General features: G+C 63.3%; 207 protein-coding genes, 1 tRNA gene, 1 other RNA gene and 2 pseudogenes (2 of these 211 only partly in view). 113 read left to right on the top strand and 98 right to left on the bottom strand.

The annotated features are described in order from the left end of the window. The 8 genes from NKJ15_RS01580 to NKJ15_RS01545 all read right to left on the bottom strand — a co-directional run. Positions 1-356 carry the 5' portion of a dihydroxyacetone kinase subunit DhaK gene (locus tag NKJ15_RS01580; protein ID WP_352813819.1) on the bottom strand. It extends 1,288 nt beyond the left edge of the window, so the window shows 356 of its 1,644 coding nt (coding positions 1-356); the start codon lies at positions 354-356; its stop codon lies beyond the left edge, outside the window. 67 nt (positions 357-423) lie between these two features. After that, positions 424-1,437, bottom strand: coding sequence for an ABC transporter ATP-binding protein (locus NKJ15_RS01575; protein ID WP_352448469.1), 1,014 nt, complete (start codon positions 1,435-1,437; stop codon positions 424-426). Continuing rightward, positions 1,430-2,542, bottom strand: coding sequence for an ABC transporter ATP-binding protein (locus NKJ15_RS01570; RefSeq protein WP_352813817.1), 1,113 nt, complete (start codon positions 2,540-2,542; stop codon positions 1,430-1,432). Before NKJ15_RS01570 ends, NKJ15_RS01575 begins: the two co-directional genes overlap by 8 nt. Positions 2,543-2,545: 3 nt before the next feature. Further along, positions 2,546-2,746, bottom strand: coding sequence for a hypothetical protein (locus NKJ15_RS01565; RefSeq protein ID WP_023676334.1), 201 nt, complete (start codon positions 2,744-2,746; stop codon positions 2,546-2,548). Continuing rightward, complete coding sequence (locus NKJ15_RS01560; RefSeq protein ID WP_352448471.1) at positions 2,743-3,693, bottom strand: carbohydrate ABC transporter permease; 951 nt, start codon at positions 3,691-3,693, stop codon at positions 2,743-2,745. The genes NKJ15_RS01565 and NKJ15_RS01560 overlap by 4 nt, the downstream gene beginning before the upstream one ends. Beyond that, a complete protein-coding gene (locus NKJ15_RS01555) occupies positions 3,690-4,637 on the bottom strand; it encodes a carbohydrate ABC transporter permease (protein ID WP_031211681.1) in 948 nt (315 codons plus the stop codon). The genes NKJ15_RS01560 and NKJ15_RS01555 overlap by 4 nt, the downstream gene beginning before the upstream one ends. Before the next feature lie 110 nt (positions 4,638-4,747). Next, the gene (locus tag NKJ15_RS01550) at positions 4,748-6,079 is read right to left on the bottom strand and encodes an ABC transporter substrate-binding protein (protein WP_352448472.1); all 1,332 of its coding nucleotides are present in this window, start codon (positions 6,077-6,079) and stop codon (positions 4,748-4,750) included. Between the two features lie 212 nt (positions 6,080-6,291). Beyond that, the gene (locus NKJ15_RS01545) at positions 6,292-6,981 is read right to left on the bottom strand and encodes a PIG-L deacetylase family protein (RefSeq protein WP_352743063.1); all 690 of its coding nucleotides are present in this window, start codon (positions 6,979-6,981) and stop codon (positions 6,292-6,294) included. A 27-nt stretch (positions 6,982-7,008) separates the two neighbouring features. Between NKJ15_RS01545 and NKJ15_RS01540 the strand changes: the two genes are divergently transcribed. From NKJ15_RS01540 to nhaA, 5 genes are all read left to right on the top strand, one after another. Then, positions 7,009-7,899, top strand: a complete 891-nt coding sequence (locus NKJ15_RS01540; protein ID WP_352448474.1) for a DMT family transporter — start codon at positions 7,009-7,011, stop codon at positions 7,897-7,899. Positions 7,900-7,974: 75 nt separating this feature from the next. After that, positions 7,975-10,593 (top strand): ATP-dependent helicase HrpB, encoded by a 2,619-nt coding sequence (gene hrpB / locus NKJ15_RS01535; RefSeq protein WP_352813814.1) that lies wholly within the window; start codon positions 7,975-7,977, stop codon positions 10,591-10,593. Between the two features lie 87 nt (positions 10,594-10,680). Further along, positions 10,681-12,006: an ActS/PrrB/RegB family redox-sensitive histidine kinase gene (locus tag NKJ15_RS01530; protein ID WP_352813812.1), complete on the top strand. Its 1,326-nt coding sequence runs from the start codon at positions 10,681-10,683 to the stop codon at positions 12,004-12,006. Between the two features lie 63 nt (positions 12,007-12,069). Then, positions 12,070-12,633, top strand: coding sequence for an ActR/PrrA/RegA family redox response regulator transcription factor (locus NKJ15_RS01525; protein WP_023676342.1), 564 nt, complete (start codon positions 12,070-12,072; stop codon positions 12,631-12,633). Positions 12,634-12,724: 91 nt separating this feature from the next. After that, a complete protein-coding gene (gene nhaA, locus NKJ15_RS01520) occupies positions 12,725-13,918 on the top strand; it encodes a Na+/H+ antiporter NhaA (protein ID WP_352813810.1) in 1,194 nt (397 codons plus the stop codon). A 17-nt stretch (positions 13,919-13,935) separates the two neighbouring features. On the opposite strand, the gene NKJ15_RS01515 is transcribed toward nhaA, so the two are convergent. The 7 genes from NKJ15_RS01515 to NKJ15_RS01485 form a co-directional block, all read right to left on the bottom strand. Further along, a complete protein-coding gene (locus NKJ15_RS01515) occupies positions 13,936-15,363 on the bottom strand; it encodes a gamma-aminobutyraldehyde dehydrogenase (RefSeq protein ID WP_352540419.1) in 1,428 nt (475 codons plus the stop codon). A 25-nt stretch (positions 15,364-15,388) separates the two neighbouring features. Then, positions 15,389-16,204: an ABC transporter permease gene (locus NKJ15_RS01510; RefSeq protein WP_352469946.1), complete on the bottom strand. Its 816-nt coding sequence runs from the start codon at positions 16,202-16,204 to the stop codon at positions 15,389-15,391. Next, positions 16,194-17,144 carry an ABC transporter permease gene (locus NKJ15_RS01505; protein WP_352814101.1) on the bottom strand — a complete coding sequence of 317 codons (951 nt, stop codon included), beginning with the start codon at positions 17,142-17,144 and terminating at the stop codon, positions 16,194-16,196. Before NKJ15_RS01505 ends, NKJ15_RS01510 begins: the two co-directional genes overlap by 11 nt. A gap of 14 nt (positions 17,145-17,158) precedes the next feature. After that, positions 17,159-18,154, bottom strand: coding sequence for an ABC transporter ATP-binding protein (locus NKJ15_RS01500; protein WP_352540420.1), 996 nt, complete (start codon positions 18,152-18,154; stop codon positions 17,159-17,161). A 190-nt stretch (positions 18,155-18,344) separates the two neighbouring features. After that, positions 18,345-19,499, bottom strand: coding sequence for an ABC transporter substrate-binding protein (locus NKJ15_RS01495; protein ID WP_352540421.1), 1,155 nt, complete (start codon positions 19,497-19,499; stop codon positions 18,345-18,347). A 307-nt stretch (positions 19,500-19,806) separates the two neighbouring features. Then, entirely contained in the window at positions 19,807-20,733 is a 927-nt protein-coding gene (locus NKJ15_RS01490; protein WP_023676350.1) for a LysR family transcriptional regulator, read from the bottom strand. 90 nt (positions 20,734-20,823) lie between these two features. Continuing rightward, positions 20,824-21,588, bottom strand: coding sequence for a DeoR/GlpR family DNA-binding transcription regulator (locus NKJ15_RS01485; RefSeq protein ID WP_352469949.1), 765 nt, complete (start codon positions 21,586-21,588; stop codon positions 20,824-20,826). A gap of 435 nt (positions 21,589-22,023) precedes the next feature. On the opposite strand from NKJ15_RS01485, the gene NKJ15_RS01480 reads away from it, so the two are divergent. Together NKJ15_RS01480 and NKJ15_RS01475 are read left to right on the top strand one after the other, a co-directional pair. Beyond that, complete coding sequence (locus NKJ15_RS01480; RefSeq protein ID WP_023676353.1) at positions 22,024-22,908, top strand: phosphotransferase family protein; 885 nt, start codon at positions 22,024-22,026, stop codon at positions 22,906-22,908. Continuing rightward, complete coding sequence (locus NKJ15_RS01475; RefSeq protein WP_352813807.1) at positions 22,905-25,358, top strand: GcvT family protein; 2,454 nt, start codon at positions 22,905-22,907, stop codon at positions 25,356-25,358. Before NKJ15_RS01480 ends, NKJ15_RS01475 begins: the two co-directional genes overlap by 4 nt. Positions 25,359-25,376: 18 nt before the next feature. Here the strand turns inward: NKJ15_RS01475 and NKJ15_RS01470 are convergent, their stop codons facing one another. Continuing rightward, the gene (locus tag NKJ15_RS01470; protein WP_352813806.1) at positions 25,377-26,009 is read right to left on the bottom strand and encodes a class I SAM-dependent DNA methyltransferase; all 633 of its coding nucleotides are present in this window, start codon (positions 26,007-26,009) and stop codon (positions 25,377-25,379) included. Positions 26,010-26,112: 103 nt separating this feature from the next. On the opposite strand from NKJ15_RS01470, the gene NKJ15_RS01465 reads away from it, so the two are divergent. Next, a complete protein-coding gene (locus tag NKJ15_RS01465) occupies positions 26,113-27,015 on the top strand; it encodes a phosphotransferase (protein ID WP_352813804.1) in 903 nt (300 codons plus the stop codon). Here NKJ15_RS01465 and NKJ15_RS01460 read toward each other — a convergent pair. The 3 genes from NKJ15_RS01460 to ilvD all read right to left on the bottom strand — a co-directional run bounded on the left by NKJ15_RS01460 (position 27,012) and on the right by ilvD (position 31,502). Next, a complete protein-coding gene (locus NKJ15_RS01460) occupies positions 27,012-27,932 on the bottom strand; it encodes a DMT family transporter (protein WP_352813803.1) in 921 nt (306 codons plus the stop codon). The genes NKJ15_RS01465 and NKJ15_RS01460 overlap by 4 nt on opposite strands. 219 nt (positions 27,933-28,151) lie before the next feature. Beyond that, on the bottom strand, positions 28,152-29,426 hold the full coding sequence (locus NKJ15_RS01455; protein WP_352469954.1) for an amidohydrolase family protein: 1,275 nt from the start codon (positions 29,424-29,426) through the stop codon (positions 28,152-28,154). 231 nt (positions 29,427-29,657) lie between these two features. Next, positions 29,658-31,502: a dihydroxy-acid dehydratase gene (gene ilvD, locus NKJ15_RS01450; RefSeq protein WP_352767211.1), complete on the bottom strand. Its 1,845-nt coding sequence runs from the start codon at positions 31,500-31,502 to the stop codon at positions 29,658-29,660. Positions 31,503-31,788: 286 nt separating this feature from the next. Between ilvD and NKJ15_RS01445 the strand changes: the two genes are divergently transcribed. After that, positions 31,789-32,262 carry a VOC family protein gene (locus tag NKJ15_RS01445; RefSeq protein WP_352743080.1) on the top strand — a complete coding sequence of 158 codons (474 nt, stop codon included), beginning with the start codon at positions 31,789-31,791 and terminating at the stop codon, positions 32,260-32,262. 172 nt (positions 32,263-32,434) lie between these two features. On the opposite strand, the gene NKJ15_RS01440 is transcribed toward NKJ15_RS01445, so the two are convergent. The 4 genes and pseudogenes from NKJ15_RS01440 to NKJ15_RS01425 form a co-directional block, all read right to left on the bottom strand. After that, the gene (locus NKJ15_RS01440; RefSeq protein ID WP_502893745.1) at positions 32,435-34,033 is read right to left on the bottom strand and encodes a peptide chain release factor 3; all 1,599 of its coding nucleotides are present in this window, start codon (positions 34,031-34,033) and stop codon (positions 32,435-32,437) included. Positions 34,034-34,143: 110 nt separating this feature from the next. After that, positions 34,144-34,383: a hypothetical protein gene (locus tag NKJ15_RS01435; protein WP_352813801.1), complete on the bottom strand. Its 240-nt coding sequence runs from the start codon at positions 34,381-34,383 to the stop codon at positions 34,144-34,146. Between the two features lie 383 nt (positions 34,384-34,766). After that, positions 34,767-35,692: pseudogene (locus NKJ15_RS01430) on the bottom strand (haloalkane dehalogenase). Then, entirely contained in the window at positions 35,689-36,288 is a 600-nt protein-coding gene (locus NKJ15_RS01425; RefSeq protein ID WP_352614617.1) for a TetR/AcrR family transcriptional regulator, read from the bottom strand. Before NKJ15_RS01425 ends, NKJ15_RS01430 begins: the two are co-directional and overlap by 4 nt. A gap of 118 nt (positions 36,289-36,406) precedes the next feature. Between NKJ15_RS01425 and NKJ15_RS01420 the strand changes: the two genes are divergently transcribed. Further along, the gene (locus NKJ15_RS01420; RefSeq protein WP_352767205.1) at positions 36,407-37,483 is read left to right on the top strand and encodes an NAD(P)/FAD-dependent oxidoreductase; all 1,077 of its coding nucleotides are present in this window, start codon (positions 36,407-36,409) and stop codon (positions 37,481-37,483) included. Here NKJ15_RS01420 and NKJ15_RS01415 read toward each other — a convergent pair. Together NKJ15_RS01415 and NKJ15_RS01410 are read right to left on the bottom strand one after the other, a co-directional pair. Next, positions 37,477-38,850, bottom strand: coding sequence for an amidase (locus NKJ15_RS01415; protein ID WP_352813799.1), 1,374 nt, complete (start codon positions 38,848-38,850; stop codon positions 37,477-37,479). The two genes, NKJ15_RS01420 and NKJ15_RS01415, sit on opposite strands and share 7 nt — an antisense overlap. Positions 38,851-39,020: 170 nt before the next feature. Continuing rightward, a complete protein-coding gene (locus NKJ15_RS01410) occupies positions 39,021-39,236 on the bottom strand; it encodes a DUF6356 family protein (RefSeq protein ID WP_352469961.1) in 216 nt (71 codons plus the stop codon). A gap of 115 nt (positions 39,237-39,351) precedes the next feature. Here NKJ15_RS01410 and NKJ15_RS01405 point away from each other — a divergent pair, with 115 nt between their 5' ends. The 3 genes from NKJ15_RS01405 (at position 39,352) to NKJ15_RS01395 (ending at position 41,048) form a co-directional block, all read left to right on the top strand. Then, positions 39,352-39,822, top strand: coding sequence for an Lrp/AsnC family transcriptional regulator (locus NKJ15_RS01405; RefSeq protein WP_023676368.1), 471 nt, complete (start codon positions 39,352-39,354; stop codon positions 39,820-39,822). Positions 39,823-39,906: 84 nt separating this feature from the next. Then, positions 39,907-40,392 carry a dUTP diphosphatase gene (gene dut / locus NKJ15_RS01400; RefSeq protein ID WP_023717930.1) on the top strand — a complete coding sequence of 162 codons (486 nt, stop codon included), beginning with the start codon at positions 39,907-39,909 and terminating at the stop codon, positions 40,390-40,392. Beyond that, positions 40,392-41,048 carry an HAD family hydrolase gene (locus tag NKJ15_RS01395; RefSeq protein ID WP_352458656.1) on the top strand — a complete coding sequence of 219 codons (657 nt, stop codon included), beginning with the start codon at positions 40,392-40,394 and terminating at the stop codon, positions 41,046-41,048. The genes dut and NKJ15_RS01395 overlap by 1 nt, the downstream gene beginning before the upstream one ends. Before the next feature lie 33 nt (positions 41,049-41,081). Here NKJ15_RS01395 and NKJ15_RS01390 read toward each other — a convergent pair whose 3' ends face one another. Next, entirely contained in the window at positions 41,082-41,666 is a 585-nt protein-coding gene (locus NKJ15_RS01390) for a TetR/AcrR family transcriptional regulator (RefSeq protein WP_352767202.1), read from the bottom strand. An 82-nt stretch (positions 41,667-41,748) separates the two neighbouring features. On the opposite strand from NKJ15_RS01390, the gene NKJ15_RS01385 reads away from it, so the two are divergent. The 4 genes from NKJ15_RS01385 (at position 41,749) to NKJ15_RS01370 (ending at position 44,988) form a co-directional block, all read left to right on the top strand. Then, complete coding sequence (locus NKJ15_RS01385; protein ID WP_352813797.1) at positions 41,749-42,159, top strand: SRPBCC family protein; 411 nt, start codon at positions 41,749-41,751, stop codon at positions 42,157-42,159. 77 nt (positions 42,160-42,236) lie between these two features. Next, on the top strand, positions 42,237-43,094 hold the full coding sequence (locus NKJ15_RS01380; RefSeq protein WP_352767198.1) for a hypothetical protein: 858 nt from the start codon (positions 42,237-42,239) through the stop codon (positions 43,092-43,094). A gap of 77 nt (positions 43,095-43,171) precedes the next feature. Then, complete coding sequence (locus tag NKJ15_RS01375) at positions 43,172-43,975, top strand: isocitrate lyase/PEP mutase family protein (protein WP_352469965.1); 804 nt, start codon at positions 43,172-43,174, stop codon at positions 43,973-43,975. A 14-nt stretch (positions 43,976-43,989) separates the two neighbouring features. Continuing rightward, positions 43,990-44,988 carry a proline racemase family protein gene (locus tag NKJ15_RS01370; protein ID WP_352767195.1) on the top strand — a complete coding sequence of 333 codons (999 nt, stop codon included), beginning with the start codon at positions 43,990-43,992 and terminating at the stop codon, positions 44,986-44,988. Here the strand turns inward: NKJ15_RS01370 and NKJ15_RS01365 are convergent. Then, entirely contained in the window at positions 44,985-45,680 is a 696-nt protein-coding gene (locus NKJ15_RS01365) for a sulfate transporter family protein (protein ID WP_352767193.1), read from the bottom strand. The genes NKJ15_RS01370 and NKJ15_RS01365 overlap by 4 nt on opposite strands. Positions 45,681-45,893: 213 nt before the next feature. Between NKJ15_RS01365 and NKJ15_RS01360 the strand changes: the two genes are divergently transcribed. After that, the gene (locus NKJ15_RS01360; protein WP_352458263.1) at positions 45,894-46,886 is read left to right on the top strand and encodes an adenosine kinase; all 993 of its coding nucleotides are present in this window, start codon (positions 45,894-45,896) and stop codon (positions 46,884-46,886) included. Between the two features lie 184 nt (positions 46,887-47,070). Here NKJ15_RS01360 and NKJ15_RS01355 read toward each other — a convergent pair whose 3' ends face one another. Then, positions 47,071-49,350: an NADP-dependent malic enzyme gene (locus NKJ15_RS01355; RefSeq protein WP_352767191.1), complete on the bottom strand. Its 2,280-nt coding sequence runs from the start codon at positions 49,348-49,350 to the stop codon at positions 47,071-47,073. Positions 49,351-49,553: 203 nt separating this feature from the next. Here NKJ15_RS01355 and mutS point away from each other — a divergent pair, with 203 nt between their 5' ends. Continuing rightward, positions 49,554-52,202: a DNA mismatch repair protein MutS gene (gene mutS / locus NKJ15_RS01350; RefSeq protein WP_352767422.1), complete on the top strand. Its 2,649-nt coding sequence runs from the start codon at positions 49,554-49,556 to the stop codon at positions 52,200-52,202. A 110-nt stretch (positions 52,203-52,312) separates the two neighbouring features. Here the strand turns inward: mutS and NKJ15_RS01345 are convergent, their stop codons facing one another. The 3 genes from NKJ15_RS01345 to NKJ15_RS01335 form a co-directional block, all read right to left on the bottom strand. Beyond that, a complete protein-coding gene (locus NKJ15_RS01345) occupies positions 52,313-53,158 on the bottom strand; it encodes an aldo/keto reductase (RefSeq protein WP_352813795.1) in 846 nt (281 codons plus the stop codon). Between the two features lie 106 nt (positions 53,159-53,264). Beyond that, on the bottom strand, positions 53,265-53,651 hold the full coding sequence (gene copM / locus NKJ15_RS01340; RefSeq protein ID WP_352540444.1) for a CopM family metallochaperone: 387 nt from the start codon (positions 53,649-53,651) through the stop codon (positions 53,265-53,267). 43 nt (positions 53,652-53,694) lie between these two features. Further along, entirely contained in the window at positions 53,695-56,199 is a 2,505-nt protein-coding gene (locus NKJ15_RS01335) for a heavy metal translocating P-type ATPase (RefSeq protein WP_352813793.1), read from the bottom strand. A gap of 227 nt (positions 56,200-56,426) precedes the next feature. On the opposite strand from NKJ15_RS01335, the gene NKJ15_RS01330 reads away from it, so the two are divergent. The 5 genes from NKJ15_RS01330 to NKJ15_RS01310 all read left to right on the top strand — a co-directional run bounded on the left by NKJ15_RS01330 (position 56,427) and on the right by NKJ15_RS01310 (position 63,613). After that, positions 56,427-59,225, top strand: a complete 2,799-nt coding sequence (locus NKJ15_RS01330; protein WP_352813791.1) for a [protein-PII] uridylyltransferase — start codon at positions 56,427-56,429, stop codon at positions 59,223-59,225. A gap of 46 nt (positions 59,226-59,271) precedes the next feature. Next, positions 59,272-60,870: a murein biosynthesis integral membrane protein MurJ gene (gene murJ / locus NKJ15_RS01325; protein WP_352813789.1), complete on the top strand. Its 1,599-nt coding sequence runs from the start codon at positions 59,272-59,274 to the stop codon at positions 60,868-60,870. A 281-nt stretch (positions 60,871-61,151) separates the two neighbouring features. Beyond that, positions 61,152-62,228 (top strand): tryptophan--tRNA ligase, encoded by a 1,077-nt coding sequence (gene trpS / locus NKJ15_RS01320; protein ID WP_352613827.1) that lies wholly within the window; start codon positions 61,152-61,154, stop codon positions 62,226-62,228. A gap of 185 nt (positions 62,229-62,413) precedes the next feature. Beyond that, positions 62,414-62,905, top strand: a complete 492-nt coding sequence (locus NKJ15_RS01315) for a universal stress protein (RefSeq protein WP_023676385.1) — start codon at positions 62,414-62,416, stop codon at positions 62,903-62,905. Between the two features lie 138 nt (positions 62,906-63,043). Beyond that, positions 63,044-63,613: a NifU family protein gene (locus NKJ15_RS01310; RefSeq protein WP_352813787.1), complete on the top strand. Its 570-nt coding sequence runs from the start codon at positions 63,044-63,046 to the stop codon at positions 63,611-63,613. A 110-nt stretch (positions 63,614-63,723) separates the two neighbouring features. On the opposite strand, the gene NKJ15_RS01305 is transcribed toward NKJ15_RS01310, so the two are convergent. The 4 genes from NKJ15_RS01305 to NKJ15_RS01290 all read right to left on the bottom strand — a co-directional run bounded on the left by NKJ15_RS01305 (position 63,724) and on the right by NKJ15_RS01290 (position 65,422). After that, positions 63,724-64,341 (bottom strand): L,D-transpeptidase, encoded by a 618-nt coding sequence (locus NKJ15_RS01305; protein WP_352448678.1) that lies wholly within the window; start codon positions 64,339-64,341, stop codon positions 63,724-63,726. Positions 64,342-64,680: 339 nt separating this feature from the next. Then, positions 64,681-64,806 (bottom strand): hypothetical protein, encoded by a 126-nt coding sequence (locus NKJ15_RS01300; RefSeq protein WP_352448513.1) that lies wholly within the window; start codon positions 64,804-64,806, stop codon positions 64,681-64,683. Beyond that, entirely contained in the window at positions 64,807-64,935 is a 129-nt protein-coding gene (locus NKJ15_RS01295) for a hypothetical protein (protein ID WP_352813785.1), read from the bottom strand. Between the two features lie 160 nt (positions 64,936-65,095). After that, positions 65,096-65,422 carry a GYD domain-containing protein gene (locus NKJ15_RS01290; protein WP_023676390.1) on the bottom strand — a complete coding sequence of 109 codons (327 nt, stop codon included), beginning with the start codon at positions 65,420-65,422 and terminating at the stop codon, positions 65,096-65,098. A gap of 151 nt (positions 65,423-65,573) precedes the next feature. Between NKJ15_RS01290 and NKJ15_RS01285 the strand changes: the two genes are divergently transcribed. Both NKJ15_RS01285 and NKJ15_RS01280 read left to right on the top strand, forming a co-directional pair. Next, positions 65,574-65,873 carry a DUF1330 domain-containing protein gene (locus NKJ15_RS01285; protein WP_023676391.1) on the top strand — a complete coding sequence of 100 codons (300 nt, stop codon included), beginning with the start codon at positions 65,574-65,576 and terminating at the stop codon, positions 65,871-65,873. Between the two features lie 1,205 nt (positions 65,874-67,078). Beyond that, positions 67,079-67,579 (top strand): MmcB family DNA repair protein, encoded by a 501-nt coding sequence (locus NKJ15_RS01280; protein ID WP_352814100.1) that lies wholly within the window; start codon positions 67,079-67,081, stop codon positions 67,577-67,579. Positions 67,580-67,668: 89 nt separating this feature from the next. Here the strand turns inward: NKJ15_RS01280 and NKJ15_RS01275 are convergent, their stop codons facing one another. The 10 genes from NKJ15_RS01275 to NKJ15_RS01230 form a co-directional block, all read right to left on the bottom strand. Next, the gene (locus NKJ15_RS01275; RefSeq protein ID WP_352813783.1) at positions 67,669-67,968 is read right to left on the bottom strand and encodes a hypothetical protein; all 300 of its coding nucleotides are present in this window, start codon (positions 67,966-67,968) and stop codon (positions 67,669-67,671) included. 24 nt (positions 67,969-67,992) lie between these two features. After that, the gene (locus NKJ15_RS01270; RefSeq protein WP_352448516.1) at positions 67,993-68,355 is read right to left on the bottom strand and encodes a nuclear transport factor 2 family protein; all 363 of its coding nucleotides are present in this window, start codon (positions 68,353-68,355) and stop codon (positions 67,993-67,995) included. 85 nt (positions 68,356-68,440) lie between these two features. Beyond that, positions 68,441-68,914, bottom strand: coding sequence for a carboxymuconolactone decarboxylase family protein (locus NKJ15_RS01265; protein ID WP_352448517.1), 474 nt, complete (start codon positions 68,912-68,914; stop codon positions 68,441-68,443). Positions 68,915-69,025: 111 nt separating this feature from the next. Next, entirely contained in the window at positions 69,026-70,582 is a 1,557-nt protein-coding gene (locus NKJ15_RS01260; RefSeq protein ID WP_352813781.1) for an alpha/beta fold hydrolase, read from the bottom strand. 105 nt (positions 70,583-70,687) lie between these two features. Then, positions 70,688-70,996 carry a formate dehydrogenase subunit delta gene (locus NKJ15_RS01255; RefSeq protein WP_352813779.1) on the bottom strand — a complete coding sequence of 103 codons (309 nt, stop codon included), beginning with the start codon at positions 70,994-70,996 and terminating at the stop codon, positions 70,688-70,690. Beyond that, positions 70,986-71,816 carry a formate dehydrogenase accessory sulfurtransferase FdhD gene (fdhD, locus tag NKJ15_RS01250; RefSeq protein ID WP_352813777.1) on the bottom strand — a complete coding sequence of 277 codons (831 nt, stop codon included), beginning with the start codon at positions 71,814-71,816 and terminating at the stop codon, positions 70,986-70,988. Before fdhD ends, NKJ15_RS01255 begins: the two co-directional genes overlap by 11 nt. Positions 71,817-71,819: 3 nt before the next feature. Beyond that, entirely contained in the window at positions 71,820-74,732 is a 2,913-nt protein-coding gene (gene fdhF, locus NKJ15_RS01245) for a formate dehydrogenase subunit alpha (RefSeq protein WP_352813775.1), read from the bottom strand. A gap of 12 nt (positions 74,733-74,744) precedes the next feature. Next, entirely contained in the window at positions 74,745-76,301 is a 1,557-nt protein-coding gene (locus tag NKJ15_RS01240; protein WP_352613835.1) for a formate dehydrogenase beta subunit, read from the bottom strand. Further along, positions 76,298-76,777 (bottom strand): formate dehydrogenase subunit gamma, encoded by a 480-nt coding sequence (locus tag NKJ15_RS01235; RefSeq protein WP_352813773.1) that lies wholly within the window; start codon positions 76,775-76,777, stop codon positions 76,298-76,300. Before NKJ15_RS01235 ends, NKJ15_RS01240 begins: the two co-directional genes overlap by 4 nt. Before the next feature lie 133 nt (positions 76,778-76,910). Beyond that, positions 76,911-77,810, bottom strand: a complete 900-nt coding sequence (locus tag NKJ15_RS01230; RefSeq protein WP_352470186.1) for a LysR family transcriptional regulator — start codon at positions 77,808-77,810, stop codon at positions 76,911-76,913. A 194-nt stretch (positions 77,811-78,004) separates the two neighbouring features. On the opposite strand from NKJ15_RS01230, the gene NKJ15_RS01225 reads away from it, so the two are divergent. Both NKJ15_RS01225 and NKJ15_RS01220 read left to right on the top strand, forming a co-directional pair. After that, the gene (locus NKJ15_RS01225) at positions 78,005-78,646 is read left to right on the top strand and encodes a DUF47 family protein (protein ID WP_352613837.1); all 642 of its coding nucleotides are present in this window, start codon (positions 78,005-78,007) and stop codon (positions 78,644-78,646) included. Further along, a complete protein-coding gene (locus NKJ15_RS01220; protein WP_352813771.1) occupies positions 78,646-79,653 on the top strand; it encodes an inorganic phosphate transporter in 1,008 nt (335 codons plus the stop codon). The genes NKJ15_RS01225 and NKJ15_RS01220 overlap by 1 nt, the downstream gene beginning before the upstream one ends. A gap of 41 nt (positions 79,654-79,694) precedes the next feature. Here the strand turns inward: NKJ15_RS01220 and NKJ15_RS01215 are convergent, their stop codons facing one another. Then, positions 79,695-80,072, bottom strand: a complete 378-nt coding sequence (locus NKJ15_RS01215) for a VOC family protein (RefSeq protein WP_352813769.1) — start codon at positions 80,070-80,072, stop codon at positions 79,695-79,697. Positions 80,073-80,266: 194 nt separating this feature from the next. Between NKJ15_RS01215 and NKJ15_RS01210 the strand changes: the two genes are divergently transcribed. The 5 genes from NKJ15_RS01210 (at position 80,267) to NKJ15_RS01190 (ending at position 86,546) form a co-directional block, all read left to right on the top strand. Further along, on the top strand, positions 80,267-81,451 hold the full coding sequence (locus NKJ15_RS01210; protein ID WP_352469992.1) for an Mrp/NBP35 family ATP-binding protein: 1,185 nt from the start codon (positions 80,267-80,269) through the stop codon (positions 81,449-81,451). A 237-nt stretch (positions 81,452-81,688) separates the two neighbouring features. Then, complete coding sequence (locus NKJ15_RS01205; protein WP_352813767.1) at positions 81,689-83,494, top strand: IlvD/Edd family dehydratase; 1,806 nt, start codon at positions 81,689-81,691, stop codon at positions 83,492-83,494. Between the two features lie 318 nt (positions 83,495-83,812). Further along, positions 83,813-84,646: a chromate resistance protein ChrB domain-containing protein gene (locus tag NKJ15_RS01200; protein ID WP_352813765.1), complete on the top strand. Its 834-nt coding sequence runs from the start codon at positions 83,813-83,815 to the stop codon at positions 84,644-84,646. Further along, complete coding sequence (gene chrA, locus NKJ15_RS01195; RefSeq protein ID WP_352813763.1) at positions 84,643-86,031, top strand: chromate efflux transporter; 1,389 nt, start codon at positions 84,643-84,645, stop codon at positions 86,029-86,031. The genes NKJ15_RS01200 and chrA overlap by 4 nt, the downstream gene beginning before the upstream one ends. Positions 86,032-86,147: 116 nt before the next feature. Beyond that, the gene (locus NKJ15_RS01190; RefSeq protein WP_352469996.1) at positions 86,148-86,546 is read left to right on the top strand and encodes a hypothetical protein; all 399 of its coding nucleotides are present in this window, start codon (positions 86,148-86,150) and stop codon (positions 86,544-86,546) included. Between the two features lie 46 nt (positions 86,547-86,592). Here NKJ15_RS01190 and NKJ15_RS01185 read toward each other — a convergent pair whose 3' ends face one another. From NKJ15_RS01185 to pdxR, 3 genes are all read right to left on the bottom strand, one after another. Beyond that, the gene (locus NKJ15_RS01185; protein ID WP_352813761.1) at positions 86,593-87,822 is read right to left on the bottom strand and encodes an aromatic ring-hydroxylating oxygenase subunit alpha; all 1,230 of its coding nucleotides are present in this window, start codon (positions 87,820-87,822) and stop codon (positions 86,593-86,595) included. A 114-nt stretch (positions 87,823-87,936) separates the two neighbouring features. After that, entirely contained in the window at positions 87,937-89,526 is a 1,590-nt protein-coding gene (locus tag NKJ15_RS01180) for a trimethylamine methyltransferase family protein (protein WP_352813759.1), read from the bottom strand. A gap of 191 nt (positions 89,527-89,717) precedes the next feature. Then, positions 89,718-91,211, bottom strand: a complete 1,494-nt coding sequence (gene pdxR / locus NKJ15_RS01175; protein ID WP_023676815.1) for a MocR-like pyridoxine biosynthesis transcription factor PdxR — start codon at positions 91,209-91,211, stop codon at positions 89,718-89,720. A 255-nt stretch (positions 91,212-91,466) separates the two neighbouring features. Here pdxR and pgi point away from each other — a divergent pair, with 255 nt between their 5' ends. Beyond that, the gene (gene pgi / locus NKJ15_RS01170; RefSeq protein WP_352813757.1) at positions 91,467-93,110 is read left to right on the top strand and encodes a glucose-6-phosphate isomerase; all 1,644 of its coding nucleotides are present in this window, start codon (positions 91,467-91,469) and stop codon (positions 93,108-93,110) included. A gap of 5 nt (positions 93,111-93,115) precedes the next feature. After that, positions 93,116-93,838, top strand: a complete 723-nt coding sequence (locus tag NKJ15_RS01165; RefSeq protein WP_352448533.1) for an HAD family hydrolase — start codon at positions 93,116-93,118, stop codon at positions 93,836-93,838. On the opposite strand, the gene NKJ15_RS01160 is transcribed toward NKJ15_RS01165, so the two are convergent. The 3 genes from NKJ15_RS01160 to NKJ15_RS01150 form a co-directional block, all read right to left on the bottom strand. Further along, positions 93,822-94,478, bottom strand: coding sequence for a class I SAM-dependent methyltransferase (locus NKJ15_RS01160; protein WP_352814099.1), 657 nt, complete (start codon positions 94,476-94,478; stop codon positions 93,822-93,824). The genes NKJ15_RS01165 and NKJ15_RS01160 overlap by 17 nt on opposite strands. Before the next feature lie 85 nt (positions 94,479-94,563). Continuing rightward, on the bottom strand, positions 94,564-96,309 hold the full coding sequence (locus NKJ15_RS01155; protein ID WP_352813755.1) for a long-chain fatty acid--CoA ligase: 1,746 nt from the start codon (positions 96,307-96,309) through the stop codon (positions 94,564-94,566). 61 nt (positions 96,310-96,370) lie between these two features. After that, a complete protein-coding gene (locus NKJ15_RS01150) occupies positions 96,371-96,640 on the bottom strand; it encodes a hypothetical protein (RefSeq protein WP_352813754.1) in 270 nt (89 codons plus the stop codon). Between the two features lie 361 nt (positions 96,641-97,001). Between NKJ15_RS01150 and NKJ15_RS01145 the strand changes: the two genes are divergently transcribed. The 5 genes from NKJ15_RS01145 to NKJ15_RS01125 are packed head-to-tail and all read left to right on the top strand — an operon-like array spanning position 97,002 to position 102,286. Further along, the gene (locus tag NKJ15_RS01145) at positions 97,002-98,594 is read left to right on the top strand and encodes an ABC transporter substrate-binding protein (RefSeq protein ID WP_352448537.1); all 1,593 of its coding nucleotides are present in this window, start codon (positions 97,002-97,004) and stop codon (positions 98,592-98,594) included. Positions 98,595-98,652: 58 nt separating this feature from the next. Beyond that, positions 98,653-99,660: an ABC transporter permease subunit gene (locus tag NKJ15_RS01140; protein ID WP_023676822.1), complete on the top strand. Its 1,008-nt coding sequence runs from the start codon at positions 98,653-98,655 to the stop codon at positions 99,658-99,660. Between the two features lies 1 nt (position 99,661). After that, positions 99,662-100,579 (top strand): ABC transporter permease subunit, encoded by a 918-nt coding sequence (locus NKJ15_RS01135; RefSeq protein WP_352813752.1) that lies wholly within the window; start codon positions 99,662-99,664, stop codon positions 100,577-100,579. Positions 100,580-100,583: 4 nt separating this feature from the next. Further along, the gene (locus NKJ15_RS01130; protein ID WP_023676824.1) at positions 100,584-101,459 is read left to right on the top strand and encodes an ABC transporter ATP-binding protein; all 876 of its coding nucleotides are present in this window, start codon (positions 100,584-100,586) and stop codon (positions 101,457-101,459) included. After that, complete coding sequence (locus tag NKJ15_RS01125) at positions 101,456-102,286, top strand: dipeptide ABC transporter ATP-binding protein (protein WP_352448539.1); 831 nt, start codon at positions 101,456-101,458, stop codon at positions 102,284-102,286. The genes NKJ15_RS01130 and NKJ15_RS01125 overlap by 4 nt, the downstream gene beginning before the upstream one ends. Positions 102,287-102,308: 22 nt before the next feature. Here NKJ15_RS01125 and NKJ15_RS01120 read toward each other — a convergent pair whose 3' ends face one another. Continuing rightward, positions 102,309-103,229: a LysR family transcriptional regulator gene (locus NKJ15_RS01120; RefSeq protein WP_352813750.1), complete on the bottom strand. Its 921-nt coding sequence runs from the start codon at positions 103,227-103,229 to the stop codon at positions 102,309-102,311. A 93-nt stretch (positions 103,230-103,322) separates the two neighbouring features. Here NKJ15_RS01120 and NKJ15_RS01115 point away from each other — a divergent pair, with 93 nt between their 5' ends. Then, positions 103,323-104,195, top strand: coding sequence for an NAD(P)H-dependent oxidoreductase (locus NKJ15_RS01115; protein WP_352813748.1), 873 nt, complete (start codon positions 103,323-103,325; stop codon positions 104,193-104,195). Here NKJ15_RS01115 and NKJ15_RS01110 read toward each other — a convergent pair. From NKJ15_RS01110 to NKJ15_RS01035, 16 genes are all read right to left on the bottom strand, one after another. Beyond that, the gene (locus NKJ15_RS01110; protein WP_352813746.1) at positions 104,126-105,418 is read right to left on the bottom strand and encodes a cysteine desulfurase-like protein; all 1,293 of its coding nucleotides are present in this window, start codon (positions 105,416-105,418) and stop codon (positions 104,126-104,128) included. The two genes, NKJ15_RS01115 and NKJ15_RS01110, sit on opposite strands and share 70 nt — an antisense overlap. A gap of 29 nt (positions 105,419-105,447) precedes the next feature. After that, the gene (locus NKJ15_RS01105) at positions 105,448-106,122 is read right to left on the bottom strand and encodes an amino acid ABC transporter permease (RefSeq protein ID WP_352540469.1); all 675 of its coding nucleotides are present in this window, start codon (positions 106,120-106,122) and stop codon (positions 105,448-105,450) included. 109 nt (positions 106,123-106,231) lie between these two features. Then, positions 106,232-107,023: an ABC transporter substrate-binding protein gene (locus tag NKJ15_RS01100; RefSeq protein WP_352813744.1), complete on the bottom strand. Its 792-nt coding sequence runs from the start codon at positions 107,021-107,023 to the stop codon at positions 106,232-106,234. Between the two features lie 178 nt (positions 107,024-107,201). Beyond that, positions 107,202-107,597 carry a RidA family protein gene (locus tag NKJ15_RS01095; protein ID WP_352813742.1) on the bottom strand — a complete coding sequence of 132 codons (396 nt, stop codon included), beginning with the start codon at positions 107,595-107,597 and terminating at the stop codon, positions 107,202-107,204. A 71-nt stretch (positions 107,598-107,668) separates the two neighbouring features. Then, complete coding sequence (locus NKJ15_RS01090; RefSeq protein ID WP_352813741.1) at positions 107,669-108,817, bottom strand: acyl-CoA dehydrogenase family protein; 1,149 nt, start codon at positions 108,815-108,817, stop codon at positions 107,669-107,671. A gap of 224 nt (positions 108,818-109,041) precedes the next feature. Then, on the bottom strand, positions 109,042-109,854 hold the full coding sequence (locus NKJ15_RS01085; RefSeq protein WP_352813739.1) for an enoyl-CoA hydratase family protein: 813 nt from the start codon (positions 109,852-109,854) through the stop codon (positions 109,042-109,044). Then, a complete protein-coding gene (locus NKJ15_RS01080; RefSeq protein WP_023676834.1) occupies positions 109,851-110,321 on the bottom strand; it encodes a MarR family winged helix-turn-helix transcriptional regulator in 471 nt (156 codons plus the stop codon). The genes NKJ15_RS01085 and NKJ15_RS01080 overlap by 4 nt, the downstream gene beginning before the upstream one ends. After that, complete coding sequence (locus NKJ15_RS01075) at positions 110,315-111,088, bottom strand: SDR family NAD(P)-dependent oxidoreductase (RefSeq protein ID WP_352813737.1); 774 nt, start codon at positions 111,086-111,088, stop codon at positions 110,315-110,317. Before NKJ15_RS01075 ends, NKJ15_RS01080 begins: the two co-directional genes overlap by 7 nt. Further along, positions 111,085-113,379 (bottom strand): bifunctional salicylyl-CoA 5-hydroxylase/oxidoreductase, encoded by a 2,295-nt coding sequence (locus NKJ15_RS01070; protein WP_352813735.1) that lies wholly within the window; start codon positions 113,377-113,379, stop codon positions 111,085-111,087. The genes NKJ15_RS01075 and NKJ15_RS01070 overlap by 4 nt, the downstream gene beginning before the upstream one ends. A gap of 143 nt (positions 113,380-113,522) precedes the next feature. After that, positions 113,523-114,122, bottom strand: coding sequence for a VOC family protein (locus NKJ15_RS01065; protein ID WP_352470010.1), 600 nt, complete (start codon positions 114,120-114,122; stop codon positions 113,523-113,525). An 80-nt stretch (positions 114,123-114,202) separates the two neighbouring features. Beyond that, positions 114,203-115,033, bottom strand: coding sequence for an ATP-binding cassette domain-containing protein (locus tag NKJ15_RS01060; RefSeq protein WP_352448550.1), 831 nt, complete (start codon positions 115,031-115,033; stop codon positions 114,203-114,205). Next, a complete protein-coding gene (locus NKJ15_RS01055) occupies positions 115,026-115,916 on the bottom strand; it encodes an ABC transporter ATP-binding protein (protein WP_352767129.1) in 891 nt (296 codons plus the stop codon). The genes NKJ15_RS01060 and NKJ15_RS01055 overlap by 8 nt, the downstream gene beginning before the upstream one ends. Further along, positions 115,913-116,761: an ABC transporter permease gene (locus NKJ15_RS01050; RefSeq protein ID WP_352540476.1), complete on the bottom strand. Its 849-nt coding sequence runs from the start codon at positions 116,759-116,761 to the stop codon at positions 115,913-115,915. Before NKJ15_RS01050 ends, NKJ15_RS01055 begins: the two co-directional genes overlap by 4 nt. After that, the gene (locus NKJ15_RS01045) at positions 116,754-117,761 is read right to left on the bottom strand and encodes an ABC transporter permease (protein WP_352540477.1); all 1,008 of its coding nucleotides are present in this window, start codon (positions 117,759-117,761) and stop codon (positions 116,754-116,756) included. Before NKJ15_RS01045 ends, NKJ15_RS01050 begins: the two co-directional genes overlap by 8 nt. A 64-nt stretch (positions 117,762-117,825) precedes the next feature. After that, complete coding sequence (locus tag NKJ15_RS01040; protein WP_352813732.1) at positions 117,826-119,352, bottom strand: ABC transporter substrate-binding protein; 1,527 nt, start codon at positions 119,350-119,352, stop codon at positions 117,826-117,828. 107 nt (positions 119,353-119,459) lie between these two features. Continuing rightward, on the bottom strand, positions 119,460-121,034 hold the full coding sequence (locus NKJ15_RS01035; RefSeq protein ID WP_352540479.1) for a phytoene desaturase family protein: 1,575 nt from the start codon (positions 121,032-121,034) through the stop codon (positions 119,460-119,462). Between the two features lie 117 nt (positions 121,035-121,151). Between NKJ15_RS01035 and NKJ15_RS01030 the strand changes: the two genes are divergently transcribed. The 5 genes from NKJ15_RS01030 (at position 121,152) to NKJ15_RS01010 (ending at position 127,903) form a co-directional block, all read left to right on the top strand. Next, positions 121,152-121,943 carry a cyclase family protein gene (locus NKJ15_RS01030; RefSeq protein WP_352540480.1) on the top strand — a complete coding sequence of 264 codons (792 nt, stop codon included), beginning with the start codon at positions 121,152-121,154 and terminating at the stop codon, positions 121,941-121,943. A 131-nt stretch (positions 121,944-122,074) separates the two neighbouring features. Further along, positions 122,075-123,646 (top strand): phytoene desaturase family protein, encoded by a 1,572-nt coding sequence (locus NKJ15_RS01025; RefSeq protein ID WP_352813730.1) that lies wholly within the window; start codon positions 122,075-122,077, stop codon positions 123,644-123,646. Continuing rightward, entirely contained in the window at positions 123,646-124,125 is a 480-nt protein-coding gene (locus NKJ15_RS01020) for a MarR family winged helix-turn-helix transcriptional regulator (protein ID WP_352455076.1), read from the top strand. Before NKJ15_RS01025 ends, NKJ15_RS01020 begins: the two co-directional genes overlap by 1 nt. A 42-nt stretch (positions 124,126-124,167) precedes the next feature. Further along, a complete protein-coding gene (locus NKJ15_RS01015) occupies positions 124,168-126,321 on the top strand; it encodes a thiamine pyrophosphate-dependent enzyme (RefSeq protein ID WP_352813728.1) in 2,154 nt (717 codons plus the stop codon). Further along, positions 126,314-127,903: an indolepyruvate oxidoreductase subunit beta family protein gene (locus NKJ15_RS01010; protein WP_352813727.1), complete on the top strand. Its 1,590-nt coding sequence runs from the start codon at positions 126,314-126,316 to the stop codon at positions 127,901-127,903. The genes NKJ15_RS01015 and NKJ15_RS01010 overlap by 8 nt, the downstream gene beginning before the upstream one ends. A gap of 26 nt (positions 127,904-127,929) precedes the next feature. On the opposite strand, the gene NKJ15_RS01005 is transcribed toward NKJ15_RS01010, so the two are convergent. Next, positions 127,930-128,100 (bottom strand): hypothetical protein, encoded by a 171-nt coding sequence (locus NKJ15_RS01005; RefSeq protein ID WP_352681299.1) that lies wholly within the window; start codon positions 128,098-128,100, stop codon positions 127,930-127,932. Between the two features lie 331 nt (positions 128,101-128,431). On the opposite strand from NKJ15_RS01005, the gene NKJ15_RS01000 reads away from it, so the two are divergent. From NKJ15_RS01000 to NKJ15_RS00990, 3 genes are all read left to right on the top strand, one after another. After that, positions 128,432-131,116 carry an ATP-binding protein gene (locus NKJ15_RS01000; protein WP_352813725.1) on the top strand — a complete coding sequence of 895 codons (2,685 nt, stop codon included), beginning with the start codon at positions 128,432-128,434 and terminating at the stop codon, positions 131,114-131,116. Positions 131,117-131,384: 268 nt separating this feature from the next. Next, positions 131,385-132,062 carry a hypothetical protein gene (locus NKJ15_RS00995; RefSeq protein WP_352501693.1) on the top strand — a complete coding sequence of 226 codons (678 nt, stop codon included), beginning with the start codon at positions 131,385-131,387 and terminating at the stop codon, positions 132,060-132,062. Positions 132,063-132,171: 109 nt separating this feature from the next. Next, positions 132,172-132,792, top strand: a complete 621-nt coding sequence (locus NKJ15_RS00990; protein WP_352767109.1) for a LysE family translocator — start codon at positions 132,172-132,174, stop codon at positions 132,790-132,792. A 35-nt stretch (positions 132,793-132,827) separates the two neighbouring features. On the opposite strand, the gene NKJ15_RS00985 is transcribed toward NKJ15_RS00990, so the two are convergent. Further along, positions 132,828-132,903 (bottom strand) — tRNA-Thr (locus NKJ15_RS00985). Between the two features lie 354 nt (positions 132,904-133,257). Between NKJ15_RS00985 and NKJ15_RS00980 the strand changes: the two genes are divergently transcribed. Next, on the top strand, positions 133,258-134,409 hold the full coding sequence (locus NKJ15_RS00980; protein WP_352767107.1) for a hypothetical protein: 1,152 nt from the start codon (positions 133,258-133,260) through the stop codon (positions 134,407-134,409). 99 nt (positions 134,410-134,508) lie between these two features. On the opposite strand, the gene NKJ15_RS00975 is transcribed toward NKJ15_RS00980, so the two are convergent. Next, positions 134,509-136,110, bottom strand: coding sequence for a cisplatin damage response ATP-dependent DNA ligase (locus NKJ15_RS00975; RefSeq protein ID WP_352540485.1), 1,602 nt, complete (start codon positions 136,108-136,110; stop codon positions 134,509-134,511). Between the two features lie 73 nt (positions 136,111-136,183). Further along, complete coding sequence (locus NKJ15_RS00970) at positions 136,184-137,194, bottom strand: ligase-associated DNA damage response exonuclease (RefSeq protein WP_352470029.1); 1,011 nt, start codon at positions 137,192-137,194, stop codon at positions 136,184-136,186. A 107-nt stretch (positions 137,195-137,301) separates the two neighbouring features. Here NKJ15_RS00970 and NKJ15_RS00965 point away from each other — a divergent pair, with 107 nt between their 5' ends. Together NKJ15_RS00965 and NKJ15_RS00960 are read left to right on the top strand one after the other, a co-directional pair. Further along, complete coding sequence (locus NKJ15_RS00965; protein ID WP_352813723.1) at positions 137,302-138,246, top strand: methyltransferase domain-containing protein; 945 nt, start codon at positions 137,302-137,304, stop codon at positions 138,244-138,246. Between the two features lie 55 nt (positions 138,247-138,301). Continuing rightward, positions 138,302-138,658: a hypothetical protein gene (locus NKJ15_RS00960; RefSeq protein WP_352470032.1), complete on the top strand. Its 357-nt coding sequence runs from the start codon at positions 138,302-138,304 to the stop codon at positions 138,656-138,658. Between the two features lie 7 nt (positions 138,659-138,665). On the opposite strand, the gene NKJ15_RS00955 is transcribed toward NKJ15_RS00960, so the two are convergent. Then, positions 138,666-139,529 carry a prephenate dehydratase gene (locus tag NKJ15_RS00955; protein ID WP_352813721.1) on the bottom strand — a complete coding sequence of 288 codons (864 nt, stop codon included), beginning with the start codon at positions 139,527-139,529 and terminating at the stop codon, positions 138,666-138,668. 30 nt (positions 139,530-139,559) lie between these two features. Beyond that, complete coding sequence (locus NKJ15_RS00950) at positions 139,560-140,288, bottom strand: 3-deoxy-manno-octulosonate cytidylyltransferase (RefSeq protein WP_352470034.1); 729 nt, start codon at positions 140,286-140,288, stop codon at positions 139,560-139,562. A 192-nt stretch (positions 140,289-140,480) separates the two neighbouring features. Between NKJ15_RS00950 and NKJ15_RS00945 the strand changes: the two genes are divergently transcribed. From NKJ15_RS00945 to NKJ15_RS00915, 7 genes are all read left to right on the top strand, one after another. Then, entirely contained in the window at positions 140,481-141,134 is a 654-nt protein-coding gene (locus tag NKJ15_RS00945; protein ID WP_352470035.1) for a c-type cytochrome, read from the top strand. Positions 141,135-141,307: 173 nt separating this feature from the next. Further along, positions 141,308-143,191: an extracellular solute-binding protein gene (locus NKJ15_RS00940; RefSeq protein ID WP_352767096.1), complete on the top strand. Its 1,884-nt coding sequence runs from the start codon at positions 141,308-141,310 to the stop codon at positions 143,189-143,191. Next, complete coding sequence (locus NKJ15_RS00935) at positions 143,191-145,059, top strand: extracellular solute-binding protein (protein WP_352767094.1); 1,869 nt, start codon at positions 143,191-143,193, stop codon at positions 145,057-145,059. The genes NKJ15_RS00940 and NKJ15_RS00935 overlap by 1 nt, the downstream gene beginning before the upstream one ends. Positions 145,060-145,338: 279 nt before the next feature. Further along, complete coding sequence (locus NKJ15_RS00930; RefSeq protein WP_352448571.1) at positions 145,339-146,433, top strand: microcin C ABC transporter permease YejB; 1,095 nt, start codon at positions 145,339-145,341, stop codon at positions 146,431-146,433. Then, positions 146,433-147,572, top strand: coding sequence for an ABC transporter permease (locus tag NKJ15_RS00925; protein WP_352767092.1), 1,140 nt, complete (start codon positions 146,433-146,435; stop codon positions 147,570-147,572). Before NKJ15_RS00930 ends, NKJ15_RS00925 begins: the two co-directional genes overlap by 1 nt. Continuing rightward, complete coding sequence (locus tag NKJ15_RS00920) at positions 147,569-149,200, top strand: ABC transporter ATP-binding protein (RefSeq protein ID WP_352767090.1); 1,632 nt, start codon at positions 147,569-147,571, stop codon at positions 149,198-149,200. The genes NKJ15_RS00925 and NKJ15_RS00920 overlap by 4 nt, the downstream gene beginning before the upstream one ends. 95 nt (positions 149,201-149,295) lie before the next feature. Continuing rightward, a complete protein-coding gene (locus tag NKJ15_RS00915) occupies positions 149,296-150,237 on the top strand; it encodes a 2-hydroxyacid dehydrogenase (RefSeq protein ID WP_352613864.1) in 942 nt (313 codons plus the stop codon). A 25-nt stretch (positions 150,238-150,262) separates the two neighbouring features. Here the strand turns inward: NKJ15_RS00915 and NKJ15_RS00910 are convergent, their stop codons facing one another. From NKJ15_RS00910 to NKJ15_RS00900, 3 genes are read right to left on the bottom strand one after another with little or no spacing between them, the layout of a single operon-like run. Next, positions 150,263-150,565, bottom strand: a complete 303-nt coding sequence (locus NKJ15_RS00910) for a Dabb family protein (protein WP_023676866.1) — start codon at positions 150,563-150,565, stop codon at positions 150,263-150,265. 25 nt (positions 150,566-150,590) lie between these two features. Next, positions 150,591-151,532, bottom strand: coding sequence for an NAD(+) diphosphatase (gene nudC / locus NKJ15_RS00905; protein ID WP_352813718.1), 942 nt, complete (start codon positions 151,530-151,532; stop codon positions 150,591-150,593). A gap of 37 nt (positions 151,533-151,569) precedes the next feature. Next, entirely contained in the window at positions 151,570-151,989 is a 420-nt protein-coding gene (locus tag NKJ15_RS00900; protein ID WP_023676868.1) for an HIT family protein, read from the bottom strand. Between the two features lie 358 nt (positions 151,990-152,347). Between NKJ15_RS00900 and ffs the strand changes: the two genes are divergently transcribed. The 12 genes from ffs to NKJ15_RS00840 all read left to right on the top strand — a co-directional run bounded on the left by ffs (position 152,348) and on the right by NKJ15_RS00840 (position 165,437). Then, positions 152,348-152,444, top strand: an RNA gene (gene ffs / locus NKJ15_RS00895) — signal recognition particle sRNA small type. Positions 152,445-152,548: 104 nt separating this feature from the next. Then, positions 152,549-154,387 carry a DNA polymerase III subunit gamma/tau gene (locus tag NKJ15_RS00890; RefSeq protein ID WP_352767084.1) on the top strand — a complete coding sequence of 613 codons (1,839 nt, stop codon included), beginning with the start codon at positions 152,549-152,551 and terminating at the stop codon, positions 154,385-154,387. A 31-nt stretch (positions 154,388-154,418) separates the two neighbouring features. Next, a complete protein-coding gene (locus NKJ15_RS00885) occupies positions 154,419-154,742 on the top strand; it encodes a YbaB/EbfC family nucleoid-associated protein (protein WP_352470044.1) in 324 nt (107 codons plus the stop codon). Between the two features lie 288 nt (positions 154,743-155,030). Beyond that, entirely contained in the window at positions 155,031-155,969 is a 939-nt protein-coding gene (locus NKJ15_RS00880; RefSeq protein ID WP_352767081.1) for a cell wall hydrolase, read from the top strand. Between the two features lie 331 nt (positions 155,970-156,300). Continuing rightward, on the top strand, positions 156,301-156,906 hold the full coding sequence (recR, locus tag NKJ15_RS00875; RefSeq protein WP_352767079.1) for a recombination mediator RecR: 606 nt from the start codon (positions 156,301-156,303) through the stop codon (positions 156,904-156,906). 178 nt (positions 156,907-157,084) lie between these two features. Then, positions 157,085-158,350: a lytic murein transglycosylase gene (locus NKJ15_RS00870; protein WP_352767077.1), complete on the top strand. Its 1,266-nt coding sequence runs from the start codon at positions 157,085-157,087 to the stop codon at positions 158,348-158,350. A 201-nt stretch (positions 158,351-158,551) separates the two neighbouring features. After that, a complete protein-coding gene (locus NKJ15_RS00865; protein ID WP_352767075.1) occupies positions 158,552-160,195 on the top strand; it encodes an ABC transporter substrate-binding protein in 1,644 nt (547 codons plus the stop codon). A gap of 18 nt (positions 160,196-160,213) precedes the next feature. Further along, complete coding sequence (locus tag NKJ15_RS00860; protein WP_352767073.1) at positions 160,214-161,281, top strand: ABC transporter permease; 1,068 nt, start codon at positions 160,214-160,216, stop codon at positions 161,279-161,281. 13 nt (positions 161,282-161,294) lie between these two features. Then, positions 161,295-162,215 carry a nickel transporter permease gene (gene nikC, locus NKJ15_RS00855; protein ID WP_352813716.1) on the top strand — a complete coding sequence of 307 codons (921 nt, stop codon included), beginning with the start codon at positions 161,295-161,297 and terminating at the stop codon, positions 162,213-162,215. Between the two features lie 10 nt (positions 162,216-162,225). Then, entirely contained in the window at positions 162,226-163,059 is an 834-nt protein-coding gene (locus tag NKJ15_RS00850) for an ABC transporter ATP-binding protein (RefSeq protein WP_352767069.1), read from the top strand. Beyond that, positions 163,056-163,805, top strand: a complete 750-nt coding sequence (locus NKJ15_RS00845; protein ID WP_352470049.1) for an ABC transporter ATP-binding protein — start codon at positions 163,056-163,058, stop codon at positions 163,803-163,805. Before NKJ15_RS00850 ends, NKJ15_RS00845 begins: the two co-directional genes overlap by 4 nt. A 354-nt stretch (positions 163,806-164,159) precedes the next feature. After that, positions 164,160-165,437, top strand: coding sequence for a 4-aminobutyrate--2-oxoglutarate transaminase (locus NKJ15_RS00840; RefSeq protein WP_352767067.1), 1,278 nt, complete (start codon positions 164,160-164,162; stop codon positions 165,435-165,437). A gap of 63 nt (positions 165,438-165,500) precedes the next feature. Here the strand turns inward: NKJ15_RS00840 and NKJ15_RS00835 are convergent, their stop codons facing one another. Both NKJ15_RS00835 and NKJ15_RS00830 read right to left on the bottom strand, forming a co-directional pair. After that, entirely contained in the window at positions 165,501-166,103 is a 603-nt protein-coding gene (locus tag NKJ15_RS00835; protein ID WP_352813714.1) for a sulfotransferase family protein, read from the bottom strand. A gap of 117 nt (positions 166,104-166,220) precedes the next feature. Next, positions 166,221-167,468, bottom strand: coding sequence for an NAD(P)/FAD-dependent oxidoreductase (locus tag NKJ15_RS00830; protein ID WP_352767063.1), 1,248 nt, complete (start codon positions 167,466-167,468; stop codon positions 166,221-166,223). 426 nt (positions 167,469-167,894) lie between these two features. Here NKJ15_RS00830 and NKJ15_RS00825 point away from each other — a divergent pair, with 426 nt between their 5' ends. From NKJ15_RS00825 to trmB, 18 genes are all read left to right on the top strand, one after another. Further along, positions 167,895-169,184, top strand: coding sequence for an imelysin family protein (locus NKJ15_RS00825; protein WP_352814098.1), 1,290 nt, complete (start codon positions 167,895-167,897; stop codon positions 169,182-169,184). Positions 169,185-169,240: 56 nt separating this feature from the next. After that, positions 169,241-169,552, top strand: coding sequence for a (2Fe-2S)-binding protein (locus NKJ15_RS00820; protein ID WP_023676882.1), 312 nt, complete (start codon positions 169,241-169,243; stop codon positions 169,550-169,552). Continuing rightward, a complete protein-coding gene (bfr, locus tag NKJ15_RS00815; protein ID WP_352767061.1) occupies positions 169,518-170,003 on the top strand; it encodes a bacterioferritin in 486 nt (161 codons plus the stop codon). Before NKJ15_RS00820 ends, bfr begins: the two co-directional genes overlap by 35 nt. 12 nt (positions 170,004-170,015) lie before the next feature. Beyond that, the gene (locus tag NKJ15_RS00810) at positions 170,016-171,623 is read left to right on the top strand and encodes a di-heme oxidoreductase family protein (RefSeq protein ID WP_352767059.1); all 1,608 of its coding nucleotides are present in this window, start codon (positions 170,016-170,018) and stop codon (positions 171,621-171,623) included. Further along, the gene (locus NKJ15_RS00805; protein WP_352767057.1) at positions 171,623-172,696 is read left to right on the top strand and encodes an imelysin family protein; all 1,074 of its coding nucleotides are present in this window, start codon (positions 171,623-171,625) and stop codon (positions 172,694-172,696) included. Before NKJ15_RS00810 ends, NKJ15_RS00805 begins: the two co-directional genes overlap by 1 nt. 2 nt (positions 172,697-172,698) lie before the next feature. Then, positions 172,699-173,805: a DUF1513 domain-containing protein gene (locus NKJ15_RS00800; RefSeq protein WP_352767055.1), complete on the top strand. Its 1,107-nt coding sequence runs from the start codon at positions 172,699-172,701 to the stop codon at positions 173,803-173,805. A gap of 159 nt (positions 173,806-173,964) precedes the next feature. Next, entirely contained in the window at positions 173,965-174,657 is a 693-nt protein-coding gene (gene tsaB / locus NKJ15_RS00795; protein WP_352767053.1) for a tRNA (adenosine(37)-N6)-threonylcarbamoyltransferase complex dimerization subunit type 1 TsaB, read from the top strand. Then, on the top strand, positions 174,657-175,151 hold the full coding sequence (gene rimI / locus NKJ15_RS00790) for a ribosomal protein S18-alanine N-acetyltransferase (protein ID WP_352767051.1): 495 nt from the start codon (positions 174,657-174,659) through the stop codon (positions 175,149-175,151). Before tsaB ends, rimI begins: the two co-directional genes overlap by 1 nt. A gap of 21 nt (positions 175,152-175,172) precedes the next feature. Continuing rightward, positions 175,173-175,973: a lyso-ornithine lipid O-acyltransferase gene (gene olsA / locus NKJ15_RS00785; protein ID WP_352767049.1), complete on the top strand. Its 801-nt coding sequence runs from the start codon at positions 175,173-175,175 to the stop codon at positions 175,971-175,973. 63 nt (positions 175,974-176,036) lie between these two features. Then, positions 176,037-177,446: a tRNA (N6-isopentenyl adenosine(37)-C2)-methylthiotransferase MiaB gene (miaB, locus tag NKJ15_RS00780; protein WP_352813712.1), complete on the top strand. Its 1,410-nt coding sequence runs from the start codon at positions 176,037-176,039 to the stop codon at positions 177,444-177,446. A gap of 26 nt (positions 177,447-177,472) precedes the next feature. Then, positions 177,473-178,522: a PhoH family protein gene (locus tag NKJ15_RS00775; RefSeq protein ID WP_352541253.1), complete on the top strand. Its 1,050-nt coding sequence runs from the start codon at positions 177,473-177,475 to the stop codon at positions 178,520-178,522. Positions 178,523-178,539: 17 nt separating this feature from the next. Continuing rightward, complete coding sequence (ybeY, locus tag NKJ15_RS00770) at positions 178,540-179,037, top strand: rRNA maturation RNase YbeY (RefSeq protein ID WP_352470060.1); 498 nt, start codon at positions 178,540-178,542, stop codon at positions 179,035-179,037. Positions 179,038-179,065: 28 nt separating this feature from the next. Beyond that, positions 179,066-180,139: a hemolysin family protein gene (locus NKJ15_RS00765; protein WP_352613880.1), complete on the top strand. Its 1,074-nt coding sequence runs from the start codon at positions 179,066-179,068 to the stop codon at positions 180,137-180,139. Between the two features lie 17 nt (positions 180,140-180,156). Next, on the top strand, positions 180,157-180,336 hold the full coding sequence (locus tag NKJ15_RS00760) for a VOC family protein (protein WP_352767044.1): 180 nt from the start codon (positions 180,157-180,159) through the stop codon (positions 180,334-180,336). A gap of 229 nt (positions 180,337-180,565) precedes the next feature. Further along, entirely contained in the window at positions 180,566-182,152 is a 1,587-nt protein-coding gene (lnt, locus tag NKJ15_RS00755; RefSeq protein ID WP_352541257.1) for an apolipoprotein N-acyltransferase, read from the top strand. A gap of 137 nt (positions 182,153-182,289) precedes the next feature. Beyond that, complete coding sequence (locus NKJ15_RS00750) at positions 182,290-182,709, top strand: helix-turn-helix domain-containing protein (protein WP_023676895.1); 420 nt, start codon at positions 182,290-182,292, stop codon at positions 182,707-182,709. Between the two features lie 329 nt (positions 182,710-183,038). Further along, the gene (metK, locus tag NKJ15_RS00745; protein ID WP_023676896.1) at positions 183,039-184,328 is read left to right on the top strand and encodes a methionine adenosyltransferase; all 1,290 of its coding nucleotides are present in this window, start codon (positions 183,039-183,041) and stop codon (positions 184,326-184,328) included. A gap of 11 nt (positions 184,329-184,339) precedes the next feature. After that, a complete protein-coding gene (gene trmB, locus NKJ15_RS00740) occupies positions 184,340-185,041 on the top strand; it encodes a tRNA (guanine(46)-N(7))-methyltransferase TrmB (protein WP_352813710.1) in 702 nt (233 codons plus the stop codon). A 60-nt stretch (positions 185,042-185,101) separates the two neighbouring features. Here the strand turns inward: trmB and NKJ15_RS00735 are convergent, their stop codons facing one another. After that, a complete protein-coding gene (locus NKJ15_RS00735; RefSeq protein WP_352470065.1) occupies positions 185,102-185,266 on the bottom strand; it encodes a hypothetical protein in 165 nt (54 codons plus the stop codon). A 281-nt stretch (positions 185,267-185,547) separates the two neighbouring features. Between NKJ15_RS00735 and rimP the strand changes: the two genes are divergently transcribed. The 11 genes from rimP to NKJ15_RS00680 all read left to right on the top strand — a co-directional run bounded on the left by rimP (position 185,548) and on the right by NKJ15_RS00680 (position 198,499). After that, complete coding sequence (rimP, locus tag NKJ15_RS00730; RefSeq protein WP_352813708.1) at positions 185,548-186,180, top strand: ribosome maturation factor RimP; 633 nt, start codon at positions 185,548-185,550, stop codon at positions 186,178-186,180. 47 nt (positions 186,181-186,227) lie between these two features. Further along, positions 186,228-187,823 (top strand): transcription termination factor NusA, encoded by a 1,596-nt coding sequence (gene nusA, locus NKJ15_RS00725; protein ID WP_352681242.1) that lies wholly within the window; start codon positions 186,228-186,230, stop codon positions 187,821-187,823. Between the two features lie 38 nt (positions 187,824-187,861). Next, positions 187,862-188,512 (top strand): RNA-binding protein, encoded by a 651-nt coding sequence (locus tag NKJ15_RS00720; protein WP_352541262.1) that lies wholly within the window; start codon positions 187,862-187,864, stop codon positions 188,510-188,512. Continuing rightward, entirely contained in the window at positions 188,509-191,076 is a 2,568-nt protein-coding gene (infB, locus tag NKJ15_RS00715) for a translation initiation factor IF-2 (protein ID WP_352470067.1), read from the top strand. The genes NKJ15_RS00720 and infB overlap by 4 nt, the downstream gene beginning before the upstream one ends. Positions 191,077-191,092: 16 nt before the next feature. Then, positions 191,093-191,665 (top strand): hypothetical protein, encoded by a 573-nt coding sequence (locus NKJ15_RS00710; RefSeq protein ID WP_352767038.1) that lies wholly within the window; start codon positions 191,093-191,095, stop codon positions 191,663-191,665. 104 nt (positions 191,666-191,769) lie between these two features. Beyond that, complete coding sequence (rbfA, locus tag NKJ15_RS00705; protein ID WP_352541264.1) at positions 191,770-192,195, top strand: 30S ribosome-binding factor RbfA; 426 nt, start codon at positions 191,770-191,772, stop codon at positions 192,193-192,195. Then, on the top strand, positions 192,195-193,148 hold the full coding sequence (gene truB, locus NKJ15_RS00700; protein ID WP_352541265.1) for a tRNA pseudouridine(55) synthase TruB: 954 nt from the start codon (positions 192,195-192,197) through the stop codon (positions 193,146-193,148). Before rbfA ends, truB begins: the two co-directional genes overlap by 1 nt. A 146-nt stretch (positions 193,149-193,294) precedes the next feature. Then, positions 193,295-194,389, top strand: a complete 1,095-nt coding sequence (corA, locus tag NKJ15_RS00695; protein WP_352613885.1) for a magnesium/cobalt transporter CorA — start codon at positions 193,295-193,297, stop codon at positions 194,387-194,389. 140 nt (positions 194,390-194,529) lie between these two features. Further along, positions 194,530-194,841, top strand: a complete 312-nt coding sequence (gene rpsO / locus NKJ15_RS00690) for a 30S ribosomal protein S15 (protein WP_280940423.1) — start codon at positions 194,530-194,532, stop codon at positions 194,839-194,841. A gap of 407 nt (positions 194,842-195,248) precedes the next feature. Further along, positions 195,249-197,396 (top strand): polyribonucleotide nucleotidyltransferase, encoded by a 2,148-nt coding sequence (gene pnp / locus NKJ15_RS00685; RefSeq protein ID WP_023676908.1) that lies wholly within the window; start codon positions 195,249-195,251, stop codon positions 197,394-197,396. Positions 197,397-197,485: 89 nt separating this feature from the next. Then, positions 197,486-198,499, top strand: a complete 1,014-nt coding sequence (locus tag NKJ15_RS00680; protein WP_352767033.1) for a class I SAM-dependent methyltransferase — start codon at positions 197,486-197,488, stop codon at positions 198,497-198,499. Between the two features lie 36 nt (positions 198,500-198,535). Here the strand turns inward: NKJ15_RS00680 and fabI are convergent, their stop codons facing one another. The 3 genes from fabI to fabA form a co-directional block, all read right to left on the bottom strand. Continuing rightward, a complete protein-coding gene (fabI, locus tag NKJ15_RS00675; protein WP_352613887.1) occupies positions 198,536-199,348 on the bottom strand; it encodes an enoyl-ACP reductase FabI in 813 nt (270 codons plus the stop codon). Positions 199,349-199,361: 13 nt separating this feature from the next. After that, the gene (fabB, locus tag NKJ15_RS00670) at positions 199,362-200,582 is read right to left on the bottom strand and encodes a beta-ketoacyl-ACP synthase I (RefSeq protein ID WP_023676911.1); all 1,221 of its coding nucleotides are present in this window, start codon (positions 200,580-200,582) and stop codon (positions 199,362-199,364) included. A 120-nt stretch (positions 200,583-200,702) separates the two neighbouring features. Beyond that, entirely contained in the window at positions 200,703-201,221 is a 519-nt protein-coding gene (gene fabA / locus NKJ15_RS00665) for a 3-hydroxyacyl-[acyl-carrier-protein] dehydratase FabA (RefSeq protein WP_352470073.1), read from the bottom strand. Between the two features lie 240 nt (positions 201,222-201,461). Between fabA and irrA the strand changes: the two genes are divergently transcribed. Further along, positions 201,462-201,893 carry an iron response transcriptional regulator IrrA gene (gene irrA, locus NKJ15_RS00660; RefSeq protein WP_023676913.1) on the top strand — a complete coding sequence of 144 codons (432 nt, stop codon included), beginning with the start codon at positions 201,462-201,464 and terminating at the stop codon, positions 201,891-201,893. A 10-nt stretch (positions 201,894-201,903) separates the two neighbouring features. After that, positions 201,904-202,263: a DUF4260 domain-containing protein gene (locus tag NKJ15_RS00655; protein WP_352613888.1), complete on the top strand. Its 360-nt coding sequence runs from the start codon at positions 201,904-201,906 to the stop codon at positions 202,261-202,263. Between the two features lie 81 nt (positions 202,264-202,344). Here the strand turns inward: NKJ15_RS00655 and NKJ15_RS00650 are convergent, their stop codons facing one another. Beyond that, positions 202,345-202,902, bottom strand: coding sequence for an SH3 domain-containing protein (locus NKJ15_RS00650; protein ID WP_352541270.1), 558 nt, complete (start codon positions 202,900-202,902; stop codon positions 202,345-202,347). A 156-nt stretch (positions 202,903-203,058) separates the two neighbouring features. Here NKJ15_RS00650 and NKJ15_RS00645 point away from each other — a divergent pair, with 156 nt between their 5' ends. Continuing rightward, the gene (locus tag NKJ15_RS00645; RefSeq protein ID WP_352470076.1) at positions 203,059-204,060 is read left to right on the top strand and encodes a 2-hydroxyacid dehydrogenase; all 1,002 of its coding nucleotides are present in this window, start codon (positions 203,059-203,061) and stop codon (positions 204,058-204,060) included. Between the two features lie 64 nt (positions 204,061-204,124). Here NKJ15_RS00645 and NKJ15_RS00640 read toward each other — a convergent pair whose 3' ends face one another. The 9 genes from NKJ15_RS00640 to NKJ15_RS00600 form a co-directional block, all read right to left on the bottom strand. Beyond that, positions 204,125-204,613: a GNAT family N-acetyltransferase gene (locus NKJ15_RS00640; RefSeq protein ID WP_352613890.1), complete on the bottom strand. Its 489-nt coding sequence runs from the start codon at positions 204,611-204,613 to the stop codon at positions 204,125-204,127. Next, a complete protein-coding gene (locus NKJ15_RS00635) occupies positions 204,610-205,371 on the bottom strand; it encodes a molybdopterin-synthase adenylyltransferase MoeB (protein ID WP_352470078.1) in 762 nt (253 codons plus the stop codon). Before NKJ15_RS00635 ends, NKJ15_RS00640 begins: the two co-directional genes overlap by 4 nt. Before the next feature lie 76 nt (positions 205,372-205,447). Continuing rightward, positions 205,448-206,596, bottom strand: a complete 1,149-nt coding sequence (gene recF, locus NKJ15_RS00630; RefSeq protein ID WP_352613891.1) for a DNA replication/repair protein RecF — start codon at positions 206,594-206,596, stop codon at positions 205,448-205,450. Between the two features lie 26 nt (positions 206,597-206,622). Next, a complete protein-coding gene (dnaN, locus tag NKJ15_RS00625; RefSeq protein WP_352613892.1) occupies positions 206,623-207,741 on the bottom strand; it encodes a DNA polymerase III subunit beta in 1,119 nt (372 codons plus the stop codon). Positions 207,742-207,940: 199 nt separating this feature from the next. Next, positions 207,941-209,488: a chromosomal replication initiator protein DnaA gene (gene dnaA, locus NKJ15_RS00620; protein ID WP_031211816.1), complete on the bottom strand. Its 1,548-nt coding sequence runs from the start codon at positions 209,486-209,488 to the stop codon at positions 207,941-207,943. An 841-nt stretch (positions 209,489-210,329) separates the two neighbouring features. Then, positions 210,330-210,596 carry a 30S ribosomal protein S20 gene (gene rpsT / locus NKJ15_RS00615; protein ID WP_023676922.1) on the bottom strand — a complete coding sequence of 89 codons (267 nt, stop codon included), beginning with the start codon at positions 210,594-210,596 and terminating at the stop codon, positions 210,330-210,332. A gap of 160 nt (positions 210,597-210,756) precedes the next feature. Next, positions 210,757-211,530, bottom strand: coding sequence for an enoyl-CoA hydratase (locus tag NKJ15_RS00610; RefSeq protein ID WP_352613893.1), 774 nt, complete (start codon positions 211,528-211,530; stop codon positions 210,757-210,759). A gap of 24 nt (positions 211,531-211,554) precedes the next feature. Next, positions 211,555-212,445: a bifunctional DNA-formamidopyrimidine glycosylase/DNA-(apurinic or apyrimidinic site) lyase gene (gene mutM, locus NKJ15_RS00605; RefSeq protein WP_352613894.1), complete on the bottom strand. Its 891-nt coding sequence runs from the start codon at positions 212,443-212,445 to the stop codon at positions 211,555-211,557. Continuing rightward, positions 212,438-213,679 (bottom strand): phosphopentomutase, encoded by a 1,242-nt coding sequence (locus NKJ15_RS00600; protein ID WP_352813700.1) that lies wholly within the window; start codon positions 213,677-213,679, stop codon positions 212,438-212,440. The genes mutM and NKJ15_RS00600 overlap by 8 nt, the downstream gene beginning before the upstream one ends. Before the next feature lie 160 nt (positions 213,680-213,839). On the opposite strand from NKJ15_RS00600, the pseudogene NKJ15_RS32940 reads away from it, so the two are divergent. Further along, positions 213,840-213,968 (top strand): annotated as a pseudogene (locus NKJ15_RS32940) (phosphate/phosphite/phosphonate ABC transporter substrate-binding protein); the annotation flags it as partial. 101 nt (positions 213,969-214,069) lie between these two features. Here the strand turns inward: NKJ15_RS32940 and NKJ15_RS00595 are convergent. The 3 genes from NKJ15_RS00595 to NKJ15_RS00585 form a co-directional block, all read right to left on the bottom strand. Then, on the bottom strand, positions 214,070-214,690 hold the full coding sequence (locus tag NKJ15_RS00595; RefSeq protein ID WP_352470083.1) for a TadE/TadG family type IV pilus assembly protein: 621 nt from the start codon (positions 214,688-214,690) through the stop codon (positions 214,070-214,072). Positions 214,691-214,720: 30 nt separating this feature from the next. Further along, positions 214,721-215,281, bottom strand: coding sequence for a TadE/TadG family type IV pilus assembly protein (locus tag NKJ15_RS00590; RefSeq protein ID WP_352814097.1), 561 nt, complete (start codon positions 215,279-215,281; stop codon positions 214,721-214,723). A 151-nt stretch (positions 215,282-215,432) separates the two neighbouring features. Beyond that, positions 215,433-215,855, bottom strand: coding sequence for a pilus assembly protein N-terminal domain-containing protein (locus NKJ15_RS00585; protein ID WP_352613897.1), 423 nt, complete (start codon positions 215,853-215,855; stop codon positions 215,433-215,435). Positions 215,856-216,197: 342 nt separating this feature from the next. Here NKJ15_RS00585 and NKJ15_RS00580 point away from each other — a divergent pair, with 342 nt between their 5' ends. The 9 genes from NKJ15_RS00580 to NKJ15_RS00540 all read left to right on the top strand — a co-directional run bounded on the left by NKJ15_RS00580 (position 216,198) and on the right by NKJ15_RS00540 (position 225,259). Next, entirely contained in the window at positions 216,198-216,368 is a 171-nt protein-coding gene (locus NKJ15_RS00580) for a Flp family type IVb pilin (protein WP_023676929.1), read from the top strand. 149 nt (positions 216,369-216,517) lie between these two features. Beyond that, positions 216,518-217,036, top strand: coding sequence for an A24 family peptidase (locus tag NKJ15_RS00575; protein ID WP_352613898.1), 519 nt, complete (start codon positions 216,518-216,520; stop codon positions 217,034-217,036). A gap of 189 nt (positions 217,037-217,225) precedes the next feature. Next, positions 217,226-218,041 carry a Flp pilus assembly protein CpaB gene (gene cpaB, locus NKJ15_RS00570; RefSeq protein ID WP_023676931.1) on the top strand — a complete coding sequence of 272 codons (816 nt, stop codon included), beginning with the start codon at positions 217,226-217,228 and terminating at the stop codon, positions 218,039-218,041. Continuing rightward, positions 218,038-219,564 (top strand): type II and III secretion system protein family protein, encoded by a 1,527-nt coding sequence (locus NKJ15_RS00565; protein ID WP_352613899.1) that lies wholly within the window; start codon positions 218,038-218,040, stop codon positions 219,562-219,564. Before cpaB ends, NKJ15_RS00565 begins: the two co-directional genes overlap by 4 nt. Before the next feature lie 14 nt (positions 219,565-219,578). Next, positions 219,579-220,313: a CpaD family pilus assembly protein gene (locus NKJ15_RS00560; protein WP_352813697.1), complete on the top strand. Its 735-nt coding sequence runs from the start codon at positions 219,579-219,581 to the stop codon at positions 220,311-220,313. Between the two features lie 55 nt (positions 220,314-220,368). Beyond that, on the top strand, positions 220,369-221,652 hold the full coding sequence (locus NKJ15_RS00555; RefSeq protein ID WP_352541280.1) for a CpaE/TadZ family protein: 1,284 nt from the start codon (positions 220,369-220,371) through the stop codon (positions 221,650-221,652). 29 nt (positions 221,653-221,681) lie between these two features. Continuing rightward, positions 221,682-223,190 (top strand): TadA family conjugal transfer-associated ATPase, encoded by a 1,509-nt coding sequence (locus NKJ15_RS00550; protein ID WP_352541281.1) that lies wholly within the window; start codon positions 221,682-221,684, stop codon positions 223,188-223,190. Between the two features lie 29 nt (positions 223,191-223,219). Next, on the top strand, positions 223,220-224,233 hold the full coding sequence (locus tag NKJ15_RS00545; RefSeq protein ID WP_023676935.1) for a type II secretion system F family protein: 1,014 nt from the start codon (positions 223,220-223,222) through the stop codon (positions 224,231-224,233). 9 nt (positions 224,234-224,242) lie between these two features. Continuing rightward, entirely contained in the window at positions 224,243-225,259 is a 1,017-nt protein-coding gene (locus NKJ15_RS00540) for a type II secretion system F family protein (protein WP_023676936.1), read from the top strand. 116 nt (positions 225,260-225,375) lie between these two features. Here the strand turns inward: NKJ15_RS00540 and NKJ15_RS00535 are convergent, their stop codons facing one another. Next, positions 225,376-226,034, bottom strand: partial view of a tetratricopeptide repeat protein gene (locus tag NKJ15_RS00535; RefSeq protein WP_352470190.1) — the 3' portion only. The gene runs 163 nt beyond the window's last position; 659 of the gene's 822 nt are visible here — the last part of the coding sequence; its start codon lies off the right edge, out of view — the gene reads right to left on this strand; the stop codon is at positions 225,376-225,378.

Raw genomic sequence — 226,034 nt, 5'->3', positions numbered from 1 at the left:
AGGCCGAAGTTGAGGCGATCGCCGGTATAGTTCTTGACGATCAGCAGACACCCGGCGGGACCGGTCACCGCGCGGATGGCGGCCAATACCGCTTCCACGCTCGGCGAAGCAAAGATCTCGCCCGAAACCGCCGCCGTCAGCATGCCAATGCCAACAAAGCCGGCATGGGCAGGTTCGTGCCCGGCCCCGCCGCCGGAAATGACCGCAACCTTGGTCTTATCCCAGTCCGCGCGGAGAATGACCTTGATCTCGGGATAGCCGGCGAGGCGAGCGAGATCGCCGGCGCCGGTAGTATCGAGGAAGCCGTCCAGGGCCTCAGTTACGATCGTATCCCTGCGATTGAAAAAATGCTTCATCGAATTGGTCCAGTCCGGTGCCCGAAATTGCCGGTTGAAAGGTGCCAGGAAAACACTCGCGCAGCGCTCACATCAGCCGTCGCCCATCGGGGCCGAAATACAGCGGCGAGCGATAGCGGATCATGATCTTGTCGCCCTGAGCCAGGTCGGTGTCGGGGTCGGTTAGCGTCACCAGCTTCCTGGTCCCCACCGTCACATGCAGATGGTTCTGGTCGCCGAGATGCTCGACCCAATCGACGACGCCGTCGGCATGGCCGTTCGCCGCCTTCTCGATCGAAAGATGTTCGGTGCGAGCACCGATCGTCTTTGTTCCCGCCGGCGCGCCGCCATCCGGCAGCAGTCCGACCGGCAACAAATTGATTGCCGGTTGGCCGAGCCGTGCGGCGACGTGTAGGTTTGCCGGCTCAGAATAGATCGCGCGCGGGGAACCGATCTGCACCAGCACGCCGTCGGCGAGAATGCCGATGCGGTCGGCCATGGTCATCGCTTCGATCTGGTCGTGCGTGACGTAGAGCATTGTGGCGCCGAGTTCCGCCTGGATGCGCTTCAGCTCTAGCCTGAGATCGGCGCGCAGCTTGGCGTCGAGCGACGACAGCGGCTCGTCCATCAGGTAGATCGACGGCTTGCGCACCAAGGCGCGGCCGATGGCGACGCGCTGCATCTCGCCGCCAGAGAGTTTGGTCGAGCGATTATTCAGCTTGTGGTGGATGCGCACCATCTTGGCCACGTCCTCGACGCGGCGGCGGATCTGATCCTCCGGCATTTTCCGTGCTGGCGAGCGCAGCGGAAAGGCGAGGTTGTCGTAAACCGACAGATGCGGATAGAGCGAATATTGCTGGAATACGAAAGCGGTGTCGCGCTCGGCCGGCGACAGCGTCGTCGTGTCGTGGCCGGCAATATGGATCGAGCCCGCTTCCGGACGCTCCAACCCGGCGATCAGCCTGAGCGTCGTCGTCTTGCCGGCGCCGGTCGGCCCGAGCAGCACGACGAATTCCCCGTCGGCGATATGCAGGTCGAGATTGTCGACGGCGACATGCTCGCCAAAAGCCTTGGTCACGCTTTTGATGTGAACGTCAGCCATGATGTGCTCTCCCCTGGGAGGCCGAGTCATGGATTTCGGTGCGCACCGCACGCCCGGATCCTTTTGCGAACAGCGACAGCCGCGCGCTGCTCAGCGCCAGGCCCACATGATCGCCCGGATTGAGCCGGATTTCGGCCGGCACCCTGGCCTTGATGATGCCGTCCGCTGTCTCCACCGCGACGATCTGAGTGGTGCCGAGATATTCCGTGCCGTAAATAGCACCGCGCAGCTTCGAAGCGTCATCGAAGCGGATGTGCTCCGGTCGGATGCCAAGCGCCATCTCGGCCGGCGCGACGTCCTCGCGGATCTCCGGCACGGCCACCTTCGCGCCTTGCACAACAATTTCCCTGGCGCCCTTTGAAAGCCCGCCGCCGAAGCCGAGGAAATTCATCGGCGGCGAGCCGATGAAGTCGGCGACGAACATCGTCGCCGGCCGGTCGTAGATCTCGCGCGGCGTGCCGAACTGCTCGATGACGCCGTGGTTCATCACCGCGATCTTGTCGGCCATCGACATCGCTTCCATCTGGTCATGCGTGACATAGACGGTGGTGGCGTGAATGCGGTTGTGCAGTTCTCGCAATTCATGGACCATCAGGTCGCGGAATTCGGTGTCGAGCGTGCCGAGCGGCTCATCCATCAGGAAGCATTTTGGCCGCCGTACGATGGCGCGGCCGAGCGCCACGCGCTGGCGATCGCCGCCGGCAAGCCCGGAGACCGATTTGTTGAGCAGATGGTCGATCCGCAAAAGCTTCGCCGTCTCCTCCACTCGGCTCCGGATTTCAGCGCCTGGCACGCCTTGCGCCAGCAGTGGAAAGCCGATGTTCTTCCGCACATTCATGTGCGGATAGAGCGCGAACAGCTGGAAGACGAAGGCGATGTCGCGCTCGCGGGCACGCCGCATGGTGACGTCCTCGCCGCCAAGCAGGATCTTGCCGCCGGTTGGCAGTTCGAGCCCGGCGATCATGCGCAACGTCGTCGTCTTGCCGCAGCCGGACGGCCCCAGCATGACGAAGAATTCGCCGTCCTCGACGACGAAGTTGGAATCTTGCACGGCGACGAAATCGCCGAATGCCTTCCTCACATGTTCGACCCTGATCTCGGCCATCGTCTACTCCGGAAATTTCGAGACGATGATGAACATCGCCGTGCCCGCAAGCATGGTGATGAAGGAATAGGTGTAGAGCACCAGTGCGAAGGGCTGGAACAGCATCAGGAAGCCGATGGCGATGATCGCGGTGGCGACGTTTTCCATCAGCCCGCGCCTGGCCCAGACGGGCCAGCGCGATTTGCGTTTTGCGGTCATGCTCATTTACGCACCGCGCCAAAGGTGATGCCGCGCAGCAATTGCTTGCGAAGCAGGATGGTGAAGACCAGGATCGGCACCAGAAAGATCGTCGTGCCGGCCGCGACCGCCGGCCAGTCCTGACCGCCTTCGCCGATGATGGTCGGAATGAAGGGCGGCGCGGTCTGCGCCGTGCCCGAGGTCAGCAGCGCAGCGAAGGCATATTCGTTCCAGGCAAAGATCAGGCAGAAGATGGCGGTTGCGGCAATACCGGTGGTCGCCTGCGGCAGCACCGTGCGCCAGAACGCCTGCAGCCTGGTGTAGCCGTCGATCATCGCCGCTTCTTCATATTCGCGCGGGATCTCGTCGATGAAGCCTTTCAGCAGCCACACCGCCAAGGACACGTTGACCGCCGTATAAAGCAGGATCATGCCGAGAGCCGTGTCCGACAGGCCAAGCTCCCGGTACATCAGGTAGATCGGGATGGCGACCGCGATCGGCGGCATCATCCGCGTCGACAGGATGAAGAACAGAAGGTCGTCGGCGAGCGGCACCTTGAAGCGCGAAAAGCCATAGGCCGACAGCGTGCCGAGGAAAACCGCGCAAAACGTCGAGCCGAACGCGATAATCAGCGAATTGACGAAGCGCGGCATGAAGTTGGACGGGCCGGCGATCACCATATTGCGCTTGCGCACCGTCTCGTCGCACAGGCCCGTCGCCGGTCCCAGCGAGTTGATGTATTCCGGTGTTTGCCGAGTCCGGGTCGAGAACAAATTGCAGTAGCCCTCGAGGCTGGGCTGGAACAGGATCTTCGGCGGATAGGCGATCGAATCCGGCGGCGTCTTGAAGCTGGTGGCGAAGATCCACAGCAGCGGCACGATCGAGATCAGCGCGTAGGCGACGATGATGGCGCCGGCGACGCGCTTCGACGTGGCCGACGGCGCGACAACGGAATGGGCTGACGTCAGGCTCATCTCTGCTTCACCTTGTTGAGCGCCTTGACGTAGATGTTTGCGAGGCCAAACACTGCGACGAACAGGATGATGGCGAAAGCCGAGGAATAGCCCGTCCGCCAGCTTTCGAAGGCCTGCCGCTTCAGCGTGATCGAGGCCACTTCGGTGGTCGATCCCGGCCCGCCGCCGGTGAGCAAATTGACCATGTCGAACATCTTGAAGTTCTCGATGCCGCGAAACAGCACCGCCAGCATGATGAAGGGCAGCGCCATCGGCAGCGTGATCGACCAGAACTGCCGCCAGTTGGAGGCGCGGTCGACCTCGGCCGCTTCGTAGATGTATTCGGGGATCGAGCGCAGGCCGGCGAGGCAGATCAGCATTACGTAAGGCGTCCACATCCAGGTGTCGACGATGATGATCGACCATGGCGCCAGTGACACGTTGGAGAGCATGCTGATCTCGGTTGCCGGAATGCCGGTGACGAACGAAACGGCGTAGGCGAACAGCCCGATCTGCGGCTCGTAGAGAAAGCGCCAGAAATTGCCGACCACCGCCGGCGATAGCATCATCGGCACCAGGATGATGGTCGTCCAGAAGGCGTGGCCGCGGAACTTGCGGTCGATCAGCCAGGCCAGAGTGAAGCCGATCAGCGTCTGCAGCAGGATGGTCCAGAACACGAAATGCGCCGTCGTCTGCATGGCGATCCAGATGTCCTGGTCGGCGAGGATGCGCTTGTAGTTGGCCAGCCCGAGGTTCTTCACAACCTCGTTGGGCCGATTGGCGCGAAAATTGGTGAAGGACAGATAGATTGCCCAGAACAGCGGAAAGATGTTGATAGCTAACAGCAACAGGATCGTCGGCGAGATGAACAGCCAGGCGAGGCCCTTGTCGCTGATGCCCCGGACCTTGCGGGCCAACGGCTCGGGCGTAGCCCGGGCAACGCTGTCCGCCGTCCGATTGAGCATGGTCAGTCCTGCTTCGGTCACTTGGCTCGTCTCGACAATGGAATTTATCTGAACTGTGTCCCGTGCCAAGTGGCACGGGACGGTTCGGTCATGGGCTCGGGAGGAGCCGTTTACATCTTGCCATCGTCCTGGAAGACCTCGGTCCAGTCCTTGACGAGGCCGTCGAGCGCATCCTTGGCCGAGCCTTGCCCGGCAACGACATAGTCGTGGAAGCGCTTCTGCGATGCCTGCAACAGCGGGGCATAGCTCGGCTCGGCCCAGAAGTCCTTCACGATGGCCATCGAGTCGAGGAAGGTCTGCGCATAGGGCTGGCTGGCCGGGAAGGCGGGGTCCTTGACGACCGCGTTGAGGCAGGAATAGCCGCCGAGCGACCACCATTTGGACTGCACGTCCTTGTTGGCGAACCATTTGATGTATTTGAGCGCGGCTTCCTGCTTGTCGGAATAGGAGACCACCGAGATGCCCTGGCCGCCGAGCTGGGCGAACTGGTCCCCGTCCGGACCTTTGGGATTGACGAAATAGCCGATCTTGTCGCCGCCGACATTCTCGTCCTTCTGCAGGCCTGGCCAGGTGAAGGCGAAGTTCATGTGCATCGCCACCTGGCCGGATTTGAAGGCATCAACGCCTTCGCCCATGTAGCTGTTCGAGGCGCCGGGAGGGGTGCAGCAATCGTAGAGGGCTTTGTAGAACTCCAGGCCCTTCACCGATTTATCGGAGTTGACGAAGCCTTCCATCTCGTAGGGTTTTTTCGGGTTTTCGTACTGGAAGCCAAAGCTGTAGAGCACGTCCATGGCGCCCATGGTGATGCCTTCCGAGCCGCGCTCGGTGTAGATCGACGCGCCATAGACGGTCTTGCCGTCGATGTCGCGCTTCTGGAAGAATTCGGCGATCTGCTTCAATTGGTCGAAGGTCGTCGGCGGGCCGAGATCCCAGCCGTACTTTTCCTTGAATTCCTTCCGCAGCTCCGGCTTGGAGAACCAGTCCTTGCGGTAAGTCCAACCGACGACGTCACCCATGGCCGGCAGCGCCCAGTAATTCGGCGAGTTCTTCGGCCATTCCGAATAGCCGACGACGGTCGCCGGCACGAAATCATCCATGCTAATCTTCTCCTTGTCGAAGAAGTCGTTCAGCTTGACGTAATGGCCGTTCTCGGCGGCACCGCCGATCCACTGGCTGTCGCCGATGATGAGGTCGCACAGCTTGCCGTGCGAATTCAGCTCGTTGAGAAAGCGATCGGCATAGTTGGTCCACGGCACGAATTCGAATTTCATGCCGATGCCGGTTTCCTTGGTGAAGTCCTTGGACAATTCCACAAGCGCGTTGGCCGGGTCCCAGGCTGCCCAGCAAAGCGTCAGATCTTCTGCCTGCGCGACATTCGAAACGGCTGTCGACGCAAAGAGTGTCGATGCCAGTCCCAACGCCAATTTCAAGGTCGATTTCATGCCTTCCTCCCATTTGCGAAACACGTCCGGATGACGGTTTCAAGAGCCCGCTAAACCCCTCCTCCGGGGCCCAAACACAACGACGCGGCGGCGCACCGGATGTTTAGTAATTTGTTTAGTGATGCAATTTTTACTAAACAAAGCAAGCGAATTCGTTGCTGCACCGCAGCATGCTGGACAGGAAAGCAACGTGAGAAGTTGCGGCGACCTGTCTAGGTCACCGTCTTGTTGCTGACAGCCACCGGACGGATCACTGGGGCCGGCGGCAGCAGCGCGCGGATATCGGCGAAGGGGAAGACTGGCTCGAAGCGGAAGGCCTCGGCAAACGATCCGGCCGGGCCGTTGCACTGGCCGGCGCGAAAGGCGTTCTGCGTGCGCGCCGCGTCGACGAAACGCTCGGGATCCTGCGACTGGTGCGCCCGGATCGCCTCCGCCTTGAGATCGAAATGCCTGGAGGTGTCGACGTAGTGCGTTGGCGAAAACCCGGTGCCGCCGAACGTGTCGGCATGTAGCACCGGCACCGAGAATGACGCTGCGATGCGCACGCCATCCGATAGCGCGCGGTGGTCGCCATGATAGTCGTTCGGCGCATGCGTTATCACCAGATCCGGCCCTATCTCGCCGATCAGTGCTTTGAGCGCCCCGATCAGCGCGGCATCCGCGACCAGCCCGCCATCGGGAAAGTCGAGGAAGCGCGGCGTCACGCCAAGCAGGCCGGCCGCCGCCGTCGCCTCCTTGCGGCGCGTGCGGGCAAGTGCGGCCGGATCGCCATAGCCGCCCCTGGCGCCATCCGTGGCTATGGCAAAAAAGAGTTCTGCGCCTTGCGCGGCATAGGCGGCCATCGTACCGAACATGAAGATCTCGATGTCGTCCGGATGCGCGCCAAGCGCCAATATCTTCACTCTCATCTCTCCCGGAAATGGAAAAACGTGCCCAACGGAATTCTGCTCGCGCTCATCGCCTATGCAAGCTATTCGTGCAGCGACGCGGTTGTCAAAAGCCTGGGCGGGCAGTTCAACGTCTTCGAGATCGGCTTCTTCTCGACATTGTTTGCCGGCTGCTTTCTGCTCTTTGCCAGGCCGGCAGGCGAGCGCTGGCTCGATTTCTGGCGCACCAACCGGCCCTGGGCGGTACAGGCCCGGGCCTGGGCCGGCATCGCCTCGGGCGTGCTCAGCGTCTATGCCTTCACCACCATCCCGCTGGCGGAAGTCTATGCGCTCATCTTTCTGGCGCCGCTGTTCGTCACCATCCTAGCCACGCTGGTCCTCAAGGAGAAGGTCGGCCCGTGGCGGTGGCTGGCGGTGGTCGCCGGCTTTGCCGGGGTCATGCTGGTCGTCAGGCCGGGGTTTCGCGAATTGCATCTTGGTCATCTGGCGGCGTTCATCATCGCCTTCCTGGCCGCCACCAATGTGATCCTGATGCGTTCGCTTGCCGCGCAGGAAAAGCGCACGACGATGCTCGGCGTGCTGATCGGCTACGGCCTGCTCTTCAACGGCGCCGGTGCGGCGGCTACCTCGTTCTCGTTGCCGGATGGCAGGCAATGGGCCTGGCTGGTACTGGCCGGCGCCTTCACCGCCGGCGGCCAGCTGTTGCATCTGCTGGCGGTCAAATACGCACCGGCCAACCGCATCGCGCCGACGCATTACTCGCAGATCGTCTGGGCGGTGGTTCTGGGTGCGCTGTTCTTCAGGGAATATCCGGATTTTCTGTCGCTGGTCGGCTTGGCCGTGGTCGGCGGTTCCGGCCTGCTGACCATGGTGCGCGAGGAGGTGCGGCTCGGCACGGTGCGCTGGAACCCGTTTTCGCGGACCAGGCTTTGAGTCGGCGCCGAGGTTGCGCCGCGACCGCCACCGCTGATATGCGGTTGCTGCCAACTGGCTGCACAGCATAGCACAATGACGACAAAACCCTTGCCGGACCTGCCGGTCTCCGTTGTCTTGCCGGCGCTCAATGAAACGCTGAGCCATGGTAACAGCGCCGTGCTGGTGGCGCCGCCCGGTGCCGGCAAGACGACGCTGGTTCCACTGGCGCTGCTCGACGCTGAATGGCTCGGCGCCGGAAAGATCATCCTGCTCGAGCCGCGCCGCCTCGCCGCCCGCGCTGCCGCCCGCCGCATGGCCGAATTGCTCGGCCAAGAGCCCGGCGAAACCGTCGGCTATGCCATGCGCATGGAAAACCGCAGTTCCGCAAAAACCAGGGTTCTCGTCGTCACCGAAGGCGTGCTGTCCCGCATGATCCTCGACGACCCGGAACTGCCTGGTGTCGCGGCGGTGCTATTCGACGAGTTCCACGAACGCTCGCTCGACGGCGATTTCGGGCTGGCGCTGGCGCTCGACGTGCAGGGTGCGCTGAGGCCCGAACTCAGATTGCTGGTGATGTCGGCAACGCTCGACGGCGCGCGTGTCGCAAAATTGCTGTCCGGCGCGCCGGTGATCGAGAGCGCAGGCCGCGCCTTCCCGGTCGACATCCGCTATGACGAGCGGCCGGCCGGCGTCACCATCGAGGACGCCATGGCCAAGGCGATCCGCTCGGCGCTTGCCGGGGAGGAGGGCAGCGTGCTCGCTTTCCTGCCCGGCCAGCGCGAGATCGAGCGCACCGCCGAGCGGCTGGCGGGCAAGGTCGGCGCCGATACCGACATCGTGCCGCTCTATGGTATGCTCGACAACAAGGCGCAGGACGCGGCGATCAAGCCGGCGCCGCTCGGCCGCCGCAAGGTCGTGCTGGCGACGTCGATCGCCGAAACCTCCATCACCATCGACGGCGTGCGCGTCGTCATCGATTCCGGCCTGTCGCGGCTGCCGCGCTATGAACCGGCGAGCGGCCTGACGCGGCTGGAGACGGTACGTGCTTCCCGCGCTTCCGCCGACCAGCGCGCCGGCCGTGCCGGGCGCACGCAGCCGGGCGTCGCCATCCGGTTGTGGCGGGCCGAGCAGACGGCGGCCCTGCCGGCCTTCACGCCGCCGGAAATCCTCGAGGCCGATCTTTCCGGCCTGTTGCTCGATAGCGCAGCGTTCGGCGTCGCCGATCCGACCAGTCTATCCTTCCTCGACCCCCCGCCGGCTCCGGCGCTCACCGAGGCGAGGGTACTGCTACGTGCGCTCGATGCTGTCGATGCGGCAGGACGCCTGACGGATGCCGGTGCCGCGATGCGTAGGCTGGCGCTACCGGTGCGGCTTGCCCATATGGTCGCCGAGGCGGCAAGGACCGGAGAGGCGCTCGAGGCGGCGATGCTCGCCGTATTATTGACCGAGCGTGGCCTTGGCGGCGATGGTGCCGATCTCGAACGGCGGCTGCTGCGCTTTCGCGCCGAAAGATCGCCGCGCGCCACCGCCGCCCGGCAGCTGGCTGAGAGGCTGGCAAAGCAGGCTTCACCCTTCCCCTCTAGGGGAGGGTCGGCAAGCGAGCCGAGCGCAGCGAGACGAGCGAGACGGGGCGGGGTCGTCGATGGCGTGCCCGAAGCGGCCCCACCCCTATCCGGTACGCGGATCGACGCGCCGGGGCGAGCCACGGGTCTCGCCCGTCCTTCCGACCCCCTCAAGGGGGAGGGCAGCACAGCCGGCGCTCTCCTCATCCATGCCTGGCCGGATCGGGTCGCCAAAGCGCGCGGCGAGCGTGGCCGCTTCGTGCTTGCCAACGGCTCGGGCGCCATGCTCGACGCCTCCGATCCGCTGGCCGGCGAGACCTGGCTCGTCGTCGCCGACCTGCAGGGCAAGGCGCAGAACGCCCGCATCACCGCAGCGGCAGCCATCGATGAGGCCGACATCCGCACGGCGCTGGCGGAAAAGATCGAGGCCCGCCGCGAGGTGAGCTTCGACCGCGACAGGCGCGCGGTGCGGGTGCGCGAAACGGTTCGCCTCGGCGCCATCACGCTGTCCGAACGCATGCTGCCGGCGCCGACCGGTGCCGACGCGGATCGCGCCATCCTCGACGCCTTGCGCGAACACGGCCTGTCCCTGTTGCCGTGGAACAGCGAGGCGGAGACGTTGCGGCAGCGGCTCGGCTGGCTGCATCGCGGCCTCGGCGTGCCATGGCCCGATGTCTCCGATGCCGCGCTCCTCGAGCGCCTCGACGACTGGCTGCTGCCGTTCCTTTCCGGCGCGGCATCCTTTGCGGCAATCGATCCCAGCGTGCTTTCGCAAGGCCTGATGACGCTGGTGCCGCACGAATTGCAGCGCAAGATCGCCACATTGGCGCCGACCCATTTCGACGCGCCGTCGGGCAGCCGGCTGCCGATCCGCTATGACGGCGAATGGCCGGTGCTGGCGATCCGCGTGCAGGAACTGTTCGGCCTCGACCGGCATCCGGCGATCGCCAACGGCACTGTGCCGCTGACGCTCGAATTGCTGTCGCCGGCGCACCGGCCGATCCAGACGACGCGCGACCTGCCCGGCTTCTGGCGCGGCTCCTGGGCCGATGTGCGGGCAGAGATGCGCGGCCGCTATCCCAGGCATGTCTGGCCGGAGAACCCGCTTCTCGCCGCCGCCACTAGCCGCGCCAAGCCGCGCGGTACCTGATGCTTCCAGACTGTCATCCCGAACCGGCCCAGCTTCGGCGGTTTTCGGAAAAGACCTCCGACTGTTTCCCCTCTATAATCACCGCCCATGATAAACATCCTGCACGCACCCGACTTCCAGCAAAGTCAGCGGCTGCGCCTCAATACGCTGATCAGGTTGCGCTGGCTTGCCATCGTCGGCCAGAGCCTGACCGTGCTTGTCGTCGCTTACGGGCTGAAATTTCCGCTGCCGGTCAGCATGTGTTTTGCGCTGATCGCCTGTTCGGCCTGGATGAACCTTTTGCTGACCTTCCGCTATCCGGCGGCGCATCGGCTTACCCCGTTCTCGGCCTTCGCCATCCTGACCTTCGACAGCCTGCAGCTTGCCGGCCTGCTCTACATGACCGGCGGCCTTACGAATCCGTTTTCGCTGCTGATGACCGTGCCCGTCGTCGTCTCGGCGACGTCGCTGCCGCTGCGGCTGACCGCCATGCTCGGCGCGCTGGTGATCGTGGCGGCGACGCTGCTGGTCTTTTACCACCTGCCGCTGCCCTGGCATGAGGGGGCGCCATTGGCGATGCCGTTCATCTATGTCGCCGGCATGTGGATGGCGGTGTTCTGCTCCATCGCCTTTACCGCGATCTATGCCTTCCGGGTGGCCGAGGAGGCGCGGCTGCTTGCCAACGCGCTTGCCGCCACGGAATTGGTGCTGCAGCGAGAACAGCATCTCTCGGCCCTCGACGGCCTCGCCGCGGCCGCCGCGCACGAACTCGGCACGCCGCTCGCCACCATCACGCTTGTTGCCAAGGAGATGGAGAAGGCGCTTGGCGAAGATCCGAAATACGGCGAGGACGTGAAGCTGCTGCGTTCGCAGAGCGAGCGCTGCCGCGAAATCCTGAAGCGCCTGACCAGCCTGTCCTCCGAGAGCGAGGTGCACCTCTCGCGCCTGCCGCTGACCTCGCTGGTCGAGGAGGTGACGGCGCCGCACCGCGATTTCGGCATTTCGATCAAGCTTCGGCCGGGCGAGCGCATCGGCCCGGAGCCGGTGGGCCGGCGCAATCCCGGCGTCATTTACGGCCTCGGCAATCTGGTCGAGAACGCGGTCGACTTCGCCCGCAACAGCGTGACAGTGCGCTGGAACTGGAATGAAGCCGCCGTCAGCTTCTCGATCATCGACGACGGGCCGGGCTTTCCACCGGAGATCATCGACCGTATCGGAGAACCCTATATGTCGACGCGACAAGGCACCGAAGCCGGCGGCGGCCTCGGCCTCGGCCTATTCATCGCCAAGACCTTGCTCGAACGCTCCGGCGCGACGCTCGATTTCCGCAATTCAAGCGAGCCCGGCGAGGGCGCTATCGTGCAGATATCGTGGCCGCGCAGCATCTTCCTCAATCCCGAGCAGGCTTCGGCCACCATGTTCGACACGGCCTAAATTGGACAATAGCGTTGCGAAACTATATTTGCGTAAAAATCAGGCAGCAGGATTTTCAGCACGATGAGTACTGACGAAACGATTGGCGCAATGGTCGAAGGCGAGGATACCTCGCTGCTGATCGTGGACGACGACAAGCCGTTCCTGACGCGGCTTGCCCGCGCCATGGAAACCAGGGGTTTCGTGGTCGAGACGGCGGAGAGCGTCGAGGAGGCGGTTGCCAAGGCGCGCGCCAATCCGCCGGCCTATGCGGTCGTCGACATGCGGCTGGCCGACGGCAACGGCCTCGACGTCGTCGCCGCGATTCGCGAGAAGCGCGACGATGCCCGCGCCATCATCCTCACCGGCTACGGCAACATCGCCACCGCGGTGACAGCGGTAAAGCTCGGCGCCATCGACTATCTGTCGAAGCCGGCCGATGCCGACGATATTTTTGCCGCCCTGACCCGCACCGCGGGCGAACGCGCAGCGCCGCCAGAAAATCCAATGTCGGCCGATCGTGTGCGCTGGGAACACATCCAGCGCGTCTACGAAATGTGCGACCGCAACGTCTCGGAAACCGCACGCCGCCTGAACATGCATCGCCGCACGCTGCAACGCATCCTCGCCAAGCGCGCGCCGCGCTAAAGGGCTCTCATTACAGGCTTGCCCGGCCAGCGCTGTTTGCGCATCATCGCTTGGCGGTGTCGGACCTTGCCGCTGATACGACGGAGGCGACATGCAGGACGAAAAGCGGCTGGTCTCCATGCTGCGCGAATTCCTCGACAGCGAGGCGGCCGGCGGCCTCATCCTGATGGCTGCGGCGGCCTTGGCCCTGATCGTCGCCAATTCGCCGCTGGGCGAGGCTTATTTCTCCGCCCTCCATGCCTATCTCGGACCGCTCAGCGTCTCGCACTGGATCAATGACGGCCTGATGGCGGTGTTCTTCCTGCTGGTCGGTCTCGAGATCAAGCGCGAAATGCTTGACGGCCAGCTGTCGACCTGGCCGCGCCGCGTGCTGCCCGGCATCGCCGCCGCCGGCGGCATGGCAGCGCCGGCACTGGTCTACGTCGCCATCAACCGCAACAATCCAGCCGCTCTGTCCGGCTGGGCGATCCCAACCGCCACCGATATCGCCTTTGCGCTCGGCGTGCTGTCGCTGCTCGGCAGCCGCGTCCCGGGTTCGCTGAAGATATTCCTCACGGCGCTTGCCATCATCGACGATCTCGGCGCGGTGCTCATCATCGCGGTGTTCTATACCAGCGGCCTCTCGCTCGCCTATCTCGGCGCCGCCTTCGCCGTGATCGCGCTGCTGGTGGTGCTCAACCGCATGCGGGTGCTGACGCTGCTGCCGTACATCTTGCTCGGCATCGTTCTGTGGATTTTGGTGCTCAAATCGGGCGTCCATGCGACGCTCGCCGGCGTCGCGCTGGCCCTCACCATACCGCTGAAGATATCGCCGGGCAGCGGCCATGATCTCGACCATTCGCCGCTGCACCGGCTCGAACACGGCCTGCACAAAGTCGTCGCCTTTTTCGTCATCCCGATTTTCGGCTTTGCCAACGCCGGCGTCTCGCTCGCCGGTCTCAGCGCTGCCGCCCTGGCCGAGCCGCTGACGCTCGGCGTCGCCGCCGGCCTCGTCTTGGGCAAGCTGGTCGGCGTGTTCGGGTCTTCCGCGCTTGCCATCCGGCTTGGCTTCGCCGATCTGCCGGTCAATGCCGGCTGGCTGCACATGGTCGGCATTTCGCTGCTCTGTGGCATCGGTTTCACCATGAGCCTGTTCATCGGCCTGCTCGCCTTCGCCAGCGACGCCGCCCTGCAGGACGCGGTCAAGGTCGGCATCCTCGCCGGCTCCTTCATCGCCGCGCTCCTAGGCGCCGCTGTGCTGCTGGTGGCGCCGGCCGCAGGCGAGGCGGAGGAGGCGGAAGAATAGGCGTCTCCTCGCGGGCGCTACCCGTGAGCGACCATGACGTGGCGGACGGCGGTATAGTCCTCCAGCGCGTAGAGCGACATGTCCTTGCCGTAGCCGGATTGTTTCAACCCGCCATGCGGCATCTCGTTGGTCAGCATGAAATGGGTATTGATCCAGGTGCAGCCATATTGCAGCCGGGCGGCTGTCGCCATGGCCCGCGAAACGTCCTTGGTCCACACCGACGACGCCAGGCCGTAGTCAGAATCATTGGCCCAGTTCACCGCTTCGTCGACTTCGGAAAAGCGGGTGACCGAGACCACCGGACCGAACACTTCGCGGCGCACGATCTCGTCCTCCTGCAGCGCGCCGGCGACGACGGTCGGCTGGTAGAAGAAGCCGGAGCCCTCGCCCGGCTTGCCGCCCGTGGTGATCTCGATGTGCTTGAGCTCAGAGGCGCGCTCGACGAAGCTCGAGACGCGGTCGCGCTGGCGACGCGAGATCAGCGGGCCGATCTCGTTTTCGGTATCGTCAGGACGATCATACTTGATAGTCGAGACGGCGGCGGAGAGGTCGGCGACGAGCTTGTCGTAGATCTTCTTGCCGGCGTAGATGCGGCAGGCGGCGGTGCAGTCCTGGCCGGCATTGTAATAGCCGAAGGCGCGCAGGCCGTTGACCACCGCGCCGAGATCGGCGTCGTCGAAGACGATGACCGGCGCCTTGCCGCCGAGCTCGAGATGCGTGCGCTTGACCGATTTGGCGGCAGCCTGCAGCACCTTCTTGCCGGTGGCGACGTCGCCGGTGATCGAGATCATGTTGACTTTCGGGTGGTTGATCAGCGTGTTGCCGACGCTGTCGCCGCGACCGAGCACGACGTTGACGACGCCTTCCGGCAGGATCTCGGCAAGGATTTTCGCCAGCTTCAGCGCGGTCAGCGGCGTCTGTTCCGACGGCTTGAAGGCGACGGTGTTGCCGCCGGCAATCGCCGGCGCCAGCTTCCAGGCCATCATCATCAGCGGATAGTTCCACGGCGCGATCGACGCGACAACGCCGATGGCGTCTCGGCGGACCATCGAGGTGTGGCCGGGAATGTATTCGCCGGCGACCTGGCCGGGCATCGAGCGGACCGCGCCGGCAAAGAAGCGGTAGCAGTCGACGATCGCCGGGATCTCGTCATTGAGCACGGCATTGATCGGCTTGCCGCAGTTCAGCGCCTCGAGCGCCGCGAAATCCTGTGCAGCAGCCTCGATGCGATCGGCGATCTTCAGGAGATAGCCGGCGCGCTGCGCCGGTGTTGTGCGGGACCAGGTGACGAAGGCTTTTTCGGCAGCAAGCACGGCCGCCTCGATCTGCGCTGGGCTGGCCTCGGGCAGATTGAGGATGGTCGCCCCGGTCTTCGGGTTGAGGATCGGCTCCTCGGTCTCGGTGCCTTTTTCGAATTTAGAGCCGATCAGCATCTGCGTGTCCATGGAAGTCTCTCCCTTGTGAACGAGATCATTTGCCCGAACCGGCGATCTGGTCGCCGTCGCGGGTCAGGTAATAGGCAGCGAGGATGGGGAGCAGCGTCACCAGCACTACCACCATCGCCACGACATTGGTGACCGGACGCTGGCGCGGACGGATCAATTCTTCGAGCATCCAGATCGGCACCGTCTGCTGCTGGCCGGCGGTGAAGGTGGTGACGATGACCTCGTCGAAGGACAGCGCAAAGGCAAGCATGCCGCCGGCCAGCAGCGCGGTTGCGATGTTGGGCAGCACGACATGCCGAAAGGTCTGGAAACCATCGGCGCCGAGATCCATCGACGCCTCGATCATTGAGCCGGACGTGCGGCGGAAGCGGGCGACCGCATTGTTGTAGACGACGACCACGCAGAAAGTGGCGTGGCCGAGCACGATCGTCCAGAACGAGAACGGGATTTCGGCCAGCGCGAAGGCCGAGCGCAGCGCGATGCCGGTGATGATGCCGGGCAGCGCGATCGGCAGGATGACCAGCAGCGAGATGGTTTCGCGGCCGAAGAATTTTGTGCGGGACACGGCAGCGGCGCACAGCGTGCCCAGGACCAGCGCGATGGTAGTCGAGATCGCCGCGACCCGCACAGACAATGACAGCGCCTGCCAGACGTCGGGGCGGTTCCAGGTGACGGCGAACCATTGCGTGGTCAGGCCCGGCGGCGGCCAGACGAAGCTCTTCTCCTCGGTGGTGAAGGCATAGACGAAGATCAGCAGGATCGGCAAATGCAGGAAAAGCAGGCCGCCGGTGGCAGCGAGCTTCAGGCCGATCGGCGCGGATGGGCCACGGTCAGAGCGCATCGAAAGCCCCCATGCGCTTGGCGCCCCAGAGGTAGAAGCCCATGATGACGATGGGCACCACGGTGAAGGCGGCGGCGAGCGGGATATTGCCGGCGGTGCCTTGCTGCGAATAGACGGCCTGGCCGATGAACAGCCGCGAGGTGCCGATGATCTGTGGGATGATGTAGTCGCCGAGCGTCAGCGAGAAGGTGAAGATCGAGCCGGCGACGATGCCGGGCAGCGCCAGCGGGAACAGCACGTTGCCGAAGGTCTGCCCGGGCGAGGCGCCGAGATCGGACGAAGCCTCGACCAAATTGCCCGGCACGCGCTCGAGTGCGGCCTGCACCGGCAGGATCATGAACGGCAGCCAGACATAGACGAAGACGATGAAGGTACCGGTTGAGGAGACCGACAGCGAGTTGCCGCCGACGACCGGCAGCGACAGCCAGGCATCAAGCAGCCACAGAAGATGCAATTTGGCCAGCAGCCAGGTCAGGATGCCTTCCTTGGCGAGAATCAGCTTCCACGCATAGATCTTGACCAGGTAGCTCGACCACAGCGGCAGCATGACGCCGAGATAAAACAGCGCCTTCCAACGGCCGCGCGCATAGCGCGCCGCGTAATAGGCGATGGGAAAGGCGATGACCGCCGCCGCCAGCGTCACCAGCGCCGCCATAGTCACCGTGCGCAGGATGATGTCGAGATTGGCGGCCTGCAGCAGGTCGCCATAGGTCTTCAGCGTGAACTCGCGGTTGATCAGGCCGGAGAACTCATCGATCGAAAAGAAGCTCTGCAAAAGCAGCGCAAACAGCGAGCCGATATAGACGATGCCGAGCCAAAGAACCGGGGGTAGCAGCATCAAGAGCAGCAAGAATTGCGGCCGGCGCCAGAAGAGATCGGAGAGCCAGCCGCGTACGCCACCACTTCGCGGCAGGATGGCGGGGGCCGTGGCCCGCGGCATGGCAGCGTCCAGGCTCATCCGAGCTCGTCCATCAGATGCAAATGCTCGCGCTTGAAGGTGAGCACCACCGCCTCGCCTTCCCCCGGCAGCACAGCACCCGCCGGCACGATGGCATGCAGTCGCAAGCCCTCTGCATCGAGCGCCAGTCTTGTCGTGGCGCCGAGATAGTTGGTCGAGACCAGGCGGGCGGCAACCCCTTCGCCGTTGGCCCGGCCAATACGGATGGATTCGGGCCGCAGGCTGCCCCAGCGATACTGGCCGGCATAGCGCTGGACGAAATCCGGCGGCAGCACGTTGGACGAGCCGACGAAATCGGCGACGAAGCGGGTCTTGGGGCGCTGGTAGATGTCTTCCGGCGTGCCGATCTGCATGATCTTGCCGTCATTGAAGACGGCCACGCGGTCGGCCATCGACAGCGCTTCGCCCTGGTCGTGGGTGACGAACACGAAGGTGATGCCGAGCGCCTTCTGCAGCGATTTCAACTCCTCCTGCATGTTTTCGCGAAGCTTGAGGTCGAGGGCGCCGAGCGGCTCGTCGAGCAACAGCACCTTGGGCTGGTTGACCAGCGCACGGGCGAGCGCGACGCGCTGGCGCTGGCCGCCGGAAAGCTGGCCAGGGCGACGGGCGCCGTAGCCGGGAAGCCGCACCAGCGCCAGCGCTTCTTCCGCCGCCTGTTGCCGCTCCGGTCTGCCGACGCCCTTGACCATCAGCCCATAGGCGACGTTGTCGAGCACGTTGAAATGCGGGAACAGCGCATAATCCTGGAACACGGTGTTGACGTTGCGGCGATAGGGCGGCACGCCCTCGGCGCGTTCGCCGAAGATCGAGATCGAGCCCGCCGTCGGCTGCTCGAAACCGGCGATGAGGCGCAGGCACGTCGTCTTGCCCGAGCCGGAAGGCCCGAGCATGGCAAAGAACTCGCCCGGCACGATGTCGAGATCGACCGCGTCAACGGCACGCACGCTGCCGAAATGGCGAGAGACGTTTTGGAAGGAAACGGCGGAGGTCATGGGGCTGTCCTGATCTGTCAGGCTCATCAAATTTCAGGCGGTAGCGCTGCCTCTTATCCGCCTGCCGGCACCTTCTCCTCGTATAGTGGACGGGGAGAAGGGAGGCGCTCCAACGCTGGCGACCCCCCGGTTCTTCACCGGGAGAGGGTAAGGGTGAGGGGCAGCGCCGAGCTTCGTAGGTGAGGCGAACTCACCGCCCGCCGATGACGCCGATATAGTCCGACACCCAGCGGTAATAGGGCACGCACTGGTCGTTCTGGGTGGCGCATTTCGAGACCGGCGTCTTCCAGAACTTGATCTTGTCGAAATTGTCGTAACCGTTGGTCTTGCAGCCTTCCTCGCCGAGCAGTTCGTTGCCCTTGCAGGCGGCGGGCACCACCGGCAGCGAGCCGAACCAGGCGGAGACGTCGCCCTGCACTTTTGGCGACAGCGAATGCTCCATCCACATGTAGGCGCAGTTTGGGTGGGCAGCATCGGCCTCCATCATCGTGGTATCGGCCCAGCCGGTGACGCCCTCCTCGGGGATAGTCGAGGCGACCGGCTTCTTGGCCGCGATCAGCGTGTTTACCTGGTAGGGCCAGGAACCGGAGGCGACGACGCCTTCGTTCTGGAAATCGTCGACCTGGATGGCGGCGTCGTGCCAATAGCGTCCGACCAGCGTACGCTGGACCCGCAGCAGGTCGAGCGCCGCCTTGTACTGATCCTCGGTCAGTTCGTACGGATCCTTGATGCCGAGCTCCGGCTTGTGAGCCATCAGGTAATTGGCAGCGTCGGCGATGTGGATCGGCCCGTCATAGGCTTGGACGCGGCCCTTGTTCGACTTGCCGTCGGGAAGCTTCATTTCCTCGAAGACCACGTTCCAGCTCTTCGGCGCCTCCTTGAACACTTCGGTGTTGTACATCAGCACGTTCGGCCCCCACTGATAGGGGACGCCGTAATGGACTCCGCCGACGGTGAACCAGGGCGCATCCTTCAGCCGGTTGTCGACCGTCTTCCAGCTCGGTATGAGGTCGGTGTTGATCGGCTGGACGCGCTTGCCGGCGACAAGGCGCAGCGAAGCGTCGCCCGAGGCGGTGACGAGATCGAAGCCGCCCTCGTTCATCAGCGAGACCATCTCATCGGAGGTGTTGGCGGTCTTGACGTTGACCTTGCAGCCGGTTTCCTTCTCGAACGAAGTGACCCAATCATAGGCCTTGTCGGTTTCGCCGCGCTCGATATAGCCCGGCCAGGCGACGATATTGACCTCGCCTTCGCCTTTGCCGAGCTCCTTGACCTGGGCGATGGCCTGGCCGGAGAAGCTCAGCGCGACCGTCAAGGCAGTGCATGATTTCAGCAATGAATTCATCGTCGATCTCCCATTTTTGCATGACCTCGAAACCGGTTTCGGGTTTCGGAAGAAGGTCATGCGCCCGTTCAAAAACGTTGGATGCGCGGCCCTGAAGGGCCGTGCTCCTCGCATCGGCCCGAAAATCGGAAATCGATTTTCGGAAGGCCCGATGCGAAAACTAAAAGTCTTAGAGCGTACTATGTGCGTCCAATTGGACGCACGTCGCGCTCTAACGGCAGCTTTGTTCCCTGACCGAAAAGTGCTGCGAAATTTCCGGTTTCGCAAATTCATTTATCAGAAAGCCGATATCGATTTTTCCGATACGTCAGCGGCCAATCTTCTCGGGCCGTTGGCGCACCATGCGCTGCGACTGGGCAAGTCCGATGAAGTCGCGCGCCGCCTGCGGCAGACCGGAGCCGCGCCGCCAGACCATGCCGACCTGGACGACCGGCAACGATCCCGAAATATCGCGCGATTCGATGCGGTCGCCTTCCAGCGACCATGGCCGGTAGACGAGGTCGGGCAGCAGCGCCACGCCGGCGCCGGTAGCGACGAGGCTGCGTACCGCTTCGACCGAGCGGGTGCGGAAGGCGACATGCGGCTTGGCGCCGATTGCCGTCAGCAGCTTTCCGGTATTCTCCTCGATCTCGTCGACGGTCAGCATGATCAGCGGTTCCGAGGCGATGTCGCCGATGCCGATGATGTCGGCACCGGCCAAGGGGTGGCCGAGCGGCAGCCACAGCCGGTAGGCCGAGACTTCGAGGATTTCGGACTGCAGTGCCGTGCGGTCGCGCAGGTTCGAGGTGACCATGACGGCAATGTCGAGCTTGCCCCCAATTAACAGGTGCTCGAGATAGTCGCCATTGTCCTCGATTGCCGAGACCTCGACACCCGGATAGGCGCGGCGGTAGCGGGCAAGAAGATCGGAAAGCACATAGCCGGCGACCAGCGAGGTGACGCCAAGTTGCAGCCGCCCGCTTGCCGCGGCCTGTTCGCCGAAGAAGGCGCGGCGCGCATCGGAAACGTCGGCCAGGATCTTTCTCGCATGGCGCAGGAACTGGTGGCCTTTGTGGGTGATGTTCAAGCCGCGCGGGTGGCGCTCGAACAGCTCGACGCCGAGATCGTGCTCCAGCTCCTTGATCGCCTCGGTGACCGACGATTGCGAGATCGACAGGTTCTGGGCGGCGCCCGACACTGTGCCCTGCTCGGCGACGGCGATAAAGAACTGCAATTGGCGGATGGTGAAAGCCATGGCCGGACTAAACACGGCAGACGCGGCGCTGGGAAGTGGGTGCTGGAGCAGATCTCCCGACAGAGCTCACGATAGAGCTCAGCCCTCGCTTCAGCCATCGGCAATGCTGAGCCGTGCGCCGGCCTGGGCAAGGGCGGCAGCGATGTCGTGCGGCGGCGGACGGTCGGTCGCGAGTTCGGAAAAGCCGCCGAAGCCGCAGACCTGAACAAGGCCCTGGCGGCCGAATTTGCTATGGTCGGTGACGACAAGCGAACGCTGGCCGCGCGACAGCACCATGCGGGCGAATTCGGCCTCTTCCAGATCATAGTCCATGACGCCGGTAACGGCATCGACCGCACCGGTCGATATCACAGCATGGCTGACGGAAAAGCGGCTGACGAATTCGATGGCCGAGACGCCGAAGGCAGCACCGGAATCGCTGCGCAGCTCGCCGCCGGCCATGTAGACCTTATTGCCGTTGACAGTGGCCAGTGTGCGGGCGATGTCGGAGGAGTTGGTGACGACCGTCAGCCGCCGGTGGCCGAGCAGTTCCCGGGCCAGGAAAGAGGTGGTGGTGCCGGTGTCGAGCATGATCGATTCGCCGTCGCGGATGGTGGCGGCGACCATGCGCGCTATTGCTCGCTTGGCATCGGCGTTCTCGCGCATGCGCCGCTCGAACGGCGCTTCGCCGGCAATCGAAGGCAGGCCGACGGCGCCGTGCATCTTGAGGATGGAACCGTCGCTGGTCAGTGGCTTGACGTCGCGGCGTACTGTCTCCAGCGAGACGCCCAGCCGGTCGGCCAGGCTCGCAATGGTCACGGTGCCTTCCTCCTTGAGGAGGCGCAGGATTTCGCCATGCCGCTTCGAGTGGACCATCGGTTCCATCCGGTCGGATTGTTGCACCGCTGACCGCTTCTACGACATAAATGCCACTAACTCCAAGGAATTTAGCAAAATTCGGGCAAAAAACCAGAAAATACCACAAATTCGCGTTGACAACGCCTCCAGCGTGGCGCGACATTATCGCTGTGACAGGCTCGGAACGGAGGACGACGGCTGAGCCGCACGAAAAATCGCTTGCCCGAACGCCCGGGAGATCGTCGGGTGCAAGGGTCCCGAAATTCAGGATCCGCGGGGGCGGATGCCGGCGTCGAAGAACCCGGCACAAAGGGGCTCGTCGGTGCGGTGCGGGATACCGATCCCGAGATCTGCACCGACGAGATCTTCGCGTTGCCTCCATTCCTCCGTCCGATTGTCATCGCTGGCCAGCCGTGACATGCGTGGAAAATTGACCCAATGTTGGACGACATCGTGACTGTCGAAGACCGCATCCGTGCGCTGCCTTGCTGGACCGGCAGCATCGACATCGCGCCGCTGCCGGGCGGGCTGAGCAATGCCAATTATCTGGTCAAGGACGCGGCCGGGCGGCACGTCGTGCGGCTCGGCCAGGACTATCCGTTCCACCATGTCTTTCGCGAGCGCGAGATGATGACGGCGCGGGCAGCGCACGCGGCAGGCTTCGCTCCGGCCGTCCACTACACTGGACCCGGCGTCATGGTGACGGAGTACCTCGGCGCCAAGGCCTATGTCGCGCAGGACGTGCGCGCCGATCTCGGCCGCGTTGCCGCGTTGCTGCGCGGTTTCCACCGGGAGATGCCCGGTCATGTCTCCGGCGCCGGCTTCATGTTCTGGGTATTCCATGTCATTCGCGACTATGCGCGCACGCTGGAGGAAGGCCGCAGCCGCAAGCTGGGCGAACTGCCGCGCCTGCTGACGCTGGCGGACGAGCTCGAGCGCGCGCAAAAGCTGCTGCCGATCGTCTTCGGCCATAATGACCTCTTGCCGGCTAACATAATCGACGACGGTCACAGGCTGTGGCTCATCGATTTCGAATATGCAGGCTTCAACACCGCGATGTTCGACCTTGCCGGCGCGGCGTCGAATGCAGGCATGAGCGACGAGGAGTCCTTCGCCTTCCTCACCGCCTATTTCATGAAGGAGCCGGACCCGGCGATACGGCGCTCGCACGCCGCCATGCAATGCGCGTCGCTGCTGCGTGAGGCGATGTGGGGCATGGTTTCCGAGCTTTACCTCGACGCGCCCGGTGTCGACTACGCCGCCTACGCCGACGAAAACCTGGCGCGGCTCGAAGCCGCCCTGGAAAACTACAGGACAAAATACGGGACGCGGACATGACCTTGCCCGCCCAGGCCGGGATCGTCGTCATCGGCGGTGGCATCATCGGCTGTTCGACGGCCTATCATCTGGCGCGCGACCACAAGGCCGAAATCGTACTGCTCGAACAGGGCAAACTGACCTCGGGTTCGACCTGGCATGCTGCCGGGCTGGTCGGCCAGCTGCGCTCGTCGGCGTCGATCACGCGCGTGCTCAAATATTCGGTCGATCTCTACAAGGGGCTGGAAGCCGAAACCGGCCTCGCCACCGGTTGGAAGATGACTGGCTGCCTGCGCCTCGCCACCAATGGCGACCGCTGGATCGAGTATAAGCGGCTGGCAACGACGGCTAAGAGCTTCGGCATGGACATGCATCTGCTGTCGCCGGCCGAGGTCAAGGAAATGTGGCCGCTGCTGGAAACCGGCGACCTCGTCGGCGCGTCCTGGCTGCCGACCGACGGTCAGGCAAGCCCTTCCGACATCACCCAGTCGCTGGCCAAGGGTGCGCGCATGCATGGCGCAAAATTGTTCGAGGAGGTGCGAGTCACCGGCTTCGAAATGAGAGACGGCCGCATCACCGCGGTAAAGACCAGCAAAGGCGATATCGCCTGCGACAAGGTAGTGAACTGCGCCGGGCAATGGGCGCGGCAGGTGGGTGCGCTCGCAGGGATAAACGTGCCGCTGCAGCCGGTGAAGCACCAGTACATCATCACCGAAAAGATCGATGGCCTGCCGACCGACGCGCCGACAATTCGCGACCCCGATCGCCGCACCTATTTCAAGGAGGAGGTCGGCGGGTTGGTGATGGGCGGCTACGAGCCGAACCCGCAGGCGTGGACGACCGGTCTACCGGGCGGCGATGTGCCGGACGATTGGGAGTTCCGGCTGTTCGACGATGATTACGATCATTTCGAGCAGCATATGAGCCAGGCGATCGAGCGTGTCCCGGCGCTCGCCAATGCCGGCGTCAAGCAGATGATCAACGGGCCGGAGAGCTTTACGCCGGATGGCAATTTCATCCTCGGTGTGGCGCCGGAATGCGCCAATATGTTCGTCGGCGCCGGCTTCAATGCCTTTGGCATCGCGTCCGGCGGCGGCGCCGGCTGGGTGCTGGCGCAATGGGTCGTCGACGGCGAGGCGCCGCTCGATCTGTGGGTGGTCGACATCCGCCGCTTCTCCGATCTCCACCGCGACCGGCAATGGGTCCGCGACCGCACGCTGGAAGCCTATGGCAAGCACTACACGATCGGCTTCCCGCATGAGGAATATGTCAGCGGCCGGCCGCGCATCGTCTCGCCTTTGTACGAGCGGCTGCAAAAACATCGCGCCGTGTTCGGCTCGAAACTTGGCTGGGAGCGGCCGAACTGGTTCGCGCCGGAAGGCATCGAGCCGAAGGACGTCTATTCGATGGGCCGGCAGAACTGGTTCCCGGCGGTTGGCGACGAGCACCGCCACGTGCGCGAAAAGATCGGAATTTTCGACCAGTCGTCTTTCGCCAAATACGAAATGACCGGAGCCGACGCGCTGAAGGCGCTGGACTGGATCTGCGCCAACGACGTCGCCAAGCCGGTCGGCCGGCTGACCTACACGCAGCTTCTCAACACGCGCGGCGGCATCGAGGCCGATTTGACCGTGGCGAGGCTCGGTGAGGAAAAATTCTACATCGTCACCGGCACCGGTTTCCGCACGCATGATTTCTCCTGGATTGCCGATCATATCGGCAGGGAGTTCGACGTGACGCTGACCGACATCACGGAGGATTTCGGCACATTGTCGCTGATGGGGCCGCGCGCCCGTGACGTGCTGTCAGCGGTGACCGATGCCGACGTCTCGAATGCCGCCTTTCCATTCGGCCATGTTCGCGAGATCGCCATTGCCGGTCACGCCGTCCGGTCACTGCGCGTCACCTATGTCGGCGAACTCGGCTGGGAACTGCATGCGCCGATCGCGGCGACGGGCGAGGTTTTCGACGCGCTGATGACGGCGGGCGCTGTCCACGACATTCGCCCGGTCGGCTATCGGGCGCTGGAATCGCTGCGGCTGGAAAAGGGCTACCGCGCCTGGGGCGCCGACATTACACCCAACGACACGCCGCAGGAGGCCGGCCTCGGCTGGGCGGTGAAGCTCAGGAAGAATACCGATTTCCTCGGCCGGCGGGCGCTTGAAAAGCTCGATGGCTCGACGCTCGGGAAACGCTTTGCCGGCTTCACTGTCGATGATCCGGACGTCGTGCTGCTCGGGCGCGAGACCATCCTGCGCAACGGCGAGGCGGTCGGTTATCTCACCAGCGGCGGCTATGGCTACACCATCGGCAAGAACATCGGCTACGGCTATGTGCGCAATGCCGATGGCGTCAACGATGATTTCCTCACTTCCGGCAACTACGAGCTGGTGGTGGCAATGGAACGGACGCCGGCTAAGATACACCTCGAGCCGCTTTACGATCCGGCAGGAGCAAAGGTGAAGGCGTAGAGCCTTCCGGTTTCAGCCTCAGTTCACGATGAGCACCAGCCCCCGGCTCGGCACGGTATCGGCCTCGCCTGGCATCGAAACATAGGGCGGCGTCTCTTCGGCGCGCGTGACGGTGCCTTGCGCCTCGAGCTCGGCGATCCGCGCGGCAAACCCGGCATCCCACAGCGTGTTCTTCACTGTCAGCACGATCACCCCGCCCGGCCGGCAGATGCGGATCAGCTCGTCCAGACCCTCGGCCCCGACATGGCCGGACGTGAAGACGCCGGCTGAGATGATCCCGGCATAGGCGTCGTCCACGAAGGGCAGCGGTCCGCCAAGCGCCAGGCAGTGCAGCGCTGAATAGACGCCCTTGCGCGCGGCTTGCGCCAGCATGCCTTCCGAGATGTCGAGCGCCTCGACCTGCGGATAACCGGTAATGGCAAGCCATTCGCCGATGAGCCCGGTGCCGGCGCCGGCATCGAGCAGAGGAGCGGCGCCGCGCGCCAGATGGCGGGCCAGCAAGGCAAGGCAGATGGTGGGATGGCGATAGCGAGCCGCCGACATGTCGGCGTCATAGGTGCCTGCCCAACTGTCGTAGAGTGCCGCGACGTCTTCCGGCCGCTTCGCCGCATAGGCGGCGGCGAGTGCGCTCTGATGTTTGCTGTCCGTCATCGCTTTCCGTCGCCTGGTATCGATCCGCAACGCGATCATAGCCAAACGGCGAAAACTGTGGAACCGTCGTCGTCCCAATAATACGGGGAAAGGAGCGAAATCCATGGCGGACGACCGGGCGCGCGCGGCACTTGCGGCCATTCCGATGCTGGCCGGCTATGACGGCCCTCTGGAACGGCTCGGCGGTCTCACCAACCTCGTCTTCAGGGGTAAGGATTTCTGCCTGCGTATCCCCGGCAAGGGTACCAAGGAATACATCAACCGTGCCAACGAGGCAGTGGCGGCGCGGGAAGCGGCGAAGGCCGGCGTCAGTCCCGATGTGCTGCATGTCGATGCCGAGACCGGCGTGCTGGTGACCCGCTTCGTTGCCGGTGCCGAGACGATGTCACCGGAAAAGTTTAAGACTCGGCCGGGCAGCCCGGCACGCGCCGGCAAGGCCTTTCGCAGACTGCACACATCCGGCGCGGTGTTCCCCTTCCGCTTCGAGCTGTTTGCGATGATCGACGATTATCTGAAAGTGCTGTCAACCAGGGACGTCGCCCTGCCTGCCGGCTACCACGATGTGGTCCGCGAGGCGGAGGCAGTGCGCTCAGCACTTGCGGCTCAATCTCTGCCGATCGTCGCCTGCCATTGCGACCCGCTATGCGAGAACTTTCTTGATACGGGCGACAGGATGTGGATCGTCGACTGGGAATATTCCGGCATGAACGATCCGCTCTGGGATCTCGGCGACCTCTCGGTCGAAGGGCAATTCGACGAGGCCCAGGACGAAGAAATGATGCGCGCCTATGTCGGCGGCGAGCCGAGACCGGCGGAGCGCGGCCGCATCGTCATCTACAAGGCGATGTGCGACCTGTTGTGGACGCTCTGGGGCTTGATCCAGCTTGCCAACAAAAATCCGGCCGACGACTTTCGCGCCTATGCCGACGGCCGGTTTGTGCGCTGCAAGGCGCTGATGGAGACGCCGGAATTTTCGCGGCATCTCGCGGCAGTGCGCCGGAGTTAATTCACGCCCTTCGGCACATTTTCCGGCGGCACGGAATCGACCACCTTCTGGCGGTGGAAGATGAACAGGCCGGCCAGCACGACGATGGCCGAGCCGATCAGGATGCGCGGCCCAGGCACATCGCCGAAGAAGGCGAGGCCGAAGACCACTGCCCACAACAGCAGGCTGTAATGCAGCGGCGCCAAGGTCGAGGCCGGCGCCAGCTTCAACGCCCTGGTGATCATCAGATGCGCGCCGCAGGAGACGATGCCGAGAAGCAGCATGGCGCCGAAATCGAGCGAGGACGGCGTCTTCCAGCTACCGAGGGTCAACGCAGCGCCGACCAGCAGCGTGCCGATGGTTTGCCAGGTGACCAGCGAGGTGTCGCTGGTGCCGCGCAGCCGCCGATTGAGGATGATGGCGAAGGCAAAGGAAATGCTGCCGGCGAGCGCGAACATCGACGACAGCGAGAACGCGGCCGAGGACGGCTTCAGCATGATCAGCACGCCGCAGAAACCGACCAGGATAGCCGCCCAGCGGCGCCAGCCGACCCTTTCGCCGAGCAGGAAGTGCGACAGCGCCGCGACATAGATCGGCCCGGCCATGTAAAAACTCATCACATCGGCGAGCGGCAGATAGACGACCGCCGCGTAGAACAGCGCCGTGTCGAGCGTCGTCATCACCACGCGAAGCAGCTGCAGCTCCGGCCGCTCCATGCGAAACAGCTTGGCCGCACCCTGATGTGCAATCATCGGCCCGAGTATGAAAAACGCGCCGATCGAGCGGATCAGCACGACCTGGCCGACGGAAAAACTGGCGACCAGCCACTTGCCCATCGCGTCGTTCAGCGCAAACAGGAAGTCGCCGGCGAGCATCAGCAGGATGCCGGCCAGCAGCACGTTCATGATCGTTGAGCACTGGGCTGCGGGCCGCGCCATTCCGTTACCGGTTCCTCGCCGTGGGGTACGGTGACCCGCGTCGTAGTCGCAAGCTGCGGCCATGACGAGGCGAAAATCGAGAATTCGGTAAGACCAGCGCCGGAAATCGGCTGGACTAATGCATGTCGCGCAAAAGTGTGCAGCGGTTTTGCGATAACGACACGCTTAAAAACAAGACCTTAAAGCGCGTCGCGTGGGTCCGTTCAAACGCGACGCGCTTTAAGCGTGGCGCCGGTTCACCGTGCCCGGCCTTCCGGCGATCGAAAGCCGCGTGTCCTGCCGGCTGCGCTCGGCCACCACCTTGCCCCTGGCGATGACGCAGAGGCGCTCTGGGCGCAGCCGCAGGGCCTCGACTGGGTTGCCGGCATCGAGAACGACCAGGCTGGCGCGCTTGCCGACCGCCAGGCCAAGGTGGTCGAGGCCCATGATGGCGGCATTGACGTTGGTGACCATATCGAAGCAGCGCGCCATCTCGGCCGGGCTCGACATCTGCGCGACATGCAGGCCCATGAAGGCGACGTCGAGCATGTCTGCGGTGCCCAGCGAATACCAGGGGTCGAGCACGCAATCCTGGCCCCAGCCGACGCGGATGCCTTGCGCCAGCATCTCCTTGACCCGCGTCAGTCCGCGGCGCTTGGGAAAGGTGTCGTGGCGGCCCTGCAGCATGATGTTGATCAGCGGATTGGGGATCGCCGAAACGCCGGCCTCGGCAATCAGCGGCAATAGCTTCGAAACGTAGTAATTATCCATCGAATGCATCGATGTCAGGTGCGAGCCGGCCACTCTGCCCTGCAACCCGAGCCGCTGCGTCTCATAGGCAAGCTGCTCGATGTGGCGCGACAGCGGATCGTCGGTCTCGTCGCAATGCAAGTCGACCATCAGGCCGCGCTTCGCCGCGATTTCGCAGAGCTCGGTGACGGAGCGCGTGCCGTCGGCCATTGTGCGCTCGAAATGCGGAATGCCGCCGACGACATCGACGCCTATGTCGAGCGCCCGGATGGTGTTGTCGCGCGCCGTCGGCGAGCGGTAAAACCCGTCCTGCGGGAAGGCGACCAGCTGCAGGTCGATATAGGGGCCAACCGTCTTCTTCACGTCGAGCAGCGCCTCGACCGCCAGCAGGCGGTCGTCGCAAACATCGACATGGGTGCGGATGGCGAGCAGGCCCATCGACACCGCCCAGTCGCAATAGGCGAGCGCACGGTCGCGCACCGCTTCGTGGGTCAGAAGCGGCTTCAACTCGCCCCAAAGCGAGATGCCTTCGAGCAGCGTGCCCGAGACATTGATGCGCGGAATGCCGAGCGAAAGCGTGGCGTCCATATGGAAATGCGGATCGACGAAGGGCGGCGAGACCAGATTGCCATGGGCATCGATCGCCGTGCCGGCGCTGACGTTCAGCTCGGGCTCTATCGCTGCGATCGTTTCGCCGACGATGCCGATATCCGCGATCCTGCCGTCGGGCAGCGTCCCGCCGCGCACCACAAGGTCAAAATCCATCTAGCGCCACCTCGTTCAAAAAAGCCGTTTCTTTCCATGCAGCGTGCTGCCGCAAGGCGGAACCTTCAGGCGCGGCCCTTCCCTTCTTCCCTTGTGGAAGAAGGTGGCCGCGAAGCGGCCAGACGAGGGGTGTTCCAGCTTGGCGCCGGCGGCACTCCGTCCAGCACCCCTCAACCGTCTTGGCGCTGCGCGCCAATCCACCTTCTCCCACAAAGGGAGAAGGAAAAGCCTCTATTCCGGCACGTACCGCACCGCCCCCTTGGCGGCACTTGTCGCCATCGCCGCATAGGCGCGCAAGGCCGTCGTCACCTTGCGCTTGCGCTTTTCTTCGGGCTTCCAGGCAGCCGTTCCCCTGGCCTCCATCGCGGCGCGACGGGCGATGAGTTCGGCGTCGTCGACAGCAAGCCTGATGGTGCGGTTGGGGATATCGATCTCGATCGTGTCGCCTTCCCTGACCAGCCCGATCAGACCGCCTTCCGCGGCTTCCGGCGAGACATGGCCGATCGACAGGCCGGAGGTGCCGCCGGAAAAACGACCGTCGGTGATCAGTGCGCAGGCTTTGCCGAGGCCTTTCGACTTCAAATAGCTGGTCGGGTAGAGCATTTCCTGCATGCCGGGTCCGCCGCGTGGCCCTTCATAGCGAATGACGACGACATCGCCGGCCTTGATCTCGTTCGACAGGATCGCCTTGACGCTGGCGTCCTGACTTTCGAACACTCTTGCCGGACCGGTGAATTTCAGGATCGATTCATCGACGCCCGCCGTCTTCACGATGCAGCCATCGAGTGCCAGATTGCCTTTCAGCACGGCAAGGCCGCCATCCCTGGAGAAAGGATGTTCGGCCGAGCGGATGACGCCCTTCTCGCGGTCGAGATCGAGATCGTCCCAGCGGCGGTCCTGGCTGAACGCGACTTGCGTCGGCACGCCGCCGGGTGCCGCCAGGAAGAAATCGCGGACATTCTGGCTGGTGGTGCGCGAAATATCCCAATGATCGAGCGCTTCGCCGAGGCTTGCGGCGTGCACCGTCGGCAGGTCGCGGTTGATCAGCCCGGCGCTATCCAACTGGCCGAGGATGGCCATGATGCCGCCGGCGCGATGGACATCCTCCATGTGGACGTCAGCCTTGGCCGGAGCCACCTTGCACAGCACCGGCACCCGCCGCGACAGCCGGTCGATGTCCTCCATGGTGAAGTCGACCTCGCCCTCATGTGCTGCGGCGAGGATGTGCAGGACCGTGTTAGTCGAGCCGCCCATGGCGATGTCGAGCGTCATGGCGTTCTCGAAGGCGCCCTTCGAGGCGATGCTGCGCGGCAGCGCGGTGTCATCGTCCTGCTCGTAATAGCGCTGGGCGAGATCGACGATCAGATGACCGGCCTCGACAAACAGCCGCTTGCGGTCGGCATGCGTGGCCAACGTCGAGCCGTTGCCGGGCAGCGAGAGGCCGAGCGCCTCGGTCAGGCAGTTCATCGAATTGGCGGTGAACATGCCGGAGCAGGAGCCACAGGTCGGACAGGCCGAGCGCTCGATGATCCTGACGTCCTCGTCGGACACCTTGTCGTCGGCGGCTGCGACCATAGCGTCGACCAGGTCAAGCGCCTGGGTCTTGCCGGCGAGCACCACCTTGCCGGCCTCCATCGGCCCGCCGGAGACGAAGACGGTCGGGATGTTGAGGCGCAGCGACGCCATCAGCATGCCGGGCGTGATCTTGTCGCAATTCGAGATGCAGACCATCGCGTCGGCGCAGTGCGCGTTGACCATGTATTCGACCGAGTCGGCGATCAATTCGCGCGACGGCAGCGAATAGAGCATGCCGTCATGGCCCATGGCGATGCCGTCATCGACGGCAATGGTGTTGAACTCCTTGGCAACGCCGCCGGCTTTTTCGATCTCGCGGGCAACCAGCTGGCCGAGATCCTTCAAATGGACATGGCCCGGCACGAATTGGGTGAAGGAATTGACCACGGCAATGATCGGCTTGCCGAAATCCGAATCCTTCATGCCGGTAGCGCGCCACAGGCCGCGGGCGCCGGCCATGTTGCGGCCATGGGTGGTGGTGCGGGAACGGTAGGCGGGCATTGAACTGTCCTTGCTGTCTGCGTCGCGCCCAAAGGTGCGGAAAACCGGAATTGAGCCGCAGGCCTTATAGACGGCACACTCTGGTCTGGCCACAATTTTGCGCTGCGCCAGGGTGCGGAACGAGCGGCCAGCCAAAGACGCAGCCGGTCCAGGCCGTAAAAAAGTCAGAAGCGCTGTCGGATCGTGGTTTGCTCGAGCGTCCTTGAGCAGACGGCGGACCGGGCATCAATTGCCAGCCGGCCGTTTGCGAGCGAAACAAGCCAAAACCAGCCCGAGGAGCAAGCGAATGCAAAAGATCACCCCCTGCCTGTGGTTCGACGACCAGGCCGAGGAGGCCATGAACCATTACATCTCCATCTTCAAGAATTCGAAGGTGCTGAGCGTGATGCGCTGGCCCAAGGGCAGCGGCGATAATGAGGGCAAGGTGCTGATGGTCTCATTCGAGCTCGACGGCGTTCAGTTCCAGGCGCTCAACGGCGGCCCGCAATTCAAGTTCACCCAGGCAGTCTCGCTCTCCATCGACTGCAAGACGCAGGAAGAGGTCGACTATTTCTGGGACAGGCTCATCGCGGGCGGTGGCCAGCCCAGCCAGTGCAGCTGGCTGAAGGACAGATTCGGCCTCTCCTGGCAGGTCGTTCCCGAACAGCTGCCCAGGCTGCTGCTGGACCCCGACACGGAAAAGGCTGGCCGCGTGATGCAGGCGATGATGCAGATGAGCAAGATCGACATCGCCAAGATCGAAGAGGCAGCCAAGGGGTGAATGGAACGCGATCTTGCCTTCTCCCCCTGTGGGAGAAGGTGGATCGGCGCGAAGCGCCGAGACGGTTGAGGGGTGTGGGACGGAATGAGACGTTGGTGTTTTCTGGAACACCCCTCATCCGTCGCCTTCGGCGACACCTTCTCCCACAAGGGGAGAAGGGAAAACCAACAGCTCAAGCCGCCCTGTCGCGGACCTGATAATCCTTGACCGCGGTGAAGCGGATCGCCTTCCAGCGCTCGGCCTCGTAGTTGAGCGAGAAGGCGTGCTGGGCGAGGAACACCGGATCGTTGTCGAGATCGCGGGCGATGTCGCCGCGATGCGCCTCGATGAAGCGCTGGAGCTCGGCCCTGTCGTCGGCCGATATCCAGCGGCAGACGGAAAAGCGCGACATCTCGAAATCGACCGGCAGGGTGTATTCGAAGTTCAGCCGCTCTTTCAGGACATCGAGCTGCAGGGCGCCGACGACACCGACGATGGCCGGCGAGCCGTCCTCCGGCGAGAACAATTGCACGACGCCTTCCTCGGCCATCTGGTGCAGTGCTTCCTTGAGCTTCTTGGCTTTCATGGCATCGCCGAGGCGAACGCGGCGCAGGATTTCAGGCGCAAAATTCGGCACGCCGCGAAACAGGATCTCCTCGCCTTCGGTCAGCGTGTCGCCGATGCGCAGCGTGCCGTGGTTGGGGATGCCGACGACATCGCCGGCGAACGCCTCGTCGGCCGTGACGCGGGTGCGGGCGAAGAAGAATTGCGGTGCCGACAGGCTCATCGGTTTTCCCGTGCGCACCAGCTTGGCCTTCATGCCGCGCTCGAGCTTGCCGGAGCAGACGCGGACGAAAGCGATGCGGTCGCGGTGATTGGGGTCCATATTGGCCTGGATCTTGAAGACGAAGGAGGTCATCTTGTCCTCTGTCGCCTCGACCTTGCGGCTGTCGGCCTCCTGCGCGCGCGGCGGCGGCCCATAGGCGCCGAGTGCCTCGATCAGGTCGCGCACGCCGTAATTGCGCAGCGCCGAGCCGAAATAGACCGGGGTCAGATGGCCCTCGCGGAAGGCATCGAGGTCGAGCGGGCGACAGGCCGCGCGCGCCAGCTCCAGCTCCTCGATGAAGGCCTCGCGCTCGTTCTCCGGCAACAGGCCGGCGACGCGGTTGGAATCGGGTCCATTGACCGGCGTGCGCTCCTTTTCGGCGTCGCCCTTGCGCACCGCGTTCAGCGCCAGATGGTAGGTCCCGGAAAAGGTCTTGCCGCGGCCGATCGGCCAGGTGATCGGCGCTGTATCCAGTGCCAGCTTCTGCTCGATCTCGTCGAGGATGTCGAATGGGTCTCGGCTTTCGCGGTCCATTTTGTTGACGAAGGTGATGATCGGGATATCGCGCAGCCGGCAGACCTCGAACAGTTTCAGCGTGCGCGGCTCGATGCCCTTGGCGGCGTCGATCACCATGACCGCGCTGTCGACCGCCGACAGCGTGCGATAGGTGTCGTCGGCGAAATCCTCGTGGCCGGGCGTGTCGAGCAGGTTGAAGACGGTGTCCTCGTATTCGAAGGTCATCACCGAGGTGACCACCGAAATGCCGCGCTCGCGTTCGATCTTCATCCAGTCCGAGCGGGTCTGGATGCGGTCCTTCTTGGCCTTGACCTCGCCGGCAAGCTGGATGGCGCCGCCGAACAAAAGCAGTTTTTCGGTGAGCGTCGTCTTGCCGGCGTCGGGGTGGGCAATGATCGCGAAAGTGCGGCGGCGCGATACCGCTTGTTCGATGTCTTCAGCCAATTTCATGGAATCCTGTCTGTGGCGCGGGCTTCTAGCAGCGCTTTTCCGGCCTGTCGAACGGAAACACCCTTCGCACTCAATGCCAGATGATGCCAATATCACTGCGGGCCGCGAGTTCAGTCACGGATCACAGCCGCTTCAGTGACCGAACCGGCATCATCCGTGCGGATGGCGAGCCATTCATAGTCGATCGAAAGCAATCCCCTTTCCGGGCCAAGGACATAGACCAGGCTCCAATCGGAGAACTTGTCGGTCTCAGGCGGCGCGCCGAGCGCCGCAAGGACTTCTGCCCGCGATTTCCCAACCAACCACCCAGTCAGCACCAGGCTGTCAGCGATGCGATGGCGTTTATGCAAAGGATCCAGCCAGTTGTCGTCCTGCCACTAAGATCGAACGAACGGCAGCGGGCCAAAGAAGACGGCATAGACAATGGCGGCTCCGGCTGCAGCAAAAACCAACCCTTTTATCCAGCGGCGCAAATGACCCTCATGTGATTGAGCTGAACGTTTCCAGTGAGGCGATCGTCATCGACCCGCTTCGAGAGCGGTCCCGGCAACGCCCTTGGTAAGTCTGTAGCATGGTGGCAATGAGGGCAAGAAGTCCTGGGCGTTTGAAGGTACACGGCCGTGAGCAAGAACATCATCGTCATTGGATCCGGCATCATTGGCGCCTCCATCGCTTGGCACCGGCAGAGCTAAGCTGTCGACCTCTCCGGCTGCCGCCGGTTCACGTCCCGACGTCAGGCCGATTCGGTCGCTCGGCTCTCGAAGGCCACCTCCGGAATCCACTCGGCAATTGTGGCGCCGATCCTGTCGGCATGGTCCTCCTGTAGATAATGCGCGCCGGGTCCGAGATCGATCAACCGGCAGTTCTTCATGCCGGCCGCGAATTCCCGTGCCGCATGCGGCGAGACGAGGGCCCCCGGATCGCCTGAGAAAAGCAGCTTCGGGTAGGAGGAGAGCCGGAGCGCCCGATGGTCGTGCTCGCTGATGGCAGCGACATCGGCGGGCTGGCCTTCAATCGGCAGGTCGCGCGGCAGCCGCAGGATCGGCTTGCGCGATTGCGGCGTCGGGAACGGTGCCCGGTAGGAGGCCATTTCCTCATCGCTCATCGTGCGCAGCACCGCAGCCGGAAGCACCTTTTCGACGAAGACGTTGTCTTCCAGGACAAGCTTCTCACCGACGCCAGGCGTGCGCATTGCCTTGAACAATTCGCGCGCCTGCGGACGCTGGTGAAAATCGTCCCAACTCTCGAAGGGGCGGATGAATTCCATGAAGGCGAGGCCGAGGATCCGCTGCGGCCGCTGGGCGCGAGATGGAAGGCGAGCGCGGTGCCCCAGTCCTGCGCGACGACCACCACGTCACTGATGCCAAGCGTCTCGATGAAGGCGTCGAGATAGCGGACGTGGTCGAAGAAGCGATAGTCGATGTCCGGCTTGCCGGATTGGCCATAGCCGATCAGGTCGGGCGCAATGCAGCGGCCGAACGGCGCCACATGCGGGATGATGTCGCGCCAGATGTAGGACGACGTCGGGTTGCCGTGCAGGAATAGCACCGTCGGACCGGCAGTACCTGCCTCGACATAGGAGATGGTGGAATCGAGTACCGCGACTTCCGAGCGCGGCACCGTTGTGCGGGATTGCTGCTTTTCGAGTTTCGGGTTCATCGGATCAGCTCCTTTTTTACGAAGACTGTTTTGAAGACGATATTCTTGAAACGCTCGAGCGGTTCGGGACTGCGCTCCACCTTCATGCGCAGCATCGCGCCTTGCCAGGAACTCAACAGGAAATCGGCGAGGTCCTCGGCATCGAACGCGTCGGTGATGTCGCCAGCCGCCTGGCCCTCGGCGATGCATTCGGCAAAGGGCTTGCGCCAGCGTTCGAAGATGGCGACGAGTTGCAGCCTCAGCGCCTCACTGTGAGCCGCCGTCTCGAGGCTGAGATTGCCGATCATGCAGCCCCGTGCCCAATCATGCGCCTCCAGCTTCGACGTGATGATTTCGAGATAGCGGCGCAAGCGCCCGACCGGGGGCGTGCCGTCCCGGGCAAGGGCCTGCTCCGCCAAACCGCTCACATAGGCGAAATAGCGGTCCAGCACCTCGCCGGTGAACGCCTCCTTGGAGGCAAAATGATTGGTGAAGGACCCCGGACGGGCATCGGCCGCGGCGACGATGTCGCGTACGCCGGCGGCCGAATAGCCGGAGCTCCAGATGGTTTTGAAACCGGCGTCGAGAAGTTTTTCGCGAAGTGAATGTCTAGCCATGCCAGGTAAAGTACGTACGTACGTATTAAAGTCAAGAGGCACATTTGATATGGCTCGCTCTTGGCAGAACCCACGGGCAATGGCATCGCAGTGGTGGCGTTGGAACGAGGAGTGAAGCATGACAGCTGCGAAAGAAGTGATCGTCATCGGCGCCGGTATCATCGGCGCCTCCATCGCCTGGCACCTGACCAGGGCTGGAGCAAAGGTGACGGTCGTTGCCGGCAGCGGCGCCGGCGGCGTCGCGACACCGAATTCCTTTGCCTGGATCAATGCCAGCTGGGGTAATCCGCAGCCTTACTTCCGACTACGGACTCGATCGATGGCCGAATGGACGCGACTGGCGAACGAGGTGCCCGGCATCCCGTTGCAATGGTGCGGCGGCCTGTGCTGGGACCTGCCACGTCCCGAACTCGAAGCCTATGCGGCCGAGCACTCCGCATGGGGCTACGGCATCGAGCGTGTCGACCTTGCCGGAGCGGCCCGCATCGAGCCCAATCTGACCGAGCTTCCCGATTTCGCCCTTTATGTCGCCGAGGAAGGCGTTGCCGAGCCGGTCGCCGCCACGCAAGCACTGCTGGCCGACGCCGAACGGCGCGGCGCGCGAATTGTAGCCGGGACGACCGCGACCGCTCTGGTGCAAGCCAACGGCAGGCTTGCCGGCGTCGATACATCCGGCGGGCGGATTGCTGCCGACGAGGTGGTGATCGCGGCCGGAGCCGGCTCTCCGGCAATCGCTGCCACAGCCGGGATAGAACTGCCGATCGAAACGCCGCCCGGCCTGATCGTGCATTCGCGCCCCTACGAAAAGCTGCTCAACGGCCTGGTGATCGGCGACCGCCTGCATATGCGCCAGACGGCGGAAGGCCGCGTCATCGCCGGCTCGGATTTCGGCGGCGCCGATCCCGGCATGGATGCCCCGGCCACCGCCCGCGACCTGTTTGCGGCGATGAAGGCGATGCTGCGCGGCGCGGATGGGCTGGAACTCGATTTCCACACCATTGGCTACCGGCCGACCCCGGTCGATGGCTTTCCGATCATAGGCCGCGCCGAAGGCACGAGCGGCGTCTATGTTGCGGTCATGCATTCCGGCATCACGCTGGCGCCGGCCGTCGCCCTGTTCGCCGCCCGCGAAATCCTCGACGGCGAGCGCGATCCGCTGCTTGATCCCTACGGACTGGCGCGGTTTACTCAATAACCGGGCGGGCGGCGAAAGCCGCCGGCCAGCGGCTCGATTGCCCTGGCGATCCCGAGCAGGCGCCGCTCCGACCAGCGTTTGCCGACAAGCTGTAGTCCGATGGGCAGGCCGTCGCGATCTTGTCCGCAGGGCAGCGACAGTGCCGGATGGCCGCTGTAGTTGAACACCGCGCCATAGGCCGGCAGCATCCAGTAGCTTTGCGTCTTGCCGTCGACCCCGATCGGCGTTCCCGGCTCGCAATGCGGGAAGGCGGTGGCCATGGCGACCGGGCACAGCAAGGCGTCGCAGCCGTCGAAGAACCGTTCCCACGCCAGGATGGAGCGGTCGCGGCGGGCGAGCGCCTCGAACCAGCGCGAGACCGGCGTCGGCTTCTCCCGCGGTTGGGGCTGGGCCGCCTCCAGCATCATGCCGATCAGCGCACCGCCTTGCTCCAGGTCGTCGTGCAGGTCGAGCTTCGGCAATTTGGCATCCTCGACGATGGCGCCTGCCGACTGAAGCTCCTTTGCCAGACTTTCGACCGCCGCGCTGATCTCGCCGGCCACCGGAAAGCCCGGAAAGGACGGCGCGACGGCAATGCGCAAATTTCTGAGATCCAGCTCCGGCATGGTTTCGACCGGTACCGGCGCAAGGTCGGTATCGCTTCCATCCGGCCCGGCAATGAGGCCGTAGATCAGTGCCAGGTCCTCGACGCTGCGCGCCATCGGTCCGAGGCAGGAGATCAGCCTCACGCTGTGCGGCGCCCCGCCTGGATCGGGGAAGGCGCCGGCGAGCGAGACGCGGTGCTCGGTCGGCTTGAGGCCGTAGACGCCACAAAAGGCGGCCGGCAGCCGGATCGAATCCTGCATGTCGGTGCCGACCTCGAACGGCGTCATACCGGTGCTGAGTGCCGCCGCCGCACCGCCGCTGGAGCCGCCGGCGGTGCGCTGGAGGTTCCAGGGGTTGCCGGTGCGGCCGAACAGTGGATTGTCAGACTGCCAGTCACCGAGCATCGTCGCCACGTTCGTCTTGCCCACCAGCACGCCGCCTGCCGCCTTCAGCCGGGCAACGACCGGACTGTCTGCCCTCGGAGCATAGTCGGCGAAGGCCGGGAAGCCGACGGTGGTTCTCATGCCGGCGGTTTCATGCGTGTCTTTCAGTGTGAACGGCACGCCATGCAGCGGCCCAAGGGCCTCGCCGCGCGCCTGCGCGTCGTCGGCTTTGACGGCGCGTTGCCGCGCACCGTCCCGATCGAGGGTTACGACGGCATTGACCGCCTTATTGTGCCTGTCGATCTGCGCCAGATGCTCGTCCAGCACCTCTATTGCGGAAACCGTACGGTCGCGGATGGCCGCGGCCAGTTTGGTGGTCGAGGAAAAGACGATGTCCATGGTGAATGCTCCGGGCTATCGCGCCGCGATCCTCAAAATGGCGGATTGGCGCGTGGATACAAGCCTGGCTCGGCATTCGACGATGGCGGCGCTTGATCGGGATTGCGCTGCGGGGCCTGTTGAGGGTCGGCGCTGTCCAGCGGCCTCGCTGCGCTCGGTACCTCTGCGGCTTACCGTCCTCTGTTGTGCGTCCGCTCATAGAGCTCACGGATGATGCCGCTTGCCGTGGTCTCGAACAGAAACGGCAAGAAAGCATGAACGAGCGCGGCAAAGGCCGCCATGAACAATCGCGACGAGAACCATGCGGCGAAAGCCATATGGCCGAAATAACTCTCGCCGACCGCGGCCGGGTGAGAGGTGAAAAGTCTTGCGAGCCGTGCGGTCACGTCGATCCCTCCTGCCGGCATGAAGAGCCGGCGATGAGTATACTGGCATGGGTGTTCGGTTCATCGGTCTCAAATTGTCCTTGTGAAAGGCTGAATTTTGGGACAAACATCCCACATGGCGCCGGAAATCGACGAAATAGACCGGAGATTGCTGGCCGAGCTGCAACGCGACGGCACGCTGTCCGTCGACCAGCTCTCGGCAAGAATATCGCTGTCGCGCAATGCCTGCTGGCGCCGGGTGAAGCGGCTGGAGGAGGACGGCGTCATCACCGGCCGGGTGGCGCTGGTCGATGCCGACAAGCTTGGGCTCGGCCTTTCGGTGTTCATCCTGATCCGCACCTCCAACCACGATCCCGACTGGCTGCAAAGATTCCGGGCGGCGGTGACCGGCTTTGCCGAGATCACCGGCGCTTACCGCATGTCCGGCGATCTCGACTATGTCCTGCGCGCCCGCGTCGCCGATGTGAAGGCGTATGACCGGCTCTATCAACGGCTGATCGCCAAGGTGGCACTATCCGACGTTTCGGCCTCCTTCGTCATGGAGGAGATCAAGGAGACCACGGTCGTTCCGATGGAACTGCGCTGAGGCGGAACCGCACTGAAAGAAAGCCGTTGATAGCATTGCCGCCGAGTTGACTGAGCCGGCGTTCGCGACGATAGGATCAGCCTCATGCGCGCAGCACTTTATCCCACCTCCGTCATCGGTCCGGCTGTCGGCTTCGTCAGGCTGCCGCATGGCGAGGGCTTGCCGCTTCCGGCCTATGAAAGCTCGGGCGCCGCCGGCATGGACCTGCGCGCCGCCGTCCCGGACGACAGGCCGCTCTTGATCCTGCCGGGAAAGCGCGCGCTGGTGCCGACCGGGCTGGTCCTGGAAATTCCGGAGGGCGTCGAAGGCCAGGTCCGGCCGCGTTCGGGCCTCGCCTTCAAGCACGGGCTCACCTGCCTCAACACGCCGGGCACCATCGACAGTGACTATCGCGGCGAGGTCAAGGTGCTGCTGATCAATCTCGGCGACGAGGATTTCGCGGTGACGCGGGGCATGCGGATCGCCCAGATCGTCTTCGCCCCGGTGACGCAGGCGACCGTCGAGGAGCGCACATTGGCTGGCGGCACAACGCGCGGCTCGGGCGGCTTCGGATCGACCGGCACGGCCTGATGAAAATACCCAAGCTCGTCATCTTCGATTGCGACGGGGTTCTGGTCGACACCGAGAACCTGGCCAATCGGCGCCTCGCCGAATGGCTGACCGCGGCCGGCTTTCCGGCCAGCTTCGAATATTGCCGGAAGAATTTCTCCGGCCGCAGCATGGTCTCGGTGCAGAAGGAAGTCGAGGCGACCGGCGTCAGCCTCGGCGCCGATTTCGTCGAGCGCTGGAACGCCGGCCTGCCGGACCTGTTCGCGCATGGCGTCGAGGCCATCCCCTACGTTCGCGAGTTCATCGAAACCGTGCACGCCGCCGGCATCGCCACCTGCGTCGCCTCGTCGGCACGGGTATCGAAAATGCACATCACGCTCGGTCAGACCGGGCTGCTGCCGCTGTTCGAGCATGCGCTGTTCAGCTCGACCATGGTCTCGCGCGGTAAGCCGTTCCCCGACCTCTTCCTGCATGCGGCAGCGACGATGGGCTTCGCACCCGCCGACTGCATCGTCATCGAGGACAGCGTCGCCGGCACGGCAGCCGGCATCGCCGCCGGCATGCGCGTCTATTCCTACCACGGCGACCCGCTTTCCGACCGCGACGGGCTGATCGAAGCCGGCGGCATCCTGTTCGACGACATGCGTGAACTGGCCGGGCTGGTGCCGATCCACTGATCGCCTTTGCGCAGCCTGCATGCGCGCCCGATCTCAGACCGGGCGCGGCGCCCCAAGTACTCGGTCGACCGTGTCGCGTATGAGACTGCGCAGATTGGCCGGCCTGTCGAGATGACTGACGACAAGGAGGCCGTCGGCCGCCACCGTTAGCGCGTCCGCGGTGCGGTCCGGATCGGGATCTGCGTCGGCGATCAGCAAGTCCCTGAGGGTGCCCCACTTCCAGTGACGATGCTGATCGATCGCCTGGCGAACCGGGCTGCTGGGGTCCGGATATTCAGCAGCGGCGTTCTGAAACGGGCAGCCGCGGTAGCCCGGCTGATCCGCCGCGTCGGCGATGAGATCGAATATGGCAAGGATCATCTGGCGAGGTGGCCGCCGGCCAAGGCTCGCGATTGCCGCCCGTCCTCCCTTGCTGAGCTCCTCGATATAGGCGCGGACGAGGTCGTCCTTGGCCGCGAAGTGATGATAGAACGTCGCCTTGGCAACGCCGGCCTCGGCGATGATGCGGTCGATCCCGACTGCACGGACCCCCTCCAGAGAAAACAGTGCGGTCGCCGTATCGAGGATGCGACGACGCGCAAGGCTTTCGGGACGATCGTTGATTCGGGCTGCGGACATGTCTTGACTGTATAGCAGACAGGTCTGTATACATCCATATGTAGACAGACAGGTCTACCTGTTAACGAAGGGAAGGCGAAACATGGCTTCGATAATCAGGGAAATCATCGTAGATGCTTCACCGGACAGCGATTGGGCGACGGTGGGCGACTTCGCGGGCGGCGCCCAACGGATAGCCCCAGGCGTTTTCGTCGACTGCCGGGTGGATGAGGGCGCGGTACGGGCCCTTACTTTCGCCGACGGCAAGATTGTGCGAGAGCGGCTCATCGCCCGCGACGAGCAGAGCCGGCGGATCGTGTGGGGATGGCTCGGCGACGAGGTCACCCACGATAATACCTCCATGCAGGTCTTTGCCGAGGGCGAGGGCCGGAGCCGCCTGGTCTGGATTCACGACACTCTGCCCGACGAACTCGGCGCGTGGCTCGCAGCCGCCATGGATCAGCTGGTGCCGGTTTTCCAGCAGACCCTGGCGAGCCAAGCCAAGCCAACATAGTGAGGCAACGCCAGGTGTTTCCTCTTGGTCGCAAAATGCTCTAGCTTGCGCGCGCCCGAGATAACGAGCGCGCGCGCATGACCTTCTCCCTGCTTCGTTTCATCTTTGCCTGCCTGCTGCTGCCCTGTCTTTGGACGACGGCCAGCGCGGAGGCCGTCAGTTTCCCGGAGCTCGGCAGCGCCGTCCCCGGCCACGGCGATGTCACCTATCTCGATCTCGCCAGGATGGTCATTCCCGATCTGACCGCGGACAAGGACGGTTTTTTCCGAGGTTCGATGCCGATCGAGATGCGCCACGTCGCTGGACCGGACTACGACGGCTCGCCGCCGGCGACGTCGGGTCTTTCCAGCGGCGACGTGCTCGGCATCAAGGCCGGCGGCAAGGACCGGCTGGCGATGCTGCTCGACCTCGGCGACTCGCCTGACAGCGCCGAGGGCTATGCCGCGCTGGCACTCTACGACATCACCGGCAAGCCGGCCTTGCTCGACGCGGTCAATGTCGCCGTCGACCGCAGCACCTACTTTCGCGATCCGGGCAAGCTGTCGATCGGGCCCGGCGATGACGCCATCATCAGCATGAGCATGCATTTCAATTCGAGCCAGGGCTATGGGATCACGCCGCTGATCATGGTCCGCAACGACAGGTTCGAGCTGATCGACATGATCTATACGTTCGACGAAAACCTCTGCACTCATAGGAGGACACAGAATGCGGCGTTCCAGGTGATCGCCGACGGCCAGCCCTATGCAGCCATCAAGGTCACGGTGACCGACGCGACGCTGCCGGGAGAAGAAAGCTGCGACGGCCAGCCGCCGCCAGAGGCGTCTTCGCGCGACATCTCCGTCACCTATCATTGGGACAAAAATGCTTCGCGCTACGTCAAGGATTCCGACGCGCTGGATCGATTGGCAGATGACAACGCCAAACGCTTCTGAGCCAACCGCATTTGTTTGCCCGGCGCCTTCCGCCGGGCTAGAATTTGCCTCACATTCTGCACTGGAGGGGAGCATCCATGGACAAGGGCAAGATTTTTCGCGACCTGCATGCCTCGATCTTCGTCATGGCCAATTCCTGGGACGTCGGCACGACCAAGCTCTTGGCCTCATTCGGCTTCAAGGCGCTGGCCACGACCAGCGCCGGCTTTGCCTTTTCGCGCGGCCTGCCGGACGGCGCGGTGACGTTCGAGGCGATGATCCATCATTGCCGTGAAGTGTCAGCGGCGACCGGGCTGCCGGTTTCGGCGGACCTCGAAAAGGGCAAGGGCGACAGCGCGACAAGTGCCGGCGAGACCATCTTCGCCGCCGAGGCGGCTGGCCTCGCCGGCTGCTCGATCGAGGACCATACCGGCGAGCCCGACAAGCCGATCTATGATTTTGCGCATGCCGTCGAGCGCGTCGCGGCGGCGGCGGAAGCGGCACGGGCACTGAAACGCGATTTCGTCTTCACCGCGCGGGCCGAGAATTTCCTGTGGGGCAAGCCCGACCTCGACGATACGATCAAGCGGCTGCAGGCCTTCGAGAAGGCCGGCGCCGACGTGCTCTATGCACCGGGGCTGGGCGACATCGAGATGGTGCGAACCGTCTGCTCGGCGCTGACCAAGCCGGTCAACGTCATGGCCGGGCCCGGCTTCACCATCGCCGACCTGGCCATGGCGGGGGTAAAGCGCGTCTCGCTCGGCCCATGGCTGACCAATTTCGCCTTCGGGATGCTGGAGACCGCGGCGCGCGAGATCCAGCAGGATGGCACCTTCGGCTTCACCCGCGCCGCCATGCCGTTCGGCAAGCTGCAGGCGCTGTTTGCCAAACCTTCCGCCTAGGTCGGGTCCGGCAAATGACGCTCACGGTCGTGGACATGCACACCGGCGGCGAGCCGCTGCGGATCGTCACCGGCGGCTACCCCGATATTCCCAAGGGCACGATCCTCGAAAAGCGTGCGTATGTGCGCGACCATCTCGATCATCTCAGAAAGATCCTGATGTTCGAGCCGCGCGGCCATTACGACATGTATGGCGCGCTGCTGGTGGAGCCCGACCTGCCGGGCGCCGACCTCGCGGTGCTGTTCATGCACAATGAGGGCTATTCGACGATGTGCGGCCACGCCATCGTCGCGCTCGGCCGCTACGCCGTCGACGAGCGGCTGGTGGCGCCACGCGAGCCGCTGTCGACCGTCAATATCGAGGCGCCATGCGGGCTGATTTCGACTGCAGTCGAGGTAAGGGATGGCAAGGCCGGCGCGGTGTCCTTCGAAAGCGTGCCGGCGTTTCTGTTCGTCGGCGACCAGCGGATCGAGCTGCCGGGCTATGGTCCGGTCGGCTTCGACATCGCCTATGGCGGCGCCTTCTATGCACTGGCCGACTGCCGCCAGTTCGGGCTGGAATTTGGCAGGAACCGGGTGCGCGATTTCGTCGATGCAGCGACCGCGCTGACTGATAAGCTGAAGGCCGAATTGCCGCTGTCGCATCCCGACCATGCCGATCTCGCCTTTCTCTACGGCACAATCCTGACCGACGGACAGGATGCGTTCTCCGATACGCCGACCAAAAACATCTGCGTTTTCGCTGAAGCCGAGGTCGACCGTTCGCCGACCGGCTCCGGCGTCACCGCGCGGCTGGCGGCCATGCACGCCAAGGGCCAGATCGAAATTGGCCGGACGCGGCTGTTCGAGAGCATTGCCGGCTCGCGCTTTTCCGGCGCGGTCGTACGCACGGCCACGGCCGGGCCGCATGATGCCATCATCGCCCGCGTCGGCGGCCGCGCCTATTATTCAGGGCGGGCCGAATTCATCGTCGAGGACGATGATGAACTGGGGCGCGGCTTTCTGCTGCGCTAGCTCCCTTCCCGCGCCGAGATCGCCTTGTGCAGGTGCACCATCATGGCGGCGGCGAAGAGCGGCGTCAGAAGGTTGAGCAGCGGCACGGCAAGAAAAGCAGCAATGAGCAGCCCGGCGAGAAACACCGTGCCCGCATATTTCCTGCGCAACGCCCGTGCCTCGGCCTCCGGGCGAAAGCGCATGGCGGCGAATTCGAAGAACTCGCGCCCGAGCAGATAGCCGTTGACGACGAAAAAGGCGGCGATGTTGATGCCCGGCACCAGCAGAAGCAGCAGGGCGACGATGTTGCCGAGGATGACGACGCCGAAAAACCGGATCGCCAGCACCAGCGAGCGCAACGCCGGCACGGCGCGGCCGGGCGGGTCGTTTGGATAATCGGTGCGCTCGACCACTTCGGCGACGTCGTCGAGGAACAGGCCGGCGATGATCGCCGTCACCGGCGCGATGAGCAGCGCCAAGCCCAGCGCAAGGCCGATGCCGGCGACGACGGCGCCCAGCCATCCGGCCCAGGAGGGTAGGGCGGGCAGCCATGCATCGATCCACGGCCAGGCCAGCCATTCGAACAGGCTCTTGATCCCGAACCACAGCGCCGCCAGCGCCAGCAAGGTCAGCCCCAGTGTCTTCAGGAACACGGAACGGAATTCGGGCGAGAACAGCCGGCTCAAGGCGGCACGGGCGGCGTCGAGGATCACGGCGTTTCTAATTCCATGTCAAACGAGGCCCATGGGCGATATTTCGGGATAGGCGGAGACAGGTCGCGAGACAAGCGCAAACCGCGCGATACGAAGCATGCGTTCTGCCCGGATTTATAACTCGCGGCCTAGGCAAAGCCGCATCAAACCGCTAGACCCGCCCGCGCCCGGCGTGGCAGAAAGCCGGTGGGTTTTTGGCGGAGACATGAATTGATGCCGGACTATGACGTGCTTTGTATCGGAAATGCCATCGTCGACATCATCGCCCAGTGCGACGAGGCGTTCCTGGAGACCAACGGCATCATCAAGGGCGCAATGAATTTGATCGACACGAGGCGCGCCGAACTGCTCTACAGCCGCATGGGCCCGGCCATTGAAGCCTCGGGCGGCAGCGCCGGCAACACGGCGGCGGGCGTGGCCTCCTTCGGCGGTCGCGCCGCCTTCTTCGGCAAGGTCTCCAACGACGCGCTCGGCGAAATCTACGCGCATGACATCCATGCCCAGGGTGTCGCCTTCGACACCAGGCCGCTTAACGGCGAACCGCCGACAGCGCGCTCGATGATCTTCGTCACGCCGGACGGCGAGCGCTCGATGAACACCTATCTCGGCGCCTGCGTCGAGCTCGGCCCGGAGGACGTCGAGGCCGACAAGGCGTCGGGCGCCGCCGTCACCTATTTCGAGGGCTATCTGTGGGACCCGCCGCGCGCCAAGGAGGCGATCAGGCAGACGGCTAAGCTCGCCCACGCCGCCGGGCGCGAAGTGTCGATGACATTGTCGGACTCGTTCTGCGTCGATCGCTACCGCGACGAATTCCTCGATCTGATGCGCTCCGGCACCGTCGATATCGTCTTTGCCAACAGTCACGAGATCAAGTCGCTCTACCAGACCGCGTCTTTCGACGAGGCGCTGGCCCAGATCCGCAAGGATTGCAAGATCGCCGCCGTTACCCGCTCGGAAAAGGGCTCGGTGATCGTGCGCGGCGACGAGACCGTGACCATCAATGCGACCAGGATCCGCGAGCTGGTCGACACCACCGGCGCCGGCGACCTCTATGCCGCCGGCTTCCTCTACGGCTACACGCAAGGCCGCAGCCTCAAGGATTGCGGCGATCTCGGCTCGCTGGCAGCCGGGCTGGTCATCCAGCAGATCGGCCCAAGGCCACGGCAGAATCTGCGCCGAGAGGCCGAGCAGGCGGGGCTTCTGTAGCGGCATCTCTTCCTTCTCCCCCTGTGGGAGAAGGTGGATCGGCGCGCAGCGCCGAGACGGTTGAGGGGTGCTGGATGGAGTGCTGCCGGTGCCAAGCTGGAACACCCCTCATCCGACCGAGCTTCGCTCGGCCACCTTCTCCCACAGGGGGAGAAGGGAGAGGCGCTGCTGCTGCCCCCGCTCCTCAAGCCCCCGCGCTATACGCCGCAATCGCTGCCATGTTGACGATGTCCGAATCCTTGGCATTGAGCGAGACGATCTGAACCGGCTTGTTCAGGCCGACCAGCAGCGGGCCGATGACGGTCGAGCCGCCGAGCTCCTGCAGCATCTTGGTCGAGATCGAGGCCGAGTGGAAGGCCGGCATGACCAGCACGTTGGCCGGGCCGGTCAGCCTGATGAACGGGTACTGCGCCATGGCGCGGGCGTTGAGCGCCACGTCGGCGGCCATCTCGCCGTCATACTCGAAATCGACGCGGCGCTTGTCGAGGATGCGCACCGCTTCCTGGACGCGCTCGGAGCGCTCGCCCTGCGGATGGCCGAAGGTTGAATAGGCGAGCATGGCGAGCCTCGGCTCGTAGCCCATGCGGCGGGCAAAACCGGCAGCCTCCTCGGCGATGTCGGCGATCTCGACGGCATCAGGCATGTCGTGCACCGCGGTATCGGCAACGAGGACGGTGCGACCCCGCGCCAGCACGATCGACACGCCGATGACGCAGTGGCCGGGCCTTGCGTCGATGACGCGGCGGATGTCGTCGAGCGCCGTCGAATAGTTGCGGGTAACGCCGGTGACGATGCCGTCGGCATCGCCCAGCGCCACCATGCAGGCGGCGAAATGGTTGCGGTCGTTATTGATCAACCGCTGGCAGTCGCGGAACAGAAAGCCTTTGCGCTGCATGCGCTCGTAGAGATAGTCGGTGTAGATCGAGTTGCGGCGCGACAGCCGCGCATTGATGATCTCGATGCCTTGCTTGCCGAGGTCGATGCCGGCGTTCCTGGCGTTTTCCTTGATGATGTCGTCGCGTCCGAGCAGGATGGCGGTGCCGAGCCGCTGGTTCACATAGGAGACGGCGGCGCGCATCACCTGCTCCTCCTCGCCCTCGGCAAAGACGATGCGCTTGGGCTGGCGGCGGACGCGGTCGTAGATGCGCTGCAGCGTCGAGGCGATCGGGTCGCGGCGGGCGGAAAGCTCCTGCGCGTAACGGTCGAGATCGAGGATCGGCTTGCGCGCGACGCCGGAGTCCATCGCCGCCTTGGCGACGGCGATCGGGATCGCCGATATCAGGCGCGGATCGAACGGCACCGGGATGATGTAGTTGGGGCCGAATTTCGGCCGGTTGCCCTGGTAGGCGGCGGCGACGTCGTCGGGCACGTCCTGGCGCGCCAGTTCGGCGAGCGCTTTGGCCGCGGCGATCTTCATGTCGTCGTTGATGGTGGTCGCCCGCACATCCAGCGCGCCGCGGAAGATGTAGGGGAAGCCAAGCACATTGTTGACCTGGTTGGGATAGTCGGACCGTCCCGTCGCCATGATGGCGTCGGTGCGGATCTCGGCGACTTCTTCCGGCGTGATCTCGGGGTCGGGATTGGCCATGGCGAAGATGATCGGGTTTTTGGCCATCGACTGCACCATCCTGGTGGTCAGCGTGCCCTTGGCCGAGAGGCCGAGGAACACGTCGGCGCCGTCCAGCGCCTCGGCCAGCGAGCGCGCGCCGGTTTTCACGGCGTGCGCCGACTTCCACTGGTTCATGCCTTCGGTGCGACCCTGGAAGACGACGCCCTTAGTGTCGCACAGGATGATATTTTCTGGCGCAAAGCCCATCGCCTTCATCAGTTCGATGCAGGCGATGCCGGCAGCGCCGGCGCCGTTGCAGACCATTTTCGTGGTCTTCATGTCGCGGCCGGTGATTTCCAGCGCGTTGATCAGGCCGGCGGCCGAAATGATGGCGGTGCCGTGCTGGTCGTCATGGAAGACCGGGATGTCCATCAGCTCGCGCAGCCGCTGCTCGATGATGAAGCACTCCGGTGCCTTGATGTCCTCGAGGTTGATGCCGCCGAAGGAGGGGCCGAGAAAGCGCACGCAGTTGATGAATTCGTCGGCATCCTCGGTATCGACCTCGAGGTCGATGGAATCGACATCGGCGAAGCGCTTGAACAGCACCGCCTTGCCTTCCATTACCGGCTTCGAGGCCAGCGCGCCGAGATTGCCGAGGCCGAGGATGGCGGTGCCGTTGGAGATGACGGCGACCATGTTGCCGCGAACCGTGTAGTCGAAGGCGCGGCTCGGGTCCTCGGCGATGGCGAGAACCGGCACAGCGACGCCCGGCGAATAGGCAAGGCTGAGATCGCGCTGCGTCGCCATTGGTTTTGTGGCTACGATCTCCAGCTTGCCGGGGCGGCCCATGGCATGGAATTCCAATGCCTCCTGGGCGCTGACGGAGGGCCCGTTGCTTTCGGTTTTCTTGGCCATGGTACTTTCGGTTTCCTCGCCCGTACGGCACCGCTTGAGATGGGTGCGCATGCTTTCTTTTGTGGAAGGTTCGGGATTAAGGCTACACTTCGCCGCTGTAAACCGCCAAGCATGGCTTGCAAAAATTTGGAAGCAGCTTCTTGAACGACGAGACGCCCATTCGAAGCGACAACGCCACGCCGGCCTTCGCGCCGGCGACGCCGATGATGGAGCAGTATATCGAGATCAAGGCGGCGAACCCGGATTCGCTGCTGTTCTACCGCATGGGCGATTTCTACGAGCTGTTCTTCGACGACGCCGAAAAGGCAAGCCGGGCGCTCGGCATCGTGCTGACCAAGCGCGGCAAGCACCAGGGGCTCGACATCCCGATGTGCGGCGTGCCGGTGCATGCCGCCGACGATTATCTGCAGAAGCTGATCGGTCAGGGGTTCCGCGTCGCCGTCTGCGAGCAGATCGAGGATCCGGCCGAGGCCAAGAAGCGCGGCGGCAAATCGGTGGTGCGCCGTGATGTGGTGCGGCTGGTGACACCCGGCACCATCACCGAAGACAGACTGCTGGCGCCGTCGGAATCGAGTTTCCTGATGGCGCTGGGACGAGTCAAGGGCGGGGCAGAGCACGCTTTCGCCTTGGCCTGGATCGAGATCTCGACCGGTGTCTTCCGCGTCGCCGAGACCACCGCCGACCGGCTGCTCGCCGATGTCTTCCGCGTCGATCCGCGCGAGCTGATCGTCGCCGAGCCGGTGTTTTACGACCCGGAGCTGAAACCGGTCTTCGACGTGCTCGGCCGCGTCGCCAGCCCGCAGCCGCCGTCGCTGTTCGATTCGGCTTCGGCCGCCGGCCGCATCGCCCGCTTCTTCGAGGTGGCAACGCCGGATAGTTTCGGCACGTTTTCGCGCGCCGAACTGTCGGCGATCTCGGGCGTCATCGCCTATGTCGAAAAGACGCAGAAGGCCGAGCGGCCACCGCTGTCGCGGCCGCAGCGCGAGGAGCAGGGTTCGACGCTGTTCATCGACCCGGCGACGCGCGCCAATCTGGAGCTGCTGCGCACGCTGTCCGGCAGCCGCGACGGGTCGCTGTTCAAGGCGATCGACCGCACGGTGACCGGCGGCGGCGCAAGGCTGCTCGCCGACCGGCTGACGGCGCCGCTGACGGACCCGGCGGCAATCGCCGCAAGGCTGGACTCGGTGTCGTTATTCCGCTCCGAAACGCGCCTCTGCCAGGCGGTGCGGGCAAGCCTGAAGAGCGTCGCCGACATGCCGCGCGCGCTGTCCAGGCTGGCGCTCAACCGCGGCGGCCCGCGCGACCTCGGCGCGCTGCGCGCCGGTTTCGAAGCGGCCGGCGCCATCGCCGAACTGTTCGGCCAAACCGCATTGCCGGCCGAACTGACCGCGGCGTTGGGAGCTATCAAGGCACTGCCCAGTGATCTGGCGACGCATCTGGCACAGGCGCTCAGCGACGAGCTGCCGTTGCTCAGGCGCGACGGCGGCTTCGTCCGCGGCGGCTACCACGCCGAACTCGACGAGATGCGGGCACTGCGCGACGAGTCGCGAAAGGTGATCGCCGGGCTGGAGCGTTCGCTGATCGACGAGACCGGCATCCGCTCGCTGAAGATCAGGCACAACAATGTGCTCGGCTACTATATCGAGGTCACCGCCAATCATCATGCGCTGATGACCGGCAGCGACGGCGCCAGGGCGCGCTTCATCCATCGCCAGACCATGGCCAACGCCATGCGCTTCACCACCACCGAGCTCGCCGAGCTGGAATCGAAGATCGCAAATGCCGCCGACCGGGCGCTGGCGATCGAGCTTGCCGCTTTCGAGGCGCTGACGGCGGAAGTCGTCGGCCAGGCCGACAGGATCCGCGCCGGCGCCGAAGCGCTCGCCGTGCTCGACGTTTCGGCCGCACTTGCCTTGCTTTCCGAGAGCGAGGCCTGGTGCCGGCCGCTGGTCGATGCGAGCCTTGCCTTCGAGATTGCGGGCGGACGCCACCCGGTGGTCGAACAGGCGCTGCGGCGTTCCGGCGAAGGTCCGTTCGTCGCCAATGATTGCGACCTGTCGCCGCAAGGCGATGCCAAGGCCGGCGCGATCTGGCTGCTGACCGGCCCCAATATGGGCGGCAAATCGACCTTCCTCAGGCAAAACGCGCTGATCGCCATCCTCGCCCAGACCGGCTCCTTCGTGCCTGCGGCATCAGCCCATATCGGCGTCGTCGACCGGCTGTTTTCGCGGGTCGGCGCCTCCGACGATCTGGCGCGCGGCCGCTCCACCTTCATGGTCGAGATGGTCGAGACGGCGGCGATCCTCAACCAGGCAGGCGAACGCGCACTGGTCATCCTCGACGAGATCGGCCGCGGCACCGCCACTTTCGACGGCCTGTCGATCGCATGGGCGGCGGTCGAATATCTGCACGAGAAAAACCGCTGCCGGGCGATCTTCGCCACGCATTTCCACGAGATGACGGCGCTGGCCGGAAAACTGCCGCGGCTCTCCAACGTCACCATGCGGGTCAAGGAATGGGAGGGCGACGTGGTCTTCCTGCACGAGGTCGGCAAGGGTGCGGCCGACCGTTCCTACGGCGTCCAGGTAGCGCGGCTGGCCGGCCTGCCGGAAGCGGTCGTCGGCCGGGCCAAGGAAGTGCTGCACCAGCTCGAAGCCGGCGAGGTCTCGGGCAAGGCCAACCGTCTGGTCGACGACCTGCCGCTGTTTTCCGTGGCGGCGCAGCGGGAAGCGTCGAAGCCGGCGAAGAGTGATGGGCTGGGTTTGGCGCTAGCGGAGATCAATCCCGACGAGATGACGCCAAGGGAAGCGCTGGAGGCGCTGTACCGGCTGAAGGGGATGGCTGAGAAGTAGTGCTCGTCCGATAGCGCTCTACGGCACCCCCCTCTGTCCTGCCGGACTGTCCGGCAGGACAGAGGGGGGTGTGACGGAACGCTGCTTTGGCTTGCCTTCCGCCCCACCCCTCAAATCATCGCCAAGCCGGACTTCCGCCTCGGTGGTGGGAAGGCGCGGTCAATTTCGGCGAAATCTTCGCTCGTGAGCTCGATGTCCAACGCCGCGACATTCTGCCGGATATGCTCCGGGCGGCTGGCCTTCGGAATGGCAATCACGCCGTCCTGCGCCATCACCCAGGCAAGAGCGATCTGCGCCGGCGTCGCACCGTGGCGGGCGGCGATGGCATCTAACCTGGCGTTGCGCGCCAATACCCCCTGATCGACCGGCGAATAGGCCATCAGCGGCATGCCGCGTTGCCGGCTCCACGGGGCGAGGTCGAACTCGACGCCGCGCTGCGACAGATTGTAGAGCACCTGGTTGGTCTGGACGTTGCCGCCGGCCGGCAACCGAACCAGCTCTTCCATCTCATCGGTATCGAAATTGCTGACGCCCCAATGGCGGATCTTGCCGGCCGCCTTCAACGCTTCGAACGCCTCTACCGTTTCCATCAAAGGAACGCTGCCCGGCCAATGCAAGAGATAGAGATCGATGCGGTCGGTGGCGAGATGCCTCAGGCTGTTCTCGCACGCCCGTTTCACGCCGGCGCGTGAGGCATTGGACGGCAGCACCTTGGAGACCAGGAAAACCTCGTCGCGGCGACCGGCGATGGCCTCCGCCACCACCTCCTCGGCACCGCCGCCGGCATACATTTCGGCGGTGTCGATCAGCGTCATGCCGAGATCCAGCCCGAGCTTCAGGGCATTGGCCTCGTCGCCACGGCGGCGGCCGTCCTCGCCCATCTTCCAGGTGCCCTGGCCGAGCACCGGCACGGCTTCGCCGCAGGGCAGGGTGGTCGTTCTTATCGTCGAAGGCATGGCATGCTCCAGTCCGAGGCCCGGATAGCATAGCCGCCAAGGGAAATCCAGGCGAAGCAGAAATCCAGGTGAAGCCTCTCGCCCGGATTCCCCGACAGCGTGACGCCTACTTCACCGGATGGGCAGCGAGCCAGTCCTGCATCTGCTTGATCTCGGCTTGCTGCGCGGCGATCACTGCTTCCGCCAGCTTGCGGATTTCCGGATCCTTGCCGTTGGCGAGCTCGATCTTGGCCATGTCGATGGCCGCCTGGTGATGCGGGATCATGCCGCGGGCGAAATCGACGTCGGCATTGCCGGAATATTCGATCGCCATCATGTCGGCGTGCATCTTGTCCATCGCCGCCTTGTAGCCCTCGGTCGAGGGACTCTGCGCGCCCATTGCGCCCATGTCGTGCTTCATCTCCTCGGCTTGTGCCGGAACGCTTTCGAGGAAAACAGCAAGCAGCATCCCCGCCGCCATCATCAGCAGCACGATCTTCTTGGCCAGGGTCATTCATCGTCTCCTTTTTTGAACAGGGTCTATCTGGAAGTTTTAATCAGAGTTTCAACGTCCTGAGCCGCAATGCGTTGGCGATGACCGAAACCGAAGACAGGCTCATCGCCGCCGCCGCAATCATCGGCGACAGCAGCGTGCCGGTGAGCGGATAAAGCACGCCGGCAGCAACCGGCACGCCAAGCACATTGTAGAGGAAAGCGAAAAACAGGTTCTGGCGGATGTTGCGGATCGTCGCGCGGGCCAGCGTCCTCGCCCTGACGATGCCGTTGAGATCGCCCTTGACCAGCGTAATTCCCGCACTTTCGACCGCAACATCGGCGCCTGTGCCCATAGCGATGCCGACATCGGCAGCGGCCAGTGCTGGCGCATCGTTGACCCCGTCGCCGGCCATGGCGACGCCGACGCCGTTTGCACGCAATTCCTCGACCAGCGCACCCTTCTGCTCGGGCAAAAGCCCAGCACGCACCGCGTCGATGCCGAGCTTGGCTGCGATGGCCTTGGCGGTGCGCTCGTTGTCGCCGGTCGCCATGACGATCCTCAGCCCGCTGTCATGCAGCGCCTTGATCGCCTCGGCGGTGGTCGCCTTGATCGGGTCGGCAACGGCGACGAGGCCGGCGAGCTTGCCTGCGACAGCGACGAACATCGCGGTCTTGCCGTCGGCCTGCAGCGCCTCGGCGCTGGCCAGGACCGACGCCGTGTCGATGCCGAGATCGGCCATCATCGCGGCATTGCCGAGCGCCACCTTCTGCCCCGAAACCGTGCCGGAAACGCCCTTGCCGGTGACGGCCTCGAAACCGCCGGAGTCGGGGACCTTCACGCCGCGTTCGCGGGCGCCTTCGACGATCGCCTCGGCCAGCGGATGCTCCGAGCCTTTTTCGAGACCGGCGGCGAGCGCCAGCAGCTCGTCCTGCGCCATGCCTTCGACGGCAACGACATCGGTCAGTCGCGGCCGGCCTTCGGTCAGCGTTCCCGTCTTGTCGACGATCAGCGTATCGACCGAGGCGAAGCGTTCGAGCGCCGCCGCTTCCTTGATCAGCACGCCGGCATGCGCGCCGCGCCCGGTGGCGGTCATGATCGACATTGGCGTGGCAAGGCCGAGCGCACAGGGACAGGCGATGATCAGCACCGAGACCGCCGAGACGATGGCAAAGACCAGGCTGGGTTCCGGTCCGACGATCGCCCAGGCGACGAACGCAATGATCGCAACCAGAACGACGGCCGGGACGAAGTAGAACGAGACGCGGTCGGCCAACCCCTGGATCGGCGCGCGTGAACGCTGCGCCTTGGCGACCAGCTCGACGATGCGCGCCAGCGTCGTCTCGGCGCCGACTTTGTCGGCGCGCATGATCAGCGAGCCGTTCTTGTTGAGCGTACCGCCGGTGAGGTTGTCGCCGTCGGTCTTTTCGACCGGCAGCGGCTCGCCTGTGATCATCGATTCGTCGATGGAGGAGCGCCCTTCGAGCACAATGCCGTCGACCGGCACGGCGTCGCCTGGGCGGATGCGCAAGCGGTCGCCGGCCTTGACGGTTTCGAGCGGCACGTCGTCTTCGGAACCGTCCGCGCCGATCAGCCGCGCCGTCTTCGGCGCCAGGTCGAGCAGCGCACGGATCGCCGAACCGGTTTTCTCGCGGGCACGCAATTCCAGCACCTGGCCGAGGAACACCAGCGCGACGATTACCGCCGCCGCCTCGAAATAGACCGGTACGGTGCCGTCATGGCCGCGGAACTGGTGCGGAAAGAGGCCTGGAAACAGCGTGGCGATGACGCTGTAGAGGTAGGCGGCACCGACGCCGAGCGAAATCAGCGTCCACATATTGGGGCTGCGGTTGAGGATCGAATCCCAGCCGCGGTGGAAGAACGGGAATGCCGCCCACAGCACCACCGGGCTGGCCAGCGCCAGCTCCAGCCAGACCTTCGCGCGGTCGTCGATGAAGGCCTGAAACGTCAGGCCGAGCATCGGCGTCATGGCGATGAGCAGCAACGGCACGGACAGCACCGCGCTCACCCAAAAGCGCCTGGTGAAGTCGACCAGTTCCGGGTTAGGTCGCTCGTCGCCGGTCGGCACGCCCATCGGCTCCAGCGCCATGCCGCAGATCGGGCAGGAGCCGGGCTTGTCGCGGATGATTTCGGGATGCATCGGGCAGGTGTATTGCGTGCCCTTGGGCATCGGCTGCGGCGCCGGCCTGTCGCCGAGATATTTTGCCGGCTCGGCCTCGAACTTCGCCTGGCAAGCGGCCGAGCAGAAATAGAAGCCCCGGCCCTCGTGCCGCAAAAAGTGCTTGGCCGTGGCGCGATCGACGCTCATGCCGCAGACGGGATCGGTAGCGGTCAGGTATTTTTCCGGCTCGGCGACGAATTTCGCGCGGCAGCTCTCGCTGCAGAAATGATAGCGACGGCCGTCATGCTCGGCCGTCGGCTTGCCGGCAGCCGGATCGACGGTCATGCCGCAGACCGGATCGCGGATGACGGCGTCCGCAGCAGAGGGGGCGCCTTTTGCCGAGCAGCAGCTGCCATGGGCGTGATGATGGTGATCGGAATGCGTCATGCCGAAAGCCCCTGTATTTCGATGTTGCGGCGGAGGTAGTGCTTCCAGTAACTGGAAGGTCAAGGGGCCGATTTCGATTTTTCGTGGCCAGGCGCTAACCGAACCGGCCGCGGGCGCGAGATGATCCTCCTGTCGGCGGCTGCGGAGAACGCGTCCGTCCGCCCCATACCCAGCGCCGCGAAAACGCGCTATAGACGCCGCCGAAACGGCGAGGCCGAACGGCATTTATGGCAAGAATATCCCTGAAGCTCGAGGAACTGATCGACGGCGAAGCCTTGCGCCGCGAGATGACCGAACTGACCGCGGCCACGGCAGGCGACGGCTCCGGCAAGGCCGCGCGCAGCGGCGTCCTCAAGCTTCTCAAAAGCCGGCTCGCCGACGGCCGCACGGTCGCCGAACGCATGCTGATGGACGATGGCAGCGGCACCGCCTGCGCCGCCCGGCTGTCGCATCTGATGGATGAGATCATCCGCGCGCTCTACGATTTCGCCGCCACCCATGTCTATCGCGTCAAAAACCCGTCTTCGGCCGAGCGCATGGCGGTCGTGGCCGTCGGCGGCTATGGCCGCGGCACGCTGGCGCCCGGGTCCGACATCGATCTGCTGTTCCTGCTGCCCTACAAGCAGACGCCCTGGGGCGAGCAGATCGTCGAATACATGCTCTACATGCTGTGGGATCTGGGGCTGAAGGTCGGCCACGCCACGCGCAACATCGACGAGTGCCTCAGGCTGTCGCGCACCGACATCACCATCCGCACCTCGATCCTGGAGGCGCGCTTCCTGTGGGGCGAGCAAAAGCTCTATGACGAGCTTTTGCAGCGCTTCGACCACGAGGTGGTGCGCACCACCGGCCCCGAATATGTCCAGGCCAAGCTCGCCGAACGCGACGAGCGCCACGCCAAGGCCGGCGAGAGCCGTTACCTGGTCGAACCTAACGTCAAGGACGGCAAGGGCGGCCTGCGCGACCTGCAGACGCTGTTCTGGATCGCCAAATATTTCTACCGCGTGCGCACCGGCGAGGAACTGGTCGACAAGGGCGTCTTCACCGACGCCGAATACAGGGAATTCCAGAAGGCCGAGGATTTTCTATGGGCGGTGCGCTGCCACATGCATTTCCTCACCGGCAAGGCCGAGGAGCGGCTGCATTTCGATATCCAGCGCGATATTGCCGAGCGGCTGGGCTACACCACCCATCCCGGCCTGTCGGCGGTCGAGCGATTCATGAAGCACTACTTCCTCGTCGCCAAGGATGTCGGCGACCTGACCCGCATTTTCTGCGCCGCGCTGGAAGAAGAGCAGGCCAAGCATGTGCCGGGCTTCAACCGCATCTTCCTCACCTTTTCGCGCCGCAAGCGCAAGCTCGCCGGCACGGCCGATTTCATCGTCGACAACCACCGCATCAACATTGCCGACGACGAGGTGTTCGAGCGCGATCCGGTTAACCTGCTCAGGCTGTTCTGGTTTGCCGACAAGCATGGCCTGGAATTCCACCCCGATGCGCTGAAGCTTTTGACCCGCTCTCTCGGCCTCGTCGGCAAGGCGCTCAGGCGCGACGAGGAGGCCAACCGGCTGTTCCTCGATGTGTTGACCTCGGACCGCAACGCCGAGCTCAATCTGCGGCGCATGAACGAGGCCGGACTGCTTGCCAAGCTGATCCCGGACTTCGGCAAGATCGTCGCCATGATGCAGTTCTCGATGTACCACCACTACACGGTGGACGAGCACCTCATCCGCTGCATCGGCGTGCTGGCCGAGATCGAGCGCGGCGACGGGGAAAAGATCCATCCACTCGCCCACTCGCTGATGCCGGGGCTGAAGAAGAGCCGCGAGGCGCTCTATGTCGCCGTGCTGCTGCACGACATCGCCAAGGGCAGGCCGGAGGACCATTCGCAAGCCGGCGCCAGGATCGCCCGGCGCATCTGCCCGCATATGGGGCTGTCGCCGGCCGACACCGAAACGGTCGCCTGGCTGGTCGAGAACCACCTCGTCATGTCGATGACGGCGCAGACCCGCGATCTCAACGACCGCAAGACGATCGAAGATTTTGCCGCCATCGTGCAGTCGGTCGAACGGCTGAAGATGCTGCTTGTGCTTACCGTCTGCGATATCCGCGGCGTCGGGCCTGGGGTCTGGAACGGCTGGAAGGGCCAGTTGCTGCGTACGCTCTACTACGAGACCGAGCTTTTGTTGACCGGCGGGTTTTCGGAGGTGTCGCGCGCCAAACGGACGGCGGCGGCGCGCGAACAACTGGCCGAGGCGCTTGCCGACTGGCCGGAAAAGGCCCGCAAGCGTTATGTCGGCCAGCACTACGAGAACTATCTGCTGGCGGTCGATCTTCCCGACCAGCTCCGCCATGCCGAATTCATCCGCGAGGCCGATCACGCCGGCAAGAAGCTCGCCACCATAGTCAAAACCCACCAGTTCGAGGCGGTGACCGAGATCACCGTGCTGGCGCAGGACCATCCGCGCCTGCTCTCGGTGATTGCCGGCGCCTGTGCCGCGGCCGGCGGCAACATCGTCGACGCGCAGATCTTCACCACCTCGGACGGCCGCGCGCTCGACACCATCCTGATCTCGAGGGAGTTCGACCGCGACGAGGACGAGCGCCGCCGTGCCGAGCGCGTCGGCCGGCTGATCGAGGACGTGCTGTCGGGCAAGAGCTGGCTGCCCGAAATGATCGAGAAGCGCACCAAGCCGCGGCGCGGCGCCAAGGTTTTCCGTATTCCGCCACGCGCCGAGATCCGCAACACGCTGTCGAACCGTTTCTCGGTGATCGAGGTCGAGGGGCTGGACAGGCCGGGCCTTCTGTCGGAGATCACCGGCATGTTGTCGGACCTGTCGCTCGACATCGCCTCGGCCCACATCACCACCTTCGGCGAAAAAGTCATCGACACGTTCTACGTCACCGATCTCACCGGCCAGAAGATCGACAGCCCGTCGCGTACGGCGACCATCCGCAACAGGCTGATCGCGGTGCTCGAGGGCACGGCGTCCGAGCGCGGCAAGACCAAAACGGCCGCCGAGTGACGGTTACCTTCCATTTGCCCCAATCGCACAGGCAGTCTTCAAGCGCATGAGCCTTGTCAAGAAATTCGCCACGGTCGCTTCCGGCACGCTGATGAGCCGCGCCCTCGGTTTCGGCCGCGAGATGCTGATGGCTGCCGCACTCGGCACCGGGCCGATCGCCGACGCCTTCAACGCCGCCTTCCAGTTTCCCAACACCTTTCGCCGGCTGTTCGCCGAAGGCGCCTTCAATGCCGCCTTCGTGCCGCTGTTCGCCAAGGAGATCGAGACACACGGCACCGACGGCGCCAAGCGCTTTTCCGAAGAGGTGTTCGGCGTCTTGTTCACGGCGCTTCTGGCGCTGACCATCGCCATGGAACTGGCGATGCCGCTGATCGTGCGCTATCTGGTGGCGCCGGGCTTTGCCGACACGCCGGGAAAATTCGAGACGACGGTGGCGCTGGCGACCGTCATGTTCCCCTACCTGATCTGCATGTCGCTCGGCGCCATGATGGCCGGCATGCTGAATTCGCTGCGCCGCTATTTCGCCGCTGCGGTGGCGCCGGTGTTCCTCAACGTCATCCTTATCGCCGTGCTTGCCTATGCCTGGTACAAGAGTTCGGACGCCCGCACCGTTGGTTTCGGCCTGGCTTGGGGCGTGCTGGCGGCCGGCCTGGTGCAGCTGGCGATCGTCTGGGCGGCGGTGCGCCATGCCGGCATTTCGATCGGCTTCCGGCGGCCGAAGATGACGCCGAACGTCAAGCGGCTGCTGATCCTGGCGCTGCCGGCGGCGATCACCGGCGGCATCACCCAGATCAACCAGCTGATCGGCACGGCGATCGCATCGGCGCAGGACAGTGCGGTGTCGTCGCTGGCCTATGCCGACCGCGTCTACCAGCTGCCGCTGGGCGTCGTCGGCGTCGCTGTCGCCATCGTGCTGTTGCCGGAACTGTCGCGGGCGCTGAAATCGGGCAATCTGGTCGAGGCCGCCAATCTGCAGAACCGCTCGGTCGAGTTTACCCTTTTCATGACCTTGCCTGCGGCGGCCGCGCTGCTGGTCATGTCCGAGCCGATCGTGCGGCTGGTCTATGAGCGCGGCGCCTTTGCCGCCAACAATTCGACGCCGACGGTCGCGGCAATCCTGGCGATCTTCGGGCTCGGCCTGCCGGCCTTCGTGCTGATCAAGGCGTTCACCCCAGGCTATTTCGCTCGCGAGGACACGCGCACGCCGATGATTTTCGCCGCCATCTCGGTGGCGGTTAACATTACGACGGCACTGACGCTGTTTCCGACGATGGGCGCGCCCGGCATTGCCGTTGCCTCCGCTGTCGCCGGCTGGGTCAATGCGGCGATGCTGCTCGCCGTGCTGATCCGACGCGGCCATTGGGGCCGCGACGTGCCGCTCATGAAACGGATCCCGCGGCTGGTGCTGTCGGCGGCGGTGATGGCCGCGGCGCTCTATTTTGCCGAACACTGGTTCGCCGCAAGGCTCGCCTCCGGCTCGCCGCTGGTGATCAAGGCGGTAACGCTGCTAGCGCTCGTCGCCGGCGGGGCGCTGCTTTACTTCGTCACCGCCTTCGCCACCGGCGGTGCCGATTTCGGCATGATCCGCCGCAATATCGGGCGCAAGGGCTCCCAGCCGGTCAAGGAGCAATCTCCGGATCCGTGAGGGGGAAAATTCATCAGCGCCAATTTTGTTCTTGCTTTGTGCCGGCAGCTATGCTATTAATTTCGGTATGGTGCTAATTGGCTCCAACGACCCGCCCACCGAGGCGGGTTTTTGTTTCTGGTCGGCGCCATCCCTCAAACAGCCTTCTGTTCGGCCGACGTCAAAGCCTGCGCGCCCTGGCCAACGCCCCTCTTGATCGTCTCCTCGCTCTCGTCCATAAGCGCGCCGTCGCAAGACTTTCGCCGCGCGCGAAACGGCCCTCCACAAGCCAGGGAAACACCATGACCGATCAGCCCCCCTTCAAACCGCTCGTTTTTTCCGGCGTCCAGCCAACCGGCAATCTGCATCTCGGCAATTATCTCGGCGCCATCAAGAAATTCGTCGCCCTGCAGGACACCTCCGACTGTATCTATTGCGTCGTCGATCTGCATTCGCTGACCGCACAGCTCGTCTATGAGGATCTTCAGGACCAGACGCGTTCGATCACCGCGGCGTTTCTCGCCTCGGGCATCGACCCGAAAAAACACATCGTCTTCAACCAGTCGCGGGTGATGCAGCACGCCGAGCTTGCCTGGATCTTCAACTGCGTGGCGCGCATCGGTTGGATGAACCGCATGACGCAGTTCAAGGACAAGGCCGGCAAGGACCGCGAGAACGCCTCGCTCGGCCTGCTCGCCTATCCCTCCCTGATGGCCGCCGACATCCTCGTCTACCGCGCCACCCACGTGCCGGTCGGCGACGACCAGAAGCAGCATCTGGAGCTGACCCGCGACATCGCGCAGAAATTCAACAACGACTTTTCGGACCGCATCGCAGCGCTTGGCGTCGGCGTCGAAATGGAGGTCGGCGAAGAGACGGTGAACGGCTATTTCCCGCTGACCGAGCCGGTCATCGGCGGCCCGGCAGCGCGCATCATGTCGCTGCGCGACGGTTCGAAGAAGATGTCGAAATCCGATCCGTCGGACCTGTCGCGCATCAACCTGACCGACGATGCCGACGCCATCTCGAAGAAAATCCGCAAGGCCAAGACCGACCCGGAGGCTTTGCCCGGCGAACTGGACGGGCTTGCCGGCCGGCCGGAAGCGGAAAACCTCGTCGGCATCTATGCCGGCCTCGCCGAAATCTCGAAAGAGGCGGTGCTGAAGGAATATGGCGGCCAGCAGTTTTCGGTGTTCAAGCCGGCGCTGGCCGACCTTGCGGTGGAAAAGCTGGCGCCGATCGCCGGCGAGATGCGCCGCATCTCCGGCGACCGCGCCTATGTCGACGCGGTGCTGCGCGATGGCGGCGAGCGTGCCGGCACATTGGCCGAAGCGACCATGAAGACCGTGCGCGACATTATCGGCCTGCTGCAAGGCTAATGCATGTCGCGCAAAAGTGTGCAGCGGTTTTGCGATAACGACATGCATAAAACAGGAACCTGAAGCGCGTCGCTGGTCGAACGCATCGCGCTTTAAGCTGCACCAGCATTGCCACAGCCGCCGGTCGCTTGCGGGCGGGCTGTGGCGGTGGCAGATTGCGGCCGAAACCATCGAACAGGGTGAATATGGTCTCCAAACGCCTCAGCCGCGAAGTCGGTCATCGCCGCAAGTTCCTGGCGATCATCGACGATACGCCCGAATGCGAGCGCGCCGTCGCCTACGCCTCGAAGCGGGCGCAAAGCACGGGCGGCGTGCTGGTGCTGCTCTATGTCATCGAGCCGGATGATTTCCAGCACTGGCTGGGCGTCGAGAAGATCATGCGCGAGGAGGCGACCGCCACGGCGCGTGCCGCACTGGACAGCTACGCCAACAAGGTGCGCCAGAAGCTCGGCATCGAGCCGGAACTGGTGGTCCGCGAGGGCAAGCCTACCGAAGAGATCCACAAGCTGATCGAGGAAGACCAGGACATCGCCATTCTGGTGCTGGCGGCAGGCGCCGGCAAGGAAGGCCCAGGGCCGCTGGTCGGCGCGGTCGCCGGCAAGGGCGCCGCCTTTCCGATTCCCGTCACGGTGGTGCCGCAGAACCTGTCGGACGAGGAGATCGACAGCCTCGCCTGAGCGCGCCTCGCGCAAGGCAGGGGTAAAACATTCCGCCTGCCGCTACCGCCGGCGATGCCTTTCGCTTGAATGTCGGGCGGATAAAGCCTAATTAGAATTATTCCAAACTAGCTGCCCGAAACGGGCACGGAGACGGCCATGTTCATCCAGACCGAGTCGACGCCAAACCCGGCGACGCTGAAATTCCTGCCCGGCAAGGAAGTGCTGCATGAAGGCACCGCCGATTTCCGCGATGCCGATAGCGCCGCGACGGCTTCGCCGCTCGCCGGCCGGCTGTTCGAAATCCCCGGCGTCACCGGCGTCTTCTTCGGCTATGATTTCATCACCGTGACCAAGGACGGCCCCGACTGGCAGCATCTGAAGCCGGCTATCCTCGGCGCCATCATGGAGCATTTCATGTCCGGCGCGCCGGTGATGGCCAAGGCCGGCCCCGCCGCCGAGACCAGCCAGACCGGCGAATTCTACGACAAGGCCGACGAGGAGCTGGTCGTCACCATCAAGGAGCTGCTCGACACGCGGGTGCGCCCGGCGGTGGCCCAGGACGGCGGCGACATCACCTTCCGCGGCTTCGAGAACGGCACCGTGTTCCTGCACATGAAGGGCGCCTGCGCCGGCTGCCCGTCGTCGACCGCGACGCTGAAGCACGGCATCCAGAACCTACTCCGGCACTTTGTGCCGGAAGTGCAGCACGTCGAACAGGTCTCCTGACGCGACGTTCCATCGTCAACGTCGATAGACAACAAAAAACCGGGCCAAAGTGCCCGGTTTTCTGTTTGCGACGTCTGTGTTGTTGCCTAGACGGTCCGCGTATAAGGGTTTTATATCACAATGACCTTGGCGCCGACCGAGGTGCGGTCGTAGAGGTCGATAATGTCCTGGTTCATCAGCCGGATGCAGCCCGACGACATCGCCTTGCCGATCGAATTCCATTCCGGGCTGCCATGCAGGCGATAACCCATGTCGCCGCCCTTGTTGAACAGGTACATGGCGCGCGCGCCGAGCGGGTTCTTCAACCCCGGCTCCATGCCACCGGCAAACTTGGCCAACTCCGGCTGCCGCTTGATCATCTGCGAAGGCGGTGTCCAGGTCGGCCATTCGCGCTTCAGCGCGATATGGGCGGTGCCGTGCCATTCGAAACCCTCACGGCCGACGCCGATGCCGTAGCGCATCGCTTCGCCGTCGCCCATGACGAAGTAGAGGAACTTGTTCTGCGTATCGACGATGATGGTGCCCGGCTTTTCCCTGGTGTCGTAGTCGACGATCTGCCGGCGGTATTTGAACGGCACCTTTTCGATCGGAACGCGCGGCAGGTGATAGCCGGCGTCGGTCACCGCGCCGTAGTTGTTGGTGAAGATCTGCGAGCCGATGGTGCTGCAACCGGCGACAGCCGTCGACAGCGCCAGGGCCGCGACGATTGCAAGTGACTTCATGCGCATGAAAAGGTCCGATGCCTGCCCAAACAACAGCGGCTCGAGTCGGCCGCTTTTTTCATCTTCATTCATGCTGGCATTTGCTTTGCTTGCCAAGCGGGCGATGCCTATATCCTTGCGCTTGCATGCTGGTAAACCTGCGACTATGGCATTTCGGCAACAGCCCCCGCAGGATTATGTTGCAAAATCAATGGGGCCAGGAACAAGAACCCCGAGCCGAGGAAATCACTCATGGATGTCGGTGACGCTGCCCGGCGCTCTGGCCTGCGGCCAAGATCATCCGTCGCAACGAGGAGATCGGCCTGAGACGCGGCCGCCGCAAGGGAAAGTCCAGACAGGCCGGGTTTAATAAAGGACGCCGCGAAGCACGGTCCAGGCCAGAAGCCCGAACGTGCCGATCACCACCAATGCACCAAGGACCGTACCGATCTTTTCAGGCAATCCATCGGGGCGACCAGGATCGTTGGCCATTCAACTATCGATCATGAGGTAGGGCGCACCAAACACGGCAACGATAATTGCCCCAAGCACCGCCCAGCCTCTGATGGCCGAGCGGATTTCCTCCGGCGTCGCCGATTTCCGGTCGTCATCTTCCGTCATCTAATGCTCCTCGTAAAACACCGTAGCCGACATTGAAAGCGCAAGCTGCCGGCGCTGCCAAGTGCCGCAGTGGACTCTTTTGCGCAAAAGTTTAGGAACGTGCGCCGTCCGAGAGCAAGCGTTCCCCAGCCTTCGACACTCCGCAAAGCGCGGGCGGCGGTCACGATCCCGGCGGGCGGTACCGGATCGACTTCGCTTTGCCAAGCGCGTCCATCGTCTCTTCGACACTTAACAGGACGGTGGTCTGGTACGAGCTGAGCGCGCCTCCCGCACCGATGGCCAGCATGACGGATGCCATCGACACGTTGTCCGGCGCCTCCCATAGGTTCCAGCCATCGTACTCTCCGAAGGCATACCAGAACCCGTGCAGCTTTCCGCCGACCGACTCGATGTAGGAACGGGCAGCCTCGCGTCTATCCTCGGGATTATCCATCAAGCGCGCCCAGGTTTCGGGCCTGTAGCTGAATCGCGTGAGATACATCGGCATGGTTCGTCTCCTCCCAGAGCTGCCCCCACCAAGACAGTTAAGCGCCCCAATCCGGGAGAACGCGAGTCGTTTCCGAGGCGTAGTACCGCTGGCTTAGTTGCGGGGCCGCTAATAGACCTGTTTCAATGTTTTTTTTCCGGGAGTAAGGTCAATGGCCGCATATCTCATTGCTGATGTCGACATAACCGACGCCGCCGTTTTCGAGGAATACCGCCGGGACGTGCCGGCAACCGAAGCCCGCTACGGGGGGAGGTATATCGCTCGCGGCGGAGCCACCAAAGTTCTGGAGGGCGATTGGGAACCTCATCGCCTCGTCATTGTCGAATTCCCGGACATGGCGTCCCTCCTGGCATGGTACGACTCTCCAGAATACGGCCGCCTCAAAACCATCCGCGAACGCTGCGCAAAGACGAGAATCATTGCCCTGGAGGGCATGATGCCGGTTAGCTGAGGGCCGGGTCGATGACAATGGCAAGTCTGAGTTGCCATATCTGGTGCGGCCCGGCGACGGGACAGGAGCATTCTGATATGAATCAGCAAGCTTTAGACTTGCGGGCGGGAAATGACGGCCAATGATGGGAGGATGACGCCGGAAGCACTCATTGAACGGGACCTGCAAATCAATATGACCCAACACCCGATCGGCAGGCGGTGTTACAGCGTGACCTAGGGTTGTGTCATGGCGTTGAAAATGCCGGCGCCAACTATCGCACATAAGGCTGCGGCCCCAAGCCCTCCCACAATGATGCACCACCAGGCGCGGCCATTTCCCCGAAGCACGGGATTCATTTTTATCATCCGTCGCGCCAGAAGCCCTTGGTAGAGTGCATAAGAAGACCCGAAACCGGCTAGCCAAATAACAGAAAATACGACGCCCCGCGTGAGCATCCTGTTGAGCCTGGTCTGCTCGACCGTCAAACTTGCATTCTCAGTAACCATGCTTCGCCACCTTGTTGATTATGCTGCGACCACTATCGGGCCTGCAGCGGTGAATATTAGATCAACCGCGACGCCTCGCGAAAACATAGCTCCCCTCACCAGTAGGAAACGCATTCATAACGCGAGCGGCCCGCCTTGTGGAAGGGGCGGGCCTTTATCGTTTCTCAAAAGGCAATTATGCACTTTACAAACAGGAAGGCCTGAAGACGCGGGTAGGCCCTTCTTCGGGCTTGATCACCAGCACAACGTTTTCTGGGTTTGCCAAGGCAACAACATCACGTAGGCCGCAAAATCGTCTTCAGGGAAATGGTTGAAGCCACCACCGGCTACAAACATTTGCGGGTGCTTGCTGCCGCCAAAGCTATCCTCGACGCTGTTAAGTTGTTGGAAGGGGGCGCGCTCTGCCAGCCATTCCTGTATGCTCTCGAAGAGAATGGGCAGGCCGTTCGGGCTCGATAGATCTTCAGCAGAAGACGTACAAGCGCCACGCCGCTCACGACGCTCATTGTGACTCAGCCTTGCCTAACGGGCCTTCTTGCCCGTCTCCAGCCGTTCGAAAGCAGCTTCGTTGTGGAAGTGTGGCTCGAAAAGGACACTCATAACCCGGATTCCTACTGTGGATTCAAGGTATCATGCACATCGCCGTGTTTGTAAAGTGGGTAATCGCCCATCAAAACCAGGGTTCAAACCGTGAACAAAATCTGGCATGGTGCCGCCATGCCGATCATCTCACCTCTACCCCTCAATCCGCTCATCGACGGCCGCCAGTCGGAGCGCGCCATGTTGGTCAGGCGTGGCGTGCAGCGGCTGCTCAGGCAGATGGGCGCGCATGTCTTGCCCGAACTGTCGCTGGCCACCGGCCGGCGCGCCGATCTCGTCGCGCTGACCCGCCAGGGCGACATCTGGATCATCGAAATCAAATCCTCGATCGAGGATTTCAGGGTCGACCGCAAATGGCCTGACTACCGGCTGCATTCCGACCGCTTCTTCTTCGCCACCCATCCCGGCGTGCCTTCGGAAATTTTTCCGCAGGAGTGCGGGTTCATTCTCTCCGACGGCTACGGTGCCGAGATTTTGCGCGATGCGCCCGAGCACCGCATGGCAGCGGCGACGCGCAAGGCGCTGATGCTGCGGATCGCACGCGCCGGTGCGTCGCGGCTGCTCGCGGCCGAGCTTGCCGGCGTGTCGGTGTCGGCGCTGGAAGGCGAGAGCGAGTAGAGCTCTCCTGCAGACGTCGCGCTGCCCCTCATCCGGCTGCCGCCACCTTCTCCCCGTAAGTGACGGGGAGAAGGGAGTAAGCCGGACTGCTATTCCACGATGCGGTAGATGTTCCACAGGCTGGTGCCCCACACGAGGTAGGGCTCCATCTCCTTGCGCCATTTAGCGTGCGCATCGATCTTGCCAATGTTGGCGAAGAAGGCCTCCAATTGGGCGAGGCTTTCGACCTGCTGGTGGGACTTGATCGTCGCTTCCCGCGCGCCGATCGATCCGGTCATGATCTGGAACTTGAGGTCGTCGACACCGACCAGCGAGCCGATCTCGCGTTCCCATTCTTTAACAGTTCGAGCACGGTCTGCTTGTGGCCGAACTTGGCGTCGATCTGCCATCTGGCACTGAACATCGCCGCCTCCTTATTCGTCCCAGGCCTGCACGACGGTCTGCCGTGCGATCTGGCCGTTCTTCAGCTCCAGCATCGCCGCGCAGAATACCTTGGTCCCGTCCGGATAGGAGCAGGCCTGGGTGAAGGCGAGGTTGTTGCCGTCGGCAATGGTGGTGTCGACCTTGTGGGTCATCGCCCGACTGCAAATGTCGTCCCAGAATGTAGTGATCGCAGCGCGCCCGCGGATTTCGCGCGGCTTGCTCGGCGGGTTGTTGCGGTCGATCACCCGCACCAATGCGTCGTCGGCATAGAAGCTCGCCAGCAATTTTCCATCACGGCCCTCAATCGCCTTCTTGATCGCAGCGCCGTCTATCGTCTGTGTCTTGGTCAGCATTTTTTCCTCCATAGGCCCGTTTTCTCGGATCGGGTGGTTGCTTGATCAGCCACTGCCCGGCGCTCGCCGCCGGGCAGTGGCTTCTTCACTGTGACTTCGCCTTGACGGCCGCGAACACCTCGTCGGACTGCTTCTTGAAAGTGGCGAGATCGACCTGGCTGCCGTTGAGCATCGTCGACCAGTGGCGCACGATCGCCGCCATCGCCACCGCCTCCTTGATCTCCTCGTCGCTGGCGCCATTGAGCTTGGCCGCCTGCGTGTGGAAATAGATGCAGTACTGGCAGGGGATCTGCGAGGCGACGGCGAGGCCCATCAATTCCTTGGTCTTGCCGTCGAGCGCGGTGTTCGGGTTGAGCTGCACGCCCTTGATCTCGGCCCAGGCGCCGGCAACGGCGACATCCGGCAGCGTCTTGAACATGTCCGGTACCGAGCCGAGCGTTGCCTGGATGTCCTTGTAGGCAGCCGTCGCCGAGGCGTCTTCGGCCTTGGCAGGAACGATCGCCAACAGCGCGCCAACGCCTGCCGCCAGCACCAGTGATTTGAGTGTCGACTTCAGCATTTTATTCCTCCCTTCGCAGCGCCTTTCCCGGCGATATCCGCCTGGCCTGCATGGGACGAAGTGATAGCGCTTACGCATGCCCGGCCGCTTCGCCCGAAAGCGCCATGGCTGCTATGGCCCGTGCGGGCCAGCATGCCGGGCCGAGAACGCCGCCGCCGCCGCCCGCGACGGCAGGTCCAGCTTGAGCAGAATATTGGCGACGTGACGCTTGACGGTGTGTTCGCTCAGCCCGAGTTCGGCGGCGATCGCGGCATTGCTCTTGCCATCGGCGATGAGGTTCACCACCTCGCTTTCGCGCGCCGTCAGTGCGGCCGGCTCGGCAGCAGCCTTGGCCTTCGGCCGGCAGGCTGGCTCCAGATGCTGTTCCGAGGTCGCCTGCACCAGCGCCAGCGGTTCATCCAGCTCGTCAAGCGCGATGCGCCCGGCGTCATTGAAATGAAGGCCTGAACCGGCGGCGAGGTCGGCGACCAGCCGCGAAGCGAGGATGTCGCCGCGCCCGGCATGCGCGGCAAGCTGCATCGTCACGCGCGCCGTCAACCCCGTCGGCGGCCCACGCAACTCGACCTCGCCGACATGCACGCCCTGCGCGCTGGCGACGCCGATCTCCTGCGCCGCGTCGCGCAGCGTCGCCGCGCAGCGTACGGCCCGCGCCGGGCCGTCGAAACGCGCCATCATCAGCTCGCCATGCGTGCCGGCCGGGCGGCCGCCATGGCGCCCGACCGTAAGCCGCCATGTTTCCTGAAAACGCTGGCTGCGCTCGCTCCACATGCGGTCGCCAAGCCGCGCCGTGTCGTAGATCCGGGTGACCAGCAGTGCAGCCAGCACGCGCTCGGCCTCGGCAACGGCGCGCGCTCCGGTCAGGAATTCCTCGATCAGATCGGCCACCCGGTCGATATCGCCGGTCCAGATCGGGTGGTCGCGCCCGGCCACCTCGACCAGCCGCGAATTCGGGATCTTCCTTGCCAGGAAGCGGCTGGCCTCCGGGTCGACGCGCGCATCGTTGCGGCGATGGATGAGCAGCGTCGGTGCGCTGATCGCCGCCAGCACGCCGCGCACGTCGATAGCCGCATTCATGCGGGCTAGGGCGATTGCCGCGGTCGGGCTCGCCGACAGCCGCTCGAAGCGCGCCCACCATGTGGCGAAACGCGGATCGTCGACACGGCCGGGCGCGAAATGCGGCAGGGTGGCGCCGGTGCCCCATGCGGTCTCCGCCGTCGCGATGAACGCCTCAAGGCGTTCCGGCGGCATCACCCATTTGTGGAAATGCGCATAGCCGCCATAAAGCGCCAGCGCCCGCGTCCGCTCCGGGTAGGTGGCGGCGAACAGCATTGCCATCGGCGCGCCTTCCGAAGCGCCGAGCAAGGCGGCGCGGCCGCTGCCGGTCGCATCCATCACCGCGCGTACATCGTCCATGCGGGTTTCGAGGCTGGGCAGGTGGTGGACATCGACGCGGTCGGACAGGCCGGTGCCGCGCTTGTCGAACAGGATCAGCCGTGAGAACGCGGAAAGCCGCTTCAACAGCCGGGTGTAGCCCTCGTCTTCCCAGTGCAGGTCGAGATTGGAAATGAAACCCGGCACGAAGACGAGGTCGAGCGATCCCTGGCCGACCACCTGATAGGCGATCCGCACGTCGCCACTGAGCGCGTATCGAGTTTCGATCGGCCTCACGAGTTGTCCGCCCGACCCGACGATTTCTTATCGCCGGATCATAGCAGAGGCGCGCGGCCTGCGGCAGATGAAACTTCAGAGAGTGTGAATGTGGGCCCGCGGCGCCTACTTCTGTGACGCGGCGGCAGTCTCGGTGTTCGCTCCGCCGACGCTGAAACCTGCGCCCTCCGGCGCGCCCGGCCGCTTGATGTGTGGCGCGGCCGCGACGACAAGCTCGTTGAACCCCTCGCCACCGCTGTCCAGCATCTCGAACAATTGCCGGCGCATCCTCGGCTCCCAGAAATTGTTGATGTGCTCGGCGACGCCGGCAATGCCTTGCTCGCGCGGCTTTGAGTGGAAAAAGGCGGCAATCTGGTTGGCCATGCGAACCAGCTTTTCGCTGGTGCTCATGAGGTGGCCTTCGTCATGCGACATGCTTGGCAACTCCGGAAACCACGCGGTCAGGATGGGTGAAAATATCGAAATCGTCGCCGCGCACCAGCGCCACCAGCGTCATGCCGGAATCGTCCGCGGTGCGGATGGCAAGTGCGGTCGGCGCCGAGACGGCAATGATGACGGCCGAGCCGATCGCCGCGGTCTTCTGCACCATCTCGACCGAAACGCGCGACGTGACGACGACGGCCCCCGACCTGCCGTCGATACCGGCTTTGGCCAGCGCGCCAGCCAGCTTGTCCAGCGCGTTATGGCGGCCGACATCCTCGCGCGCCATGACGATGCCCTTGCCGGGAAGGTAAAAACCGGCGGCGTGGACGGCACCGGTCTCGGCGTGCAGCGGCTGCAGCTTCGACAAAAGCTTGACCGAGCGGACGATGTCATTGGCCTGAAGTGTAAGTTGCGACGCACCGACCGGGTTTACCGAGCGCATCGCCTCCTCGATCGATTCGATGCCGCACAGCCCGCAGCCGACCGGGCCGGCCAGGCGTCTGCGACGCGCTTCGAAGCGGGTGTTGGCCTGGTCCTTCAGCCGGATCTGGATATCGATGCCGGCGCCGTGATCCTCGACCTCGATCGCTTCGATTTCGTCCGGCGAGGCAATGATGCCTTCGGTCAGCGGGAAGCCGAGCGCGAAATCCTCGAAATCAGCCGGGCTTGCCATCATCACCGCATGCGTGGTGCCGGCAAAGGAGAACGCCACCGGCGTCTCTTCCGGCACCATGCGGTTGGCGGCCGCAGTGCCGCCGGCGCGGCGCGCGAGACGCGAGATCTGCGCAATGGCTTTGCGGCGCGCGGTCAAGGACTACTCCGCCGCTTCCAACTTCGCGATGCGGCGGCTTTGCTTTGCCTGCTCGTCATAGTCGCGCTGCCATTCCGACGGGCCGTTGGATGCACCCACCTGCACCGCGGTCACCTTGTATTCCGGGCAGTTGGTCGCCCAGTCGGAGAAGTCGGTGGTGATGACGTTAGCCTGGGTGTCGGGATGGTGGAAGGTCGTATAGACGACGCCCGGCGACACCCGCTCGGTGATCAGCGCGCGCAGCGTCGTCTCGCCCGAGCGGCTGGTCAGCCGCACCCAGTCGCCATCGCGCAGGCCGCGATTTTCGGCATCGTGCGGATGGATCTCCAGCCGGTCCTCGCTATGCCAGACCACGTTGTCGGTGCGCCGGGTCTGCGCGCCGACATTGTATTGCGACAGGATGCGGCCGGTGGTCAGCAGCAGCGGGAAGCGCGGTCCGGTCCTTTCGTCGGTCGCGACATATTCGGTGCGGATGAACTTGCCCTTGCCGCGCACGAAGCCGCCGATATGCATGATCGGCGTGCCTTCCGGCGACTTCTCGTTGCAGGGCCACTGCACCGAGCCCACCCGGTCGAGAAGGTCGAAGGAAACGCAGGCGAAACTTGGTGTTGTCTTGGCGATCTCGTCCATGATCTGGGACGGATGCGTGTAGTTCCAGCCGAGGCCGAGCGCCTTGGCGAGCTCCTGCGTCGCTTCCCAGTCGGCATAGCCGCATTTCGGCTCCATTACCTTGCGCACCATGTTGATGCGGCGCTCGGCATTGGTGAAGGTGCCGTCCTTCTCGAGGAACGTCGAGCCGGGCAGGAACACATGCGCGTAGTTGGCCGTCTCGTTGAGGAAGAGGTCGTGCACGACGACGCATTCCATCGCGGCGAGACCGGCGGCGACATGCTTGGTGTCGGGGTCCGACTGCAGGATGTCCTCGCCCTGCACATAGAGCCCCTTGAACGAGCCGTCGACGGCCGCATCCAGCATATTGGGGATGCGCAGGCCGGGCTCGTCGTCGAGCTTGACGCCCCACAGGCTCTCATAGATGGCGCGCACCGCGTCGCCTGAAATGTGGCGATAGCCGGGAAGCTCGTGCGGGAACGAGCCCATGTCGCAGGAGCCCTGCACATTGTTCTGGCCGCGCAGCGGGTTCACGCCGACGCCCGGCCGGCCGATATTGCCGGTCGCCATGGCGAGGTTGGCAATGGCGATGACGGTGGTCGAGCCCTGGCTGTGCTCGGTCACGCCGAGGCCGTAATAGATCGCGCCGTTGCCGCCGCGAGCATAGAGCCGCGCCGCGCCGCGTATGTCGTCGGGATCGACATTTGCAAGCTGGCCGACCACTTCCGGGCTGTTTTCCGGCAGCGCCACGAACGATGCCCAGTCCTGGAACTCGTCCCAGTCGCAGCGCTCGCGGATGAAGGCCTCGTCGAACAGGCCCTCGGTGACGATGACATGGGCAAGTGCGGTCAGCATGGCGACGTTGGTGCCCGGCTTCAGCGGCAGATGGAACTGCGCCTCGACGTGGGCCGAGCGCACGATGTCGGTGCGGCGCGGATCGAGCACGATCAGCTTGGCGCCCTCGCGCATGCGCTTCTTCATGCGCGAGGCGAACACCGGATGCGCATCGGTCGGATTGGCGCCGATCAGCAGGATCACGTCCGTCTGCTCGATCGAATCGAAGTCCTGCGTGCCGGCGGAGGTGCCGAAGGTCTGGCCGAGGCCATAGCCGGTCGGCGAATGGCAGACACGGGCGCAGGTATCGACATTGTTGTTGCGGAAGCCCTGCCGGACCAGCTTCTGGACGAGGTAGGTCTCCTCGTTGGTGCAGCGCGACGAGGTGATGCCGCCGATCGAGGTGCGGCCGTACTGGTACTGGATGCGGCGGAATTCGTTGGCGGTATGGGTGAGCGCCTCTTCCCACGACACTTCGCGCCAGGGATCACTGACCTTCTCGCGGATCATTGGCTTCAGGATCCGGTCCTTGTGCGTCGCATAGCCATAGGCGAAGCGGCCCTTGACGCAGGAGTGGCCGTGGTTGGCCTTGCCTGCCTTGTAGGGCATCATGCGGATGACCTCGTCGCCCTTGACCTCGGCCTTGAACGAGCAGCCGACGCCGCAATAGGCGCAGGTGGTGACGGTCGAGCGCTCGGGTAGGCCTTTCGCCAGCACGGTCTTTTCCCTCAGCGCATCGGTCGGGCAGGCCTGCACGCAGGCCCCGCACGACACGCATTCGGAATCGACGAACGCCTCGTGCATGCCGGCCGAGACCCTGGATTCGAAGCCGCGGCCCTCGATGGTCAGCGCGAACGTGCCCTGCACCTCCTCGCAGGCGCGCACGCAGCGCGAGCAGACGATGCACTGCGTCGGATCATAGGTGAAATACGGGTTCGATTCGTCGCGGGCGATGTAATCGATGGTCAGCGAGCCATGGCCGGGCGCCACGCCGTTTTGCTGCTTGACGTGGTTGCGGCCGTCCACGCCATAGCGGTTCTCGGTCAGGCCGACCGTCGTGACGACCTTGTCGAACTCGCTGGCGCCGGTGCCGGCCTTCTCGCCCCACGCCGCCGGGTGGTCGGAGACGTAGAGTTCCATCACGCCGCGGCGAATGGCGTTCAGCCGATCGGTCTGCGTATGCACGACCATGCCTTCGCCGACCGGCGTAGTGCATGAAGCCGGCGTGCCGCCGCGCCCGTCGATCTCGACGAGGCAGACCCGGCAGGAGCCGAACGAGTCCAGCATGTCGGTGGCGCAGAGTTTCGGGATTTCGACGCCGGCTTCCATCGATGCGCGCATGATCGAGGTCCCCGCCGGCACTGTTATCGACTTGCCGTCGACCGTCAGCGTCACTTGCTGCTCGGCTTCAGAGGCAGGTGTGCCGTAGTCGATTTCCTGGACCAGCGATTTGATGTCGAATGCCGCGTTCATGGCTGTCCGCTCCTATTCCGCTGCTTCGGCGACCGGCGTCGGCCGAAAGTCGTCCGGGAAATGGTTGAGTGCACTCATCACTGGATATGGGGTGAAGCCGCCGAGAGCGCAAAGCGAGCCGAACTTCATTGTGTTGCAAAGGTCGGTGACCAGCGCGATCTGCTTTTCGGGTTCGACGTTCTGGGCGAGCCTGTCCAGCACCTCGACACCGCGAGTCGAGCCGATGCGGCACGGCGTGCACTTGCCGCAGCTCTCGATGGCGCAGAATTCCATGGCAAAGCGTGCCTGCTTCAGCATGTCGGCGCTGTCGTCGAAAACGACGATGCCGGCATGGCCGATCAGCCCGTCCTTGGCGGCAAACGCTTCGTAGTCGAACGGCGTGTCGAACAGCGCGCGCGGGAAGTAGGCGCCGAGCGGGCCACCCACCTGCACCGCTTTGACCGGGCGTCCCGTCGCCGTGCCGCCGCCGATATCGTCGACGATCTCGCCCAGCGTCATGCCGAACGCCGCCTCGTAGAGACCGGGATACTTGACGTTGCCGGCAATCTGGATCGGGATGGTGCCGCGTGAACGGCCCATGCCGAAATCCTTGTAGAAGGCAGCGCCCTTGTCCATGATCACCGGCACCGAGGCCAGCGAGATGACGTTGTTGATCACCGTCGGCTTGCCGAACAGGCCCTTGTGCGCCGGCAGCGGCGGCTTGGCCCGCACCTGCCCGCGCTTGCCTTCGAGGCTGTCGAGCAGCGCGGTCTCCTCGCCGCAGACATAGGCGCCGGCGCCGACCCGCACTTCCATGTCGAATGAATTGGCCGAGCCGAGCACATTGACGCCGAGCACGCCGGCCTTGCGGGCGATCTCGACGGCCTTCTGCATCACCGCCACCGCATGCGGATATTCCGAGCGGATATAGATGAAGCCCTTGGTCGCGCCGGTGGCGATGCCGGCGATCGCCATGCCTTCGATCAGCACGAAGGGGTCGCCTTCCATGATCATGCGGTCGGCGAACGTGCCGGAATCGCCTTCATCGGCATTGCAGACGATGTATTTGCGGTCGGCCGACGTATCGAGCACAGTTTTCCATTTGATGCCGGTCGGGAAGCCGGCGCCGCCGCGACCGCGCAGCCCGGACTCGGTCACCTGCTTGACGACCTCGGCCGGCGTCATCGCCACTGCATTCTGCAGGCCCTTCAGCCCGCCATGCGCCTTGTAGTGGTCGAGCGACAGCGGATCGGTGACGCCGCAGCGCGCAAAGGTCAGCCGTGTCTGCCTTGCTAGGAACGGGATCTTGTCCGGTGCGCCCAGCCAGCGCTTGTGGTGGCCCCCGGTGAGGAAGCCGCAGTCGAACAGGCTTTTGACGTCGGATGGCTTCACCGGCCCGTAGGCGACGCGGCCAGTGGCTGTCGCAACCTCGACCATAGGCTCGAGGAAATAGGCGCCGCGCGAGCCGTTGCGCACGATCTTGGCCTCGATGCCGCGCTCGGCCAATTCCGCACGAACCGCCTTGGCAACCTTTTCCGCACCGAGCGCCAGCGCGCCGGAATCGCCGGGAATATAGATACGCGGGATCATGAGCGCACCTCGGCAACGATCTCGTTGAGCTTTTCGTCGTCGAGCCGCCCGATCACCTCCCCGTCCAGCATTGCCGACGGCGAGCAGGCGCAAAGGCCGAGGCAATAGACCGGCTCCAGTGTCACCGAACCGTCGCGGGTTGTCTCGTGGAAACCGATGCCCAGCAATGATTTGAGCTTGGCGGCAATCGCATCCGAGCCCAACGACTGGCAGGCTTCCGCCTGGCAGAGCTTCAGCACATGGCGGCCGGCGGGCTGGCTGCGGTAATCGTGATAGAAGGTGACGACGCCATGAACCTCGGCCCTGGAGATGTTCAGCACCTCGGCGATGATCGGCAGTGCGTCCTGCGGCACATAACCGAACTCTTCCTGTATGCCGTGCAGGATCGGCAACAGCGGGCCTTCGAGGCCTTTCAGCTCGTGGATGATCGCCGCCGTGCGCGATGCGATCTCGGTACTTGCTAGCTGCATCGTCATGCAGCGCCCTCCCTGGTCGTGGCGGTATTCCGCTAAGTGGTTAGGAAATCAGAGGAAACCCGCTAAATCAATAAAGCCGATCCGTTGCTCGATAGAAATTTTCTATCGTTCGCGTTCACCAGCATTGTCTAGCCTAGCGGCGGCCGTGGAAATCGTCCGCCAGCGCCATTGCCTCGTCCAACAGCGCCGAGACCAGCGGCGTGTGCGGTTCGCGCCGCGCCGCCACCAGCCCGACCGTGTGGCTGGCATCCGGCTCGACGATCGGGATCGCCCGGATCGGCTCGGAAAAACCGAAGGTTTCCGCAAGGTTAAGCGGCATGATCGACGACCATTTGCCGGTGCGGATATGCGAAAACAGCACGATCATCGAGTTGGATTCCAATGTCGGCCGCACCTGCACGCCGGCTTCGGCCAGATGCTGGTCGATGATGCGGCGGTTCTGCATGTCCGGCGTCAGCAGGCAGAGCGGCAGCTGGCTGAGTTCCGCCCATGTCACTTTGTCGCGGTCGAAATAGGGGTTCCCGACCGCGGTGATCAGCTGATAGCGCTCGTCATAGAGCGGCACGCTAGTGACGCGTCCGAGCGGCTCGTTGTCGAGATAGGTGATGCCGGCGTCGATGTCGAAATTGCCGAGCAGCGATAGCACCTCGATCGAGGTGCGCGACAGCACCGAGAAGGTGACGCCGGGATGCTTTGCCCGAAACGGCGTCGTCAGTCGCGCCACCATGGCCAGCGCCGTCGGGATCGCGGCGATGCGGATGCGCCCCGACAGGCCGTGGCGCGCCGCCCGCATCTCCTCGCGCATGGTCCTGCTATCGCCGACGATGCGGCGCGCCCACACCAACACCTGCTTGCCTTCCGGCGTCAATCCCTGGAAGCGCGAGCCGCGCAGCACCAGCATCACGCCGAGCTGGCCTTCCAGCTGCTTGATGCCGGCCGAAAGCGTCGGTTGGGTGACGCCGCACACCTCCGCCGCCCGGCCGAAATGTTCTTCCCTGGCAAGTGCTATGAAGAATTCCAGCTTATCGATCATGCCGTCGGGAGCCTGTCACGGACGCTGTGTCCGATTGTAGCGCGCAACGTCGTGGAAATCGTCTTCGGCCGCAAGCCGCGTGTGTAAATCGTCCGCATCCACATCTTTCAGCCGGCTTACTGTTTCCGGCGATGGAATGCGGCGCTATGTGGATGAGACGGGGTCGTGGACTGGACACGACGGGAGTACCGAACATGCTGGGCTGGTTCCGCAAGCTTTTGCCGCGCGAAGATCGCTTCTTCGACCTGTTCGAGCGGCATTCCCGCACCGTGGTCGGTGGCGCCGAGGCACTGCAGCAGCTTTTGCAGGGCAACGACATCGACCGCTGGTGTCAGACGATCATCGATCTCGAGAACGAAGCCGATCAGATCACCGCGGAAGTGCTGCTGGCCGTGCGCCGCTCCTTCATCACGCCCTTCGACCGCGGCGACATCAAGGACCTGATCCAGTCGATGGATGATGCCATCGATATGATGCACAAAACCGTCAAGACGGTAAGGCTGTTCGAGAAGAAGGAATTCGACCCGCTGATGCAGGAAATGGGAGGTGTCATCGTCGAGGCCGCCAAGTTGGTGGCCGAGGCGATCCCGCTGCTCGGCAAGGTCGGGGCGCATACGGTGCGCCTCAACGCCATCGCCGAGGAGGTCATGCGCGCCGAAGGCCGGGCCGACGACCTGCACGAGCAGGGCCTGAAGGACCTGTTCAAGCGGCACGGCCGCAGCGATCCGATGGCCTATCTGATCGGCAGCGAGATTTACGGCCAGCTGGAAAAGGTGGTCGATCGCTTCGAGGACGTCGCCAACGAAATCAGCGGCATCGTCATCGAGAACGTATAGTGTCAGAAGCCGCAATAGCCATTCCCGTGCTGGTCGGCCTTGTCGTCGTCGCGCTGTTCTTCGATTTCCTCAACGGCCTGCACGATGCCGCCAACTCCATCGCCACCATCGTCTCCACCCGGGTGCTGCGGCCGCACTATGCGGTGTTCTGGGCGGCCTTCTTCAATTTCATCGCCTTCATGTTCTTCGGTCTTCACGTAGCGGAGACGCTCGGAACCGGCATCATCGACGCCAGCATCGTCACGCCGGCAGTAATCTTCGCAGCACTTGTCGGCGCCATCGTCTGGAATGTCGTCACCTGGCTCGTCGGAATCCCGTCCAGTAGCTCGCACGCTCTGATCGGCGGTTTGGTCGGCGCCGGCGTTGCCAAGGCAGGCACCGGTGCCATCGTCTGGGCCGGGTTGGGCAAGACGACGGCGGCCATCGTGCTGTCGCCGGCGGCAGGCTTTCTGCTGGCGCTTGTCTTGATCCTCGCGGTCTCGTGGCTGTTCGTGCGGCAGACGCCGTTCGCCGTCGACAGCACCTTCCGCGTCATGCAGTTCTTTTCCGCCTCGCTCTATTCGCTCGGCCATGGCGGCAACGACGCGCAGAAGACCATGGGCATCATCGCCGTGCTGCTCTATTCGCAAGGCATGCTCGGCGCGAATTTTTACGTGCCGCTGTGGGTCGTCATCACCTGTCAGTCGGCGCTGGCGCTGGGCACGTTGCTCGGCGGCTGGCGCATCGTCCACACCATGGGCTCGAAGATCACCCGGCTGAACCCGATGCAGGGTTTCTGCGCCGAGACCGGCGGAGCGATCACCCTGTTCGCCGCCACCTGGCTCGGTATTCCGGTATCGACCACGCACACGATCACCGGCGCTATCATCGGCGTCGGCGCCGCCCGCCGCGTCTCCGCCGTTCGCTGGGGCATTGCCGGCAACATCGTGGTCGCATGGATCGTCACCTTGCCGGCAACCGCGGCGATCGCGGCTCTCACCTACTTCGCGGTCGGTCTGGCAAGGTGATGTGAGCATCATGGCGCCTGGAGCCGCCTCTGGCGCGGCGACTACCGGTCCACAAGATTCAGGATGTTGCCGTCCGGATCCCTGAACCATGCGACCTTCATGCCGTGACCGACATGGATGTCACCCTCAAGCGTCAGCCCGGGCATGTCGTGATGCTCGAAGGTCACGCCCTTCGATTTCAATGCCTCAACGATCTTGCCGAGTTCGTCGCCGACCGTCCATGTCACAGCCGTCGCCTTGTTGGTCCCAGCGAAGTTCGAACGGTAGACGTTGATGCTGGTGTCGCCGCTTTTATAGACGATCAGTTCGCCACCTTCATTGTGCACCTCTTTCAGGCCAAGGACCCCTTCGTAGAATGCCCTGGCCTTGGCCAGGTCCTTCACGGCGAGATTGGCCGTCGCGTTGCTGTTTGCGAGCATGATTCGTCTCCTTCCCTGGCTGTCATTCCATGCTCATGAAATAGGCTGCGCTGACGATTTGGCGACGGCTGCTCCCACTGGAAATGCCGTCATATGCTCGCTGCCTCCCCGATACGCCGCTGCAATTGGTGGTCCATCGCTTGGTTCTGTTCCGGAACTGCATTATCTGGAGCGGAAAAGTAGAGGAAAAACTCATGCCCGCCGCCAATGAAAACGTGACCAAGGAAATCGTTATCGAGCGCCTGAAGACGGTCAATGGGCCGGATTTCACCGGCAATATCGTCGACCTCGGCCTGGTTTCCGAGATTTTCATTGCCGATGCCAAGGTGTTCTTTTCGATAACCGTTCCCGCTGCCCGTGCCCAGGAGATGGAACCGCTGCGTGCGGCGGCCGAACGTGTCGTCAAGGCGATCCCCGGTGTTGCCGGCGCCGTGGTCGCGCTGACGGCGGAAAAGAAGGGCGGCGGCATGGAGGCGCCGGTTCCGCAAAGACCGGCTCAGAGGCCCGCTCCGCCGGCCGCACCTGCGCGTCCCACGCCGCAGGCGCCCGCCTCGCACAGCCAGGGCAAGCGCGGCGTACCCGGCATCGAAGCGATCATCGCCGTCGCTTCCGGCAAGGGCGGCGTCGGCAAGTCGACCACCGCCGTCAATATCGCCCTTGGGCTTGCCGCCAACGGGCTGCGGGTCGGGGTGCTCGATGCCGACATTTATGGCCCTTCCATGCCGCGTCTGCTCAACATTCGTGGCAGGCCGCAGACCGTCGACGGCAAGATCCTGAAGCCGATGCAGAATTATGGCCTCAAGGTCATGTCGATGGGCTTCCTCGTCGATGAGGAGACGCCGATGATCTGGCGCGGGCCGATGGTGATGTCGGCATTGACGCAGATGCTGCGCGAGGTCGAATGGGGACCGCTTGATGTGCTCGTCGTCGACATGCCGCCCGGCACCGGTGACGCCCAGCTGACCATGGCCCAACAGGTGCCGCTGGCCGGCGCCGTCATCGTCTCGACGCCACAGGACCTGGCCCTGATCGATGCGCGCAAAGGCCTCAACATGTTCAGAAAGGTCGACGTGCCGCTATTGGGTATCGTCGAAAACATGAGCTATTTTCTCGCCCCCGATACGGGAAAACGCTACGACATCTTCGGCCATGGCGGCGCCCGCCGCGAGGCCGAGCGTCTCGGCGTCACCTTCCTTGGCGAAGTGCCGCTCGAGATGGGCATCCGCGAAAGCTCCGATGCCGGCACGCCGGTGGTGGTCTCCAAGCCGGATGGCGCTGAGGCGAAAATCTATCGCGACATCGCCGCCAAGGTCTGGGACCGCGTCAATGAAGAGCGCGGCGCGGCCGAGGCTGCAGTGCCGAGCATCGTGTTCGAGTGATGCGGATGTCCCTCCCCAAGTGGGCCCCTTGAGGGGGAGGGTGGCCGGAAGGGTCAGGTAGGGTCCGCGGCGACGCGCTCCAACTCTCCGGGATAGCGGGCTGACAAACCACGATCCCGTCTGGCGCGGAGGCAGATGTATGTCTTTCGTACCAAAGAGCGGATTCGGATGGCGCGTGCCCCTTGCCTGCTCCCGCGCGTTGTCATATCGATTTGTCATACAAATACGGAGACCACGATGGCAGGCGCCCCCACCCACAAGAAGAAATTTCGCTCGCAGGAGTGGTTCGACAATCCCGACAATCCGGGCATGACGGCACTCTATCTGGAGCGCTACCTGAATTACGGGCTGACGCGGGCCGAACTGATGTCCGGCAAGCCGCTGATCGGCATCGCCCAGACCGGCTCGGACCTGTCGCCCTGCAACCGCCATCACATCGAACTGGCCAAGCGCGTGCGCGAAGGCATCGTCTCGATGGGTGGCATCCCTTTCGAGTTCCCTTGCCACCCGATCCAGGAGACCGGCAAGCGGCCGACTGCTGCACTTGACCGCAACCTTGCCTATCTCAGCCTGGTAGAGGTGCTCTACGGCTATCCGCTCGACGGCGTAGTGCTCACCATCGGCTGCGACAAGACGACGCCAGCCATGCTGATGGCCGCGGCCACCGTCAACATTCCGGCTATCGCGCTTTCGGTCGGCCCGATGCTCAACGGCTGGCACAAGGGCAAGCGCACCGGCTCCGGCACCATCGTCTGGGAATCGCGCCAGCGCCTGTCGGCCGGCGAGATTGGCTATGACGAGTTCATGGATATCGTTGCCTCCTCGGCGCCGTCGACCGGCTATTGCAACACGATGGGTACCGCCACCACGATGAATTCGCTGGCCGAGGCGCTCGGCATGCAATTGCCGGGCTCGGCCGCTATCCCCGCCCCCTATCGCGAGCGCGGCCAGATCGCCTACGAGACCGGAAAGCGCATCGTCGACATGGTGCATGAGGATCTGAAGCCGTCCGACATTATGACCCGTAAGGCCTTCGAGAACGCCATCGTCGTCAACTCGGCGATCGGCGGCTCGACCAACGCGCCGATCCACCTCAACGCCATCGCCCGCCATCTCGGCGTGCCGCTCGACAATGACGATTGGCAGAAGGTCGGCCTCAACATACCGCTCATCGTCAATCTGCAGCCGACGGGCGAATATCTCGGCGAGGACTATCACCATGCCGGCGGCGTGCCGGCCGTGGTCGCCGAACTGATGAAGGGCGGCCTGCTGCCCTATCCGGAAGCCATGACAGCTAATGGCAAGACCATCGGTGACAATTGCAGGGGCGCCGTCAACGAGAACCTCGACGTCATCCGCACGGTTGCCGAGCCGCTGAAAGCCAATGCCGGCTTCATCAGTCTCAAGGGCAATCTGTTCGATTCGGCGATCATGAAGACCAGCGGCATCTCGCCCGAGTTCCGCGAGCGCTATCTGTCGAACCCGAAGGACCCCGAAGCCTTCGAGGGCAACGCCATGGTGTTCGACGGGCCCGAGGATTACCACGCCCGCATCGACGATCCGGCACAAGGCATCGACGAGCACACCATCCTGTTCATGCGCGGCGCCGGCCCGATCGGCTATCCGGGCGGCGCCGAAGTCGTCAACATGCAGCCGCCGGCCTATCTGATCAAAAAGGGCATCCACGCGCTGGCCTGTATCGGCGACGGCCGCCAGTCGGGCACGTCGGGTTCGCCCTCGATCCTCAACGCCTCGCCGGAAGCCGCCATCGGCGGCGGGCTGGCGCTGCTGAAGACCGGTGACCGCGTCCGCGTCGATCTGCGCAAGGGCACCGCCGATATCCTCGTCAGCGACGACGAGATCACGCGGCGGCGCACCGAACTGCAGAACAATGGCGGCTATCACTATCCCAAGCACCAGACGCCGTGGCAGGAGATCCAGCGCGGCATGGTCGACCAGTTTTCCGAAGGCATGGTGCTGAAGCCGGCGGTAAAATACCAGGATGTGGCTCATACAAGCGGGGTGCCGAGGGACAATCACTGACCAGGGTCCGTCGCATGAGCCAGCCGCCGGTGCAGGCAATTTGCCGAGGTCAGCGCCAGGAGGGGTAGGGGTGGGGTCACATCGCAGAGCGAAAGCCTCGGCTTTCCACCTGCGATAGCCTGCCGCTAATGGGCAGAAATGCCCGGCACAGGGTTGGACGCGGTCATTTGTCAACAGCGATTGCTCCCGCGAGAACGGCAATGCTTGACAAGCGAGCGCGACAAATCCACGATCATCGCAAGGGGTTAATCGCGACGACCCCGTGAGGCGTCAGCCCAATGTTCGCGTCCAAGCTTCTCTTTCCAGGAGGTGGACGCCATGCCGTCGACAACAACCATCACCGTACCGCAACTATCCCGTCTGATTGGTCTGCCGGGTGCACCCGCGATCATCGATGTCCGCATCGACGATGACTACAACGCCGACCCGCGACTGCTGCCGGGGTCGGATCGGCGTGATTTCAGGACTGTCTCGAACTGGGCTGCCGACTTCGCCGGCTGGCAAGTGACAGTCGTCTGCGAACAGGGAAAAAAGCTCTCGCAAGGCGTGGCCGCATGGCTGCGCCACGAGGGCATTGCCGCCGAATCGCTCGACGGCGGGTTTGAAGACTGGCGCGACGCCAAGGGGCTTCTCGTTGACGCCCGCAAGATACCGCCCCGCGATGACAAGGGCCGCACCGTTTGGGTGACGCGTACGCGCCCGAAGGTCGACCGCATCGCCTGCCCCTGGCTGATTCGGCGCTTCATCGATCCTCACGCGGTCTTTCTCTTCGTCGAGCCGGCCGAAGTGTCGGCCGTCGCCGATCGCTTTCAGGCCGTGCCTTTCGACATTGAGAACGTGTTCTGGAGCCATCGCGGCGAACGCTGCACCTTCGACACCATGATCGAGGAGTTCGGGCTTAAATCCGAAGCACTCGATCGCTTGGCCACGATCATACGCGCTGCCGATACTGCGAGCCTCGATCTTGTTCCACAGGCGGCCGGGTTCCTGGCCGCCTCGCTTGGCCTGTCACGGATGTTTCGCAACGATCTGGAGCAGCTCGAGGCCGGCATGCTGCTCTATGATATGTTCTTCCGCTGGTGCCGCGATGCCACCGAGGAGACGCATAACTGGCCGGCCGCCGGCACAGTCAGCGCGGGCAAGCCATCGTGAGCGCCGTCCTATCGAAAAAGCCGGCGGAGATTCAGGAGCCCGCTGTGCCGAGCTTCCGGCAGGCCGTGAAGGTCTGGGCAAAAATCGGCGTGCTCAGCTTTGGCGGCCCGGCCGGGCAGATCGCGCTCATGCACAAGGAACTGGTCGAGGAACGGCGCTGGATCGGCGAACAGCGCTTCCTGCATGCGTTGAACTACTGCATGCTGCTGCCTGGCCCTGAGGCCCAGCAGCTCGCCATCTATATCGGCTGGTTGCTGCACAAAACGGCCGGCGGCCTTGTTGCCGGCATTCTCTTCGTCGTGCCGGGCGCGCTTGTCATGCTCGTCCTGAGCAGCCTTTATGCGCTCTATGGCGATGTACCACTCGTCTCGGCGCTGTTTTTCGGGGTCAAGGCGACCGTGCTCGCCATTGTCATCGAGGCGGTGATCCGGATCGGCAAACGCGCGCTGAAAAACCCGGTCATGGTGTCGATCGCACTCGCTGCCTTCATCGCCATCTACGCGTTGAACGTGCCGTTTCCGCTGATCGTGCTGCTTGCCGGGCTGGCAGGCTGGATCGGCAACCGTAGTGCGCCGGCATTTTTTTCCGGCGCCTCGCATGGCAAGGGCGATGTTCCCGACATAAAGGGCGTGGTCGATCTGATGTTCGAGCGCGGCGAACTGACCCACGTCAGGCCGACACGATGGCACGCGCCGCGCACTTTGGCGATCTGGCTGCCGATCTGGCTGGGGCCTGTTCTGCTGGTCTGGGCTTTCACCGGCCCTGCCAGCGTCTGGACGCAAATCGGTGGCTTCTTCAGTGTCATGGCGGTCGTCACCTTCGGCGGCGCCTACGCAGCCCTTGCCTATGTCGCGCAGGCAGCGGTCGAGTACTTCGGCTGGCTGGCACCCGGTGAAATGGTCGACGGCCTTGGACTTGCCGAAACCACGCCGGGTCCGCTCATCCTGGTCTTGCAGTTCGTCGGCTTCGTTGCCGCGTTCCGCCAGCCGGGCTTGCTGGCGCCGCTGGTTGCCGGACTGTTTGGCGGGCTGTTCACGCTGTGGGCGACGTTTACCCCATGTTTCCTATGGATATTCCTTGGCGCGCCTTACATCGAAGCGCTGCGCGGCAACAAGGCGCTGTCGGCGGCGCTCGGTGCGATCACCGCCGCCGTCGTCGGCGTCATCATGAATCTCGCTCTATGGTTCGGCTTGCACGTCATCTTCGGCGAAGTGCGCAATGTCGGGCTTGGAATGGACGTGCCGGTGCTTTCATCGATAGACTGGCGCGCGGCGCTGCTTTCCTGTGCCTCGATGATCGCCATTCTGAAGCTGAAGATCGGTATGCTGCCGACGCTTGCCGGATCGGCGCTGGCCGGTGTCTTGTTGCTGGCGGTAAGTAGCTGATGCCTGCAAGGACTTGAAGCGCATCGCCTGAATCTACTTAAACGCGACGCTTGGATGCCGCTGCCTTTGTATTCCGCTTGTGAACCACCTAACTGGTTGGGAACGGTTGGACCATTATGGCGCAACGGCGTTCTTCCCTCGGCTTCCTTGGAATGTTCGGTCGCTCGGGCGACTTGAGGCAGCTCGACGATGCATTGCGCGGCGCCGATCTGCATCCCGCCCTTGTGCCGGAGGGGGTAAAACTCACGATCGTCAATCTGATGAAGGATCACTGGCCCGACGAGCCGCCGCCGGGCATCTATGCGTCGGTGGCACAATTGTGCAGCTATTGCATCGCGGGTCCCGAAACCTTCGAGCAAGCCAATGGCCATCAACGGACGCTGGAAGCCGAGCGCCGCATCGAGGCGGCACTTGAGGCCGGCGACAGCTTCGACGCACAGATCGTGCTGATGACGCTGCATGCCAAGCTGATCAACGCCGAAGTCGTCGACCGATACGGGCTCAGCGCGGAATGACGCGACAGGCAAGATCTGCCGGATCCTCCCGCGGCAGCCGAGTCGATCAAGCCCGGCTGATCTCCTCAAGATACCAGCCGATGTAGCGCAGTTCGTTGTATTCCATCGGCGCGATCGGCCCCGGCACGAAATAGTGCGAGCGCACGCCACGCGCTGTGTGCTCGATGATCTTCTTGTCCTCTTGGGTGGTGACCTTCCACAGCCAGGTCAGCTTCTCCAGATCGTAGTCCTGGCCCTCGACCGCGTCGCCGCGCACCAGCCAGATCAGCTCCATCTCGCAGGTGCCCGCGGTTTTCGGGATGAAGCGGTAGATCATGCCGTGATCGGGATAGCACACGAGGAAGGTCGTGCCGCCGAGATGGATGGAGGTGACGCCACCGTCATAGTCGGTGAAGCGGCCCATCAGCGGGGCCACCGGCGAGCCATCCTGGCTGCCGCTCGAAACGCCATCATAGAGCGCATAGCGGAAGGTATGGATTGCTTCCTGACCGGCCGCCGAGTTCTGCCAGCGGTTGGCGCTGCCGATCTCGATGCCAAGCGCGCAGGTGCGCTGCTCCATCGCCGCGTTGAGCTGCTCGATCATCTCGGCCGGCTTTTCCAGCGCATGCGTCTGCGAATATTCCGGATGCGCCGGCCCGCAATGGTAGCATTCGACATAGTTCTCGACGGCGAGCTTCCAGTTGGCGTCGAGCGGATAGGACTGGCGATACGCCACCTTGGCGTCGCCCCAGCCATACTGGCCGCAGCTTGTGCGCAGCGACTGTTCGATTGGATCGAAATCGAGCGGCGTCTCCGCGAAGGAAATGAAAACCAGCCCGGAGGCAACGCGGACATGAAGCTTCTTCAGCCCGTGCGCCGTGCGGTCGAAATCCTTCGGCATCAGGCGGGCAGCGCGCAACGACCCGTCATTGGAATAGGTCCAGGCGTGGTAGGGACACACGAACATCTTCGCGTTGCCCTTCTCCTTGGTGCAGACCTCGGCGCCGCGGTGGCGGCAGACATTGAGCATGGCATGCACCGTGCCATCCATGCCGCGCGTCAGGATGACCGCCTCGTCGCCCAGTTTGAACAGCTCGAAATCGCCGGGGTTCGGGATAACGCTGGCATGGGCCAGGCAATGCCAGTGGCGGCGAAAGACACGTTCCATGTCACGCTCGAAGATCGCCGGCTCATGATAGAAGGCACGCACCAGGCCGTGGCCGGGCCGGTGAGACGCCACCAGCCGATCGATCGCGTCGCCGTCGGTGTGGGCTTGCAGGATAGGATGCGCACTCATTTGTCGTTCTGCCCGATGGTTGGTCCTGGGGCAATTCCAGGAAAGCTGTGAAGCGGTTTTCGTCCGGAATTGGCTCTGGGTGGTGGCTGTATGGCTGCACGAACGCGTCTCCGGTCAGCCGCCCATATGCGTACGCGGCAGGTGGATCAGGCTGCCGAAGCGGGCACGCAATCTGTCGTCGACCTGTTTTGGCACGTGGCGCGGAAATCGTTCGGCAAGAACGCGTTTCTTCTCGGTGATCGCACGCAGCAATATATCAGGTCGGCCTTTTTCGTTCCATTCCTTCGGTGAGGAACGATCGGCGAAGGCGGGATAGAGATGATCGGTCTGCATCAGCTTGAGCGTTTGTTCGTTGTCGAGATAGTGGCCTGGGCCTTTGAGGCAGACCTCGGCGATGCTGTCGATCGACAGGGCCTCGTCAGTCACGTCGATGCCACGTGCGCAGCCCAGGCAATGACCGAGCATGTCGTTGTCGATGACCAGGCTCTCCAGGCAGAAGCCGAGCAGCGAGGCATGCATGCCGGCCGCCTCGTAGACGAGGTTGAGGCCGGAGAGGCCGGCCATCACATTGGTGATGCCCTTTTCGTAGCCGGATTGAATGTCGGGCAGTTTCGAATCCGTCATGCCAGCGGCCGAGCCGCCGGGCAGATCGTAGAATTGCGCCATCTGGGCGCAGGCCGCCGTTGCCACCGACTGCTCGGCCGACCCGCCGGCCATGGCGCCGGTGCGCAGGTCCGACATGAACGGCCAGGCGCCGAAGATCGCCGGATGGCCCGGCTTGAGCGCGTTGACATAGACCAGGCCGGCCAGTACCTCGGCCACCGCTTGCACGACGGCGCCGGCCATCGCCGCAGGTGCTGTGGTGCCGGACTGGCCGGTCGAGAGCAGCAGGATCGGGATGCCGCCTTCAACGCAAGCCTCGAGCACGCCGCAGGCATCCTCGGCGAACTTCATCGGCGGCACGACGAATGAGTTAGAGTTAGAAACGAATGGCCGGGCGCGGAAATTCTCCTCGCCGCCGGCGATGGCGTACAGCATTTCAAGCGCCGGCTTCACGTTCTCACGCACGGTGAAGGATGTTCCGACGTGCTTCGATGTCCCCATCACACAGGCATAGAGCGTGTTGAAATCCATCTCGAGCGGATCGGCGATGTCGCGCGCCACCATCGGCCGCTGGAAGAAATGGATGTTGTCCAGCCCATCGACGATGCGGGCAGCATCATAAATGTCCTGCAGCTTGGATTCGCGGTACTCGCGCTTCTCCAGATCCACCAGGTGCACGGCGATACCTGCCGTGCCGTAGTGCACGCGCTTGCCCTGGACCACCATGTCGTGCCTGGCGTCCTGGCCATGAAGTGTGAAATGTCGTGCCGCCCGCTGGATGGTGTCGAGCACTAGCGCGCGTGGAAAGCGCACACGGTCGTCGTCGCCACGGACCGCCCCCGCCTTGGTCAGCACCTTTATGCAGGAAGGGATGGCATTGGCGAAACCCACCGTCTCCAGGAGCGTCAGCACGCCCTCGTGGATGCGCTCGCAGTCATCCCCGCGCAGCGGCCCGTAGCTGCCGCCCTCGATGGCCTGGTGTCGTGGTCCGGTGTCCTCCATCAGAGGAGCTGATCGCATGGCATGTCCTGTTTCGCGAAGACCGGAGCGCTGTGGACGACGGTTCGCCGGCGTGTCCTGCTGTTCGACAGCCACTGGCATGGAAGCACTCCACCTTCATCGGCAGGAACGCGCGGCGGTTGGTCCACCATCGGCCTGCTTCGTCCTTCTACACAGCGACTATGCCGCCGGCATTGGCACAGCCTATGTGCCAGCCGGTCCCGTCGAATATGCCAAGGAGCTAAAGAACCGGAGCCGCACTACATGCGCCAGGCTCCGTCGGGGAAGGGAGATCAGGCCGCTGCCGGCCTGCGTCCAGCTGCCGTCGCCAGTTCGCGGATGCCGGGTTCGATGTGCTGCAACGCGATCGAGGAAATGCCCAAGCGCATGAAACGCGATGGCTTTTCGGTGCGGTCGAAGAAGCGGTCGCCAGGCTCGATGATGACGCTGCGCGAGGCCGCGGCCTCCGCCAGCCCGCGCGAATCGGTGCCGCGCGGCCCCTCGAGCCAGAGCGACGTGCCGCCGGCCGAATCGGTCGAGCGCCACTCCGGTAGGAAGGCGGAAATCGCATGGACCAGACGCTTGCGCCTCTCGTCGAAGGCGCTCGACAGCCGCCGCACCAGCGCCTCGTGATGGCCGAGCGACAGGAAGAGCGCCACGGCGCGCTGGTTGTTCGCCGGCGGATGGCGCAGCATGAAGCGGCGTAGCGCCCGAAGCTCGGAGATCAGCCCGGCCGAGGCGACGATGTAGCCAAGCCTCAGGCCGGGAGCCAGCGTCTTCGACATCGAGCCGACATAGACGACGCGGCCGGAGCGATCGAGGCTCTTCAGCGCCTGCTGCGGCGCCTCGTCCAGGAGCTGGCTGTCATATCCGTCCTCGATGATGATCTGGTTGTGCCGGTTGGCGCGCGCCAAAAGCTCCTGCCGCCGCTCTGCCGACAGCGGCACCATGGTCGGGCAATGGTGGCTGGGCGTGACGAAGACGAAGCCGGAATCATTGGGAATGGCCGAGGTTACGATGCCGGAGTGGTCGACCGGAACCGGCTGGATCTCGGCGCCGGCCAGCCGGAAGATCGAACGTGCATCGGGATAGCCCGGGTCCTCCATCGCCACCTTGGAGCCCTTGGTCATCAACAGCGTCGCCAGCATGTAAAGCGCGTTCTGCGCGCCCAACGTCACGATGATCTCGTCCGGATTGGCGAAGATGCCGCGTCGCGGCAGCAGCCGTGCCTGGATCTGCTCGATCAGGAGCGGATCGTCGCGGTCGACCATGTCGGATGCCCAGTTGCGGATTTCGAGCACCGCCAACGCCATGCGGTTGCACTCGCGCCATTCGGCGGTCGGGAACAGCGCCGGGTCGAATTGGCCATAGACGAAGGGGTATGACGACTTGATCCAGTTGTCGTGCTTGGCCGGCGGCGGCATGTCGCTCGCCGCGATCTGCCGACGCGCCTTCCAGTCGATCTCGTTGGCCTGGTCGGGCGCCTTCTGATGCGGCTTGGCCGGCGTCGCCAGCACTTCGGGATTGACGAAATGGCCGCGGCGCTCGCGCGCCACCAGGAAGCCCTGGTCGACCAGCTGCTGGAAGGCCAGCACCACGGTGCCGCGCGCCACGCCGAGTTTTTCGGCAAGAATCCGGCAGGACGGAAGCGGCATGGAAGCCGCGATCTGCCGGTCGAGGATGGCGGCGACGATCGCCTGGCGGATCTGCGCCTGCAGGGTCTGACCGGATTCCGCCGAAATCCGGAACAGGCCGGACCATATGGCCGTGTCGTTTCGCTGTGGCATGGGAGATGTTCCTCGATGGCCAGCTTTTTTCACGTGGCTGGACCAGTCGAATGTACCGGTGGCACAAGGTGTTGCGCCAATCAATTTTTCTGATCGCTGGGATTTATGCCAGTGATCCTTTGAGCCGGCCCACGCTGCGCTGCGGCATCGCTGCGCATTGAAACAGATGGAATTCGACCCGATAGTTTGCCGCGACGACACGCGCCGGAAACATCCGGCCTGATAAGATGCATCTCAAGAGACCGGAGCGAAGCAGTGGATCAATCGTCCTTTCAAAAGCAGCTCGACGCATTGCGCGATCGCCGTGCGGCCAAATCGGGCTCGATGCGCGAGGCTTTCGCTGCCGATCCGCAGCGCTTCGAGAAATTCTCCGCCAGTGACGGCGACCTGCTGCTCGACTGGTCGAAATGCGCGGTCGATGCGCGGACTATGGAGTTGCTGGAGAAACTGGCTGAGGCCGCTGACCTCGAAGGCCGGCGCGACGCGATGTTTGCCGGCAAGAAGATCAACGTCACTGAAGGCCGCGCCGTGCTGCACACGGCGCTGCGCAACCTGACCGGCAAGGGCATCGTGCTCGACGGCCAGGACGTGAAGGCGGAAGTCCTTGCCGTACTCGACGCGATGGGTGCCTTCGCCGACGCGGTGCGTTCCGGCAAGGCGGCCGGCGCGACCGGCAAGAAGATCACCGACATCGTCAACATCGGCATCGGCGGCTCCGATCTCGGCCCGGCCATGGCGACGCTGGCGCTGGCGCCCTATCATGACGGGCCGCGCGCGCATTACGTATCCAATATCGACGGTGCCCATATCCACGACACGCTGAAGGGTCTTTCCGCCGAAACCACCCTGTTCATCATCGCCTCCAAGACCTTCACCACGGTCGAGACGATGACCAATGCCGAAACCGCGCGCAGATGGGTCGAGAAGGCGCTCGGCAAGGAAGCGGTCGGCAAGCATTTCGCCGCCGTCTCGACGGCGCTCGACCTGGTCGCCAAATTCGGCATCGCGCCCGATCGCGTCTTCGGCTTCTGGGACTGGGTCGGCGGGCGCTATTCCGTCTGGGGTGCGATCGGTCTCCCGGTGATGATCGCCATCGGCCCGAAGGATTTTCGCGCCTTTCTCGACGGCGCCCATGAGATGGACGAGCATTTCCGCACCGCCCCGCTGGCGAAGAACCTGCCGGCGCTGATGGGGCTGATTGGCTGGTGGCACCGCGTGATCTGCAAATACCCCGCTCGCGCCGTCATCCCCTACGATCAGCGTCTGTCCAGGCTGCCGGCCTATCTGCAGCAGCTCGACATGGAATCGAACGGCAAGAGCGACACCCTGGACGGCGGCGCTGTAACGACGCCGACCGGCCCGCTGGTCTGGGGCGAGCCCGGCACCAATGGCCAGCATGCCTTCTTCCAACTTCTGCATCAGGGCACCGATTTCATTCCGGTCGAATTCCTCGCCGCTGCCGTCGGCCACGAGCCGGAACTGAAGCATCACCACGACCTTCTGCTTGCCAATTGCCTGGCGCAGTCGGAAGCCTTCATGAAGGGCCGCACGCTTGAGGAAGCCCGAGCGCAGATGCTGGCGAAAGGCATGAAGCCGGCCGATGTCGACAGGATTGCTCCGCACCGCGTCTTCTCCGGCGACCGCCCCTCAGTGACGATCCTCTACAGGAAACTCGACCCCCACACGTTCGGACGGCTGATTGCGCTTTACGAACACCGCGTCTTCGTCGAAGGCACGCTGTTCAACATCAACTCCTTCGACCAGTGGGGCGTCGAGCTCGGCAAGGAACTGGCGACCGGGCTGCTGCCCGTCGTTGAAGGCAAGGAGAACGCCGCAAAGCGGGATGCCTCGACTGCTGGACTGGTGGAATACATCCACCGCTTGCGCGGCCCGGAGTGAAAAGCTTGGCGGACATCAAGGGAATATTGTTCGACAAGGACGGCACGCTCGTAGATTTCAACGCGACATGGCTGGGCATCGCCGACTTCATGGCGATGGATGCGGCCGAAGGCGATCGCTGGAAAGCAGACAGGCTGCTTGCGGCGGCGGGCTTCGACTTCGCCACCAAGCGCTTCAAGCCGGATTCGATTTTTGCCTCCGGCACCAACATGGACGTCGTCGAGCTGTGGTTTCCACGGCTGTCCGACGAGGACCAGATGCTTGCCGTCGCCCGCTTCAACGCCATCACCTCGGCGCAAGGATCGGCAATGGCGGTGGCGCTGCCGGGCGTGGTCGAGACGCTTGGCCTGCTTCACAGAAAATCCTACCGGCTTGGTGTCGCCACCAACGACTCGACCAGCGGCGCGGAAAAGACCCTGGTCACGCTGGGCGTCGCGCAGCTTTTCGACGCCGCCTATGGTTACGACGCGGTGGCCAATCCAAAACCGGCGCCGGATACGATCCTTGCCTTCTCTGATCTGACGGGGCTCAGGCCCTCGGCAATCGCCATGGTCGGCGACAACCGTCACGATCTTGAAATGGCGCGGGCGGGCGGCTGCGGTCTGGCGGTCGGCGTGCTGTCCGGCACCGGCACACGTGAATCGCTGTCCCAGATAGCCGACGTCATTCTGGATTCGGTGGCCGACCTGCCTGATTTTCTTTCGGCGCGGGTCAGCGAGACAGTCTAGACTCGCAGCTAGCTGGTCCGAACGAGAACACGCCGCTCGGTTTCATCGCCGCATTCCTGCCTTCGCCGACATCCGGCACCTCGTATTCGGCCAGCAGGCGAAGCCGCGAGCGGGGCAGATAGGCGCGGCCCGGATCGCCGATCAGCACGGCGATGCCGGCTGCAAGGCAGCGGTCGAGGAAGGGGACGACCCGGCCGGCGAGATCATGGGCGTAGAACAGGTCGCCGACCACCACGACATCCACCGGTGGCGGCGGACCGCTGGTGATGTCTTCGCCAATGATCATGATAGCGACGCCGTTCGCAGTCGCGTTGAGGCCGAGTGCAACCACACCGTTGCGATCGATCTCGGCCGCGACGACCGCGCTTGCCCCGGCTTTTGCCGCTGCAATGCCGACGAGACCCGAACCGGCGCCGAGGTCGAGCACGCGACGGCCGGCCACGGTCTCCGGCCGGTCGAATATGTAGCGGGCGAGCACCGCGCCGCCGGCCCAGACATAGGCCCAGTACGGTGGCTCCGGTTCAGGTCCGTCTTCTTCGGTCGCATGTTGGTTCCATTCGAGAAGCCGCCTGAGCCCGCTTCCCGGATGGGCGGTGTAAAGCCGAATTTCGGGAAGCGCGGGCACGGGGGCGATCCGCATGTTCGCCCGGATGAACTGTGCCGGGTCCGGGCGCGAACCTATGCTCACGGCGTTGGCGCCGGCGATGCAATCGCTCAAGCTGCGCCTAGCCCCGCAACGCCCGGCGCAGGATCTTGCCGACCGGTGTCTTCGGCAGCTCGGTGCGGAACTCAATATACCTGGGACGCTTGTAGCCGGTCAGGTTCTCACGGCAATAAGCCGTCAGCATGTCGGCGGTCAGTGCCGGGTCCTTCTTGACGACGAACAGCTTCGGCACTTCACCCGAATGCTCGTCCGGCACGCCGATCGCGGCAACTTCGAGTACGCCTGGATGCTGCGCCACCACTTCCTCGAGTTCGTTCGGATAGACGTTGAAGCCGGAAACCAGGATCATGTCCTTCTTGCGGTCGACGATCTTGGTGTAGCCAAGCTCGTCCATGAAGCCCATGTCGCCCGATTTGAAGAAGCCGTCCTCGGTCATCACCTTGGCGGTCTCGTCCGGCCGGTTCCAGTAGCCGGCCATCACCTGCGGTCCGCGGATGCAGATTTCGCCGACTTCGCCGAGCGGCAAATTGTTGCCGTCGTCGTCGCGGATCGCGATCTCGGTCGAGGGCAGCGGCAGGCCGATCGTGCCGGTGTAAACGCCGTCGCTGAATTTGTTGATCGTTGCTCCCGGCGAGGTCTCGGTGAGCCCGTAGGCCTCGCTGATCGGGCAGCCGGTCAGCACCTTCCAGCGTTCGGCGATGGCCCTCTGCACCGGCATGCCGCCACCCAGCGTCAGGATCAGCGGCTTGAAATCGAGCTTGCGAAAATCCTCATTATTGAGCAGCGCATTGAACAGCGTGTTGAGGCCCGGAAAGATGTGGATCGGGTATTTCTGCAGCTCCTTGACGAAGCCGGGAATGTCGCGCGGATTGGGGATGAGGACATTCTGCGCGCCTTGCTGCATGCCTACCAGCACGTTCGCCGTCAGCGCAAAAATGTGATAGAGCGGCAGCGCGCAGAGGAAGTTCAGATGCGCCGGCTTCGGCTTGACGGTAAAAGCGTCTTCGGCCCACAGCGCGTTCTGCGCGACGTTCGCCAAAATGTTGCTGTGCAAAAGCATCGCGCCCTTGGAGATGCCGGTCGTGCCGCCCGTGTATTGCAGGAAGGCGATGTCGTCGGCCGTGACCCTTGCGGGCCTGAAGGCCTTGCCGGTGCCCGCCTTCAGCGCGGCGTTGAACTTGACATGGCCGGGCAGCGACCATGCCGGCACCATCTTCTTGACGCGGCGTACAACGAAGTTGACGATCGTTCCCTTGAGCCCGCCGAGCATGTCGCCCATCGAGGCGACCACGACATGCTTGACCGCGGTCCTGGCGATCACCGCTTGCAGGGTGCAGGCAAAATTTTCGAGGATGACAATGGCTTGAGCGCCGGAATCCTTGAGCTGGTGCTCCAGCTCGCGCGGCGTGTAGAGCGGATTGATGTTTACCACGACATAGCCGGCGCGAAGCACTGCCATCATCGCCACCGGATATTGCAGCACATTCGGCATCATCAGGGCGACGCGCGCGCCCTTCTGCAGCCCCGTTGATTGCAGATAGGCGCCGAAGGCGGCCGACTGTCGCTCGAGATCGGCATAGGTGATCGATTTACCCATGCAGACGAAGGCCGGCCGGCTTGCAAACTGCTTGCACACGGCGACGAGAAAGTCGCCGATCGAGCTGGAGGGCAGGGCGCCGATCTCGGCCGGCACGATCTTTGGGTAACTCTGGAGCCACGGTTTTTCCGGCAGGCCGGCGGCCAGCGACGTGATCGCCTTTGGTAATCTCTTGGCCGGACCTGCCGGCGGTCGGCGCGCTGTCGGCACTGCCTTCGCCGCCGGCTTGGCGGCAGACTTTGCAGCAGGCGCCGTCTTGCCGGGTGCCGGTTTAGCAGCCGCTCCAGCCGTGGTCTTCGCCGCCGGCTTCGCGGTTGCCTTCGCGGTAGCCGTCGGCTTGGCGGCGGCCGCTTTTGACTTGACTGCTTTCGATGTTGCCTCGGCCTTTGCTTTCGCCGCGTTGGTTGTCTTTGCCGGTTTTGCCACCTGTCGCTCCCTCAATCGTTCTTATTGTTTCGGCATGCTTGCGCGCCACCACCGCCCTGATCACAACGATATCCCACGCTTGCCGCAATGTCCGGAACGTGGGAAAATCCGGCACGCTGCCCACCTATCTATGTATTGCCACAAGCGACGGCCGTGCAAGCCTCGCCACCTGGAGTGCGGTAAGACTTGCCGTCAAACCTCTCGGCCGCGACCGGTTTTCGGATGCGCATCTCTTGAACCGAACGGCTCGATTCCCACAGTTGGCGGCATCGCCGATCAACAAAAAATTGAAGTCGCTAATAATGTCGTGATCTGCGGATTCGGCTCGTTTTTTCCACAATTTGCCGCGTGCCGGAATTTTTTTCTGCTTCCCGTGGGTTAGGCAAACAAGCAGTTCCAAAGCTAGAAAAACGGTGCTTATATGCGGCCTTCGCGAGCCTGATAGAGGGGCTTGGAAGAACATCAGGGAGTGCTCAATGAAAAAGAAACTGACTTTTGCAGCCGCGTTGCTGGCTGCAAGCGTCCTCGGCGGCATGGCCAATGCAAAACAACTGGTCTATTGCTCGGAGGCTTCGCCGGCCGGCTTCGACCCGTCGCCATGGAGCGGCGGCAACGACTTCGACGCCTCGTCGCGCACCATCTATTCGCGCCTGGTCGAGTTCGAGCATGGCAAGACCACCATCTCGCCCGGCCTGGCCGAGAGCTGGACGGTTTCCGACGACGGTCTCGAATACACCTTCAAGCTTCGCCCGGGTGTGAAATTCCAGACGACCGATTATTTCACGCCGACGCGCGACCTCAACGCAGACGACGTGATCTTTTCCTTCGAACGCCAGTGGAAGAAAGAAAGCCCGTGGTACAGCTATCTGGAAGGCACCGGCTGGGAATATTTCACCGGCATGGGCTTTCCCGATCTCCTGAAGGAAATCGTCAAGGTCGACGACCTGACGGTGAAATTCGTGCTGAACAAGCCTGAAGTCGCGTTCCTGCCGGACCTCGGCATGGATTTCGCCTCGATCGTCTCCAAGGAATATGCCGACCAACTCGACAAGGCCGGCACCAGGCAGCAGTTCACCCAGAAGCCGGTCGGCACTGGTCCGTTCCAGTTCGTCGACTATCAGGTCGATGCGGTCGTGCGCTATGCAGCATGGGACGGCTACTATGGCGGGCGACAGAAGATCGACGATCTGATCTTCGCCATCACGCCCGATCCGGCCGTACGCGCGCAGAAGCTGAAGGCGGGCGAGTGCGATATCATGTCATACCCGGCGCCGGCCGACATTGCCGGACTGCAGGCTGACGCGAACCTCAAGGTCGACGAGCAGGAAGGCCTGAACATCGGCTACATGGCTTACAACACGACGCAGCCGCCCTTCGACAAGGTCGAGGTCCGCAAGGCCCTCAACATGGCGGTAAACAAGAAGGCGATCATCGACGCGGTCTATCAGGGCGCCGGCGCGCCGGCCATCAACCCGATCCCGCCGACCATGTGGTCCTATAACAAGGACATCAAGGACGATCCCTATGATCCGGAGGCGGCCAAGAAGATGCTGGCCGATGCAGGCGTCAAGGATCTGTCGATGAAGATCTGGGCTATGCCGGTCAGCCGCCCCTACAACCCGAACGCCCAGCGCGTCGCCGAGTTGATCCAGGCCGACTATGCCGCCGTCGGCGTCAAGGCGGAGATCGTCAGTTACGAATGGACCGAGTATCGCCAGCGCGGCAAGGCTAAGGATCGCGACGGCGCCTTCCAACTGGGCTGGACCGGTGACAATGGCGATCCGGACAACTTCTTTTTCCTGCTCGGTTGCGATGCCATCGGCCAGTCCAATTATGCGATCTGGTGCAACCAGGAATTCGAAGCCCTGCTGAAAAAAGGCAAGGCGACGACGGACGTCGCCGAGCGCACCAAGATCTACGAGGAAGCTCAGGTGGTGTTCAAGCGTGAGGCTCCGTGGCTGACCATCGCCCACTCCAAGGTCTTCATGCCGATGAACAAGAAGGTGTCGGGCTTCGTTATGGACCCGCTCGGCATTCATCGGTTTGACGGCGTCGACGTCACCGAATAAGTCCTGAGAAATTGAACGGCGGCGCTGGACTTCCCGCGCCGCCGTTCTATGAAGCAAGATGCTCCGTTATCTCCTCCACAAGCTCGCTTTGATCATCCCGACCGTGTTCGGCATATCGCTGGCGGCGTTTGCTTTCGTCCGGCTTCTGCCCGGCGATCCTATCCTGGCCCTGGCGGGCGAGCGCGGCGTCAGCCCCGAGCGCTACGCCCAGCTCATCGAGCAGTTTGGCTACAACCGGCCCTATGTCATCCAATACCTGGAATATATCGGCAGGGTCCTGACCGGCGATTTCGGCATATCTATTGCCACCAAGCGGCCAGTGCTCGGCGAATTCCAGGCGCTGTTTCCAGCCACGCTGGAACTGGCGACAGTGGCGTTGATCATCGCCGTCCTGCTCGGCATTCCTGCCGGTATCTTCGCCGCGGTCAAGCGCGGCTCGTGGTTCGACCAGGCTACGATGGGTGTCGCGCTGACCGGATATTCGATGCCGATCTTCTGGTGGGGGTTGCTGCTCATTATCTTCTTCTCCGGCTATCTCGGCTGGACGCCGGTTTCCGGCCGCATCGGCCTGCAGTATTTCTTCAGGCCGACGACCGGGTTCATGCTCATCGACAGCCTGATCTCCGGCAGGAGCGGCGCTTTCAAATCTGCCGTCAGCCATTTGATCCTGCCGTCGATCGTGCTGGCGACGATCCCGCTTGCCGTCATAGCGCGCCAGACGCGCTCGGCGATGCTCGAGGTGCTGGGCGAGGACTATGTCCGCACCGCGCGCGCTAAGGGCCTGGCGCCTCGCCGCGTCATCGGTCTGCACGCTTTTCGCAACGCGCTGATCCCGGTAGTCACCACCATTGGACTGCAGGTCGGCACCTTGATGGCGGGCGCCATTCTGACCGAGACCATTTTTTCCTGGCCGGGCATCGGCAAATGGATGATCGATGCCATCGGCAAGCGCGACTATGTCGTCGTCCAGAGCGGATTGCTGATCATCGCGCTGATCGTCATGGCGGTGAACCTGATCGTCGACGTGCTCTACGCCGTCATCAATCCGCGCATCCGGGTGCAGTGAGATGACCGACGAATCCGCCGCCGAAGCTACCGCCGCCTCCATCCCGACAGGCGGCAGGCAACGGGCTTTCGCCGAGTTCTGGCACTACTTCTCGATGAACACCGGCGCGGTCATCGGCCTTGTCGCGTTTTCGGCGCTGGTGCTGGTGGCGATCTTTGCGCCGTTCGTCGCCCCACATTCGCCCGACGAGCAGTTTCGCGATGCGCTGCTGGCACCCCCTGCCTGGCAGGAAGGCGGCAAATCGATGTTCCTGCTCGGCACCGACGCGGTCGGCCGCGACATGCTTTCACGGTTGATCTTCGGGGCGCGTTTCTCGCTGTTCATCGGTCTGGTGGTCGTTGTCTTCTCGCTCACCAGCGGCATCGTGCTTGGCGTGCTCGCCGGCTATTTCCGTGGCTGGGTCGACACTCTGATCATGCGCATCATGGATATCATCCTGGCCTTCCCGTCGCTGCTTCTGGCGCTGGTGCTGGTGGCGATCCTCGGCCCGGGCCTGTTCAATGCCATGCTGGCGATCGCGCTGGTGCTGCAGCCGCATTTCGCGCGCCTCACCCGCGCCGCCGTGATGGCCGAAAAGAACCGCGAATATGTCATCTCCGCCAAGGTGGCTGGTGCCGGTCATCTTCGCTTGATGGTGAGGACGATCCTGCCGAACTGCCTGGCACCGCTGATCGTGCAGGCGACGTTGTCCTTCTCCAACGCTATTCTCGAGGCTGCGGCGCTCGGCTTCCTCGGTGTCGGTGCGCAGCCGCCGACGCCGGAATGGGGCACGATGCTCGCCTCGGCGCGCGAGTTCATCCTGCGCGCGCCTTGGGTGGTGACCTTCCCCGGCCTTGCCATCCTGATCACTGTGCTTGCCATCAATCTGATCGGCGACGGCTTGCGCGATGCCTTCGATCCCAAGCTGAAGAGGTCATAATCCAATGCCTCTTCTCGAGATCAAGAACCTGACCGTTTCCTTCGACACCGCCGCTGGACCATTCATGGCGGTACAAGGCATCGACCTGTCGGTCGAACCGCGCGAGGTGCTGGCGATCGTCGGCGAATCCGGTTCGGGCAAGTCGGTGGCGATGCTGGCGGTGATGGGGCTTTTGCCCAACACCGCGACGGTGAGGGCCGACCGCATGGCCTTCGACGGCATCGACCTGCTCAAGCTCGGCCCATCCGAGCGGCGCAAGATCGTCGGCAAGGACATTTCGATGATCTTCCAGGAGCCGGTCGCCAGCCTCAACCCGTGCTTCACCGTCGGCTTCCAGATCGAGGAGGTGCTGCGCTTCCATATGGGCATGGACCGCGCCCAGCGCCGGGCGCGTGCCATCGAATTGATGAAGTTGGTCGGCATCGCCGACCCCGAGGAACGGCTGGGCTCCTTCCCGCACCAGATGTCGGGTGGTCAGTGTCAGCGCGTCATGATCGCCATCGCCATCGCCTGCAATCCCAAGCTTTTGATCGCCGACGAGCCAACCACGGCGCTCGATGTCACCATCCAGAAGCAGATCCTCGATCTGCTGGTCGGCCTGCAGGCCAAATATGGCATGGGCCTGATCATGATCACCCACAATATGGGGGTGGTTGCCGAGACCGCCGACCGTGTCATCGTCCAGTACAAGGGCCGCAAGATGGAAGAGGCCGACGTGCTGTCGCTGTTCGAGTCCCCCAAGAGCAACTACACGCGCGCGCTCCTGTCGGCGCTGCCCGAAAATGCCGTCGGCGACCGGTTGCCTACTGTTTCCGACATGCTGTTTGAGCCGGCCCCATCTGTAGTCGCAGCCCGGTCCGCAGGAGGAACCGCCTCATGAGCGTGACGGTAGTCGAAGGCAAGAACATCGTGCGCGACTATCATGTCGGTGGCGGGCTTTTCCGCCCCTCCCGTACGGTTCATGCGGTCAAGGGTGTTTCGTTCAGCGTCGACAAGGGCAAGACGCTGGCCATCGTCGGCGAGAGCGGCTGCGGCAAGTCAACACTCGCCCGCATCATCACCCTGATCGACCCGGCGACCTCCGGCGAGCTTTTCATCGACGGCAAGAAGGTAGACATCGGCAGGAACGGCCTGTCGAAGGAAATGCGCCGCAAGGTCCAGATCGTCTTCCAAAACCCTTATGGTTCGCTCAATCCACGCCAGAAGATCGGCGACGTGCTTGCCGAGCCGCTGCTCATCAACACCGACAGCACGGCCGACGAGCGGCGCGATCTTGCCATGAAGATGCTAAAGAAGGTCGGTCTCGGCCCCGAGCACTTTAATCGCTACCCGCATATGTTTTCGGGCGGCCAGCGCCAGCGGATCGCCATCGCCCGCGCGCTGATGCTCAACCCCAGCCTTCTGGTGCTGGACGAGCCGGTCTCGGCACTTGATCTTTCGGTGCAGGCGCAGGTGCTGAACCTGCTCGCCGACCTGCAGGACGAGTTTCAGCTAACCTATGTTTTCATCAGCCACGACCTGTCGGTGGTGCGGTACATCGCCGACGACGTGATGGTAATGTATTTCGGCGAAGCGGTCGAATACGGCTCGCGCGACGAGGTCTTCGCCGACCCCAAACACAGCTACACCAGGACGCTGTTCGCGGCGACGCCACGTGCCGACGTTGCCAGCATCAAGGCACGTTTGGCGAAGAAGAAGGCCGCCTGATCCGGCGAGGTTTGCCGGCCGGCTACCGCTTCTCGATCCCCGGAATGTCGGAGATCTGCTCGGCGAGAAAGTCGACCAGCAGCCGCACCCGGGCAATGCCCGCACGCTCCGGAACGATCAGCATGCTCAGCGGGACGGGAGGCGGAAAATAGCCCGGCAGGACCACTTCCAGGCGGCCGGCCGCCAGGAGATCGTCGACAAGCCAATGGTGGGCGGGTGCGATACCGCGTCCGGCGACAATGGCTTCGCGCGCGGCAAGCCCATGGTCGACGCGAAATCGACCGCCAAAGGGCACCGCAAAGCGTTTGCCGACCGGCCCCTGCAGGGCGAGTGTGTCGCTTCCCGCGATGTTCGACATCCGGATGCCTTCATGGCCAGGCAGATCCTGCGGGACAGCCGGTCTGCCCCGCGCCGCCAGATAGGCCGGCGCCGCCACCAGCAGACGCCGGGATTGCCCGAGCGCCCGCAGTTTCATTGAGCTGTCGGTGAGCGGACCCAGGCGAAGCGCGATGTCGACGCCCTCCCGCACAAGGTCGATGCGCTCATCGGTGAGGCTAAGATCGATGCCGATATCGCGATAGCGATCCTGAAAGGCGAAGATCAGCCGGCTGACGTGCAAGACCCCGAGCGCCGCCGTGCAGGATATCCGGATCGTGCCGACCGACGCGCCGCGCGTGCCCCGCGCCTCATCGCCGGCCTGCTCAACGAGGCGCAGGACCTGGACGCTGTCGCCATAGTAACGGCTGCCTTCATCGGTCATCGTCACACGCCGGGTGGTCCTGCTGAGCAAGGGCACTCCGACGGCCTCCTCGAGTTCTCGCAAATGCCGTGTGACCGTCGACTGCCCAACTCCGAGCTCGCGCGCCACCGCCGAGAGGCTGCCGCGCTCGGCGACGCGAACGAAGGTGCGCATGCGCTCGAGAGTGACGTCCGATCTATCCATTATTCGGCATTATCTTATACATTTCCTACATATAGTGGATCATCCCGCGGCTCGCTACCTTTGGTGTCTATCGTCCTTCTTCGGAGTAGACCCATGAAAGTCCTGCTTGTTTTTGCTCATCCTGAACCGCGTTCGCTCAACGGCGCGCTGCGTGACGTCGCCATCAGGGAACTCGAGGCCCAAGGCCACGAGGTGCGGGTGTCGGACCTCTATGCCGACGGCTGGAAAGCCGAGGTGGACCGTGCCGACTTTCCGTCGTGGCCGCCCGAAGCACGCTTCCTGCCGGCCGGCGCCTCCAAAAAGGCTTTTGCGACCAACACTCTGACCGATGACGTCAAAGCCGAGATCGACAAACTGCTATGGGCCGACACCCTGATCCTCCAGTTCCCGCTGTGGTGGTACGCCATGCCGGCGATCCTCAAGGGCTGGGTCGATCGCGTGTACGCCTACGGCTTCGCCTATGGCGTTGGCGAGCACAGCGACAAGCGGTGGGGTGACCGCTTTGGTGAGGGAACGCTCGCCGGCAAACGCGCAATGCTGATCGTGACCGCAGGCGGCTGGGAAGAGCATTACTCCGCCCGCGGCGTCAACGGCCCGATCGACGACCTGCTGTTCCCGATCAATCACGGGATTCTATACTATCCGGGCTACGACGTGCTTCCGCCGTTCGTGGTTTACAGGGTGGACCGTTTCGGGGAGGCGGATTTCGAGCCTGTCGCGGAGCGACTGCGCGAAAGGATGCGAACGCTCGAGACAATCCGGCCCATTCGTTATCGGCAGCAGAATGGCGGCGATTACTTGATCCCAAGCATGCAATTGCGCCCCGGCTTGGAGAACCCGGGTGCGACCGCCTTTGCGCTTCACGAGGATCGCGCCGGCGCCGCCGCCCACTCCCATCAGGACAGCCGGGCGATGATGGTGCGCAGCGCCTCGCCGAAGCGCCGGACTTCCTCGATCGTATTGTAATGCACCAGCGAGGCGCGCACGGCGCCACTGTCCATGCTGAGGTTGAGCCGCTTCATCAGGCGCGGCGCATACATGTGGCCGTCGCGAATGCCGATCTGCATCTCGGCCATTTCCTCGACGATCCTCTGCGGCGACAGCGTGTCGACATTGAAGCAGAAGGTCGGCACGCGCTCGCTGAGGCGTGCCTCGTCGGCCACGCCGTAGATCGTCGCGCCGCAATCTTTGAGCACCGCCAGCATTTCGCGCGCCAGCACCTGTTCGTAGTCGCGGATGGCATTCATGCCGGCGACGATGTTGTCGCGGCGCGACCGGTTATTCTCGGACAAGAAATTGCGGCCGACCGATTCGAGGTAGCGCACCGCGGCATCCATGCCGGAGACGTTCTCGTAGATGAACGTGCCGGCTTCGATTTTGTGGGGCGGCTCGTCGGGGATGAAATCCTCGCGGAAGGTCGGCAGGCGCTTCAGTGTTTCGAAGCGGCCCCACAGGAAGCCCATATGCGGCGAGAAATTCTTGTAGCCGGAGCAGACCAGATAGTCGCAATCCCAGGCCTGCACATCGATCAGCCCGTGCGGCCCGTAATGCACGCAGTCGAGGAACACTTCGGCGCCTGCCGCATGCGCAATCGCAGCCACGGAGGCAACGTCGACAATCGAGCCGATCGAATGGGCCGTGACCGTGCAGGCGACGAGCCGGGTGCGCTCTGAGACCAGCGGGCGCAAATCGTCGACATGCAGATTGCCGTCGTCGCGCATCCGCCACCATTTGAACTTGGCCCCGGCGGGCGCCAGCGCCAGCCACGTCGCGATATTGGCGTCGTGATCCATGTCGGTGATGACGATCTCGTCACGCTCCCCGTTTGGGCGCTCGGAAAGCATCTGGCCGATGCCGAGGCTGACCAGGCGGATGAACGAAGTGGCGTTCATGCCGAAACAGATCTCCGCCGGGTTGGTGGCGTTGATCAGCAAGGCCACGCTTTCGCGAGCGCCGGCGACGGCTTGGTCGACGGTGACGCTGCGGCCATAGCGGCCGCCGCGCTGCACATTATGCGCGACCAAATGGTTGGTGACCGCATCGAGCACGCTTTGCGGGATCTGCGCGCCGGCTGCATTGTCCATGAAGACGAAGTCCCCGGCTTGCTGCAAGGCGGGAAACATGGCGCGGATCGTCTCGACTGGGAAAGCTGCGGCATCGCCGGTTTTCGAAATCTGATGCTGGTTCAAGGTCGTCTCCTGCGAAGTGCGCTGACAGATTAGCGGGTCTTTTCGGTTTGAAAGCGGCGTTCAAGGAGGCTGACGAAACGGACCATCGGCCAGAGAAAGATGAGATAGACCAGCGCCGCGCCGATCAGCGGTGAAGGATTGGCATAGAGCGATTGCGCGTTGGTCGCTTCTTTCAGCAGTTCGGGCAGCGCCACGGTGGAAGCGAGCGAAGTATCCTTGAACATCGAAACGCAATTGCTGGTCATTGGCGGAATGACGACGCGGATCGCCTGCGGCAGCACTACCTTGCGCAAGGTCAGCAAGAACGGCAGGCCGAGCGCCTGCGCCGCCTCGAACTGGCCGCGCGGAATGCTCTCTATACCGGAGCGGAACACCTCGGCCGAATAGGCCGCCATGATGATGGCGAAGGCCATCACCGCGGACGTCCACGATGACAGGCGAATGCCGAGGAACGGCAGCGCATAGTAGATCAGGATCAGCACGACCAGCACCGGCATCGCCCGGAAAATGTCAATGTAGCCGACAGCCAGCAGCCGAAGCGGCTTTGGCGCATAGAGCCGCACCAGGCTGATCGCGAGGCCGACGGGAATACCGATGCCGATGCTCATGATTCCGAGCAGCAGGGTGTTCAGGAAGCCGCGCAACAGCGCCGGCAGGCTGGAGACCATGACGTCGGCGTTGAAGAAGGTGTCCAGCAGCGACATCGCAGCATTTCCGAAACGTTTGGCGTCCCGCGACGCTCGAGCCCGAGCCCGAAATCCGAAATCGTGCCGGCATCGAAAGCCGGCACGACATTTAAGCGTGAACTGCCGCTCAGGCCCTCGGCATAGGAGTTTCCTTGACGGTCGAGGAATCGGCAGGTGCGTCGCTGCCGAACCACTTCTTGTGGATCGCGGCCAGCGTGCCGTCCTTCTTCATCGCGGTCAGCGCGTCGTTCAGCTTGCCGAGCAGCGGGTGGTCCTTGGTCATCATCAGACCGTACTGCTCGCCGGTCTTGATGCGCTCTTTTACGGCGAGATCCTTCATCCTGGTGAAAGAATATTCCAGGCCCGGAATATCGCTGACCGCCGCATCGACGCGGCCGGAGCTGAGATCGAGCAGCAAGTTCTGCTGCGTGTCGTAGCCCTTGACGTCACTGAACCCGTCCGCTTCCTGGTGGGCCTTGACCCAGGCTTCGCCGGTCGAGCCGGACAGCACGCCGACGATCTTGCCCTTGAGGTCGGCCTCGGCCTTGATCGGGCTGTCGGCCTTCGCGGCGATGCCCATGTCGGAATCATAGTAGGGCTGCGTGAACGACTGAGACTTCAGCCGCTCCGGCGTGATGGTGATCGACGAGATGGCGACGTCGATGCGCTTCGAGGTGGTGGCGGCGAACAGCGCCTGGAAACCGAGATCGGCGATATCAGTGGTCATGCCGATACGCTTTGCCGCCTCATTGATGATGTCGACTTCGAAACCCTCGAACGTGCCGCTCTCGTTCTTGTATTCAAAAGGCGGATTGGTCGGATAGGCGCCGACATTCAGCGTGCCTTCGGCGTAGGCCGGGCCGCCGGCGATGCCGATGGCAGCAGCAAGAAGCAGCAGGTTGCGACGGGTGAAGTTCATTTTCGTTCCCTCTGGTTGTGATCGGACGGGTTTGGCCCCGCACGGTTTTGATGCGTCAAGTGACGGGACTGCCGGAAAGCCCTCCCGGCACGGCAGTCGCAAGACATCGAATGCTATCCAAAGTACCGCGCTTTTCAAGGCGAAAGTTTTAAGCTTAAAAAATTGCCGCGTGTTGCCGTCACTCCGGAATAACCGCTGTGGCCTGGATCTCAACCTTGGCGCGATCCTCGACCAGCGCCATCACCTGCATGGCGGCCATCGCCGGAAAATGCCGGCCGATCACCTCGCGATAGACCTCGCCGATCCCCTTGAGATTGGCCAAATATTCCGCCTTGTCGGTAAAGTACCAGGTCATCGAGGTGATATGTTGCGGCTTGGCGTCGGCCTCGGCGAGCACAGCAACAATATTGGCCAGCGTCTGCCGCACCTGGCCGACAAGATCATCGGTCTCGAAGAGGCCCTGTCCGTTCCAGCCGACCTGCCCGCCGACGAAGACAAGCTGCCCACGCGCGGCGACGCCATTGGCGTAGCCGACGGGTTTCGCCCAGCCTTCCGGCTGCAGGATGGTGTGCATGTCAAAACCTCCCAATGCTCAAATCCGGTCGCTCAAAACTCGAAGACAATAATTTCACGCAAACTCCCGTCTCAGGCCGCTCCCATCACTTGCCGTGCAATCACCACCTTCTGCACATCGGACGCTCCCTCGTAGATGCGCAGCGCCCGGATCTCGCGATACAGGCTTTCGACGATATGGCCCTTGCGGACGCCGTCGCCGCCATGCAGCTGCACAGCCCTGTCGATCACCTCCTGCGCTTTGTCGGTAGCGAACAGCTTGGCCATGGCGGCTTCGCGGGTAACCCGAGCCGCGCCCATGTCCTTGGTCCAGGCGGCACGATAGACCAGCAACGCGGCGGCATCGACATCCAGCGCCATGTCGGCGATGTGGCCCTGCACCATCTGCAGCTCGGCCATCGGCGCACCGAACAGCCTGCGCTCGGCCACTCTTGTGATGCTTTCGTCCAGCGCGCGCCGGGCAAAGCCGAGCGCCGCTGCGCCGACGGTCGAACGGAACACGTCGAGCACGGACATGGCGATGCGAAAACCGTCCCCGGGTCTGCCGATCAGCGCCGAGGCTGGAATGCGTGCATTGTCGAAGGACAGCCGGGCGAGCGGGTGCGGCGCAATCACCTCCAGCCGCTCGGCAACGATCAGCCTCTCGGTTTCGGAAGGCACGACAAAGGCGGAAAGCCCCTTGGCGCCGGGCGCCTCGCCGGTACGGGCAAAGACAACATAAAAGTCAGCGATACCGCCGTTGGAGATCCAGGTCTTTTCGCCGGATAGGAGATAGCTGTCGCCGTCACGCGCGGCGGTCATTTCCATATTGGCGACGTCCGAGCCCGAGCGCGGCTCCGACAGCGCGAAAGCCGAAATCGCCTTGCCGGCCCGTGTCTTCGCCAGCCAGCTCTGCTGGTCGGGCGAGCCGAACAGGCTGAGCGCGCCAGTGCCGAGCCCTTGCATGGCGAAGGCGAAATCGGCCAGCCCATCATGCCGGGCCAGCGTCTCGCGCGTGAGGCAGAGCGTGCGCACGTCGAGTGCTGCAGGGTTGTCGGTGTCGAGGGCCGTCGGCTTCAGCCAGCCGTCCTTACCGAGCTTGGCCACCAGCTCGCGGCAGGCGGCGTCGACATCGTCATGCGCGACCGGCAGGTTCTTGGCGCACCATGCCTCCAGCCGCTCCGCCAGATCGCGGTGGCGATCCTCGAAGAACGGCCAGGAGAGGAAGGAACGGTCAGGCATTGCTGCCTCCACAATTCTCCGGCCCTGGCGCTCCACGGCGCCCCCCTCTGTCCTGCTGGACATCTCCCCCTCTAGGGGGGAGATTCGCGGCTTCGCTGCCACGGCTCTCCCTGCGATGTTGGAGATTGGCGAAAGCGGGCCTGATATCCAATCTCCCCCCTTGAGGGGGAGATGGCCGGCAGGCCAGAGGGGGGTGCTGTCCCGCCAGCGTGGAAGCGATCATCTCAATTTCCCTCGAACACCGGCTTCTCCTTAGCCACGAAAGCCGTGTACGCCCGCTCGAAATCGCGGGTCTGCATGCAGATCGCCTGCGCCTGTGCTTCCGCTTCGATCGCCTGGTCGAGACCCATCGACCATTCCTGGTTCAGCTGCGTCTTGGTCATGCCATGGGCGAAGGTCGGGCCGGAAACGATGCGCGCGGCCATGTCGAGCGCGTCGGCCTCAAGCGTTGCGGCATCGACCAGCCGGTTGTAGAAGCCCCAGCGCTCGCCTTCCTCGGCACTCATCGTGCGGCCGGTATAGAGCAGCTCGGCGGCGCGGCCCTGGCCAATGATGCGCGGCAGGATCGCGCAGGCCCCCATGTCGCAGCCGGCAAGGCCGACGCGGGTGAACAGGAATGCTGTCTTGGCCTGGGGCGTGGCGATGCGGATATCGGAGGCCATGGCGATAATCGCGCCGGCGCCGACCGCCACGCCATCGACCGCCGCAATAATCGGCTTGCCGCAATTCAGCATCGCCTTGACGAAATCGCCCGTCATGCGGGTGAAGGCGAGCAGCGCCTTCATGTCCATCTTGACCAGTGGGCCGATGATTTCGTGGACATCGCCGCCCGAGCAGAAATTGCCGCCATTGGGCAGGACCACCACAGCATCGACATCATCGGCGTAGACAAGGTCGCGAAATATGTCGCGCAATTCGGCATAACGGTCGAAAGTCAGCGGGTTCTTGCGCTCCGGTCGATCGAGCCGGATCTTTGCGATCTTGCCTTCGACCTGCCAGTGGAAATGCTTCGGCTTGCGGCCGGCCAGCTTCGTCATTCCCGTCCCTCCCAATTGCTGCGGAAGGAGGTCAGCATGCCGGTCAGCCGGCGCGCCTCATCCTCGCTCACATTGCCCAGCAACTCGCCGACCCATTTCTCATGCGCGGCGGCGATCACGGCGAAAATCTTCGATCCCTCTTCCGTCAGCCGCACCATCGAGGTGCGGCGGTCGCCATTGCGTCGGGCCCGCATCACCAACCCTTCCGAGACCAGCCGGTCGATGATGCCGGTGACATTGCCGTTGGACACCAGCAGGAAGCGCGAAAGATCGCTCATCAGCATGCCCTCCGGCGCGCGGTAGAGCGCGGCCATCACGTCGAAGCGCGGCAGCGTTGTGTTGAACTCTTGCCGCAGTCGTTCGCGCAGCTCGGCCTCGATGGTGCGCGAGGCGCGCAGCAGGCGTATCCACAGCCGCAGGCGGTCCTTGCCGGGTCCGGACGGGGCGGGCAGGGGACCGGCTACCATGTCTCACCTCCGGAGATCGAAATCGTCTGTCCGGTAATCGACCGGGCGGCGTCGCCACACAGATAAAGTACCGCGGCCGCAATTTCTTCCGGCTGGATGAAGCGGCCTTGCGGGTTGGTCGCGGCTAGGCTCGTCCGTGCCTGCTCGGACGAGCGGCCGGTCGTTTGGACGATGCGTTGGACGGTGCTCTCCAGCATCTCGGTTTCGACAAACCCTGGGCACACGGCATTCACTGTTATGCCGGACTTGGCGGTCTCGACGGCGAGTGCCCGCATCAGGCCGACGACGCCATGCTTGGCGGCAACGTACGCTGCGACATAGGGATAGCCTTTCAGTCCGGCGGTGGAAGCGACGAAGATGATACGGCCAGTCTTGCGCACTGCCATGCCGGCCAACGCCGGCTTCACCGTCAGGAACGCACCGGTCAAGTTGACGTCGAGCGTGCGCTGCCAGTCTGCCAGCGAGGTCCGCTGCGCCGGGGCACTGCCGGACATGCCGGCATTGGCAACGACGATGTCGAACGCTCCGCGTGCCGCTTCCGCGGCCTCGTAGAGCGACGCCATCGACGTCTCGTCGGTGACGTCGGCGGCAATGGCGAAGATGGACTTGTTCTCCGCGGCAACCTCGGCAAGCGGCTCCACGCGCCGGCCGCAGATGGTCACGTCAATGCCCGCGCCGGCCAGCGCCAGCGCGATCGCGCGGCCGACGCCGGAGCCGCCGCCGGTGACCAGCGCATGACGCCGCGAAATCGTCGCCGCGGCACTCATATTTTCAAGCCCGCTGCCGCTTCGCGTTCGGCCAGCCGGTAGAGCTGGTCGCGGCCGGGCAGATAGGGATCCGGCCATTTGACGCCGCGATCGCCAAGCGTGACGGCCGCGTGCAGCGTCCAATACGGATCGGCAAGATGCGGCCTAGCCAGTGCGACGAGATCGGCGCGGCCCGCCATCAGGATCGAGTTGACGTGGTCCGGCTCATAGATATTGCCGACCGCCATCGTCGCCATGCCGACCTCGTTGCGGATGCGATCGGAAAACGGCGTCTGGAACATGCGGCCATAGACCGGTCTTGCCACGGCCGACGTCTGGCCGGCCGATACGTCGCAGATGTCTACGCCGGCCTCATGCAGCAGCCGCGCGATCTCTACGGCATCGGCCGGCGTCACGCCTTCGATGCCCAGCCAGTCATTGGCGGAGATGCGCATCGAGATCGGCTTCTCGGCCGGCCACGCGGCGCGCACCGCATGAAAGATTTCCAAGGGGTAGCGCATGCGGTTTTCCAGCGAGCCGCCATAGGAGTCGGTGCGCCGGTTGGTCAAGGGCGTGATGAAGGAGGACAGGAGATAGCCGTGCGCGGCGTGGATTTCGAGCATGTCGAAGCCGCAGCGCGCCGCCATCTCGGCCGAAGCGACAAACTGGTCGCGCACCATATCCATGTCGGCGCGGTCCATCGCCTTCGGCACCTGGTTTTCCCGCGACCACGGCACGGAAGATGCTGCCATGACGGGCCAATTGCCTGAGGGCAGCGGCACGTCGGTTCCCTGCCAGCCGAGCCTGGTCGACCCCTTTGCACCGGAATGGCCGATCTGGGCGCAGATCTTGGCCTCGGTTTCGGCATGGACGAACTCGACCAGCCGCTTCCAGGCGACCTCATGCTCGGGCGCATAGAAACCGGGGCAGCCAGGCGTGATGCGGCCCTCCGCGCTGACGCACGTCATCTCGATGTAGAGGAGACCGGCGCCGCCCTTGGCCCGTTCGGCGTAATGGGCGAAATGCCAATCGGTCGGACAGCCGTCGACCGCTTTGTACTGCGCCATCGGTGAGACGACGACGCGGTTCTGCAGCCCCATGCCGCGCAGCCGGAACGGCGCGAACATCGGCGCGCGACGCAGATTGTTGCCCCCGGCGCCGGCCTGGCGCTGGAACCACTCCTCGGCGCCGGCCAGCCATTCGGCATCGCGCAGCCGTAAATTCTCGTGACTGATGCGTTGCGAACGCGTCAGCAGCGAATAGTTGAACTGCACCGGATCGAGGCCGAGATAGCGCTCGACCTCCTCGAACCATTCGAGCGAATTGCGCGCCGCCGACTGCAGCTTCAGCACTTCGGTGCGGCGGGCGTCCTCATATTTGCTAAAGGCGGCCTCGAGGTCTGGCTCGGACTCGACATAGTCGGCCAGCGCCACCGCGCTTTCCAGCGCCAGCTTGGTGCCGGAACCGATCGAGAAATGCGCGCTCGCCGCCGCGTCGCCCATCAGCGCCAGGTTCTTGTAGGACCAGCGTTCGCACAAGACGCGCGGGAAATTGATCCACGCCGAGCCGCGGATATGATTGGCGTTGGTCATCAGCGCGTGGCCGCCGAGATGACGGGCAAAGATGCGCTCGCAGACGGCAATCGATTCCTGCTGCGACATCGCGCCGAAGCCGAAGCGCTGCCAGGTCTGCTCGCTGCATTCGACGATGAAGGTCGCGGTATCGCTGTCGAACTGGTAGGCATGCGCCCACACCCAGCCATGCTCGGTCTTTTCGAAGATGAAGGTGAAGGCGTCGTCGAATTTCTGGTGGGTGCCGAGCCAGACGAACTTGCATCTACGAATGTCGATATCGGGCTTGAACACGTCGACGAAGGCGCCCCGCGCTTTCGAGTTCAACCCGTCGGCGGCGACAACCAGCTCGTGCGTCTCCATATATGGCTTGGGATCGGCGATGTCGGTTTCGAAGACCAGCTTGACGCCGAGTTCGCGCGCCCGCCGCTGCAGCAACGTGAGCAGCCGCTTGCGGCCAATGCCGCAAAAGCCGTGACCGGTCGAGACCGTGCGCACGCCGTCATGGATGACGGCGATATCGTCCCAATAGGCGAAATGCTTGCGGATCCAGACGGCGCTGACCGGGTCGTTTTTGGTCAGGTTCTCCAGCGTTTCGGCCGACAGCACGACGCCCCAGCCAAACGTATCATCGGCACGGTTGCGCTCGAACACCGTGACCTCATGCGCGGCATCCCTGAGCTTCAGCGAGATGGCAAAGTAGAGCCCGGCTGGTCCGCCGCCGAGAACCGCAACTTTCATCGTGCGATCTCCTCTTCGCTTCTGTTTGTCGAGTTTACGCCTGAGACGGATTAATTCAAGCTTGAAGTTTCAGGATTGAAACAATCCGTTCCAGAAACCCAGCTTGCCGGCAGTCGGCTTGCGCAGGCCAGGGACGCCCCGGGCTATTTTTCCGGGTTCTTCGGGCTCCACAGCACCGTCTCCGCATCTTTTTCATAGGCCATGCCATTGGGATAGCTGATCGCTTCCAACTGCAAGCCCCAGGGCGCCTGGAAGTAGAGGATGGTCTGGCCGGCGGCCGGGCCTTCGGTAACCGGCAGCGGTCCCATCCGCGTCTTGACGCCCTTGCCGTCAAGATAAGCTTTTGCGGCGGCGATGTCGTCGACATAGAAGGCGATATGGAAGCCGCCTATGTCGCTGTTGCGAGGCGTCAGGTCCTTCTGGTCCGGCGCGGTGTATTTGAACAGCTCGATGTTCGACCCGTGTCCGCAGCGGACCAGGATGATCTCCTCAATCACCGCCTTGGGATCGACGCCCAGCAGATCTTGCATGAATGTGCCCTTGTCGTCGGCGAACGGGCCGAACGACATCGCCTTCTTGCAGCCAACCACCTCGGTGAAGAAATCGACCGCCTGCTCCATGTCGGGGACGGTGACGCCGGTGTGGTCGTGGCCACGCATGCCGGGAATGGAACTGGCGTAAGCCGTGCCGATGCCTCCCAGCACGGTGGCGGTGAGCACTGCGTAGCGGATTGCATTCTTCATGTCAGTCATCCTCCATCGCGGGACATTTTGCCGGGTGCACGCCTGAGGCCCGCTCTTTAGCGTGCGAATAGGATTGTGTTTCATGCCGGCGCCTTTGCGGCGGGAAGTAGCCAGGCATCATCGATCTCGGGCAGCGGAATGGCGGCGAGGAGATCGCGCGTGTAGCCCTGCTGCGGCTGCTCGAACAAAGCGTCGGTCGCACTGGCTTCGACGATCGCGCCTTCGCGCATGACGATCACTTGCCGGCAGAGCCGCCGGATCACCGACAGGTCATGGCTGATGAAGGCAACGGTCAGGCCCATTTCGGCGGCGAGTTTTTCCAGCAGCGTCAGGATCTGTGCCTGCGTCGACACGTCGAGGCCTGAGACGATTTCGTCGGCCAGCACGAATTTCGGCGACAGCGCCAGCGCGCGGGCAATGCCGACGCGCTGGCGCTGGCCGCCCGACAATTCATGACGATAGCGGCTGGCGAAGCCTTGCGGCAGGCCGACGCGCTGCAACGCCTCCGCGACACGATCCCTGAGATTGTCGCCAAGCCCGTTCTGCTTGAGCGGTGCTGCGATGATGCTGAAGATGGTGCGGCGCGGGTTGAGCGACGACATCGGATCCTGGAAGATCATCTGCAGATTGCGGCGCAGCGGCCGGAGCTCGGCCTCAGGCAGGTGTGTGATGTCGCGGCCGTCGAAGATGACCTTGCCGGCGCTCGGCTCCAGAAGCCGCACTAAGGCGCGGCCAAGCGTCGATTTGCCGGAGCCGGATTCGCCGACGATGCCGGTCACCGATCCCTTTGGCAGGTCGAAATCCAGCCCTTTCAGGATCTCGGCCAAGGGCGCGCGGCCGATCAGCGGCTTGCGCGTCATGTCGGGCAGCGCGACCTTCAGCCCACGCACGGAAAACAGCGGCTCAGCCATGCGGGCGCCTCCAGGCCTGATCGGCGGCGGCGATCTCCGCGGCTAGCCCGGCCAGTACCGCCTCGTCCACGGGTTTCAGCGAAGCGAAGGGATCGGTGTAGCGCGGAGTCGCGGCCATCAGCGCTCGCGTGTAGGGGTGCTGCGGGGCAGCGAAGAGAGCGGCCGTTTCGGCCTCCTCCACCACCTTGCCGGCATAGAGCACCGAGACCTTCTGGCTGATCTTGGCGACGACGCCGAGATCATGGGTAACGAACAGGATCGCCGTGCCGTGCTCGCGCTGCAGCTGCGCGATCAGCCGCAGGATCTGCTTCTGCACCGTCACGTCGAGCGCCGTGGTCGGCTCGTCGGCGACGATCAGCCTTGGTTCGGCCGCAAACGCCGCGGCGATCAGCACGCGCTGGCGCATGCCGCCGGACAGCTCGTGCGGATAGCATTTGAGGACACGCTCGGGGTCGCGGATCTGCACCTCGTCCAGCAATCGGCGGATGCGTGCATCGGCCTTCTCGCCGCTCCAGCCGAGGATGCGCACCAGCCGGTCGGTCATCTGCGGGCCGATGCGGCGTGACGGGTTGAGCGCGGTAAGCGGATCCTGCGGGATCAGCGCCGTGCGCGCGCCGATCAGCGTGCGCCTTGCCTTTGGCTGAAGCTTGCCGAGGTCCTCGCCCTCGAGCAGCATATCGCCTTCGACGATGCGCACGCTCGAAGGCAGGACGCCAAGCACCGCCTTGCCGATCATCGTCTTGCCGGCGCCGCTCTCGCCGACCAGCGCGCGCACCTCGCCGGGCTCGACGGCGAGCGACACCGAGCGCAGCACGCGCAAGCCATTAGGCAGCACCGCGCTAAGGCTGCGTATGTCGAGGCAGGGTTTCGCCTGCGCGTTCATCGCAGCACCGGATCGAAACGTGCCCTGAGGCCCTCGCCAAACTGGCTGAACGACAGCACCGTCAGGATCAGGGTGACCAGCGGGAACACCAGCACCCACCAGGCCTGATGGATCGACAGGCGACCCTCGGCGATGATGCCGCCCCAGGTCGGGTCGTCGGTCGAGATCGACAGATTGACGAAGGACAGGATCGCCTCGACGATGACGGCAATGCCCATCTCCAGCGACAGCAGCGCGACGATCGACGGCACCACATTGGGCAGCACTTCGCGCAGCATGATGCCGATGCGGCCGTAGCCTGCGATGCGGGCGTTCTCGACATAGTCCATGCGCGACTGGCCCATCGTCTCGGCGCGGATCACCCGGCAGAAGCGCGTCCAGTCGATGACGGCAATGGCAATGATAACCGAGCTCAAGCCGGTGCCGAGCACGGCGACCAGAAGGATGGCAAACAGCACCGGCGGAAACGCCATCCAGACATCGACGATACGTGAGATGATGCGGTCGGCCCAGCCGCCGAAATAGCCGGCGATCAGGCCGAGCGTCGAGCCGACCAGGCAGGCGGCAAAGGCTGCCGCGAAGGCGACGATGAAGGCGATACGGGCACCGAAGATCAGCCGTGACAGAAGATCGCGGCCGAGGCTGTCGGTGCCGAGCCAGTAGCCGGGCTCGGCGCCATCAATCCAGAAAGGCGGCAGCCGCTCCAGCATCAAATCCTGCGCCAGCGGGTCCTGCGGTGCGACCAACGGCGCAAAAATCGCGGCCAGCAGCGCAATCAGCAGCCAGCCGCCGGCCAGCCACAGGCGTGCCCGCGAGCCATGTCTCGAAATGCGGGCCTCATCCATGGCGCAGCCTCGGATTGAGCAGGGCGTACATCATGTCGACGGCAAGGTTGATCAGCACGAACAGCAGCGCGAAGACCAGCACGATGCCCTGGATCAGCGGCAGGTCGCGGTTGATGACGGCATCGATCGCCATGTTGCCGAGACCTTCATAGGAAAACAGTCGTTCGACGATGACCGTGCCGCCGATGAGAAAGGTGAACTGCACGCCGACCAGCGTCAGCGTCGGCAGGGCCGCGTTCTTCAGCGCCTCGCGCAGGATGACCTGCGTTTCCGAAAAGCCCTTTACCCGCGCCAGCACGACGTAGTCGAGGTCGAGCACTTCCTTCAGCGACTGTTTCAGCAGCTGCGAGATGATCGCGGCCAGCGGCAGCGCCAGCGCAATCGCCGGCATCAGCATGTGTGCCAGCAGGTCCCTGGTCAGGTCGAAGCGCAGCCGGACGATGCTTTCGAACAGATAGAATTGCGTGGCGAAGGGCAGGTCGAGCTGCGGCGACACCCGGCCAGAAATGTCGAAGATGGGCACCAGCACGCCAAACAGAAGGATCAGCACCAGGCCCCACAGGAAATCGGGAATCGAGAGTGCCGCACCGCTGGCAATGTCGATGCCGGCTTCGACCGCGGTGCCGCGTTCGCGCGCGCCGAGGATCGCCGTCGTGCCGCCGATCGCCAGCGCCATCACAAGCGCGACGATCGCGAGTTCCAGCGTCGCCGGCAGGCGGTTGAAGACCAGGCCCAGAACATCCTGCCGGAGCGAAATCGAAGTGCCGAAATCGCCCCTGACGACACCTGCCAGCCAGATGAAAAATTGCTGGACGATGGTCTTGTCCAGCCCGTAAAGCGCGCGCAGACGCGCGATGTCGGCATCGGTTGCACCGGGCGGCAGCATCATCGCGATCGGATCGCCTGGCGCGACACGGATGACGACGAAGACGACGACGGCCACGCCGAACAGCGTGATCGCCATCGTCAGAAGACGGATCAGGAATCTTTGCAGCAGCATGGTCGCCCGTGGCGGAAAATGCGCGCCGTCATTCCGGACGGCGCGCGACAAGCCGAAGACTGTCTCAGGCCGGGCTCATCAGCGCCGGCAGAAGTGCGCCCGACACATGCTGCACGACATTGACGCCCTTGGCATGCACGATCGGCTGCGCATACTGGATCAGCGGCAGCACATAGGCCTGTTCGGCGATATATTTGTCGACGGCCTTCCAGCCGGCAATGCGCTTGGCCTCGTCCTTCTCGCCCCATAGCGGGTTGATCATGTCGATCAGGTCCTGGCTGTCCCACACCGAGTGCGGGCTCGGGCCATACATGGCAAAGCCGGTCGACGTGGTGGGATCGCCGATGGCATTGCCCCAATTGTAGAAGGCCGCCGGCGCCAGCTTGTCGGCGGCGCGCAGCTCGTAGTGCTTGGCGATCTCGTAGACCTCGATGGTCGCCTCGATGCCGACCTTGCGCCACATGCCGACGATCGCCTGGATCATCTCGTAGTCCTTGGGCTTGAAGCCCTTGGTCGTCTGTATCGTGAACTTGACCGGCTTTTCCGGCGAATAGCCGGAGGCGGCCAGCAGTTCCTTGGCCTTGTCCGGATTGTGCTCCATCTTGATCGACGCATCGTAGGCCGCGTATTCCGGCGTCTCCAGCGTATCGATGGGCTGGCCGTAACCGCGCAGCAGCCGGTCGACCAAAAGCCTTTTGTCGACCGCCATCACCGCCGCCTGGCGCACGTTCTTGTCCAGCATCACGTCGATGTCGTTGAAGAAGATCATGCCGATGTCGGAAACGTTCTTGCATGAGCCGGCAAGTCCATCCTTGGCGATCAGGCGGTCATACTCCTCATAGGGGATTTCCAGCGTCACCTGCGAGGAACCGGACTCGATCTCGGCGACGCGGCTCGCCGCATCGGTAACGAACTTGATGGTTACGTTCTCGAAGGCCGGCTTGCCGCCCCAGTAGTTCGGGTTGGCCTTGAGCCGCAGGAAGGCGTTGCGCTCGAATTTGTCGACCATGTAGGGCCCGGTGCCGATCGGGGCTTTCTCAAAACCCTCGGCGCCGACCTTTTCGTAATAGGCCTTCGGCATGATGTAGCCGGTCAGGAACGACATCCACTTGAAATACACCGGGTCGAATTGCACGACGTCGCCGGTGATCTTGTTGCCGTCGATCTTGAAGTTGTTGACGTTCTTCCAGACGAACTGGATCGGGTTGCCGGTTTTTTCATCGCCCGCCCGCTGCAGCGACCAGACCACGTCTTCGGCCGTGAATGGCGAGCCGTCATGCCAGGTGACGCCCTCGCGCACCGTCATCATGATCTTGCTGCGACCCTCGTTCCAGCCCCATTCGGTGAGCAGGCCGGGCGCGAAAGAAAGATCCGGCTTCTGCGGGATGAACTGGTCGAACACCGACTGGTACAGACCCTGGATGGTCGGGTTGACCGCTGAAGGCCCGGTGGTCGGGTCCCAGGACGGCAAATTGACATTGTAGGCGATGGTCAGTTCGCCGGCAGCCCTGGCGATTTGCGGCAGGCCGAGCGCCGTGGCGCCAAGTGCGGCCGCGCCATATCCGAGCAATTCTCGTCTGTTGATTGTCATGGTCGTTCCCCTGTTGCTTTTATGCGCGGTGTCGTTGTCAATCGGTGGGTTCAGGCTCCTTGGGCAACCGCGCCTTGTCCTCCTTCACCCTAGATGAAAAATGGAGCCTACCTCCCGCCAAGTTGTTGCGCGAGCATGAAGCCCGACGCCGCCCCGGTGCCGGCGCCGGGCCATGTTGCCGCCCCGGTCAGGTGCAGATTGCCGACCGGCGTGTTCCAGCCAGCGTAACCGCGCGCCGGCCGGAACAGGAAATTCTGCGCCAGATGATGGCTGCCGCAGATCTGGTCGCCGCCGACAAGGTTCGGGTTCTCGCGTTCGAGGTCGATGGGCGAGAACACGGCGCGGCCGAGGATCTTCCGACGAAGGCCGGGCGCATAGCGCTCGATAATGTCGAGGACGCGCTCGGCGTAGTGCTCCCTAGCCTCGTCCCAGTGAGCCACCGCGATCGTGCCCGCCGCATCGCCTGCAATCTCGGCTGGCAGCATGCGCACCTGCACCCAAAGTACGTGCTTGCCGTCCGGCGCGCGCGAGGGATCGACGGCCGTCGGCTGGCCGACGACCAGCACCGGTTCGTCCGGCAGCACCCCTGACATCGCCTGCTGATAGGTCCAGGACATGGCATCGAGCGACGGCGACAGATGCACATAGGCGAACTGCCGAAGCTCGGCACCGGCGCGCCAGTCCGGCAGGTCGTCGAGCGCCAGATGGATCATCAACGTCCCTGGCGCGTGGCGGAATTTTTTCACGGCCGTGTCGAAGCCGGTGTCGCCGGATCCGTTAGGCAACAGTTTCCCGGTCAGCGCCTTGGGCGCGACACCGGCGATGACGGCCTTGGTGGCGGTGTGGGTCTCGCCGGAAGTGAGCCGCACGCCGGTCGCTTTGCCGGCCGAAACCGTGATCTCGGCGACATCAGCCCCAGTGACGATCTTGCCGCCGGCGGCCGTGAGCATGCCCGACAAAGCGCGGATAATCGTGTCGGCGCCGCCTCTGCCGAGCACCATGCCGAAGCACTGGTTGGCCATGGATTCGAGGTAAGGGAACACCGCGCCGCCGGCGATGTCAGGCGCGAAATCGAGATGCATGCCCCAGGTGGCCAGCGTCGCCCTGACATGCGGTGACTCGAAAGTATCCTCGAGCCAGGCGCGGGGTGACGAAAGCAGCAACCGACCTGTATCGAGCGCGCCGGCAAAACCCTTCTTGCGCCAGAGGTTCCAGGCGGTGCCGGCGAGCGCACGGCCGCTCATCGGCGAGCCCAGCAGCCGGAACAGATGCTCGGCCTCCGCCGGGAATGCCGCAACCAGACGGCGCCATGTCTGTGCGTCGGCGTCCGAAAAAGCGGCCATGCGCGAGGCGGTCACTTCCAGGTCGCTGCTGACGCCGAACCAGCGACCGTCGGGGAAGGCGCTGGCAAAACAGTCGGCCACCGGCACGAATTCCAGCCCGTGGGTTTTCAATTCATTTGCATATTTCTTGTGAAAGGCCGAGCCGGCGAACAGGCTGAGATTCATCGCGCCGAAATCGTGCCGGAAGCCCGGAAGCGTCAATTCGCGCGTCTGAACGGCGCCGCCGATCGTTGCATTACGCTCGAAAACTGCGGTTTTCCAGCCTTTGAGCGCCAGATGCGCGGCGCATGCCAGACTGTTGTGGCCTGCCCCGACAAATATGGCGTCGAACTCGCTCACGCCCCGTCCCATTTCCTTTATGCTTAAAGATAATTGCAGATGCATATGTTTTCGTCTAGTAGGATATTAAGGGCCGCGAGAGCCTTCAGCACCGTCGAGAAAGAGGGAACAGAGACCATGGACACACAACAACTTTTAGGCGAAGTCGCCGGCCAGCTGCTTTCAGGCGCCATTCAGGTGGTCGACCTGACGGCGCCGCTCGGGCCCGACACACCGCTGATCAAGCTGCCGCCGGAACTGGCGGTCGACACGCCGAAGATCGAGATCCACGCCATCTCCGCCTATGACAAGAACGGTCCGTGGTGGGCGTGGAACTGGCTCAAGCTCGGGGAGCATTCGGGCACGCATTTCGACGCGCCCAACCACTGGATCACCGGCAAGGATTATCCGGACGGCGCCACCGACACCATTCCGGCGCAGAACTTCGTCGGACCCGTCAACGTCATCGACTGTTCCAAGCAAGCGGCAGCCGATCACGATTTCCTGCTCACCGTCGATCACATCAAGGCATGGGAAGCCGAACATGGCGCTATCAACCCCGGCGAGTGGGTGGTGATGCGCACCGACTGGTATAAGCGCAACGGCTCGGAAGCCGAGTTCCTCAACGCCAATGAGACCGGACCGCACACGCCTGGCCCGACCGCCGAAGCCATCCAGTATCTGATTAGCAAGGACATCAAGGGCTGGGGCAGCGAGACGATCGGCACGGATGCTGGAAAAGCAGGGGGAATGGAGCCGCCGTTCCCGGCGCATAGCCTGATGCACAAGGCTAACCGCTACGGTCTCGCCAGCCTTTGCAACCTCGACCGGCTGCCGCCGAAAGGCGCGATCCTGATCGCGGCGCCGCTCAAGATCGAGCACGGCACCGGCAGCCCGATCCGCGCGTTGGCGTTGGTGCCAAGGCAATAGGGTAGCTGCGGTCTTCGGGAGAAGATCATGTGCGGAAGTGGCACTGTGGTGACGGAGTGGGAGCGGCAGCCTTGCAAAGCTGCGGCTCTACGGCGCCGTAGAGCGCCAATCTCTGCTAGGAGCACGCATCGATGAGCGCTCCCGATCACATCGTCGTCGGCAGCGGCATCAACGCGCTGGTCTGCTCGGCGATGCTTGGCGGCAAGGGGGCGAAGGTGCTGGTGCTCGAGCGCAACGACCGCATCGGCGGCTGCATGCGCACCGAAGAAATCACCGCGCCCGGCTTCATCCACGACGTGATGGCGACGACCTTTGTCCTGTTCATCACCTCGCCGGCCTATGCGGCGCTGGGCAAGGATCTGGCGCGGCACGGCCTGGAGTTTTGCAACACCTCCACGCCGACCGGTGTGCTGCGCCCGGACGGCAGCCATGCCGTCCTGCGCACCGATCGTACCGCCAATGTAGCGGCGATCAATGCGCTTGCCGCGGGCGACGGCGACCGGCACGCAAACGATGTCGGCGAGATCGAGCGCAACGCCGGTCTGCTGTTCGGACTGCTCGGTGGCAGCCTGTGGTCCTACCCGACGGCCAGGCTGCTGGCGGGTGAAGCCTGGCGGCGCGGCCCGCGTGGCCTTGCCGCCTTTCTCGGCAGCGCGCTGGTGCCGGCGCGCGGTTGGCTGGAAAGCACCTACCAGTCGGAAACGATGCGCGCGCTGTGGGCGCCCTGGGTGCTGCATGCCGGCCTCGGGCCTGAGGACGCGTTCTCCGGCCAGATCGCCAAGGTCATCGCCTTCGCGCTTGAGGCGGCCGGCGCGCCGATCGTCAAGGGCGGTGCCAGGAATCTGCTGGCCGCCTTCGAGGCCCTGATCAGGGAACGTGGCGGCGAAATCCGCACCGGCGCCGACGTCGCGGCTATTGTCCAAAGCGGAGGCCGCGCCGCCGGCGTGCGGCTGGCTTCGGGCGAAACGATCAACGTGAACAAGAGCGTCATCTGCTCGGTCACGCCGACCCAGCTCTACGAGCGGCTGCTCGGCGACGCGGCGCCGAAAGCAGACGTCGAGGCAGCGCAAAAATACCGCTACGGCAAGGGCAATTTCCAGATCCACTATGCCTTGGACAAGCCGCCGGCATGGCGCGGCGAGGGCCTGGACAAGGTCGCGCTGCTGCATCTGACGCCGGGGCTCGACGGCGTCTCGAAGGCCTGCAACGAAGCCGTGCGCGGCATGCTGCCGGAGGTGCCGACCATGTGCATCGGCCAGCCGCACGCGCTAGACCCATCGCGCTGCCCGGACGGCAAGGCGGTCCTGTGGCTGCAACTGCCCGAGGCGCCACGGCATATCAAGGGCGATGCCGCCGGCAAACTGCAAACACCGGCAGACGGTCGCTGGACCGAGGCGCTGCGCGAAGCCTATGCCGACCGCGCCGAAGCGATCCTTGCCAGCCATATCGATGGGTTCAAGGACAGCGTCATCGCACGCCGCGCCTGTTCGCCGGCCGACCTGGAAGCGATGAACATCAATCTGGTCGGCGGCGACCCCTATGGCGGTTCCTCGGCTATCGACCAGTCGTTTCTGTGGCGGCCGTTCAAGACGAGCCGCAATCACGCCACCGGGGTCAGGGGTCTCTACCACATCGGTGCCTCGACCCATCCGGGTGCTGGCTTGGGCGGCGGCTCCGGCTTTCTCCTGGCGGGGAGGCTGTGATGGAACAGAAGGTTGAAAAGCGCCAGCGCATCTCGACTTTGGGCCAGATCGGCCTGCAGCAATTCGCGCCCTATCTGATGAACCGCATCATGGGCCGCTACAACGCCACCTTGCGTGACAATTTCCGCAAGCAGGGCCTGACCATTCCGCAGGTGCGTACGCTGGCCGTGTTGTCGGTCACCGATGGCGTCACCGTCAACGATCTCTCGGTCTATACCGTCATCGAGCAGTCGACCTTGAGCCGCACGCTCGACACGCTGGAGGGGCAAGGGTTTGTGCGGCGCGAGCAGGGGGTCACCGACAGCCGTATCCGCCATGTGTTCCTGACCGACGATGGCCGCGCCGAGTTCGCGCGCGCCTGGCCGGCCATGCACGACGCTTTCGAGGCAATGTTCGACGATGTCGACGATGCCGAATACGCGGCGCTGATCGCGACATTGCAGAAGATGCTGAAGAACATTCGCAAGCACGACATCTGATCTTACGCGCCGCCATCGGGGCGGTAACGGAAGGAGCCCAAAATGGCCGAACGGTCTTTTGCCAAGGAAGTCGAAAAGCTCAGGCTCGGCGCCGGCGAGGAGTTTTCCGGCGAAGGCATTCTCGCCATCACCAAGGCGCTGCTGCAATGCGGCGTCGGCTATGTCGGCGGCTATCAGGGCGCGCCGATCAGCCATTTGATGGACGTGCTGGCCGACGGGCAGGATATCCTGGGCGAGCTCGGCGTGCATTTCGAGGCGAGCGCCTCGGAAGCGACCGCCACCGCCATGCTTGCCGCATCGGTGCATTATCCTATCCGCGGCGCGGCGACCTTCAAGTCGACGGTCGGCACCAATGTCGCCTCCGACGCGCTCGCCAATCTCGCTTCCGGCGGCGTCACCGGCGGTGCATTGATCATCGTCGGCGAGGATTACGGCGAAGGCTCCTCGATCATGCAGGAGCGCAGCCACGCCTTTGCCATGAAGAGCCAGGTCTGGCTGCTCGACCCGCGACCGAACCTGCCGTCGATCGTCAAGGCGGTGGAGGACGGCTTCGAGCTGTCCGAGGTTTCCAACACGCCGGTCATGCTGCAGGTCCGTATTCGCTGCTGCCATGTCCACGGCCATTTCATCGCCAAGGACAACAAGCGCCCGGCGATGACTGTGGCCGATGCGCTCGAGGCGCCGCGCCGCGACACCGGCCGCATCGTGCTGCCGCCGGCGTCCTTCCTGCACGAAAAGGAAAAGGTGCAGAAACGCTGGCCGGCGGCGGTGGATTTCATCCGCGCCAACAAGATCAACGAGTTTTTCGGCCCGGAGCACGGCTCGGTCGGCATCGTCATGCAGGGCGGCATGTACAATTCGGTCATTCGGGCGCTGCAGCGGCTCGGCCTCGCCGACACTTATGGTGACACCGACGTACCGCTCTATGTGCTCAACGCCGTCTACCCGCTGGTCGATGACGAATTCCTGTCCTTCTGCGAAGGCAAGGACGCCGTTCTCGCCGTCGAGGAAGGCCAGCCCAACTACATCGAACAGGCCTTTGCCGCGATGCTGCACAAGGCCGGCCGCGGCACCAGGCTCGTCGGCAAGGAACATCTGCCTATGGCCGGCGAATATACCGGCCAGGTGATGCTCGACGGCATCGGATCGTTCCTGCGTGCCACCATCCCGCATCTGCTGCCAAGCGAGGTCCGCGCGCCGAACAAGATCGGCGACGGGCTCGACACCGCCGACCTGATCAACGTCGTCCCGGGCCGGCCGCCCGGCTTCTGCGTCGGCTGCCCGGAGCGGCCGATCTTCGCCGCCACCAAGCTGGTCGAGCAGGAGCTGGGCAAGCACCACATCGCCTCCGACATTGGCTGCCATCTGTTCTCGATCATGCCGCCTTTCGAGCTAGGTGCCACTACCATGGGCTACGGGCTGGGGCCGGCCTCGGCTTCGGCGTTCAATTCGCCCGATGCCAAGCGCCGCTCGATCTCCTTCGTCGGCGACGGCGGCTTCTGGCACAACGGCCTGACCTCCTCGGTCGGCAATGCCGTGTTCAACAAGAATGACGGCGTCATCGTCATCGTCGACAATTTCTATTCGGCCGCGACCGGAGGGCAGGACATCCTGTCGTCCCGCGCCGGCAACAAGACCAAGTCGACCAAGCACCCGATCACCGAGGCGGTGAAGGGCATGGGCGTCAAATGGCTGCGCCACATCGACCGCACCTACGACGTAACCAGAATGCAAGACACGCTGCGCGAGGCGCTGACGACGGACGAGAAGGGCCCGAAAGTCATTGTCGCCTCGTCCGAATGCATGCTCAACCGGCAGCGCCGCGAAAAGCCGCTGGTCGACAAGGCGATCAAGGGCGGGACGCGCATAGTCAAGCCGAAATTCGGTGTCGACGAAGATATCTGCACCGGCGACCATGCCTGCATGCGGCTGTCCGGCTGTCCGTCGCTTTCGGTGAAGTCGCTCGACGATCCGTTGCGCGACGATCCGGTGGCGCATATCGACCAAAGCTGCGTCGGTTGCGGCAATTGCGGCGAGGTCGCCGATGCGGCGGTACTCTGCCCGTCCTTCTACCGCGCCGATGTCGTCCACAATCCGAGCCGCTGGGACCGTTTCCTTGAAGCCGCGCGTCGCGCCATGATCGGTCTCTTGCAGCGGCGCCGTGAAAACCGGCGCCTGACATTCGCCGATGCTTGACGCCGTGCCCTCATCGCGCTCGAAAGCCGGCGCCCCCGAAGACGAGCGCGTCATCAAGCTTGCCGTGCTGGCGGTCGGCGGCCAGGGCGGTGGCGTGCTGGCCGACTGGATCACCGACGTCGCCGAGCGCAACGGCTACGTCGCGCAATCGACCTCCGTTGCCGGCGTTGCCCAGCGCACCGGCGCCACCATCTATTATGTCGAAATGTGCCGCGACACCGGCCGCCTGCCGGTCTTCGCGCTGTCGCCGTCGCAGGGCGACGTCGACATCCTGATTGCCGCCGAACTGATGGAGGCCGGCCGCGCCATCATCCGCGGCTTCGTCACGCCCGAGCGCACCACGCTGATCGCCTCGTCGCACCGCATCGCCGCGGTCTCGGAGAAGATCGAGCCCGGCGACGGCCGCGCCTCGTCCTCCAAGGTGCATGCCACGGCGGAAGCCGCGGCCAAGCGCTTCATTGCCTTCGACATGGAGAAGATCGCCGCCGACAATGGCTCGATGATCTCGGCCAGCCTGCTCGGCGCGCTGGCCGGCTCCGACGCCTTGCCGTTCAGTCGCGAAAGCTATGAGCAGGCGGTCAGTGCCGGCGGCCGTGGTGTCAAGGCCAGCCTAGCCGCCTTCGGCGCCGCCTACGATCGGGCGCGCGGCATCGCGAGTGCGCCTTCGGGCGACAAGACTGCAGGGCCGGCGGCCGCCGAAACCGGCTTAGCCGCGACGACAAAAGTCAGCGGTCCGGAAAGCCTGTTAAAAGGCTGGCAATCGCTGGCCGCCCGGGTCGATGCTTTGCCGGCTCCGGTCCGCGACATGGCGCTTCGCGGCCTGAAAAAAGTGCTTGACTATCAGGACGTTGCTTATGGCGGCGAGTATCTCGATAGGCTCGACAAGGCCGTCGCTCTGGACGATGTCGAACACGCCTACGCGCTGTCGATCGCCGCCGCCAAGCATCTGGCCAACGCCATGTGCTACGACGACATGATCCGCGTCGCCGACCTGAAGACGCGCTCTAGCCGCGACCGACGCGTACGCCGCGAGGTCGGCGTCAGGGACGGCTCGGTCCTGCAGGTGACCGAATATTTCCATCCGCGCATCGAGGAATTCTGCGGCACGCTGCCGGCCGGGCTCGGCAGCTACATCGAGGACCGGCCGAAGCTCGCCGCCTTTCTCGACCGCCGCATCAATCGCGGCCGCCGCATCCGAACCGACAGTTTCGCCGGCTTTGCCGGTTTGTGGTTCATCGCCGGCCTGCGCCGCTGGCGCCGCCGCCTGCTGCGCCACAAGGCCGAGACCGCGCATCTCGAGCGCTGGTATGCGCTGGCGCTGGGCCAAGTCGGCCAGGACTACGCGCTTGGTACGGAGATCCTCAACTGCCGCCGGCTGATCAAGGGTTACAGCGACACCCACGCCCGCGCCCAGTCGAAATTCGACCGGGTGCTGTCGGCGCTCGACCAGCTCAAGGGCCGCCCGGACGCCGCAGACTGGATCCGGCGCCTGCGCGAAGCGGCGCTGAAGGACGAAAAGGGCGACATCCTCGACGGCGCGCTGAAGACTGTGGCGTCGCTGGGCGACAATCCGGTGAGCTGAGGCGCTCGTTCAACCCCGGCTGCAACTCAGTCTGGCGCCCATTTCGCCTTCGACGCGGCAGTCTGCACGGTGATTCTGAGGCCGATGATCTCGGCGATCGCGGCTTCCAGCACCAGAATGATCGTTTCCTTTCCCACATCGTCGAAATTTTCGGCGACATAGCTCAGGTCGCTCAGGATGTCGTCTTCCTCTTCCATGATTTTCTCCCCCTGTTGAACGTCAGGCCGGAACAGCCGACGATGAGATGGGCTTGGGGCTGGATCTATGGAACGCGTTTCTTTCGCCACTGTCACCAAGGAAGTGAAGGCTATCCTGTCCGCTTCGCCAGGCCTGCCGACGGCTTGCAGCCGTGGCGGTCTGCCTGTTCTGTGGCCTTCGTGCCTACGGCAGCAGCAAACATATCTGCTCCAGGACAAATGACGCCCGGTTCCGAGCGGCTATTTGCCAAACATCCCCGGCCATGTGAAACGACTGTGTTGCACTCATTGCCTGCTGTTGTACCTTCAATATTCTGGAGGCGCGGGCTTGATGCTGCTTGAGCGAGAGGACCCACTTGGAGCTTTGTTGGCCGCGGCCGAGAGAGCTGCTGCCGGACATGGCGGGACCGTGCTGGTGCACGGCGAGGCGGGCCTGGGCAAGACCTCTCTGCTGCGCGAATTCGCGGAAAACGCCGACCGGGACTGCCGGGTGCTGTGGGGCTGGTGCGAGGCGCTCTTCACGCCGCGCCCATTGGGCCCTCTCCAGGACATGGCGCACTTGCTCGACCCGCGCGTGGCGGCGCTGCTTGAGGAGACCGCTGCGCCGGAGCGGCTTTTCCCGGCATTGCTGAATGCGCTGCAGCGCGCCAAGGGCACGACCGTGCTCATCTTCGAGGACATGCATTGGGCGGACAATGCGACGCTCGACCTCGTAAGATATCTCGGGCGCCGCGTCTCCCTGCTCCGCACCATGCTGGTGCTGAGCATGCGCAGAGAGGATTTGAACGCCGATCACCCGCTGACCCACGTGCTCGGCGATCTTCCCGCCGCCTCGGTACGCCGCGTGACGCTTAGACCGCTGTCTCCCCAGGCGGTGACAATGCTGGCCGAACAGGCCGGCCGCTCCGCCGATGGGCTTTATCGCATTACCGAGGGCAATCCCTTCTTCGTTACCGAGCTCCTGTCCAGCAGCGAGACCGAATCGGCGCGTGTGCCCGATTCCATACGCGACGCGGTGTGGTCGCGCCTGTCGCGCCTGACGCCGGGAGAGCGCGACGTCCTGGAGGTCATGAGCATCATGCCGGGCAGCGTTGAGCCGTGGCTGATCCGGGCCCTTCTCGGGGCCGAGGCCGAAGTGCTCGTCGATCGATGTGTCGTGCGCGGATTGCTGCGGCGGGACGACCAGGGCGCGCTGACATTTCGTCACGAGCTTGCCAGGGAAGCGACGCTCGACCGGCTCTCCCCCTCTGTGCAACGCTCGCTCCATGCGAAGGTCGAAGCGGCACTCTCGGAAGTTCCGGCCTCGCAGGCAAGCGCTCTGCTTTCGCGCCGCGTGCACCACGCCGGCGGCGCCGACAATGGCGAACGCGTGCTCGAACTTGCGCCGCTCGCCGCCAGCCAAGCCGCGCGCCTGGGGGCGCATCGGGAGGCGGCCTCGCATCTGGCGACCGCACTCAGATATGTCGACCAGGCCCCGCCGGAGCTGGCCGCGCAGCTCCATGAGGACTGGGCATACGAGGCCGGGTTGGCGCTGCTTGTCTATGACGCCATCATCGAGGCCCGGCATCGCGCCATCGCTATCTGGCGGCAGCTGGGCCGGATCGACAAGGTAGGCCTTAATCTACGCTGGCTGTCGCGGCTGCACTGGCGGCGCGGCGAAGGCCCGCAGGCGGAGGAATATGCGGACCAGGCCGTGCGTGAGGTGGAAAGCCTGCCGCCCGGTCCCGAGGTGGCAATGGCCTACAGCACGCGCTCGCAGCTCCACATGCTGCACTATCGTTTCGATGAGGCGATCGAATGGGGCGAGCGCGCGATCAGTCTGGCCGATCGGCTGGGCGAGGTCGAGACGCGTGTTCACGCCCTCAACAATGTCGGAACCGCGCTCATGTTTGCCAACCGCCCCGGCGGCGTTGAGCGGCTGGAGGAAAGCCTTGCCCTGGCGCTCGAGCACGGGCTCCACGACCATGCGGCGCGGGCCTATACGAACTTTGCGGAATGCGCGGTGGTGGCCAAGGACTTCGAGCTGGCGGAGCGGCTGCTGGCCGAAGGCATCGCATTCTGCACCAGGCACGACCTCGATTCGGCGGCGCAATACCTGCTCGGCCGGCAGGCGCAGCTTTGCATGGAACAGGGCCGGTTTCGCGAGGCCGCAACCATCGCTCAGGGCGTCATGAATGTGGAACGCCTGCCGATGGTGATGCACTTGCCGGCGCTCACCGTGCTTGGCACGGTCCGCGTAAGGCTGGGCGAGACCGACGGCGTCGACCTTTTGCAGCGCGCGCTTGTGGAGGGCCAGACGACCGGCGAGCCGCAGCGTATCGTCCCGGTTCGCCTGGCGCTGGCGGAGGCGGCCTGGCTTGCCGAGGATGTCGGCGCCAGCCACGCGCAGCTTACCGAGCTGGCGGCTATGAACCTCGACAATTTCCGCCCCCGGGACCTTGGCGAATTGTCGGTCTGGTGGCGTCGATGCGGAATGCCCGGGTCGCTGCCGGCGCAATCGGCGCCGATTCCCTCGCCCTGGTCCGCCGAGCTTCTCGGCGATCCGCAGACCGCCGCGGCGGAGTGGACGCGTTTGTCGCTGCCCTATGAGGCAGCGCTTTCCCTCATGCAGGTTCGTGGGGCGGATGCGGGGGCGGCGCTCGCTCGCGCCGTGGCGATGCTCGACCAGATCGACGCGCCCGCGGCCGGGGCGCTCGCGCGCAAGCTTGCGCAGCGTCAGGGCCTGTCAGGCCTGCTGCCGAAGGTGCAGCGCGGACCCTATGCGGCAGCTCGCCGCCATCCACTCGGCCTGACACGGCACGAGCAGAAGGTGCTCGCCCTGATCGCCCAGGGCATCAGCAACAAGGAGGTCGCGCGACATCTGTCGCGCTCGCCCCGCACGATCGAGCATCACGTCTCCTCGCTGCTCGGCAAGCTCAATGCCGCAAACCGCATGGAAATCCTCCTGCGCCTGCGAGGCGAGCCGTGGCTGTTGACGGGCACCCATCCGCTGGAACCGCACCAGACTGGATCATGATCCCAGCCGATTCTGTCGAGATGGAACAGGCTCTGGGTAGTTCCCACAGCAAAATTTCCGCGAAAACTGGGAAATCGACCGCCTAAAAATGGGTGGCGGTACCGATTTGCACGCCCGCCGCTCCGCGTAGGCTTCTGCTCGCAGCGTGGATGGACCTCCCAACACCACGACGCCTTCACGATCCGGGGGAGAAGGCGGGCAACGGCGGCGGAACGGGGGCCGCCGCCGGCGTCCGTCGCTGGGGCGGATCGTACCAGGAGCAGGGGCGATGTCGGCAAGCGAAAAAGCGGATGCCCAGCGGCGCTGGCCAGGACAACGATTGGCACAAGCGGTCGCGGTGCGGCTTTCAGGACCCGGAGGCTGTTATATTGCCGGTAATGTGCTGGGCCTCGGCATGGCCATGTTCATGCAGATTCGGTTGGCGCTAACCGAGGCGAGCAGCACTTTCGCCGCGCCTCTAATGTTCGGCCACGACCTCGCCGGCGGCTGGAACTCACTGGCGCTGCTGGTGGCGAGCGCCATCTTCTTGCGCAGCGGCGAGGAGTATCATCGCGCCCTCAGCAACGGACATCTCGACCCGTCGGTAATACAGCGCGCAGATTTTCTGTCCGGCACCGGGTCATTGGTGCTCGGGTCAAGTCTGCTGCTCGTCGGCAATCCAATCCTGGTCGTGACATCGGGGTTGCTCCATGCCGTGGGCAAGTTCGGCAGTGCCTTCAGGCTCGGCGCGCATGGCGCGGTGCTCTTCGGCCTCAAAATGCCGGAGCTCTTCCGCCTTTCGGTACTGCTCAGCCGCTTTCCGGCAATTATCGTCACCGCGACCGAAGTCGCCCGCGTCATTGCTGACGCTCGCACCGATCAGATCCAGGCTATCGCAATCCCTGCGACGCTTCTCGTCTGTTACCTGCTTTGGGCACGCGGGGATATTCTTTTATTTGGAAAGTAAATCTGAAAACATCTAAGCATTTTCGCGTCGCATGGTGAGAAACAGGGAGTGGGAGCGCGACGGTGATTCTTCTCTAATGTGTAACCGGCGCAGCAAACGGGAGACTGGCATGTCAAGTTCGCTTATTCTGTCGACGGCGATGCTGCAATTCCTGGCGGCATATACGGTGATCATGATCACGCCAGGCCCTATTGGCCTCGCGACCGGCAGCCTTGCCTCCTTGCACGGCTTTGGCAGGACGATCCCGCTGGTGGCCGGGATCGGCGCCGGTACCGCCGTGCTGGCGGTCCTGGTGGCGTTTGGCGCCGTTCATCTTTCCGGGTCGCTGTCGGTGCCGGCGGTCAAGATCGCCGGTGCGGCCGTCCTTGGCTGGATGGCCCTGCGCATCGCCAGAACGGCGCCGCCGGCCATCGGCGAAGCGCCTCGGCAGGCCGGATTGTTTGCCGGAGGGTTTCTCATCAGCATTCTCTCGCCTGAAACCGCCACTTTCTTCGCCGTCGCCTTCATGGGGCTGATGCTGCCGATCCGGACCTCGAACGAGATGCTGATGGTCGCGGCCATCGTCGCCATCATCGACATAGGCTGGTACGGATTCCTGGCCGTCGCGCTTTCGCGTCCGCTCGTGCGCGCTGCCGCGGTGCGGCATCATCGCGTCATCTGTCGGGCGGCGGGGATCGTGCTGGCAATGCTCGCCCTCGTCTCGGCGGCGTCAGCTTTTCCACTCGGCTGAGCGCTGGTTGAAGCAGGCGCGCGGGATAGGCCGTTTGGTGCCGCTTAGGTGACTCGAACACCTGACCCCATCATTACGAATGATGTGCTCTACCAACTGAGCTAAAGCGGCCCGGGAAGCCGAGCTTCCAAGATGGGCTGCGTGATAGACGCAACCGGCCGCGAATTCAAGATGGCAGTCGCGATTTCAGGACGAGGCAATTCGTGCCGCCTCCGGCCGGGCGCAAGGGCAGCCGCCGCGCGGATCTACCATTGGCCGCGTGATGCCGTATCGGCAGGCCGTCCCGTCCGCCACGTTGGCGGTGGCGGGAAAATCAGCGAAAAATGTTGATTCCTTTACCGAAAACCGCCGAAATGAGCTTTGTGCCCCTCGGCAAGGCAGAATGCGGCCGCTCGCTTGTTGATTGATTGGTCGCCTGCGGCTAACGATCATGGCAATGTGAGTGAAATTGCAGAGGGAATTCGCTTGGACGCGATCGAAAAAGCGATCCGCAATGCCTTCGAGAAAGGCAATGCCGACGACCGGGCGTTTCGCGAGCGGGTCTATCGATCGGCTTTCGCGGCACTCGACCGTGCCCTGCAGGCCAATCCAAACGTCACCGTGGAAGTCGCCATCAAGCGGCGCAAGGCGGTCCAGGCGAAGATCACCGAAATCGAATCGGAATTCCTGCCGGCGGTTGCCGACGTCGCCGCGCCGACCGACAGTTTGGAGGCAGCACCGGAGGTGGAGCCCCCGGCCGAAGCTGAAGCCGCGCCGTCGCCCGATGTCGTCGTTGACGGTCCGGCGCAGCCGCCCGAATCCGATGCGCCGCGGTCGCGCGTCCTGCCGGTCGTTCCCGACATCATGCCCGATGCGCCTGTTGCCGAGGCGCCGGTGATCGACATGGGGGCCTCGGTTCCGACCGAAGCCGACGCCGAAACCGACGACGCGGAAGTGACGCCCGACCGCGACGACCGGCGGGCGAGGCGGCGGCGCCTGCCCTTGACCGCGATCTTCTTCGGTGTGACGCTGCTCGCAGCCGCCGGCATCGGCCTTTATTTCGCCAACCAGACCGGCGTCTTCAAATCGGCGACCGAGCTCGACACGGCGCCGCCGGAAGCGCCGCCAACGGTCGACGGCGATGATTTCACGCCGGACGACACCGCTTCGCCGCCGAAGCAGGGCGAGGCGGACCAGGCGCACGACTGGATCAACGTCTTTTCGCCGGGTGACCCGACGCAGGTCAATGCACCGTCGGACACCAAGGCCGACGTCATCCAGGACGAAAGCGGTTCCTTCCTGCGCATCCGCTCGGGGGCATCCGGCTCGGCCATCAGCTTCGACGTCGGACAAGGCGTGCTGGAAAAACTGGCCGGCAAGCATGCCACATTCGACATCATCGCGCGCTCCGAGGAGGGCCAGGAGACGCAGATTTCCGTCGATTGCAATTTCGGCGAACTCGGCGACTGCGGCCGCAAGCGCTATGCCGTCGGTCGCGAGCGCAATGAATATCTGTTCGACGTGCGCTTTCCCAACAAGCGTCCGGGCGCTGCCGGCACCATCGCCATTAATTCCGACTTCGACAAGCAGGGCAAGTCGGTCGACATCTACGAGATCCGCGTTTCTGTCGTTCCCTAAAGCACGTCGCGTTCCGGCCTCATGCGACGCGCTTCAGGTTCTTGTTTTGATGCATGTCGTTACCGCAAAACCGCTGCACTCTTTTTTGCGCGACATGCATTAACTATCGAGCAGCGCCTGCAGCGTCTCGATGCGGTCGGCTTCGGCCGCCGGCTTGTCCCAGCGCAGCCGCGAAATGCGCGGAAAGCGCATGGCGACGCCGGATTTGTGCCGCGTCGAGCGGTTGAGCCCTTCGAATGCTACCTCAAGCACCAGCCCGTTCCTGCGGTCGGCACGCACCGAGCGGACCGGGCCAAAGCGCTCGATCGTATTGTCGCGGACATATTTGTCGATCTGCCTCAGTTCCTCGTCGGTGAAGCCGAAATAGGCTTTTCCCACCGGGACTAGCTCCTCCGATCCTTCCGGCCCGGACCAGACGCCGAATGTGTAGTCGGAATAGAAGCTCGAGCGTTTGCCGTGGCCGCGCTGGGCGTACATCAGCACGGCGTCGACCGTGTGCGGATCGCGCTTCCATTTGAACCACGGGCCCTTCGGCCGACCGGCCACATACGGCGAATCCCAGCGCTTCAGCATGACGCCTTCGATGACCGGATGCAGCGGCTTGCGGCGCAATTCCTCGAGTGCCTGCCAGTTGGTGAATTCGACCAGCGGCGACAGATCGAAGCGGCTCGGATCGAGCGTCCTGACGAAGGCCTCGAGCCGGCCGCGCCGTTCGCGGAAGGGAAGTCCGCGCAAATCCTCGTCACCAATCTGCAGCGCATCGTAGCACCGCATGAAGGCGGGGTATTGCTGCTGGATCTTGGGCGACACGCTCTTGCGGTTCAGCCGTTGCTGCAGGTCCGAGAACGTGCCCGTCGCCTGCCTGGGGTCTCCGACCAGAAGCTCGCCGTCGAGGGCGCCTGAAAAATCCATCGCCTCGGCAAGATCCGGAAAGGCGCCGGAGACGTCGTCACCGGTGCGCGAATAGAGCCGGCGAATGCCGCCTTCGCAAGCCGCCTGGACGCGGATGCCGTCCCATTTCCATTCGGCCGCGTAGTCGGCCGGGTCGAGCCTTTCGAGGTCGCCGTCGCCGACGGCATTCGACAGCATCACCGGCCTGAACAGCGCCAGCGCCGTTTTCCTGGGCTTTTCCGCTTTACCCTCCAGCCAGGCGAACAGCCCGATATAGGGCGGCGTCAGCCCGTGCCAGAGTTCCTCGATCTCGGCGATATCGACCTTGCCGAAATCGGCCAGTGCCTGCTTGGCCAGCCGCGCCGAGACGCCGATGCGCAGGCCGCCGGTGACCAGCTTTATGATGGCGAAGCGCGCCGACGTGCTGGCGCTGTCGAGCAGCCGGGCCAGCACCTGCGGCCCGTCGGAACGGCTCGCCGCCTGCAGCTTGGCCACCACCTCGGCCAGCGTCGGCTCGTGGTTCGCAACGTCGACCGGCGCTTGCGGCCAGACCAGCGACACGGTCTCGGCCAGGTCGCCGACATAGTCGTAGGAATAGCCGAACAGCACCGGATCCATGCGCTCGATCACCAGTGTGCGCAGCATCGCCGGCTTGACCGCGGCGATGGACAGATCGCCGGTAATGGCCGCCAGCGCCAGCCCGCGGTCCGGATCCTCGACGCTGCGGAAATAGTCGGTCAACAGCGTCAGCTTGCCGTTGCGCGACGGCGTCAGCACCAGCCGGTCGAGAAGCTCGGCGAAGCGGTTCATGGAAGGGGCGACGCCAATGAGAAAGGCTTGCCGCAGAGCGCCGTACCGGCGATTGCTGGATCCAAAAACACCATCAATCGCCCTCGTCCTCGTAGCCGACGAGATGCAGCGGCCTGGCGGCAATGCCTTCGAGTTCGCACCAGCGCACCAGAGCCTCCTCGCGGCCATGCGTTACCCAGATTTCTTCGGCGCCGGTCTCCTTGATCGTCGCCGTCAGCTCGTCCCAGTCGGAGTGATCGGAGATGATCAGCGGCAGCTCGACGCCGCCCTGCTTGGCGCGCTGGCGGATGCGCATCCAGCCTGAGGCGAAGCACGACATCGGATCGGGAAAACGCCGCGCCCAGCGATCGGCGAAGGCGGATGGCGGGCCGACGACGATGGCGCCGGCAAAGTCGCTTTTTTGGCCGGTCTCGACGGTCGCCGGTTCCAATGTGCCGAGATCGATGCCCTGGCTCTGGTAATATTCGCTGAGCTTGGCCAGCGCGCCGTGGATGTAGATCGGCTTTTCGTAGCCGGCATCGCGCAGCAGCCGCATGACGCGCTGCGCCTTGCCCAGCGCATAAGCGCCGACCAGATGCGTTCTCTCGGGAAACTGTTCGGTCGATTTCAGCAGCCGGGCGATCTCTTCGGAATCGGGCGGATGCCGAAACACCGGCAGGCCGAACGTCGCCTCGGTGATGAAGACATCGCATTTGAGCGGCTCGAACGGCTCGCAGGTCGCGTCCTTCTGGCGTTTATAGTCGCCGGACGCGACGATGCACGTGCCCTGGTGCGCGACCTTGATCTGGGCCGAGCCCAGCACATGGCCGGCCGGGTGAAAGCTGACGGTGACGCCGTCGAGCGCAATCGTCTCGCCGAGCACGGCGGCTTGCGTCGTTCCGGCAAAACTGTCGCCGTAGCGCAGCCCCATGATGTCGAGCGTCTGCTGCGTCGCCATCACCGAGCGGTGGCCGGAGCGGGCATGGTCGGAATGGCCATGTGTGATCAGCGCCCGGTTGACCGGCCGCACCGGGTCGATGAAGAAATCGCCGGGCGGGCAATACAGCCCTTCCGGCCGGGGATGAAGCAGGTCGCTGGCGCGCATGGCCCCAAGATAGGCGCTAATTCCGGCGCGGGAAGCCTGTTGTAAGTCACTGCTGACTCCAGCATAGAGCGCAAGCCGGCTGCAAACACCCGGCGGAACCCGATCGCATGAAACCGCTCCAGACCTCGTCCGGCGATTTGACCGCCGACCGCCGCGCCGACTATGCCGAAATGCTTTATGCATCCGGCGATCATACGGCAGCGGCGGAATTGCTGCTCGGCGCGCTCGAACTGGCGCCGCAATGGCCAGCCGGCTGGTTCCGCCTCGGCGAGATGCAGGAAGCGGCGGGCGCGCGCGATCGTGCCGCGCAGGCCTGGACGACGGCGCTGCGGCTGGACCCGGCGGACAGGCTCGGCGCGGTGCTCAAGCTGCAATTGATCGGCAGGGCGGCGGCGGCCCAGGCGCCGCCCAGCGCCTTCGTCGAGACGCTGTACGACCACTATGCCGGGAGTTTCGAGGGTGAACTGGTCGACAGGCTCGGCTACCGTCTGCCCGAATGCCTCGACCGCGCCATCCGGGCAGCACGGCCGGGCCGGTTTTCGCTGGCGCTCGATCTCGGCTGCGGTACCGGCCTCATGGGCCAGAGGCTGCGGCCGATCGCCGACCGGCTGGAGGGTTACGACATCTCGGCCGGCATGCTGAGGCAGGCGCGCGCCAAAGGCGTCTACGATCTGCTCGTCAAGACGGACCTGCAGGACTTTTGCTATTCTGGCCCGAAAGCCGATCTGGTGACGGCGGCCGATGTGTTCATCTATGCCGGCGCGCTCGACAGGGTGGTGAACAAGATTGCCGGAATGCTTGCCGGCGGCGGTCTGTTTGCGTTCTCCGTCGAGACGCTCCCGAGCGGAGAATCGTCTGACAGCGCCGGCTTCGCCTTGCAGCCGTCGCGCCGCTACGCGCATTCGCAAGGCTATGTAGAGCGGGTTCTGGATGCCGACGGCTTTTCGATCCTGTCGCTGCAGGCAACGATCATCCGGCAGGATCGCCGCCAACCGGTCGAAGGGCTGGCCGTAGTGGCAAGCTCGCTTTCCGGCAGCGTAAAATCTGGCTAAGACTTCTGCCGCTGCGCATGAGAAGCCGCAGCTGCGAAAGACAAGGAGCACGTTCATGCGCTGGAACATGACGGTCTTGGCATCTTGCCTGGCGATGGCCGGCTGCGTCGGCAATTCGATGTCCGAACGGCAGGACGAAAACGTCCAGTCCTCGCTGCTATTTGACAAGGTGCCTTGCGATCAATTGCTGGCGCAACGAAACGGCCTGGCGCAGCAATATCATCTGCCGGTGGACGCCAAGCCGTCGTTCTCCAACCCGGCGACGGGCTTTGGCCCGTTCACGCCGGATATGCGCTCAAAAGCCAAACGCGACGCCGACCAGGCAAGCGGCAAGATCGACGCCATGAACCGGTCGATCAGCCGGCGCGAATGCGGCAAGCCGGCCAAACGGAACAAGCTCGGCCTGACCTGACCGGATCTTAATCCGCCACCTTCCACTGCTCGCGCGAGGCGCTGGCGGGATAGACGCCGAGGATGCGCATTTCGCGCGAGAAAAAGCGCAACTCGTCGAGTGCCAGCTTCACCAGCGGATCGTCGGGATGACCCTCGATATCGGCGTAGAACAGCGTCGCTGTAAACGCGCCGAGCTGGTAGCTTTCCAGCTTGGTCATGTTGATGCCGTTGGTGGCGAAGCCGCCCATCGCCTTGTAGAGCGCCGCCGGCACATTGCGGACGCGGAAGATGAAGGTCGTCATCATCCCGGCGTCGGCCGAGGGACGTTCAGCCCATTGCTTGTTCTTGGTCAGCACGACGAAGCGGGTGACGTTGCTGTCGGTGTCCTCGACATTCTCCTCGATGATGTCGAGCCCGTAGAGCGTTGAGGCCAGCGCCGGCGCCAGCGCCGCCATGGTGCGGTCCTTCATCGCGGCGACCATCTTGGCGGCGCCCGCGGTGTCGCCGGCCACCGTCGCCTTCCAGCCGTTCTTGCGGATGTATTTGCGGCATTGGCCGAGCGCGTGGATGTGGCTGTGCACGGTCCTGATCTCGTCGCGCCTGACGCCGGGCAGCACCATCAGCTGGAAGTGGATCGGCAGAAAGTATTCGCCGATGATGTGCAGCTTCGATTCCGGCAAGAGATGATGGATGTCGGCGACGCGGCCGGCAATGGTGTTCTCGATCGGGATCATCGCCAGATCGGCCTTGCCGGTCTCGACGGCGTTGAAGGCGTCCTCGAAGGTCGGGCACGGCAACGGCTCCATTGACGGGAACATGTTGCGGCAGGCGGTGTCGGAATTGGCGCCCGGCTCGCCCTGGAAGGATATTTTGTTGGTCTTTTCAGGCATGCGCGGAGTCTCGGGAATTGAGGGAATTTCTTAGTCGGAAAGGAGCGCCCTGGCGCGTTCGAGATCGTCCGGCGTGTCGACGCCAAGCGGCACCGACTGCACGATCTCCGCATCGATGCGCATGCCGGCCTCAAGCGCCCGCAACTGCTCCAGCCGCTCGCGGCGCTCCAGCGGCGACGGCCTCAGCGCAACGAAGCGTTCGAGCGCGGCGCGGCGATAGGCATAGAGGCCGATATGATGGTAGAGCGGGCCTTCGCCCCAAGGGGCGGTGGCGCGGGTGAAATAGAGCGCCCTGAGCCGCGTCGTCGAGAGTGGCGAGCCGACCAGCTTGACGACGTTCGGATTGGTCTTTTCCTCGTCGCGTACGATCTCGACGCAGAGCGTGGCGATATCCACCGCTGCGTTCTCGAAAGGCTTCAGCGCGGCGCCGATAACAAGGGGGTCGATGGTCGGCAGATCGCCCTGCACATTAACGATGGTCTCGACGCTGTTGCCAGGGTCGAGAATGGTCAGCGCTTCGAAGATGCGGTCGGAACCGGTTTCGTGGTCCGCCCGCGTCATCACCGCCTCGAAACCATGCGCGCGCACCGCCCCCGCAACGCCCTGCGTGTCGGTGGCGACGACGACCCGGCCGAGCCCGGCATCGGCAGCACGGCGAGCGACGTGGACGATCATCGGAGTGCCGGCAATGTCGGCCAGCGGCTTGCCCGGCAGGCGGGTCGAGGCCATGCGGGCCGGGATCAGGATGAGCGTGGACATGAGGCGGGCAGGGGCTCGAAAAAGAGGGGGACAAAAGTGGCAAAAGGTCTCACTGGCAGCGCCCTTATAGGTGTTGCAACGCCGGAGCAAAAGACCTAGTTTCCGCGCGATTTGACCGCCTCGCAGGGTGGTTCACGATACCGACGGACGGAGTGGACGGATCGGTCCGCCGGAAAAGGGAGCCTGGGGCGTATGGATTCCAACGAAGTCAACAAGCTGCTCGCCGGCTTTCTCGGCACGGTGTTCATCGTCTTTTCCGTTGGCATCGTGTCCGACGCGCTGTTTGCCTCGCCGGCGCCGGAAAAGCCCGGCTTCGCCATCGAGGCGACCGAGCCCGCCGAAGGCGGCCCGGCCGTTCCCGCCGCGGCCGTGAAGCCGATCGCCGAGCTGCTGACCACCGCCAACGCCGAAGCGGGCGCCGCCATCTTCAAGAAATGCCAGGCTTGCCACTCCGGCGAAAAGGGTGGCCCCAACAAGGTTGGGCCCGATCTCTGGGACATCGTCGACCGTCCGGTCGCCGAGCATGAGGGCTTTGCCTATTCGGCCGGCATGAAGGAGTTCTCCAAGGGCGGCAGCGAGAAGTGGACCTACGACAATCTCAACCACTTCATCACCTCGCCGAAGAAGTTCGTGAAGGGCACCGCGATGGGCTTCGCCGGCCTGCCGAAGGATGAGGACCGCGCCAACGTCATCGCCTATCTGCGCACGCTGTCGGACAATCCGAAGCCGCTGCCGGCGCCCGGCGCCTCGGCCGAAAACGCGCCCGCCAAGCCGGCCGAAGGTGCAGCCCCTGCCAAGCCGGCAGAAGGCGCGGCGCCAGCCGCCCCGGCGGCACCCGCAAAATAACAAAACTGTAATGACATTATCCTTGAAAAAGCCGGGTTCAGCCCGGCTTTTTCGTTAGGAAAAATGCATATGCGACGACAAAGCCGCTCGGTTGCGGTTTTCAGCGCCGCCAAATGATCTAGATTGGGCCCAGACGCTATGGTGACGGCGCTATATCGCGAAGAGGAGAACGCATGACGGTTGGCCGAGCGCGGACGCTTCTGAAATCGGTGCTGATGCTGGCTGCCTTTGCCGGCGGCCTGCAGGCGGCCTTTGCGGACGAATGGCGCACGACCTCGTCGCTGATCGGCGAATCCAAATATGGCGACAATTTCCAGCACTACGACTACGTCACTCCGGATGCGCCGAAGGGCGGCACAGTGAACTCAGTGGTGCTCGGCACGTTCGACAGCTTCAACCCCTATGTCGTGCAGGGTTCGCCGGCCGCCGGCTTCGCGCAGTTCGGCGGCGGCCTGCTCTACGACACGCTGATGGAGCAGGCGACCGACGAGGGCAGCGTCAACCATCCGCTGATCGCCGATGCCTACAAATACCCGGCCGACTATTCCTCGGCGACCTACAGGCTCGATCCGCGGGCGAAATGGCATGACGGCCAGCCGATAACGACCGACGATGTGATCTGGTCGTTCCAGGTGCTGAAGGCCAACAGCCCGATGTACAGCCGTTATTTCGAGAACGTCACCGACGCGGTTGCGATCTCCGATCGCGAGGTGGAGTTCCATTTCAACCAGAAGGGCAATCGGGAGTTACCTCAGATTCTCGGCGGTCTCGTCGTGCTGCCGAAGCACTGGTGGGAAGGTACCGACGCCAACGGCAGGAAGCGCGACGTCACAAAGCCGACGCAGGAGCCGCCGCTCGGCTCGGCCGCCTACAAGATCGCCAGCTTCAAGCCGGGGTCCGAAATCATCTGGCAGCGCGTGCCGGACTACTGGGCGGCCAAGCTGCCGGTGAAAATTGGCCGTGAGAATTTCGACAGGCAGCGTTTCACCTATTTTCTCGACGACAATGCCGCCTGGCAGGCCTTCACCAAGGGCGGGCTGGACGACATCAAGCCGGAGAACAGTTCGAGGCGCTGGAACACGGCCTATGACTTCCCGGCGGTCAAGGCCGGCGACGTCATCAAGAAGGAATTCAAGACCGCGTCGCCCGAACCGATGCAGGCCTTCATGCTCAACACCAGGCGCCCGCTGTTTAGGGATCGCCTGGTGCGCGCCGCGCTGATGTATCCGTTCGATTTCGAGACGATGAACCGGACCCTGTTCTTCGGTTCCAACACCCGCACCAGCAGCTATTTCCAGGGCACCGAACTGGCGTCGAGCGGCCTGCCGCAAGGCAAGGAACTCGAAATCCTCGAGCAGTACCGTGACAAGCTGCCGCCTGAAGTCTTTACCCAGGAATTCAAGCTGCCGGTCTACGACAACCCGCAGGCTGAGCGCAAATACCTGAAAACCGCGGTCGATCTGTTCGCCAAGGCAGGCTGGATCATCAAGGGCGGCAAGATGGTCAACGCCAAGACCGGCGAGCCATTCAAGTTCGAAATCCTCGGCTGGAACGACACCGACCAGGTCATCGCCAGCCCCTACATCGCCAATCTGCGCAAGATCGGCGTCGACGCAACGCTGCGCCTGATCGACCAAACCCAGTATATCAACCGAGTCACTCACTTCGACTTTGACGTGGTCACTTCGATACTCGGGCAGTCGGACTCTCCTGGCAATGAACAGCGCGATTTCTGGAGTTCCAAGGCCGCCGATTCGCCGGGATCGCGCAATTACGCCGGCATCAAGAATCCGGTCGTCGATGCGCTGGTCGACCGCATCATCTTTGCCACCGACCGCGACGATCTGGTTGCCGCCACCCATGCGCTCGACCGGGTGCTGCTGTGGAACTACTATGTCGTGCCGCAATATTACCGTGCCGTGGTCTGGCTCGCCTACTGGAACAAGTTCGGTATGCCGGAGAAGCAGCCCGCCTATAGCGGCGTCGACCAGAATTCCTGGTGGATCGATCCGGTCAAGGAAAAGGCGCTGGCGGCCAAATACAAGAGTGGCAATTGATGGCGGTGCTGCCCCGTCGCGACTTCCTCGCCCTGGGCGGTGCCGCCGCGGCCGCGGCGCTGCTGCCCGGCCGGGCTTTCGCCACGATCCCGACCGGCGTGAAACTGCACGGCCTGTCGGCCTTCGGCGATCTCAAATATCCTCCGGATTTCGCGCATTTCGACTATGTCAATCCGGACGCTCCCAAGGGCGGCCGGATGAATTTCGCCCCGCCGAACTCCACCCTCAATCAGAGCTTCCTGACTTTCAACACGCTGAACTCGCTGGTGTTGAAAGGGGATTCGCCGCCGCGCACCGAACTCTGTTTCGATTCGCTGATGGCAAGGGCAGTCGATGAGCCGGATGCGGTCTACGGCCAGCTTGCCGAATCCGTTACCTTGTCGCAGGACCGCAACGGCTTCCGCTTCAGCCTGCGGCCACAAGCGCGTTTCCATGACGGCTCGCCGCTGACCGCCGAGGACGTTGCCTTCGCCTTGAACCTCTACAAAGATCGGGGACATCCGAACCTTTCCCAAGCGCTGCGGCACATGACGGATGCGGTCGCAATCGATCCGCTTACAGTCAGCCTTACCTTCAACGGCCAACAGTCGGCGCAGAATATCCTCGCGATCGTCGTAATGCCGATCGTGTCCAAAGCCTTCTACACGGCCAATGATTTCGACGCCTCGACGATGACCCCACCGCTCGGTTCCGGGCCGTACCGAATGGGGCGGGTGGTGGCCGGGCAGACCATCGAATATGAACGCGTCGCCGATTATTGGGGCCGCGATCTGGCCGTGAACCGCGGGCTTAATAATTTCGACCGCATCCGTATCGATTTCTACCTTGATCGCCAGGCAGCGTTTGAAGCGTTCAAGAAAGGGGATACGCATTTTCGCGAGGAGTTCACTGCGCGGGTATGGGCGACCGGCTACGACTTTCCAGCGCTGAAGGATGGCAGGGTCGTCAAACGCGAATTTCCCGGCGAGAAAACGCCATCCATGCAGGCTGTCGCACTCAATCAGCGCCGTCCGCAGTTCCGCGACATTCGCGTGAGACAGGCAATCGCCTATTGCTTCGACTTCGAATGGACCAGGCGGGTTCTGTTTTTCGACTCCTACGAGCGTTCGCAATCGAACTTCGAGCGGTCGGACTACAAGGCCAAGGGCCTGCCCTCACCCCAGGAATTGAAACTGCTGGAGCCGTTTCGAGCCGAGTTGCCGCCGGAGACCTTCGGCGATCCGGTGATGCAACCCGTCTCCGACGGTTCGGGCCACGACCGCAAGCTGCTGCGCGAGGCTTCGAGACTGCTTGCCGAAGCCGGCTGGAAGCGAACGGGCAATTTCGTCGTCAATGACAAGGGCGACCGGCTGCGGGTGGAAATGCTGGCCGAGGACGATGGCCTCGTTCGCATCTTCCTTCCGTGGTCCGAGAATATGAAGGCGATCGGCATCGACGCTTCGGTCCGGCAGGTCGATTCGGCGCAGTTTGAAGCGCGGCAGAGCAATTTCGACTTCGACTTCAACATGCTCGCATGGTCGATCGGAGCGACGCCAACCGCCGATGGTTTGGAGATCCTCTATGCTTCCCGGATGGCGAAAACGCCGGGGATGCGCAACTATCCGGGTACGGAAAGCAAAGCCATCGACGCGCTGATCGAGGCAGCCGGCAAGGCGCAGAGCCGGATCGAACTCGTCACCGCGCTCAACGCGCTCGATCGGGTCTTGCGCGCGCGGCTAGACTGGATTCCAACATATCATCTGGCGAATCACCGGGCAGCCTTCTGGGACATGTTCGGCTTTCCCGCTCAAAAGCCGGATTACGACTTTCCGGTCGAGACGCTGTGGTGGTTCGATAAAGACAAGGCGGCAAAGATTGGCAAAGCCTGAATTTCTTGCGAGCGCTGGCGCCGCCCCTCACCTGCCTGCCGGCATCCTCTCCCCGTATAGCGACGGGGAGAGGGGCGCTTTCATCGATGGTTTCGCCGATCATAAGCGTCGCAATAGAAGCGCCGAGACTACGGCCAGCCCCTTTCTCCCCGTCACTATACGGGGAGAAATGTCCGGCAGGACAATGAAGGGCGGCACCGTCTTCGGCAATTGGCCTGGGGCGATTGCCTTAGGGGCACCTTCAGACACAATGGTCGTCCTCAAGGAGGGTAAAGCCTGATGGGCGCCTACATATTGCGCCGCATCCTTTTGATGATCCCGACCCTGTTCGGTATCATGGCGGTGTCATTTGCCGTCATCCAGTTTGCTCCAGGCGGGCCGGTCGAGCAGGTCATCGCCAGGCTGACCAACCAGGGCGGCAGCGATCGCCTTGGCGGCGGCGGGGGCGATGCGGGCGGCGCCAATGTCGATGTCGCCGGCGACGTCGGCTCGAAATACCGCGGCGCGCAAGGGCTCGATCCGGAATTCATCAAGAAGCTGGAGAAGCAGTTCGGCTTCGACAAGCCGCCGCTCGAGCGCTTCGGCATGATGCTGTGGAACTATCTCCGCTTCGATTTCGGCGACAGCTATTTCCGCGACATATCGGTGCTCGACCTGATCCTGGAAAAGATGCCGGTGTCGATCTCGATCGGGCTGTGGATCACGCTTTTGTCCTACCTGATCTCGATCCCGCTCGGCATCCGCAAGGCGGTCAAGGACGGCTCCACTTTCGACGTCTGGACCAGCGGCGTCGTCATCGTCGGCTACGCGATTCCGGGCTTCCTGTTCGGCATCTTGCTGATGGTTCTGTTTGCCGGCGGCTCGTTCTGGGACTGGTTTCCGCTGCGCGGCATCACCTCCGACAATTGGGACCAGCTGTCCTGGCCGCAGCGGATCGTCGACTATTTCTGGCATATGACCCTGCCGCTGACGGCGCTGGTGCTGTCGGCCTTCGCCACGACGACGCTTTTGACCAAGAATTCCTTCCTCGAGGAAATCCGCAAGCAATATGTGGTCACCGCCCGCGCCAAGGGCCTGTCGGAGCGGCAGGTGCTTTATGGCCACGTCTTCCGCAACGCCATGCTGATCGTCATCGCCGGTTTTCCCGGTGCCTTCATCTCGGCATTCTTCACCGGGTCACTGCTGATCGAGAACATCTTTTCGCTCGACGGCCTCGGCCTGCTTGGTTTCAACTCGGTGGTGCAGCGCGACTATCCGGTGGTCTTCGCCAATCTCTACATCTTCTCGCTGCTTGGCCTGTTCGTCGGGCTGCTGTCCGATCTGATCTATACCTGGGTCGATCCGCGCATCGATTTCGAGCGGAGAGACGTCTGATGGCGCGGACCATGGCCGAAACGGCGCCGGCTCGGATCGCGCGGCCCTTTCTGTCGCCGCTCAACCAGCGGCGCCTGCAGAACTTCAAGTCCAACCGGCGCGGCTACTGGTCGTTGTGGATTTTCCTGTTCCTGTTCGTGCTGTCGCTGGTTTCCGAACTGATCGCCAACGACAAGCCGATCATCGCCTCCTACAAGGGCGAGATCCTGTTTCCGGTCCTGGTCGCCTATCCCGAGGAGAAGTTCGGTGGCTTCTATGCGGTCACCGACTACCGCGACCCGGTCATCCAGGACGAGATCAACGCCAATGGCTGGATGGTCTGGCCGCCGGTGCGCTACTCCTACCAGACCGTCAACAACGCTATTCCCGAAGCAGCACCGACCAAGCCGTCCTGGCTCTACGACAAGAAGACGCGCTGCAACCAGTATCCGAAAGGCGAGGCAGACCCCAATTGCAACGTCGGCAACTGGAACTGGCTGGGCACCGACGACCAGGCCCGCGACGTGCTGGCGCGCGTCATCTACGGCTTCAGGATCTCGGTGCTGTTTGGCCTGATCCTGACTGCCGGCTCGGCGCTGATCGGCGTGGCGGCCGGCGCTCTGCAGGGCTATTTCGGCGGCTGGACCGATCTTCTGTTCCAGCGCTTCATCGAGATCTGGTCGGCGATCCCGGTGCTGTATCTGCTCCTGATCGTTGCCGCCATCCTGCCGCCCGGCTTCTTCATCCTGCTCGGATTGATGCTGCTGTTCTCCTGGGTGGCACTGGTCGGCGTGGTGCGGGCCGAGTTCCTGCGCGCCCGTAACTTCGAATATGTCAATGCGGCGCGCGCGCTCGGCGTGTCCAACGTCACCATCATGTTCCGGCATCTGCTGCCCAACGCCATGGTGGCGACGCTGACCTTCCTGCCGTTCCTGCTCAGCGGCTCGATCTCGACGCTGACCTCGCTCGACTATCTCGGCTTCGGCCTGCCGCCCGGCTCCGCCTCGCTCGGTGAACTGTTGAAGCAGGCACAGCGCAACCTCAACGCGCCCTGGCTCGGCATTTCCGGCTTCGTCGTCATCTCGCTGATGCTGTCGCTGCTGGTCTTCGTCGGCGAGGCCACGCGCGACGCCTTCGATCCGCGCAAGACGTTCAGATGAGCGACACCCCGCTGCTTTCGGTCCAGGATCTCAGCGTCGCCTTCACGCAAGCCGGCGACCAGTCGATCGCCGTCGACCATATTTCCTTCGACCTTGCCAAGGGCGAGACGGTGGCGCTGGTCGGCGAATCCGGCTCCGGCAAGTCGGTCACCGCGCTGTCGGTGCTGAAGCTGCTGCCCTATCCGACCGCCAGCCACCCGTCGGGAAGGATACTGTTCCTCGGCGCCGACCTGCTTGCCGCCGACGAGAGAGACCTGCGCCGCGTGCGCGGCAACAAGATCACCATGATCTTCCAGGAGCCGATGACCTCGCTCAACCCGCTGCATACGATCGAGCAGCAGATCGTCGAGGTATTGAAGCTGCATCAGGGCCTGGGCGATCGCAAAGCCAAGGCGCGCACGCTGGAACTTCTGCACGAGGTCGGCATCCGCGAGCCGGAGAAGCGGCTTGACGCCTATCCGCACCAGCTTTCCGGCGGCCAGCGCCAGCGCGTCATGATCGCCATGTCGCTGGCCAACGAGCCTGAACTTTTGATCGCCGACGAGCCGACGACGGCGCTCGACGTCACCGTCCAGGCGCAGATCCTCGAATTGCTGGCCGGCCTGAAAAGCCGCAAGAACATGTCGATGCTGTTCATCACCCACGATCTCGGCATCGTCAGGAAGATCGCCGACCGGGTCTGCGTGATGACCAAGGGCAAGATCGTCGAGACCGGCCCGACCAACGAGATATTCGCCAATCCGCAGCACGCCTACACGCGGCATCTGCTTGCCGCCGAGCCGAAAGGCAAGCCGCCGGCGGCCAACCAGGCCGCCAAGCCGGTGATGGTCGGCAAGGACGTCAAGGTCTGGTTCCCGATCAAGAAGGGCTTCTTCCGGCGCACCGTCGACAATGTGAAGGCGGTCGACGGCATCGACGTCACCGTACGGGCCGGTCAGACGCTTGGCGTCGTCGGCGAATCCGGCTCAGGCAAGACGACGCTCGGCCTGGCGCTGGCCAGGATGATCTCGTCGACCGGGAACATCCAGTTCAACGGACGCGGCATCGATCAGCTGTCCTTCAACGAAATGCGGCCGTTGCGGCGCGAGTTGCAGATCGTCTTCCAGGATCCGTTCGGTTCGCTCAGTCCACGCATGTCGGTCGCCGAGATCATCGAGGAAGGGTTGAAGATCCATGAGCCGAAGCTGTCGCCTGATGCGCGCGACGAGCGTGTCGTCGACGTGCTGAAGGAAGTCGGCCTCGATCCGGCGACGCGCAACCGCTATCCGCACGAATTCTCCGGCGGCCAGCGCCAGCGCGTCGCCATCGCGCGCGCCATGGTGCTCAACCCGCGTTTCGTCATGCTGGACGAGCCGACCTCGGCGCTCGACATGAGCGTGCAGGCGCAGGTCGTCGACCTCTTGCGCAGCCTGCAGGCCAAGCACGACCTCGCCTACCTCTTCATCAGCCACGATCTGAGGGTCATCCGCGCGCTCGCCAACGAAGTCATCGTCATGCGCAATGGCAGGATCGTCGAGGCCGGTCCTTCCGAACAGATTTTTGGCAAACCGCGGACCGACTATACAAAGGCGTTGATCTCGGCCGCCTTCAAGATCGAAACGGCGCCGGTCGGCATCGTCAGCGAGTAGATTTTCGCCAGAGATCATGCACAAAATCAAAACGCAGCCGCGCCTTGCGCGTCGGGACGCGAACGCTGTTGGTAAAAAGGGAAAAACAATCCGCAATGGAAAAAGGCCGCATCCTGCTTGCCCTCACCGGTATTCATCCGCTGCGCTGGCGCGAACTGCTGTCGGCGGAGCGCGAGGTGGTGCTCGAGCCGAACGGCGCCGGCGATCCCTCGATCACCTATGCGGTGGTGTGGAAACAGCGGCCGAACCTGTTGTCGTCGCTGCCCAATCTGCGCGCCATCTTCTCGATCGGCGCCGGCGTCGACCACATCTTCGCCGATCCCACCTTGCCCGACGTACCGGTCGTCAAGGTGGTGGCCGACAACCTGACCCAGTACATGACCGAATACGTCGTCTGGCGGGTGCTCGACCACCATCGCCAGGGCATGCTCTACCGCGCCCAGCAGCAGAAGAAGATCTGGCATGAACCGCAGCAGCGGCCGGCCAGCGACATCTCGGTCGGCATTATGGGGCTCGGCACGCTTGGCCGCGCGGCGGCATCGGTGCTGTTGTCGCTCGGCTTTCCCGTCAATGGCTGGTCGCGCAGCGACCGGCCGATGCAAGGTGTCTCGACTTACGCGGGCGAGGCCGGCCTGATCCCGTTCCTCAACGCCACCGATATCCTGGTGGTGCTGCTGCCGCTGACGCCGCAGACGCACGGCATCATCAACCACAGCGTGCTGAAGGAGCTGCGCAAGCGCAACGGGCTCGGCGGCTCAGTGCTGATCAATGCCGGGCGCGGCAGGCTGCAGAAGGACGCCGACATTTTGCGCGCGCTGGACGACGGCACGCTGAAGGAAGCCAGCCTCGACGTTTTCGAGGTCGAGCCGCTGCCGAAGACCAGCCCGCTATGGAGCCACCCCAAAGTGTTCGTGACGCCGCACGCGGCGGCAACCTCCGATCCGGTCCACCTGGCGCCGATCATGCTGCGTCAGATGGATGCTTTCGAGCGCGGCGAAGCGCTGGAAAATGTAGTGGATCGCGACGCCGGGTATTAATTTTTTAGAGCGCCGCTTTCCAGTCTCAGCCCCAGCCGAGCGGCACGTAGTCGATCTCCATAAACGCCTCGACCTCGGGGATCCAGCGGTCGCGGACGAAGGCGACGTGGTCGGGATGGTCGTTATAGCCGGAATAGGCCCGCTGATCGGCAAACTCCATCGAGAAGCCGAAGCGGTAGTCGTTCTTGGGACTGACCTGCCGCAACTGCTCGAAATGCGTGACGCCCTTTATCGCCGTGAGAATCCTCTTGGCGTCGGCGAGGAACCGTTTTTCCTCGAGCGAATGCGGCGGGTGTTTCAGCGTGAACACGACGGTGTGACGGATCATTTTTTGCTCCTGCGATGTCTTCGTGTCACGCGCTGTCAGCCCAGGCGCGGATGAGGTTATAGGCGATCGCCCCCTTCGGCGGTGTCACCAGGCCGCCCGGATGCTCGCGGGCCACCATCGAGAGCACCTCGTCGCGAAAGAACCAGCGGCAATCTTCCAGCTCGTTGAGGTCGGGCTGGATATCGTCGTTGAGCGGTTCGCCGAAGCAGCCGATCATCAGCGAATAGGGAAACGGCCAGGGCTGGCTGGCGTGGTAGACGACGCGGCCGAGCCTGATGCCGGCTTCCTCCAGCGTTTCGCGGCGCACCGCCGCCTCGATCGTCTCGCCCGGCTCGATGAAACCGGCGAGCGCCGAATACATGCCGGGCCCGAAATGCCGGCCGCGGCCGAGCAGGCATTTTTCGCGTGTTGCCGTCAGCATGATCGCCACCGGGTCGGTGCGCGGAAAGTGCTCCGTACCGCAGGCCGGGCAATGCCGCTTGTAACCGCCCGCCCGCATCGCGGCTTCGGTGCCGCATTTGCTGCAGAAGCGATGGCTGGCATGCCAGGCGAGCAGCGCCGCCCCTTGCGCCAGCGCGCCGGCCGCCGCTTCGTCGACCAGCCCCTGCATATAGACCGAGCGATAGTCGATCGCCTTGATCGTCTCGGGAAGCTGCTCGGGCTCGACCCCGGCCGGCACCGCCAGCACCGGGCCGCTTTCGGAAAAACCGAGCAGGACGCCGTTTTCGAGCGATGCTTCGAGCGGCCGGCATTCGGCCACGCCGAACCAAGGGTCGAATGCGCCTTGCGCAAGCTTCAAATAGAGCCGGCCGCCACGCATCAGCAAAAGCCGCGCCGAGGGATCGGCGAGTGCCTTTTCGACGGAATCGTCGGCGCGGTTTTCGGACTGCCGGTCGATAACGTTGCCGGCGAAGCCGACGAACTGGCTCGGCTCGCGCAAGGGCGCGTCAAACAGGCGAAAGCTCATGCAGACTCGGGAAGGTTCAAGGTGGACACGGAGAGGCTTATAACGCTGCCTTGATCTTTTCCGCAAACTTGCGAAGGTCGGAGCGCTGATAGGGCTCGCGCAGGCCGTGCCCCCACACCGGGCCAGGCCAGCCGGGATCGCCTTCCGAGCGCGCAATGACGTGTACATGCAGCTGGCGCACGATGTTGCCGAGTGCGCCGGTGTTGATCTTGGTGCAGCCGGTCACCCGCTTCAGCGCCAGCGCCACCATGTTGGTCTCGAAGGTCAGCATCGCCTGGTCCAGCGGCGTCATGTCGTGGATTTCCTCGATGCCCGGCCGCTGCGGCACCAGCAGCAGCCATGGCCAGCGGCGGTCGTTCATGACGCGCAATTCGCACAGGCCGAGCCACATCAGCTGTTCGCTGTCGGCTTCCAGCTGGGCGTCAAGCGTGAATCCGGCCTTGAGGCCCGGCAGCATCGGCGTTTCCCTCACTTTTTGACGTTTTTTGAACTCCATCGACGCTAGAGCGGCTTCCGAAGGGCCGCAAGGGGCAGCAACCAACATTGGCCGTCGCGGCGCTGATTGTGCGCGAAGAAGTGAGGCCCGGGCAAATTGCATCAGCTTGGCGCTGCCCCGCCGAGATTGACGATTTTGATCGCGGCCACATTTTGTTCTTGCTTTGTGCCGGCAGCTATGCTACTAATCTCGCTATGGTGATTATTCGCACCAACGACCCGCCCGCCGAGGCGGGTTTTTGGTTTCAGCTTTCGCCATCGCTCAAGGACCCTATCATCCGCACTTGCATTTCATCGCCGGATTGCCGATATGGAGGCTGGGAGGTTGGTGGTGGACGGTCCACTCGCCAACCGGGTCAGGTCCGGAAGGAAGCAGCCCTAACGAGCCCGGAACGGGTCATTGTTCCAGCCTCCCGCCTCTTCGCCTTTTACCCCGACATTGACGGCGCCAAGCCGCGCGGGCGAAACTATGCGCAGGAATCGGCCGCCTCCAGTGGCAGCCCTTGGAGCTTAACGGGCGAATGAGCGAAGCCGGAAACGAGGCCGGGAAATTGGACAAGCCTGCCGCCTACCGCGTGCTGGCGCGCAAATACCGACCGTCGAATTTCTCCGAACTGATCGGCCAGGAGCCGATGGTCCGCACGTTGACCAATGCCTTTGCCACCGGCCGCATCGCCCAGGCCTGGATGCTGACCGGCGTGCGTGGCGTCGGCAAGACGACGACCGCGCGCATACTCGCGCGGGCCCTGAACTACAAAACATCGACCGTCGACCAGCCGTCCGTCGACCTTGCCGTGCTCGGCGAGCATTGCCAGGCGATCATGGAAGGCCGGCATGTCGACGTCATCGAGATGGACGCCGCCTCGCATACCGGCATCGACGACATCAGGGACATCATCGAGCGTGTGCGCTACGCCCCGGTGTCGGCGCGCTACAAGGTCTACATCATCGACGAAGTGCACATGCTTTCCAACCAGGCCTTCAACGGCCTGCTGAAGACGCTGGAAGAGCCGCCGCCGCACGTCAAGTTCATCTTCGCCACCACCGAAATCCGCAAGGTGCCGATCACCGTCCTGTCGCGCTGCCAGCGTTTCGACCTCAGGCGCATCGATGCGGCAATGATCAAGGCCGACCTTGCCAGGATAGCCCGTCTGGAGGGCATCGAAGTCGAAGACGATGCGCTGGCGATGATCGCGCGCGCGGCCGAAGGCTCGATGCGCGATGCGCAGTCCATCCTCGACCAGGCGATCGCCCATGGCGGCGGCGCGGTCAGCGCCGAAGCGGTGCGTGCTATGCTCGGCCTTGCCGACCGTGCCCGCATCGTCGACCTGTTCGAACATGTCATGAAGGGCGACGTCGCCGCCGCACTTGCCGAATTCCGTGCCCAGTACGATACCGGCGCCGATCCTGCCGCGGTGCTGACCGACCTTGCCGAGTTCAATCATCTGGTCACCCGTCTGCGTTTCGTGCCGGCTGCCATCGACGACGCCTCGCTGTCCGAGGACGAGCGCCGGCGCGGCGCCGATTTCGCCAGCACGCTGTCGGTCAAGGTGCTGTCGCGGACGTGGCAGATCCTCTTGAAAGGTATTCCCGAGGTGCAGACCTCCAACCGCCCGGTCAGCGCCGCCGAGATGGTGCTGATCCGGCTGGCCCATGCCGCCGACCTGCCGACGCTGGACGAGGCGCTGAAATCGCTGGAGAACGGCGGTACACTGCCGGGTGCCGCGCCGCGCGCGAATGGCACGCCGGCAAGCCCCGGCCCCGCAAACCATGCGCCTGCAGGCGGTGGTGCCGGCGCCGTGGCGCAGGCGCGGATGCCGACGTCCAATGGCGGCGCCCAGACAATGCGCCTGGTCGAGACGATGCGCCTGGTCGAGGCCGAGCCCGTGCCGACCAACTTCGTTGCTCCGCCGGAGCCGGCGGTCGAGGCGTCGCCGGTGCCGGTGAAATCGCTGGCCGACATTATCGCCCTTGCCGACGCCCAGCGCGACATGGCCTTCAAGGTGCTGGTGAAGCGTTGCGTGCGCCTGGTGCGCATCGAGCCCGGTCGTATCGACGTCAGCCTGACCGACGATGCGCCGAAGATGTTGCTCAATGATTTGACCGCCAAGCTGCGCGCCTGGACGGGCCGCAACTGGCTGGTGTCGCTGTCGAAGGACGAGGGCGGCCAGACCTTGGCCGAGATGGAATCGACAAAGCGCGAAAACGCCTTCCTCGATGCCAAGAGCGACCCGACGGTCGCCGCCATCCTGGCGCGCTTTCCCGGTGCCAAGATCATCGACGTGCGCATTCCCGATGCGCCGGAAGCCGACGAGGCCGAAGTGCCGGTCGAGCCGCCGGCCGACGACGACGAAACCTGAACAACCTGGACCAGCTGCAAAGGACAGTGCGATGAAAGACCTTCTCGGCATGATGGGCAAGGCAAAGGAAATGCAGGCCAAGTTCCAGGCCATGCAGGATGAGATCGCCACGCTGGAAGCCACCGGGCAGGCCGGCGGCGGCCTGGTCAGCGTGACGCTGACCGGCAAATTCGAGATGAAGTCGCTGAAGATCGACCCGGCGCTGTTCAAGGAGGACGAGGTCGAGATTCTCGAGGACCTGCTTCTCGCTGCCCACAACGACGCCAGGACCAAGGTCGAGCAGATCATGCAGGAGAAGACCAGGGCGCTGACCGCGGGCCTACCGATCCCGCCGGGAATGAAACTGCCGTTCTAAGGCTAGTGCATGTCGCGCAAAAGTGTGCAGCGGTTTTGCGATAACGACATGCATCAAAACAAGAACCTAAAGCGCGTCGCATAAGCCGGTCGAACGCGACGCGCTAGTCAATCGGTATGCCGTTACAGTGGCCGAAGAGTGCAGCGGCCCAGTGCTCGCTCCACCGCCAGCTGTGTCTATTAGGCAACTCCCCACACTTAATAACGCTTTAGCCATCTTTTTGCCTGAAAGTGTCTCATTCTTGCCGCAACCAGGGGCGGGCTGGCAGCAGAATTGAGGGGACACCTGTTGATCTCTACCCGATGGAAGACGCCGTTGCGGCTCGGCGTCGTTATCTCGCCGCTGTTTTTGGCCGCTTGCAGTCAGACCGCCTCGCACGGCATGTCCAGCCTGACCGATGCCATTACGCCGAGTTTCCTGAGCTCGCGCTCCTACAATTCCACGCCGAAGGAGAAGGAATGCCTGGAGCGGGCAATGTTCTTCGAGTCCAACCGGTCGAGCCGTGACGGCATGATTGCGGTCGGCACGGTGGTGATGAACCGGTTGCGGTCCGGCAATCACGGCAACACCATCTGCCAGGTCGTCGGCGAGCGCGGGCAGTTCGCGCCGGGCGTCATGACACGGCCGATGAATTCGAAGGCGATGCCCGACGTCGAGGAAGCCGCCGAGGCGGTGCTCAAGGGCGAGCGCAAAGCCAAGCTGAAGAATACCATGTTCTTCCACACCGCCGGCCTGCGCTTCCCCTACAAGAACATGCACTACACCATGGTCGCCGGCGGCAATGCCTTCTATGAAAAGCGCGGCCGCAACTGGCAGCCGCTGCCGGACGAGCCGGTGGTCGCCATGGCCCAGGCCAAGCCGCAAGCGCCTGCCGCTCAGGCCATACTTGTCGCCTCGGCGGAGCCGGCTCGCGAGGTCAAGCCGACATTCGCCAAGGCAACCTATGTGACCGCCGCAGCATCGCTGCCGGCAAAGCAGACAAGGGTGACCGCCGGAAAGGCGACCCCGGAGAAGACGACGGCGGAGAAGCCGATGCTTGTGGCGCTGCAGGAACCAATGCAGGAGCCGGATGCGGCCCGTTTTGGCGGAACCGTGAGCGAGCGGCCTGTCACCTCCTTCCAGGCCGTGCCGGCAGAGCCGACAATGTCGTTCGAGGCGACGCCCGAGAACACCGACGCCATCGGCGCGATGATCGCCGGCCAGACCCGGCCACTGGAAGAAAACTGAGGGCCCTAGTGGCTTGCAGTCGCTTCGGACAAATACGAGGAGTCGGCGCCGCCCCTCATCGCCCTGCCGGGCACTTCTCCCCGTATAGTGACGGGGAGAAGTGGGACGGCCGCAATCCTGGCGTACATTCTGCAACGATGATGATTGGCGAAACCGTCGATAAGAGCGTTCCTCTCCCCGTCACTATACGGGGAGAGGTCGCCGGCAGGCGGGTGAGGGGCAGCGCCAACGCCCGGAAAAGGGTGACGGGCGAATTCAAGCCTGAAGCGATTGCTCGGTCGCCCGCCTCAGCAGAGTTCCAAAACGCGTTGAAAAATCCTAAACCGGTGCGATGTCGAAGCGAATCGCCGGTCCCGAGATCGAACGCCTGATCCAGCTGCTGGCCAAGGTGCCGGGGCTCGGTCCGCGTTCGGCACGGCGCGCAGCACTCCACCTCATCAAGAAGAAGGAACAGCTGCTGGCGCCGCTCGCCGCCGCCATGGGCGAGGCGGTCGACAAGGTGCGCATCTGCTCGACCTGCGGCAATGTCGATACCTCGGATCCATGCATGATCTGCACCGACCCCCGCCGCGACCCCACTATGCTCATCGTCGTCGAGGACGTGGCCGACCTTTGGGCGCTGGAGCGGGCGACAGCCATGAACGTGCGCTACCATGTGCTCGGCGGTACGCTGTCGCCGCTCGACGGCATTGGTCCTGATGAGCTCAACATCCGTTCGCTGGTCGACCGCGTCGCCGGCGGCGAAGTCAAGGAAGTGATCCTCGCCGTCAACGCCACGGTCGAGGGCCAGACCACCGCGCACTACCTCACCGACCAGCTTTCCGGCTTCGACATCAAGGTGACGCGCCTGGCGCACGGTGTTCCGGTCGGCGGCGAACTCGATTATCTCGACGAAGGCACGCTGGCCGCCGCACTGCGCTCGCGGACGGTGTTTTGAGGCGAGCGGCGGGGAGAGTGCTTCCGAGATGATTGCGTTCCGTCGCGCCCCCCTCTGTCCTGCCGGACATCTCCCCCACGAGGGGGGAGATTGGCAGCCTCGATATCCCGGCCAAGCTTGCGACGTTGAACATTGGCGAAAACAGACGCGACAGCCAATCTCCCCCCTGGAGGGGGAGATGTCCGGCAGGACAGAGGGGGGCGCGACAGGATGCCGACTTCGCAGGCTGGCCGTCGCGTTCTTTCTCGCCTTCCTCCTCGCCACCCCGGTCTCCGCCGCAAAAATCGACGACCAGTTCCACGCCTGGCTCAGCAACGACCTCTGGCCCGAAGCCAAGGCCAAAGGCATCTCCAGGAAAACCTTCGATGCCGCCTTCGAAGGCGTCAGGCCGGACCTGAAGCTGCCCGACCTGGTGAAGCCGGGCGAGAAGGCGACGACGCCGCAGAAGCAGCATCAGGCCGAGTTCGGTTCGCCGGGCGCCTATTTCGCTGAAAAGATAGTCCGAGCGGTGACCGCCGGCGGCCGCACCCGCGAGGCGACCAACGCTGGGACTCTTGCCGCGATCGAGAAACGCTACGGCGTGCCTGGCGAAGTGCTGCTGGCGATCTGGGGCCGCGAGAGCGGCTTCGGCGCGGCGAAGATGCCTTATGACGCCTTCGAGGTGCTGGGCACCAAGGCGTTCATGTCGACCAAGAAGGAATTCTTCCGCACCGAGCTCTTGGCTGCGCTCGAGATCGTCGAGCGCGGGCTTGCCCCGGTCGGCGCGATGAAATCGTCTTGGGCAGGCGCGCTTGGCCAGCCGCAGTTCATGCCGACATCGTTCCTCAAGCATGCCGTCGATTTCGATGGCGACGGCCGCACCGACATCTGGAATTCGACGCCCGACATACTGGCATCGATCGCCAATTATCTCGTCCATTATGGCTGGGTCAGGGGCCGCGGCTGGGGCTTCGAGGTGACTGTGCCGGACAGCGTCTCGTGCTCGCTCGAAGGTCCGGACCAGGGCAAGAAGATTTCCCAATGGGCTGATATGGGCATCAGGCGTGTGTCGGGTAAACCGTTCCCGGCGAGCGAACTGAAAGCCGAGGGCTTTCTTTTGATGCCGGCCGGGCGTAGCGGCCCGGCCTTCATCGTCACCCCCAATTTCTATGTGCTGAAGCAGTATAACACCAGCGATCTCTATGCCCTGTTCATCGGCCATGGCGCCGATCGCATCGCCCATGGCGACAGCAATTTCTCGGGCAATTGGGGCGCGGTCGGCGGGCTCTACCGCTCCGACATCGCCGCCCTGCAGCGGGCGCTGGAAGCTAAGGGCTACGATGTCGGCAGCGCCGACGGCCTGCCTGGCTTCAAGACGCGCCGCTCGATCGGCAAATGGCAGGCCAGCAACGGCCGTTCCGCTACCTGCTTTCCCGACGCCGACCTGGTTACCGCGCTGAAATAGCCGGATTTTTGCACCGCCGGTCTGGCCCAATCGACCGTTCTGCAAATGCTCGTTGCCGCGCTCGAAACCGCCGGATATGGTGAACCGGAACCGCACAAAAAATTGCCGAGACAACGGTCCGGGGATCACCGTTCGACGCGGCAAGAAATGCCACAACTCTGAGCCGGGAACTCAGGTCAACAAAAACAGGGAACAGTTAAAATGATGATGGAAAAGTTTGCTCTACGCTCCCGCTTCTTGCTCGCGGGCGCGGCCATGTCCGCGCTGCTTCTGGCCGGTGCGCCTGCCTTCGCGGTCACGCCCGCCGACACGCTGGTCGAGGGTTTCGCCATCGACGACATCATCACCATGGATCCGGGCGAAGCATTCGAATTGTCGACCGCAGAGGTCACCGGCAACACCTATGATCTTCTGGTACGCCTCGACCTCAGCGACACATCCAAGGTCAAGGGCGATCTCGCCGAAAGCTGGAGCGTCTCCGACGACGGCCTGACCTACACATTCAAGCTCAAGCCCGGCCTCAAATTCGCCTCCGGCAATCCGATCACGGCGGCCGACGTCGCCTATTCGTTCGAACGCGCCATCAAGCTCGACAAGAGCCCGGCCTTCATCATCGGCCAGCTCGGCCTCAATGGCGGCAACGTCACCGACAAAGCCAAGGCCGTCGACGATACGACCTTCCAGTTCACCGTTGACAAGGCCTATGCGCCAAGCTTCGTCTTGAACTGTCTGTCGGCGACCGTCGCCTCGGTCGTCGATGCCAAGCTGGTTAAGGAGCATGTCGCCGCGGTCACGCCGAGCGCCGACTACAAATGGGACAATGATTTCGGCAACGCCTGGCTGAAGACCGGCTATGCCGGCTCCGGTGCCTTCAAAATGCGCGAATGGCGGGCCAACGAGGCCGTCGTGCTGGAGCGCAACGACAATTACTACGGCGAAAAAGCCAAGCTTGCCCGCGTTATCTATCGCAATATGAAGGAAAGCTCGGGCCAGCGCCTGGCGCTCGAAGCCGGCGATATCGACGTCGCCCGCAATCTTGAGCCGAACGACCTCGATGCCATCGCCAAGAATGCCGACCTCACCACCACCTCGGCGCCGAAGGGCACCGTCTATTACATCAGCCTCAACCAGAAGAACCCGAACCTCGCCAAGCCCGAAGTTCGCCAGGCGTTCAAATATCTGGTCGACTACGACGCCCTGGGGTCGACCATCCTCAAGGGCATCGGCGAGATCCATCAGACCTTCCTGCCGAAAGGCGTGCTCGGCGAGCTGGACGAAAACCCGTTCAAACTCGACGTTGCTAAGGCCAAAGAGCTGCTCGCCAAGGCCGGCCTCGCCGACGGCTTCAGCGTCACCATGGACGTGCGCAGCGTCCAACCGCAGACCGGCATGGCGGAATCGATCCAGCAGACGCTGGGACAGGCCGGCATCAAGCTGGAGATCATCCCCGGCGACGGCAAACAGACGCTGACCAAATACCGCGCCCGTAACCACGACATCTATATCGGTCAGTGGGGCCAGGATTATTTCGATCCGAACTCCAATGCCCAGACCTTCGCCAGCAACCCCGACAATTCGGATGAAGGCAAGACCAAGACCCTTGCCTGGCGCAACGCCTGGGACATCCCGGACCTGACCAAGCAGACCGAAGCGGCCCTTGTCGAGAAGGACGCGGCCAAGCGCGCCGCAATGTACCAGGATCTCGAGAAGAAGATCCTCGATACCAGCCCCTTCGTCATCATCCACCAGCAGCTGGAAGTGGCCGGCCTGCGCAAGAGCCTCAAGGGCTTCGCGCTCGGCCCGAGCTTCGACACCAACTTCGTCGGTCCCGTCTCGAAAGAGTGACGCCGGCGGACGCGCCGCATGAGTGTGGCTGAAAGCGAAGTGACGGCAGGGCGCGGTGGCGCCCGTGCTGTTGCCGTGGCCTCATCGATCGCCCGGTTCCTGGTTATCGCGATAACGACCTATCTAGGTCTGCTCGCGGTGACTTTCTTCATCGGCCGTGTCATTCCGATCGACCCGGTGCTGGCAGTGCTCGGGGACCGGGCGCCGGCCAATGTCGTCGAGCGCACGCGCCGCGAGATGGGCCTCGACCTGCCGCTGGTCGAGCAGTTCTACATCTATGTCAAACATGCCCTGAACGGCGATTTCGGCACTTCGGTGCTGACCACCAATCCGGTGATGACAGATATCCGCCGCGCCTTTCCGGCAACCCTCGAACTGGCGACGCTGGGGACGCTGATCGGTTCGGTGATCGGCGTGCCGCTCGGTGTGCTGGCCGCGGTGCGGCGCGGCAGCATCATCGACCAGATCGTGCGGATCATCGGCCTTGTCGGCTATTCCGTGCCGATCTTCTGGCTGGGGCTGCTGGCGCTGGTGCTGTTCTACGCCAAGCTGCAATGGATCGCCTTTCCCGGCCGCCTCGACGTCGTCTACGAATACACCTTCACGCCGATTACCGGCTTTTATCTGCTCGATGCACTCTGGCAGCGGCAGTGGGACGTATTTGCCGATGCCTTCCGCCACATCATCCTGCCGGCCTCGCTGCTCGGCTATTTCTCGCTCGCCTATATCAGCCGCATGACACGCTCGTTCATGCTGAACGAACTCACCCAGGAATATATCGTCGCGGCGCGCGCCAAGGGCCTGTCGGAAACGCGCATCATCTGGGGCCACGCGCTGCGCAACGCCGCGGTGCCGATGGTCACGGTGATCGCTCTGTCCTATGCCGGGCTGCTCGAAGGCTCGGTGCTGACCGAGACGGTGTTTTCGTGGCCGGGTATCGGCCTCTACATCACCAATTCCCTTCAGAACGCCGACATAAACGCCGTGCTCGGCGGCACCATCATCATCGGCTCGGTCTTCATCGCCATCAATCTATTCTCCGACCTGCTCTACCGGCTGCTCGATCCAAGGACCAAGGCAGGATGAGGACCAAGACAGGATGAGCACGGAAGCGATTCAAACCCGCCGCGACTGGCTGCTCAGCGAGCGGCCGGCGTCGCGCGTGCAGGCGAGGCTCGGCCGCGCCTATGTGGGGTGGCGGCGCTTTTCCGCCAACCGGCTGGCGTTTCTCGGGCTGCTCATCATCGTCGCCCTGCTGGTGGTCGCGGCGTTCGCCGATGTGCTGGCGCCCTATTCACCGACATTCGGCGACCTCAAGGGCTCGCGGCTCCTGGCGCCGAGTGCGGCGCACTGGTTCGGCACCGACGATCTCGGCCGCGATATCTATTCGCGCATCATCTTCGGCTCGCGCTGGACACTCTACGTCGTCGTTTTGGTTGCCATTATCGCCGCGCCCATCGGCTTGCTGGTCGGCACCGTCGCCGGTTACGCCGGCGGCTGGACCGATGCGATCCTGATGCGCATCACCGACATCTTTCTCGCCTTTCCGAAGCTGATCCTGGCGCTGGCCTTTGTCGCGGCGCTCGGCCCCGGCATCGAAAATGCCGTGCTTGCCATCGCCATCACCTCGTGGCCTCCCTATGCCCGCATTGCCCGCGCCGAAACGCTGACGGTGCGCAATTCCGATTATATCAAGGCGGTGCAATTGATGGGCGCCTCGCCGTTTCGCATCGTGCTTCGCCACATCATGCCGCTGTGCATCTCCTCGCTGATCATCAGGGTGACGCTCGACATGGCCGGCATCATCCTGACCGCTGCCGGCCTCGGCTTCCTCGGCCTCGGCGCGCAGCCGCCGCTGCCCGAATGGGGCGCGATGATCGCGTCGGGCCGCCGCTTCGTGCTCGACCAGTGGTGGGTGGCGGGTGCTCCGGGCTTTGCCATCCTCATCGTCAGCCTCGGCTTCAACCTACTCGGCGACGGACTGCGCGACGCGCTCGATCCCCGAAGCGGTGACCAATGAGTGGCGACCAATGAGCACGCTTCTCGAAGTCGACGACCTGCGCGTTACCTTCCCGACGCGCACCGGCCTGATCGAGGCAGTGCGCGGCGTTTCCTTCTCGCTCGGCCGCGAGCGGCTCGGCATCGTCGGCGAGAGCGGTTCGGGCAAGTCGCAGACCGGCCGCGCCATCATGGGCGTCACCCCGCCGCAGGCCGATGTGACCGCGAAGACGCTCGCTTTTGACGGCATCGACCTGCTGGCCGCCTCGGCGCGCGAGCGCCGCGCGCTGCGCGGCAAGCGTATCGCCATGATCCTGCAGGATCCGAAATATTCGCTCGACCCGGTGATGAGCATCGGCCGCCAGATCGTCGAGACGCTGCGCACGCATGAGAAGGTCTCCAAGGCCGAAGCCCGCGACCGCGCGCTGGCCATGCTGGAGGCTGTGCAGATCCGCGATCCGGCCCGTGTCTTCGACCTGCATCCGCACGAGGTTTCCGGCGGCATGGGCCAGCGCGCCATGATCGCCATGATGCTGATCGCCGGGCCGGAAATGATGATAGCCGACGAGCCGACCTCGGCACTCGACGTCACTGTCCAGCTCGACGTGCTCGGCATCCTCGACCGGCTGGTCAGCGAGCGCGGCATGGGGCTGATCTTCATCTCGCACGATCTGCGCCTGGTCTCGTCCTTCTGTGATCGTGTCATCGTCATGTATGCTGGCAAGGTGGTCGAACAGCTCAAAGCCTCGGAGCTCGGCCGCGCCCAGCATCCCTATACGCGCGGCCTGCTCAACTGCATGCCCAAGATCGGCGCCGACCGTCACCCGCTGCCGGTGCTCGACCGCAAGCCGGAGTGGGCAGCATGACGGCAGCCCTTTCCGTCGACAGGCTGGAGGTGGTCTTCGACCGCTTCCGCGCGTTGAAAGGCGTCAGCCTCGAGGTCGAATCCGGTGAATCCTTCGGCCTGGTCGGCGAGTCCGGCTCCGGCAAGTCGACGTTGCTCAGGGCAATCGCCGGCCTGGCGCCGGCCGCATCAGGCACCATCGCGGTCAACGGCAAAACGCTCGGCGCGCGTCGCGACAAGGCGTTCTACCGCGAGGTGCAGATGGTCTTCCAGGACCCGTACGGTTCGCTGCACCCGCGCCAGACCGTCGACCGCCTGCTGCAGGAGCCGCTCGCCATTCACGGCTTCACCGACGGCGAAAAGCGCATCCAGCGGGCACTCGACGAGGTCGGCCTCGGCACCGGGTTCCGTTTTCGCTATTCGCATCAATTGTCCGGCGGTCAGCGCCAGCGCGTGGCGATCGCCCGCGCCCTGATTCTGGAACCGTCGATCCTGCTGCTCGACGAGCCGACCTCGGCGCTCGACGCTTCGGTGCAGGCGGAGGTGCTGAACCTGCTGGAAGAGATCAGGCGCCGCCGCAAGCTGACCTTCCTGATGGTCAGCCACGACCTAGCCATCATCACCCACATGTGCGAACGGCTGATGGTGATGCAGAACGGCGAGGCGATGGAGAATCTGACCGCGGACGATCTTGTCGAACGCCGTGTCACCAAGGATTATACGCGCAATTTGCTGAGGGCCAGCGAGGGGTTCGTGCGGACGGCGTGAGTAGGCTTGCTTTCAATTCCCCGCGTCGTGTTCTTTCGCGCCCCCCTCTGGCCTGCCGGCCATCTCCCCCACGGGTGGGGAGATTGGCTGTCACCACTGATTTCGCCAATCGCCAACGTTATAGAAGGAACGCTGCCGACGAAGCTGCCAATCTCCCTCCTTGTGGGGGAGATGTCCGGCAGGACAGAGGGGGCGCGAAGGAACGGGACTTGGCAACTTTGTGTCAGGTCGCCCGCCGGACGGGCAGGCCCAATCACCCGCCGCCAGTGCCAACTTGAGGAAAACCTGAAATAAGCCCAGAAGAGTCTCAACAGCCATCAAACGAGAGCGGGCGCCGGCCCGGTGAGGGATACGATGACAAATTCAGCCATTTCCGAACGCAAGAGCCAGTCGATTTCGCGCGGCGTCGGCATGACCACTCAGATCTATGCCGATCGCGCCGAAAACTCGGAGATCTGGGATGTGGAAGGCCGCCGCTACATCGATTTCTCGTCCGGCATCGCCGTCGTCAACACCGGGCACCGTCACCCCAGGGTGATCGAAGCGGTCAAGGCGCAGCTCGACCGCTTCACCCACACCTGCTATCAGGTCGTGCCCTATGAGAGCTATATCAGGCTGGCCGAACGGCTGAATGGCATGCTGCCCGGCAAGTTCGACAAAAAGACGATTTTTGTCACCACCGGCGCCGAGGCGGTCGAGAACGCGATCAAGATCGCCCGAAACGCCACCGGCCGGCCGGCGGTCATCGCTTTTTCCGGCGGCTTTCACGGCCGCACCTTCATGGGCATGGCACTCACCGGCAAGGTCGTGCCCTACAAGGTCGGCTTCGGCGCCATGCCGGCGGATGTCTTCCATGCGCCGTTCCCGGTTGCACTGCACGGCGTGTCGGTCGCCGATTCGCTGGCTGCGCTCGACCGGCTGTTCAAGGCCGACGTCGATCCGGCCCGCGTCGCCGCGATCATCGTCGAGCCGGTCCAGGGCGAGGGTGGCTTCTACGAGGCGCCGCGCGACTTCATGACCGCATTGCGCAAGATCTGCGACCAGCACGGCATGCTGCTGATCGCCGACGAGGTGCAGACCGGCTTTGCCCGCACTGGCAAGATGTTCGCCATGGACCACCACGAGGTGGCGGCCGACATCACCACCATGGCCAAGAGCCTGGCCGGCGGCTTCCCCTTGGCGGCGGTCACCGGGCGTGCCGAGATCATGGATGCGCCGAACCCCGGCGGACTCGGCGGCACCTATGGCGGCAGCCCGATCGGCGTCGCCGCGGCGCATGCCGTGCTCGACGTCATCGACGAGGAGAAGCTCTGCGACCGGGCCAACACGCTGGGCAACCGGCTGAAGCAGCGCCTGCAAGCGATCCGCGACGAAGCCCCGGAAATCGTCGATATCAGAGGCCCCGGCTTCATGAACGCGGTCGAGTTCAACGATGTGACGAAGGGGCTGCCGTCGCCGGAACTCGCCAATGCGGTCCGGCTGAAGGCGCTCGACAAGGGCCTGATCCTGCTGACCTGCGGCGTCTACGGCAACGTCATCCGCTTCCTCGCGCCGATCACCATCCAGGACGGAGTCATGAACGAGGCGCTCGACATCCTGGAAAGTTCGATCCGCGAGGCCTGCGCCGCCTGAGCGGCGAGGATATCGCCTAGGATTCAACTGCGGCGAAGGCCGAGATAGGTGGCAAGCCGCCGTTCAACGCCCTATGCGAGCACGAAATTCGGCAGTCGAATTGGTGCGTGGAAACGGTTCGGAAGGCAACTGTACACCGAGAAAGGCACAAAGCGGCTCCCACCCTTCGGAGGCCTGATAAGTAAGAAGGCGTTCAGGTGGCAGCGTTGATTTCACGGAAGCGTTATGTGCTTCATAGACAGCGATTGCGTGATCACGGTTATCAAATCGACCGCCAAAGACAGTGTTTCCAACCACCGCCACACCAAAGGACTGTGGATCATTGGTAGCAGCATCCATCGTGAGCCCTATTGTTTGCGCCATGCTGTCATACCAGGCTTCCGGGTCACGAACTGTCAGGATAACCTTTGCATGAAGGTAGTGGTCACTCACTTCGCGCCAAAAATGCGCCGTTGGCCAATCGACGGCGGAAAGATAGCCGGCATATGCCGCATCCCAGGTCGGGAGTTGTCCCTGTCCGGCGGCGCGCCACAGCGCCTTCTGCTCGGGATTGGCGTGGACATCTGCCATGTGATGACACGGCCCGAACCCAAGATGCTCCAACGCGAGCTTCAGCGAATATGTGCCAGTGCGACCCATGCCTGCGCCAATGACATATAGAGCCATGAGCACCCCCCGACGAATTTCAATTGGTCAAAATACCGCTGTTTCCTTTACTTCGCTATATATTTTGAAGGTCAGCTCCCGGTCGAACTTGGTCATTCAGGGTGATTGGGTTTGATCTTATCCCGCAGCGCGGACAGGCTCCTGGAAGGCGGCGAGCGCCGCCTTCAGTCCACCCGGCCCGGTCGCGACAATCTGCGGCGACGGCGAAAAGCCGGCGCCGAGCATCTTGCGGCCAAGCATGTGGTCGCCGGGCCGGTTGACCGATTCGATGCCGAGCAGCCGGCTTCCGGCATAGTGGTAGATCGAGAATTTGTTCTCGGCCACGTCGCCCAGCACGACATGGCTGTCGCCACCCGCAATCAGGCCGACCATCTGCAGCTTCATGTCGCCGATATCGGACCAGAACCACGGCACTGCCGAGTAATTGTCGGTGTGGCCGACGATGGTGCGCGCGGCGAGCCGCGCCTGGTCAGTGGCGTTCTGTACCGATTCCAGCCGCACATCGCCGCCGGTGAACCAGTGCCGGTAGGAGGCGGCATCGCCGATGGCGAGGATTTCCGGCACCGACGTACGCATCTGCTGGTCGACGCGGATGCCGTTGCCGATGGCAATGCCGGCGGCTTCGGCCAGTTCGACATTCGGCACGACGCCAATGCCGATGACGACCATCTGCGCCGGCAATCTTTCGCCGGATGAGGTGATTGCAGCCGAAACACGGCCGTTCTCGTCCTCCAGCCGTTCGATGGTGGTGCCGGTAAGGATGCGCACACCGGTGGCCTCCAGCCGCAGGCGCACATGGCCGGCGATGACCGCTGCCACGGCGCGGCCGAGCAGCCGGTCGACCGCCTCGACCACCGTAACCTTGCGGCCTGCCGCGGTGAGCGTCGCGGCAATTTCCAGGCCGATGAAGCCGCCGCCGAGGATGACGACCTCCTCGCTTTGCGCGCTCAATTCGCGGATCAGGCGGGCATCGCCGAGCGAGCGCAGCGACACAACGCCGGAAAGCTCCGAACCCGGCAGCGGCAGCAGGCGCGGCCGCGCGCCGGTGGCGAGGACAAGCCGGTCGAACGGCAACACACCGCCGCCCGAGATCCCCAGCCTGTGGCCGCCGACATCGATGCGCTCGATCCGGAGGCCTGGCCGGAAGTCGATGGCGCTGCCGGTATAAAAAGCCTCGCCGCGCAACGGCTGCGGCTTTGCTTGCTGATCCTTGATGAAGGTCTTCGACAGCGGCGGCTTGTGGTAGGGCAATTCGTTTTCGTCGCCGACCAGGATCACCGGGCCGTCATAGCCTTCTTCGCGCAGGCTGGCGGCCGCTTGCACGCCCGCATGACCCGCACCGACAATGACGATCCCGTTCTTCATAACAGCCCGATTCCTCATCCAAATCTAGGACGTCTCGCCAGGTGGCGATTGTCCGGCGCCGCCGCAAGAGCGCCGATCCGGGTCGCACCCGGAACGGCCGCCTGTCAACTGCGTCATGCGCCGGCATTCCTCATACGTCGGTGTTAAAGTTGACAGTTCTAGTTTAGAATAATTCTAAACTGTTGTTTCAATTGAAGTTTTTCTATGCCACCAGTTGACATCCGGCGTCTTCGCCGTTTTATGGAAGCTCGCGCGTCAGCGCATCCCTTTGATGTCTGGGCCTTGAACCCTTTCGATTGGAGGCATTTCGGTGTCTTTCTTCCGCGAACCGCGCGATGGCGCGACCCTTCTTTGCCCGCTGGCAACTGCCCGCCGCGGCGCCGGCATTTCATTGATTCCCGAGGAGAGACAGTCATGAGAACGATGATGACCGCGCGGTATGGCGGCAGGCTTGCAGCGATCGGCGCCACCGCGATGCTGACGGCGGCTGTGTTCGTGCTGCCGGCCAAGGCGCAAACCGATGCCAAGGCGGTCATCAAGACCTATTCCGACATTGCGCTCGCCAAATACGAGGATTCGCTGATCACGGCCGAGGCGCTCGACAAGGCTGTCGATGCGCTGCTCGCCAAGCCATCTGCCGAAACGCTGAACGCCGCCCGCGAGGCCTGGAAGGCATCGCGCGTTCCCTATCAGCAGACCGAGGTCTATCGCTTCGGCAATGCCATCGTCGACGACTGGGAAGGCAAGGTGAACTCCTGGCCGCTCGACGAAGGCTTGATCGACTATGTCGCCAAGAGCTACGGCACCGAGTCGGACGCCAACGCGCTCTACACCGCCAATGTGATCGCCAACAAGTCGATCGAGATCAACGGCAAGAAGGTCGACGCCACCGAGCTGACGCCGGAGTTCCTCTCCGGCACACTGCAGGAGGCCGGCGGTATCGAGGCCAATGTGGCGACCGGCTATCACGCCATCGAATTCCTGCTTTGGGGTCAGGACTTACACGGCACCGGTCCGGGCGCCGGCGAACGGCCCTACACCGATTACGACCTCGCCAATTGCACCGGCGGCAATTGCGACCGTCGCGGACAGTATCTGAAATCGGCGAGCGACCTTCTGGTTTCCGATCTAAAGGATATGGTCGACGACTGGAAGGAAGGCGGCGCCGCCCGCAAGAACCTTGTCGATGGCGAGCTGAACGCCGCCATTTCGACCATCTTCACCGGCATGGGCTCGCTGTCCTATGGCGAGCTCGCCGGAGAGCGGATGAAGCTCGGCCTCTTGTTGCACGACCCGGAAGAGGAGCACGATTGCTTCTCCGACAATACCTACAACTCCCATCTTTACGATGCGATCGGCATCCGTGCCGCCTATCACGGCAGCTACAAGCGGCTCGACGGCACTGTCGTCGAGGGGCCGTCGGTGGCCGACATGGTCAAGGCGGTCGACCCGGCGGTTGACAAGGAATTGTCGGACAAACTGGACGTCACCGTCGCCAAGATGGAGGCCATCAAGGCGCGGGTGCTTGCCGGCGAGGCCTATGACCAGCAGATCGGAGAAGGCAACACGGAAGGCAATGCCACTGTGCAGGCGGCGATCGACGGGCTGGTCGATCAGACCAAGTCGATCGAACGCGCCGTCGGTACCCTGAAGCTCAATGCGATAGCCTTCGAGGGCTCGGACAGCCTCGATTCACCGGACAAGGTGTTCCAATAGACTATCGAAACCACCAGCCACGCGACGCAACGAAGCAACGTTAGCCAGAGCGACAAATGCTGATCTGCCATTGCAACATCATCACCGAAAAGGAGATAGAGCAGACGATCGTCGGACTGCTGGATGAGGACCCCTGGCAGCTGATCGTGCCGGCGAAGGTCTATCACGCCATGCACAAGCGCGGTCGCTGTTGCGGCTGCTTCCCAAATGTGGTCGAAACGATCATTCGGGTCACCGAAAATTACCATGCCCGCTCGGCGGCGAGTGGCGTGGACATCGTTTCACACCTGGATCGCGTCAGAGGCCTGCGCGTCCAATACGGGAGCAGAACCCATGAAAGGCGAACAGCAGATCATAGAGCGGCTTAACGAGGCTCTGTTTCTGGAACTTGGGGCGGTCAATCAATACTGGGTGCATTTCCGGCTGCTGGAAGACTGGGGATACGCCAAGCTGGCGAAGAAGGAACGCGCTGAATCGATCGAGGAGATGCACCATGCCGACCGGCTCGTGGCGCGCATCATCTTCCTCGAGGGCCATCCGAACCTGCAGTCCGTGGCGCCGCTGCGCATCGGGCAGAATGTCAAGGAAGTGCTCGAATCCGATCTGGCCGGCGAATATGACGCGCGCACCGCCTACAAGCGTTCGCGCGAGGTTTGTAACGAAGCAGGCGACTACGTGACGATGAAGCTGTTCGAGGAATTGCTGGCTGACGAGGAAGATCACATCGACTTCCTCGAGACGCAACTCGACCTGCTCGCCTCGATCGGCGAAGAAAAGTACGGCCAACTCAACGCAGCGTCGGCCGACGAGGCGGAATAAGGACATGCCGGAATGCGGCGCCCCCTAGATTTCATGCGCCGCTTGCGGCCGGCCGGGCATTGTGGCCTGCCGCCTCAGAAGAAGCCGCGATACGGTATCTTTCGCGGCGCCTTTCTTGCCGTGGTGGCGACGCTCACAGCCTCGGCGCTGGCCGGGGCGCCGCAACCGGCGGGGGTTGCCACCAGCCGCACGGATCTGACGCCGAAGGATCTGGCGCGCGTCATCGCCATCACCAGGCCGACCAGCGATTTCTCCAAGCCCGAGCAATTCGAGCTGATGCAGGGCGGCGCCGGCACCTCGAAGAAGGACGTCAACAAGGACGCCTTCTCGCAATCCTCTGCCAATGTCAGCTTCGAGGAAGAGGGTACCTTCAAGCTCGGCAACGCCATTTTCCGCAAGAACTGGGTGTCCTCGCCATCCTCGACACAAGCCTCGGATGGGCTCGGTCCGTTGTTCAACGAGCGCGCCTGCCAGAACTGTCATCTGAAGGACGGTCGCGGCCATCCGCCCCAAGGCGACAGCGGCACCACCTCGATGTTCCTGCGCCTGGCAAGGGAAGCCAGTACCGAGGAGGAGAAAGCCGCGCTCGCCGATCACAAGGTGCTCAACTTTCCCGACCCGGTCTATGGCACACAACTTCAGGAGCTAGCCGTTCCCGGCCTGCAGGGCGAAGGCAGGATGCATGTCGATTATCAGGAGCAAAAAGTAAAACTGGCGGACGGCAGCGTCGTGTCGCTGCGCAAGCCGAGCTATTCGGTCGAGGGTCTCGCCTACGGGCCGCTCGATCCGCACACCACGCTGTCGCCGCGCATGACACCGCCGATGATCGGCCTTGGCCTGGTCGAGCAGATCGCTCCTGCCGACATCCTTGCGCGTGCCGATGCGGCCGACCGCGATGGTGACGGGATTTCCGGCAGGCCAAACATAATACGCGACGCCAGCAGCGGTGAACTGACGCTCGGCCGTTTCGGCTGGAAGGCGCAGGCGGCATCGATCCGCCAGCAATCGGCGGACGCTTTTGCCGGCGATATTGGCATTTCGACGCCTGAAGTGCCGAAGCACTGGGGCGATTGCAGCGCCGCGGAAAAGACCTGCCTTGGCCTACCTAACGGTGTACAGGAGCGCCTCGGTCCGGTCGAAGCGCCGCCGCCGGTCATGGACCTCGTGACCTTCTATTCGCAAAACCTTGCCGTGCCGGCCCGGCGCGATCTCGACAGACCGGACGTGCTCACCGGCAAAAAACTGTTCTACGATATGGGCTGCATCTCCTGCCATACGCCGAAATTCGTCACCCGCCGCGGCACCCCGAACAAGGCGCAGGCCTTCCAGCTGATCTGGCCTTATTCCGATTTCCTGCTGCATGACATGGGACCTGGTCTTGCCGACGGACAGGCGGTGGGCGAGGCCACGGGAAGCGAATGGCGCACGCCGCCACTGTGGGGCATCGGGCTCACCCAGACCGTCAGCGGCAACACCTTCTTCCTGCATGACGGGCGCGCACGAAGCCTGGCCGAGGCGATTCTGTGGCATGGCGGCGAGGGCCAGAAGGCGCGTGACCGCTTTGCCGCTGCCGATGCGGCCGACCGCGCCGCGCTGATCAAGTTTCTGGAGTCGCTCTGATGCGGAAGCGTCTTGCATTCGCTCTGATGCTGGTCCTCGCCGGTGCGCTGCCGGCATCCGCGGCGGTGAAGGCTTCGGATGTGATCCAGCGGGCGATCGACGGCTTCGTCCGCCCGGCCTATGCCAGACTGCATGACCATGCGGACAGCTTGGCCAAGACCATGCACGCGCTTTGCCAGGCGCCTTCGCAAGACACTCTCGATGCGGCACGCGCCGAATTCTCAGGCGTCGTGGATGCCTGGTCGGTGGTGGAAATCATCCGTTTCGGGCCGATCGCGGAAAACAACCGGCTTGAGCGCATGCTGTTTTGGCCGGACCGCAAGAGCATCGGCCTGAAGCAGGTGCAGGCAGCACTTGCCGGCAAGGATCCGACAGCCGCCGATCCGGCCCAGCTGGCTACAAAGAGCGTCGCCATGCAAGGGCTCGGCGCACTGGAATTCGTCCTCTACGGCGACGGAGCCGGTCAATTGGTCGGCAGGGACGACGCCTATCGCTGCGCCTACGGTGCGGCCATTGCCGGCAATGTCGAGACGATTGCCGGCGAGGTTGGCGATGCCTGGAACGAGCCCAACGGCTTTGCCGCGCTCTGGGCCAATCCGGGTCCGCAGAACGCGCTCTACCACGACGGCACCGAAGCGGTGACCGAACTGGTCGGCGTCTTCATCAACGAGCTGGAAATGGTCCGCGACGTACGCCTGAAAGGCTTCCTGGGCGCCAAGCCGGAGGCCGACAAACCGAAACAGGCGATCTATTGGCGCTCGCAAAACACCGCCCGCTCGCTGACCGGGAATCTGGCGGGCATGGACACGCTGTTCCAGGCCTCGCAGCTTGGCGACGCGCTGCCGCCCGATGCGCGCTGGATGGCAGAATCGGTCCACATCCAGCTCACCAACGGGATCGAGGCGGCCAAGGCGATCAGGGGACCGATCGACAAGGCACTTGCCGATCCGGCGCTGCGCCAGAAGCTCGACTATTTCTCGCTGGTGACATCCAGCCTGACGACCCTGATCGGCACCAGGCTGACCGCCGAATTCGGCCTGACCGCCGGGTTCTCGTCATTGGATGGTGACTGATCATGAGGACGCCGCTGATCGATCGGCGCGATTTCCTGAGGGCCGCAGGCGCTGGTTTCGTAGCGGCGATGGCGCCGTCGGCGTGGGCAAAGACAATCGACGCCGACGCGGTCTTCGCCACCGCTTTCGTCAAGCGCGACGGCAGCTATGGCGCGGCCGTCCTGTCCGAGGCCGGCAAGTTGTTGCACACGATCGATCTGCCCGATCGGGGCCACGACGTTACCTTCGACCCGGTGTCCAAGCGTTCGGTGGTGTTTGCCAGGCAGCCGGGCACCTTTGCTGTCGTCTTCGACCATACCGGCCGCGATAAACCGCACACCATTGCCAGCGTTGCCGGCCGGCATTTCTTCGGCCATGGTGTGTTCTCGGCCGATGGCACGCTGCTCTACGCAACCGAGAACGATTTCGACAATGCCGCCGGCGTCGTCGGCGTCTATGACGCGCATGCGAAATTCAAGCGCATCGGCGAGTTCCCGACCTACGGCGTGGGCCCGCACGAACTTCTGCTTCTCTCCGACGGCAGGACAATCGCTGTCGCCAATGGCGGCATCGAAACGCATCCGGATTATGGCCGCGCCGAGCTCAATATCGCAACGATGAAGCCTTCCTATGTTCTGGTCGACCGCCTTACCGGCGATCTCACCGAAAAGCACGAATTACCGCCGGCGCTGCACCAACTGTCGATCCGCCATATGGATGCCGACCGCTCCGGCACCGTCTGGTTCGGCTGTCAATACAGGGGGCCGGGTACCGATCGTCCGCCACTGCTCGGCCGCGCGGCACGCGGCATGGACCTGAAATTACTCGACATGTCGCAGGACGTGCTCTCCGCCTTCAGGAACTATATCGGCTCGGTCGCCGCCAACCCTGCTGCCGGCACCATCGCGGTGTCTTCGCCTGAGGGCAATTCACTTGCCGTGATCGACGCGGCCAGCGGCCGCATCGTCGCCACCAAGGCGCTGGTCGAGGTTTGCGGCGTTGCAGCCGATGGGGAAAGCTTCATGGCGACGACCGGCGCCGGCGATATCGTCGAGTCCGGTGGCTCGATACATTCCGAGCCGGACTATGTCTGGGACAATCACGTGCTGCGTATCGAGCAGGTCGGCTAGTCCCGATACCTATTGTGGCGATTGCGTGCGTTGGAACTTACATTCTTGGACCCGCGCCGAAGCCAAGTCGCCTGACGATTTATCCATTATTCCCTTGCGGGGATCAGCCCTGGCGGGCAGAGGGAAGCTGTTTTCGAAACTGTCTCAACCGGCCGCTTCATGAAATTGCTTGCCATCGACTGTGCCGCCAATCTCTGCGCCGCCTGCGTCTACGAAGCGGCGGCCGGGAAAGAACTCGGCCGTTCGGTGCTCGATCTCGGTAAGGGTCATGCCGAGCATCTGATGGGTGTCATCGAAAAGGCGTTGGGGACCAGCAGAACCGACTATTCCGGCCTCGGCGCCATTGCCGTTTCGACGGGTCCGGGCTCCTTCACCGGTCTGCGCGTCGGCGTCTCGGCGGCGCGCGGCCTTGCGCTGGCGCTGAAAATCCCGGCGATCGGCGTGACGACTCTGGAGGCCCTGGCGGCGCAAGCGAGAGCGGCATTTCCCGGTCGCGCCGTGCTCGCCGCGCTCGATGCAGGTCGCGAGGAGATCCATGCGGCACTTTACGATGAGAGGTCGGTTCTGATCTTTGGTCCGGCCGTGACCACGCTCTCGCAAGCAGCAGCCATGGCGGTCGACAGATCTGCGGTTCTCGCCGGCACGGCGGCAACCCAAATTGCCGCGGCGGCCGGGCGCAGCTTCGATCTCGGCGGGACGGCGGCCACCGCCGACATCGCCGTCTATGCCCGGCTGGCCGCCGCCCAACGTGCCGGTAAAAAGGGCGAGGGCGAAAAGCCGAAACCGCTCTATCTGCGCGGCGCCGACGCCAAGCCGCAGGCCGGCTTTATTCTATCTAGGCAAAAAAACTGATGCGCATTCCATTCCTCCCGCCGCGTCGCAGGGACTATGCGATCGAGCCGCTGACGGTTGCCGACAGTGCGGCCATGTCGGTGCTGCATCGCGAGGATTTCGCGCGGCCGTGGACCGACGACGAATTCGCCGCGCTGCTCGAGCAGGACACGGTGTTCGGCTATGCCGCGCGCGAGACCGGACAGGGTGCCAAGCCGCCGGTCGGTTTCGTGCTGGCTCGGCTGGCGGCCGGCGAGGGGGAGATCCTGACGGTCGCGGTGGCACGCTCGCATCGGCGCCGGGGGCTCGGCTGGCAATTGATGGATGCGGTGCTGCGTGAACTGCATGCACAGCGCGCCGAGGCACTTTTCCTCGAGGTCGACGAGACCAATGTCGCCGCGATCGCGCTCTACCGGCGGTTCGGCTTCCGCGAGGTCGGCAAGCGCGCCAACTATTACAAGTCGCCGGAGCACGGCCCGACCGGCGCGCTTGTCATGCGCCGCGATCTTCGCTAGCCAAACGCCGGGGTGGTACGGATGATCGGAAAAATCAGGATTTTCCTGGCCCTGGGGCTGGTTGTCGTCGGCTCATTGGTGCTTGTGCCTTTGCAGATACTGTCGATGAGGACCGGACTCTGGCGCGAGACCTTCATCCTGAAGATCTGGCACACAATGATCGTCAGGGCACTGGGGCTGCGCATCCATGTCAAGGGAGCGCTGTCCGGCCAGCGCCCATTGCTGATTGCTGCCAACCACATCTCCTGGACCGACATCATGGTGCTGGGATCGATGGTCGATGTGACGTTCATCGCCAGGGCCGATATGGCCGGCTGGCCGCTGATCGGCATGCTGTCGAAGCTGCAACGCACCGTCTTCATCGAACGTGAGCGCAAACGCTCGTCGGGCGACCAGGCGACCGAGATCGCCGGCCGGATGGCCAAGGGCGACGCCATGGTGCTGTTTGCCGAAGGCTCGACCGGCGACGGCAACATGATCCTGCCGTTCAAGAGCACGCTGTTCGGCGCCGCTACAATGGCGATTGCCGAAGGGGCGGCCGAACAGGTCTTCATCCAGCCGGTGGCCATCGTCTATACGCGCCTGCATGGCGTGCCGCTCGGCCGCCGGCATCGGCCGGTTGCCGCCTGGATCGGCGATGAGGAGCTGATGCCGCACCTCAAGGTGCTGATGGCCGAGGGCGCCCTCGACGTCGAGGTGCATTTTGGCGAGGCGATTGCTTTCTCCAAGGGCTCCAGCCGCAAGGAGACGGCAAAGCAGATGGAACGCCAGGTGCGCGAGATGGTGCAGGCGGCGCTCGCCGAACCGCGCCCGAGCCGGTAGTCTGCGCAGGTTCCGGCCAGATTCGTCTGTTTTTTGTCGGGGAAAGGCGCTAGAAGCCGCGAAATGGAATTGAACACGATAGAACGCGACGACATCGGCGCTGCCGCCGAAAACCTGGTCGTTCCGCCTGCCGCGACCAGAAAGGTCTTCGTCAAGACCTATGGCTGCCAGATGAACGTCTACGATTCGCAGCGCATGACCGATGCTCTGGCGGCCGACGGCTATGCCGCGACAGACGCCATCGGCGAGGCCGATCTGGTGCTGCTCAACACCTGTCACATCCGCGAGAAAGCGGCGGAAAAGGTCTATTCCGAACTTGGGCGCATCCGTGAGCTGAAGGCGGAGCGTGCCAAGGCCGGGCGCGAAATGCTGGTCGGCGTCGCCGGCTGCGTGGCGCAGGCCGAGGGTGCCGAGATCATCCGCCGCTCGCCGGCTGTCGATCTGGTCATCGGTCCGCAGACCTACCACCGGCTGCCCGGGGTACTGGCGAGGGCGCGGAGCGGCGAAAAGATCGTCGAGACCGATTATGCCGTCGAGGACAAGTTCGAGCATCTGCCGCAGCCGAAGCGCGCCGAACTGATCAGGCGCGGCGTGACGGCGTTCTTGACCGTTCAGGAAGGCTGCGACAAGTTCTGCACCTTCTGTGTCGTGCCCTATACGCGCGGCTCGGAAGTCTCGCGGCCGGTGGCACAGATCGTCGCCGAAGCCGAGCGCCTGGCGGATGCCGGCGTGCGCGAGGTGACGCTGCTCGGCCAGAATGTCAACGCCTGGCACGGAAGAGGTGAAGACGGCGAGGAATGGGGCCTTGGCCGGCTGCTGTTCAGGCTGGCAGAGATTCCAGGTCTGGCGCGGCTGCGCTACACGACCAGCCATCCGCGCGACATGGACGATGAATTGATCGCCGCCCATCGTGATTTGCCGACGCTGATGCCCTATCTACATTTACCGGTGCAATCCGGCTCCGACCGCATACTCAAGGCGATGAACCGCAGGCATATGGCCAAGGACTATCTGACGTTGATCGACCGCATCCGTGCCGCACGGAACGACATCGCACTGTCCGGCGATTTTATTGTCGGCTTTCCCGGTGAGACGGAAGCGGATTTCGAGGCGACGATGCAGTTGGTCGAAGACGTCAACTATGCCTCGGCCTTCTCGTTCAAATATTCTCCGCGCCCCGGCACGCCGGGCGCGGAGATGGGCGATCACGTGCCGGAGGCCGTCAAGGACGAGCGCCTGCAGCGGCTGCAGGCGCTGCTTCTGAAACAGCAGCAGCATTTCGGCGCAAGCCTGGTCGGCAGGACTATCGATACGCTGATCGAAAAGCCGGGCCGCCAGGCCGGCCAGAAGGTTGGCCGCTCGCCGTGGCTGCAGCCGGTTATTGTTGATGAAAAGGACGGCGAAATCGGTGACATTATCCAGGTACGAATCACGAAGACGGGCTACAACAGCCTGTTCGCCGAATTGGCCTGAAGGCCTCGGCAGATGAGGAGAGACGGTTGAGCGCTGCTGAAGTCAAGAACCTGCCCCAGAACCTACCCTCCGGGGCCTCGGATATCGCGCACATCGTACTGACTTTCGACAATAACAAGCTTGCCAGCGCCCTTTACGGCCAGTTCGACGAGAATCTGGCCAGGCTCGAGCAGAAGCTCGGCGTCGATATCCGCTCGCGTGGCAACCAATTGACCATCAAGGGCTCTTCCTCGGCCGCCGAGCAGGCGCGCCGCGCCTTGGACAATCTTTACGGCATTCTGCAGAAAGGCACCGATATCGGCCAGTCCGATGTCGACGGCGCCGTGCGCATGGCGATCGCCACCGACGACCAGCTGACGCTGCCGACGCTGGAGCGCAAGGGCAAGGTGTCCGCCGCCCAGATATCGACGCGCAAGAAGACCATCTATGCCCGCTCGCTCAACCAGGACGCCTATATGCGCGCGCTGGAGCGGTCGGAACTCGTCTTCGGCATCGGCCCGGCCGGCACCGGAAAGACCTATCTGGCGGTGGCGCATGCGGCAATGCTGCTCGAACGTGGCATGGTCGAACGCATCGTGCTGTCGCGCCCCGCGGTCGAGGCCGGTGAACGGCTTGGCTTTCTGCCGGGTGACATGAAGGAGAAGGTCGATCCCTATCTGCGGCCGCTCTATGACGCGCTCTACGACATGATGCCGGCCGACAAGGTCGAGCGGGCGATTGCTGCTGAGGTCATCGAGATCGCGCCGCTGGCATTCATGCGCGGCCGTACGCTGGCGCACGCTGCCGTCATCCTCGACGAGGCGCAGAACACCACGCCGATGCAGATGAAGATGTTCCTGACCCGGCTCGGCGAGAACTCGCGCATGATCGTCACCGGCGATCCGACCCAGATCGATCTGCCGCCAAACACCAAATCCGGCCTGGTCGAGGCGCTGAGAATCCTCGACGGCGTCACCGGCATGGTGACCGTACGCTTCAATGAAGGCGACGTCGTCAGGCATCCGCTGGTCGCCGAGATCGTCAAGGCCTACGACCGTGACGGCAAGCTGGCCAGGGGCTTGGGTGTCGAAAGCTGATACGATTATGCGGCCGCATGGCTGAGGAGCAAAAGGCGGGGGGACCGCTTCCCGTCGAGATCGATATCGCGATCGAGGCGGGCGACTGGCCCGACGAGGCGGCGCTGATGCGGCTTGTCGACCGTGCCGTCTCGGCCGCCTTTGCCGAAACCGGTGCGGACGGCCGTTCCGAGCTCAGCATCGTCTTTTCCGACGATGCCCATATCCGTACGCTCAATGCCGGCTGGCGCGGCAAGGACAAGCCGACCAACGTCCTGTCTTTTCCGGCTTTTCCGTTTGCCAGGGGCGGGCCTCTGCCGCCGATGCTCGGCGACATCGTGCTGGCCGCCGAGACTGTCGCGCGCGAGGCGGCACTGGAAGACAAGCCCATCGAGGACCATATCTCCCATCTCGTCATCCATGGCCTGCTGCATTTGCTGGGCTATGATCACGAAACGGATGCCGAAGCGGAACTGATGGAAGCGACAGAGCGCGCAGCACTTGCGAGGCTTGCCATTCCCGATCCCTACACGTAATTACAAAAGACCAATTGACCGGACGATGATGAACGACAAACCAGAGACTGCCGCCCGCTCCGACGCCGGCAGTGTGATCAAGCCTTCCGAAACGACGGAAGAGGGCTCGAGTCCGAGTACCACGACCGGCAGCTTCGCCAGCGAGGCATCGCCTGCCGGTCCTTCCCTGTTCGATCGCGTGCTCGGGCTTTTCAGGCACCGCAACGGCACCAGCCTGCGCGAGGAGATTGCCGGTGCGCTTGCCGAAACGGCGAGCGATGCAGAATCCTTCTCGCCCGGCGAACGCGCCATGCTCAACAACATCCTGCGCCTGCGCGAAGTGCGGGTCGAGGACGTCATGGTGCCGCGCGCCGACATCGAGGCGGTCGAGATCACCACGAAGCTCGGCGACCTTCTGGGGTTGTTCGAGCAGTCCGGCCATTCCCGCATGCCGGTCTATTCGGAGACGCTCGACGATCCGCGCGGCATGGTTCATATCCGCGACGTGCTGGCGCACATCACCAAGGTCGCCCGCGTCAGAAAGGGCAGGACGACCAGGAAAACTCCGGTCGCGACGGTTCTCGATCTCGCCCAGGTCGATCTGGCGCGCACCATAGGCGATCTCAGCCTGATCCGACCGGTGCTGTTCGTGCCGCCGTCGATGCTCGCCTCCGACCTGATGGGGCGAATGCAGACGACGCGCACCCAGATGGCGCTGGTCATCGACGAATATGGCGGCACTGACGGTCTCGTCTCGCTCGAGGATATCGTCGAGATGGTGGTCGGCGACATCGAGGACGAACATGACGAGGACGAGCCGATGATTACCCAGGCCGGCGAAGGCGTCTTCATCGTCGACGGCAAGGCCGAGATCGACGACGTCGCCAAGATGATCGGCGAGGATTTCGCCGCCGGCGAGCACGGCGAATATGTCGACACGATCGGCGGCATGATCTTCAACACGCTTGGCCGGGTGCCGGCGCGCGGCGAAGTGGTGCAGGCCATACCCGGCTTCGAGTTCCATGTGCTCGACGCCGATCCGCGCCGCGTCAAGCGCGTGCGCATCGTCGAGACCCTGAAGGGCGAGCGCCGCCGCCGCGCCGTCCGCACCGAGCAGGCTTGAAAGACGCGGCTTGCCCGATGCCGGTTGAGGACCCGTTCAAGCACTCGACCTTGGGCTCCGGCGTCTTCTACGAGGATACGCAGGCCGCATTGACCTGGCTTGAAAAGGCCTTCGGCTTCGAGCCGAGCATGGTGGTCAGCGATGCAGGTTCGGCGATGGTTATATCATCGTCGATTCCGAATGGGCCGACCATATAGCCAGCCCGGCTTCAGTTACAGGCAAGAACACGCGCGCGATCCTGAAGGCCATGTCTGGACCTTTTCCCAGACTGTCGGCGCTGTCCCACGCGAAGAGGCTGAGCGGCTGGGCGGGCTGAAGATACAAGGCTGGCATCGATAGCTATGAGCGGACTACGTCGCCCGGTTTGGAGCCAAGGCCGCGGCCTGATAAATCTTGCTTCCTGATTCGCACGACTCGGAAGCATAGATGGAGCGCCAGGCCGGCCGGATAATTCTGCTTTGGGGCTGGCGGCGCGCGCTGGTGGCGTTTCTTGCCGGCGCGCTGGCGGTTCTTGCCCAGGCGCCGTACGATTTCTTCGCCGTCTGTTTCGTTTCGTTTCCCCTGCTGGTGTGGCTCCTCGACGGCGCGACCGGCGAAGCCTCGGACGGTTTTCTGCGGCGCTTGCGTCCGGCCTTCGCCATCGGCTGGTGGTTCGGTTTCGGCTACTTTCTTGCCGGTCTCTGGTGGGTCGGCTCGGCGCTTCTGGTCGAGGCCGACAGCTTTGCCTGGGCCTTGCCGTTCGCGGTGGTCGGCATCCCCCTCGCGCTCGCCTTCTTCTATGGTTTCGCCGCCGTGGTCGCCCGGCTGTTGTGGAGCAACGACATCGGACGCATCGCCGCGCTCGCCTTCGGCTTTGCGCTGGCGGAATGGCTGCGCGGCTTCCTGTTCACCGGCTTTCCGTGGAATGCCGTCGGCTATGCGGCGATGCCGGTACCTTTGCTGATGCAGAGCGTCTCGGTGACCGGCATGGTCGGCATGGACGCGCTTGCGGTCTTCGTCTTTGCGCTGCCGGCGCTGCTTGCGGCGCGCCGGCATCTCCGCCTCGGCGCGGCATTGCTTGTCGTGCTCGTCGCCGCCCATGCCGGCTTCGGCTATATCCGGCTCGCCGCCCCCGAAAAGCCGGCCGCCCGCAGCCTTGACGTCCGTATAGTGCAGCCTGCCGTCGACCTTACCGAAAAATGGGATACCTCGGTGCGTGACCGTATCTTCGCCACCATGATGGGGCTTTCGGCCAAGGCGCCGGAGCCCGGCCATGACAGGCCGCAATTGATTCTGTGGCCGGAGACCTCCGTGCCGTTTCTGTTCACCGAACGTCCGGATGCCCTGCCTGCGATCGGAGAAATGCTTGGCGATGGCCAGATGCTGGTCGCCGGCGTCGTTCGCGAGGAAGGCGGCTCGGCGGCCGGCAGCCGTTACTACAACTCTGTGGTGGCGATCGACGAAAGGGGCGAAATCGTCGATGCCGTCGACAAGGTCCACCTGGTACCCTTCGGCGAATACCTGCCTTTCGCCGATCTGCTCGGCCGCTTCGGGCTTGAGCAGCTTGTTGCCGGTCCAATGACCTTCGCGGCGGGCAATGAGCGGCATCCGATCGCGCTGCCCGGCGGTATCCGGGCGCTGCCGTTTATTTGCTATGAGGTCATCTTTCCCGATCTGGTCGCAGTTGACGCAACGTCAGCCGAGCTTATTGTGAACGTCACCAATGACGCCTGGTTCGGCGACACGCCGGGGCCGTACCAGCACTTCAGGCAGGCGCAGATCCGGGCGGTGGAGAATGGGGTGCCCCTGTTGCGCGCGGCTAATAACGGCATTTCGGCCGTTGTCGACCCACGCGGTCGCATCGTCGACGCGCTGGCAATCGATGCACGCGGCGCGATCGATGTGCGTGTGCCGATCTCCGACCAAGCCATCGTTTCCTCCGGCCAACGACGCATTAACGGAATGCTGATCATGTTTTTGCTTGCCGTTGCGGCATGCATTTTGAACGTAAGGCAAAGGCTACGGGCGAATTGACAGCCGACACATTAGAAACTCATACTGTAAGCGCCTGAAAATTTTCGAAGTCGATAAGGTCGTTCTGTTGGGGCACGGGCCGCGGCGTCGTTTGGGCAGCAAAATAGAAAAAGCCGGAAAAATTCGGCGAGGAAAAAATGACAGAAGAAAACAAGAAAAAGCCGAATCCGATCGACATCCACGTCGGAAGCCGCATCCGGCTTCGCCGCAATATGCTGGGAATGAGCCAGGAAAAACTGGGTGAAAACCTCGGCATAACGTTCCAGCAGATCCAAAAGTACGAAAAGGGCACCAATCGCGTCGGCGCCAGCCGTTTGCAGGCAATCGCCTCCATACTCGGCGTCCCCGTCGCCTTCTTTTTCGAGGATGCGCCCGGTCAGGAGCCCGTGGGCAACCGTGGATTTGCCGAGGATGCTTCGATGACCTCCGCCGTCGAATTCTGCGGCAGCCCGGAAGGCCTCCAGCTGAATCGCGCCTTCGTCAAGATCGCCGATGTGAAAGTGCGCCGCAAGATCATCGAGTTGGTGAAGTCGCTTTCCACCGACGAAGTCGATTGACTGGCCCGTGAAGAGTTCAACAAGGAAGGGCTCGTCGTAGCTGGGCATGCAATTTCTCGCGGCTGCGCGCATTGAGGGATGTTCATTCCGCAGATGCGCTAAAGCGCAGATCGATTTCGCTCGACTCGCTTCCTGGAAGCCGTTTTCCTCAGTCTGTTGCGCAAGGGCTGATCGCAGTGCGCCCTGCCGCCGTCTCGGGATGCAAGGATAATAACGTCAAAATTCATGCCAGAACGGCTGCATGGCTTGACTAGCGACGCCCGGCACCGTTAACAACTGGCGCGCCAAAATCGGCGGCCTGCCGATATTTTTTTCAAGAGGGGACACCCGTGACGCGGCACAATTACTTCTTCACCTCGGAATCCGTTGCCGAGGGCCATCCCGACAAGGTCTGCGACCGCATCTCCGACGAGATTGTCGATCTCGTCTATCGCGAAGCCAGAAAGACCGGCATGGACCCGTGGAAGGTCCGCGTTGCCTGCGAGACGCTTGCGACGACCAATCGCGTTGTCATCGCCGGCGAGGTGCGCGTCCCCGAGACGCTGCTCAAGAAGGACAAGGAGGGCAACGTCCTGAAGGATGCGGCCGGCCATCCGATCGTCAACCCGGCCAAGTTCAAGTCGGTCGCTCGCAAGGCGATCCGCGAAATCGGCTACGAGCAGGCCGGCTTCCACTGGAAGACAGCCAAGATCGAGGTCCTGCTGCACGGCCAGTCGCCGGATATCGGCCAAGGCGTCGACAACGCCTCCGACCGGCAAGGCGAGGAGGGAGCCGGCGACCAGGGCATCATGTTTGGCTATGCCTGCCGCGAAACCCCGGACTTGATGCCGGCGCCGATCTATTACAGCCACAAGATCCTCGAATTGCTGGCGGCTGCGCGCCATGAAGGCAGCGGTGATGCCGGCAGGCTCGGGCCGGATGCCAAGAGCCAGGTCACCGTCCGCTATGTCGACGGCAAAGCGGCGGAAGTGACGCAGATCGTGCTGTCGACCCAGCATCTCGATGAGACGTGGGATTCGAAGAAGGTGCGCAACGTCGTCGAGCCCTATATTCGCGAAGCACTGGGCGACCTGAAGATTGCCGACAATTGCAACTGGTACATCAATCCGACCGGCAAGTTCGTCATCGGCGGGCCTGATGGCGACGCCGGCCTGACCGGCCGCAAGATCATCGTCGACACTTATGGCGGGGCTGCGCCTCATGGCGGCGGCGCTTTTTCTGGCAAGGACACCACCAAGGTCGACCGCTCGGCGGCCTATGCGGCGCGTTATCTCGCCAAGAACGTGGTTGCCGCAAAGCTCGCCGATCGCTGCACCATCCAGCTTTCCTATGCGATCGGTGTCGCCCAGCCGCTGTCGATCTACGTCGACCTGCACGGCACCGGCAAGGTCGACGAGGCAAAACTCGAGCGTGCACTGCGCGCCGTGATGGACCTGTCGCCGTCCGGCATCCGCCGCCACCTCGATCTCAACAAGCCGATCTATGCCAAGACGTCGTCCTACGGCCATTTTGGCCGCAAGGCCGGCCGCGACGGATCCTTCTCCTGGGAGAAGACCGATCTCGCCAAGGCGCTCAAGGATGCTCTCGCCGAACCGGTCGCCGAAGCAGTCGCCGCCTAACCGCGGCGCCTATGGATCCGAAGGACCGGCCAAGCCGTGCGACCGAGGCCTTTTTCGGTCGCCGGCGCGGCAAGACCATTCGACCACAACAGGCAGCGGCGCTGGAGAGCGGCTTCGCCGCCTACAGGCTCGATCTGACGGTTGAACCGCCGGCCGACCTGCGCAGCCTTTTCGAAGCCGAAGTTTCGGCTGTCCAGCTCGAAATCGGTTTTGGCGGCGGCGAACATCTTCTGCACCGTGCTACGGCAAGCCAGGCGACCGGCTTTATCGGCGTCGAGCCTTTCGTCAACGGCATGGCCAAGATGATGATGGCGGTCCGGGAGCGGCCGCTTGCCAATCTGCGCGTCTATGACGACGACGCCACACGTCTGCTGGACTGGCTGCCGCAGGCTTCGCTTGACGGCATTGACCTTCTCTATCCGGATCCGTGGCCGAAGAAGAAGCACTGGAAGCGGCGCTTCGTCAGCCCGGTCAATCTCGACCGCTTCGCGGGCGTCCTGAAGCACGGCGGAAAGTTCCACTTTGCGTCCGATATCGACAGCTATGTGAACTGGACGCTCCTGCATTGCCGGGCGCACGACGCCTTCACGTGGCAGGCAAGCGAAGCAGCCGACTGGCACCGGCCCTATGATGGCTGGCCGGGGACGCGCTATGAGGCCAAGGCCATTCGCGAAGGCCGACGGCCCGCCTATCTCACCTTCGTGCGGAAATAGGCGGGAAATTAGAGCTGAGCACAAGGCGAGCCGGCCGAAGGCTCTCGGCGGCCACCTGGCTCAGAAGCGACGGATCTTGTTGAAGGCTGCCGGCTCCATGCCGAGATTGCGCAGATCATGCGCACGCGGCTTGCGACCGCGTTCCACAGCCCGCGACGCGGCTACGGCGCTGCCGAACACGCTAAAGACATCGCCTATGGCTGAAAAAAATCCACGATTGTTCATGATGGGACCCTTTCGAGCGCAGTGAGCGCTCCAATTGTGCAATGCAACGTAGATAGTCGTGCGTGGCCGGTGCTCAAACGGTGATCACTGCATGGGCGCCATGCATTTGGAGCAGCGCTGCGGACTCGGAGCCTTGCCGTCATGCAGGACGGGCTTGAAACGAGGACCACGATCGTCTATATCAGCTTCAAATTCTTGGTCGGTATGACGAAGAGTGGGTCCACCCGGTCCCGCTCTTTTTTATTACCTGCCGACCGACAGAAATCGAGTGACAGGACCGAATGACAGTGACGGCAACCGAAGGCGACGACCGCATCATCCGCGAAAGCGGCATCGATGCGCGCATCGCGCTGATCGTTCAGCCGGTACTGCGCGCCATTGGCTTCCGCTTGGTACGTGTGCACTTGTCGGGCCAGAACGGGCTGACGCTGCAGATCATGGCCGAGCGCGAGGACGGCACCATGACGGTCGAGGATTGTGAAGAGGTCAGCCGGGCGGTATCGCCGGCGCTCGATGTCGATGATCCGATCGAGAAGGCTTATCATCTCGAAGTGTCGTCGCCGGGCATCGACCGGCCGCTGGTCCGCAAATCGGACTTTGCAGCCTGGACCGGCCATCTGGTGAAGATGGAAACGTCGGTTCTCGTCGCCGACCGTAAGCGCTTCAAGGGCAAGATCGCCGAAAGCGACGCGGACGGTGTGCTGATCGAGCGTGACAAGGCCGCTTACGGCGAGGAGCCGACGGTACGTGTTCCCTACGATGCGATTGCCGAAGCGCGGCTGATTCTGACCGACGACCTTATCCGCGATGCGCTGTCGAAGGACAATCGGGCGCGCAAGGAAGCCAGGAAACGCCGCGGCGAACCCGAAGACGCACCAGAGGGTGCGGAAGACGAAACCGAACAGGAAATGTGATTGGGCTGCCGGCCGTAAAGGTCGGCAACAAGCTCGGGAGAAAGAAGATGGTTGTAAGCGCCAACAGGCTTGAACTGCTGCAGATCGCCGATGCGGTCGCGCGTGAAAAGTCGATCGACAAGTCGATCGTCATCGCCGCCATGGCCGATGCGATCCAGAAGGCCGCGCGCTCGCGCTACGGCCAGGAAACCAATATCCGCGCCGACATCAATGCCAACACCGGCGAGATGAAGCTGCAGCGGCTGATGGAAGTGGTCGAGAAGGTCGATGACTACGCGACGCAGATTGCCATTTCCTCGGCGCGCGAGCGCAATCCGGACGCCCAGCTCGGCGATTTCATTGCCGAACAGCTACCGCCGATGGATTTTGGCCGCATCGCCGCCCAGTCGGCCAAGCAGGTCATCGTGCAGAAGGTGCGCGAGGCCGAGCGCGACCGGCAATATGACGAATACAAGGACCGTATCGGCGAGATCGTCAACGGTACCGTCAAGCGCGTCGAATACGGCAACGTCATCGTCGATCTCGGCCGCGGCGAAGCGATCATCCGCCGCGACGAGCTGATTCCGCGCGAAAACTACAAGTATGGCGATCGCGTCCGTGCCTATGTCTATGACGTGCGCCGCGAACAGCGCGGCCCGCAGATCTTCCTGTCGCGCACCCATCCGCAGTTCATGGCGAAGCTGTTCACCATGGAAGTGCCGGAAATCTACGACGGCATCATCGAGATCAAGTCGGTCGCCCGCGATCCGGGTTCGCGCGCCAAGATCGCTGTCATCTCGCGCGACAGCTCCATCGATCCGGTCGGTGCCTGCGTCGGTATGCGCGGCAGCCGCGTCCAGGCGGTCGTCGGTGAATTGCAGGGCGAGAAGATCGACATCATTCCTTGGTCGCCTTCGGCGGCGTCCTTCATTGTCAATGCATTGCAGCCGGCGGAAGTCGCCAAGGTCGTGCTCGACGAGGATGCCGAGCGCATCGAGGTCGTCGTTCCCGACGATCAGCTGTCGCTGGCCATCGGCCGCCGCGGCCAGAACGTCCGTCTTGCCTCGCAGCTCACCGGCTGGGATATCGACATCCTGACCGAGCAGGAAGAGAGCGAACGCCGCCAGAAGGAATTCGTCGAACGGTCGTCGCTGTTCATGGAAGCCCTCGACGTCGACGAGATGGTCGGCCAGGTGCTCGCTTCCGAAGGCTTCACCAGCGTCGAGGAGGTCGCGTATGTCGACTCCGGCGAAATCGCGTCGATCGACGGCTTCGACGAGGACACGGCTTCGGAAATCCAGACCCGCGCCCGCGAATATCTGGAGAAGATCGAAGCCCAGCATGACGAGAAGCGCAAGGCGCTCGGCGTCAAGGACGAGCTGCGCGAGATCCCCGGCATCACCACCGCCATGATGGTGACGCTCGGCGAGGACGGCGTGAAGACGATCGAGGATTTCGCCGGCTACGCCGCCGACGACCTGACCGGTTGGAAGGAACGCAAGGACGGCGAGACGAAGGTATTCCCGGGTGTGCTCGCCAACCACGGCGTATCACGCGCCGATGCCGAGCAGATGGTCCTGGCCGCTCGCCTGAAGGCTGGCTGGATCACCGAAGACGAGCTTGCCGCCGAGGGCGTGCCGGCTGACGAAACCGTCGGTGCGTGAGGTGAAACCGCATCGCACCGAACCCGCCCTTGGACGAGATGAACGATCGCACCTGCATCGTCACCCGCAGGCAAGCCGAACCGGATGAACTGATCCGTTTCGTCGTCGGCCCGGGTTCGGCCGTCGTTCCGGACATCAAGAGAAACCTGCCCGGCCGCGGTTGCTGGGTGACGGCCGACCGCCTACATATAGAAAAGGCAGCGGCCAAAAATCTGTTTGCCCGTGCTTTTAAGGCGCAGGTGAGCGTGCCGGCCGATCTTGGCGGCATGGTCGACGCGCTACTTTCCAGGTCCGCTCTGGGCATGCTTGGCCTGGCCCGCAAGGCGGGCGCCATAGCGCTCGGAGCGACCAAGGTCGAGAGCGCCGTGCGCGGCGGACTTGCACTTTTCGTGCTCCACGCGACCGAGGCTTCCGACGATGGCGTCCGCAAGATAAGCCAGGCGCGACGGGCAACCGTCCACCTTGGCGGGCCTGCGATCCGCGCTTACAAACTTTTCTCCGAGGCCGAGTTGAGCTTGGCATTGGGGGGTACAAATGTGATACATGCTGCCGTTCTCGCGGGAGACGCGGGCAGGGCGGTCCAGAAGCGCATGGTTGCGCTCGACCGATATCGGGGCGGTTCCCCGGACGATCTGGCAATGCTTGCGGCCGTTGCTGACGAAGATGATGCCGCAGAGGATATGGAATGAGCGATACGAAATCGGGCGACGACAAGACGCTGAGTGTTACGCCGAAGAAGACCTTGACGCTGAAGCGCCCCGGCATGGAACAGGGCACGGTGCGCCAGAACTTCTCGCACGGCCGCACCAAGTCGGTGGTCGTCGAGACCAAGAAGCGCAAGTTCTCGCTGCCCGGCGACAAGCCGGAGCCGGCGGCAGCGCCTGTGTCCGTCTTCACGCCGAAGCCGGTCGCGGCAGCGCCTGCCGTGCAGGAAGCTCCCAAGGCGCCTCCCCCTCCGCCGCCGGTCGAACGCGGCGGCATGGTGCTGAACGAGTTGTCGCGCCAGGAAATGGAAGCACGCCGCCGGGCTCTCGAGGGCTCGAAGGTCCGCGATGTCGAGGATCGCCAGCGCGCCATCGAGGAAGCCAAGCGCCGCAGCGAGGACGAAGAGCGCCGCCGCCGCGAGCGCGAGGAATCGGCTCGCCGTCAGGCCGAGGAAGAGGCACGGCTGCAAGCCGAGGCCGAATCCCGCCGCCGTGCCGAGGAAGAGGCGCGCCGCCGTGCGCCGCTCGCCGCCGAACTGGCAACAGTCGATGACGAGGAAGAGGTCAAACCGAAGCGGACCGGTGCCGGCGCACCAGTGCGCCGTCTGGTTACGCCGGAAGTGGCGCGTCCGGCCAAACCGACCAAGGGCGAGGAAGACCGCCGCCGCGGCAAGCTGACTCTGAATTCGGCGCTTTCCGACGAGGATGCGCGCGCCCGCTCGCTCTCGTCGATGCGCCGCCGTCAGGAGAAATTCAAGCGCGCGTTGCATAACGAGCCACGCGAGAAAGTCATGCGTGAAGTGATCCTGCCCGAAACCATCACCATCCAGGAGCTGGCGCAGCGCATGTCCGAGCGCGCTGTCGACGTGGTCAAGTTCTTCATGAAGCAGGGCCAGATCCTGAAGCCTGGTGACGTCATCGACGCCGACACGGCCGAACTCGTCGCCACCGAATTTGGCCACACGGTCCGCCGCGTCGCCGAGTCCGACATCGAAGAGGGCTTGTTCAACATCGCCGATCGTCCCGAGGACCTGCAGCCGCGTCCGCCGGTGGTAACGATCATGGGTCATGTCGATCACGGCAAGACCTCGTTGCTCGATGCCATCCGCAATGCCAACGTCGTCTCCGGCGAGGCCGGCGGCATTACCCAGCATATCGGCGCCTATCAGGTCGAGAAGAACGCTCACAAGGTTACCTTCATCGACACGCCCGGCCACGCCGCCTTCACGGCAATGCGTGCCCGCGGTGCCCAGGCGACCGATATCGCCATCCTCGTGGTGGCAGCCGACGACAGCGTCATGCCGCAGACGATCGAATCGATCAATCACGCCAAGGCGGCCGGCGTTCCGATCATTGTGGCGATCAACAAGATCGACAAGCATGACGCCGACCCGCAGAAGGTGCGTTCGGAACTGCTGCGCCACGAGGTGTTCGTCGAATCCATGGGCGGTGAGGTGCTGGATGTCGAGGTGTCGGCGACCAAGGGCATCAATCTCGACAAGTTGCTCGAAGCGATCCTGCTGCAGGCCGAAATCCTCGACCTGAAGGCCAATCCGGACCGCACCGCCGAAGGCGTGGTCATCGAAGCCCAGCTCGACAAGGGCCGCGGCCCAGTCGCTACCGTGCTGGTGCAGACCGGCACGTTGATGCCGGGCGACATTCTCGTCGCCGGCAACGAATGGGGCCGGGTACGCGCACTCGTCAATGATCGCGGCGAGCAGGTCAAGGAAGCGCCGCCGGCAATGCCGGTGGAGGTGCTCGGCCTGCAAGGCACGCCGCAGGCCGGCGACCGCTTCGCCGTGGTCAACAACGAAGCCCGCGCCCGCGAGATCACCGAATATCGCCAGCGTCTGGCGCGTGAGAAGGCGGTGGCCAGGCATGCCGGCCAGCGCGGCTCGCTTGAACAGATGATGTCGCAGTTGCAGACCAGCGGATTGAAGGAATTCCCGCTGGTCATCAAGGGCGACGTGCAGGGCTCGATCGAGGCGATCAACGCCGCGCTCGACAATCTCGGCACCGACGAGGTGCGCGCCCGCATCGTCCATGCGGGGGCTGGCGGCATTACCGAAAGCGACGTGTCGCTGGCGGAAACTTCGGGAGCTGCGATCATCGGCTTCAACGTTCGCGCCAATGCGCAGGCCCGCGCAGCCGCGGCTGCGGCAGGCATCGAGATCCGCTACTATTCGATCATCTACAATCTGGTCGATGATGTGAAAGCGGCGCTCTCCGGCCTGCTCTCGCCGGAGCGTCGCGAGACCTTCATCGGCAATGCCGAGATCCTCGAGATCTTCGACATCACCAAGGTCGGCAAGATCGCCGGCTGCCGTGTCACCGAAGGCAAGGTCGAGCGTGGTGCGGGCGTCCGCCTGATCCGGGACAACGTCGTCATCCACGAAGGCACGCTGAAGACCCTGAAGCGCTTCAAGGACGAGGTTTCGGAAGTTCCGGGCGGCCAGGAATGCGGCATGGCCTTCCAGAACTACGAGGACATGCGCGTCGGCGACGTCATCGAGTGCTTCCGCGTCGAGATGGTGACCAGGACGCTGTAAAGCGCTTGGCACCGATATGGGCCAGGACGCTTCAAATCTGGAAGGTATGTTCCCTCTATGGGAATATACCTTCCAAACAAATGATACGCAGCTTAAACGTGCTGCGCGTTCGTTTTCCGACCTGCGGTATGGTCGATCCAGGCGTTGGATTCTCACAGGTCTTGCTTGGCTGATTTTGATAGCCTCAGTTCTTTTGATTATCTGGACATCTGCGTTGGCCGTCGCTCTGCTGGAGTACCTTTCAAAAGGCGTGGTCTCCAGTGAGACAATTTACGTTCTCGCCCCAATTGCGATGGGGACTATATATATTATAGTAGCTCGTAGTTTTTTTGGTTTCTTTAAAAGGAAAGTAAATAATAAGAAAATTGGCAATATCACCGAACCGGTAAAGATCTTCGATGGGTATATTATTCAGTTTTTGGACGAGAACTCGATAAAGAATCGAAGGATAGAACGGGTGCAACTGAGCAACGACTACCTGTTTTTCCTCATAGATAACGGTACCCGTTTCGTTTTTATCCCAAGGGATGTCGTTCCCGCCGATGCGCTCGAGAAAATAAAAATCTGGGCAACTCAGGCTCGGTCGTAGAACGAAGACCTATTAAGGTCAGTTGCCCAGGGTAGCCAAACCTGCCCAACGGCGTTAAGTCAGCGGTTTGAGGCGGTTCGAACCCGCGCGAAGGAAGAATTTTCATGCCAAGACCACCATCGGCTGGCCCATCCCAGCGTATGCTTCGCGTCGGCGAGCAGGTGCGCCATGCTCTGTCGGAAACCTTGCAACGTGGCGAGATCCTCGATCCGTTGATCGAGAATGCCGTGGTGTCGGTCTCGGAAGTGCGCATGTCGCCCGATCTGAAGATCGCCACCGCCTTCGTCTCGCCGCTTGGCGCCAAGGATGCCGGCGTGGTGGTCGAAGCGCTCAACAAGCATGCGAAGTTCGTCCGCGGCCGTGTCTCCGGCGCGCTGCGGCAGATGAAGTACATGCCGGAATTCCGCTTCCGGCTCGACACCAGCTACGACAATTTCCAGAAGATCAACGAATTGCTGCACTCGCCCGAAGTGGCGCGCGATCTCAGCGCCGACGACAAAGACAAAGACGACCGGAAGGACAGCGAATAGTGGCGCGTCGCGGCAAGAAGAAGGGCCGGCCGATCTCGGGCTGGCTGGTACTGGACAAGCCGGTCGGCATGGGCTCGACTGAAGCCGTCGCCAAGATCAAATGGCTGTTCCAGGCGGAAAAGGCCGGCCATGCCGGCACGCTCGACCCGCTAGCGTCCGGCATGCTGCCGATCGCGCTCGGCGAAGCGACCAAGACCGTGCCATACGTCCAGGACGGCGCCAAGGTCTACCGCTTCACGGTTGCCTGGGGCGAGGAGCGTTCGACCGACGACCTCGAAGGCCCGGCGACCAAAAGCTCGGACCGCCGTCCGGCGGAAGCCGACGTACGGGCGCTGCTTTCGAAATATACCGGCGTCATCATGCAGACGCCGCCGCAATTTTCGGCGATCAAGATCGCCGGCGAGCGCGCCTACGACCTTGCCCGCGATGGCGAGACGATCGACATTCCGCCACGCGAGGTAGAGATCGGCCGGCTCGACCTGGTCGAGCACATGGCAGATCGCACCATCTTCGAGGTCGAATGCGGCAAGGGCACCTATGTCCGCTCGCTGGCGCGCGACATGGGGCGCGACCTTGGCTGTTTTGGTCACATCGCCGAGCTGCGGCGGGTCGAGGTCGAGCCGTTCACGCAGGAAGATTTCGTCACCTTGGCCGAGTTGGAGGCCGCCCGCTTCGGCGAGCAGGGCGAGCCGCAAGCAGCAGACGCGCCGATCGACTTCGGTACCATCGATGCCCTTCTGCTCGACACCGCCGCGGCGCTCGAATGCTTGCCGCAGGTTGCGATCAGCGACGATGCGGCAACCAAAATCCGCCTTGGCAATCCGGTCATCATTCGCGGCCGTGACGCGCCGGTAGAAGCGGAGGAGGCCTGCGCCACCGCGCGCGGCAAGCTGGTCGCCATCGGCGCCATCGAGCAAGGCATGTTCAAGCCAAAGCGGGTCTTTGTCGGGTAACAGCTGTCGCCCGGCGCATGATCTCCAAACCGGATTCTATTTTGGGAAAGGATCATGCGCTAAATCAACAGGCCTACGGCGTCGTTTGCAGTCCGAAAGGATGCGCTGCGCTGTAGTGCCGTTCGACGCTGCACTCGAGGGGGCACATGGCAAAGGCTGACACGGTCAACAAACGAGCGGCGCTCAAAACACGGAGGCCGCCGGTCGGGGCTTCGCCCGGCACGCTGATCGCCGACCCGGCGGCACGCCGTTCCGAGCTCAGGCTGACGTTGATCTCGCCCGAAAAGTTCAAGACCATCGACAATGCCAGCATCGACGACGTCAACACCCATTGCCACAATTGGCCGGTTATCTGGCTCGATTGCACAGGCCTCGCCAACATCCAGCTGATCGAGGAGATCGGCCGGATCTTCAACCTGCATCCGTTGGCGCTGGAAGATGTCGTCAACACCGGCCAGCGGCCGAAGGTGGATTTCTTCGAGGACCATGCCTTTGTCGTCGTCAGGATGATCGACGATGTCACCGCGCATCGCTACGAACAGATCGCCGTCTTCTTCGGCAGGAACTTCGTCGTCACCTTCCAGGAGCGCGAAGGCGACCCGTTCGATCCCGTGCGCAAGCGGATCGCAAGCTCGGTGCCCAACCGCTTGCGCTCGCGCGGCGCCGACTATCTCGCCTATGCTTTGATCGACGCCATCGTCGACAGCTATTTCCCGCCGATCGAGGCTGCCGGCGAATTGGTCGACAGCATTGAGGACCAAATGCTGAACCAGGCGCACAAGCATCAGATGCGGCAGCTTCACGAATTGCGGCGCGATGCCAATGTGCTGAAGGGCGTGCTTTGGCCGATGCGCGACGCGCTGGCGACCATGATCCGCAACGACGTCTCTTATGTGAAGGCCGAAACCAAGATATTTCTGAACGACACGCTCGATCATTCGCTGCGATTGATCGAACTGGTCGAAACCCAGCGCGACATGCTGACCGGCCTGATCGAGATGCACTTGTCGCTCAGCCAGGCGCGCACCAACGACGTCATCAGCTATCTGACGATCGTCTCGGTGATCTTCATGCCGCTTACCTTTCTCGTCGGCGTATGGGGCATGAATTTCGACCCCGACACCTCGCCCTGGAACATGCCGGAGCTGAAGGCCTATTACGGCTATCCGCTGTCGCTCGCCTTCATGGCGCTTGTTGCGGTCGGGCTCTTTGCGTACTTCAAATGGAAGAAATGGCTCTGACTAGGCGGAAGTGCCCGTTTATGCAGCAAAAAGCCGGCTTGTGAATTAGGCTGGCCTTTTTGTCGGAATTGCACTATATGCGCCGCAGCTTCGCGCTTTGACGCGTTGCTTGCACCGGCCCCTGCTGGACGACATCCCGGCTGAGGGCGTCCCGTTTCCTCAAACAGACAAGGAAAAACACGATGTCGATTACTGCCGAACGCAAGAAGGAATTGATGGGCGAATTCGCAACCGCCAAGGGCGATACCGGGTCTCCGGAAGTCCAGGTGGCCATCCTTTCCGAGCGCATCAAGAACCTGACCGATCATTTCAAGGACCACAAGAAGGATAACCATTCCCGCCGTGGTCTGCTCGCTCTCGTTTCCCAGCGCCGCAGCCTGCTTGATTATCTCAAGCGCAAGGACGACGCGCGCTATCAGACGCTGATCGAGAAGCTCGGTCTGCGCCGTTGACGAATTGACCGGCGGGTTCTTTCGAGAGCCCGCCGGTCGCGCATTGGAGCATCGGGTCATCCAAGGCTCCATGAAGGAAGTAGAGCGCCGCGCATCGGTTTGGATGCGCAAAGGACGCTCTGAAGTTTAGATTTGCGCAGGATATTTTCCGAAAACCTGGTTTTCGGGTTCACGCGCAAGGCCACTCGGATCGATTGGCCAACCCGGTTTCGAAACAGCAGAGGGCCGCTCGAAACCGCCCATGGACGGTCATGGGGCAGGATTGCAGGACGCTCGTGCGGCAAATGCGCTGAATAGCCGAGCTTCCCGTTGTCTTGCCCGTGGCTGCCCGAGAAAGGAAGCCAAGGGAAAGGGGCATCCGCGCACGCTGAAACGGCGCGGCCCTTTCCGCATACGAAGGACAAGACATGTTCAATTACCACAAAGTGGAAATCGAATGGGGCGGCCGTCCGCTCATTCTCGAAACCGGCAAGATCGCACGTCAGGCTGATGGCGCGGTGCTGGCCACCTACGGCGAAACCAAGGTTCTCGCCACCGTCGTCTCGATGAAAGAGCCGAAACCCGGCCTCGATTTCTTCCCGCTGACGGTCAACTACCAGGAGAAGACTTACGCCGCCGGCAAGATCCCGGGTGGCTATTTCAAGCGTGAAGGCCGTCCGAGCGAGAAGGAAACGCTGGTTTCCCGCCTGATCGACCGCCCGATCCGGCCGCTCTTCGCCGAAGGCTACAAGAACGACACCCAGATCGTCGTCACCGTCGTCCAGCACGATCTCGAAAATGACCCGGACATCCTGTCGATCGTCGCCACCTCCGCCGCCCTGACCTTGTCCGGCGTGCCGTTCATGGGTCCGGTTGGCGGCGCCCGCGTCGGCTACATCAACGGCGAATACGTGCTCAACCCGCATGTCGACGAGATGCAGGAATCGAAGCTCGACCTAGTCGTCGCCGGCACCGCCGACGCCGTGCTGATGGTCGAGTCCGAAGCCAAGGAACTCGGCGAGGACCTTATGCTCGGCGCCGTCATGTTCGGCCACAGGGGCTTCCAGCCGGTGATCGACGCGATCATCAAGCTGGCTGAAGTCGCGGCAAAGGACCCGCGCGACTTCAACGCGCCGGACTATTCCGCACTTGAAGCCGAGATGCTCAAGATCGTCGAAGGCGAGCTTCGCGACGCCTACAAGATCACCGACAAGCAGAAGCGCTATGCCGCCGTCGACGCCGTCAAGGCGAAGGTCAAGGCCGCGTTCGCGCCGGCAGAAGGCGAAGAGGCCAAATACACGTCCGAACAGATCGGCACCGTGTTCAAGGAGCTCCAGGCCAAGGTCGTGCGCTGGAACATCCTCGACACCGGCTCGCGCATCGACGGCCGCGACCTGAAGACGGTCCGCAAGATCGTCTCGGAAGTCGGCGTCCTGCCGCGCACGCACGGCTCGGCGCTGTTCACTCGCGGCGAGACCCAGGCGCTGGTCGTCGCCACGCTCGGCACCGGCGAGGACGAGCAGTATGTCGATTCGTTGACCGGCATGTACAAGGAGAAGTTCCTCCTGCACTACAACTTCCCTCCCTATTCGGTCGGTGAAACCGGCCGCATGGGTTCGCCGGGCCGCCGCGAAATCGGCCATGGCAAGCTCGCCTGGCGCGCCATCCGGCCGATGCTGCCGACCGCCGACCAGTTCCCCTATACGTTGCGCGTCGTTTCGGAGATCACCGAGTCCAACGGCTCGTCGTCGATGGCTACCGTCTGCGGCACCTCGCTGGCTCTGATGGACGCGGGCGTGCCGCTTGCCAAGCCGGTCGCCGGCATTGCGATGGGCCTGATCAAGGAAGGCGAGCGCTTCGCCGTGCTCTCCGACATCCTTGGCGACGAGGACCACCTCGGCGACATGGACTTCAAGGTTGCCGGCACCGCCTACGGCATCACCTCGCTGCAGATGGACATCAAGATCGAGGGCATCACCGAGGAGATCATGAAGATCGCCCTCGACCAGGCCAAGGATGGCCGTCAGTACATTCTCGGCGAAATGGCCCACGCGCTGTCCGGCGCACGTGCCGAGCTCGGCGAGTTCGCGCCGCGCATCGAGGTCATGCACATCCCGACCGACAAGATCCGCGACGTGATCGGCTCGGGCGGCAAGGTCATCCGCGAGATCGTCGAAAAGACCGGCGCCAAGATCAACATCGAGGACGACGGCACCGTCAAGATCGCCTCGGCCAATGCCAAGGAGATCGAGGCGGCGAAGAAGTGGATACACACCATCGTCGCCGAGCCGGAAGTCGGTGAAATCTACGAAGGCACGGTCGTCAAGACCGCCGACTTCGGCGCTTTCGTCAATTTCTTCGGTCCGCGTGACGGCCTCGTCCACATCTCGCAACTCGCCAATGACCGCGTCGCCAAGACCTCCGATGTGGTCAAGGAAGGCGACAAGGTCTGGGTCAAGCTGATGGGCTTCGACGAGCGCGGCAAGGTCCGCCTGTCGATGAAGGTCGTCGACCAGGCCACCGGCAAGGAAATCGTTCGCGACAAGAAGAGCGAAGGCGAAGAAAACGCCGCCTAAGCTGATCTAACTATGCAATCGAAGCGGGCGCGCCGGAAGGTCGCGCCCGTTTGCGTTTCAACAACAGCCTTGCAGTTCAAGAGTGGTGAATGTCCGCCGAGCCGCTGAAAACGCTTTTCCATCCGTTCGAGGCCGGTGCTGTCTCCCTGCCACGAAAGGATGAACGCATACTCTTTCTCGGTGCCGAGCCCGGCTTTCGCTTGCCCGAAAGTTTTGATGCCAAGCTTCATCTTGTCCAAGGCTTCAGGCCGCACTTTCGCGCCTTGCAGGCGTCCGGCTTCGCGGTCACGCCGCAGGTCGAAGGCGAGGCTTTCGACGCGGCATTTGTGCTCGCTGGCCGCCATCGCGGCCAAAACGAGTTGCGCGTTGCCGAAGCGGTCGAACGCGCAGCACCAGGCGGGTTGATCGTCGTCGCCGGCAGCAAGGACGATGGAATCGCCAGCCTGCGCAAGCATGTCGGCGCCCTTGTGCCGCTCGAAGGCCACCTGCCGAAGCATCACGGCATTGCCTTCTGGTTTCGCCGGCCGGCCGATACCGTTGCCGCGGCAACGCTTCGCGCCGCCAATCCGGACTTGGTGGTCGAGGACCGCTTCCGCACGGCCCCAGGCATGTTTTCCTTCGACAAGATCGATGCCGGATCGAAGCTGCTAGTCGAAAATCTGCCCAACGATCTGCGTGGCAGCGTTGCGGACTTCTGTGCCGGTTGGGGCTATGTCGCCGCCGAAGTCGCCGCCCGCTCACCCGGCATATCGGCGCTTGACCTTTACGAAGCGGATTTCGAGGCGCTGGAGGCGGCCAAGGCCAATGTCGGCAACACAGGCGTGGAGCCACGTTTCTTCTGGATAGATCTGTTGAGCGAACCGGTCGAGCGCCGCTACGACGTGGTCGTCATGAACCCGCCCTTTCACCGCAGCCGGGCGACTGAGCCGGAAATCGGTGCCGGCATGATCCGCGCGGCAGGCAAGGCGCTGAAGCCCGGCGGCCGGCTGTTCATGGTGGCAAACCGCCAGCTTCCCTACGAACCGGTGCTGGCGGCCGCCTTCTCCAGCCATGCGGAGCTCGCCCGCGACGGCATGTTCAAGGTCTTATCGGCGCGACGCTGAAATCCTGCGGGGCAAGCCGGCGATACGTCGCTCGCGCTATTCCCGCCCGCCGTCGGTCTGCTTCAATTCGTCAAGCGTCGGCATGGAAACGATGTGATAGCCGGAATCGACATAATGGATTTCGCCGGTGACGCCGGAGGACAGGTCGGACAGCAAATAGAGCGCGGAGCCGCCGACTTCATCGATCGTCACTGTACGGCGTAGCGGCGAGTTGCGCTGCTGGTAGGAGAACATGTGGCGTGCGTCGGAAATCCCGGCGCCCGCAAGCGTCCGTACCGGTCCCGCCGATATGCCGTTCACCCTGATGCCGCGCGGGCCGTAGTCGTTGGCGAGATAGCGGACGCTGGCCTCCAGCCCCGCCTTGGCGACACCCATAACGTTGTAGTTCGGCATGACACGGACCGAACCGGCATAGGTCAGCGTGACCATCGAACCGCTATCCTTCATCAATGTGGCGGCGTGACGGGCGATCTCGGTGAAGGAGTAGCAGGAGATCACCATGGTGCGGATGAAGTTGTCGCGGCTCGTGTCGGCGTAGAGGCCTTTCAGCTCGTTCTTGTCGGAAAAGCCGATGGCATGGACGACGAAATCCAGCCCGCCCCACGCCTTCCCCAAAGTCTCGAAAGTCGCGGCGACCGACACGCTGTCCTCGACGTCGCAAGGCACCACCAGGGATGCGCCCAATTTCTCGGCGAGCGGCTTGACCCGGCGCCCGAAGGCCTCGCCCTGATAGGTGAAGGCGAGGTCCGCGCCATGTTCGGACAGTTTGCGGGCGATACCCCAGGCGATCGAATGATCGTTGGCAACACCCATGACAAGCCCGCGCTTGCCCTTCATCAATCCGTCCATGGTCGGCAAATCCTTATGCGGAATAGCGCTGGAAAATCAGCGTTGCGTTGGTGCCACCGAAACCGAACGAATTGGACAAAACGGTGTCGATCCTTGCATCGTCGATGCGCTTGCGCACGATCGGCATGCCCTCGAATTCCGGATCGAGGTTCTCAATGTGGGCGCTCTCGCCGATGAAGCCGCCTTGCATCATCAGGATCGAGTAGATCGATTCCTGCACGCCGGCGGCGCCCAGAGAATGGCCGGTTAACGATTTGGTCGACGTGATGAAAGGCATCTTCTCGCCGAACACCTCGCGGATGGCGCCCATTTCCTTGGAGTCGCCGACCGGCGTCGAGGTGCCGTGCGTATTGATGTAGTCGACCGGCGAGGACACCGTTGCGAGCGCCTGCTTCATGCAGCGCGCCGCGCCTTCGCCCGACGGCGCCACCATGTCGTAGCCGTCCGATGTCGCGCCATAGCCGACGATCTCGGCATAGATCTTGGCGCCGCGTGCCTTGGCATGCTCGAGCTCTTCAAGAATCAGCACGCCGGCGCCGCCGGCAATGACGAAACCGTCGCGATCGACGTCGTAGGCGCGTGAGGCGACCGACGCCCTGTCGTTGAACTTGGACGACATGGCGCCCATGGCATCGAAGAGATCCGACATCGTCCAGTCGAGATCCTCATGGCCGCCGGCGAAGACGATGTCCTGCTTGCCCCACTGAATCAGCTCGTAGCCATTGCCGATGCAATGCGCAGACGTCGAGCAGGCCGATGAGATCGAATAGTTGACGCCGTGGATCTTGAACCAGGTGGCAAGCGTCGCCGACGCGGTCGACGACATCGCTTTTGGCACCGCGAACGGCCCGATCCGCTTGGGGCTGCCGTTTTTGATCGTGGTCTCGGCCGCCTCGACGATTGCACGGGTCGACGGTCCGCCGGAGCCCATCACGATACCGGTGCGCTCATTGGTGATGTCGGCCTCGTCGAGGCCGGCGTCTGCGATCGCCTGGTCCATTGCGACATGGTTCCAGGCAGCACCCTGCGACAGGAAGCGCATGGCGCGACGGTCGATCATGCCCGACGGGTCCAGCGTCGGCGCACCCCACACCCGGCAACGGAAGCCATGCTCGGCGAAAGAGTCGGAGAAGCTGATGCCGGATCTGGCATCGTGCAGCGAGGTCTGCACCTCGTTGGCATTGTTGCCTATCGACGACACGATGCCGAGACCTGTGACTACGACCCGTCTCATTCGCAACTCCTTCCAGCGGACCCCGAACCTGAAATCAATTTCCGGAATGGAACCATGCGCAAAATTAAAGTGCTACAGCGTTCATCAGACGTCCAAGACGTCGTACTGCAGGGTCTTCGTTCAGACGGCGGCCGATTGCTTGGACAGACCGACCTTCAGATCCGTTGCCGCGTATATGGGCTCGCCATCTGCCTTCAGCCAGCCATCGGCGATGCCAAGCACAAGCCGACCGCGCATCACGCGCTTGAAGTCGACGCCATACTCCACCTTCTTGACCGAAGGCGTGACCATGCCTTTGAACCTCACCTCACCGGTCGACAGCGCCATCCCCTTGCCGGGTTCACCGAGCCATCCGAGATAGAACCCCGTCAACTGCCACATGGCGTCCAGGCCCAGGCATCCCGGCATGATCGGATTACCGATGAAATGGCAGGCGAAAAACCACAAATCCGGCTTGATGTCGAATTCCGCGCGGATGAAACCCTTGTCGAACGCACCGCCGGTCTCGCTGATCTCGGTGATGCGGTCGAACATCAGCATCGGCGGATAGGGCAACTGCGCATTTCCCGGTCCGAACAGCTCGCCGCGGGCGCAGGCAAGCAATTCCTCGTAACCGTAGCTGGATTTCGGATCCGCCATCAATCTCGTCCCCGTGATCGTCCCGCGCGAAAGGAGCCCTTGTCGGTGGTTTCCTAACACAATCTGTTTCAGGCCGGAAACCGGCGTTTGCGCTTAACCTGCCCGTCTGCCCGGGTCAATGCGCGCTATTGATCGCATTCGGTCGACAGAATATATGTCAGGACACGTCCAGTTTCGGCAGATGCTCAATTTCTGCCATTTTGGACCTGTCTGAGGCGGAACTGTGAGCGCGACGGATAGATGGATCTGGGTTGCCGGAAGGATAATGTCGCTGTGGACAAGCGGGTTCGTGAGGCCGGTCTGAGGCCGACACGCCAGCGCATCGCGCTGGCCGATCTGCTTTTCGCCAAGGGCGACCGCCATCTTTCGGCCGAGGAACTGCACGAGGAGGCGCTTGCCGCCGGCGTGCCGGTGTCTCTGGCCACCGTCTACAATGCTCTGCACCAGTTTACCCAGGCCGGTCTTCTGCGCATCCTTGCCGTCGAGGGATCGAAGACTTATTTCGACACCAACACCTCCGATCACCATCATTTCTATATCGAGGGCGAAAACAGGATCTTCGATATCGACAGCGGCCCGGTGACGGTTTCCAACCTGCCGGAGCCGCCGGAGGGCATGGAGATCGCCAATGTCGATATCGTGGTGAGACTGCGTCCGAAACGCTGCGACTGACCGGCATCTTATGAAATTCCTGGATTTGACGCTCCGGCTCGAATGGGTCGCCGTCGCGGTGGCGGCTCTTGTCTTCTATGCAATCGCCGGTGTTTCCTGGTGGCTGTTTGCCGTGCTCATTCTGGCGCCCGACCTGTCGATGCTGGGTTACATCGCCGGGCCGCGCGTCGGGGCCGTCGCCTACAACGCCTTGCACACACTGATCTTGCCCGTTCTGCTGGCGCTTCTCGGCAGCGTCTTTGACAATGCAATGGCGATAGCTGTCGCGCTGATCTGGATCGCCCACATCGCCATCGACCGCGCTCTGGGCTACGGTTTGAAGCTGTCAAGCAGTTTCCAGGATACCCATCTCGGCCGCATCGGCCGCTAAACCATCCCCGAACCGAAGATCAGCGAAACAAATGCCGGATCCGGTGCTTCCAGCGCTGGCCCGACCTGCGGTTCGGAAAAGTCAGTTCTTGACCTTTTCGCCGGGATAGGCACCCCAGACCAGCGACTGCGCGAGCCAGCCGGTATGGCCGTCGAAGGTCATTTCGCACCACTGGCCATCGCAGGACTTGATCGTGCCCATCACCCCCGGTTCGAGGATCGCGATGACGCCTGCGTCTTTTGCCGGGTCGTCAAGGAGGTTGACGCGAGCGTCCTTGCCGCGCTGCCAGGGGGCGACGATCGCCGTGCGACGGCCCGAAAGCAGCGACTGATTGATCCAGCCTTCCGAGCCGTCGGCATCACGCACACGGCGCCACGTATCGAACTCCTGGATGATCTCCATCGGCAGGCCTGGCTTCATATACATCCAGTCGACGGAATAATTGACGCCCGGCCCAACGCGCGAGTTGACGCGGCCGGATTTCAGGCTGACGAAGCGCGGCAGCGGCAAGCCGCTTGGTCCGAGCGTGATGCTCTGGGCGGGTGCGGCGGCACTTTGCGCCATCACCAGTGGGCTATGGATGAGAGCGCCGAGGAATGCTGCACTGAGGGTCAGGCGGAGCGACGCGAAACCAGACACTTTCGTTCCTTTCGGCACCGGCCCATCGGCCTTCGCCCCTTTTTCTTTGTCTTCGGCGGAACCGCTTGTTACATGAATGACCGGTACCGCGATCGGCTCTCAGTTTCGCCGTTCTTGGTTAAAGAGGTCTCAACGAGATCGGGTTCGAGGAAAACAATGGCAGGCAAAAAGAAGCCCCTCGTCGTCATCACGCGCAAATTGCCCGACCCGGTCGAGACCCGCATGCGCGAGTTGTTCGACGCCCGCTTGAATGTGGAGGACAGGCCGATGACGCAGCCGGAACTGGTGGCTGCGGTCAAGGAGGCCGATGTGCTGGTGCCGACCGTCACCGATAATATCGACGCGGCGCTGATTGCCCAGGCCGGCGACAACCTCAAGCTGATCGCCAATTTCGGCAATGGGGTAGACAAGATCGACGTTGCGGCAGCGGCCAAGAAAGGCATCACCGTGACCAACACGCCGAACGTGCTGACCGAAGATACGGCCGACATGACCATGGCGCTGATGCTGGCCGTACCGCGGCGGCTGGCCGAAGGCGCCAACGTGCTGACCGGCGATAAGAAATGGGCGGGCTGGTCGCCGACCTGGATGCTCGGCCGGCGCATTTGGGGCAAACGGCTCGGCATTGTCGGCATGGGTCGCATCGGCACCGCCGTCGCCAGGCGTGCCAAGGCGTTTGGCCTCTCGATCCACTACCACAACCGCCACCGCGTACTGCCGGCAATCGAGGACGAGTTGGAAGCCACGTATTGGGAAAGCCTTGACCAGATGCTCGCCCGCATGGACATTATCTCGGTCAATTGTCCATCGACACCGGCAACCTTCCACCTGCTTTCGGCGCGGCGGCTGGCGCTTCTGCAACCGTCAGCTTACATAGTCAACACCGCGCGCGGCGATATCATCGATGAGGAATCGCTGGTCAAGCTCATCCATGACGGCAAGATCGCCGGCGCCGGCCTCGACGTCTACGAGCACGAGCCGGCGCTGAACAGCAAACTGCTGAAACTCGCCCACAAAGGCAAGGTCGTGCTGTTGCCGCATATGGGCTCGGCGACGCTCGAAGGCCGTATCGACATGGGCGAGAAGGTAATCATCAACATCCGCGCCTTCTTCGACGGTCATCGCCCGCCCGACCGCGTGCTGCCGCTGCGGGCGTGACCGGCCATCGTGGCAGCGAATTCTGGTCGCGGCAGCTGCCTGCTCGCTTTTGGATAGCGTTTGCTTACAAAAGCACCTTGCGCATGGTGATTGAGGTCGGCCGGTCGTAACCTTTGTGTGCTGTCCGTTCGGTTTCGCGAAAGCCGAGGCGGGCGAAGGCAGCGTGGTTTCCAGTCAGTTCGACCCGGGTCTGGAGCTCGATGGCGGTCCTGTTGCGGCTGCGGGCAAGATCTTCGACGGCCTGCATCAGCTGTTTTCCAATGCCTTGTCCCTGAAGCGTCGGCTCGACCGCGAGCTTTCCAATATAGAGGTCGTCTGCGCGCTTCAGGACGAAGACGCAACCGACGATCTCGTTTCCCTTCAGTGCCAGGAATGCTGTCTCCTCCAGCGCTCTAGCCCTGAGATTTTCAACGGTGAGCCGATGCGCCGAGGACGGCGGGTCAATAACCTCGTCCATAAAGGCGAAGGCGCGCATGACCAGCGCCAGCACCTCGTCCCAACGGTCGAAATCGGCCGCAAGCTGCACGATGGAAACGTCGGCAGGCAGGCTCACGGGCTGGTTCGCTTGTAGCGGATCGTGTCGAAGCGTGCCGCCAGCGCATCGTAGAGCAGCAGTCGTCCGACCAGCGGCTCGCCAATCCCGGTGATCAGCTTGATCGCTTCCATGGCTTGCAGCGTGCCGATGACCCCGGTCAGCGCCCCGACAATGCCGGCCACCGCGCAGGATGGCACAAGTCCCGGCGGCGGCGCCTCGGGAAAGAGATCGCGGTAGCTTGGGTTCAACTTGCCGTCCGGGCCGGTTTCGAATGGCTTCAGTACGGTGACCGAGCCGTCGAAGCGGCCAACGGCGGCATGCACGAGCGGCCGGCTTTCCGCGGCGCAGGCGTCGGCCACCGCGTAGCGTGTCTCGAAATTGTCGGAGCCGTCAACGACGATGTCATAACGGGCAATGAGGGTAGGGGCGTTGTCGACGGTCAGCCTGAAATTGTGCTCTTCCACGACGACGTTTGGATTGATGCGGATGATCGCCGCTCTGGCACTGTCGGTTTTTGCCATGCCGACCATGTCCGTGCCGTGGATCACTTGTCGTTGCAGGTTGGAAAGCGAAACGATGTCGTCGTCGACGATACCGAGAGTGCCAATCCCTGCGGCGGCGAGATATTCGAGCACAGGCGCTCCCAATCCGCCGGCGCCAATGACGAGCACCCGCGCCCGCTTCAGCCGCTGCTGGCCGGCGCCGCCGATCTCGGGCAGCACGATGTGGCGGGCGTAGCGTTCGAGCTCTTCATCGGTGAGGGCGGCTGTGATCATCGCCGGACCATATAGCGGAGGAAAAAGCTTGTCAGGTATCAATGCATGCCGCTCAGAAGTGCGCCATGAACCAAGTTCAAATGGTCGGCCTGACCGTGCCGTGATCGACGGTCAGGAATTGCGCGCGTCCCTTGAGGCTGTCAAACAACGCGGCATCGGTCCCGGTCATGAAGGCCTGGCAGTTTAGTTCCTCCAGGATCGAGAACAAGGCCGCCCGTCGACCGCCGTCGAGATGGGCGGCGATCTCGTCGAGCAGCAGGATCGGTGTCATGCCCGACATCTCACCGGTTAGCCGCGCATGCGACAAGACAATGCCGACCAGCAGCGCCTTCTGCTCGCCGGTCGAACAGAGCTCGGCCGGCATCGCCTTGGGCCGGTGGCGCACCACGAGGTCGGAACGGTGCGGGCCGTCGAGCGTGCGTCCGGCGGTGCGGTCGCGGTCGCGCCCCTGGACAAGCGCACGACGGAACCGTTCCTCTACGTCGACGGCCGGCAAAATACCGAGTTCGCCTTCCAGTTCGCCAGAGATGCCGATGTCGGCTTGCGGAAACGGTCCGTCGCCGGGCAGCCGGTCGATCATGGCGGCGAGCAGGCGCACCAGTTCGGCACGCGCCGCGGCAATCGCCACGCCGGTCTCGGCCATTTGCATCTCGATCGCATCGAACCAGGCACCGTCGCGTGAACCGTCGGCGAGCAGTCTGTTGCGGCCGCGCATTGCCTTTTCGTAGTCAAGCGCGCGCTGGCCGTGGCCAGGATCGATCGCCAGCACCAGCCGATCTAGGAAGCGCCGGCGGTCGGCAGCCGGCCCGGGGAACAGGCCGTCCATGGCCGGTGTCAGCCAGACCACGCGCAGCCATTCCAGCATGTCTTCGGCTGAGCGTGCCGTCGCGCCGTTGATCCGCACCCGCCGGCCGGCTTCGCCGTCGCTGCCCGATATTCCGGTACCGATCTCGACCTGGCCTTCCGGCCCGTCAAGCCGGGCATGCAGCGCAAAGCCACCGTCGCCGCCTTCGCGCGCCACCTCGGAATAGGGTGCGCGGCGCAGGCCGCGGCCCGGCGTGAGCAGCGAGATCGCTTCAAGCAGATTGGTCTTGCCGGCGCCATTGTCGCCGGAGAAAACGACAGCGCCGGGATCAAGGTCGATTGCCAACGCCGCATAGTTGCGGAAATTCGTAAGTATGAGCTTACTTATGTACGTCTGCTGCGGTTTTGCAGATCTGGTCACGACAGCAAGATGGCCCCGTTCGGGCCCTACACCCGCATCGGCATCAGCACGTAGAGCGCGGTCTCGTCGGCCATATCGTGGATCAGTGTCGGGGAACCGGCATCCGCCAGCATGAACTTCGCCTCCGTGCCGGTCAGTTGCGCGGCAACGTCGAGCAGGTATTTGGCGTTGAAGCCGATTTCAATCGGATCGGACGAATAGTCGGCCGCCAGTTCCTCGGTGGCACTGCCCGAATCCGGGTTGTTGACCGCAAGCGTGACCTGCCCTTCGGCGATCGAAAGCTTCACCGCCCGGCCGCGTTCGGACGAAATGGTCGAAACGCGATCGACGGCAGCGGCGAAACTCTGGCGATCGATAATCAGCTTCTTGTCGTTGCCGGTCGGAATGACGCGCTGGTAGTCCGGGAAAGTGCCGTCGATCAGCTTGGAGGTCAAGATAACGCTGCCGATGGTGAAACGGATCTTGGTGTCGGACAACTCGGTGGTGACTGCAACATCGGGATCGTCGACCAGCTTTTGCAGCTCGCTGACCGTCTTTCGCGGGATTATGACGCCAGGCATGCCCTCAGAGCCTGCCGGCGCATCGATCTCGGCGCGCGCCAGCCGGTGGCCGTCGGTCGCGACAGAGCGCAGCTTCAGCTTGCCGCCGGCCTCGTGCGTGTGCAGATAAATGCCGTTCAGATAATAGCGCGTCTCCTCGGTGGAAATGGCGAACTGGGTCTTTTCGATGAGGCCCTTTAGTCCGAAGGAATCGAGCCGGAAAATATGCGAGAACGACCCGGCTGAAAGCTCGGGAAAGTCGGACTGCGGCAGGCATTGCAGGCGGAAGCTCGAGCGCCCCGACGTCACCGTCATGGCGTTGCCGTCTTCGTCGGTCTTCAGCGCCACCTCCGCGCCGTCGGCAAGCTTGCGCACGATGTCGTAGAGCAGATGTGCCGGGACCGTCGTCGCCCCGCCACGTTCGACCTTTGCCGGCGTTGCCTCGGTCACCTCCAGGTCGAGGTCGGTCGCCTTCATTTCAAGGCTGGCCCCCTCGGCGCTGAGCAGCACGTTCGACAGGATCGGAATGGTATTGCGCCGCTCGACCACGCGGTGAACATGGTTGAGCGACTTCAGGAGATTTGACCGTTCCAGGATAACACGCATGACAAAACAGGCTCGCTTGAATGAATGAACGGGTCTCCGGCAAGCGGCGCCCCGCGAAAGGTCTGAACAGGCTCAGAATCTGCGTAAACTGACAGGAAAAACCCGGCAAACGCAAGCCCGCGCCACCGGTTCGGACCGGCTGCACGGGCTTTCTGGGGATAAAAAGGCCGGAGTCCGCGAGCCGGCGTTTTTCGGGCCGTCAGGCCTGGTCGTTGATCAGCCTTCTCAGCAATTCGAGTTCCTGCGCCAGTGTGTTGTCGGCACCGGAAAGATCCTCGATCTTGCGCACCGCATGCAGCACGGTCGTATGGTCACGACCGCCGAACCGCCGCCCGATCTCCGGCAGCGAGCGCGGCGTCATCACCTTCGACAGATACATGGCGACCTGCCGTGGCTTGACGATGGTGCGTGTGCGCCGGTTGGACAGAAGTTCGGTCTTCGACACGTTGTAGTGGCGCGCGACGATGCGCTGGATGTCCTCGATACGCACCCGCTTGGGTTCGCCCGAACGATAGATGTGGCCAAGGATCTCGTCGATGCGGTCGATGGTGATCTGCGGTTCGAAGGATTGACGAAACAAAAGCTGGTTGAAGGCACCTTCGAGCTCGCGTCCGCTGCCGGTCACCGTGCGGGCGACGTGGTTGAGGATCTCTTCGGAAATATCGAGCGACGCATCGTCGAGCTTGGCGGTGGCAAGCCTGAGCTTGAGCATACCGATACGCATGGCGAAATCCGGGGCTGACATTTCCAGCGCGACGCCGCCGTTGAGGCGCGAGCGGACGCGTGGCTCCAGCGACTCCAATTCCGACGGCGGCCGGTCGGCAGCGACCACCACTTGCTTGGCGCTGTCGAGCAGCATGTTGATCAAATGGCAGAATTCGTGCTGGATCGACTTGCCCTGCAGGAACTGCATGTCGTCGATGATGAGGAGGTCGATGTCGCGCAGCTGTTCTTTCAGCGTCAGTGCGTTGTTGTCGCGGATCGCGGTGGCGAACCGCCACATGAAATACTCAGCCGTCAGATAGACGACCCGCGATTTCGGATTCTGCTTCAGCGATTCTGCGGCGATCGCCTGCAACAGGTGCGTTTTGCCCAGCCCGACCGTCGCGTGAAGAAAGAGCGGATTGAAACGCACCGCGCTCGACTGCGATTCCGCGACCGCCTTGGCGGCGGCAAAAGCCACTCGGTTCGATGGTCCTTCGATGAAGGAGGTGAAAGTATAGCGTGGATCGAGTGGCGAACCGAGAACATTGTGCCGGAACTCGGTTTCTGCCGGCATCCCCGGGCGGGGTACCGGGACCCGTTCGACCCTGCTGGGGCTCGCCGTGCCCGCAGAGAGCGCGGTTTGCGTCTGCCTGGTCATCTTGCGCGCCGGGGCCACTTCTGGCTCGACGCTGTTGCGGCCCTGCCGTGTGGCGGTGCGAACCACGATCTCGATCTTGAGGATTTCCGGATCCTCGTGCTTCCACAACTCGGTGATGAGATCGAGATAGTGGCCGTTGATCCATGAACGCAGGAATGCGGTTGGCACTGAGATGCGGACAATGCCCTTAGAGGATTCAGCGACCTTCATGCGCCCGAACCAGCTCGAATAGACCTCGGTTCCCAGACGCGCCTTCAACTGGGCCTTGACCCGATCGAACTTCTGTTCAGCTTCATTGGAAGCCGCCATGTCGTTCCTTCCGATTAACGTTCCAGGAAATGGGAGGTCGCCTGTAAGCTCCCTTTCGATGCCGCCGCTCTGCATGATCGAGTTCCTTGTCTCTTGTACCTGTTTTCCGCCGGGGATGCGCCTCCTGCATCCATGTTTCCGGCGACCGTGTCTTCGCTGCGACACCATCGCCGCCGCCGGGCTGATGAATCGCCTCGTTGTCGGTCCGGCGCCGAAGAGCCGATCCGCTTTGGTCATGTCAGGGCAACAAAATGCCGCCCGGCGAAAAACCGCCGGCGCACCGTCGACCTGCCATGTACAATTACGCCAGTCCCCTACCGTATCGAAAAGACAAACCAACCCCGTCCGCGGAGTTGAATCCGAGCTGTAAACTCTGCCAATTTGAGCTGGCCGGTTTCAGGCTGGTCAAGGGCCAAGGGCCCGTCCCTTCGATGGACAGACATTACCGAAATCGCTGTGGATAGGGCAAGGCCACCCCTAACGGATTTTTAAGGAATCTGACTAGCAAGGGACGTTTCGAACGCCATGCCGCAACAGTTGATTTTGACAAAGCCATTGTGATTCAAACCCTTTTCCGGCGAATGTGAAAAAGGCCACACAACGCGAAATTTTCTGAAATAATTCACTTGACAGCCAATTGCCGCCTATCGGCCACAGCCGATGTGAACAAGCTGTGGATCACCATCGGTAAGCCTCTGAAAAAAAACAGTAATCTGTGACGCTCGGAAATTTTCGCATTGGCGGTTTCGAAGGCTGCGAATATCAGCGGGTATGTATACGCCGGCAAAGCATTTCGAACTTTGAAATGCATGCGGAGCGCCATTTTGCGGGCTTTCTTTTAAGTACTTGCCGGCAAACGAAAAAAACCCGGCGCGATTGGCCGGGTTTGAAGAAGCGCAGTTCAGGAAAAGATATATTAGGCCGACAGCACCTTGACCCGTTGGGCCAGCCGCGACACCTTGCGCGATGCCGTGTTCTTGTGCACCACGCCCTTGGTCGCGGCGCGCATCAATTCCGGCTCGGCCACCTTGAAGGCAGCCTGTGCGGCCGCCTTGTCGCCGGCCGCGAGCGCCTCTTCGACCTGGCGGATGTAGGTCCGGACGCGGGAGCGGCGGTTCTTGTTGATCGCTGCGCGACGGGCGATCTTGCGCGTTGCCTTTTTGGCCGAGGAGGTATTGGCCATGGTGCCTCTCTTCTGATCTGGTGGGCGCTTGCGGGATACCGCAGGGCGCAAAAAACAAACGGGCAGCCACAGGGCCGCCTCGGTTGGTGCGGCTTATAGTTCAGCTTTTCCGGCGCGTCAACGCTGCAGCGCTTTCTTTTTGACCGGCGCCTTCGTCATCTCATCGGTTCGTGAAATTCGGCTTCCGCTTGCCGCTGAAGGCCGCCATGCCTTCCTTCTGGTCATCCAGCGCAAACAGCGAATGAAATAGCCGGCGCTCGAACCGCAGACCCTCGGTGAGCGTCGTCTCATAGGCGCGGTTGACGGCCTCCTTTGCCATCATCACCGACGGCAAGGAAAAACCAGCGATCTTGGACGCTGCCTTAAGCGCTTCCTCGATCAACTCGCCGGCTGGCACCACGCGCGAGACAAGGCCGGAACGCTCGGCCTCGGATGCGTCCATCATTCGACCCGTCAGGCACATATCCATCGCCTTCGACTTGCCGACAAAGCGGGTCAGGCGCTGCGATCCGCCCATGCCGGGCATGACGCCCAGCGTGATCTCGGGTTGGCCAAACTTGGCGGTGTCGGCGGCGATGATGAAGTCGCACATCATCGCCAGTTCGCAGCCGCCCCCCAGCGCATAGCCCGCCACTGCCGCGATGATCGGCTTTCGTGCCCGCGTAAATTCCTCCCAGCCGACGAAGAAATCCTGCAGATAGGCATCCACATAGGAGATGGACTGCATTTCCTTGATATCGGCACCTGCCGCGAAAGCCTTTTCCGAACCAGTGATGACCATGGCGCCGATGTCGGCATTGGCGCCCATGCTATTCACCGACGCGACCAGTTCCGCCAGCACTTGTGAATTCAGCGCGTTGAGCGCCTGCGGCCGGTTCAGCGTAATCAGCCCGACCTTGCCGCGGGTTTCGACGATGATGGTTTCATAGCCCATGCTTTGCTCCTCCTCGGTTCTGGTTCAAGCCTGACAGGCCCGGCAGTGGAAAGTCGAACGACCGCTTTGCACGATACGCTCGATGTGGCCGCCACAACCAGGCTTGGAGCAGCCTTCCCCCTCGCGATCGTAAACCGCGAAGGAATGCTGGAAGTAGCCCAGTGATCCATCGGTCTGCATATGATCGCGCAACGACGAGCCGCCGGCGGCGATCGCATCGGCGACGACCGACCGGATTGCTTCGGCCAGGCGTTCGCTTTGCTCTTTGGCTTTCTTGCCGGCTCTCGCGAGGGTGCCCGCTTCGCGCAGCGGCGACAGGCCGGCCCGCCAAAGCGCTTCCGAGACGTAGATATTGCCTAGCCCGGCAATCAGCCTCTGGTCCAGAAGTGCCGCTTTCAGCGGTGACTTGCGACCTTTCAGCAACGAAGCGAGCAGCGCGCCGTCCAGTGCGTTGCCTGTAGGCTCGACGCCTAATCCCGCCAGCATCGGATGCATGTCGGGCTCGCCTTCCGAAAACAGCATGAACCCGAAGCGGCGCGGGTCGTTGAAGATCACGCGAGAGCGGACGCCGGAAGGGGATGCGATGTCGAAGACGACGTGATCGTGAGCAGTGTTTTTCGAGCGTTCGTGGTGGAACGCGCCGGGCGTTGCGCTCTCGTCGGCCGTTTCGATGCGAAACGAACCCGACATGCCGAGATGGCAGATCAGAACCGGGCCGTTGTCCATGTGCATTGTCAGATATTTGGCACGGCGGCCGAGCGCCGCAATCGTCTTGCCGGTCAGCCGCTCCGAAAATCTCTCGGGGAACGGAAACCGCAAATCCGGCCGGCGTGCCTCGACACCGACAATGCGGGCACCTTCAAGGGCCGGCTGCAGACCGCGCCTGACTGTCTCTACCTCCGGCAGCTCAGGCATGGCCACCTATCGTGGCATGGAAGGAGGTGCCGTGACGGCCGCGCGCCAGCCCGAGATGTTCGGCCACGGTTTCGCCGATGTCGGCAAATGTTGTCCTCAGTCCGATGTCTGCGCCTTTGAAACCCGGCCGTGTCCCGATAATCGGAATACGCTCGCGCGTGTGGTCGGTGCCGCGCCACGTCGGATCATTGCCGTGATCGGCGGTCAAGATGAGCAGATCGCCTGGCCTCAGCCGTGCGAATGCCTCGGGCAGGCGCCGGTCGAAAGCTTCGAGTGCGGCGGCATATCCCGCAACGTCGCGCCGATGCCCGAACTCGGTGTCGAAGTCGACAAAGTTTGCGAAGACGAGGTCGCCGTCGCGGGCGTCTTCCATGGCACCAAGCGTTTTGTCGAACATCGCCATGTTGCCGGCAGCCTTGCGGACTTCCGAGATCCCCCGATGGGCGAAAATGTCGCCGATCTTGCCGATCGCGATAACCCGGCTGCCGCGCGCCGTCAGCCGGTCGAGCAGCGTCGGTTCCGGTGGCGGTACGGCATAGTCGCGACGATTATGCGTTCGCTCGAACGTGGCGGCGGTTTCACCGATAAACGGCCGCGCGATGACGCGGCCGATATTCAGCGGATCGACGAGCCTGCGCACCAGTTTGCAGAACTCGTAAAGCCGTTCCAGGCCGAAATGAACCTCATGCGCGGCGATCTGCAGGACGGAGTCGATCGAAGTGTAGCAGATCGGCTTGCCGGTGCGGATATGGTCTTCGCCGAACCGTTCGATAATCTCGGTGCCCGGAGCATGGCAATTGCCGAGGATGCCAGGCACCTTCCCTTCACGCACCATTGCTTCGGTCAACTCGGCCGGAAAGGCAGGAATGTTGTCTGGGAAGTAACCCCAGTCGAAACGGACCGGCAGGCCGGCTATTTCCCAATGGCCCGATGGCGTATCCTTGCCGCTCGAAACCTCTTGGGCCGCGCCGTGAAAGGCGGCGGCAAGCGGTGCACTGCCGGCATTCTCAAACCTGAAACCCGTTGCCGTTGCCGCGGCCTGGCCGAGACCGAGCGCGAGCATGTTTGGTACAAGAAGGGGTCCGGCACGCAGGCCTTCGCGGTCGGCGCGGCCTTCTGCGCAGGCCCGCGCGATGTGTGCGAACGTATTGGAGCCGGTGTCGCCATAACGTTCGGCATCGGCCGCGCCGCCGATGCCGAAGGAGTCGAGGACAAAAAGGAAGGCGCGTGCCATCGAAAGGTTCATCATTGCCTGTGTGTTGGCTCAGACATAGGGTTCCGCGCCGCCATTGGCAATTCGGAAACCCAAACAGCACGGCTTGGCGTGCTGGTCCCGGAGAGACGAATCGCGGCATGGTCGATCTGCGGATGGAAATGCGCGGCGCGGAGCTCGCATGAGGCTTGCCCTGACAGCATTCGCCACCGTACTGGCTTTGCTGCTGGATGCGTCTTGCACAAACCTGGCGCGAGCCGATTGGCGCGATGTTATCGGAACGTTCCGTATCGGTATCGTCGCCGAACCGTTGCCGGTCGAGGGACTATGTGCTGGCTGCAGCCATCGTGCGTCTAGTCTCGGCCCGCGGTCGCAAGCAATAGCAACAGACCGGTTAGCGGGCTTCAGGCGTCAGCAATCGCTGCACGGAATGGTCGGGCTCCTGCGCGGCCGCAGATAATAAGTTTCCGCCATCGATATCGAATTGAAGACCGAGCTCAACCCGAACCGGCTTTGGCCGTCCGCCGACCAGGTAATGATTGGCTTGTAGGCGAGATCGCTTTCGACCCGGATGAGGAACGTGCCTTTGATCTTGAGCGCGCTAGGGACCGTTGTGGTGGAATCCTTGACCGCGTCGACGCTAGAGACGCCATCGACCAGTTTGCGCGACCACACGACCAGGACTTTCGGCGTCGTCTCGTTCGTCACCTGTATCGCCGTGATAATGATCTTCGGTTTCGAGCGGTTGTAGGGCTGGAGCGTGGAACTGCCGATCGCCATGATGGCATCGACATCGGCCGCCTTGACGGTCTGCTGCTGCGTGACGAGGTCCGCTACCATGCTGCCGATGCGGCTGACCTTCTTGCTGGTCTCGATGGCTTGCGAGGCCTCCATTGTCATAAAGTACATGATCAACAGGATAGGCACGATGAGGGCAAACTCGACAGCCGCAATACCGCGGCGGTCCGAGCAAAGTCGGACTGCTCTTGTACAAATCCCTGCGATGCCCAGCTGTGCCCCCGCACGAATCATGGCTTTGCCCTTTTCAAGCGACTACGTGGTTCAGTTGTCGAACGGCTCGTTCTGCCAAGTGATCGAAGCAAAATGCAGCGTTTTGCCGTCCTTCAGGTTGGCCATCGATTCGGCCATGAAGTCGGTCATCACCGGCCATTTGTAAAAAACACGCAGCATGTTTCTCGACTCCGCCAGGCCAGGTGCGACGGTGAAGGTCTGTGTGCTCGTGCCTTTGGTCAGCACGACGTCGCCATCCTGGACCTTGAAACCGGCCAGCGCCGCATCGGCGAAGGTCGGATATTCGCGCAAGTCCACCAGCAATCCGGGACAGGTCTTGGCGACCATGATCTCCAATTTGGTGCAGATCATATCCCGCAGCTTGGTGCCGGACACATCGGTCGGTCTTAATTGGCCGGTACGCAGCTGGCGCGCGATGTCGTCGGTTGCGTTTGCCATCACTTCCTGTGCGGCAAAAGAAATGCAGCTCTCCAGGATGGCGAAGACAAGAAGCGCGAAAGGAATTGCAAGCATGGCGAATTCGATCGCCGTGCTTCCGCGGCGGTCGCCCAAAAACCGTCTTGGAGAACCTGCTCGTCCTGCCTTGCTCATGTCCGCTGCCCGCCGATGCCGCTTCTGTATCGGTCCACCCTTAGTCGGAACCGATTGAAGTCCGGTTGGAATGACCGTTAAATTCAACGGGAAGGCCTTAACCCGGCGATAACCGAAGCACGTTCCCGCCAAAGACGGAGACGTCGGCTAGCTAATGCACGGCGCTCATTTCGGCTTCAGAGGCCTTCTCGGCATCGCTCTTATACGAGCTTTCGCAATATGGCGCACAGGACATGGTCTGTACTTCGGAACGCCGATAGATGCGCACCGACGACGCTGCCTGGCGCACGACGGTTATTTGCTCATCGACGATCGGATTGCCCTGCTGGTCGAGGACGACGAGATTGGTGACGCCAAATCCCTTGCCGGTCAGTACGATCGTCGATGCGTCCTGCACGGAGGCGTCGGCGATCGCCGGATTGCCGACGACAATCGTATCGGCGGCGCGCGACAATTTGATGATCTTTGCCTGGTTCATCGTCACCTCGATGCCGGCGCCGGCCTTGGCTGGAAAGGCGAAAGCCGCTGCGGCAAAAAGCACGGCAACTGGAAATGATGATCTCGGCCCGGCCATTGAGGCGCCCCCTGGCAAACTGTTCAACGGAACATGAACGAGATTGGTGAACCAACCGTTAAGCGGCTGGAATTCAGAATCAAGCCGGAACCGGCATTGGGTCTAGCCGGCACGGCTGAAACGTCTTTGCCGAATTGCGCCTGTTGCGCCTTTTGTCGGCCGGGGCCCTGGCGGCGGGTATTTTAGTTCTGGGTTAACCACGCAATGTCGTCGAAGCGGGAAAGGAATCGGTAAGCCTGTTTATTAAGCCGATTGAAACAGCTTCTCCTTAGATTCGCAGTATCCGATCAGCCACCAAGAGAAGTTGACGGAAGTGCTGTAACAATTGGAGTAGGAGCTCGAATGTCTAACCTCATCGCACGTTTTGTGAAGGACGAATCCGGCGCGACCGCTATCGAATACGGTCTGATCGCCGCTCTTATCGCACTCGCCATCATGGTCGGCGCCGGCCAGCTCGGCAACTCGCTGAACGCCAAGTTCACCGCCATCTCCACTAAGGTGAACGGTAGCTGACCGTAACGGGTTCGCTTGTTCTGAAATAAGGGCCGCCGCACTGGCGGCCCTTATTTAGTCCTGGTATGAATTGAAATTTGCGCCTCATCAGTCGTTAGTCGAATAGGATTGGGTTGGGGGCCAGATGCAATTGGGTCATAGGCGCGCCGATGCTTGAAGCCGTGATCTTCGTCGTATTTCCGTTCTGCATGCTTTTTGCCGCGATCTCCGACATGCTTTCGATGACGATCGCCAATCGCGTGCCGGTGTTGCTTGTGGTCGTCTTCGCCTTGGTTGCGCCTTTGACCGGTATGGACTGGGCCACCTATGGCTGGCATTTCGCCGCCGCCGGCCTGGTTCTCGCGGTGACGTTCGGCCTGTTCGCGCTGGGCGGCATGGGCGGCGGCGACGCCAAGCTTCTGGCTGCCACTGGCATGTGGATGGGACTGAACATCCATCTCATCGAATACCTCGTCGCCTCGACATTCATCGGCGGCCTGCTGACGCTAGCCATCCTCGCCTATCGAAAATCGCCGCTTGCCGCCGTCACAAGCCATAATCCGTTCCTGCGCCATTTCGCCGATGAGGCGACCGGCGTTCCGTACGGCATCGCGCTTGGCATTGGCGGTCTGCTCACCTATTCCGACTCGCCATTGATGGCCTGGGCACTTACCAGGCTGGCGGGCTGAATTTCACTTTACGCGGTTGGCGCCGAGCAGGCGAGTTGGCCACGTTTTCCTTCGGGCCGGGCTTGTCGGTCCAATTTATATAAACGTTAAATTAATCACGATCGTAAGTATAACATTAACCTTGTTTTGACGATTGCCGCTGCAAAGTCCCGCTTGGCTACGTGGTTTGCCAAGGCGAGGTTCGGACAGATGCCAGCATCCCGATTGATTATTCTGAGCGTGGCGATAGCCGCGGCCGGTGGTGCAGGCTATGTCGCGAAGAACATGGTCGTGGCTCCGCCGCCTCCGGTTGTCGATTCCGGTCCTCAGGCGCCGGCGATCGCGCTGCAGGATGTGCTTGTTCTTTCCGGCGACGTTCCGATGGGCAGTCCGCTTGAAAACAACATTTCCTGGGAGTCATGGCCGTCCGCAGGCATCAACGCAAATTTCATCACCCGCGCCGCCGAGCCTGAAGCGCTGGACAAGCTGAAGGGCGCCGTCGCTCGCGTGGCGCTCTACGCCGGCGAGCCGCTGCGGCGCTCGAAGCTGATCGGTGAAGGGCAAAGCTTCATGTCGTCGATCCTGCCCTCCGGCATGCGGGCCGTTGCCACAAGCATCTCGGCCGACACCTCGGCCGGTGGCTTTATTCTTCCCAACGATTTCGTCGACGTCATCATGACCCGCCGAGCCGATCCCGCCAATGGCGGTGGTCCGGGCTTCACGACCGAAACTATCCTGAAGAACATTCGCGTCCTGGCGATCGACCAGACCATTCAGGAGGACGAGGAAGGTAAGAAGACCAGGGTTGGCCAGACCGCCACCCTGGAACTGACGCCGCAGCAGTCCGAGATCATCACCGTCGCACAGCAGATGGCGGATCGCCTGACATTGGCGCTGCGCTCGATCAAGGACAGCCAGGACAAGAATGTGGGCGAAGCCGATTACCTGGTTTCCGGCAATGGCCGGCGCGGAACAGTGCGGTTGATCAAGTCGGGCGAAGTTTCCGAAGTGGGGGCAAGGAAATGAGGCTAAAAACCAAACTGCCGCTCATCCTGGCTGCGGCGATCGGCCTGTTTCTCCTTGGAACGAATGCATATGGCATTGTCGATGCCAGTGCGGCGGGCAATGCCAGGGTGACGGCTTCGACCGCCACCCAGCGGGTTAAGCTCGGACTGAACAAGTCGGTGGTCATCGACCTCCCGAGCGATGCCTACGACATTCTCGTCGCCAACCCCGCTGTAGCCGACGCGGTGACCCGCACCGCCAGGCGCATCTATCTGTTTGGAAAGGCGGTCGGCGAGACAAATATCTTCGTCTTTGGCTCGAATGGCGAGCAGATCGTCAGCCTTGACCTAGCGGTCGAACGTGACGTCGCCGGGCTGGAGGATTATATCAAGCGCTTCATCCCGTCATCGGAGGTCAAGGTCGAGTTGCTGAACGACAACGTCGTTCTGACCGGAACCGTGGACACTCCTCTGGACGCCAAGCGCGCGGCCGATCTGGCAACTATTTTCGTGTCCGGCGGCGAGGCAACCACGGGTCAATACTCGCAGACCGCTGCCGGCGGTTCGGCTGAAGCCGGCGTCGCGATCGATAACCCGGATGCCGAGCGCCGCGTCAGCAAGATCGTCAACCTGCTGCAGATCATCGGCGACGACCAGGTGACGCTGAAGGTGACGGTCGCGGAAGTCAGCCGCTCGGTGATGAAGCAGCTCGGCGTCAACATGGTGGGCAACGGCAGCAGCAACGGCATCAGCTGGGGCGCGGTAAGCGACAATTTCACTGGTTTGGGCAAGTCGCTGTCGAACTCGGGCCTCTCTATCGGGAGCTCGACGCTGCAGGCCTACATCAATGCCATGGAACAGTCCGGTGTCATGAAAACCCTCGCCGAACCAACATTGACGGCCGTATCCGGCGAGAAGGCGACCTTCAAGGTTGGCGGCGAATACAACATGGTGACCAGCGTTTCCCAAGCCGTATCAAACGATAACCAGACCGGTCTGAAGACGTATTCGGTCGAGAAGATCGAATACGGCATTGGCCTGGAATTCCAGCCGGTGGTGCTGTCTCCCGGCCGTATCAGCCTGAAAGTCAGAACCTCGGTTTCCGAGCCGACAACGGAGGGATCTGTGTCTTTGTCCGAAGGCGTAACGAGCCCGGGCATGAATGCCCTGTCGCTCCGCAAGCGCTTGGCCGACACAACAGTGGAACTGCCTTCGGGCGGCTCGATGATGATTGCCGGCCTTGTCCGCGATGATCTCAGGCAAGCTGTCAACGGCTTGCCCGGTCTGACAAAGATTCCAGTGCTTGGCGCGCTGTTCCGCAGCAGGGATTTCGTTCGCAACGAGACCGAGCTCGTCATCATCATTACGCCCTATCTGGTGAAGCCGGTGGCGCGCAACGATCTTGCCAAGCCGGATGACAATTTCAACGCCGCCAGCGATGGCGCCGGCATTTTCCTTGGCCGCGTCAACCGTGTCTACGGCACCATGCAGACCAACAAGCCCAACGGCCGTTACCACGGCGTTGTCGGCTTTATCTACAAGTAAGCGGGGAAGCGGTCATGTCTAAGGCAACATCGAAGGCACGGGCGATCACCGCGACGCGGTCAGTCCATTCGCGAATCTGGCGGCCGGCCGTTCCCATTATGGCGATCGCGGTGGCGGCATTGCTGGCCGGCTGCGCCAATCGCGACAGCGTCACGGTGGGTGCCATACCGGACGATTATCGCACCACCCATCCGATCGTCATAGCTGAGAAGATACAGAAGATCGACCTTCCGGTCGGCGCCGGCGACCGTGGCATGACCAGATCCCAGCGTGACACGCTCCTGGGCTTCCTGGACGGATACGACAGGAGCGCGGCTCCGGTGCTGACGATCGAGATTCCGAGCGGCTCAGCCAACGAAATCGCAGCGGCCGCGGCCGGCCGCGATTTCGCCAGGCTGGCCATAGCCAGCGGCATCAGCCGGAAGCGGATCGACATGCGGTCCTATCAGTCTGTTTCGGCCGAAGCGTCCGCACCGGTTCGTGTTGCCTACGTCTCGGTGAAGACTCAGACGGATAAATGCGGGCGCTGGCCCGAAGACCTGCTGCAGACTTCGGAAAACAAGCACTATGCCGATTTCGGCTGTTCGTATCAGAACAACCTGGCTGCCCAGATGGCCAATCCGTCCGATCTGATCGGGCCACGCAAGCCGACGCCGATCGACGCGGAAAATCGCGGCGCGGTGATCGACGTCTATCGTGACAGAGGTATTTCGGACGAATTCCTCGGCAATTCGGAAGTCGAATATTAACGAGTGTTGAGGCTCAACAAACCCTAAGCCGCGCAAGTCACGGAAAGTGATGACAATGAGCAATCTTGCCTATGACACAGAGGTACCGGGCGGCGAAACCTCGGAGCAGGATATTGCCGCGATGCAGGCGTTGCGGCCGATCCCGCGCATTTCGATCCAGGCATTTTGCGAGACCGAAGGCGTAGCCAATCCGGTCGAGCGCGCCGGCGAGGATCGCCGCATGGCCAAGGCCCATTTGAAGGTGCATATGGGGGGCATCCCCACCGCTATCGAATTCTATCAGTCGGCGCCGACGCCGAACCTGATCCTGCTTGAATCGCGCAGCGAGCCGAAGCTGTTGCTGGAACAACTCGCCCAGCTCTCCGAGCATTGCGACCCGACCTCCAAGGTGGTGGTTGTCGGCCACTACAACGATGTCGGTCTGTACCGCGAACTCATCCGTTCGGGCATTTCCGAGTATGTCATCGCGCCCGTATCGATGGCCGACATCGTCAGCGTGGTGTCTTCGATCTTCGTTGATCCGGAAGCTGAGCCGATCGGCCGCTCGATTGCCTTCATCGGCGCCAAAGGCGGCGTCGGCTCCTCGACCATAGCCCATAATGTGGCCTGGGCCATGTCGTCCCTTTTCAAATCCGAAGTGGTTGTCGCCGATCTCGACCTCGCCTTCGGAACGGCCAATATCAATTTCGACCAGGATCCGGCGCAAGGCATTGCCGAGGCAGTCTTCTCGCCGGAACGCGTCGATGAGGTCTATCTCGACCGGCTGCTCGCCCAATGCGCCGAGCACCTGTCGCTGCTTGCGGCCCCTTCGACCCTGGAGCGGGTCTACGATTTCGATCCCGACGCCTTCACCCAGCTTATCGACATAGCCCAGCGTAGCGCGCCGCTCCTCGTGCTCGATGTTCCCCACGTGTGGGCCGGCTGGACCAAGAACACGCTGGTCAAGGCCGACGAGATCGTCATCACGGCGACGCCCGAACTTGCCAATCTGCGCAACACGAAGAACCTGGTCGACATGCTGAAGCGGCTTCGTCCGAACGACCCAGCGCCAAAGCTTGTGATCAACCAGGCCGGTGTGCCGAAACGTCCTGAGATTACGCCGTCCGACTTCTCCGAATCGCTCGGCCTTTCGCCGATGTCGGTCATCCCGTTCGAGCCGCTTTTGTTCGGAAATGCTGCCAACAACGGACGTATGCTCGGTGAGATGGATGCCAAGAGTCCGGTTGTCGCCACGATCAACGAGATCGCCCATGTGCTGACAGGGCGCAGCGAAATCAAGGTGAAGAAGAAGGCTGGCCTCGGCAGTCTGATCGGCAAGCTTTCGCGCAACAAGAAGTGATGCCTCAGCGGTGGAATTGGTAAGCGATCATGTTTGGTAAAAGAGGCAGCGACGACGGCAACCGGACCATTCCGGAATTCCGTCAGCCAGCACCCGCGCCTGCCGCGCCGGCGGCCGCGAACCCTGTGGAAGTGGCTGTAGCTGCCAGGCCGGCGGCGCTGCCGCCATCCGGCGCGCCTGCCGCGCCGGCGGTTCGCCGTGCGGTCGAGCCGCCGCCATTGGCGCCGGAGCCGAAAAGTATCCAGCGCCAAAAGAGCGAAACCTACTACGACACCAAAAGCCAGGTCTTCGCCGCACTCATCGATACGATAGATCTGTCGCAGCTCGCCAAACTCGATCCCGAAAGCGCGCGCGAGGAAATCCGCGACATTGTCAACGACATCATCGCGATCAAGAATTTCGCGATGTCCATCGCCGAGCAGGAAGAGCTTCTCGAGGATATCTGCAACGACGTTTTGGGCTACGGGCCGCTGGAGCCACTGCTTGCCCGCGACGATATTGCCGACATCATGGTTAATGGCTCCAAGAACGTCTACATCGAAGTCAACGGCAAGGTCGAGCAGACCGGCATCCGTTTCCGCGACAACCAGCAGCTCCTCAACATCTGCCAGCGTATCGTCAGCCAGGTTGGCCGCCGCGTCGATGAATCAAGCCCGATCTGCGATGCGCGTCTTCCTGATGGCTCCCGTGTCAACGTCATCGCACCGCCCCTGGCTATCGACGGCACCGCACTTACCATCCGCAAGTTCAAGAAGGACAAGCTGACGCTCGACCAGCTGGTCAAGTTCGGCTCGATTTCTCCGCAAGGGGCCGAGATTCTCAAGATCATCGGGCGTGTCCGCTGCAACATTGTCATCTCGGGCGGTACCGGCTCAGGCAAGACGACGCTGCTCAATTGCCTGACCAACTATATCGACCGCGAAGAACGCGTCATCACCTGCGAGGACTCAGCTGAGTTGCAATTGCAGCAGCCGCATGTGGTGCGTCTCGAAACCCGTCCGCCCAACCTCGAAGGCGAGGGCGAAGTGACCATGCGCGATCTGGTCAAGAACTGTCTGCGCATGCGCCCCGAACGTATTATCGTCGGCGAAGTGCGCGGACCCGAAGTGTTCGATCTGCTGCAGGCGATGAACACCGGCCATGACGGCTCGATGGGAACGATCCACTCGAACAGCCCGCGCGAATGCCTCAACCGCATAGAGTCGATGATCGCCATGGGCGGCTACACGCTGCCGCAAAAAACCGTGCGCGAGATCGTCGTCGGCTCCGTCGACGTGATCATACAGGCTGCACGCCTGCGCGACGGATCGCGGCGTATCACCCACATCACCGAGGTAATCGGCATGGAAGGCGACGTCATCATCACCCAGGACATCGTTCTCTATAACATCAAGGGCGAGGACGCGAGCGGCAGGCTGCTGGGCGAGCACGTGTCGACTGGCATCGGCCGTCCGCATTTCTGGGAGCGCGCCCGCTACTACGGTGAGGAGCAGCGCCTCGCGGTCGCGCTCGAGGCGATGGAGAAACGCGCTGATTGATCCGTCTGGAAGCGTGGGGGCCAGGGTCGATGTTCGGAATTGACGGCACCGTATTGGCATTCGTCGTGCTCGCCGGCTTCAGCGCCGGCGCTGTGGCCTATGCTTTCCTGTTCAACCGGATCAGCACCGAGAAGCAGGTTGGCAAGCGGCTTGAATCGATCAAGACCGCCGAGACGGATCGTTCCGTCGTCAAGGCGTCGCGCGATCGCGTGGCGGAAGCGGCCAAGCGTCGCAAGTCCGTCCAGGATTCGCTGAAGGATCTCGATCAAAAGCAAAAGTCCAATCAGAGCCTGGTCAAGAAACCACCGCTGAAGATCCAAATCCGCCAGGCCGGCATGAAGATCTCGCTTGAGCGCTTCTATGTCTACTCGGCGGTCTGCGGCGTCGTCTTGACGGCTCTTGTCTATTTCATCGGCGCACCGTTGCTGGTCTTGCCGGCTGCGCTGCTGGTCGGCGTCTTGGGTCTGCCCCGCTGGTTCGTCTCGTTTCGCCGCGCGCACCGCGTCAAGGCGTTCCTCAACGAATTTCCGAACGCGCTCGATATCATCGTGCGTGCGGTAAAATCCGGCCTGCCCCTGAACGACGCCGTGCGCCTGATCGCCAACGAATCCCCCGAGCCGGTCAAGACCGAGTTCCGCCGCATAGTCGATTCGCAGCAAATGGGTTTGTCGATCCCCGACGCGGCCATGCGCATGCCAGAAACGATGCCGTGCACCGAGGCGAGCTTCTTCGGCATCGTCATCCAGATCCAGTCTCAGGCCGGCGGCAATCTTTCCGAAGCGCTGGGCAATCTTTCGCGCGTGCTTCGCGACCGCAAGAAAATGAAAGCCAAGGTCCAGGCATTGTCCATGGAAGCCAAGGCATCCGCGGTGATCATCGGCGCGTTGCCTTTCGTCGTCGCCTTTCTCGTCTATTTGACGAGCCCGAACTACATCATGCCCCTCTTCATCACCAGCACCGGCCATCTGATCCTCGGTTGTTCCGGCATCTGGATGTCGATGGGCGTCCTGGTAATGCGCAAGATGATGAATTTCGAAGTCTAGGACTCGCGTATGACCGATCACGTCATCAGAACTCTCACCGACCCGTCCCTGCTGATCGCACTGCTGGTCGGCATCGCGGTGTTTGCGACCGTCTTCACGCTGCTGCCCGCTTTTGGCGGGAACCAGCTCAAGGCGCGCATGAAATCCGTAGCGCTGGAGCGCGATGAGCTGCGCGCCAAGCAGCGCGCGCGGCTGGCAGTCGAAGCCGACCGCCGCCGCAAGGGCCTGCGCGAAGAACAGTCGGTCGGCATGCGCAATATTGTCGATCGCCTGGATCTCAGGCGTGCGCTGGCGGATGAAGGTACCTTGCAGAAATTGAAAGTGGCGGGTTTTCGCGGGCAAAATCCGCTGACGCGCTTCCTTTTCTTCCGTCTCGTCCTGCCCTTCATCGGCTTTGCATTGGCGGCAATGTATCTGTTCGTGCTCGGCGGATTGCCCGAGCAGCCGCTTTTCGTGAAGCTGTTCGTGTGCATCGTGGTAGCCTATGCGGGATTCTACGCGCCGGTGCTCTACGTCAACAACCGCGCTACCAAGCGCAAGCAATCGATTCAGATGGCGTGGCCGGACGCGCTCGACCTGTTGCTGATATGCGTCGAGTCCGGCATGTCGGTGGAAGCGGCGCTTCGCAAGGTCGCCGATGAGATCGGCGCGCAATCGGTGGCATTGGCGGAAGAATTCATCCTGACAAACGCCGAGCTTTCCTATCTGCAGGAGCGCAAGCAGGCCTACGAGAACCTTGCAAGCCGAACTGGCCTGGAATCCGTCAGGTCGGTGTCCCAGGCGTTGGTTCAGGCCGAGCGCTACGGCACGCCCGTGGCGCATGCATTGCGGGTGCTTGCCAGTGAGAGCCGCGACATGCGCATGAATGCCGCCGAGAAGAAGGCGGCCGCGCTGCCGCCGAAGCTCACCGTGCCGATGATCCTGTTCTTCCTGCCGGTGCTGTTCGCCATCATTTTGGGTCCCGCCGGCATCCAGGTGAGCCAGCGCGGCATCTTTGGCGACCAGCCGAAATCAAGCAGCGAGTAGCGCCAGCGGCGTTGCCAGAAACGCTGATACGATCCAGAGCCACGCTGCCGGTGCAGCGCGGCTCTTTGCGTTAGATATGTTGCGGAATTCGCGCGCCGGTTCGGCGCTCGAAGCGGTCAGTTGGTGGCGGGCTTTGCCTTGTCCTGGTCCTTGAGCTGGCTCCAGGCATTCTGCTGCGCCAGCATCTGGCGAAGGTAAGCGACGTTAGCCTGCGCCTGATCCGGCGACAGCTCTTGCGAGGCGATCTTCTCTGCCTCGTCGAAACGGCCTTGCAGACCGACGACCAGCGCAAGGTTCTGGCGGACGCGGCTGTCTGCATTCGGCTGCTGGGCGGCTGAGCGCATATAGGTTTCGGCTGTGCGCAAATCACCTTCCAGCACGTACGACATGCCGAGATTGGAAAGGATCGACGGTTCGTTCGGCCTGAGGTCAAGCGCCTTGCGATAGCCTTGGCGAGCCTCGTCCTTCTGGCCGAGCTGGTCGAGAATAGCAGCTTCCGCCGATACCAGTTTCCAGTCAGGATATTCGGGCGTCTGGGCGCGGCGCACGGCATCGAGTGCCGGCTCGAACTGTCCGTTGGCGGCAAGCGCCTTGCCATAGGCGGCGAGCACGTCGCGATCCTTCGGCAAGGCGATCGCCAGCTTGCGCATCACCGCAAGCGATTGGTCTGCGTCGCCGTCCATCTGCAGCGCCGCGGCATAATTTGTCGCGATCCGCTTGTCGCTGGGGTTTTTCGAATAGGACTGGCCGAGCGCCATCGTAGCGTTGTGCAGTT

This window comes from Mesorhizobium sp. M0207 (assembly GCF_040321995.1).
Classification (GTDB): Bacteria; Pseudomonadota; Alphaproteobacteria; order Rhizobiales; family Rhizobiaceae; genus Mesorhizobium.
Note: the sequence above shows the minus strand (reverse complement) of the source record. Positions and strands in the feature narration are given on the sequence as shown.

Excerpts from the sequence above, each read along its gene's own strand:
- NKJ15_RS01575 (WP_352448469.1), bottom strand. The coding sequence starts at position 1,437 with ATGGCTGACGTTCACATCAAAAGCGTGACCAAGGCTTTTGGCGAGCAT.
- NKJ15_RS01570 (WP_352813817.1), bottom strand. The coding sequence starts at position 2,542 with ATGGCCGAGATCAGGGTCGAACATGTGAGGAAGGCATTCGGCGATTTC.
- NKJ15_RS01565 (WP_023676334.1), bottom strand. The coding sequence starts at position 2,746 with ATGAGCATGACCGCAAAACGCAAATCGCGCTGGCCCGTCTGGGCCAGG.
- NKJ15_RS01560 (WP_352448471.1), bottom strand. The coding sequence starts at position 3,693 with ATGAGCCTGACGTCAGCCCATTCCGTTGTCGCGCCGTCGGCCACGTCG.
- NKJ15_RS01555 (WP_031211681.1), bottom strand. The coding sequence starts at position 4,637 with ATGCTCAATCGGACGGCGGACAGCGTTGCCCGGGCTACGCCCGAGCCG.
- NKJ15_RS01550 (WP_352448472.1), bottom strand. The coding sequence starts at position 6,079 with ATGAAATCGACCTTGAAATTGGCGTTGGGACTGGCATCGACACTCTTT.
- hrpB (WP_352813814.1), top strand. The coding sequence starts at position 7,975 with ATGACGACAAAACCCTTGCCGGACCTGCCGGTCTCCGTTGTCTTGCCG.
- NKJ15_RS01530 (WP_352813812.1), top strand. The coding sequence starts at position 10,681 with ATGATAAACATCCTGCACGCACCCGACTTCCAGCAAAGTCAGCGGCTG.
- NKJ15_RS01525 (WP_023676342.1), top strand. The coding sequence starts at position 12,070 with ATGAGTACTGACGAAACGATTGGCGCAATGGTCGAAGGCGAGGATACC.
- nhaA (WP_352813810.1), top strand. The coding sequence starts at position 12,725 with ATGCAGGACGAAAAGCGGCTGGTCTCCATGCTGCGCGAATTCCTCGAC.
- NKJ15_RS01515 (WP_352540419.1), bottom strand. The coding sequence starts at position 15,363 with ATGGACACGCAGATGCTGATCGGCTCTAAATTCGAAAAAGGCACCGAG.
- NKJ15_RS01510 (WP_352469946.1), bottom strand. The coding sequence starts at position 16,204 with ATGCGCTCTGACCGTGGCCCATCCGCGCCGATCGGCCTGAAGCTCGCT.
- NKJ15_RS01505 (WP_352814101.1), bottom strand. The coding sequence starts at position 17,144 with ATGCCGCGGGCCACGGCCCCCGCCATCCTGCCGCGAAGTGGTGGCGTA.
- NKJ15_RS01500 (WP_352540420.1), bottom strand. The coding sequence starts at position 18,154 with ATGACCTCCGCCGTTTCCTTCCAAAACGTCTCTCGCCATTTCGGCAGC.
- NKJ15_RS01495 (WP_352540421.1), bottom strand. The coding sequence starts at position 19,499 with ATGAATTCATTGCTGAAATCATGCACTGCCTTGACGGTCGCGCTGAGC.
- NKJ15_RS01490 (WP_023676350.1), bottom strand. The coding sequence starts at position 20,733 with ATGGCTTTCACCATCCGCCAATTGCAGTTCTTTATCGCCGTCGCCGAG.
- NKJ15_RS01485 (WP_352469949.1), bottom strand. The coding sequence starts at position 21,588 with ATGGTCCACTCGAAGCGGCATGGCGAAATCCTGCGCCTCCTCAAGGAG.
- NKJ15_RS01475 (WP_352813807.1), top strand. The coding sequence starts at position 22,905 with ATGACCTTGCCCGCCCAGGCCGGGATCGTCGTCATCGGCGGTGGCATC.
- NKJ15_RS01470 (WP_352813806.1), bottom strand. The coding sequence starts at position 26,009 with ATGACGGACAGCAAACATCAGAGCGCACTCGCCGCCGCCTATGCGGCG.
- NKJ15_RS01465 (WP_352813804.1), top strand. The coding sequence starts at position 26,113 with ATGGCGGACGACCGGGCGCGCGCGGCACTTGCGGCCATTCCGATGCTG.
- NKJ15_RS01460 (WP_352813803.1), bottom strand. The coding sequence starts at position 27,932 with ATGGCGCGGCCCGCAGCCCAGTGCTCAACGATCATGAACGTGCTGCTG.
- NKJ15_RS01455 (WP_352469954.1), bottom strand. The coding sequence starts at position 29,426 with ATGGATTTTGACCTTGTGGTGCGCGGCGGGACGCTGCCCGACGGCAGG.
- ilvD (WP_352767211.1), bottom strand. The coding sequence starts at position 31,502 with ATGCCCGCCTACCGTTCCCGCACCACCACCCATGGCCGCAACATGGCC.
- NKJ15_RS01445 (WP_352743080.1), top strand. The coding sequence starts at position 31,789 with ATGCAAAAGATCACCCCCTGCCTGTGGTTCGACGACCAGGCCGAGGAG.
- NKJ15_RS01440 (WP_502893745.1), bottom strand. The coding sequence starts at position 34,033 with ATGAAATTGGCTGAAGACATCGAACAAGCGGTATCGCGCCGCCGCACT.
- NKJ15_RS01425 (WP_352614617.1), bottom strand. The coding sequence starts at position 36,288 with ATGGCTAGACATTCACTTCGCGAAAAACTTCTCGACGCCGGTTTCAAA.
- NKJ15_RS01420 (WP_352767205.1), top strand. The coding sequence starts at position 36,407 with ATGACAGCTGCGAAAGAAGTGATCGTCATCGGCGCCGGTATCATCGGC.
- NKJ15_RS01415 (WP_352813799.1), bottom strand. The coding sequence starts at position 38,850 with ATGGACATCGTCTTTTCCTCGACCACCAAACTGGCCGCGGCCATCCGC.
- NKJ15_RS01405 (WP_023676368.1), top strand. The coding sequence starts at position 39,352 with ATGGCGCCGGAAATCGACGAAATAGACCGGAGATTGCTGGCCGAGCTG.
- dut (WP_023717930.1), top strand. The coding sequence starts at position 39,907 with ATGCGCGCAGCACTTTATCCCACCTCCGTCATCGGTCCGGCTGTCGGC.
- NKJ15_RS01395 (WP_352458656.1), top strand. The coding sequence starts at position 40,392 with ATGAAAATACCCAAGCTCGTCATCTTCGATTGCGACGGGGTTCTGGTC.
- NKJ15_RS01390 (WP_352767202.1), bottom strand. The coding sequence starts at position 41,666 with ATGTCCGCAGCCCGAATCAACGATCGTCCCGAAAGCCTTGCGCGTCGT.
- NKJ15_RS01385 (WP_352813797.1), top strand. The coding sequence starts at position 41,749 with ATGGCTTCGATAATCAGGGAAATCATCGTAGATGCTTCACCGGACAGC.
- NKJ15_RS01380 (WP_352767198.1), top strand. The coding sequence starts at position 42,237 with ATGACCTTCTCCCTGCTTCGTTTCATCTTTGCCTGCCTGCTGCTGCCC.
- NKJ15_RS01375 (WP_352469965.1), top strand. The coding sequence starts at position 43,172 with ATGGACAAGGGCAAGATTTTTCGCGACCTGCATGCCTCGATCTTCGTC.
- NKJ15_RS01370 (WP_352767195.1), top strand. The coding sequence starts at position 43,990 with ATGACGCTCACGGTCGTGGACATGCACACCGGCGGCGAGCCGCTGCGG.
- NKJ15_RS01360 (WP_352458263.1), top strand. The coding sequence starts at position 45,894 with ATGCCGGACTATGACGTGCTTTGTATCGGAAATGCCATCGTCGACATC.
- NKJ15_RS01355 (WP_352767191.1), bottom strand. The coding sequence starts at position 49,350 with ATGGCCAAGAAAACCGAAAGCAACGGGCCCTCCGTCAGCGCCCAGGAG.
- mutS (WP_352767422.1), top strand. The coding sequence starts at position 49,554 with ATGATGGAGCAGTATATCGAGATCAAGGCGGCGAACCCGGATTCGCTG.
- NKJ15_RS01345 (WP_352813795.1), bottom strand. The coding sequence starts at position 53,158 with ATGCCTTCGACGATAAGAACGACCACCCTGCCCTGCGGCGAAGCCGTG.
- copM (WP_352540444.1), bottom strand. The coding sequence starts at position 53,651 with ATGACCCTGGCCAAGAAGATCGTGCTGCTGATGATGGCGGCGGGGATG.
- NKJ15_RS01335 (WP_352813793.1), bottom strand. The coding sequence starts at position 56,199 with ATGACGCATTCCGATCACCATCATCACGCCCATGGCAGCTGCTGCTCG.
- NKJ15_RS01330 (WP_352813791.1), top strand. The coding sequence starts at position 56,427 with ATGGCAAGAATATCCCTGAAGCTCGAGGAACTGATCGACGGCGAAGCC.
- murJ (WP_352813789.1), top strand. The coding sequence starts at position 59,272 with ATGAGCCTTGTCAAGAAATTCGCCACGGTCGCTTCCGGCACGCTGATG.
- trpS (WP_352613827.1), top strand. The coding sequence starts at position 61,152 with ATGACCGATCAGCCCCCCTTCAAACCGCTCGTTTTTTCCGGCGTCCAG.
- NKJ15_RS01315 (WP_023676385.1), top strand. The coding sequence starts at position 62,414 with ATGGTCTCCAAACGCCTCAGCCGCGAAGTCGGTCATCGCCGCAAGTTC.
- NKJ15_RS01310 (WP_352813787.1), top strand. The coding sequence starts at position 63,044 with ATGTTCATCCAGACCGAGTCGACGCCAAACCCGGCGACGCTGAAATTC.
- NKJ15_RS01305 (WP_352448678.1), bottom strand. The coding sequence starts at position 64,341 with ATGCGCATGAAGTCACTTGCAATCGTCGCGGCCCTGGCGCTGTCGACG.
- NKJ15_RS01300 (WP_352448513.1), bottom strand. The coding sequence starts at position 64,806 with ATGGCCAACGATCCTGGTCGCCCCGATGGATTGCCTGAAAAGATCGGT.
- NKJ15_RS01295 (WP_352813785.1), bottom strand. The coding sequence starts at position 64,935 with ATGACGGAAGATGACGACCGGAAATCGGCGACGCCGGAGGAAATCCGC.
- NKJ15_RS01290 (WP_023676390.1), bottom strand. The coding sequence starts at position 65,422 with ATGCCGATGTATCTCACGCGATTCAGCTACAGGCCCGAAACCTGGGCG.
- NKJ15_RS01285 (WP_023676391.1), top strand. The coding sequence starts at position 65,574 with ATGGCCGCATATCTCATTGCTGATGTCGACATAACCGACGCCGCCGTT.
- NKJ15_RS01280 (WP_352814100.1), top strand. The coding sequence starts at position 67,079 with ATGCCGATCATCTCACCTCTACCCCTCAATCCGCTCATCGACGGCCGC.
- NKJ15_RS01275 (WP_352813783.1), bottom strand. The coding sequence starts at position 67,968 with ATGGCAGATCGACGCCAAGTTCGGCCACAAGCAGACCGTGCTCGAACT.
- NKJ15_RS01270 (WP_352448516.1), bottom strand. The coding sequence starts at position 68,355 with ATGCTGACCAAGACACAGACGATAGACGGCGCTGCGATCAAGAAGGCG.
- NKJ15_RS01265 (WP_352448517.1), bottom strand. The coding sequence starts at position 68,914 with ATGCTGAAGTCGACACTCAAATCACTGGTGCTGGCGGCAGGCGTTGGC.
- NKJ15_RS01255 (WP_352813779.1), bottom strand. The coding sequence starts at position 70,996 with ATGTCGCATGACGAAGGCCACCTCATGAGCACCAGCGAAAAGCTGGTT.
- fdhF (WP_352813775.1), bottom strand. The coding sequence starts at position 74,732 with ATGAACGCGGCATTCGACATCAAATCGCTGGTCCAGGAAATCGACTAC.
- NKJ15_RS01240 (WP_352613835.1), bottom strand. The coding sequence starts at position 76,301 with ATGATCCCGCGTATCTATATTCCCGGCGATTCCGGCGCGCTGGCGCTC.
- NKJ15_RS01235 (WP_352813773.1), bottom strand. The coding sequence starts at position 76,777 with ATGACGATGCAGCTAGCAAGTACCGAGATCGCATCGCGCACGGCGGCG.
- NKJ15_RS01230 (WP_352470186.1), bottom strand. The coding sequence starts at position 77,810 with ATGATCGATAAGCTGGAATTCTTCATAGCACTTGCCAGGGAAGAACAT.
- NKJ15_RS01225 (WP_352613837.1), top strand. The coding sequence starts at position 78,005 with ATGCTGGGCTGGTTCCGCAAGCTTTTGCCGCGCGAAGATCGCTTCTTC.
- NKJ15_RS01215 (WP_352813769.1), bottom strand. The coding sequence starts at position 80,072 with ATGCTCGCAAACAGCAACGCGACGGCCAATCTCGCCGTGAAGGACCTG.
- NKJ15_RS01210 (WP_352469992.1), top strand. The coding sequence starts at position 80,267 with ATGCCCGCCGCCAATGAAAACGTGACCAAGGAAATCGTTATCGAGCGC.
- NKJ15_RS01205 (WP_352813767.1), top strand. The coding sequence starts at position 81,689 with ATGGCAGGCGCCCCCACCCACAAGAAGAAATTTCGCTCGCAGGAGTGG.
- NKJ15_RS01200 (WP_352813765.1), top strand. The coding sequence starts at position 83,813 with ATGCCGTCGACAACAACCATCACCGTACCGCAACTATCCCGTCTGATT.
- NKJ15_RS01190 (WP_352469996.1), top strand. The coding sequence starts at position 86,148 with ATGGCGCAACGGCGTTCTTCCCTCGGCTTCCTTGGAATGTTCGGTCGC.
- NKJ15_RS01185 (WP_352813761.1), bottom strand. The coding sequence starts at position 87,822 with ATGAGTGCGCATCCTATCCTGCAAGCCCACACCGACGGCGACGCGATC.
- NKJ15_RS01180 (WP_352813759.1), bottom strand. The coding sequence starts at position 89,526 with ATGCCAGTGGCTGTCGAACAGCAGGACACGCCGGCGAACCGTCGTCCA.
- pdxR (WP_023676815.1), bottom strand. The coding sequence starts at position 91,211 with ATGCCACAGCGAAACGACACGGCCATATGGTCCGGCCTGTTCCGGATT.
- NKJ15_RS01160 (WP_352814099.1), bottom strand. The coding sequence starts at position 94,478 with ATGCGGATCGCCCCCGTGCCCGCGCTTCCCGAAATTCGGCTTTACACC.
- NKJ15_RS01145 (WP_352448537.1), top strand. The coding sequence starts at position 97,002 with ATGAAAAAGAAACTGACTTTTGCAGCCGCGTTGCTGGCTGCAAGCGTC.
- NKJ15_RS01140 (WP_023676822.1), top strand. The coding sequence starts at position 98,653 with ATGCTCCGTTATCTCCTCCACAAGCTCGCTTTGATCATCCCGACCGTG.
- NKJ15_RS01135 (WP_352813752.1), top strand. The coding sequence starts at position 99,662 with ATGACCGACGAATCCGCCGCCGAAGCTACCGCCGCCTCCATCCCGACA.
- NKJ15_RS01130 (WP_023676824.1), top strand. The coding sequence starts at position 100,584 with ATGCCTCTTCTCGAGATCAAGAACCTGACCGTTTCCTTCGACACCGCC.
- NKJ15_RS01125 (WP_352448539.1), top strand. The coding sequence starts at position 101,456 with ATGAGCGTGACGGTAGTCGAAGGCAAGAACATCGTGCGCGACTATCAT.
- NKJ15_RS01120 (WP_352813750.1), bottom strand. The coding sequence starts at position 103,229 with ATGGATAGATCGGACGTCACTCTCGAGCGCATGCGCACCTTCGTTCGC.
- NKJ15_RS01115 (WP_352813748.1), top strand. The coding sequence starts at position 103,323 with ATGAAAGTCCTGCTTGTTTTTGCTCATCCTGAACCGCGTTCGCTCAAC.
- NKJ15_RS01105 (WP_352540469.1), bottom strand. The coding sequence starts at position 106,122 with ATGTCGCTGCTGGACACCTTCTTCAACGCCGACGTCATGGTCTCCAGC.
- NKJ15_RS01100 (WP_352813744.1), bottom strand. The coding sequence starts at position 107,023 with ATGAACTTCACCCGTCGCAACCTGCTGCTTCTTGCTGCTGCCATCGGC.
- NKJ15_RS01095 (WP_352813742.1), bottom strand. The coding sequence starts at position 107,597 with ATGCACACCATCCTGCAGCCGGAAGGCTGGGCGAAACCCGTCGGCTAC.
- NKJ15_RS01090 (WP_352813741.1), bottom strand. The coding sequence starts at position 108,817 with ATGCCTGACCGTTCCTTCCTCTCCTGGCCGTTCTTCGAGGATCGCCAC.
- NKJ15_RS01085 (WP_352813739.1), bottom strand. The coding sequence starts at position 109,854 with ATGACGAAGCTGGCCGGCCGCAAGCCGAAGCATTTCCACTGGCAGGTC.
- NKJ15_RS01080 (WP_023676834.1), bottom strand. The coding sequence starts at position 110,321 with ATGGTAGCCGGTCCCCTGCCCGCCCCGTCCGGACCCGGCAAGGACCGC.
- NKJ15_RS01075 (WP_352813737.1), bottom strand. The coding sequence starts at position 111,088 with ATGAGTGCCGCGGCGACGATTTCGCGGCGTCATGCGCTGGTCACCGGC.
- NKJ15_RS01070 (WP_352813735.1), bottom strand. The coding sequence starts at position 113,379 with ATGAAAGTTGCGGTTCTCGGCGGCGGACCAGCCGGGCTCTACTTTGCC.
- NKJ15_RS01065 (WP_352470010.1), bottom strand. The coding sequence starts at position 114,122 with ATGAAGAATGCAATCCGCTACGCAGTGCTCACCGCCACCGTGCTGGGA.
- NKJ15_RS01060 (WP_352448550.1), bottom strand. The coding sequence starts at position 115,033 with ATGGCTGAGCCGCTGTTTTCCGTGCGTGGGCTGAAGGTCGCGCTGCCC.
- NKJ15_RS01055 (WP_352767129.1), bottom strand. The coding sequence starts at position 115,916 with ATGAACGCGCAGGCGAAACCCTGCCTCGACATACGCAGCCTTAGCGCG.
- NKJ15_RS01050 (WP_352540476.1), bottom strand. The coding sequence starts at position 116,761 with ATGGATGAGGCCCGCATTTCGAGACATGGCTCGCGGGCACGCCTGTGG.
- NKJ15_RS01045 (WP_352540477.1), bottom strand. The coding sequence starts at position 117,761 with ATGCTGCTGCAAAGATTCCTGATCCGTCTTCTGACGATGGCGATCACG.
- NKJ15_RS01040 (WP_352813732.1), bottom strand. The coding sequence starts at position 119,352 with ATGACAATCAACAGACGAGAATTGCTCGGATATGGCGCGGCCGCACTT.
- NKJ15_RS01030 (WP_352540480.1), top strand. The coding sequence starts at position 121,152 with ATGGACACACAACAACTTTTAGGCGAAGTCGCCGGCCAGCTGCTTTCA.
- NKJ15_RS01025 (WP_352813730.1), top strand. The coding sequence starts at position 122,075 with ATGAGCGCTCCCGATCACATCGTCGTCGGCAGCGGCATCAACGCGCTG.
- NKJ15_RS01020 (WP_352455076.1), top strand. The coding sequence starts at position 123,646 with ATGGAACAGAAGGTTGAAAAGCGCCAGCGCATCTCGACTTTGGGCCAG.
- NKJ15_RS01015 (WP_352813728.1), top strand. The coding sequence starts at position 124,168 with ATGGCCGAACGGTCTTTTGCCAAGGAAGTCGAAAAGCTCAGGCTCGGC.
- NKJ15_RS01010 (WP_352813727.1), top strand. The coding sequence starts at position 126,314 with ATGCTTGACGCCGTGCCCTCATCGCGCTCGAAAGCCGGCGCCCCCGAA.
- NKJ15_RS01005 (WP_352681299.1), bottom strand. The coding sequence starts at position 128,100 with ATGGAAGAGGAAGACGACATCCTGAGCGACCTGAGCTATGTCGCCGAA.
- NKJ15_RS01000 (WP_352813725.1), top strand. The coding sequence starts at position 128,432 with ATGCTGCTTGAGCGAGAGGACCCACTTGGAGCTTTGTTGGCCGCGGCC.
- NKJ15_RS00995 (WP_352501693.1), top strand. The coding sequence starts at position 131,385 with ATGTCGGCAAGCGAAAAAGCGGATGCCCAGCGGCGCTGGCCAGGACAA.
- NKJ15_RS00990 (WP_352767109.1), top strand. The coding sequence starts at position 132,172 with ATGTCAAGTTCGCTTATTCTGTCGACGGCGATGCTGCAATTCCTGGCG.
- NKJ15_RS00975 (WP_352540485.1), bottom strand. The coding sequence starts at position 136,110 with ATGAACCGCTTCGCCGAGCTTCTCGACCGGCTGGTGCTGACGCCGTCG.
- NKJ15_RS00970 (WP_352470029.1), bottom strand. The coding sequence starts at position 137,194 with ATGCGCGCCAGCGACCTGCTTCATCCCCGGCCGGAAGGGCTGTATTGC.
- NKJ15_RS00965 (WP_352813723.1), top strand. The coding sequence starts at position 137,302 with ATGAAACCGCTCCAGACCTCGTCCGGCGATTTGACCGCCGACCGCCGC.
- NKJ15_RS00960 (WP_352470032.1), top strand. The coding sequence starts at position 138,302 with ATGCGCTGGAACATGACGGTCTTGGCATCTTGCCTGGCGATGGCCGGC.
- NKJ15_RS00955 (WP_352813721.1), bottom strand. The coding sequence starts at position 139,529 with ATGCCTGAAAAGACCAACAAAATATCCTTCCAGGGCGAGCCGGGCGCC.
- NKJ15_RS00950 (WP_352470034.1), bottom strand. The coding sequence starts at position 140,288 with ATGTCCACGCTCATCCTGATCCCGGCCCGCATGGCCTCGACCCGCCTG.
- NKJ15_RS00945 (WP_352470035.1), top strand. The coding sequence starts at position 140,481 with ATGGATTCCAACGAAGTCAACAAGCTGCTCGCCGGCTTTCTCGGCACG.
- NKJ15_RS00940 (WP_352767096.1), top strand. The coding sequence starts at position 141,308 with ATGACGGTTGGCCGAGCGCGGACGCTTCTGAAATCGGTGCTGATGCTG.
- NKJ15_RS00935 (WP_352767094.1), top strand. The coding sequence starts at position 143,191 with ATGGCGGTGCTGCCCCGTCGCGACTTCCTCGCCCTGGGCGGTGCCGCC.
- NKJ15_RS00930 (WP_352448571.1), top strand. The coding sequence starts at position 145,339 with ATGGGCGCCTACATATTGCGCCGCATCCTTTTGATGATCCCGACCCTG.
- NKJ15_RS00925 (WP_352767092.1), top strand. The coding sequence starts at position 146,433 with ATGGCGCGGACCATGGCCGAAACGGCGCCGGCTCGGATCGCGCGGCCC.
- NKJ15_RS00920 (WP_352767090.1), top strand. The coding sequence starts at position 147,569 with ATGAGCGACACCCCGCTGCTTTCGGTCCAGGATCTCAGCGTCGCCTTC.
- NKJ15_RS00915 (WP_352613864.1), top strand. The coding sequence starts at position 149,296 with ATGGAAAAAGGCCGCATCCTGCTTGCCCTCACCGGTATTCATCCGCTG.
- NKJ15_RS00910 (WP_023676866.1), bottom strand. The coding sequence starts at position 150,565 with ATGATCCGTCACACCGTCGTGTTCACGCTGAAACACCCGCCGCATTCG.
- nudC (WP_352813718.1), bottom strand. The coding sequence starts at position 151,532 with ATGAGCTTTCGCCTGTTTGACGCGCCCTTGCGCGAGCCGAGCCAGTTC.
- NKJ15_RS00900 (WP_023676868.1), bottom strand. The coding sequence starts at position 151,989 with ATGCTGCCGGGCCTCAAGGCCGGATTCACGCTTGACGCCCAGCTGGAA.
- NKJ15_RS00890 (WP_352767084.1), top strand. The coding sequence starts at position 152,549 with ATGAGCGAAGCCGGAAACGAGGCCGGGAAATTGGACAAGCCTGCCGCC.
- NKJ15_RS00885 (WP_352470044.1), top strand. The coding sequence starts at position 154,419 with ATGAAAGACCTTCTCGGCATGATGGGCAAGGCAAAGGAAATGCAGGCC.
- recR (WP_352767079.1), top strand. The coding sequence starts at position 156,301 with ATGTCGAAGCGAATCGCCGGTCCCGAGATCGAACGCCTGATCCAGCTG.
- NKJ15_RS00870 (WP_352767077.1), top strand. The coding sequence starts at position 157,085 with ATGTCCGGCAGGACAGAGGGGGGCGCGACAGGATGCCGACTTCGCAGG.
- NKJ15_RS00865 (WP_352767075.1), top strand. The coding sequence starts at position 158,552 with ATGATGATGGAAAAGTTTGCTCTACGCTCCCGCTTCTTGCTCGCGGGC.
- NKJ15_RS00860 (WP_352767073.1), top strand. The coding sequence starts at position 160,214 with ATGAGTGTGGCTGAAAGCGAAGTGACGGCAGGGCGCGGTGGCGCCCGT.
- nikC (WP_352813716.1), top strand. The coding sequence starts at position 161,295 with ATGAGCACGGAAGCGATTCAAACCCGCCGCGACTGGCTGCTCAGCGAG.
- NKJ15_RS00850 (WP_352767069.1), top strand. The coding sequence starts at position 162,226 with ATGAGCACGCTTCTCGAAGTCGACGACCTGCGCGTTACCTTCCCGACG.
- NKJ15_RS00845 (WP_352470049.1), top strand. The coding sequence starts at position 163,056 with ATGACGGCAGCCCTTTCCGTCGACAGGCTGGAGGTGGTCTTCGACCGC.
- NKJ15_RS00840 (WP_352767067.1), top strand. The coding sequence starts at position 164,160 with ATGACAAATTCAGCCATTTCCGAACGCAAGAGCCAGTCGATTTCGCGC.
- NKJ15_RS00835 (WP_352813714.1), bottom strand. The coding sequence starts at position 166,103 with ATGGCTCTATATGTCATTGGCGCAGGCATGGGTCGCACTGGCACATAT.
- NKJ15_RS00830 (WP_352767063.1), bottom strand. The coding sequence starts at position 167,468 with ATGAAGAACGGGATCGTCATTGTCGGTGCGGGTCATGCGGGCGTGCAA.
- NKJ15_RS00825 (WP_352814098.1), top strand. The coding sequence starts at position 167,895 with ATGACCGCGCGGTATGGCGGCAGGCTTGCAGCGATCGGCGCCACCGCG.
- NKJ15_RS00820 (WP_023676882.1), top strand. The coding sequence starts at position 169,241 with ATGCTGATCTGCCATTGCAACATCATCACCGAAAAGGAGATAGAGCAG.
- bfr (WP_352767061.1), top strand. The coding sequence starts at position 169,518 with ATGAAAGGCGAACAGCAGATCATAGAGCGGCTTAACGAGGCTCTGTTT.
- NKJ15_RS00810 (WP_352767059.1), top strand. The coding sequence starts at position 170,016 with ATGCGGCGCCCCCTAGATTTCATGCGCCGCTTGCGGCCGGCCGGGCAT.
- NKJ15_RS00805 (WP_352767057.1), top strand. The coding sequence starts at position 171,623 with ATGCGGAAGCGTCTTGCATTCGCTCTGATGCTGGTCCTCGCCGGTGCG.
- NKJ15_RS00800 (WP_352767055.1), top strand. The coding sequence starts at position 172,699 with ATGAGGACGCCGCTGATCGATCGGCGCGATTTCCTGAGGGCCGCAGGC.
- tsaB (WP_352767053.1), top strand. The coding sequence starts at position 173,965 with ATGAAATTGCTTGCCATCGACTGTGCCGCCAATCTCTGCGCCGCCTGC.
- rimI (WP_352767051.1), top strand. The coding sequence starts at position 174,657 with ATGCGCATTCCATTCCTCCCGCCGCGTCGCAGGGACTATGCGATCGAG.
- olsA (WP_352767049.1), top strand. The coding sequence starts at position 175,173 with ATGATCGGAAAAATCAGGATTTTCCTGGCCCTGGGGCTGGTTGTCGTC.
- miaB (WP_352813712.1), top strand. The coding sequence starts at position 176,037 with ATGGAATTGAACACGATAGAACGCGACGACATCGGCGCTGCCGCCGAA.
- ybeY (WP_352470060.1), top strand. The coding sequence starts at position 178,540 with ATGGCTGAGGAGCAAAAGGCGGGGGGACCGCTTCCCGTCGAGATCGAT.
- NKJ15_RS00765 (WP_352613880.1), top strand. The coding sequence starts at position 179,066 with ATGAACGACAAACCAGAGACTGCCGCCCGCTCCGACGCCGGCAGTGTG.
- NKJ15_RS00760 (WP_352767044.1), top strand. The coding sequence starts at position 180,157 with ATGCCGGTTGAGGACCCGTTCAAGCACTCGACCTTGGGCTCCGGCGTC.
- lnt (WP_352541257.1), top strand. The coding sequence starts at position 180,566 with ATGGAGCGCCAGGCCGGCCGGATAATTCTGCTTTGGGGCTGGCGGCGC.
- NKJ15_RS00750 (WP_023676895.1), top strand. The coding sequence starts at position 182,290 with ATGACAGAAGAAAACAAGAAAAAGCCGAATCCGATCGACATCCACGTC.
- trmB (WP_352813710.1), top strand. The coding sequence starts at position 184,340 with ATGGATCCGAAGGACCGGCCAAGCCGTGCGACCGAGGCCTTTTTCGGT.
- NKJ15_RS00735 (WP_352470065.1), bottom strand. The coding sequence starts at position 185,266 with ATGAACAATCGTGGATTTTTTTCAGCCATAGGCGATGTCTTTAGCGTG.
- rimP (WP_352813708.1), top strand. The coding sequence starts at position 185,548 with ATGACAGTGACGGCAACCGAAGGCGACGACCGCATCATCCGCGAAAGC.
- nusA (WP_352681242.1), top strand. The coding sequence starts at position 186,228 with ATGGTTGTAAGCGCCAACAGGCTTGAACTGCTGCAGATCGCCGATGCG.
- NKJ15_RS00720 (WP_352541262.1), top strand. The coding sequence starts at position 187,862 with ATGAACGATCGCACCTGCATCGTCACCCGCAGGCAAGCCGAACCGGAT.
- infB (WP_352470067.1), top strand. The coding sequence starts at position 188,509 with ATGAGCGATACGAAATCGGGCGACGACAAGACGCTGAGTGTTACGCCG.
- NKJ15_RS00710 (WP_352767038.1), top strand. The coding sequence starts at position 191,093 with ATGGGCCAGGACGCTTCAAATCTGGAAGGTATGTTCCCTCTATGGGAA.
- rbfA (WP_352541264.1), top strand. The coding sequence starts at position 191,770 with ATGCCAAGACCACCATCGGCTGGCCCATCCCAGCGTATGCTTCGCGTC.
- corA (WP_352613885.1), top strand. The coding sequence starts at position 193,295 with ATGGCAAAGGCTGACACGGTCAACAAACGAGCGGCGCTCAAAACACGG.
- pnp (WP_023676908.1), top strand. The coding sequence starts at position 195,249 with ATGTTCAATTACCACAAAGTGGAAATCGAATGGGGCGGCCGTCCGCTC.
- NKJ15_RS00680 (WP_352767033.1), top strand. The coding sequence starts at position 197,486 with ATGTCCGCCGAGCCGCTGAAAACGCTTTTCCATCCGTTCGAGGCCGGT.
- fabI (WP_352613887.1), bottom strand. The coding sequence starts at position 199,348 with ATGGACGGATTGATGAAGGGCAAGCGCGGGCTTGTCATGGGTGTTGCC.
- fabB (WP_023676911.1), bottom strand. The coding sequence starts at position 200,582 with ATGAGACGGGTCGTAGTCACAGGTCTCGGCATCGTGTCGTCGATAGGC.
- fabA (WP_352470073.1), bottom strand. The coding sequence starts at position 201,221 with ATGGCGGATCCGAAATCCAGCTACGGTTACGAGGAATTGCTTGCCTGC.
- irrA (WP_023676913.1), top strand. The coding sequence starts at position 201,462 with ATGGATCTGGGTTGCCGGAAGGATAATGTCGCTGTGGACAAGCGGGTT.
- NKJ15_RS00655 (WP_352613888.1), top strand. The coding sequence starts at position 201,904 with ATGAAATTCCTGGATTTGACGCTCCGGCTCGAATGGGTCGCCGTCGCG.
- NKJ15_RS00645 (WP_352470076.1), top strand. The coding sequence starts at position 203,059 with ATGGCAGGCAAAAAGAAGCCCCTCGTCGTCATCACGCGCAAATTGCCC.
- NKJ15_RS00635 (WP_352470078.1), bottom strand. The coding sequence starts at position 205,371 with ATGATCACAGCCGCCCTCACCGATGAAGAGCTCGAACGCTACGCCCGC.
- dnaN (WP_352613892.1), bottom strand. The coding sequence starts at position 207,741 with ATGCGTGTTATCCTGGAACGGTCAAATCTCCTGAAGTCGCTCAACCAT.
- dnaA (WP_031211816.1), bottom strand. The coding sequence starts at position 209,488 with ATGCAGAGCGGCGGCATCGAAAGGGAGCTTACAGGCGACCTCCCATTT.
- rpsT (WP_023676922.1), bottom strand. The coding sequence starts at position 210,596 with ATGGCCAATACCTCCTCGGCCAAAAAGGCAACGCGCAAGATCGCCCGT.
- NKJ15_RS00610 (WP_352613893.1), bottom strand. The coding sequence starts at position 211,530 with ATGGGCTATGAAACCATCATCGTCGAAACCCGCGGCAAGGTCGGGCTG.
- mutM (WP_352613894.1), bottom strand. The coding sequence starts at position 212,445 with ATGCCTGAGCTGCCGGAGGTAGAGACAGTCAGGCGCGGTCTGCAGCCG.
- NKJ15_RS00600 (WP_352813700.1), bottom strand. The coding sequence starts at position 213,679 with ATGGCACGCGCCTTCCTTTTTGTCCTCGACTCCTTCGGCATCGGCGGC.
- NKJ15_RS00595 (WP_352470083.1), bottom strand. The coding sequence starts at position 214,690 with ATGATTCGTGCGGGGGCACAGCTGGGCATCGCAGGGATTTGTACAAGA.
- NKJ15_RS00590 (WP_352814097.1), bottom strand. The coding sequence starts at position 215,281 with ATGAGCAAGGCAGGACGAGCAGGTTCTCCAAGACGGTTTTTGGGCGAC.
- NKJ15_RS00585 (WP_352613897.1), bottom strand. The coding sequence starts at position 215,855 with ATGGCCGGGCCGAGATCATCATTTCCAGTTGCCGTGCTTTTTGCCGCA.
- NKJ15_RS00580 (WP_023676929.1), top strand. The coding sequence starts at position 216,198 with ATGTCTAACCTCATCGCACGTTTTGTGAAGGACGAATCCGGCGCGACC.
- NKJ15_RS00575 (WP_352613898.1), top strand. The coding sequence starts at position 216,518 with ATGCTTGAAGCCGTGATCTTCGTCGTATTTCCGTTCTGCATGCTTTTT.
- cpaB (WP_023676931.1), top strand. The coding sequence starts at position 217,226 with ATGCCAGCATCCCGATTGATTATTCTGAGCGTGGCGATAGCCGCGGCC.
- NKJ15_RS00565 (WP_352613899.1), top strand. The coding sequence starts at position 218,038 with ATGAGGCTAAAAACCAAACTGCCGCTCATCCTGGCTGCGGCGATCGGC.
- NKJ15_RS00560 (WP_352813697.1), top strand. The coding sequence starts at position 219,579 with ATGTCTAAGGCAACATCGAAGGCACGGGCGATCACCGCGACGCGGTCA.
- NKJ15_RS00555 (WP_352541280.1), top strand. The coding sequence starts at position 220,369 with ATGAGCAATCTTGCCTATGACACAGAGGTACCGGGCGGCGAAACCTCG.
- NKJ15_RS00550 (WP_352541281.1), top strand. The coding sequence starts at position 221,682 with ATGTTTGGTAAAAGAGGCAGCGACGACGGCAACCGGACCATTCCGGAA.
- NKJ15_RS00545 (WP_023676935.1), top strand. The coding sequence starts at position 223,220 with ATGTTCGGAATTGACGGCACCGTATTGGCATTCGTCGTGCTCGCCGGC.
- NKJ15_RS00540 (WP_023676936.1), top strand. The coding sequence starts at position 224,243 with ATGACCGATCACGTCATCAGAACTCTCACCGACCCGTCCCTGCTGATC.